Origin of the sequence: Chitinophaga sp. CB10 (genome assembly GCA_001870995.2) — a bacterium.
In the GTDB taxonomy this organism is placed as follows: domain Bacteria; phylum Bacteroidota; class Bacteroidia; order Chitinophagales; family Chitinophagaceae; genus Chitinophaga.
Window position 1 is genome coordinate 461,374 of the sequence record MLAV02000001.1, and the last position, 230,686, is coordinate 692,059.

The following is a 230,686-nucleotide window of genomic DNA, read 5'->3' on the forward strand; positions in this document are numbered from 1 at the left end:
ATAGCTTTCATCCGCAATGGTATAGCGGAATTTATAGGGAGCGTGGTTAAACACCGCTTTGATATAGGGCGCATAAGCGTCTATATCGGATACCATCACCACAATGTCCCGCGGGGAGAGCAGTTCCTTGCGCTGGTCCGAAAGGTGTACCAGGTAGTTGTACAGGGCCTCCACTTCCCGTACCGGCGTATAGCACGCGTTGATGGTAATGGAGCCATCCTGCACATCCCGCAGGGATAGCGGCTGCCGGTTGGCGGTAGCGCTGGTGAAAATATCGTATTGGATTTTACGCAGCAGGGTGTTGGGTTGGGGCGCTATAACGCCAGTTTCCTCATAGGCGTTGATGAAATTATCATACGCAAAGAAGAGGCGGAAACTGTTTTGTATCACCTTGCCCCAGCCGGTGAGCAGCGCGTTACCCACGGTAGCCTGCTCTTCCAGCTCCCGCAGCCCTTTGGCGCGCCAGCGCGCCAGCTGCTTTTCGTTCCGTTCCTCAAACCAGAATACGCCGGGCGCCGGGTTAAGGATATGGAAATGCACATCTATCACGGCAGAGAGTTCGTGCAGTATCTTAATGTGATAAGCCGTGAGGATGGAGAGGCCGAAGATATGCACGGCCGGTATCCTGGCTTTTAACACCGCCTGTTTTTCCGGCAGCCCCAGTACGTCAAGGATATAATTGCCGATGAGTGTTTTATCCGGCAGGGCATCCCCGGAGAGCTGCTTAACCCTTGCCCAGAGCCATTCCTGCCATTCTTCCGTTTGGAGGGTGGCGGGGTCCGCCTGGCTCCACGCCTGGATCATTTCCGGGCGGTACACCTGGTATTGGTCGAGTAAGTCCGCCACTTTTTCCGCCAGCACCATTTTTTTCAGGTTGCTCTCTTCGCCGTGATCCAGGTAGTAATTGGCCACCTCCGGATAACGGGTGGTGAATTCCTTTTCGCCCAGCAGTTTAAATAGCAGCCAGCTCAGGTTCTGGGACGACATCACCTCCATACTCGGCCCGCCCAGCCACATGTATAAATGAAACAGCAGATCGTTCGGTTTCAGGAAGCGGGAGTTGGCTGCAATCCCTTGCCGGTAGGCTTGTTGGAGCTTAAGCCAGTTATTCATCCCCTCTGTTTGGGTAACGATATAGTGCGGGTCAAACACGCCGTTGCCGGCGTGCTGCAGGTCGTCAATCAACCCTTTGGCCAAACTATTCAACGCATTTGAAACTTTCAGATATAATGCCATAGTGTTTTTTAAATTAAAGACCGCTTACTGATTCCCCACCTCCTGCACAATCCTGTCCGTCACCCCCGAACCCCTGTCCACAAATTTTTCCGCCGCCGCCAGGATCGTACTTTCACTCCCTTGCACGTACACCTTATTCCTGGCGCGGCTCACCGCCGTGTACACCAGCTCCCGCGTCAGCAGCGGCACTTCAGTTACTGGCAGTACCACCAGCACCTGTCCGAACTCGGACCCCTGGCTTTTATGGATCGTCATCGCGAAGGCGGTTTCCGCAAGGGTCAGGTAACCGGGGAACACGCTGATCAGCTGCCCGTCCGCATCTTCAAACCAGGCCATGAGTACGCCGTTTTCATCCGGCCGTATAATGCCCGTATCCCCGTTGAAGAGGCCATGTTCGTAATAGTTACGGGTCAGCATCAACGGGCGGTTTTCATAAAACGCGGACGTCAGGTGGATCAGCTTTTTATCCGAGAGGTATTTTTCAATGCGCCGGTTAATCGCCGGCAACCCTTGCGATCCGTCGCGGATGGCCACCAGCACGCGCAGTTCATTCATTTTTCGTAGCGCCGTCAGCGTGTCCTTCTCCTGTATGTAGGACGCATAGCCGGCAATAAAGTCTTCGAAAAGTTTTTCCGAATATGCCGTGTCAATCACCACCTGCTCGTCAGCGCCGGGCGCTATCATTTCCCTGATAACGGCGGCATTGTTCTGGATCAGCGCCTTACTGAATTTACCGATGCCGGTATGGCCGGTAAAGCGCCGGCTCCTTCGCAGTTCCACCACATGTTCGAACAAGGGATGGGCGCCGCGGGGGGAGATGGTAGTGACGCGTTGCGCCGGCGCGGCAAATTCGTTGATCAGCGCTGCCCGCTCCGGGGAGAAGTAGTTGAGTGCTTCCTGCGCGTCGCAAAGGTCCCCGAATAGGCTGCCCGCTTCCACGGACGCCAGCTGGTCTTTATCCCCGAGGAGGATGATGCGGGTATGCGGGCGCACCGCCGCCAGCAGTTTGGTGAACAGCGCCAGGTCGATCATGGAACATTCATCCACGATGATCACCTCATAGTTCAGCGGATTTTCCTCGTTGTGCCGGAAGTACGGCGTGCCTTTTACAGGCTTCAGCAACCGGTGTATGGTAGATGGGGCCAGTTCCCTGAATTTAGCCGCCAGTAGCGGATCTTTCGGAATAGCGGCGTTGCGCAAACTTTCCGCCATCCTCGCGGCAGCTTTCCCGGTAGGGGCTGCCAGTGCCACGCGCTGCTCCGGGTCAATGGCGTAAAGGATTGCCAGGATCTTAGCCACCGTAGTGGTTTTGCCCGTTCCCGGCCCGCCCGTGATGATGGTAAAATTATGCAGGATGCCGGTAACTGCCGCCGCCAGCTGCCAGTCCACCGGGTCGTCCCCGGGGGCCAGGTCCGTTGCCGGCGGAAACAACTGCTGTACCAATTCCCGCTGCTCCCGCAATGCGGCCGCCCTTTCTGCCAGCAATAATTTTTCCGACAGCATCAGCTGCCGGATATACCGTAGCAGCGCGGTTTCGTACAGGTAATACCGTTGCATATAGAGCTTGTCCCCGTGGAGGATAAACGGTTTGTTGAGCGAGGTGGGAGAGCCTACCAGCGGTTGATGCGCCAGCGCCGCAGGCCCGGTTTCGCGAAGGCTGTAATATTCAGGTAACTGTTCCTCCTCCGCCCGCAGATGGGTCAGGTCCAGGCAGATGTGGCCTTCACTGAGTTTTTTGGACAGCAGGTACAAAAAAGGTTTCAATTCCGGATTCTCAAAGTAATCAGCAAACTGCTGATGAACGTCGTTGATGGTGATTAAATTTCGCATATTTTATACCCTTCGGGAAATCAGCTCCCGCCTTTACCAGCCGCGTTGAGGGGCAGTGCATTCTCAGCCAGGAAATACCTGGCAAATTAACTTTTTACGGGCAGGTAAAAAAATATCCCTCAACCATACTCCGCAAACGCGTCGTCCTTATAACAATACAGCCACTGCTCGCCCGGCTCCGCAGAAATCACCACCGGGTGGTCCGTCGCATGAAAATGCGCCGTCATATGCCTGTGGGGCGATTGATCGCAGCAAAGCGTCACCCCGCAGGTCTGGCAGGTCCGCAGGTGTACCCAGCTGCTGCCGGTTTTCACACATTCCGCGCATTCATATTTGTCCGCGGTTTTCAGTTCCTTGATTGCCCGGATGTGCTGGCAAACTTCGTCTTCAGCCATAGTTTTAATTTTTTTTTTTTAGGGGAGATGATATTGTTTCAACGTATAACCTTCCCGTTTTGTTGGAAATGCTTACGAAACTCGCTGCCATCGCTCCCATGCCGCCTGGTGGCGCTTTTCCCCGGTAAACCCTTTGCAATGGCGCCGCCTCGCCGCTAAAAAAATCCGCTTCGAAAAAAAAGTTTGTATATTAGTTCCACCAACAGCTGTCACGTACCAACCAGCGTGTATGCTTCCTTGCTTGACCGATAAACTCAGATGGCGCCTGATGTCCGACTATAATCAATACAGTGATAGTGAGCTGGTTCTGATGCTGAAGCAGGACGAACATGCAGCGTTTACGGAAATCTACTACCGTTACTGGAAGCGCCTGTTTACCCTTGCCCTGCACCGGCTGCCTTCCCGCGAAATGGCCGAAGATGTAGTGCAGGACGTATTTTCCGGCCTCTGGCAACGCCGCCATCACACCCTCATCGATGCCCTCGGGCCTTACCTGGCCGTAGCTACCCGCTATGCCGCCATCCGTCAGCTGGCCAAATCCCGGCAAACCCTCGATACCGCAGAATTGCCTGAAAGCCTCCTCCGCGCGGAAGATGAGGCAGCGGCCGTACGCTTCCTCCAGCAATCCATGCAGGAGCAATTGAAACAACTGCCGGAAAAATGCCGCCTGGTATTTGACTACAGCCGTAACAAAGGCCTTTCCAATAAGGAAATTTCCCGGGAACTGCAGATTTCGGAAAAGGCCGTTTAAAAGCACATTACCAAAGCGCTCCAACGCCTGCGGTTACAGCTGAAACATTACCTGCACCTGCTTTCCTTTCTCCCCTGAAAAAAATTTTTTAACCGGAAGGTAGGGGAACCCCCAACTCCCGGTACTATACTATTAATCACCTGTAAAAGTTATCCGCACGTATGGAAACAAATGAATTAGTGATCCTGTCCGGGAAATACCTGGACGGTACAGCCAGCGATGCTGAAAAGAACGCTCTGCTGCAATGGTACAACGCCTACAGCGAAGAGGAACTGACAGCCATCCTGCACGCCGCCCCGCATGAGGACGAGGCCTCCCTCGAGGCCCGCATGCTGCAAAGGCTGCACGCTGCTACCGGCACGGGCACGGCTACACGAATCCATACCATGCGCCGCAACTTCATCCGGGTGGCTGCCGCAGCGGTGATCATCGGCGCGGTAGCAGGAGGGTGGCTGCTCTGGAAAAATACCACCCGCCAACCGCCCGCCATTGCCAAGGCAAAAACGGGCAACACGGCAGTACTCGTCCTGGAAGACGGTACGGAGCTGCCGCTGGACAGCGCGCACCAGGGCGTATTGTCCCGCCAGGGCAACACCGTCGTGTCCCGCTCCGCCGGCACATTGTCGTACCAGCAGCAAAGTACCACCGCCGCCACGGTAAAGTACAATACGCTGAAAACGCCACGCGGCGGCCAGTTCCGCCTCGTGCTGCCGGATGGTACCAACGTCTGGCTCAATGCCGCCTCCTCTATCACTTACCCTACCGCCTTCACCGGCAGGGACAGGAAAGTGACCATCACAGGGGAAGCCTATTTTGAAGTAGCCGCCATGCCGGAAAAAACATTTACCGTGACCGCCAACAACGCAGATATATTGGTACTTGGAACTCGATTTAATGTAAATGCTTATGAAGATGAAAAATTTACCAGCACCACGCTGCTGCAGGGCGCCGTACTGGTCAGGGGAAAAAATAATGCGCATCACCTGCTGCCGGGGCAGCAAGCCCTGGTCACCGCTACGGACCTGCAGCTGATCCGCCATGCGGACGTAAACGCAGCCATCGCCTGGAAAAACGGCCTCTTCTCCTTTAAGGATGCCGATGTACCAGCCGTAATGCGGGAACTTGCCAGGTGGTATAACGTAGATATCATGTATCAGGAAGGTATACCGGAAGGTACCTTCACCGGGGAAATGTCAAGAACGCTCACCCTGCAACAGGTGGCGGAGCTGATGAGAACAACGCGGATTCATATGAGTATAACTAACGGAGGTAAAACGATTACTGTAACACCGGAGTAAAAGATCCTTTAAGCTTACAGCTACTACCAGCTATCTGACCGACTGATCACCTGTTCAGCCGGATCGGGCATACCATTTATCCATAAAAAAACCTGGCGTTAAGATTTGCCGTCCACACCAGGTTTAGTTCGGTTAACCCTTGTAGGAAAAATCCTTTCCCGGCCATAACCGGGAACAGGAGTATCGTCAACCAAACCATACAAATGTATGCAATTAATCGCTTATTGCAGCAGGCCTTTGCGCGCCCGGCTATCACTGCCCGCCTGCTGCGCCGCCAACCATCGGGAGCGCGCGCTGGCAACCAAAATCGATAGAATCATGAAACTCACAACGATCCTGCCGACCATTTTTGCCTTGCACCTCAGTGCCACAGGTGTTTCGCAGCAGGTAACCATTTCCTGTAAAAACATGCCGTTGCCACAGGTGCTGACGTTGATCAAGGAACAAACCGGCTTCGTGTTTTTCTACCGCACGCAGGACCTCCAGGGCATTGCGCCGGTAACAGCTCAGCTCTCCGGCGTACCCATCAAAACAGCTTTGCAACAAATGCTGCCCAAACCGCTGCATTTTGCCGTGCAGGGAAATACCGTGGTTATTTCCCGGGATATACCGGCGCAACCAACGGCGCCGGCCATCCTGCCGCAACCTGCCGCCCCGCTGCCGGATGTGACGGGGAAAGTGACGGACGACAAAGGCCAACCCCTACCCGGGATTTCCATACAGGTAAAGGGTTCCCGCAAAGCCGCCATCACGGACAAGAACGGGCAGTTCACCGTAAAGGAAGCCGGCAACGGCGCCATCCTGATCGTGTCCTGCATCGGGTACGAAACGCAGACGGTCAGCGTTACCAGCACCAGCAACCTGCTGATCGTCCTCCAGCCAAAAGCAGGTGAACTGGACCAGTACGTGGTAGTAGGCTACGGCAGCACCAAACGGAAGGACCTCACCGGCTCCGTAGCCTCCGTAGATGTAAACGAAGTGAAGGACGTGCCTTTCGCCAGCCTCGACCAGGCCCTGGCCGGAAAAGCCGCAGGGGTACAGGTAACCCAGGCGGATGGCTCCCCCGGCGGCGTAGCCAAAATACGCATCCGCGGCGGTACCTCCCTCATCGGCGGCAACGATCCGCTCTATATCATCGATGGAGTACAGGTCACCATCCAAAACCGCTATATTCAAAACCAGGCGGAAGTAGTGAACCCGGTAGAACGCTTCGGTAGCGATGATCCCAACTCCACGGTCGGCGGCTCCTTTGCACGCGGACTCAATAGCCTGGCCGGCCTCAATATCTCCGATATCGAATCCATCGACATCCTCAAAGACGCTTCCGCCACCGCTATCTACGGCTCCAAAGCCGCCAACGGCGTCATCATCATTACCACCAAAAAAGGTAAACTGGATCAAAAGCCCGTGCTGGATGTTAACTATTACACCGGCTTCAGCAAACCCGTGAAGGAAAAGCTGCTCAATGCGGACCAATACCGCATGATCATGAAGGAAGCGGCAAAAAACCTGAACGACGCCCGCGCCGCCGCCGGCCAGGCGCCTAACGCAACAGCCGCCAACATTCTCAATAACCCCAACTTCCTCGGTACAGCCAATACCGACTGGTTGGGCGAAGTGCTGCAAACAGGCATACTGCACAACGCGGATGTCTCCGTAAGAGGCGGCGGATCCAGCTCCCGGTACTATACCTCTCTCGCCTATACGAAACAGAATGGTACCGTAAAAGGCACGGACTTTAACCGCATCTCAGGCAAAATCAGCCTCGACAATGATATCACCCGCAAGTTCCGGGTAATGACCAACCTCGACTACGGCTTCACCAAAAACAAAATCACCAACGGGATGTATGCCCAGGCCCTCTACGCGCCGCCCACCTTGCCGGCCTATAATCCGGATGGCTCCGTGTACCGCTTCCTGGCCTCTACCATCGGCGGCTACGATTACGAAGGCTATCAAAACCCGCTGGTCCTGCTGGATGGTATCAACGAAGCGAAAACCGCTATGCTGCTCGGTTCCCTCGCCGCGGAATACGAGATACTGCCTTCCCTGAAATACAGGAGCATCCTCTCGGTTAACTATAACAACTACCACCAGCTGAACTACGTGCCCAGCACCGCTGTCATCGCCTCGCCCAACGGCGTCGGCAGCTCCAACGGCGGCACGGCCTCCCAGAGCCAGTCGGACGAGGTGAACCTCTTCTACGAAAACACCCTCACCTGGGAAAAGCAATTCAATGATCACCACCGCCTCACGGTAGTCGGCGGTACCTCCTGGCAGAAGTACCGGTTCAACTCCTTCTCCGCCAGCGGCCAGGGCTTCCCGGATGATAAATACCTGAACAACCTTTCTTCCGCGGCAGTTACCCTGCCTGCCACCGGCGTTTCCGGGCAAAACGCACTGCTCAGTTTCTACCTCCGCGCCAACTACGCGCTGTACGATAAATACCTGTTCACTTTCACCGGCCGCTCGGATGCAAGCTCCAAATTCCCGGCAAACAACCGCGTGGGTTACTTCCCTTCCGGCGGTGTGGCCTGGCGTATTTCGGATGAAAACTTCATGAAACGCGCCTCCTGGGTCAATGAGCTGAAGCTCCGTATGAGCGCAGGTTATACCGGTACGCAGAATTTCGGCGATTATATGTTCTACACCCTCTACACGCCGCAAGCCTATGCGGGCAGTAACGCCCTCGTACCTACGCAGCTGGGTAACGAAAAGATCCGCTGGGAATCCACCCTGCAAAAAGACCTGGGGCTGGATTTCGCCTTCTTTAAAAACCGGCTCAGAGGCGTGTTCGGTTACTACGAAAAACTGACCACCGGCCTGTTACTCACTACCAGCCTGCCTCCCAGCTCCTCTTATACGACGGTGATCACCAACCTGGCCACCATCCGTAACCGTGGCCTGGAACTGGACCTCCGGGGGGATTTCATCCGCCACAAACAATTCCAGTGGAGCGGCGCGCTGAATATTTCCGGCAACCGCTCCCTGGTAAAAGATATCAGCAGCGACTTCACCGATCCCAACTCAGACCCTGCCACCGCGCAGTACTACCTCGGTAACAGTATCGTGCGGAAAAACGAACCACTGGGCCTGATCTACGGTAAGGAGTTTGCCGGCATTATCCACACGCAAAAGGAACTGGAGGACTATAAACGGGACTTTGCGCTGGCGCCATACTTCGCCCGCTATATGAACATCGGGGATCCGATGTACAAACTGGACAGCACCGGCTATTATACGGAAAACGTCATCGGCCATGCACAGCCTAAATTCTTCGGGGGCTTTACCAATACCTTCAACTACAAAAATTTCAGCCTCATCACCCTGCTGACTTTTTCCTACGGCGGGGAGATCCTCTACCTGGCGGATATCCAGAACTCCTACATCAGCGGGCGTACAAACAAAGGCGTGCGCATACTGGACCGCTGGACGCCTGAAAACCCGGGTAGCGACAGGCCACGGGTTATCCTCGGGGAAAACAGCGTGTACTACACCGCCAGCAACAACGTGTACGATGCCTCTTACCTGAAGCTGAAATCAGTAACGCTGACGTACACACTGCCGGCGGCATTAACGAAAAGGATGCGCATCCAGCACGCTTCCGCCTACGTGTCCGGCGCCAACCTGTTCTGCATCACCAAATATCCGGGACCGGATCCTGAAGTGAGCAATAATCCATACAGCCTTATCAACGGCAGTAGCGACGTAGGCACCTATCCAACGGTGCGCCAATACACCGTAGGCCTCCGTTTTGGTTTCTAATTAAAATCAGTCAGAAGATGAAAAAGACAGTCATACTATACATGTTTTTGCTGACGGCAGCCGCCTGTAACAAGGAACTGGGTAAACTGCCGGAAAACGCCAGGGTAGAGGGGAACACCATCCTGGACCAACGTACTTCCGAAATTGCGCTCAATGGCGTGTACTATCGTTTTGCAAACGTGGACGCCGGCGCCAATACCACCAAATGGCGGGATAATGAAGTCATACCCGGTATGTGCGCCGGCTACCTGGGCAGCGGCTACGGGGCGGACCCCGCAGAGGAAAACGCCTATTCCAATTCCAATTTCGTCAGCTCCCCCTGGATGGCCTGCTATACATTGGTCAATGCCGCCAACGGCGTAATTACCGGCGTAACGGCCCTGCCGGATAACGCGTTTACAGATAACCGTAAAAAGGAAATCCTTGCGGAAGCGCGCTTCCTGCGCGCTTATGGGCATTACCGCCTCCTCACGCTGTACGGCGAGTGGTACGACAGGTCCAGCGCCTACGGCGCGTTGCTCCGTACTGAATTCGTCACCCTGGGCAATATCCCTAAGCAGCGCAGCACCGTGCAGGAAAGCTATGACCTCATCCTGGAAGACATCAACTACGCCGTGGATAATGCCGCCGCCTCCCGCCCGAATTATTACGCAAATAAATGGGTGGCCATGGCGCTGAAGCTGCGCATCCTCATGAGCTACGGGGATCACGCCGCCGCTGCCACGCTGGCGGATAATATCATCAAAAGCGGACCTTATCAGCTGGAGCCAAACGTAAAGGATATCTTTTACGTCAAAGGCCTGACCAGCAAGGAAGTGATGCTGGGCATACCGCCACAGCAAAACCAGGCCACCTACTTTTACAACCTCAGTTCCCAGTATTACCCCGGCGCTTCCACCTGGTATGCGGCCCGGCAACGGCTGAAGGACCTGCTGCAAAATGATCCCCGCCAAAGCTGGCTGATTGGCGACGCCGGTACAAACAGCCCCGGCGCCTACTATTTCCTGAAGTATATCCCGCAAGGCGCCAAGGCAACCACGCTCTCTGAAACGGCCTACGCCTTCCGGCTCACGGAAGTGTACCTCCTGGGCGCGGAAGCGCTGCTCCGCAGCGGTGGCAGCGCCGCTGCCGCCAAAGCGCTGGTGAAGGAAGTAATGCAACATGCCGGCGTAACAAACTTCTCCGCTATCGACAATGCCGCTACTACCAACGAACTGTTGCTGCAGGTCTATTACGAAATCGCCCGCAGCCTCGTCGGGGAGGACGGGCAGGAATGGCAGGCATTGCTGCGCTTGCCTTTTGCCACCGTGCAGCAACTCAAACCGGAGATCAAGGATAAACTGCAATATATCTTCCCCGTGCCCCGCACGGAGTTCCAGCAAAATCCGCTCTTCGGCGATCAAAATAAAGGTTACCAGAAGTAAATAACTTTTAACATGCGATTAAAACAAAGCACAGCAGGAGTAAATAACTTTTACATAACCTTCGCTTAAAACAAAGCATACCCGCAATAACTACCTTTCACAAAACCTGACACGAATGAAAAAACAACTCATCGTCTGTACCCTGCTGGCAGCCGCCTGCAAACCAGGCACGCCAAAGCAAGCCAGCATCACCGCTGATATCAAAGGTATCACGGACTCCATTGTTCGTATAATGATACCCGTTGCCGACTCCTCCCGGATGGATTCCGCCGTGGTAACCAACGGCCATTTCACCTGGACAGGCAACATCGGCCAGACAGAAAAGATCTACATCGGCGCCGCGAGCCGCTTCATACAACTGTACATGGGCAATGATGAAGTGAAAATTTCCGGCAACATCGATTCCCTGGAAAGCCTCGCTATCACCGGCTCCCCGGCGCAGGACGAATACAAGGCTTTCCGCGCTTCCATCAAGGATATCACCGGCCAGGAAGATGCGCTCTACAACAACTGGGAAGAAGCGCATAAAACGGATAGCGGCGCAGCAGCCACCGAAGCAAAGCTGGAAGCGCTGCGCAACCAGCGGCATGATCGCACCGTCGCCTATATCCGCTCACACCCCGCCAGCGCCATCAGCGTAAGCATGCTGGCGGATATGGCCGTGATCGGCGAGTATGCGCCGCTCGACAGCCTGTATAAAGCCCTCGACCCAACAGCGCAACAAAGCAACGCAGGCAAACGCCTGGCCAAACGCCTCGATATCCTCAAACGCAGCGCCATCGGCGCCCAAATGATGGACTTCACCCAGAACGATACCAACGGCAAACCGGTGAAGCTCTCCGACCTGAAAGGCAAGTACGTCCTGCTCGATTTCTGGGCCAGCTGGTGCGGGCCCTGCCGCGCTGAAAATCCCAACGTGCTCAAAGCCTACAACGCGTTCAAGGATAAAAACTTCACCGTGGTAGGCGTCTCCCTGGATGATAACGCGGATAAATGGAAAGCCGCCATCAAACAGGATGCGATGCCGTGGATCCAGCTGTCGGACCTGAAAGGCTGGCGCAACGAAGTGGCGCAGCATTACGGCATCCAGGCCATTCCGTTCTCCTTCCTGATCGACCCTGACGGTAAGATCATCGCTAAAGAATTACGCGGCAGCAAACTGCACGAAACGCTTGCAGCAATCCTTAACAATCAAAAACCAGCCATATGAAATTTCAACTGATAACGGTAACGGCTACACTTATAGCCACGGCCGCCATCGCCCAGCAACCTTTTACCGTCAACGGAAAATTACAGGGCCTCCCTAACGGGTACGTATATCTCAGCTACGGATCAGCAGGGCAATACCGCTCGGATAGCGCGCTGGCAAAGAACGGCAGCTTTACCTTTAAAGGAGAGCTGGCCAATCCTGGCATGGCGCGGCTCTATGTGGACAAAGAAAAGGTCATGCGGGATATGACCGCTTCCCTAACCTTTTTTATGGAACCCGGCGTTATGACCGTGACGGGCAATGCCGCCACCCTCAACAAACTAAAGGTAACGGGCTCGGCTACCCAAAAAGAACTGGAACAGCTGGAAGCTGCCAAAGCTCCCATCATGGCCCGGCTGAAACCAATTTCAGCGGAGTACAACAAGCTCAACGACCAGTACATCGCCATGCATAAAACAAAAGCAAGCGAAGCGGAACTGGAAGCCTTCAAGGAAAAAGTCAACGCCGTGAAGGATAAAATGGAGCCCTACTATGAGCAGCTGGAAAAAGTGGAAATGGACTATATCAAAAACCATCCCGCCTCTTATGTAAGCGCCTATTCCCTCCGCTGGCGCGTTAGCAGCATTCCCCTGCAACAAGGGGAAGCCCTCTACGCTGCCATGCCGGATTACATTCAGCAAAGCCCCGATGGCAAGGAGATACGAAAAGAACTGGACGGCCTGAAGATGGGCTCGCCCGGCAGCGTGGCGCACGTGTTTTCTAAAAAGGATATCAACGGGGAACCGCTGAGCCTGGCGGATTTCAAAGGTAAATACGTATTGGTGGACTTCTGGGCCAGCTGGTGCGTGCCCTGCAGGAAAGGCAATCCCCACCTTAAATCGCTCTACGCCAAATACAAGGATAAAGGTTTCGAAATCATCGGTATTTCCGATGACGACCGCAACGAGGCGGCCTGGAAAAAAGCCGTGGCACAGGATGGTATCGGCATCTGGAAGCACGTGCTCCGCGGGCTCGACATGCAAAAACGCATGGCCAACCAACCGAATCCGGATGATATCAGCGATTACTACGGTATCCATTCCCTGCCCACCAAAATCCTCATCGACCCCAACGGGATGATCATCGGCCGCTACGGCGGCGGTGGGGAAAATGATGAAGCCATGGATAAAAAACTGGCTTCCATTTTCGGAAACATTTAATGCATTCCTGTCCGAACCCACATAAAACAAGAAGGGTGTATCAGCATTGATACACCCTTTTTATGTTACCATATTCTGGCGTAATTCTTGTGTAATAATTCCCCGTCTGACGCTGCAAGGAATGTCTTTATTTGAAAAACCAGTGCTAAGGAAAAGTGCCGTCCCCTCATTCATTTGTAGCAGCAGTACTGTATCTGTCGAACCATCGTCCTGAATTTTATCGCCTTCCTTTGTCAGCCTTGGCGCAAGCCGTGTATATGGCTCTGCCTGCATGTGCCGGAAAGATTCCATTGTATCGTTGTAGCGTGTTAAGTTCCCAATAATTTTCAAAAACCAGGAAACTCTTTCCACCAATGCATGTTTTGTGAGGCGGCGTGGAAGTGTGCAATGAATGGCTACTATCTGTAAACAAGTAATGTTTGAGCAAATGGCAATCAGACGGAAACCCTTATTGACTGCCGGTTGGCATTTCATAATTTTTTTAGGCGGCGCCCTGCAGGGTTATGGGCAGGCGCAACAGCGGGATACCTCGCTGCCCGCGGGCGTTAAAGCCGCGCCTTTACTACTCAAACCCATCACCGTGTATGGAGAGCGGCAGGTAAACCTGGGCCAGATGAGTACGCATATCATGGGCATCGATCAGCTCAAACGTATGCCCGTACTGTTTGGCGAAGTGGACCCCCTCAAAACCATCACGCTGTTACCAGGCGTGAAAAACGGGGGAGATGCCGGCGCCGGCATATACGTACGCGGCGGCGGGCCTGATCAGAACCTCGTACTGCTGGACGGCATTACCGTCTACAACCCTAACCACCTCCTCGGCGCATTCAGTATTTTCAACGGGGATGCAGTCAATAACATCGAAGTGATCAAAGGGGGGATACCGGCAGAATATGGCGGTAGGCTCAGCAGCGTTATCTCGGTAGCCACCCGCGATGGGAATAAGGATAGCCTGAAAGTCAGTGGCGGCGTAGGTTTGATATCTTCCCGCCTCACGGCCGAAGGCCCCCTGGTAAAAGGTAAATCCTCCTTCCTGGTCAGCGCCAGAAGAACCTATATTGATCAACTGGCCAGGCTGATCGCGCCGGACTCCTTCCACAAAAGCGGTTACTATTTTTATGACATCAATGCAAAGCTGACCTACGATATCAATCCCGCCAACACCTTGTCCTTAACCCTGTACAACGGGAAGGATAAATTCTCTTATTACCGCGAGCATGAAAAAGGCGGCCGTAAGCGGGATTTCAAAGCTAACTGGGGCAATACCATCGCCGGGCTTACCTGGAAGCAACAGCTGAATAAAAAATTGCAACAGCAGCTTTCCCTGGTCTATAGTTATTTCAACCTCGGCAGCAGCGTTACCTATGATACGGACGGAATCCTTTTCTCCTCCGGCCTCAACGATTACCAGGTTAAAAACGATTGGCTGTTCCGCGTAAATGATCAGCTGTTGCTGAAAGCCGGCTGGCAACTGATCCGCCACGAGTTCAAGCCGGGCGCAGGCGCCATCAATGCCGGCCAGCAGGAATTTGAGTCGAAGATCACCAAGCAGTACGGCCGGGAAGCCGCTGCCTACCTCAGCGCGGACCTGGATGTAACCAAACAGTTACGCCTCAACGGCGGCCTGCGGGTGAGTTATTTTGACCAGGTGGGACCTACGGAAAGAGTATTGTACGGCGTAGATGGCGTGCCCACCGGCCAAAAGGAAACGTATGGGAAAGGAGCGGTCATTGCCCGGTACTACTACCCGGAACCCAGGCTGGGCCTGCGTTACCTGCTGGCGAAGGATGCCAGCCTGAAATTGTCGTTTACCCGTACGGTGCAGTACCTGCAGCTGGCAACTACGAGCGCGGCTACCTTTCCGAGCGACTTATGGATACCCGTCAGTAAACTGATAAAGCCCGGCCTGGCGGACCAGGTGGCTGCCGGCTACTACCAGGAGTTCCCGGACAAAGGCTACGAGTTCAGCGTGGAAACCTATTACAAAAAATTGCAGCACCAGGTAGAGTTCAAGCCCGGCGCGCAACTGCTGCTGAACCAAAACCTCGAAGGAGAGATGGTGTTTGGTACCGGGAAGGCTTACGGCATTGAATTACTGTTGCAGAAAAAAACCGGTGATTTAACCGGGTGGATTGGCTATACGCTGAGCCGCACGGAGCGCACCTTCCCGCAGCTCAATAACGGCAAGCCCTATCCTTACCGTTACGATCGTACGCACGACCTGAGCGTCACCGCCAATTACCAGCTGTCAAAAAAATGGTTGTTCTCCGGCGTCTTTGTGTACGCTACCGGCAATGCGCTCACCATGCCCAACGGCCGCTTTGTCTATAACCTCGGTTATAACTCCAAAACAGACAGTCCGGTGTTTACCAATATCGACCAGTACGGCAAGGTAAACGACTACCGCATGCCGGCCTATCACCGCCTGGACGTATCGTTTACCTATACGCCCAAACCGGAAAGCGTACGGCGCTACAAAAGCAGTTGGGTCTTTGGCGTGTACAACGTGTACAACCGCATGAACCCTTATTTTATCTATATCGATGTGGATGAAGAAAAAGAAACCATACAGGGCAAACAGGTGACGCTGTTCCCGATCCTGCCATCCATTACCTGGAACTTTAATTTCTGATGTATGAGAAAGTCCGTAACAGCTCTGATGATCCTGCTGATGGGGCTCATGGCCTGCGAAAAAAATATTGATATCAGCGTGGATGCCGGCCCGCCGCTGGTAGTGGTCGAAGGCTATATCAATAACAGCCTGCGCGCCTATAACTACGTGATCGTCGGTAAATCGCTCCGCTACGATCAGGCTGATTTTGCGAATACGCCCATCGAAGGCGCGGAGGTCACCATCACGGAAGGTACCTACACGCCTGGCCATGGCTACAGCTGGGATGATTCCCGGAGCGTAAAACTCCAGGAAGTAAAAGTGCCGGAGCTGGGCAACGTCAAGGTGCCGGGCGTATATTTTGATCCGCGCCGGGTCACCGATTCCGCCCACGCGCTGCTGGGCGTTCCCGGTAAGTCTTACCTGTTGGAGATCACCGCGGAAGGCAAAAAATATTCCGCCATCACTACCTTGCCATTGCCCGTGCGGATCGACAGCCTGACCAATACCCCTTCCTTCCGGGACGATTCCGGCAAGCTCCGCTCACGGCTGATGGTACACTACAAGGACCCGGACACGCTGGGCAATGCGCAGCTCTATTACTGGAAAAACGTGGAATCCAAAAGCACGTTCGGCTGGGGCGCCATGTACACGGACCGTTATATTCCCAATACGGACGATCTGATCAACGGGCAGGCAGTGCACATCACGCATTCCTCCCAGCTCCCGGTAGGGGATAGCATCCGGTATTTTCTCATCAGCGTGGAGCGGCCCGTGCATGATTTCTGGGACAGCTTCAATAAAGCCCGCATAAACGGCGGTCCGTTCACAACGCCGGTAAGTCTAAAAAGTAATATTAGGGGAGAAAATATAGTCGGATGTTTCAGCGGTTTTAGCGTCAGCACGGCGGTACACCTGATGCAGTAAGCCATAATTGACGGTGGCCCGCTTAAGCAACCGCGTTTCCCGAGGGGCTGCCGTCCTGAAAAATTGCTACCTGACCTGGATGTTTTTTTATGATACTGTATAGTCTGCGGCTCCGCCATTCTTATCAAGCAGAAATCCCTGTTTCCAGCTATGAAACATTCCTGCTAAAATGATTATTTTGCATGGAAATAATTAATCATATAATGGCTGTTTCATTGTACCCGCCTGCTCCTGTTTTATCTGATGAAAAGATCTTCCTGCCATCGGCCAGTTTCAGAAAACAAACGACCCGCGTCATCGGCGCCATCCTGTTGTTCTTTTGCGTGTACCTGTTGCTGTTAGGCGCTGCGCTGGCCATAGGCGTTGGCAGCATGGCTGCCGGTATTTATATCCTCACCCTGGGTATAAACGGATTAATAGTGCTGGTTTCCGGGGGGCTGGTAGCAATGGGGCTGGCCGTGATCGTCTTTGTTGTGAAATTCATTTTCGCCGGCAAAAAAACAGACAATGACCATATCGTGATCACGGAAGCAGAACAGCCGGAACTCTTCGCCTTCATCCGCCGCCTCACGGAAGAAACCAACACCCGCTTTCCCAAAAAGATCGAAATTTCCCCGGATGTAAACGCCGCCGTGTACTATGATTCCAGCTTTTGGAGCATGTTCCTCCCGGTACGCAAAAACCTCATCATCGGGATGGGCCTCGTCAACAGTGTCAACATCAGCGAATTCAAAGCCATCATGGCGCACGAGTTCGGCCACTTCAGCCAGCGCAGCATGAAGCTGGGCAGCTTTACCTACAATGTAAACCGCGTGATCTATGATATGCTCTACGAAAATGACGGCTATAACAGGTTCCTCCGCGGTATGGCCGGCCTCCACTCCGTAGTGGCCGTATTCACCATCCTGGCAAGCAAAATCGCCCGCGCCATCCAGTACATCCTAAAGGATATGTACAAGCTGGTAAACAAACAGTATATGGGCCTCAGCCGGGAAATGGAGTTTCATGCGGATACCATCGCCGCGGCGGTAGCCGGCGGCAACAACGCCGTCAGCGGACTGGTAAAGGTGTCCGTCGGCGGCATTACCTACGCGAAAGCCATTGGCATGGCCAATGAAATGCTGCCGGATAAAAAAATCACCGCCAACATCTACGATAACCAGCTGCTGATCCTCGCCGGGCTGGTGGACAAATACAACCTGCAGCTGACCGGTAGCCTCAGCGCCGTACCCACCGGCTTATGGGGCTTCGATGAAACCAGCCGCATCCTGTACAAGGACCAATGGGCCAGTCACCCCACCTTCGAAGAACGTAAAGCCAATATCACCGCGCTGAACTTATACGTCGCGCCGGACGAAACGCCCGCTATCCGCCTGTTCGCCAATCCGGACGCGCTGCAGCAGCGCGCCACCCGCCTCGCTTACGCAGCTGTCAATACAGAAGAACTCACCGTTTGCCCTGCTACCGAATTTGCCGCGCAATGGGAAGTAAAAGATGCGGCATACACCGTGCCGCCTCAATTCGACAGCTTCTATAAATTCCGGGTGCCCCGCTACGGGGATTGGGATTTTGACGCCATCCTCGCCTCTACGCCAATGATCCCGCCCCATGAAATTTTCAGCGAAGCCAATGCACAAATCGCCACCGCGGTAAGAAGGAATAAAGCGGATATCCAGACGCTGGAAGCCATCATCGCGGGGGAAATAGACGTCCGGACATTTGATTTTGAAGGGCAGCGCTATAACAGCGCGGAAGCCGCTGCGCTAAAGCAACAGCTGGAACAGGAGCTGGCTGCGGATACAGCCGCGTCCGAACTGCTGGATAAACAGCTGTTCTGCTATTATTACCAGCAGAATAATGCGACCCTGGATTACTATAAAGACATGGCGGCTGTCGTGAATAACGCCAACGCCTATACGGAATTGGTGAACAAAGTCATTGACCTGGTCAATACCTTCTACGGCCAGCAGGTACCCATTGAAAAAATTCAGCATGCCCTGCGGGCCATCCGCGAATCGCATAACGAAGCACTGAAAACCTCGTTCCGCGAGTCGATAGACAAAGGCGTGGTCACCGCCGAATGGCTGAAGCAGGACCTGGCTGCCTTCATCGATGGGGACTACCAGTATTTCAAGGACGAAATGGTAATGGCTGCCGAAGTGAATCATATGATCCATTGTGCCACCAGCCTGGTCCATGCCTGGAACCTGTACGAGTACAGTCAGCACGTAGCCATGTTGGAAAAGCTGGCGCTGGCAGTGCCCGAGGCGGCATAATTGACCGCCTGTACAGGATTGTACAAAAAAATGCCCTGATTGTACAAGTCCCGGCCAAACGATTGTAAATACTTTTGATACTTTAAAACAGGTATCATGAAAGCAATAGGATTTAAATCATCATTACCGGTAGACGAAACAGAGAGTTTTATTTTATTCGAAACGCCAACGCCTGTTCCCACAGGCCACGATCTCCTCGTGAAAGTGCAGGCCGCTTCCGTAAACCCTGTTGATTACAAGATCCGCCAGAACAGCCTGAAAGACCAGGTAGCGGCGGAGCCTAAAGTCATCGGCTGGGATGCCGCAGGCATCGTGGAAGCAGTAGGAGAGGAAGTAACGCTGTTTAAAAAAGGAGATTACGTGTATTACGCCGGGGACTATACCCGGGCCGGCGGCGCCAACCAGGAATACCAGCTGATAGATGAACGCATTGTTGGCTTTGCACCAACTAAAGTAACCCTGGAAGAAGCGGCGGCCATGCCTTTAACCGCCCTTACTGCCTACGAATTACTGTTCGACAGGATGCGCCTCTCCAAAGAAAAAGATGCCGGCAAATCCATCCTCATTATCGGCGGCGCCGGCGGCGTAGGCTCCGTGACCATACAGCTGGCCAAAAAGTTGCTCGGCCTACGGGTGATAGCTACTGCCTCCCGTCCGGAATCGGTGGAGTGGTGCAAAAATTTGGGAGCGGATGTTGTCGTAAACCACCGCAACCTGGAACAGGAATTGAACGCTAACGGCTATACGGAGCTGGATTTCATCGTGGACTTTGTGGACCTGAATCAGTACTGGGATGTTATCGTAAAACTGATCAAACCACAGGGGCAGATAGGCGCTATCAGCGATGCCAAAGCGCCGGTGGACCTGCGTCCGCTGAAACGCAAAAGCCTCAGCTTCCACTGGGAACTGATGTTTACCCGGCCCATGTTTAACACCGCGGATATGATCGCGCAGCATCACATCCTCAATAAAATTGCCGCCCTGCTGGACGATGGTACGATCCGCTCTACCTTAAACACTACCCTGCAGAGCTTTACCGTCGAGAACCTGAAAGCCGCCCACCGCATGCTGGAATCAGGTACTGCCATCGGTAAAGTGGTGATCAAATATTAATGCAGCGCGTGTGAAGAGTGCCCGCTTCACACGCTGCTTTTTTTAGAACGGTAATAAACATTATCCCGTAAACATGCCTCACGCCATGCCTTCCAGCTGCTCAAAAATCGGCACCAGCGCCTTTCCCTTTTCACTCAGGTGATATTCGATATGCAAAGGCTTTTCACTTACGGTAATCTTATCCAGCAACCCCGCCGTTTCCAGCTCCTTCAACGCCACAGAAAGGGATTGCTTGTTGGCGCCGTTGATCTGCCGCAACAGGCTGTTAAATCGCATAGGGCCCGCCACGGCCAGTTTGAATAATTCAGGTTTCCATTTGCCGGCCAGCAATTTCAACAGGGCCTGGGCCGGACATTCCTTCCCGGTATTTTCAGGAGTAGTCATAAAATTCTGACTTATTGTGTTTGTGTATAGAACTGCTGACATTTGTGCAGACCGATAGCGCCTACAGATGTAGCCATCTATTCAATATCTGTTGGCCCAGGCCAACAGCGGATCTATTAAGTGCAGCACAAATTCAATTTAAGATGGAAGGTAATAAAAATCCGCTGATATGCGACCCGGTAACGGGAGTGTGTGAAATACCAGGTATGCAGTCAGCGCCGGAAGGCCCAATCCTACACGACCAGGAAAAACCACTGACAATCACTTACTTTACGGATCCTATCTGCTCCTCCTGCTGGGGCATAGAGCCACAGCTGCGAAAGCTGAAGCTGGAATATGGCCGCTTTATAAAGTTCTACTACCATATGGGCGGCCTGTTGCCCGACTGGAGTTATAACAGCGGCGGCATCAGCAAACCTTCCGATGTGGCCCACCACTGGGACGAGGTGAGCCTGCATTACAATATGCCCATTCTCGGGGATGTATGGCTGGAAGATCCATTGCCTTCATCCTATCCGCCTTCTATAGCCTTCAAGGCAGCGCAACTGCAGGACGAATACAAAGCCATTGCTTTCCTGCGGATTTCCAGGGAGATGTTATTCCTTCAGAAAAAGAATATTACCCGGTGGGAACATCTCTCTGATGCTGCTGCTGCGGCCGGCCTGGACCCGGCGCAGCTGAAAAAGGATTATGAACAAACGGCGGAAGCGCTCTTCCAGGACGACCTGGCCATGGCGCGGAGCATGGGGGTACGGGGCTTCCCCTCCATCTTCATCTCCGATAAGGATAAGCATACAGAGTTTGTCTACGGCGTAAAACCTTACGAGGTCTATACAAAAGCGATTCGCCGCCTCCTGGCGGATGCGCAGCCTGCCCCTTACGACAAATCCTGGGACGCGCTGTTTGGCGTGTACCCAACGCTCACCACCCGCGAGTTCGCAGAACTCTCGGAAGTGAGCCTCGACGCGGCGGCAACCACCCTCGGGGAATTGAAAACCGCCGGCCGGCTGGGCTGCTTCAGCACCCGCAACGGCGACCTTTGGCAAAAACTGGGTTAAAGTCCATTGTTTATACTGGTGGACCTGCAGCATCGCTGCGGGTCCTTTTTATTTTCTATCTTAGCATGGACGCAAGGAGGAGCCTTAGGTATGACGACATTCTCAGCATTCAACAACTTCACAGATAATTTACAGGAAACGGACCACCTGATGCCCGTACTTTTTGTAGGCCATGGCTCGCCCATGAACGGCATCGAGGATACGGAATTCAGCCGCAGATGGGCCAAAATGGGAGAGGAGATACCCCGGCCGGCCGCCGTGCTGGTAGTTTCCGCGCACTGGTACACCCGCGGTACTAAAATCACCGCCATGGATTTTCCCAAAACTATTCACGACTTCGGCGGCTTCCCGCAGGCGCTGTACGACGTGCAATACCCGGCCCCCGGCTCCCCGGAGCTGGCCCGCGAAACAGCGGACCTCCTGCAAACCGTACACGCGGAGCTGGATCACGACTGGGGACTGGATCATGGCGCCTGGACCGTGGTACGGCATATGTACCCCAAAGCGAATATCCCCGTGCTGCAACTCAGTATCGATTTCACGAAGGATGCCCGCTATCACTATGAGCTGGCCCGTGAACTCTACGCCCTCCGTAAAAAAGGCGTGCTGATCATCGGCAGCGGCAACATGGTCCATAACCTCCGCATGGTCGCGTGGGACCGCCTGGGCGAAGTCAGTTACGGTTTCGACTGGGCCCTCGCCATCAACGAAAAATTCAAGGACCTGATTGCCAGCGGCGATCACCAGGCGCTGATCCATTACAGCCAGCTCGGCAAAGAGGCCATGCTGGCCATTCCTACGCCGGATCATTATTTCCCCCTGATGTATTCCCTGGGATTGACTACGGGGAAAGATGCCGTGTCCTTCTTTAACGATAAGGCCGTGGGCGGCTCGCTCACCATGACCTCCGTGAAGTTCGGATAGGCGGCAACGTTATAAACGAAAATGCCGCGCCATTGGCGCGGCATTTTTTATCCAAAATGGACAAGCCCTTATTTTTTTGACATCGCTATCTTCAGCCCCATTAAAATATACACCACCCCGGATACTTTCCCCATCCTGCCGGCAAACTTCGGATGGGTAGTCAGCTTTTCGGAAAAGCTGGCCGCCAGCAGCGTCACAATGGAAAACCATACAATCCCGATCAGGCAGCAGCTCACCCCCAAGAGGATAAAAGGAGTAGGACTGGAAAGATTCTCCCGGGCAATGAACTGCGGGAAGAACGAAAGGAAAAACAACGCCACCTTGGGGTTGAGGATGTTGGTCACCAGCCCGGTGTAAAAGTTTTTCAGCGGACTATGCTCCTCGCTGTCCGGCCGGCTGAGGTCCAGCCCCTTGCCCTGCAACAGGCTCATAGCGCCCAGGTACATCAGGTAGCCCGCCCCCAGGTATTTGATCACGGAAAACGCCAGGGCGGATTTAGCTACTATTACGGATAAGCCCAGGGCCGCAAACGTAGTATGCACCAGTACCCCGGAGTTAATGCCCAGCGTAGAATATAAGCCCGCCTTACGACCTTCCCCGATGGTTTTGTTGAGAATGAAAACCGTATCGATCCCCGGCATCATGATGAAAAAAGAGGCTGTCATCAAAAACAAAAAATAATTCTCGATTCCCATAGCTAAATGGTTTATCCTGCGGTTGGCAGCAGGTAATGGTTGGTTACAGGTTTAATGAAATGTTGTTGGTTCCCTTGTTTCGGAGTGCAAAGAAACGGATAAATTTAAATTTAACCACAAGCGCTTTTATACTAAATATTAATTGGCCCGTTGGTGAAAATATTGATAATCAATATTTTGAACGTAAATTAAATTGTGTGCAATTTAATTGCTTAAAATACACTATCTTTGTGTCATGGTTCCTGATCATTACCTGAAACTAGATAACCAATTCTGTTTTCCCATCTACGCGCTGTCAAGGGAAATTACCCAGTTGTACCGGGCCTTCCTGGACGAACTGGATATTACCTACCCGCAATACCTCGTACTATTGGTATTGTGGCAGCACGAAAGGCAAACCGTGAACCAGCTGGGGGAAAAGCTGCTGCTGGACAGCGGCACGCTCACACCGCTGCTGAAACGGCTGGAACAGAAGCATTTGGTGAACCGTACCAGGAGCCGGGCGGACGAAAGGGTGGTGGAAATCTCCCTCACGCCCGCAGGAGCCAAACTGAAAGAGAAAGCAAGGTGCATACCCAAAGAAATGTTTGGGTTATTGGGGATTAGCCTGGAAGAAATGGAAACACTCCGGAACATCGCCCAAAAAATATTACAACATAACGCGCGGGAGCAGAAGGCCTGATCAAACAAATCGCCCTTCTATGTGTAGTCCAAATGATAAATGCTGATTACCATGTTCATACTAGCACAATTACTCACCGCTCTTGTTGCCATAGAGCACCTCTACATCCTCTGGATGGAAATGTTTGCCTGGGAAACGGCCGGAAAGAAAACGTTTAAAACGCTCCCGCCCGAACTCTTCAAACCTACCAAAGGCTTAGCCGCCAACCAGGGATTGTATAACGGCTTCCTCGCCGCAGGCCTCATCTGGTCATTCCTGATCAGCGATGTTCAGTGGATGGAAAATGTCCGCATCTTCTTCCTCGCCTGCGTAATCGCCGCCGGTATTTTCGGCGCAGTAACCGCCTCAAAGAAGATATTCTTCGTACAGGCGTTACCGGCAATACTTGCACTGATCGCCGTATTGCTGGCTGGAGTAAGTAAATAAACTTTCATATAAAATGGCATTATTAGAAGATTTACAGTGGAGGCATGCAACAAAAGCCTACAATCCGACTAAAAAAGTAAGTAAGGAAAATATTGATAAAATAGTAGAGGCGGCAAGGCTCGCGCCTACTTCCTCCGGCCTGCAGCCCTTTAAGGTGTTTGTAGTAGAAAACCAGGCTATCCGGGAAAAAATGGTACCCGGCTCCCTGAACCCTGACGTGATGCGGGAATGCTCCCACGTGCTCGTGTTCGCCGCATGGGATGCCTATACCCCGGAACGTATCGATGAAGTGTACGACCGCACCACCGCGGAAAGAGGTTTGCCCGCCGGCAGATTCAACAGCTACACGGATAAACTGAAACAGATCTACGGCGCACAAACCCCGGAACAGCATTTCGAACACAGCGCCCGTCAAACCTATATCGCATTGGGCCTGGCCCTCGCGCAGGCGGCAGAACTGCGTATCGACAGTACCCCGGCCGAAGGCTTCAGCAATGAGGTGGTAGACGAAGCCCTGAACCTCCGCGCCCAGGGCCTGCGCTCCGTATCCCTCCTGTACGTCGGCTACGGCGATCCGCAAAGGGACTGGCTCGCGCCCATGAAAAAAGTAAGAGCGCCTAAGGCTGAATTTGCCGTGGAAATATAATCCCCCACCCCGCCTTAGATTCCAACACAACAATCATAGATTTTAATACATACGCGCCCGTTACAATCTTCATTTTTGCCTTACAAAACAAGCAACATATGAAGATTGTAATTACCGGCGCATTAGGCCATATCAGCAAGCCGCTCGTACAGACGTTAGCGAAGGACCATACGCTTACCGTTATCACCCGCAACCCCGGCAACCAGGCAGCCATTGCGCAACTCGGCGCCAAAGCCGCCATCGGCTCCGTGGAAGACGTGGACTTCCTCACGGCCACCTTCACCGGTGCAGACGCCGTGTACACCATGATCCCGCCCAATAACTACTTTGACCACAGCCTGGACCTGAAGGAATACTACCGCCGCCTGGGCCGTCATTATACCGCGGCCATTGCCGCCAGCGGCGTAAGGAGAGTGGTACACCTCAGCAGTATCGGCGCGCACCTCCCTGAAGGGAATGGCATTCTCGCCTACACCTACGATGTGGAACATATCATGGACAAGCTGCCTCCACACGTAGCCATTACCCAGATCAGACCCACGTCTTTCTACTATAACCTCCTTTCCTACATACACATGATCAAAAAGGAAGGCCGCATTGCCGCCAACTATGCCGGTGCGGACGTGGTGCCATGGGTATCCCCGGATGATATAGCCGCCGCCGTAGCGGAAGAACTGGTGCGCCCTTTCACCGGCAGGGATGTACGCTACGTAGTCAGCGAAGAGGCTACCTGTAATCAAACCGCCGCCGCGCTGGGCGCAGCCATAGGCCTGCCTGATCTGCGCTGGGAGCTGGTTCCGGACGAAACCGTCCTGGCGGGGCTTACCGCCATCGGCATGAACCCCACCATTGCAGCAGGCATAGTGGAATTATACGACGCCCTGCATACCGGCCTCCTCACGGAAGATTATCGCCGCAATAAACCGGCGCAACCGGGTAAAGTAAAACTGGCGGACTATGCGAAGGAATTCGCCGCCGCATATGCTAAAAATTAACGAAATTGTACCATGGCCTCCGTACAACGATTTAAAACCATCAGCGCTTTCCACGAGTTCAGGAACATTCCTAAACCCGCGCACCCGCTGTTTAGTATGGTCAATGTAGCTGAAATGCCCCCGGGCGATTACCAGGACACGCAGAACATCGTCCTGGATTTTTACCTCATCGCACTCAAACGGAATTTTGGCGGCAATATGAAATACGGACAGCAGGAATATGATTTTGACGAAGGTATCATGGCCTTTATGGCGCCTGGACAAGTTTTCAGCATAGGCGCCAAACAAGCGGATATGCAGCAGTCGGGATGGATGCTTTACATTCATCCCGACTTCCTCTGGAACACGCCACTGGCCACTAAAATCAAACACTACGAATTCTTTGATTACGCCGTGAACGAAGCCCTCTTCCTGTCCGAAAAAGAAGAAACCACCATCCTCGGCATTATCGAAAACATGGCGCAGGAATACCATAACAATATCGACCGCTTCAGCCAGGATATTATTGTCGCGCAGCTGGAAGTACTGCTCACCTACGCCGAACGTTTTTACGAGCGCCAGTTCATCACCCGCAAGGTCAGCGGCCACCAGCTGCTCACCCGCCTGGAAGAGCTGCTGAACAACTGGTTCCGGCATACCGGTAACGCCGCCAAAGGCCTGCCCTCCGTCAGGGAAATATCCGCCGCCCTGCACGTATCCCCCAACTACCTCAGCGGCGTGCTCAAAAGCATCACCGGTAAAAGTACCCTGCAACATATACAAGATAAGGTCATAGAGGTAGCGAAGGAAAAACTCAGCACCACGGATATGTCCGTCAGCGAAATTGCCTATGAACTGGGGTTTGACTATCCGCAAACTTTCAGTAAATTGTTCAAAGCCAAAACAGCTGTATCCCCGGTGGAATTCCGGCAGTCGTTCAACTGACGGTTGCAACGGGGGATGACTAACGATAACGCCTGTATGAACGCCAGAGAGATCCTGCAAATCTTCCGCAACCAACACCTGTTCGACCGTACCATCACCGTAGGCCGCCAGGAATACCTGAAACATGCCGGTACTACGGATACCAATATCTACCTGGTAGAAGAAGGCAGCGTCCGGATTTTTATCGTGGATGGGGAAGAGGAAAGGATTATCCGCTTTGGCTATAAGGGTAACATCATCGTTTCGCTGGACAGCTTCCTGTCCGAAAAGCCCTCGGAGTTTTATATGCAGGCCATTCGTAAATCCACCGTCAGCATCATCCCGAAGGAAAAATTTATGGCGTTTATCCGTAGCAGTGAGCAACACCTCCAACTATGGGCTACCATCCTGGAGGACCTCGTGCTGCAACAGGTAGAGCGGGAAAAAGATCTCCTCTTCAACGCCCCGGCAGAGCGCTACGAGCGGGTACTGCAGCGCAGCCCGCAGCTCTTCCAGGAAATTCCGCACAAGTATATTGCCAACTACCTGCGCATGACGCCGGAAACGCTTTCCCGCCTCAAAAAATCTTGATCTCAATCAAGATGCGCTAACCGTTTAACCGGGAGATTTGTAAAAAATGAAATTTATGACAATCCCTGTTGAACAACTCCTCGCTGAACTGGAACAGATAACGCAGCAAAATATCGCCTTCGCGCAGCAGGCGCGCAACTACCCGCCGGCGCTGTTGCAGGCCCGGCCTGCCGATGGCGGGTGGACCGTCCTCGAATGCCTGGAACACCTGAACCGCTACGGTAATTTTTATATCCCGGAAATCAACAAACGGTTGCTGGCATCGCGGCATGCGCCTGCCCTGCTGTTTAAGAGCGGGAGGATAGGGAACTACTTCGCCGGGATGATGCTCCCAAAAGCCCGGCCCAACAAGATGAAAACGCTGAAGGTAATGAACCCCATCCATGCGCCGCTGGGTCCTGCCACGCTGAATAACTTTTTGCGGCAGCAACAGCAACTGGTGGATATCCTTGCACGCTGCCGTACGGCCAACCTGCAAAAAGTACGCACCGCCATCAGCATAACGCCCCTGCTCAAATTAAGGCTGGGCGATACGTTGCGGGTAGTCGTCTATCATAATCTCCGGCATGTAAAGCAGGCGGAAAAAATCATTGCGAAGGAAGCTGTCAGCTCGCCACATCCGTCAGCAGCCGGTTTGTAAACGCGCACTTTATCAGCATGGCGGTATTGCGGGCATTTAATTTTCCCATGAGGTTGCGCCGGTGGCTATCCACCGTATCGGCGCTGATAAACAGCTTTTCCGCAATCTCATGATTGGTATGCCCGTCCGCAATGAGGGTCAGCACTTCCTTTTCCCTTTTGGTGATGTGCAGGTGATTGCGCAGCGCGCGGATGTCCGCTTCCAGCGCAGGGGAGAGGAAGGTATGACCGGCCAGGATCGTGTGTATGGCGGCCATCAGTTCTTCCTTGTCGGCATTTTTGATGAGGCAGCCGCTGGCGCCATTGTCCAGCATGCGGGCAATGTTGCCGTCACTGCGGCTATAACTCAGCGCCAGGATGCTCGTATGTGGGTACAGCTGGCGGATAGTGGCGCAAAGCTCTGCAGAGTTCACATCCGGCAGGGCCGTATCCAGCAGCACAAGGTCCGCCGGGCAAAGCGCGAGCTGGTGAAGGCATGCCGCGCCGGTTCTTGCTTCCCCGGTTATTTCAATATCTTGTTCAAGGTGTAATAATGCTCTCAGTCCTTCCAGGATCAATGGATGATCGTCCACAAAAAAAAGTCGGGCCATGGTTTTTCTTATTTGCTGTACTTGGGCTTGCAGTTTAGTGGCATAGCCATGACGGGTTATTCGAATATAGTTTTCATTTCGTAGTTCTCTAAGATAGCTAAAAAAATCGTAGCAAGATAATTTTAAAAAAATCACACCATCAGCAATGATTCTGCCCATGCAGGCCTGATCTCCGGGGCTACGAAAGTGATGAGCGACAACCCGATGCCGCAGATGCCTTCCAGCATATTATGACTGTTCACGTATTCGGGGTGATGATAGAATTTATATCCTGCCGGTCCGTCCGGGAAGTTATTTTGAGTAAGGGCGGTCCGCCACCAGTGCTGCGCGTTTTCCAGCAGCTTGCTGTCGTTGGCATTGATGCCGGCCTGCTGCAGCATCACGGCAATGCCGGCGCTGCCATGGCAGAGGCATGCATCCTGCACGGAACCGTTTTTCGCATCGCGGTGCGTGGCAATATGCGTGAAAATTTCGAAGGCATATTCCTTCCAGGCGGGTACGCCCATGCGGCTGCCGGCGTCCCAAAGGGCGGAGGCAATCCCCAGGTCTCCGTAACACCAGCCCAGCCTGCTATGCACATTGCCGGCGGTGGCATGCTGCGCGTCCACCAATACGGGGAACAGGCTGATGCCCGCTACCTGGCTGGTTTTGCGGGTGCTGATCAGCCAGTTCACGGCCTGCTGCACCATAGGGCGGATGATTTCCCGGGCAATGTTTTTTTCGTATATCCGTGCTAGTATGGAGATGATGGCGGGGTTGCCGTGGGCCAGCCCGAGGTTAAACAAAGGCCGCTCTTCGTTTTCCAGGCTGAGGGAGCTGAAGAGGTCTTTCCAGGCAATACCCTGCCGCAGTTTAAACGCCTGGCTGTCCAGCTCCATCACCAGTTTTTCCAGCTGCTGCCGGGCCACAGGAGAGGGGAGCCGGTTCAGAAAATAGAGCGCTACGCCGAGGCCCTGGTGCAGGAAATCGAATTTATGCAGGGCGGTTTCCAGGTCCATCCACTGCGCCAGCTGCACGTCTGTTTCCGCAAAAGTTTCGTTGAGGTCATCTTCTTCAATGAGGCCCATCTGGGCCAGGTGCAGCAGCGTCCACGCGATGCCGGAAAGGCCGCTGCAATGAGAGCCGTTGATGCTGGTGGTAGCCACTGCATCCAGGCTGCGCTGGATAACAGTATAGGCCGTGTCGAGGTGGCTTTCCTCCCCGGTGAGCTGGTAGTAATAAGCGAAGAATAAGGCGCTGCCGGTGTAACCGCCCAGCAGTCCGGGATATTCGCCCGTGGCGGCAAAAGTACTGAGTTCCCTGCTGATCTGTTCGAGTATGTTGATGGCTGCTTGTCTGTCGGGCATATAGGAAGTTCATTACGTCAAAAAGGCAAAACATGCATGTACTGCATGTTTTGCCAGTTGTTCCTGTGAATACAAACGGTTGCACACAATGGTGTATGCGGGGTAAATGTGATACGGTCATACAGCCCCTGAAGGACTGCGGCCGGCGGTTTAGAACCTGCAGGAATCAATACTGCAGATAGGCGCGCCCTGACTGGTGTTGTCAGCGCAGATGCGCCAGGTGCAAAGCACGCTGCAGGTATTGGCAGTAGCCGCATTGGCTGCCGCCTGCACGGCGCCGCCAAGAGCGGCCACCTTCACTTTACCCAGGTGTAATTTTTTCTGTGATGATGATTTTTTCATAATCAAGGATTTGATGTCATTACAGGAATCAGAACCTGCATGAGTCTACACTGCATACAGGAGCGCCTTGGCTCAGACAGGAGATCTTGATAGAAATGGAATAGATCGCAGGCGCATTGCCGTCCGCCTTCTTTCCCAGTTCTGCCACTTTGATTTTGCCGAGGTGTAATTTCTTTTCTGATGTCTTTTTCATGAAACAGGATTTAGTTTTTTCTCAAAGAAAATTAGATGCAGGATGCTTTCGTACTTGGAGGCGTACATTTTGCAAACAGGCTGCAACCGGTGTAGGTTGGCGCTTTAGCATCTCTTTCTCTGGAAGTTGCGTTCAGGCTTGAAACTTTGATTTTGCCCAGTGCGAGCTTTTTTTCGGATGTTTTTCTCATAACCAATTTTTGTGTTGTTAAAAAAAATTATAGCTGAAAGGAGATTTATTTTGAGGATTTATTTTTTCATTACAGGTTTTCTATTCTCTTACAGGCATATCCTAAAAGTAGGAACAAACTGCAAAAAACGTAATCCCGTAAAAGCGTGATTTTTAGGTAGATGTTGAAACATGAAATATCCCGTTTTTACGGGATAGGCTGCCATCGCAATTCCATTTAAATTCATTGGCTACACGATAATAACCATGATTTGCGCTGAGAATTACTTTGCTTTGAGAACGCCTATGCTGCCGGTGAGTACCCTCCAACGTTTGCAGCATACCACTGTAGACAGCCTGCCTGCCGCCATCCGGGAAATATTTGCCGACGCGCGTTTACAGGAGGCCATATATATCGCTTCCACGGATTTATACCAGGAAATGCAGCGATGGCTCAATGGCCAGCCACTGCCCCCTAAAGAGGAGGAGAAACTGGTTTTCTCCCTCTACCGCTACCTGCTGCGCATGAGTACCCGCTGCACGCCCTACGGGCTGTTTGCAGGCGTTACCACCGGTAGCAGTAATAACAAAAGTCGGGTGGTTTTGGGAGAAGATCTACTGCATCGTAAATATTGCCGTCTCGACATGAACTACGTGGCGGAGTTGGCAAAAGCCATCACTACGGCCCCGCCTATACGGGAAAAGCTCCTGTATTACCCGAATAACTCCATCTATCTGTCCGGCAGCCGTTTTCGCTATGCAGCCTATACCCTGCGCAATAAGGTCCGCAACTACTACCTCACCGCAGTGGATAATACAGATTACCTGCGGCAACTCCTGGCTACCGCCGCAAACGGCGCCACGCTGGAACAAATCCGGCAATGCCTGATCAGCGAAGAAAATGAAATCACCTGGTACGATGCGGATGAATTTGTGCAGGAACTCCTCGCCAACCAACTGCTCGTAAGTGAACTGGAACCTACCGTTACAGGCACGGAATTTTTCCATATCCTGCTGGAACGTATCCGGCAAATGCCGGAAGCCGCGCCGGTTGCCGCCAGCCTGCAGCGGATTGCTGACCTGCTGCAAACCCCCGGCATGGCCGCTTACACGGAAGTCAACGCCATCGTAAAACAACTGCTCCCCGATACCAGCAGTAAGGACCTTCTGCAAACGGACCTCTACCTGCATACCACCGCTAACCAGCTCTCCGAAAAAGTATTGAACGAACTGGCCACCCAGGCGGCGGACCTCGCAGTGCTGGCCCGCAGCGGCATCAGTCCTGACCTGGAACAGTTCATCAGCGCATTCTCCGCCCGCTACGAAGAGCAGGAAGTGCCCCTCAGCCTCGCGCTCGACACGGAAGCCGGCATCGGCTACGGCGCCCATACCGGCGGGGATCATACCCCCCTGCTGGAAGAGCTGCAACTCCCCGCCGCGCCAGGCAGGGCCAGCATCACAGCGGATAAATTACTGACGCTGCAACTCCGGCGCCTCCGCGAAAACACGGATGAAATCATACTCACGAAGGCAGACCTGCAGGCCCTGCAGCCGGATCGCCCGCCGGTACTACCTGCCAGCGCTTACCTCATGGGTAAGCTACTCGCAACGGATGCCGCCTCGATAGACGAAGGTAACTATGGTTTTGAGCTTCACGGATGCAACGGCCCCTCGGCAGCCAACCTGCTGGGCCGTTTCTGCCATGGCGATGCACTGCTCAGCGAGCAGGTAAATCTTTCCCTAAAAAAAGAAGAAGCACTTAACAACGACGTCATTTTTGCGGAAGTGGTGCACCTGCCCGAATCCCGCACCGGCAATATTTTAATGCGCCCACGGTTACGCCCCTACGAAATTGTGTACCTCGCCGCCAGCGAAGCCGCCGCGCACCAAATCCCCGTGTCGGACCTGATGGTCAGCGTGCGGCAGGGGAAAGTGCGCCTCCGCTCCATCCGGCACAATAAATGGGTCGTCCCCCGCATGAGTACCGCCCATAATTACCGCAACGGCCTGCCCGTTTATAAATTCCTCTGCGAACTGCAATTCCAGGACTATGAACCGGGCTACTCCTGGCAATGGCTTGTGGGCAACGATTTCACCTTCCTGCCCCGCGTGCGCTACGGCAACTTCATCCTGCATAAACGCACCTGGATTTGGCGCAAATCGGAAAATACGTATAACCGCGACCGTTATACAGAACATATCGCCGCCTTCCGGCAAAAGTGGAACCTGCCGCAATACGTTGTAGTAACGGAAGGGGACAATGACCTGGTGATAGACCTCGACAGCCCCGCCGCCGTGGCCCTCCTCGGCAAAATCATGGACCGCTCCGAACAAATCATCCTGCAGGAACACCTGCAAACGCCGGATCAATGCTGGGTACAAGGCCCCCATGGCCGCCATGCGAACGAGCTGGTACTGCCCCTGTTCAACAAAGCCGCCAAACTGGACCTCCCGCCTGTGCAAACGCCGGCGGTCAACATTCAGCGCAGCTTCCACACCGGCAGCGAATGGCTTTACGTGAAACTCTACTGCGGCACCCGCACCGCGGAAGATATGCTCAAGGAAGTGATCGCCCCCGTGGTAACCACCCTCCAGGAGGAAGGCGTGATACAACAATGGTTCTTCATCCGCTATACGGACCCGGAACATCACCTGCGCGTGCGCTTCCGGAATGCGGACGACCCCCGCTTCTGGCAGACCGTACTGCAACGGCTATACGAAATAGCGGACAACTCCGTCAATAAAAACCTCATCAGCAAAATACAAACCGATACCTATGTGCGGGAAATTGAGCGCTATGGCAATGATACCATGGCCTTCAGCGAAGCCGTGTTCCATCACGACAGCCGGTTTGTGCTGCAACTCATCCAGCTGCTGGATGACGAAAGCGGGGAGGAGTACCGCTGGAAAATTGGCGTAGCCGGCACGGACCAGCTGCTGGATGCATTCGGATGTACGCTGGCGGAAAAAGCCGCGCTGATGCGCCAGCTGCAACAACACTTCTTCAAAGAGTTTAACGGTAACAAAGCCCTGCAACAACAACTCAATGACAAATACCGCCAGGCCGCGCCGGAGCTGACGGCCATGCTCTCCGGGCAGCTGCCGGAGGAAGTACTGCAACTATTGGAAGAACGGCGTATAGCCATTGCCGGTAGTTTGGCCGCGCAGCCTATTACGGATAAATTCAGCCTGCTCTCCAGCTACATCCACATGTTCCTGAACCGCCTGCTGCTGGCCGCCCAACGCAAACATGAACTGGTGATCTATCATTTCCTGGACAGGTACTATACCTCGCTGCTGGCCCGCGCGAAAAAAACAGTGACAGTTTAACCGCTTATTCAAAAAAAGGGCAGCGCCTGCGCACTGCCCCACGGAATAAGATGGATGGCTTACAAGGAATACTTCCAGCCCTTTGCCTGCCAGTAGCTGATAATAGGCTTAAACGGCCCGTATTTGTGCTGGCTGGCGGGGAAGGTATCCGCAAATGGCCCGAGGTCATAATCGATGGCTTTTTCATTGATATGCGGGTAATCGAAGCTCTTCGGGTTAGGGCGGGCATGCAGCGCGTCGTTATTGACAAATGCCGCAATGTCCAGTGCATCGGCATCGGAGAGGAAAGGCCCTTGCTCCGTTTTATCGTAAGGCATATTGTTTTTCAGCCATTCCGCCTGCTTTACCACGCGGTGCATACTCGACCCCGGCTGGTAGGAGGCAGGCCCCCACAGCGGCGGATACGTGTAGGCAGTGCCTTCCGGGTTGAGCTGCCCGGCGCCGTCCTTCCCATGGCAACGCTCGCAGTGCTGCACAAATAATTCTGCGCCATGGATGGGATTGGCCGCCACATCCGGCAGGTCCAGCTTGCGGTTGTGCTGCCCCTTAAAAGGCTGCCCCTTCGGCGCATAGGAATTGATCCACTTCAGGTACGCGAGGAAGGCCACCATCTCTTTACTGTCCAGCGGCAACGGCTTGCCGTTATGCGGGCGCGTTACGCAGTTGTTCACCCTTTCTGCCAGGGTGAGTACCTTCCCTTCCCGGGCGCGGTACTGCGGATAGTTATCGTGCGAAGCCAGCAGGTTAAAGGAAAACGGTTTTGTGCCGCCATCCTGGTGGCAGTTGGTACAGCTCATCAGGTTGCCGGTATAATGCCCTGCACTGCCTTTGGGGCCTATGTATCTGGCCGTGTTCATCATGAGCTCCCGGCCGTATTGCACGAGCTCTCCGAACTTATCGTTGGGAATATTTTTCAGATCGATGGTGACGGTGATCTCCTTCGGCGCTTCCGGCGCGGCATTGCTTGCCTTGCCTTCTACTTTGGAGCCGCAGGAAGTAGTAGCTGCGGCTACTCCCAAACCAAGCGCTCCTATCACAATAAAAAGTCTTTTCATCTGTACTGGTTTAGTGGCCGGCATGATTAATAGCCGGGCTGGTGGATAAATGGTTGTACCCTTTCCGCAGGAATAAAGCTGGCCCTGTAGGACGACATCCCCGTTTTCAGCAACCACAGGAAACGCCCTTCCAGGTTGGTCAGCAGCACGGAGTTGCGTTTAGTGGCGCAGGTCAGCAACGTGCTGTCCGTCAGCTGGTAGCTGCTGCCCATCCGCTCATTGTAAAATTCCGGCGGTAATACCGTGTTGTTGACCAGCTTCGCCTGCTGCCCGTCAATGGCAAAGGTGAGCGTGCGGGATGTTTTCTTACTGACGCCGTTATCGAAAAAGGTTAAATAATCCCGCTGATCGAAATGTATCCCGTGCGCCTGGTCAAAATATGCGCTGTCCGGAAGCGGGAAGGTACCGTTCTTTCCCAGCGTCCATAAGCGTTTGCCGGTTTTGCTGTCTATTTTCCAGATCTGCCCGTTGTTGTAAAAAGATACCAGGTAATTCCCGTCTTTATCGATCGCAACACAATTGGCATGCATCCAGTCCGCCTTTTCTTGCAGGATATTTTTTTCCTGCAGGGGATTCAGCTCGTCAAACACGGTCCATTTCCAGACCTTGCGGCCTTTCCTGTCCAGCACGAGGATGCCGTCCCCTTTGATGGTATCCGCTTTTTTGCCGCCGATGCTGCTTAGGTCCATCACCCGCTCCTCCACGCAGAGGGTGAGGAGATGCCCTTTGTCTTCCAGGATTTCGTGGTGGATGGTTTGCTGAAAATCCCCCATCCCTTTTTTAAGGTACAGGAGCGTATCGCCCGTGAGCGATACTTCCAGGATCTGATCCCCGTAGCTGGTTTCATAGCCGGCGCCACCCAGCAGGCCCAGCACTGTATTGTTGTTTGTAAACCGCGCTACCTTATAGCCGGCATTGTGTACGGCGTGGTACCATACGATGTTGCCGCGCGCGTTGACCAAGCATACATACCCGGGGTCCTCCCGCTGGGTAAGCAGGACGTAGCCTTTCGCAAAATTAGCCGGCAGCGCGCTGCTATCGGGGCAGACTATACGAAAAATATCCTTCATCCAAACGGGCATATCGTTGGTGGTAAATTCATAAACCTTACCGGCCTTCAGGCGGCTGCCATGGCCGGTAAGGATCCTGTATTCATATTTCGTAGCTGCGTGCAGGTTAGTCAGCACCACCCGGTGCACCGTTTTGCCGGTGGAGAGTGGCGTGGTAGTAGTTTCCGTGGGATGCCCCTGCGGCCAGTATTCCACCGCTGCGTCCCGCTCCGCGCGGCAGGTAATTTTGATAGCGGCCTTTAACGCGTTCGCATCTACGGGCAACACCATGATCTCCTGTACATCGGTGCTGTAGGTACTGCAGGACGGTAGTGCCAGCAACAACAGGGCTGCCGCTAAGATCAGCGGCAGCCTGTTGCATATGTGATTCCATTTTATCATCGGCAAAGTGGATGTTCCGGGAAAAATACTGTTTTTACTGGCGTCTGTCACCGTTGCTGAGTTTTTTATTGATATCCGTTTGCGCCTGCGGGTAAGAGAAGTACTTATCCCTCGGCATCTGGATGGTAGGCGTGAGCTTGGCCGCTTTCAGGTAAGTATTCACCACGGTTTCATATTTACCCATGCGGATCAGGTCCTGCCGGCGTTTGCACTCGAAGAAGAACTCCCAGCCGCGTTCCTGCAAAATAGCATCCCGCAGGGTTTCGCGGGTAAACGTGCCGGCCGCTCCCAGGAGAGGCGCTTTGGCGCGGGCTTTTACGCGGTTGATCAGGTCCACCGCTTCCTGGGTAGGCCCGGAGATTTCGTTGATGATTTCCGCGCGGCTCAGCAGGATGTCCGCATAACGCAGGATGGGAAACACGTGCCCGTCGTAATAGGTAGTGGACCCGTTCGGATCGGCGAACTTCTTGGTCGCCACGTCCGGCATGTAATACTCTCCCGCAGGCGGGTTGGTAGCTCCCGGAGGCGCCTGTTTGTAATGCAGTCCGTCCGATCCCTGGTAGTCGTAATAAAACAGCTGCTTGCGTTCATCGGCAGCGTTGAAGGTATTCCAGAAGTACCAGGTCACGGCAAAATACTGCCAGCGGTCCGTTACCGTCGGGTGGTTCAGTGGGCCGAAGTGGTTGAGTATTTCCACGGCATCCGTCAGCGGGTCCGCCAGGGCGGAAAAGATGCTTTCTTGGTTCCACTTATTCTTTTCCGCAAAGAGGCCGGCATAGGAAGGGTAGAGGTCATAGCCCAGGCCCATTACCTGCTGGGTCAGCGGCAGCGCTTTCTCCCACTGGTGTTCGCGCATATAGAGCTTCGTCAGCAGGGAGAGTGCGGCGCCTTTGGTAGCGCGGCCTATATCATTCGTGCTGTACACGGCGTTGCCCACGTAATTCACGGGCAGGTTGGCCGCAGCAAATTCCAGGTCTTTCACGATCAGCTGGTTCACCTGCTCCACCGGCGAAGGCGGCAGCTGGTCAAAGTAAGTGGGATTGTCCTGGTTTTGCGCCACGGTGGAATCAGTCACCAGGATCACGGGGCCAAAGGCATCCGTGAGGTCCACATAGCCCAGCGCGCGGAGGAAGCGCAGCTCTGCGAGGAACTGTGTCTTTTGCGCTTCCGTGAGGTTGGTCATCCGCGAGATGTTATAGATCGCGATGTTGGCATCCGTTACCAGCTTGTACTGGTGCTGCCAGGCAAAGGCCAGGTAGGTATTGGCCGGCGCCCACTGGCATTCGGACATCAGGCCCACATCTCCGCCGGAGCTGGCATGCCCGATGTCGGTCGTGAGGTCGGAAATAGTTACCTGGAAACCGGCGTAATACATCCAGGCATCGGAGCGGCCGCTCGGCTGCTTCAAGCGGGAGTACACCCCGTTCACGGCGGCTTTGGCATCGCTCAGGGTCAAAAAAGCATTGCTGCCTGTAAGAAAGCTGTAGACTTTCGGGTCCTGCAGTTTGCTGCAGGATGCGGCCCCCAGCATCAATGCAGCCAATGCGATATATCTGAATTTCATTTCTCTAAAGATTACAGGTTTAAAAATTCGCTTTCAGGCCAATCGTATAAGTACGGTAAGCAGGGAAGGCGGTATAGTCCAAACCAGAGCTGAGGTTGGCCGTAGCTCCGCTGCTGTTCATATTGCTGTTCACTTCCGGATCGCTGCCGGTGTAGCCGGTGATGGTGAAGAGGTTCTGTACGGAGCCATAGATCCGCAGGCCCTGCAGGGCTTTGAGGAAGGTTTTGGACACCGGCAGGTTGTAACCCAGGGTCACCATTTTTACCCGGAGGTAAGAGGCATTTTCTACAAAGCGGGAGTTCATCAGGCCGCCGTAGCCAATGGCATAACCATCCCGCGGGATGTCCGTTTGCTCGTTCGTGGTAGTCCAGCGGTTAAGCGCGGCAGTACCCGGGCCTGATTCCAGCACCAGCGCCGTAGCGTTGTAGAGGCTGTAGTCCAGCGCTCCCTGCAGGAAGATGTTCAGGTCGAAATTGCCGAAGCGGAAATCGTTGTTCAACCCATAGATGTAATGCGGGTTTGCATGGCCGAGGTAGGTGCGGTCGTTCGCATCGATCTTTCCATCCGGTTTACCATCCGGGCCGCTGATATCCCTGAATTTAGGATCACCCGGTTTGGAGTTCGGTTGTGCGGAATGATCTTCCCCGGTTTTGATAACGCCATCGTACACGTAGCCATAGAAGGTGCTGAGCTCCTGGCCCGGCGCGAGTTTGGTGAAGTCCATACCGCGGCCGCCATACAGGTTAGCCGTTTGCGTGATGATGTAAGGCTGTCCGCCCAGGTTGATGACTTTCTGTTTATTGTAGGCAATGTTGAAAGTCGTATTCCAGGTAAAGTTTTTCCGGTTGATGTTTTCTGTATTGATCGCCAGTTCCACGCCCTGGTTTTGCAATTCGCCGGTATTCACGGTGATGGTCTGGAAACCGTTCCAGTCGCCGATCGGCAGGTCGTAGATCAGGTCTTTGGTGGTCTTCTTATAGTAGTCGATCGTTACGTTCAGCTTATCCCTGAAGAAACCCATATCCAGCCCGAGGTCCACCTGCGCGAGGGATTCCCATTGCAGGTTGGGGTTCGGCAAACGGGTGGCCACCACGCCGCCGTAGCTGTCGCTGCCCTCCCCGAGGGATACGTTCGTAGGGCCAAAGGTGGACATGTAGATATAGCTGCCGATGCGGTCATTGCCCGTTTTACCATAGCCGCCGCGTACTTTCAGGTTGGAGAATACGTGCAGGTTTTTGATAAACTCCTCATCGGAAGCTCTCCAGGCGAGGGAGAAGGAGGGGAAGTAACCAAAGCGGTTGTTGCTACCGAACGCCTGGGAACCATCGCGGCGGAAGGTGGCCGTCAGCAGGTATTTATCCATCAGCGTGTAGTTCAGACGGCCGTAGGCGGAGGCCAGTTTGTTCGGGATTTTCTGACTGGTGCTTTGGATTCTTTCCGTACCTGCTTCGAGGTTGTTGTACAGGTAGGCGTCCGTACTGAAGTTCTGTACCAGGCTGTAATGGCGCTGGCCCAGGTCCGACTGGTAGGAGGCGCCCAGCACCAGGTTTACTGCATGGATTTTGTTGAAAGTCCTGCGCCAGGTGAAGTAACCTTCTATCAGCTGCCGGGAGGTTTGCGCGTCCAGCAGGCTGGCCTTGCCTCTTACTTTCTCGCCGTCTACGAGGTCCCGCGGGAGGTAGGTGCCTTCTTTGGTGTTGAGCCTTTCCGTACCGCCGTTTACCCGGAAGTTGAGCCCGTCCATAATTTCGTAATCCAGGTAGGCATTGAGGTTTACCTTGTCCTCGAAGCGGTCGTTGGTAGGCGCCATGAGCCATGCCAGTGGGTTGTCCTTACCACGGTAACGGGCATACGAACCATCCTCGTTGTACACCGGTATGGCTGGGGAGGCGGTGAGCACGCCGTACATCACGTTGCTGGGAACGATGTTGCCGTCGTAGGTTTTAAAATTCGTATAGGCGTGGGAGAGGTACACGTTGGCGCCGGCTTTAAACCGTTTGGAAACCTGCTTATCGTAGTTGACGCGGGCAGAGTAGCGGCTATAGCTGGTGTTTTTCAGCGCCCCGTCCTGCTGGAAGTAGTTGCCTGACATGGCGATGCGGTCCGTGGCGTTGCCGCTGGTGATGCTCAGGTTATGGCTTTGCACGAGGCCCGGGCGGGTGGCGAGCTTGAACCAGTCGTTATCGCGGCCGCTGGCCAGGTCGGCAGCGGTGTAATAATCCGGCTGGCCTTTTTCGTTGGCTTTCGCGTTGGTGACCTTCATATTATCCAGGCCGTTCATTTTATCATATTCCTTGATGATGCGTTGGGAACCCACGTAGCCGTCGTAGGTGACGGCGGTTCTGCCGTTCTTGCCGCGTTTGGTGGTGATCATAATGATCCCGTTTGCGCCGCGGGCGCCGTAGATGGCGGCGGAAGAGGCATCTTTGAGGATCTGTATGTCTTCGATATCGTTCGGGTTGATGTCCTTACCGGTTTCGGTGATAAACCCATCCACGACGTACAGCGGTTCGTTGGTGGATTTGATGGAGTTGCCGCCGCGCACGCGCACAGCGGTAGTGCCGCCGGGCGCGGAGTTGGTTTGGCTCACCTGCACGCCGGCAGCGCGGCCCTGGATGGCCTGTGCCGCGTTGCTCGTCACCCCGCCGATGTTCATCTGGTCGCTGTTGATGGAGCTGACAGCGCCGGTGAGGTCTTTCTTTTTAGCGGTACCGTAACCGATCACGATCACGTCCGAGAGGTGGGAGACATCGCTTTCCAGCACCACTTTCAGCCTGGTATTTTTCCCGTCGAACTTTATCACGGTCGCTTTGAACCCTACCATGGAAAATTCCAGGGTTTCGCCTTCGTTGGCGCGGATGGTGAAGGAGCCGTCCGGCTGGGAGATAGCGCCTGTTTTACTGCCTTTAACGGTAATGGTTACACCGGGCATAGGCTCTCCCTTGTCGTTGGTGACGATCCCATGCACTTCCACGGGCGGGGGCATGATGGCCTCCGTTGCGGTGAGCGGTTTGTTTTTGACGATGATGGCCCCGTTCTCGATAGACCAGGTAAGTGGTTGATTGCGGAGTAACAGGTTGAGCGCCGTGGTAACAGGCACATTGTTCACTACCAGGGAGGCTTTACTGCTTTTTTCCAGGAGGTTTTCATCCGCGAGGATGTTGAGTCCTGTCTGTTTGCTGATCTCCCTGAATACATCTTTGGTGGAGGCGTCCCGGAAGGCCATGCTCACGACCTGGTCCTGTGTGCTGGCGCCTGCCTTCATCCCCGTAGCCAGGCAAAGCAGCGCCAGTAGCTGGCCGGCCTTCAGATTTTTGGTTGTACGCCGGTCTTTTGCGGGCCGGGTGCAGGCAATAGTACTTAATTGCATACTTCTGCGAATTTTGATTTAGATATGTGGTTAGGTTGCGATGCAGTTAGCTGTTTTGGCTGATATGACTATGTATGTTGCGTTCTCTCTCTATGTATGTTGCACGATCAGTTTGTTTCCTTCGAGCGTAAATGAGATATCGTTTGCATCCAGCATGCGCAGCACGCTCTTCAGGGAGCTGTTGCGGTTGATGATGCCAAAGAACCTGCGGTTGTTTATTTTGCCTTCGTAAATAACTTCTACATTGTACCACCGGGCAAATTGCTCCAGTACTTCCGTCAGCGGCGTATTTTCAAACTGGAAGAATCCGTCTTTCCAGGCGGTTATGCTGCTGAGGTGTACATGCGTTTGTTTGCGCTGCACGCCGTTGGCATCCGCCTGGGATTGCTCGCCGGGGGCCAGCAGCAGGGAGCCGGCGGCCGTGTTGACTTTCACCGCTCCGCTGACCAGCGTGGTGTTAGTCGTAGCGGCGGCAGGGTAGGCGTTTACGTTAAGGCTGGTGCCCAGTACGTCGATGGATATACGGCCGGTGCTGATCCGGAATGCCTGGTTGGCATTGGCGGCCACCTCGAAATAGGCTTCCCCGGTAAGTTCCACCAATCGCTCCCTGCCCGGGAACGCGCTGGGGAAGCGGATGGAGGAAGCGGCGTTGAGCCATACCCTGGTGCCATCGGCGAGGGTGAGCGCATAGGTTTCCCCTGCGGCGGTGGCGAGGGTATTGTACACCGGCGGCTGATCGCCCCGGTCCTGGTAGGTGAGTACGCCGTTCTGGTTGCAGATGGCGCTGCCTCCCTGGCTGGCTGGCAATTGGTTGCCGGCGCTGTCCAGTACGATTTTTTCACCATTTCCCAGGGTTAATACCGCTTTGTTTTTTCCGGGGGAAATATCATGTTCGTGCCGGGAGATGGTTCCGGCCAAAGGAGCGTTGCGTGCAGGGTGCAGCCATCGCGTTGCAGGTACCGCTATGGCAGCCAGTACGACGGCAGCCGCGAGGCAGCGTAGTTTCCGGTTTTTGTGCAGGGGCACAACGGTGGCAGGGGCTTGTATGTGAGTGAGCAGGGCCGCGCGGACCCTTTCCCCCGGCCCTGTTACGTCCCCTTCCGGGGAAGCCTGCTCAAAGGCCGCCTGTATTTCCGCCAGCAGCAGGCGGTCCGCCTCTGGCAAGCAGAGGTAGTCCAGCAGCTCTATCGCCTCATGCGGACTGCATTGGCGCTGTTGCCAGCGTTGCAGCAATAGTCGGTAATATTCATTGTTCTTTCCTGTCGGCATACTATTATACTATCCCGAAAATGCCCGGGAGGGTGGGTCCCTCCGGAAAAAAATCAGGATTTTTTTTGGTTGATCAGTACCTCTGTCCAAAAAAGCAGGACCAGGGCGCCATCCGCATGCTCGTAAAAAAATGATTGAATGCTCTTCAAAGCCAGTACCATATGCTCTTTGACGGTGTTTTTAGAAATGCCCAGCGTGGCGGCTACTTCCTCGTATGATTTGCTTTCTTCCCGGCAAAGCCTGAATACTTTTTGCCGTTGCGGCGGTAACAGGGCGATGGCCGTATGCAGCAGCCGCTCGTACTCTTTCCAGAGCAGGCGGGTATCCGCATCATCGGTTTGCCGGTGCAGCTCCTGCATCACCTGTGTGCGCAGGGCTTCGTCCGCCGCTATTTTCTTCATTAACTTGAATACATGATTTCTTGCGATCCGGTAAAGGTAGCCCCTGAAGGATTGGGCAGGATCTATCCGCTCCCTTACCTCCCAGATCTTTACAAATACTTCCTGTAAAGCATCTTCAGCAAGTTGGGGGACAGCGATAAAACGCAGGATATAATGGTACAGCGAAGGATAATGTTGATGGTAAACAGCTAGAAAAGCTTCCTGGTTCCCCCGCCTCAGTTCCTGTAATAGAATAGCCTCATCATTGCTCACTGGATCACGATTTAATACTAAAATAAACAATTGACAGAATATCCGGGCAATTTTTAAATATTATATTTATTTATTTTCGCACCCATGAGAAAAACCAAATGGATCATTGGAGATACCGGCATCCAGGTATTTCCAAACAGGGCCTATCTGCTATCCGGCCTGCTTATATTGTTTGTTTTCGGCGCGCTATGGACGTTCATGGTCAAAAGCTCCCCCGCATTGCAAACCTCACTGGTACAAGGGTACCTGTTCGTATTGGTACTGGCGGGCTTATTTATAGCCAATGCTTTTACCGTATTTATCTTTGATGCCCAGGCAAAAAGAGTCATCAAAAAATGGGGAGGCGTACTAACCCTCCAATCCTTTGCCTTTGATGAAATCGCCGCTATTGATCCGGTAACGGGAACCACCGGCCTCACTTACGCGATCTTTAAAAAGAGCAACCGCCATGGTAAAGGCATCCGCATTTCCTCCTATTACAAAGGCTTTGAGGATAAAGCGGCCATTAGTTTTAAATCGGAATTATTACCGGCGCTGCATCATATCGTATTCGGTAATGCGCCCACTCCTGCCGCATCCCTGCATGTGCCTATCACCACGTTTGAATATTATAAGCCGGAAGGCGATATCTACCGGATGAAACAAAATAAAATTTTCCCGGCGGTCGCAATGGCGCTGTGCCTGGCCTGGTGGTACTGGGCTTTCACTACGCCGGATTATGCGCCCGGCAAATCGCCTGTACGGGAGTTCCTTGCAGTATGGTTTCCGCTGGGGCTGGCCGCGTTGTTTGCCTTCATCCTTACCGGCAGCTGGCGGTTTGATAAGCAACGCCGTGTGATCATCAGCACCTCCCTCGGTGGCCTTATCAAAAAGGAAATAAAGTTTGACGACTTCGTTCGTTACAACATCGTCCGCAAAAGCACTAACCTCATTTACACCGGTACGGAAGTGAAACTGATGTTCAGCACATCGGAAGGGAAGTACCGGGATTTCGCCCTGCGAACGTTTATGAACACCAATAAGATTCAACGCTTCCTCGACGAAACAGACGAAGTAATGGGAATCAGGCGCTGAGCACATTAATGACTACATACTTAAAAAAGGGCCCCAGTGGCCCTTTTTATTTGGTGATGCCGCTAAAGGTGTGTAACTTAATGGACAATGTGTTACCTTGTTCCTCCCCGGTAAAGAATTTCGTATATTGGTAGATGTGAATATAAAAGACTGATAATCAGTATGTAATCCGATAGATGTTGTCAGGTATAATTGTTGCTGCGCCTGCCATTGTAAATGTTATGTAATAAGTCCGAAGTGTGTTGATAAAACTGTTCATACATGGAAGCAGACAGATCTAAGCAGAAAATTGCTGTAATGTCCCCAATTGAGAATTTAGCGCAGCCATCTCTTGAGTTTTCAGAACCTGCAGCAGAGGCCTATGAGCAGGCAAAGCAGCTCGATGCGGCAGCAACTGAACGCCGCTATCAGAAAATGATTGACGAGGTGGAAGACTATGCCATACTAATGCTCAGTGTCAACGGTATCATACTCAACTGGAACAAAGGCGCCCAGAAGATAAAAGGCTATACGGAAGAAGAAATAGTAGGGAATCACTTCCGCATATTTTATCCAAAGGAAGATCAGCTCCGCCAACTCCCGGAAAAGCTGATCGGCGTGGCCGCTGAACAGGGGAAGGCCATCCACGAGGGATGGCGCGTCCGTAAGGACGGTACTACCTTCTGGGGAAGCGCAGTGATCACCGCCATGCACGATACGGATGGCAGTATCATCGGTTTTTCCAAAGTAACCCGCGACCTCACGGAGCGGAAGCTGGCGGAACAACAGATACTTAAATATACCCAGCAACTGGAATCGCAAAATATGGAACTGCAGAAGTTCGCCTTTGCTGCCGCACATGATATGAAGGAACCGCTGCGCAAGATCCAGCTCTACAACAGGATGGTGCTCGAAGCGGAGGACCTGCAGCTCAGCGACCGTCAGAAGGATTACCTGCTCCGCTCTGCTGATGCCGCCAGGCGTATGCAGGGCCTGATAGACGATATGCTGGCATTTACAAAAATATCCGAACAAACGATCGTCTTCGAAAGCGTAAGCCTGCAGGAAGTAGTGGATGAACTCACGGTATTTTTTGCTGAAACCCTGGAACAGACAGGCGGCAAGATTATTGCCAATAACCTCCCTTCCATTAACGGGATTGCGTTTCAGCTGCGTCAGCTGTTTGAAAACCTCATCGGTAATTCCCTGAAATACCATCGTAAAGGAGTGCCCCCTGAAATTGTGATTACCGCCGGGGTGGAACCCATCCTCAACCAGTCAACCGGCCGGGAAGATAATGTGATGGTACTAACGGTAGCGGATAATGGAATTGGCTTCGATCAGCATTATGCCATGAAAATATTCGAGATGTTCGAACGCCTGCATACCCGGGACGAGTTCCCCGGAACTGGGATCGGACTGGCCATCTGCCGTAAGATCGTGGAAAATCACCGCGGCACCATCCAGGCTATCAGTAAGCCCGGAGAAGGCGCCGTATTCAGCATCTATCTGCCAGCTTAATCATTGCATAATTCCAGGATTTCGCCGGCGATTGCTTTCAGGCCGGAAGCAGTAATCGGTTTGACAAAATACCGCAGTGCGCCTGCATTCAGGCAGCGATTGATGTGGGTTTGTTCATCGGATGTACTCCAAACCACTTTAGGGATTTTACCATACAATCGTTGTCGCTGCATTTTTTCCAGCACTTCGCCCGCATTCATCATAGGCATTTTATAGTCAAGCAAAATCAGGTTTGGAAAGTTGTTTGGGCTACAATTCGCTAAATAATCAAATACTTCTTGTCCGTTCGGTACACAGTCAACTCTAACATCGTTATCCATAAACTCCAGCATCTCCCTGATAAACTCTCGGTCGTCCTGATCATCGTCGGCCAGGAGTATCTTTTTATTCCACATATTTCAGGTTACGTCAAGAATAATATCGCGCTAAGATAGTTGAAAAAGATTTGAAAAGTGGTACAGGTTTTTTAGAAATATCTCAAATCCTTTGGCATAAAGGGATTTGGCTGATTGTACTGGTATCTGATATGGTATAAAATAACAAAACTGAATCTGTTTTATGTATGGTATTTTGCTGATTTTTGCATTACCAAAACACATATTATGGAAATATACAACAGTACCATGGCTGATCTCGACACGATCTTTGAATTGTATGACGCAGGCACGCACCTGCAAAAACAATACTCCGCCCGCCAATGGCAGGGGTTTGAAAGGCAGATGGTCATTGATGAGATCAACGAAGGCAGGCAGTGGAAAATCCTGGAAGAAGGGCAGGTAGCCTGCGTATTCAGTACCACCTTCCAGGACCCGCACATCTGGGGCGAAAAAGATGAATCGCCGTCGCTGTACATCCACCGGATTGCGAATCATCCCGCTTTCCGTGGCAGAGGCTACGTAAAGCATATTGTAGCGTGGGCTAAAAACTACGCCGTGGCCAACGGCAGGCAGTACCTTCGCCTGGATACCGGCGCGGGTAACGATCGCCTGAATGCGTATTATATGAGCTGCGGATTTGAATACCTCGGCACGGTTACCACGAATTCGCCCACCTTGCCGGCGCATTACCAGAATGCGGCATTCAGCCTGTTTGAAATCAGGTTATAGGGGAGATGTCAGGGCCGCCGGCAGTCCGGAATGCCGCGCCCGTGCCCAATTCCATTTCCAGCATCAGCATGTGCCTGCAAGGGATTCCGTTTTCGGTCAAAGGCGCCGGATAATGCTGAACGAAATAATTCTTTCTGATAGCCGTAATTTCAAACCCCATTTTTTGATAGAGATATAATTGCCCGACTGAACTGTTGCCGGTGCCAATAAGGAGGCGCTCCGCACCGTTCTCCCTGGCGCGTTCAATCGCATGCCGCAACAGGAGCTTGCCGAGGCCCTGCCCCTGAAAGTCCTCCGCTACGGCCAGGTTCCGGATTTCCGGCCTGCCCGGCTCCGTTAACGTCAAAGCGTAAACGCCGATAAGCCGCTCATCCTTTTCCGCTACGTACACCCTTGCCTGGTAGATGTAGGAGGCAATCATCTCCGGCGACGGATCAGCCAGCAGCAGCAGTTCCATAGGCAGCTCCTCGCCGGGCGCAATGGCGCGAATGGTTACATCTGTTTTTTGCATCTGCAAATCTAACGGCTATTGTAATCGATCCAGTATTTCTTTTATGGAAAATCTTGCGCCGCAAAGATATTCATCCGCTCTGGCGTCTATTGTAATCGATCCAGTATTTCTTTTAAGGAAAATCTTGCGCCGCAAACATATTCATCCGCCGCGCCATAGTAAATCGTCAGTTCATCCCCGTTCACTATATGCCCGTTGGTGAATACCACATGCCCGAAAAAGCCCGTCAGCTCATAAGCTTCCTGCGGCTCCATGATAGGCTCCTCCGTGCGTGCCAGCACTTTGGAAGGCTGATGGATGTCAAGCAACGCAGCGCCCAGGCAGTAACGGTGCGCCGTATTGGCGCCATGATAAATCATCAGCCATCCTTTTTCCGTACGGATAGGCGCAGCGCCCGCGCCCACCCGCGCGCTGTCCCACTTGCCGGGCCGGGTCTTTAAAATACAGCGGTGGTCGCCCCAGTGAATCCCATCCGGCGAAGAAGCCAGCCAGATGTAGTTGCCACCCAACGATACGCTGCTCGGCCGGTGAAATGCGTAATACATGCCGTGGATCAGTTCTTCAAACAGGGCGCAGTCCTTGTTGTGCGGCGGTATAATCATCCCGTGCGACTGAAACTCCTGGAAGTTTTGCGTGGTTTTCATGCCTACGCCCACGCCATTTTCTGATACAGCCGTATAAGTGAGGTAGTACGCATCCCCCAGCTTACTCACCCTGCAATCCTCCACCCCAAAGGATTCCAGGCTTCCCCTGCCATATATCGGCGGGTAAGCGGGGTCTTCCCTGAAATGGATACCATCTTCGCTATAAAAAAATCGTAAGTGTGAAAGCGTGGTCAGAAAGTCGGCCCCCTGGTAGTTGATCACCCGCGCATCCGTGGCAATCAGGTCCGGGTCATCGAGTTTGATCTGCCGGATGGTCATGCTGCCATCGGCATTCAGGATAGGGAAGGAGAGATGCACGTCCGACTGTTCGGGCCGTTCGGCCACGCGCACCAGCAGCCATATCTTTCGGTCGTAAGTAAAAACCCCCGGGTTAAGCAGGCAGGCCACTTTAACGCCTTCTTTGCTGGGTTGGAGGTCGGCAGGCTTTAACAGCGGGTTCTCCGGGAAACGACGGGCTATATCCATAACTATCAATTTTTGCTCTCCTGTCCGTAACAATTTCCATGCGATAATTACCATTTACGAAGCAGGCAACAATTCCCGAATCGGAAAATCATTTTCCCGATATGAGCCATGGGGTTGAATGTCAAAGAGTTAATATTGCAACAGGAAATGAGTACAAGTAATTTCAGTTACCCTTATGAAAACCCGTTTTCATCCTGCGACCCCATAAACATGCAACTAATCCGTTCATCTTATTTTGCTGCCCCAATCCATTGAAGGTTCTGTTGCACGAGGCAACAGAACCTTTTTTCTGTTGGAGCGTATCCGTGCAAACTCCTTTAGCTACTGCCTGAAAAACGCCTGCGCCGTCGTCGTCTTCTCTACCCATGCACCGCTGCCCGCTTTCATCACAAACTCGCTCATACCCACTTCCTTTGCACCCGGCGCCCAGTCATACGTATATCCCAGGCGGGTCCACGGATAATGATAATCCGTTGCGGAAGTAAGCGTGTGGAAGTACGCAAAAAGGATGTAGTCGTTAAACCAGGTCAGGTAGTCGTTGCTGACGCCCGGTACCAGCACCGCCCCGGTAGTGGTAGTAGTGATGTCCGGGTTCCCCGCCGGCCGGTACAGCTGCGAAGGCTGCACCCACATTTGCGCAATATGCGTATTGGTTTTAGGATTGACCGGCGGCAATCCCAGCACCTGGCAAATCCGCAGGATGGTATCCGTCCCGGCGGGCATACCGCTGAGCTTTGCTTTCATCTGCCCGGGAGCAAAAAGGAAGGACTCCCCCCAGCTGGTGGTAATGCTATCGCCCTGCGGATAGCTGGAAGGGAACCGCATAAACGTTGCCATTAGCACATACTGCTTGCCGTTGATCGTCTTCCACTGCAACCGTGTATTCGTCGGCGTTATAGCCCACAACGTGTCTATAATCTCCGTACTGTCGGCCGTCATGGCATCCTTGATGGAATTGGCGTAAAGCGCATTCAGATCCGGCGCAGGCGTTACAGGGTCGTCGTTCTTGCTGCAGGCTGCAGCGCCACCTAACAGGAACAGGCATACGATGCCTCGTAAAAGGTTACTTCGAAGGGTGTTTTTCATAGTATTTATTGGTTAATAAAAAATGCTGATTTCCTATAGCGTGGCGTAAGTCAGGAGTTATAACTAATCGAAATGTTGCTGCAAGTAATACAAATTCAGTCAATTATCAAAATCTTACCGCCAATGGAAAGCAGGAAAAATTTTTTTCGGAATGGATAGTACCACCGCGCAGCTCGCCCGACTACCTGATGCGAGCTACCTGTACCCGTGCAAAATCTGTCATTCAACCAATCAACCAACAGCTGAACATAACCATACCGGTCGGGCACTATTTATCGTCAGGCATTCAAACAAAGCAATCCGTTTTATTTTTTTAACCACCATTAGTTTAAACTATCTGTATGACCACCAATTCTATCCGCATCGGCGCGTGGGGGCGCCTCGTATCCCTAATTGTACTATTGTTGTTAGCCTGGCAGGCCAATGCCCAGGTGAGTCCACCGGTGCCTGCCACCACCGCGCAGCACAACAAACAGGTGATCGGCTACATTACCCAGTGGGACGCCTGGAAAAATGTAGCAGGCATCACGCCCGCCGGTGGTTACAACCACCTCAATGTCGACTACTCGCAGTACACCATCCTCAACTTCTCCTTCTTCGGCGTGGCGCAGGATGGTTCATTGCACAGCGGCGACTTCCGCAACAAAAACATCTACCAGGCCGGGGCAGTGCAGGCGCCTGCACCCCTCATCAATGAAGACATCTACAGCAGCTGGGATATGTACCTGCTCTTCGGAGAGCTGGAAGTACTGTACTATATCAGCGACGGCAGCAACGCCTACAACCAGGGCTACCGCAACAGCGGCAGCGGATGGATCAACGTCAACACCGGCAAAAGCGGCAGCTTCCCGCTGGCCATCCACAAAGCCGGCGGCGCGCCCGGTATCATCGACCTGGCGCATGAAAAAGGCGTAAAAGTACTGGCCTCCATCGGCGGATGGAGCATGTGCAAACACTACCCGGAAATGGCGGCCGATTCCGTGAAACGCAACCGCTTCATCGCCGGCATCCAAACCCTGATGGCCATGGGCTTTGACGGGGTGGACTTCGATTGGGAATACCCCAACGACCCGGGTATGAACATCGTCAGCTATAGCCCTGCCGACTATACGAACTTTGCCATCCTCATGGAAAAAGTACGCGCCGCCATCGGGCCCAATAAGCTGATGACGTCCTGCTTTTCCGCTAGTCCGGGCAAGCTGGCGGGCTTCGACTGGGCGCGGCTCAACAACTCGCTGGACTATTTTGATATGATGACCTACGACTACAACGGCGGCTGGTCCAACAAAGCCGGGCACAACGCGCCTTTGTACGATTATCCCGGCGCCGAGTACAGCAACTTCTCCCTGCATGCTACCACCACCGCATTACAGGCGCTGGGCGTGAACATGAGTAAAGTAAACCTCGGCGCGCCGTTCTATGGCCGGGGCGTGGTGACCAACGGCGCCGCCGCTTTGAACGCGCCTACCGTAAAGCGTGCGGAAACAGTGCAGCCGGACGGGCCTATTCAAACCGCGGCCGACTATACCAACTGGCCCCGCGATCTGTACGATGGGACCCCTACCTACAGCTACATCCTGCAACAAACAGCCACCGGGTGGACGGAGCATTGGGATAGCGTAGCGCAGGTGCCCTACAAAACCAAAGGCAACTACTTCCTCAGTTACGACAACCCGGCCTCCATCGCCGCAAAAGCCCAGTACATCAAGGATCACAACCTGGCCGGCGTCATTGTCTGGCAGGTGTTCGGGGATATGCTCAATATGACCAGCAGCACCGTATCCAAAGGAAAGCTGATCTATTGCCCCAATACTACCAGCCCCCTCGTGAACAAAATCAACGAAGTATTTGCCAGCGGCGCACAACCCAATAAACCGCCGGTAGTACAAATCACCTCCCCGGCAAACAATGCCACCTTTGCCGGCCCGCTAAACATTACTATCACCGCTGCCGCTTCCGATAGCGACGGCGTAGTGAGCAGCGTGGCTTTCTATAACGGCAGCACCCTGCTCGGAACAGTGAACAGCGCTCCTTACACCTATACCTGGAACGGCGTCAGCGCCGGCAGCTACGCGCTCAAAGCCATAGCCACGGATAATAAAAATGCCAGCGCCACTTCTGCTACTGTTAACATTACTGTGACAGGCGCGGCCAACAAACCGCCGGTGGTAAGCATTACCGCGCCGGCTAACAATGCCGCCTATACGGCGCCGGCAAGTATTACCATCACCGCCGCCGCTTCCGATAGCGACGGCGTGGTGAAATCAGTGGCCTTCTACCGCGGTACCACCCTCCTGGGAACGGATACTACCGCGCCGTACAGCTACGCCTGGACTGGCGTGGCCGCAGGCGGGTACACGCTGAGCGCCCGCGCCACCGATAACCTCGGGGCCGTGAAAACGAGTGATACGGTGCATGTAACGGTAAATGCCGCCAACGTATTCCCTACCGTCTCCATCACCTCGCCCGCCAACAATGCTACGTTCACTGCCCCTGCAAGCGTTACCATCACTGCCACTGCGGCAGATAGCGACGGCAGCATCAAATCGGTAGCGTTCTATAACGGCAGCACCCTGCTCAATACGGATTCTGTTGCGCCGTACAGTTACGCCTGGGCCAATGTGGGCGCCGGTACCTACGCGCTGACCGCCAAAGCAACGGACAACCTCAATGCCGTGACCACCAGCGCCACCGTCAACATCGCCGTAAACGGCAGCAGCGGCAACAACTGTAACGGTATCCCGCTGTGGAGCCCTACACAGGTGTACTGGGCCAACGACTCTGCCGTATATAACGGTAACGTATATAGGGCAAAATGGTGGACCCTCAATAACCAGCCGGATATCAATACCGGCGATGGCAAACCATGGCAGTTCGTACGCGCCTGCACCGGCAGCCTCGCCGCGCTGAACGGCGCCGCCGCCATGATGAAAGCCCCGGCTGAAACAGCGGATAACAGCATCGATGCCGTGGTCGTATATCCGAACCCGGTAGGCGCATCTGAAGCGCAGCTGCAGTTCCAGGGTACTGGCGGCGACCTCTACCTGATCGAAGTAACGGCGTTGAACAGCGCAGCGCCTGTAGCGCGACAAGTACACACGCCCGGTACCAAAGGCTTACAGCAGGTGAAACTGGATTTGAGTAAAGTGCCTGCAGGAACCTGGTTTGTAAGGATTATCAGCAGGAATACGGGTAAGGTAAGCAGCGTGAAACTGATCAAATTGTAAACGAATTACAGTGTGAAACTGATCAAATTGTAAACGAATTACAGCGTGAAACTGATCAAATTGTAAGCGAATAACAGTTGTGCAATTGATCCAATTACACACAAATAACCGCTACAAAATTGATCAAATTATAAAACCCGCTTCCACTTACATCTCACAAAAAGCAGGACGCACCGTCCTGCTTTTTGCATTTCTCCAATATCTCACCATCCCGCTAAAACCCCCGTAGGATCAGCCTTTCACGTTAAGAAATTATTAAGGATAACCATCCATCACAAATTCCGTTTTCACAAAAATAACTTTGCTATTTTATCGGAATAATCAAGCATAATCTATGACGGATACCAGAAGAGACTTCCTCAAGAAGTCCGCTTTACTCACCGGCGCAGCCGGCCTCTCCACGTTGCTTCCCGCCTCCATTCAAAAAGCCATGGCCATCAATCCCGCGCCAGGCAGCACTTTCCTCGATGCGGAGCATATCGTAATCCTGATGCAGGAAAACCGCTCTTTCGACCACTGCTTCGGCGCACTGCAGGGCGTAAGAGGCTTTAACGACCCAAGGGCCGTCATCCTCCCGGATGGCAAGCCGGTATGGTGTCAGACAGATGAACATGGTAAAACATTCGCGCCTTTCCGGTTCGATATCAAGGATTCAAAGGTCACCTGGATGGGCTCCCTGCCGCATTCCAGGGCCAGCCAGGTAGATGCTTATAACGAAGGCCGGTACGATAAATGGCTGCTGGCAAAAAAATCCGGTAATAAGGACTACGCCGCCATGCCGCTGACGCTGGGCTATTTCAGCCGGCAGGACATTCCTTTCAACTACGCCATGGCAGACGCTTTCACCGTATGCGACCAGAACTTCTGCTCCGCGATGACCAGCACCACGCCCAACCGCTCCTTCTTCTGGACAGGCAAAATTACCCATGAGGATAACGGCGAAATGAAAGCGCATATCCGCAATGATAACTACAGCTTCGCCAAACTGGGATGGAAAACCTTCCCGGAACTCCTCTCGGAAAATAATATTGACTGGAAATTTTACCAGAACGAAATCAGCTGTGGTGGCGGGTTTAAAGGAGAGGAGAGAGCATGGCTCTCCAACTTCGGGTGTAACCTGCTGGAATTCTTCGCCGCCTACAACGTGAAATTCTCTAAGAAGTATATCGAAAATCTCGTCGCACAGGTAGAAACCCTCCCCGGCGAAATCAATAAACTGCAGGAAGCAAGTCCCTCCTCCGAAGAGGCAGCCCGCAAAAATCAGATCGCCCTCCGCAAAAAGCTGGAAGCGCTGGACAATGCGGCGGCAGAGCTGAAGAAGTGGAACGAGGAATCCTACGCAAAACTGACGCCGGAGCAAAAAGCCCTGTACGACCGCGCCTTCGTGGTCAACGCCGGCGATCCGGATTACCGGAAAGTAACCACCTTCAAATACAAAGACGGTGGCGCTAAGCGGGAAGTGACCGTGCCTGCCGGCGATCTCTTCTACCAGTTCCGCAAGGATGTGAACGAAGGCAAACTGCCCACCGTATCCTGGCTGGCCGGCCCGCAGAACTTCAGCGATCACCCCAGCGCGCCCTGGTACGGCGCCTGGTACGTGTCCGAAGTGCTGGACATCCTCACCAACAACGAAGAGGTTTGGAAGAAAACCATCTTCATTCTCACCTACGATGAAAACGATGGTTATTACGACCACGTAGTGCCATTCTCCATCCACGATGAAAAGAAACCCGGCACCGGCGCTGCCTCCGCTGGTATCGAAACGGAGCTGGAGCACGTGCGGCTGGAAGCGGAAATCAGGCAGGGCGTGCCGGAAAAAGGCGCGCGCGGCGGCGCGGTAGGCCTCGGCTTCCGCGTGCCGATGGTGATCGCCAGCCCCTGGAGCAGGGGAGGTAAAGTATGTTCTGAAGTATTTGATCATACCTCCACCATCCAGTTCCTGGAAACTTTCCTGAATAAGAAATACAACAAGCAAATCCACCTGGATAATATCAGCGCATGGCGCCGCACCATCTGTGGCGACCTCACCGCCGCCTTCAGTCCCTACGATCCTTCCGTACCGCGCAAGCTGCCTTTCCTGGAACAGCAAAAGATGGTGGAAAATATCTACAACGCGAAGTTCAAGGACCTGCCTGCCGGCTTCAAACCGCTGGACGATGCTGCCGTAAAGCAAATCAGCGCTAACGGCCTGCGCCTGCAGGAGCCGGGCGTACGTCCTTCCTGTGCCTTACCTTACGAGCTGTATGCGGATGCCCGCTGGGATGCCGCTGCCGTGCAGCTGTATATCGACCTGAAAGCCGGCAATAAATTTTTCGGTAAGGAAGCTGCCGGTTCGCCTTTTACCGTTTACACCACCGGCGCCTACGAAGGCGTTAAAAACCGCAACTGGTCCTTCGCTGTAAAAGCCGGCGATGCGCTGAACTACAAATGGGCACTGGCCGGTTTTGACGGCGCGCAATACGAACTGCATGTCCACGGGCCTAACGGTTTCTTCCGCCAGTTCAACGGGGATAAAAATGATCCCGGCGTGCAGGTGCAAACCCTGTACGAAACTGCGGGCATCACCGCCAAACCTACCGGCAATGCGGTGTTGAAGCTGGTGAACCAAACTTCGCAGCCCCGTACCATCACCGTAACGGATAACGCGTATGGCAATAATGCGATCAGCCGCACGTTGGCCGCCAACGCTACGGAGCAGGTAGTGCTGCCTTTGGGGAAAAGCCATGGCTGGTACGATTTCACCGTGAAGGTACACGGCTACAACCGCTATGCGCAACGCTTTGCAGGCCGGGTGGAAACCGGTAGGGAATCTGTTACCGATCCGTACATGGGCGGCGTGGTATAACGCAAACGAATAAACGCAATAAAAAAAAACGGCGTGTCACACAAGTGGCACGCCGCTTTTTTTTAGGAAGAAAATTTTATTTACCGGTGGTGTTCGCAGTTTGGGTAATAGCGGTAACCGGTTTACCCACGCAGCCATTCGGCATCTGGATATGCAGCATAGCGGCCAGCGTGGCGGCAATATCTGTCATATGCGTGATTTCATTGGTCTGGCCGTTTTTAATATGCCATCCCATGAACACGAGCGGAATGTGGATGTCGTAAGGGTTCCAGTTGCCGTGCGTAGTACCTTTGGCGCTGCCGGCAAACCATCCCGGCTCCGGAATGATCATCACCTGGCCCGTGCGCTTAGGATTGTAGCCGTTGGCGATCATGGATTTGATCGGCTCAGGTACTGCGCTGTTACCGATGTTCTCTATGTCGACGGCGAACTGGATACCCGGTTGTTTCACCAGGAAGTCCACCGATACTTTCTTGATCGCATCAAAGTTCAGGTTAGGATTAGCGGCAATCTTCTGCAGGTCATAGTTCACGTGATAGTTCTGGAAAGATCTTACCAGTCCGTCCACGCCAAATTTTTCCTTCAGCAGCGCGTTCAGTTCAGGCATGGTCTTGCGGTCCTGCGCGAGGCCCGCCGGCAGGTTATGCTCTTTCATGAACTCGATCGCATGCGCGGCGCCGTGGTCCGCCGTGAGGAACACGAGGTAGTTACCTTTACCTACTTTCTTGTCCAGGAAGGAGAAGAAAGCAGAGAGGTCTTTATCCAGGCGCAGGTACGTATCTTCCACCTCGATGGAGTTAGGTCCGAACTGGTGGCCTACATAATCCGTGGAAGCGCAGTTGATGGTCAGGAAGTCCGTAACGGTGTTGTTACCGAGGTCATAGCCTTCCACTGCGGCTTTGGCAAAATCCAGTGTGAGGGTATTGCCGAAAGGCGTAGAACGCAGGCTGCCAGGGTCTTTCGCATAAATCTCAGGGAGGTTATGGGGAAACACCGGCGCGCTTTCCGTCTTGTATGGGCCTTCCCAGCGGTTGTCATCTGCGGTGCTTTGTACATACGTATTGATGGGGTACAGCGGGTTCCATGGTTTGGACATCAGCTGCTGCGGCTCCTTACGCGCGTTGAATTTCTTTACCCATTCCGGCAGATCCTTCATGTAGTAATCGCTCGTGATGAAGCTGGCGTTGGCATCGTCCAGCCAGAAGGCGCCATCAGGCGTGTGCCCGGCAGGGAGGATGGAAGCGCGGTCCTTCAGGGATACGCCCACCACGCGGGAACGGAAGTTGGTGGCCAGTTTCAGCTCATCGGTAATGGTGGAGGCCAGCAGGTTGCGGGGCGACATCTTACCGGCGTTGCTGTTGCTGCCTACAGGTAATACGGTGGTATCTTCCGTGCAATACCATTTTCTGCCTGTCACCTGGTCGGTCCAGTCGTTGCCGGTAATGCCGTGAATGGCAGGTACAGAGCCGGTGTACACGGTGCTGTGCCCTACAGCAGTAAAGGATGGAAGGTGGCTGATGTAGGTGTTTTCGCAGGAGAAACCTTCTCCCAGCATACGTTTGAAGCCACCAGCTTCATAGCGGTCATAGTACCTGTAGAGGTAATCCCATCTCATCTGATCTACCACAATTCCTACTACCAGCTTTGGTTTGGCATTCACCTGCGCGATTGCCTGGAAGCTCTGCACCACTGCCACTGCTCCCAGTATCATTGCGCTCACCGTTCTTTTGGATACTGTCATGTCGTATTGGTATTGTTGATTTAAAAGCTGTATAAAAAATCGAGCGTCAAATTTATCAAATAATGGTTTGAAACTGAATTTTTTTTATGCGAACGGTAAACCGGATTACAGCCCTGCTTCCGCAAAGCGGTTCGGATAATCGCTGATAATACCGTCTACGCCCATTTTACGCAGCTCTTTCATTTTGTCGGCCTCCTGCACCGTCCATGGTACGATCACCATTTTCTGCGCATGGCATTTTTTTACCAACTCCGGCGTTACCAGCTCGTAGTGCGGGTTATAAAAGAATGGGGTGAATCCCAAAGTTTTCATGTTCTCTTCAAAGCTTGCTTTTTTATCGCCGGTAAGGAATCCTAATTTAATGTTCGGGTACCTGCGGTGCATCACCTGCAGCGGCCTTACATCGAATGATTGCACATACAGGCGGTGGCCCAGTTTGCCCAGCTGCTTTACCGCCATCATTTTGGTGATGTACTCTTCCGGCGCCGGCTGCTCTTTGCCATCGGTCTTTTCGCTGGATTTAATTTCCAGCAGGTAGTAGGCAGGAGGGAGGTGATGCTTTTTCGTATAGGCTTCCACGGAGTCGATCATTTCTCCCAGCAACGGGGCATAGCTGCGCATGCGCTGTTGTTCCGGGAAGGCCGGATACGCCTTTTCACCGATGATAAATGGCCGGATGTCCTTGTAATCCATCTGGTAGAAAGTGTACTTTGCCCGCTCTTCTGCGGAGATGTCGGACCCGTCCGGCTTGGTAGTATAGCTCGGCGTAAAGGACGCATCGTGGTACACCACTACCTGCCCGTCTTTCGTGATATGAATGTCGAATTCAATCGTATTGGCGCCGGCTTCCAGCCCCTTATACATCGCAGGAATGGTGTTTTCCGGCATCAGGCCGCGGGTGCCGCGGTGCCCTACTTTAAATACTTTCGGATCATTGCCTTTTTTGGCCGCAGGGCTGATGGTAAAGGCCGCCAGGGAAGCGGAGGCAAGGGCCAGCGCCGCGATGGCGAACGTAGTTTTTTTATCCATGGTCATGTTTTTTTTCTTTTTTAGGGAGATAATCTATGGCTACGGGCGGATACCGTCTCGTAGGTGAGTAATGCCCGGCTGCCGTATGCCATAGTAACCATTCCTCCTGTACTGTAACGTGTACGGATAAACGCCCGGGTAGATTACGGTTGCAGGGCCAGGTAGAGCAACGCCGCGAGGGATGCGCCGATGATCGGCCCTGCTACAGGTATCCAGGCATAACCCCAGTCGCTGCCGCCTTTGCCTCTGATGGGCAGCAGCTGGTGCATGATGCGCGGCCCGAGGTCCCTCGCCGGGTTAATGGCATAACCCGTAGTACCGCCCAGGGAAAGGCCGATCACCCATACGATGAAAGCCACGGGGATAGCGCCTAATGAACCCATGCCGATCGGCTCTTTTGTAGTCCCGAATTCGGCCCCGGTAAAGTAAAACACGGCGAACAGTAATACGAACGTACCTGCGATTTCGCTGAGTATATTCGGTAACGTGTTCCTGATGGCAGGCTCCGTGAAAAAGGTGGCCCGCTGCAGCCCGGTGTCCGGCGTGTTATCGTAATGATCTTTGTATATCAGCCATACCAGCGTGGTGCCGGCCATTGCGCCGAGCATTTGCGCGGCGATATAGACAGGCGCCTGCGCCCAGGCCAGCTTGCCGGCAATAGCCATGGCGATGGTAACGGCGGGGTTGAGGTGCGCGCCGCTGACAGGGCCAGCCACCACTACGCCGGTGAATACGGCCAGCGCCCAGCCGGTGGTGATCACAATCCATCCGCCGCTGTTGCCTTTGGTTTTATTGAGTACCACGTTGGCCACTACGCCGTTACCGAGTAACATCAGGAGGGCAGTGCCCAAAAATTCTGCAAGAAAGGGAGTCATAACGAGGTTTTATAAGATTTACAGTTGTGCCCATGTTTTGGCGGTGGTGACAGCTTTGTTCCAACCCGCGATCCAGTTGTTGCGCTGCGCCGCGTCGCCGTTTGGCGTAAAGCATTTTTCCATGTTCCACTGGCTGCGGATCTCTTCCAGGTCCTGCCAGTACCCGGTGGCCAAACCTGCGAGGTAGGCGGCGCCAAGAGCAGTGGTTTCCGTTATACCAGGCCTTACTACCTGCGATTGCAGGATGTCGGCCTGGAACTGCATCAATAAGTTATTGGCTGTGGCGCCACCGTCTACCCGCAGTTCCTTTATGCTGATGTTGGCATCTGCCTCCATTGCTTTTAATACATCCATGGTTTGGTAAGCAATGCTTTCCAAAGCCGCGCGGGCGATGTGCCCGGAGTTGGTGCCCCTCGTCATGCCCACAAGCGTGCCGCGTGCATGCTGGTCCCAATGCGGCGCGCCCAGGCCCGCAAATGCCGGCACCAGGTACACGCCATCGTTTTGCGGTACGCTCGCTGCAAGCGCTTCCACTTCCGAAGAGGAGCGGATGATGCCCAGCCCGTCCCGCAGCCATTGCACAATAGCGCCGGCAATGAAGATGCTGCCTTCCAGCGCATAGTTCACCTGGCCGTTTACCTTCCATGCAACAGTAGTGAGCAGGTTATTGTTGCTGAGTATCGGTTTTTCACCGATGTTCATGAGCATGAAGCATCCGGTACCATAAGTGTTTTTCACCATGCCCGGGGCGGTACACATTTGTCCGAACAGGGCCGACTGCTGGTCGCCGGCAATGCCCGCAATAGGTATTTCTATGGCAAATACCCCCGGCGCCGTATGCCCGTACACTTCGCTGGATTCCTTCACGGCCGGCAGTACGGACGCAGGGATGTCCAGCAGCGCGAGCAGCTCCTCATCCCATTGCTGGGTGTGAATGTTGAAGAGCATCGTACGGGAAGCATTCGTGATGTCCGTCGCATGCACTTCGCCATGGGTAAGGTTCCAGATCAGCCAGCTGTCGATCGTGCCAAAGGCGAGTTCTCCTTTGGCCGCCAGTTCCCTGGCGCCTTCCACGTTGTCCAGTATCCATTTTATTTTAGTGCCGGAAAAATAGGCGTCGATCACCAGGCCGGTTTTTTCCCGGATCATCGTTTCTTTGCCGGCCGCCTTCAGGCTGTCGCAATAGCCCGCAGTGCGGCGGTCCTGCCATACGATGGCATTATATACAGGTTTGCCGGTTTTTCGGTTCCATACCACGGTCGTTTCGCGCTGGTTGGTGATGCCGATCGCCGCTACGTTCGTGCCTTCGAGTCCTGCCTTGGCAATGGCTTCCGTAGCCACGCCTATCTGGCTGCTCCAGATTTCCATCGGGTCATGTTCCACCCATCCCGGCTGAGGGAATATCTGGGTAAATTCTTTCTGCGCAACAGATTTGATGCTGCCGCTCTTGTCGAAAAGGATAGCTCTTGAGCTGGTGGTGCCCTGGTCCAGCGCCATTATGTACCTGTTCATGTTTTTCGTTTTATTGTGGAATTGGTTTCACTGTTATGGATCTTCGCAAACTGCGAGTTTACTATTTTATGCTGTGATTGGCAAAGCGGCTTCCTGTTTTTGTGGCGCAAGCAGGTAATGTTGCGCCATTGCCGTAAAGGCCGCTACCTGCGCCTGTTCCCATTCTTTGCCTTTGCCGTTGATGCCGGCCATAATGGCGGCAACGGCAGGCGCCATGGCAATAGCTGCCGCAGCGTCGAGGAAGAGGGCCCTGAGGCGGCGTGCCAGCACGTCTTCTACGGTAATGGCCATTTCATGCTCCACGGCCCAGGCTACCTGCGCTTTGATATAAGGAAGCGCCGGGTGCAGCTGTTCCGCCATCTCCGGATGGCGCACGATATAGGATTTGATGCTGGCGGCCTCGCTGCCGTAAACGTCCAGCGGTGCTGCATCGGTAGGGCGCTGCTGGTAGCCGGTGATCCGCAGCTCCTTGGTGCGGCAGGCCACCGGCGTCAGTCCGCCTTTGCTGATGGCAAGGTTCACTGTATCCTCCGCCATCCGGCGGAAGGTGGTCCACTTTCCTCCGGTGATGGTGATCAGCCCGGAGTCGGCCACCATGAGCTTGTGGCTGCGGGAAATCTCCTTGGTGCTGCCGGTATTTTTTTGTGGCGCTGCCAGCGGCCGTAGCCCGGCAAACACGCTCTTTACATCTTTTCGTGTAGGGATGCGCGTTAGGTACTGCGCAGCGGTGTTCAGGATGAATTCAATTTCCTGTTCCAGGGCCACCGGTTCCAGGCTGTGTTCATTCAGCGGGGTATCCGTGGTGCCCAGTAGCACTTTATCATGCCATGGAACGGCAAAGAGCACGCGGCCGTCGGAAGTCTTGGGGATCATGATGGCGCTGTCGCTGTCGAGGAACTCCTTATCCAGCACCAGGTGCACGCCCTGGCTCGGCCTTACCATATTCGGCGCGCCGGGGTTATCCATTTGCAGCACTTCGTCCACAAATACGCCGGTAGCGTTGATGACCACCTTCGCGTTCACGTCCAGCTGCTGGCCGCTTTCCAGGTCCTGCGCCAGCGCCCCGCTGATTTGCCCGTTCGTTTTTTTCAACCCCGTCACCTTGCAGTAGTTTAGCAGTACCGCCCCGTGGGCTACGGCCGTTTGCGCTACGTTGATGGCGAGGCGGGCATCGTCAAACTGCCCGTCATGGTACACGATACCTCCTTTCAGTCCTGCCGCCTTGATGTTGGGGAGGCGGCTGGTAACGGCATTTTTGCCGATATGATGGGATTTGCCCAGGCTTAATTTGCCGGAGAGCAGATCGTATATTTTAAGTCCGATCGTATAAAAAGGCCCCTGCCACCAGTTGTAGTGGGGGATAATGAATTGCTGGTTATGGGCTAAATGGGGCGCATTGGCGAGCAGCAGGCCCCGCTCATATAAAGCTTCACGCACCAGGGCAATATCCCCCTGCGCCAGGTACCTGACGCCCCCGTGTACCAGTTTGGTGCTGCGGCTGGAAGTGCCCTTCGCGAAGTCGGCCTGCTCCAGCAACAGGGTTTTGTAGCCGCGACTGGCGGCATCCATGGCTATGCCCAGGCCGGTGGCGCCGCCGCCAATAATGAGGATGTCCCAGACCTGCCGGGACTGATTGCTGACCTGCTGTAAGGCTTCTGACCGCTTCATGAGTGAAATCCTTTTCTTTTGTTTTGTTTGAGATATTTCGTTTTCGTTTGCAATATAAAACGAAACATAACGAAACCAAAATAAACAATAAAATGAAAAAAAAGAAAATAATTAGATATTTGGTAAATGAAGCATTCAAAAGGTTAATTTTACGTTATGTCTATGATAAACATCGCGGAACGTCATAAGTATATATTAGATAGATTACAGGAGAAGAACGCCGTTTCGGTGGTCGACCTCTGTCGGGAACTGGATGTATCGGCGGTAACGATCCGAAAGGACCTGAAACTGCTGGAAGATAAATCGTTATTATACCGTACCCACGGCGGGGCCACCACCGCCAACCCTTATACGAACGATAAGCCGGTCAATGAAAAGGAGCATATCCGGCGGGACGAAAAGAGCGCCATCGGCCTGGCTGCGGCCAACCTCATTAATAAGGACGATGCCATTATCATTGCCTCCGGCACCACCGTCCAGGCGCTCGCCAGGCATATACAGCCCAAAGGGCAGCTGACGGTCATCACCGGCGCCCTGAACGTATCGCTGGAACTGCTGCGCCACCCGGAAATAGAGGTCATACAGCTGGGCGGCAGCCTGCGCAACAGCTCCACCTCCGCGACGGGGCCTTATGCCGAACGGGTACTGGCAGATTTTTCCTGTAGTAAATTATTCCTGGGAGTAGACGGGATTGACCTGGAATTCGGGTTCACCACCACTCATATCATGGAAGCCCACCTGAACCAGAAAATGATTGCCACGGCGCAAAAAACAATTGTGCTGGCGGATTCCAGTAAATTCGGCAAGCGGGGCTTCGGGCGCATCTGCGGTATGGAAGATGTAGATGAGATTATTACGGATAAAGGCGTAGCCCCGCACCTGGTAAAGCAACTGGAAGACGCGGGCGTGAAGGTGACGATCGTATAATTGCCGGGCCGCCATCGGTGGCAGGCAGCTCAATTTCACGCAAAGCAGCAGCAACGGCTGCCGCAACTAAATCACCGCCGCCCTGTTCCTGTATTGCGTGGGCGTTTCCCCCGTTACCTGCTTAAACAACCGGGCAAAATAATTCGGCGATTGAAAATTCAATTCAAACGCCACACTCGAAATATCCCTGCCGCTGTCCAGCAACAGGATCTGGCTGTGTAAAATATTCACCTCGTTGATCCACTGCTTCGGAGGCTTGCCGGTAGCCTGTTTCACGGTCTTGTTCAAATAATTCTCCGAGATGTTTAGCTGGTGCGCGTAAAACGCTACCTGCCGCTCCCGCAGGTGATGCTGCTGCACCAGCTCCCGGAAGTGGAGGGACAATTCCAGCGCACGGCTCATCGTACCCCTGCCTTCCCCCGCGGCCACAATGATCTTTTGCAATAATGGGCGGAACAAGCCTATGGCCACTTCCAGCGAGGAATTCTTCAGCGCCAGTTCCTCCTCCAGTAAGATAATCAGGTTACTGAGCCACTTCACCGCCTGGGGCGGGAGCTGCACAAAGGGAGATACAAAGAAAAAGTTGAACAGCTGCCGGTGCAAAGCCAGGTTCTCCACCACCTCATTTTCAAACACTACAAAAAATCCCGCGGCATCCCTGGAAATTTCCAGTGTAGCCGTAATAGCGCCCTGACGGATCAGCAGGAGGGAGTTAGCCCCCAGCCGGTGACTGTCTGTTTCCAGCTGCTGCACCACATGCCCCTTCGTTACAAAAATGAGGAAGTTGAAAGAAGTGCGGTAGGGGAGCACCGGTATCACAATATCCCGTAAATACTGCTCAATGCGATATACCTGCAGTTGCGCATCGTTCAGCAGCACCTGCCTGGAAATACCCGGCAAAAACTGCCGCTTGTACTCAAAGTTGGAAAAAATTTTTACCGACGACCTCATAAAGGCAAAATTACCGGATTTTGGATATAATAGTCATGATTTGTGCTAGCCGGCATTTTTATTTCGTTGTAATTTGCGAAGCGAAAGATGAAACTGTTTATCAGATACATATTATGCTTCCTGTTCCTTGTCGGCTTTTCCTTCACAGGAAAAAACAAAGGGCCGCTGTTACCAGGGCATGCCAGCCGTACGGAACAATCGGTGCAAGGTACTGATTTTACTATGTTCTGCGGCGCCGTCGATGCCATGCATTTTGAACGGCTGCTGTATGTAAACGATACGGACAACAACGAAGATCTCAACAGTTTATCGCAGCGGTTACACCGGCTCGCCATCAACAACCTCGCTTTCTATTATTTTTCCCTCATACAAACCCGGGAGCCTGCACCTGTTTCTTATGCAGGATTTGTGCATGAGCAGATGCCCATCCCCGCCGTGCCCAAATTTATCCGTTTCCATCAGCTGCTGATCCCCTTCAGCGCTTAATCACCCTGCATTTCAGGCTGCGGAACCCCGCAGCAGGTACTTTGATCCCGGCGTAACCCGCCTGCGGGAGCCTTTGCGCCATCTATACACATTATAGGTCCGGAATTGTATATTCGTTAGCGTTATACGACTTCCGAATGGATTTGCTTTTGCCATCTCATAAAATTTTACTCATATGCATCTGACTCCCAGAGAAACAGAAAAGCTATTGCTTCATCTGGCCGGAGAGCTGGCTGCCAAGCGCAAAGCGAGGGGCCTTAAACTAAACTACCCTGAGGCCATCGCCTACATCAGCAGCCACCTCCTCGAAGCCGCGCGCGACGGGCGCTCCGTGGCGGACCTCATGCAGTACGGCGCCACCATCCTCACCCGTGAGGACGTTATGGAAGGCATCCCGGAAATGATCCATGACGTGCAGGTGGAAGCCACCTTCCCCGATGGTACCAAACTGGTGACGGTACACAACCCAATCCGATAATTTTAAATTCAGCAATCATGATTCCCGGAGAATATTTTATCCCGGCAGGCGATATCACCTGTAACGAAGGCAGAAGCACCGTTAAAATAAAAGTCATCAACACGGCAGATCGCCCCGTACAAATCGGCTCCCACTGCCACTTCTTCGAAGTGAACCGCAAAATGAGCTTCGACCGCGAAAAAGCATTCGGCATGCGGCTCAACATCGCCGCTGGTACCGCCGTCCGGTTCGAACCAGGGGAGGAAAAAACAGTGGAACTGGTCACCATCGGCGGCGCAAGGAAAGCCTTCGGCATCAACAACCTCACCAACGGCGATACTGCCTCCGAAGCAGTAAAAGCCGCTGCCATCGCCAAACTGCCATCTCTTGACTTCAAAAACCAACCGGAATGAGCCTGAAAATCAATAAAACAAAATACGCCAATATGTACGGCCCCACCACTGGCGACAGGGTGCGGCTCGGGGATACCAACCTGGTGATTGAAATTGAAAAGGACTTCAATCATTATGGGGAGGAAAATAAATTCGGCGGCGGTAAAACCGTACGCGACGGGATGTCCCAATCCAGCACCGCCCTCCGCGAAGAAGGCGTGCTCGATTTTGTCATCACCAACGTCATCCTGCTGGATCACTGGGGCATTGTAAAAGGGGACCTCGGCATCAAAGACGGCCGCATCGTAGGCTTCGGCAAAGCCGGCAACCCCGATACCATGGACGGCGTTGCGCCCAACATGATCATCGGCGCTTCCACGGAAGTACACGGCGGGGAAGGACTCATCGCCACCGCCGGCGGTATCGATACACACATCCACTTCATCAGCCCGCAGCAAATAGAAACCGCCCTGTTCAGCGGCATCACCACCATGATCGGCGGCGGTACCGGCCCCGCGGATGGCACCAACGCTACCACCATCACACCGGGTAAATGGTGGCTCAAACGCATGCTGCAATCCGCCGAAGCGTTTACCATGAACCTCGGTTTCTTCGGTAAAGGCAACTGCGCTACCGAAGCCCCTATCGCCGAGCAAATAGAAGCGGGCGCGCTGGGCGTAAAAATCCATGAGGACTGGGGCGCCACCCCGGCCGTAATCGATGCCTCCCTCAAAGTGGCGGACAAATACGACGTCCAGGTAGCCATCCACACGGATACGCTGAACGAAGCCGGCTTCCTGGAAGATACCATGAACGCCATCAACGGCCGCGTTATCCATACCTTCCACACGGAAGGCGCCGGGGGCGGCCACGCGCCGGACATCATCCGCGCGGCCATGTTCCCGAATGTGCTGCCGGCATCTACCAACCCCACCCGCCCGTTCACCGTCAATACCATCGATGAACACCTGGACATGCTCATGGTATGCCACCACCTCAGCAAAAGCATCCCGGAAGACGTTTCCTTCGCGGACTCCCGCATCCGCCCGGAAACCATCGCCGCAGAGGATATCCTCCACGATATCGGGGTGTTCAGCATCATGAGTTCCGACTCCCAGGCCATGGGCCGTGTAGGCGAGGTAGTTACCCGCACCTGGCAAACTGCCGATAAAATGAAACTGCAGCGCGGCGCTTTACCGGAAGATGCCAACGCCGGCAATGATAACTTCCGCGCCAAACGCTTCGTGGCAAAATATACCATCAACCCGGCCATCGCCCACGGCATCGCCCAACATGTAGGCTCCGTCGAGCCGGGCAAGTTCGCGGACATCGTACTGTGGAAGCCGGCCCTCTTCGGCGCTAAACCGGAAATGATCATCAAAGGCGGTATGATCATCGCCAGCAAAATGGGCGATCCCAACGCCAGCATCCCGACGCCGCAACCGGTCATACTGCGCAATATGTTCGGCGCTTATGGCAAAGCGCTGCAACGTACCTGCATCACGTTTGTGTCCCAGGCCGCTGTCGACAATGGCATAGTGCAGGAGTACGGGCTGGAAAAAATCGTGCTGCCGGTGAAAGGCTGCCGTAATATCTCCAAAAAAGACCTGATACATAACGACAAAACACCGGAAATAACCGTAAACCCGGAAAATTACCAGGTGCGGGTAGATGGAGAGCTGATCACCTGCGAACCCGTATCCGTAGTGCCCCTGGCGCAACGTTATTTCCTTTTTTGATTTGCTAAAACACTGTGTATGATCATCGAATCCGTGGTTGGAAACATAGCAGATACCGATATCTCCCACCTGGCGACCGACCTGCTGCAACTGGAGTGGTTTGAAACCACCAAACGCATACAGCGGAAAAAGACGGCGTCGGGCCGCGAAATCGCCCTGCGCTTCCTCAAAGAAGGCCAGCGCCTGCGCCAGGGCGATATCCTGCTCATCGACGCTACCCATGCGGTAGTGGTAGATATCCTCCCCAGCGACGCCATCGTGGTAACGCCACGGTCGCTACTGGAAATGGGCAGTGTATGCTATGAAATCGGTAACAAACACCTGCCGCTGTTTATCCAGGACGACCAGGTGCTGATGCCCTTCGAAGAGCCCATCTACCGCTGGCTACTGGCAAGCGGCTACGCAACCGAAAAACAGCATACCCGGCTCACGAACCTGCTCAACGCAAACGTACAGCCGCATAGCCACGGCAACGGAGGCAGTTCCCTGTTTTCAAAAATTATGGGGCTCTCCAACCGGTAAATACAAGGTATTATGAATAGTTATTTCCTTGGCAGCCTGCTGCACCTCAGCGATCCCACCCTGCCCATTGGCGCATACACGCATTCCAATGGACTGGAAACCTACGTCCAGCAAGGCATCGTACACAACGCCGCCACAGCGGAGCAATACGTACTGCAAATGCTGCGCGCCAACCTGCATTTCAACGATGCGGCGTTTGTATGCCTGGCTTACCACGCCGCCGCCGCAAACGATCTGGCGCAGCTCCTCCTGCTGGATGAGGAGCTGGGCGCGCTGAAGCTGCCGGTGGAAATTAAATCCGCCAGCCAAAAGCTGGGGTTGCGGCTGATAAAAATCTTCCGGCGTCAGGCGGAATACCCGCTGGCTACAGCTTTTGAAGCAGCCATCGCGGCAAAGAAAACAGAAGGGCATTTCGCAGTGGCATACGGCGTATATGCGTTCCTGTTAGGGATACCGTTGCCGGAAGCGCTGTACGCGTTTTATTACAACGCCGCCGCCGGCATGGTTACCAACGCCGTGAAACTGGTGCCGCTCGGCCAGCTGGACGGGCAGGATATCCTGTTCCGCATGCAGGCGACCATCGCCGCGCTGATTACGCCAACCATGGAGCTGGACCGCGACCTCGTAGGCGTGTGCAATACCGGCTTCGATATCCGCTGCATGCAGCATGAACGCCTTTATTCAAGGCTTTATATGTCTTAATAAACATTCAACATTATGAGCGACAGAAAATATGTGAAAATTGGAGTAGCCGGACCCGTAGGCTCCGGGAAAACCGCGCTGATCGAGCGTTTGAGCCGTCAGCTGATGGACAGGTACAGCCTGGGTGTCATCACCAACGATATTTATACAAAGGAAGATGCGGAATTCCTCACCAAAAACAGTAAGCTCCCCAAAGAGCGCATCATCGGTGTGGAAACCGGCGGATGCCCGCATACCGCCATCCGCGAAGACGCCAGCATGAACCTCGAAGCGGTAGACGAAATGGCCGCCCGCTTCCCGGATGTGGAACTGATCCTGATCGAAAGCGGGGGAGATAACCTCAGCGCCACCTTCAGCCCCGACCTCGCAGATGTAACCATCTTCGTGATCGACGTGGCGGAAGGTGATAAGATTCCCCGCAAAGGCGGCCCGGGCATCACCCGGTCAGACCTGCTGGTGATCAATAAAATTGACCTGGCGCCGTACGTACATGCGGACCTCGGCGTAATGGAACGCGACGCCCGCAAAATGCGCAACGGAAAACCATTTGTATTTACTAACCTGATGTCCCTCCAGGGCCTGGATACAGTAATCGGCTGGATCCGGAAATACGCGCTCCTCGAAAACGTGGAAGAGCCGGCGCTGGTGCGATAAGGAAAACAACAACATGAACAACAGGCTCACGATAAAAGGAGGATTTAAGCAGGGGCGCAGCTACCTGAAGGATACGTTTTTTACGCCTCCCTTCCGGGTAGTGGATGTAAGTGAGCATCGCCATGATCCCACGGCATACGTAATGGTGATGAGCTCATCGCCGGGCATGCTGGACGGTGATCATTACGATATTAATGTCGAGGTGGAAACCGGCTGTAGCCTTCAGCTACAGTCGCAATCCTACCAGCGGATTTTTAATATGGAACGGGGCGCTACCCAGCAGCAGCTGATCAAACTGCACGCCGGCGCGGCTTTCACCTATGTGCAGCACCCCGTGGTGCCGCATGAAAAAGCCATCTTCAAAGGGCGTAACCGCATCCTCCTGGAAGATGACTGCCGCCTTACCTTCGGGGAAATCCTTACCTGCGGCCGTAAGCATTCCGGCGAAGTGTTCCGGTACACTTCCTTTCACAACATCACGGAAGTGTACCACCATCAAAAGCTGCTCGTAAAGGACAACCTGCTGCTGCAGCCGCTCACCGTGGATATGGCCGCCATCGGGCAGATGGAAGGCTTCACCCACCAGGCTACCCTCATACATGCGGATACCGGCCATGGCATTGGCGAAGCGCTGGTTGCTGCGCTGTATGAACTGCTGGAAGCGGAAAAGGAGGTGGCGCTGGGCATCAGCAGCCCCGCCGCATCCGTGCTGGTACTGCGCATGCTCGGCAACGGCGGGGAACAGCTGTTCAACGCTTTACAGCGGGTAGCGGACTACTGCCGCCATTACAAAACTCAAGCAACGCATTCATGAATATCGGATTAACAACATTGGTTTTATCAGCAGTCACCATCAGCTGTCTGCATACCGCCACCGGGCCGGATCATTACCTGCCGTTTATAGTATTGTCCCGCTCCCGTAACTGGAAGCTCTCCAAAACAATACTCTGGACCATCCTCTGCGGCTTCGGGCATATTTTCAGCTCCGTGCTGATAGGGCTGGTGGGCGTGTTGCTGGGCTGGCAACTCTCCAAGCTCACCTGGTTCCAGGATGTGCGGGGTAACATCTCCGGCTGGTGCCTCCTGGGCTTTGGCCTGATATACCTGCTCTGGGGCCTGCGCGCCGCATGGCTCAACCGCCCGCACAAACATTTTGACGTGTATGGCGACGGGGAAGTATATGTCTATGAACACCGCCACGGGGAAATCGTATATCCGCAGAACAGGGTGAAGGTAACCCCCTGGATACTCTTCGCCATCTTCGTGATGGGCCCGAGCGAGCCGCTGGTGCCGCTGCTGTTCTATTCCGGCGCTCACCGTTCCGCCATGGAGGTGATCCTGCTCATATCGGTATTTTCTATCACTACGGTATTAACTATGCTGGCTATGGTACTGATCGGGTGCTATGGTTATTCATTCATCAAAACAGATAAGCTGGAACGGTATGTACACGCCATCGGTGGCGCTGTTGTAACCATGTGCGGCATAGGCATGGTGTTCCTCGGCTGGTAAGCAAACACTATAATCATGCGACAAAAATATTTGGCGCCTCTCGCAGCTGTTCCGAGGGGGGTAGGGCAGATCATGCTCCAGGGAAACGTATGGACAGGACTTTTATTCCTCGTTGGCATCTTTTACGACTCCATCACCATGGGCGCGGGCGCATTGCTGGCCACGGCCATCGGTACCGCTACGGCTATGTTGCTGCGGTACCCTGCGGAGGAAATTGCGCAGGGACTCTACGGCTTCAGCGCCGCGCTGGTAGGCGTAGCGCTTACCTTCTACTTTGCAGCGCAACCGGTCATCTGGATAGCGCTGGCGGCTGGTTCCGTATTGGCGGCCATTTTCCAGCATGCGCTGATCCGGCGTAATATCCCCGGTTTTACGCTGCCTTTTATCGTCATCACCTGGGTGTTCCTCTTCCTCTTCCGGCATGTATTTGTAGTACCGCCTTCCGCAGAGGTAACCGCCGCATTGCCGGTGTACCAGGATTTCACCGTGTCTACCCACGGTTTCGGGGAAGTCATCTTCCAGGGTAGTATGACGGCCGGCCTCCTGTTTTTCCTCGGTGTGTTCGTCAGCTCGCCCATTGCGGCGTTATATGGCATGGCCGCATCTGTAGTAGGAGCCTGGATCTCCATGCAATGCGCCGAACCAACGGATGATATACATATGGGACTTTTCAGTTTCAATGCCGTACTTTGCGCCATTGCTTTTGCAGGCAATCGCAAACGGGATGGCCTATACGTACTGATAGCCGTACTGCTGGCGGTATTCATTGATATGGGCATGCTGCTGGGGAATATGACGGTGCTGACCTTCCCGTTTGTGCTGGCATCCTGGATCACCTTAATCATTAAAAAGACATTCGACAAAATCAAACCCTATCATGCTTAAGAGTTTAACAGTAGCCGCCTGCCTGGCGGGCGGCGCTGCCTATGCAGGCGGGCCGCAGGATTCCCTGCCATTGAAGGAATCCCACCTGGCGGCAGTGGAAGTGCGTGCCCCCAGGGTAGCGCAATCGCTAATGAAGGTGGATTTGAAAATGACGCCGGTAAATACCGCGCAGGACCTGCTGCGGAAAGTGCCGGGGCTCTTTATTGCGCAGCATGCCGGCGGCGGTAAGGCGGAGCAGATCTTCCTCCGCGGATTCGACAACGATCATGGTACGGACATACACATCACCGCGGATGGCATGCCGGTGAATATGGTGTCCCATGCGCACGGACAGGGCTATGCGGACCTGCATTTCCTCATCCCTGAAACGATTGAAAGTATTGACTTCGGGAAAGGCGCCTACTATGCCTCCAAAGGAGATTTGAATACTTCCGGGTACGTAAGCTTCCATACGGCGGACAGTTTGCAGCACAGCCTGCTGAAGCTGGAAGGCGGCTCCTTTAATACCATTCGCGGTACGGGCCTCTTTAACCTGATCCATACAAGCGGACCTCCGGCAGAAAACCTCTACCTCGCGGCCGACTACGGATACACGGACGGGCCCTTTGATGTGCAGCAACATTTCAATCGCCTCAACCTCTTCGCTAAGTATAACAAATGGCTCAACGCCCGCAACTATATCAACTTCCAGGCATCTACCTTTCATTCCGGATGGAACGCTTCCGGCCAGATCCCCGGGCGCGCCGTGGCGGAAGGATTGATCAGCCGCTGGGGCAGTATTGACCCTACGGAAGGCGGCAGCACCCAACGCACCAACGCGGCCTTTACCTGGAAGCACCTGCTCAGCGAAACCGCTTCCACGGAAACTTTCGCCTATTTCAGCCATTACGAATTCAACCTCTTCTCCAACTTCACCTTTTACCTCAAAGACCCCGTCTTCGGAGATGAGATTGAACAACGGGATAACCGTAATCTATACGGCTTTGAGCAACGATACACCCGGTACTTCGGTAACAACAGCTGGCATTCCGGCATTGGCTTCCGCATGGATGATATACGCGACCTGGAGCTGAACCATGTGTACCAGCGGGATACACTGCTGAACCGCCTTTCCTGGGGCTATGGTACGCAAACTAACTTGTACGCCTATACGGAGTTTCAGTGGCGGTTACGCCATTGGAATATTGCACCCGGACTCCGTTATGATCAGCTGTTGTTTGCTTGCCATGATAGACTCTTATCTCCCCCTGACCCAAAAAATGAAACAGCCGCCCGGCTGAGCCCCAAGCTGAATATCAGTTACAGCAAAGGCAGCAAGGCGTTGTGGTACCTGAAAACAGGGCTGGGCTTCCACTCCAACGATATGCGGGTAGTGGTGCAACAGCAGGGGAGGGATATCATGCCTATGTCCGCCGGCGCTGACCTCGGCGTTATCTGGAAGCCGGTGCACAACCTCTACATCCAACCAGCCCTCTGGTATTTATACCTCCAGCAGGAATTTGTGTACGTCGGGGATGAAGCCGTGGTGGAGCCAAGCGGTAAAACCCGCCGGCTGGGGATGGACCTCAGCCTGCGTTATCAACCACTTTCCTGGCTGTACCTGGATGCGGACGTGAACTACGCCCATGGCCGCTCTATAGACGATCCGAAAGGCGCCGGCTACATACCCCTTGCGCCGGTACTCACCAGTACGGGCGGCGCCGCGGTAAAACTCCGGGGCGGCTTTTCCGCAAACCTGCGCTACCGTTATATGAAGGACAGGCCTGCCAACGAGGATAACAGCATTACCGCGCACGGTTATTTCGTGAACGACCTCGCCCTGGCCTATACCTGGAAGAACATGGAGTTTACCCTGCAGGCCCAGAACCTCTTTAACGTAAAATGGAACGAAGCGCAGTTTGAAACGGAAACGCAGCTGCGCGGAGAGGAGCATCCCGTAACGGAGCTGCATTATACGCCGGGTACTCCATTTGCCCTGAAGGCCGGAGTGGCATGGAAGTTTTAATGTAAAATCACTTAGCTTTGCGGTCTTTTTAAGACCAATTCATCAGCAAATGCGTGGTTATTTAACATTGCTGCTGGCCTGCACGGCAGGCAGCGTGGCAGCCCAGCAGCAGCCGGATACCAGCCGGCTGCGCAACCTCGGAGAAGTGATTGTCCAGGAAAACCGGTTGTCGGCCCCCCTGAAGGAATCCAACAGGAATATTACCATTATCAGCCGCCGGCAGATCGAATCCATGGCGGCTGTATCCATAAACGAAGTGCTGGCCTACGTGCCCGGACTGGATGTGCGGCAGCGCGGCCCGGAAGGGGTACAGACGGACATCGGTATCGACGGTGGTACTTTCGACCAGACGCTCGTGCTGGTAAACGGGATCAAAATCACCGATCCCCAAACAGGGCATAACATCATGAACCTGCCCATCTCCCTCAACGATGTAGATCATATCGAAGTGCTGAGAGGCGCCGCCGCCCGCGTGTACGGTATCAATGCCCTCAACGGCGCTATCAACATTATCACCCGCAAAGCCGCCGAAAGCGGGGCGGAAGTCTATGGCAGCCTGGGTTCCAGCCTGCGCCGCAACGAGGCGGATAAACTCTATAACAGCTACAATGCCGGCGCTACCGGCGCAGTGGTAACGGCTAAGAGCAACCAGTCCCTCTCCGCCAGCATGAATGCCGGGAACGGTTTCCGTTACAACACCGGCTACCAGACGGGTAAGGCGCTGTACCAGGGCGGCTTCCGGATGAATGAGCAAAACAGCGTACAGGTGCTGGCCGGGTATGTGGACAATCAATATGGCGCAAACGGTTATTATGCCGCCCCCGGCGATATTGAAGCCAAAGAGTATGTGAAAACCGCACTGGCGGCCGTTAGCAGCTCCCATCAGGTAAAACAGAACTGGCTCCTGACCCCGCGTGTAAGCTACCGCTTTGCGGAAGATGATTACCGTTACATCAAACAAACCATTGCCAAAGCCCGCAACCTGCACAACACCCACATCGTGGATGCGGAGCTGAATAATACCTTCACCACGAAGATCGGTTACTTCGGCGCAGGCGTGGAAGCCCGTTACGAGCATATTGTAAGCTCCAACCTGGGCAACCATGAGCGTACCAACCTGGGCGCATTTGCGGAGTATAAAACCCGCGGCGTCAAGCGCTTTAACTTCTCCGTAGGGGGTTACCTGAATTATAATACGATGTACGGCTGGCAGTTCTTCCCCGGTGCGGATGCCGGGTTCGACATCACGCCGGACCTGAAGCTGTACGCCAACGCGGGTACGGCGCAACGTTTGCCGACCTACACGGACCTCTACTATAAAAGCGCCACCATCCTCGGGAACGACAAGCTGGGGCCGGAGAAGGCCGTCTTTACAGAGCTGGGCCTGCGCAAATATGCCGGCAAGTTCAACTTTACCGCCAGCGCCTTCTACCGCCAGATATCCGATTTCATCGATTACGTGAAGGACAGCATTCCCCAGCCATGGCAGCCGCAGAACTTCCAGCGTGCCGATACGAAAGGGCTCACTGCCAGCGCCGGTTACAATACTTCCTTCGGGGATAATGCCGCGTTTAACAGCCTGGGCCTGCATGTGGGGTACAACTACCTCTCCCCGGATTTTAAGGGGGATGATACCCACAACAAAATTTCCCGGTACGTGATTGAAAGCCTGCGTCACCAGTTCATTGCAGGCGTGCGTACGGAAATCATGCAGCATTTCAGTATTTCGGCCAATACCCGCTACTGCAAGCGTATTAACTATAAGGATTACACCCTGCTGGATGCCCGGATCACCTGGCATCAGCCTAAATACAGGATTTATGTGGATGCCACCAACCTCCTGGACGTCACCTACATCGAGGCGGGCGCCGTACCGATGCCAGGCCGCTGGATGACGGTGGGAGCCGCAGTGAAATTATAATTCCGCTAATATCATTTTTTTCGGGGAGCAGCCCGGGGCCCGCGGTCCTGCGCTGCTCCCCGTTTTTAGGCCCGGGCAATAGAGGGAATCGCCGGTTCCTGCGTCTTGAGCATATAAAGTGATTGTATCTTGAGAGTAGAACTGACGAGGGGTCGTCGCCCTAGACCTGTACTGTTAAGTCCAACTGAAAAAAGCCGTAGAAATACCCGCCTGATAGCCGGGTTGTATGCGTTGGGAACACTGATATTGTTCATTCAGGCGGTACTCACAGAGCGGTTCAACAACTTTTACATTTTCAGGAGTTCCTGGGGCCACCTGGTTCACGGTATGCCGTTATACCAGCTGTACCCGGCGGAGCATGGGGACTTGTTCCTGTACCATCCGAGCTTCCCGGTATTATTTTTCCCGTTTGCGGTATTGCCGGTACATTTTAGCCTGCTGCTGTGGATGATGCTCAACACCTTTGCCGTGTTTTATGCGGTGAGGCAGCTGCCGGCCACGGTGAAGCAACAGCACGCCATCCTGCTGCTGATCATGCTGGAATTGCTGAACGCGATACAGTCCTCCCAGGTGAATCCCGCCATGACGGCCATGATGCTGCTCACGCTCATCCACCTGCAAAAAGGGAAGGTGCGCACGGCGGCGCTGTTTACCTGCCTGCTCTTCTTTATCAAGGGTTATGGCGCGATTGTAGGGATCATGTTCCTGTTTGTCGATCGGAAGCTGGAATATCTGAAGTATTGTATCATCTTTGGGTTGGCGGGCACCCTGCTGCCATTGCTGTTCATTAGTCCGGCTACCTTATGGCAGCATTACCTGGACTGGTTTGCGCTCATTACCGACCCCGTTATCCGGGAGGATTGCTCGCTGTTTGGTATGTTGCATGCTTTTGCGCACGACTTTTCGCGGATCCCCACCCGGGCGGACTCCTGGATATTCCTGGCAGCCCTGGGCGGACTGATTACGGCGGCCACCTGTACCGCCATCGCGCGTACGGAGCGGAGCAGGTACCTGCTGTTGGGATACCTGATGATTTGGGTGGTGATCTTTAACCAGGCGGCGGAATCGCCCACTTACGTGATTGCAGTTACCGGGGCAGTGACCGTATTAACATTGTATTCACACAAAAGTGTAAAAATGGTATTGCTTGTTTTAATGATATTTGTAACTTCGCTCTGTCCAACTGATCTGGTTCCTAAGTTCTTAAACGATTTAGCAGTCACTTATCAGCTTAAAGCCCTACCCTTAACAATTGTACTACTATATATACAGTTAACGCTCTTTTTTCAAAGCGGCGAGGTCAAGATTGACTAACTTGATACTTGCAAAACAAAAGCGGGCGTCGGTTTTATCCGGCGCCCCTTTGTTTTTAACGTTGATGTGTAATGATGTCCGCTGTAATACCGCCGGATATATTATGAATAAAAATCGTATATATTTTTCCCGCTTCCAGGTTGATATTGGTTAATTTGTCCTGGTCCAGCGGCAGGGGCTTCTGGCTGTTCCGGTCGGTGATTACCACAGATGCGGTGCCTGCCGCCACTTCCACAAATGGCCCAAGCGTATAGGCGCTACCGTTAATGTCGCCGTTTCCTGCACTTCCATATCCTACGTTATTAAATAGTTCTGCCGTTCCGGTTTTTAGGGAGAGATTTACCTGCACGGCGGATGTGGCCGCGGCCAGGTGAACAAAACGTACCTTCGCTTTACCGGCGGAGGGAGTACTCAAGTCGTCATAGAATAAGATCAAAGTATCCTTCGTTGGGTCAGATTTCTGCGGGGCCGCAAACACCGTATGGTAGAAAGTGGCAATAGGGCCGTTGGGGCCGCCGGTAGCCGTATAGGCAGCACTGTTCCCGAATTGCCGGGATACCTTGTAAGCGCTGCCGCTGCCTTCCGTCACGTTGATCTGCACATTCCCGAAAGTGGTAGGCAGGTATGGACTGGCCTGACCACTGCCCAGCAAGGTAGTGGTAACCTGCGTGGTGAACGTCCAGAAATGAATGCCGGCGCTGCTGTTGCGGGCATTTACAAAACTGATGTAGGCGTTGAGCGGAGGCCGTTCCCCGGCGTTTACATCCAGGTAGTCTGTTTTTTTGCAGGCGCTGAAAAGCCCTGCGAATGCGAATAAAAGTAGAAGTTGATATATTTTCATGACCATCATGTTTAGAGTTTAGTCGCGAAGGCTGCATGAAGGCAGCTGCATATCGGGCTGAATTCCCGCGCTGGCACGTTTACAATTTAGCCGCCAGCTTCGAATCAGGCTGAATTCCCGCGCCGCACATTTACAATTTGGCCGCCAGCCGCACAAACGGCTGAATCCCCGCGCTGCCATTCTGTATCCCTACCACCGTCGGGTTCCGCAGCCCGGAAATAGCCGGGTCTGTATAATCGCCTAATTCATTAAAGACATTATTCACGCCCGCCGTCACCTGGAAGGCCTTGCTGATGCGGTATCCTACGGCAATATCCGTTACCCATACAGGCTTCAGCTCCTGTAAAAAATAATCCGGGCGGGGGAAGTTGGCATTCAGCGCGCTGGCTGTAGTAACAGAACCAAAGTACACCGTGCGTAACAGTACGTTGAAATGCCGGATGGAATAATTGGCCTGCAGCGTGACTTTCTGTTGGGGAATATTCGTGGTCACACGCGCCTGCTCCGCCTGGCTGAATATCACATTACGATAGGCTTCCAGCCCTTTGGGCGTATTCACCTGCGTTACCTCGTTCTTCGAAAAATTGCCCCCGGCCAGGATTTGCAGGCTTCCCCGCGCTACCGGCAACCGGTAGCTGGCCGTCACTTCCAGGCCTTTGGTACGGGTGCTGAAAGCGTTGTAGAAGAATTTCGCCTGGGTAGTACCGGTAGCCAGCAACAAGCTCCGTACCTCCGCCGGCAGGTTTACGTCCGTAGCGCTGAAGTTACCGGTATTGCCTACACGATTTTTAATATCGATCAGGTAGCCGTCGACCGTCAGTTCCACATTAGCAACCGGCTGGGAGGTGATGCCGGCCGTGTAACCGGTGGATTTTTCAGGGCTTAGCAAGGGGATGCCTAACGCCCGCGCTGCCGCGCTTTTGTTGGACGCCGTCACCTGGTCTACCGCGCGGCCCTGCTGAAAGCTGGTACTGGTTTCCGTATAATAAAACTGCGCGAGGTCCGGCGCGCGGAAGCCGCTGTTGGCGGCCCCGCGGACGCTGAGCCAGGGCGCAAAGCTATAGCGGGTGGCCACCTTGCCGGTAGTCACGTTACCGAAATCAGAAAAGTTTTCCGCCCGCAGCGCCGCGGAAACCAGCCAGTTCTCCGTGATATTCGCTTCCACATCCAAATAGGCAGCAGCGATAGCCCTGCTCACATTGACCTCATTGCCCGGCCGGAAACCGGCATGTATCTGCGAACCGGGGCTAAGGCCATTCACGGCAATCAACCCTGCATCCGCGAGGTAAGGCACGCCGTTCACACTCGTATCTATCCGGTAAATCTGCCGCAGGTCCCCCTTGATGTAGGACGCTTCTTCGCCGGCAATGATCTGGTAGGTCTCCGTCCGGTATTGCGCGCCAAAGGCCAGGTTGATGCCATGCAGCGGCCCGGCAAAGTAACGGCTGATGTCCAGGCTGGCGGTGTTTTGCGAAGCGTTGTATTTACCGGCGTCGAAGGTAGTCGGACTCTTTACGCCCAGGCTTGCGTTCAGCGAATTGCTGATCACATTGCTGAAATCATTGCGCCCATAGACGTTCGATAAATCTATTTTCCATTCGCCCGCTTTGCCTTTGACGCCCACCGCTACCGATTTGTCCGTAATGCCGTTATCCATGGCAGGCAGGAAGCCATCGGGGTAAAGGGTGGTGTTGTTGCGCTCCGTCCACCCCGGCAGCCGGTACACGGCGGTAAACTGGGAGTTGCGGTGGCTGATGCCGCCAAACGTATATACTTCAAAGTTATCCTTCAGCGGGATGGCTGCATTGAAAAACAACAGGGCGTCTTTCGCTTTGTTGGAGCCGCCGCCGCGCTGGTCAAAATAGTGCCGGTCTATACCGCGACTCTTCAATATCGCTTCGTCAATCTCCCTGGTGTAGATGTTATCATATCCGCGGGTATTGGCGCCGCCGCCGTAGATAGGGCCGTTGTAAAGGCCGGCGTCATCCCGGCCGGGAGGCAGGGAGATGGCCTGCGTGGCAAATTCCGCGGTGAGGTTCAGGTAGCCGCCCTGTTGGCCCAGCTTAGCGCCGTAGTTGATGTTGGTACGGGTGCTGAGCCCGTCGCCCCGGCGGCGCACACTCCCCGTGCTGCTTACGAGAATATTATCCGTTTGCTTTTTCAGCACAATGTTGATCACCCCGGCGATGGCATCGGAGCCATATTGCGCGGCAGCGCCGTCCCGCAGGATTTCCACCCGCTCAATAGCCGCGGTGGGTATGGCGTTCAGGTCGTACCCGGTAGCGCCGTTGGCCAGTCCGCCCCAGTTGATATTGGAGCTTTTATGCCGGCGCTTGCCGTTTACCAGCACCAGCAGCTGATCGGCGCCTAAGCCCTTCAGCTGCGCCAGGTTGAGCGCGGAGCCGGCATCCCCGGCGTTGCTTCCATTTACAGAATGAAAAGAAGGGGAAACATATTGCAGCAATTGCGTGATGCTCGTCTGCGGCGCCTGCTCCTGCAGCGTGCGGATGTCTATCACATCCACCGGTACGGGAGAGTTGATTTTGGTACGGTTGGCGCTGCGCGAGCCAACGATCTGTACTTCGCCCAGCTGGCGGGTAGTATCAGGGAACTGCGGCAATCGGTCCTGGGCATACACGATGCCCGGCGCGATGAGCAGGGGAGTAAATACGGGTAGTAATTTCTTCATGCCATTGGTTTTTTAATGGAGTTTAAAGCGGTCGTCAGTCAGCGAAAAGAGGAAGGCCTCCAGGTCGTCCAGCTCGCCGGGCGTCAGCTGCAAAGGCTTGTTCAGCGAGAGGTCGCGCCTGATGCTGTTGCGCAGGAATGAATCTGGTTGATTATAATAGTGTAACACGTCTTTCAGCGTTTTAAACATACCGTTATGCATATACGGAGCAGTTACTGCCACGTTACGCAGACTCGGAACCTTAAACAGTCCCAGGTGCGCGCTGTCATGCGTGACTTCATATCTCCCCGCATCCAATAAGGTAGTACCGTTGAACAGGCCGATGTTTTTAAACCGGTCGGCCGTAAAATCTTCCCCGGAGTGGCAGTTGTTGCAGTTGGCCTTTCCGATGAACAACAGGCGGCCCCGTTTGGCGGCAGGGGAGAGCGCGGCATCGTCGCCGTTGATATAGCGGTCGTACGGACTGTTCGCCGTTTCCAGCGTACGCTCAAAAGCGGCAATGGCCTGCAGGATGTTACGCTCGTTGGCCGTATCGTTGAATACCTGCCGGAACAGCAGGCGATAGCTTTCTGATTGGTTGAGCCGCTGCACGGCTTCGGCGATGGGCAGGCCCATTTCGTCCGGGGAGATGATGGGTTGCAGCGCCTGCTCCTCCAGGGTGGCGGCGCGGCCATCCCAGAAAAAGTTAGGACGTCCGGAAACGTTGGTAATACCCGGCGTGTTTCTTCGTGTAGGCGTTCCATTTATACCTCTGCTGAAGGCCACCGTATCCGCAAAGCCAAACTGCGGCAGGTGGCAGGAGGCGCAGGCAATCGTCCGGTCGCGGGAGAGCAGCTTGTCGAAAAACAGCTTTTCCCCCAGCGCCGCCCTGGTAGGCGGGCCGTCCGTCTTCACCCGGAAGCCTTCCGCAACAAAGTACAGGCATAGCAATGCCATAAAAATGAAAATCATTTTTCTCTGGTTCATACCGGCAATAAAAATTTAGAGCGCTGTAAGCGGCGGGCTGTAAATGGAGAGGTGGTGGGAACCTTTGTTCTGTTGCAGGAGAGGAGCCGGCAGCTGCCGGCTCCTGGTATGGTTAGGCGAAAGCCTTAAGTTTATTTTGTGTTGGCTACCAGTTCTACGGAGAGGTTGAAATCATCGTAGATCGCTTTGTCCCCAATGCCTTCAAAGAAGGATTTAGAACCGTACTTAATGTTGTACTTCGTACGGTCTACCGTAATATCCGCCTTGGCAGTCAGCTTGTTGCCGGCAACCGCCACAGTGGCCGGGAAGGTGATCGGGTTGGTAATGCCTTTGATGGTGAGGTTGCCCGTTACATCATAAGCGCCGTTACCTTTCGATTTGATGCTGGTGATCACGAAATCCGCCTTGGGATATTTTTCCACCCCGAAGAAGTCATCCGCTTTCAGATGGCCTACCAGCTTGGCGTTGCCACCGGCGTCCTTGATATCGGTTACAGCAATGCTGCGGGTATCCAGTGAAAAGTTGCCGCCTTTCAAAGCGTTGTTTTCTATCACAAGCGCGCCGGAAGCGATGTTGATGGTGCCGGTGTGCTCTCCTGTAACTTTTTTACCGGTCCAAACCAGTTTACTCTGTGCGGCATCCACGGTGTAGGTAGCTGCTTTCAGTACTTTCGCAGTAGTTGCCACAGCTTTCTTATCACCGTTTTTTGCAGGGCTCGCGAAAGACATCAGCACGATAGAACCGCCGATAAATAATAATGATGCTAATTTTTGCATGTTTATGTTGGTTGTTAAGTTCTTATTTTTCTGCGATCAGCGCGTCCAAATCGGCATTCCATTTGGCGACATAATCTTTGTAATACTGCCCGGTTACTTCCCCGGTATAACCCGTATGTATCTGGCGTACCACGCCTTTCCTGTCTATCAGGATCGTTGTGGGAAATGCCATCATACGGTTGAGCGCCGGAAGTTTTTCTGACGCCACTTTCTTATCAGCAATGCCACCAAAAAGAATATCATATTGAATATTGTATTTCTCTTTTAATTTACCCAGCGTGTAGCGGGCATATTCCAGGTCGTCTTTTTGTTCAAAACCAATTGCAATGGCTTCTACGCCGCGGTCCTTGTTCTTATTGAACCAGGGCGAAAGGAAGGAGGTTTGGTCAGTACAGTTCGGACACCAGGTGCCGATGATTTCTACAATAACAACTTTGCCTTTGTATTTTTCATCGCTGAGAGAAACATTATTCCCGTTAAGGTCTGGCAAGGTAAAGTCCAGCTTCGAATAGCCTTCCTTCAGGTAAGTTAGCTTATAGGGATCCGGTAACTCAGCTGCAGGATTTTTTTCGCCGTCAAATTTAATGTTGTTATAGATGCCCAGCGATAGCTCCCCTGTCAACGTTTTGTCATCATTCACTTTTCCCTTGATGTAAATAGGGCTGGGGCCAGTAAAGCCGGAGAGCTCGAACTCATCGCCATGGATGGTGCCTTCCAGCTCGCGGCTATCGCCCACTACGGACATAATTACGCCGGTCAGTTTGTTGCCGTCCTGTTTCAGTAAACCAATACGGTTCGGCGTAGGTTCCTTGGAATAAATTTTCAGTTCCCACTTGCCGTCGATGTTGAATTTGGGCGCTTCCTCTGTGCCGGCAGGCGCAAAGCGGTACGATTGCCCGTATTCCGCCGTGAAGGGAAGTGCGTTGCCCCGGAAGTTAGGCACCAGGCTGCGGTACTCACCCGTGATGCGGCCATCGGATTCAATTTTGGCTACCAGTGCAGCATCATAGGTGTTCATCTTGATGAAAAGGGAATCGTCCCCGATGCGCTGTACATGGAAGTCGTCGCGCCGGCTGCCGTTCAATAAAGTAAATACGGCATGCTCCGCATCTTTGCCGCTTAGCTGGAAGTTAAACGGCACCTGCGATTCGCTCAGTGTAAATACGCCGCGCCAGACGCCCTCCCTGATGAATGGTTTGGCAGGACTGGCCAGGCTGCTGCCCCAAAAGCCGGCGGCAAACAGGGTAGAAAGGAATACTTGCTTATACGATTTCATGGCTGATATAAGTTTAGGATGAAGAATGAAACGGTTACGGATACACGCTTTCAATCCCGGTGGGAAGAATTGAGGCACATGAAGATAATGGTGGTGGTTGGTGGTGGAGTAAATTACTGATCTAACATCGGGATGCCTGGTACAGCATATGAGTACGTTTGAAAAGATGAATGGTGGTTGATAGCAAAGATAGGAGGGCAAAAAACAATTTCCAAATAAAAGTCTATAAAATTTGTGGACTAATAATTAAAACCTTCGCTGTAAGGCTTTTACATTGGGTTTTTATTCCGCCGGGGTTGTCGTACCTTTGCGGTTTAAAACACCTGGTTTGAGTAAGACAGTCTATTTAATTACACCGCCGTTTACGCAGCTGAACACGCCATATCCGGCCACCGCCTACCTGAAAGGATTCCTGAACACCAAAGGCATCAGTTCTTTTCAGTCGGACCTGGGGATAGAGGTGACGCTGGCCTTATTTTCCAGGGCGGGGTTAACCCGTTTGTTTGCTCATATCGGCAACCAGGCTGCGGCAGTATCTGAAAATGCCGCGCGCATTATCGCTTTGCAGGAGGACTATATCAACACCATCGATGCAGTCATCTCCTTCCTGCAAGGCAAAAATCCCACCATCGCCCACCTGATCGTAAAGCGGGATTACCTCCCGGAAGCCAGCCGCTTTGCCCAGCTCGACGACCTTTCCTGGGCTTTTGGCTCCATGGGCAACCAGGACAAGGCCAAACACCTGGCCACGATGTACCTGGAGGACTTGTCGGACCTGATCATGGAATGCGTAGACAGCCACTTCGGCTTTAGCCGCTACGCGGAAAAGCTGAGCCGCTCCGCCAACAGTTTCGATGAACTGCACACCGCGTTGCAACAGCCCTATACTTATGTGGACGAAATCCTGGTGAACATCCTGCAGGAAAGAATGGCCTTCGTACAGCCGGCACTGGTATGCATTTCCGTACCCTTCCCCGGCAACCTGTACGCAGCGTTCCGTTGCGGGCAATGGATCAAACAACACTACCCGGGCGTGAAAATCGCTATGGGCGGCGGATTCCCGAATACGGAACTGCGCTCGCTCTCCGATGCGCGGGTGTTTGAATACATCGATTTTATTACGCTGGACGACGGGGAAGCCCCGGTGGAAAACCTTGTCAGATTTGTGCAGGGCGGGCTGGAGGAAGCCGGGTTGAAACGCACTTTCCTCCTCAAAGACGGCATAGTAACGTATATCAACAACGCTTCCTGCCAAGATTACAAGCAGAGCCAGGTGGGCACGCCGGATTATGGCGACTTCCTGCTGGTCGATTACATATCCGCCATAGAAGTCGTCAACCCCATGCACAGCCTTTGGAGCGACGGCCGCTGGAACAAGCTCACCATGGCCCATGGCTGCTATTGGGGTAAGTGTACCTTCTGCGATATTTCTCTCGATTATATCAAAATATATGAGCCCATCGCGGCATCCATGCTGTGCGACCGCATGGAAACCATCATGGCGCAAACCGGGCAGACGGGCTTCCACTTCGTGGACGAAGCCGCCCCGCCGGCCCTGATGCGGGCCCTGGCGCTGGAAATCATCAAGCGTAAGCTGAACGTCAGCTGGTGGACGAACATCCGCTTCGAAAAAAGCTTCACCCGCGATCTCTGCCTGCTCCTGAAAGCCTCCGGCTGTATTGCCGTGAGCGGTGGACTGGAAGTGGCGTCCGACAGGCTCCTGGGCCTGATACAAAAAGGCATCACCGTTGCGCAGGTAGCCCGGGTAAACAGGCATTTCACGGAGGCCGGCATTATGGTGCATGCTTACCTGATGTATGGCTTCCCCACGCAAACAGCGCAGGAAACCATCGACTCCCTGGAAATGGTGCGGCAGATGTTTGCCGCCGGCATTCTGCAGTCGGCCTACTGGCACCAGTTTACCATGACGGCCCATAGCCCCGTAGGCATGGACCCCGCCAAATTCAAAGTACAAAAGGAAACCGAAGCCATCGGCCAGTTCGCCAATAACGATATTATGCACCTGGACCCTACCGGTGCGGACCACGAGAGCTTCAGCTACGGGCTGAAGAAGTCCCTGCTCAACTTCATGCACGGCGCCTGCCTGGATTACCCGCTGCACAAGTGGTTTGATTTCAAGGTGCCGAAAACCACGATGCCGCCTGATTTCATCACCCGCGCGCTCTTCGAGGAAGAAGCGGGCACGGTGAAGCCTACTTCGAAAGTAGTGTTCTTGGGCAAGCAGCCTTCGTTTGAAGTAGTCACCAAATCCAAAAAGGGCAGCACCTGGGAAATGGCTTCCCTCACGTTCCAGGGCAAGCGGGAACCGTTTAACATCAAGGTAGACCCGCCGCAGGGCGCCTGGCTCGCAGGCATCCTGAAGGAGCTGGATATTAAGCAAACGAAAACTTATACCTTGCAGGAAGTGAAGGAAAGTTATGAGGCGGCAGGGCTGGAAGATTTTGAACTCTTCTGGGATAACAAGCCGGTGAATACCCTGCACAAAGTAGGATTGCTCAAATTATAAGTTGGCGGCCGCCGGATGTACTGCCCCAAACCTGGATTCGGAGTAGCGCAAACCGCGGCCCGTTCTTTTATTTCTTCACGTATTTCCAATTGCGGATCTTTCCTTCCGCCATCCACTCAACCGCTGTGGCGATGCGGGTTTGCCGGGTGGCATCCGTTTTCGCTTCTTCAATCCAGCTGACGTATTCCTTTTTGTTGGAGTAGCTGAATGCTTCATATGTTTTGAGCGCGGCTTTATTTTTTTTCAGCGCGGCCATCAGGTCGTCCGGCGCGGTGATTTCCTTCTTTTCCTTGCTGACGGGCTTCTTCGGTACTTTCACACCTTCGTCAATGAGTTTGGCGGCCTGCTTCAGGTACTTCTTCAGGATCTTGTCTGAAGGGAGGTCTTTTAGTGTCTCCAATTTGCCGAGGTGGCCCATGCCGGATTCCCCTACTTCGGACAGGATGTTGTCCGGATCCTCCATGATGCTGGCTTTCCACAGCACCACCGCGCAATGTTTTTTGAAAGCGGCCATGCTGAAGAGGATGGCGCCATGGTATTCAAAATGCGGGAAACCCCATTTGATGGTTTCGGTAATTTCGGGGAATTCGTCGTGTACCAGCTCGCGCAGGTGCGTGAGTATTGGTATGGCAAAATCTGCCGCTTTCTCCAGGTAGGCGTCTATCCTCGGATCAGTTTTTTTTCCTGTTTTTGAGGAAGAGCGGGAAGTTGTAGTCTTCATAAAACTTAATATGGTCACCAGTCAGGTCGATGATCGGTCCTTTATCGTTCTTAGGCCGGGGATAGAGCTGCACGTCGTTCATGTTACTCAGCACTTTCCAGCCGTCCTTCGTTTCCTGCACGTTGATCAGGTGCATGGTCTTGAATTTCGGGTTGTAATATGTTCTAATTTCTGTTATTTCCCAAACATTCATCGGGCATTCCCGGCGATAGAGGAATGCGCGTTTCGCATCGTAGAACGACGTCGTTTCCGGGAGGGTGTTGAATTTAATGAAGACCTCTTCCAGCCGCTGTTCCAGCGCTTCCACCATTTCTTCCGTGATCGGCCTGGGCACGCTGGGGTGAGTGCTGGTGCCAAGCAGGTAGAGCGCCTCCCGGTAGAAGTCTTTACAGTAGCGGATTTTATCGGTGTCCCTTTCATCGATGGCGTCGCCGAGCAGGAGCAGCGCGCCTTCCGGCGTACTGAGGTCGTGTTTGAAATGGTCATGGCCATCGTCCACTTCGTAGGGGAGATGGTCGTACACCGTGCGGCGGTCCCACCGTTCCAGGTTCTTGATGCCGATGCGTATGGAATAGCCGCCGAGCAAAAAGTCGTCCTCCACCATCATCCAATCAATAATGGCCGTTTCCGGGACGGTCACCTTTGTGCCGGGGCGGGAGCGTTTCAAATTTGTTTTATTGCCGATAATGCCGGTCACCTCTCCGTTCTTGATTTGAGGGGACGTCAGCCAGGGCTCTGCGGTAATATTGCCTTTGGTGATACGTACCCGTAAGGCAAAGCTGTGTTGTTGTTCCCGCGGGGTTTGCAGGGCGGATTTAAAATAATGGATGGTGTTCATGGCTTTATAGGCCAGCTCCTCATAATTTTCAGGGGTGAGGGGCGGGGTAGGCAATCCGTCAGTGATCTCATGCCAGGGCTGTTCGATAGGGTTCACCGGCCGGCTGAGGAAAAACTGCACAAATTCCCGGTAATAGCTCCGGATGCTGCGCCTGATTGGGGAAAATAACGCCATTATATTAACGATTTACAGATGTTGTAATTAATAAATGTGATCGATGTGGGGTAATAGCAATAATATATACGACAAGGACCGTTGCATGGACTTCCGGTCAGGGAATAAAAATACGTAAATCTTTTTTACCGGTAAATGTGATGGTTTGACCGGCAGGTTGCCCGGCATTCGCCTTTTTGGATATAGAAAGTACGCGCCCGGTGCCTACATTTGTAACGCAATCAAAACAATTACCCTACAATGATTACAACTGAAGCGTCATTGATCCTGGATGTAAATCAGATCAGCGTTTATTACGGGCAGTTTGCAGCGGTGAAGGAAGTATCCTTCAGCGTAAAGCCCGGGGAAATATTCGGTTTGCTGGGCCCCAACGGCGCCGGCAAAACCAGTACGCTCAGCGCCATAGAAGGGCTGCTGCAGCCCAATGCCGGCACGATCACCGTAGCGGGTTACGATGTGGTCAAACAGCCGTTACAGGCAAAAGCCAATATGGGCGTTCAGTTACAGTCCACCAGCTACCAACCGGAGCTAACGATCACGGATATACTACGCCTCTTCGCAGGCATTTACGGCGTGAAATTATCCGCTGCCGATATCGCCCAAAAACTGGAAGAAATACAACTGCAGGATGCTGCCGGTAAAAAGTTTGGGCAGTTATCCGGCGGGCAGCAGCAAAGAATTTCCCTGCTGATTTCCACCATCCATAATCCCGTGCTGGTATTGCTGGACGAGCCTACCACCGGCCTGGATCCGCAATCCCGCCGGCAGCTCTGGGAGCGCATTGAAGCGATCCGGGAGCAGGGGCATGGCGTACTGCTGACCACACACTCCATGGAAGAGGCGGAAGCAGTGTGCGACCGCATTGCCATCATCGACCATGGCCGCATTATCGCGATCGATACGCCGGAAAGGTTGATAGACCTGCACCGCCACCATCCGGAAGTGATCCGGGCCTCGCGCAAAGGGAAAATTACGCTGGAAGATGTGTTCATTGGTTTAACCGGACGTGCTGTACGTTCATAACTCAATATAAATGGCTATCCAAATACCTGCAACCAAAGAAGTATTAGCAGCCCTGATGCGGGCGGATTTTACCACCGTGTGGCGCAACCGCCGTTCGCTGCGGCTTGTGCTGGCCGTGCCTTTGATCATCCTCATCTCCTGGAAGGGACTGGTGAATCACCTGGGCGCATTTGTGGTGTTGTCTTCCGTGCTGACCATCGGTTTAACCAGCATCGGGTTAATGGGGTACACGAATTCCATCGCCCGGGACCGCGACAAAGGCGTGTTCCAGCGCCTGCGCGTAGCGCCCGTATCCTCCTGGACGATTATGTTTTCCCGTATATCCGTACAGGTTACCCTGATCGCCGTGATGACGCTGCTGGTGTTTACCGTGGGTTTTGCCGTGGATGGAATCCGTATTTCCGCACTGGGATATTTAACAGGATTTTTAATGACACTGCAGGCGGGTTGCCTTTACCTCGGTTTGGGGCAGCTGATCACCGGGCTGATAAAAAACCCTGAAACCGTGAACAGCACTACGCGCCTGGTGTATTTCGCCTTCATCATGGTGGGGATGTTCGGGCAGTTTGGGGTGTTGGGCGATGTGGTCAAAAAAGTGGTGATCTGGTCGCCCTACGGCGTGGTGCAGAAAGCGCTGGCAGGAAGTTTGCAACCCTTATCCTGGACCATGGATCATACGCTTGCCCTTGCAGGCACGCTCGCCTATACGTTGATTTTCGTGGCGCTGGGCGTGAAGTATTTCAAGTGGGACAGTAAATAGAAAATACGCTTTATTCATAATGGTAGTCCGCAGGGGTTTGATCTTCCTGCGGACTTTTTTTATTTTCCGGGGAGTAATTTTTTTTATTTTTTGGGGGAAGAACTAATCCTTCCTGTTGTTAATGAACTCCCATTCGAGCAAATGCGCATTGCGGTGTTCCATGGCAACGATGGCATCAAAACGCGGTAGCATCGCCGGATGATTCGCCGCAACATCGTGTTGCTCGCCGGGGTCCGTTGCGAGGTTGTACAGTTGCCACGGTGCGTTCCTGTCTTTTTTCATCCCTGTCTTTATCGCTTTCCAGTCGCCCGTTCTGATGGCCACGGCCCCGCCTTTTTCCGGGTATTCGAAGTACAGGTATTCCCGTTGCTGCATGGCCTTAGGGTTGCCGGTGAGGGCAGGCAGCAGGCTGATGCCGTCGTTGGCAGGCGCTTTAACGCCGGCGATGGCGGCAAAGGTGGCCATGATATCGTATTGTGCGGACAGTACATCGGAGGTGGTGTTCGCAGGGATCCTGCCCGGCCACCTGGCAATCAGCGGTTCGCGGATGCCGCCTTCGTAGAGGTCCATTTTCAGGCCGCGCAGGTTGCCTACGCTGTTGAAGAAGGCCGGATCTACACCGCCGTTGAAGGTAGTGCCGTTATCGCTGGAAAACAGGATGATGGTGTTATCGTCCAGGCCGAGTTTTTTCACCAGGTCCATCACGATGCCAACCTGCGTATCCAGGTAGGTGATCATGGCGGCGTAGGTGGATTTCGGGTACTTCACCGGGTTGTAGCCCTGCTGGCCCAGGTAGGGCTGTTCATCGAACTGGCCGATGTAATTACGTACGGCCGAATCCGGCGCCTGCAGCGATACATGCGGGATCGTGTAGGGGAGGTAGAGGAAGAAGGGCTGGTTGCGGTGGGAGGTAATGAACTGCGCCGCTTTTTTGGTAAGCTCGTCTACGGCGTAATCTTTCCCTTTGAAGAGGTTGAAGATGCTGTCCGTCGCCTGTTCCGGCTTAATCTGTTTGTGTACGAATACGTAATCATTGTTCAGCTTATCAGCCTTACCATTCTCCCAGAGGTGCGTCGGGTAATAGTTATGCGCCTGCTTTTGATCGAGATAACCGTAGAAGTAATCGAATCCCTGTTTATTGGGATCGCCCGTCGTGTTTTGCATACCGAGGCCCCATTTGCCAATGGCGGCGGTTTTATAGCCGGCCTGTTGCAGCATATGCCCGATGGTGACAGTACCCTCCGGCAGCGGCATTTGTCCGCCTTCCTTTTCATCTTCAAAGCCGCCCATTTCATAATTCCCGCGGATATAGCTATGTCCGCCATGGCGGCCGGTGAGCAGCATACACCTGGCCGGCGCGCATACGGGTGTGGAAGTATAAAACTTGTTGAACCGCACGCCTTCGCGCGCCAGCTGGTCGAGCCGCGGTGTTTTGATCTTTTGCTGCCCGTAAGGCCCGGTTTCTACTATGCCCAGGTCGTCCGCATAGATGAAGATGATGTTTGGTTTCCGTTGCTTGCCTTGCTGGGCCTGCGTTTGAGTGCCGGCAGCAAGGGTTAGCAGCAACAGGATGCTGTTTTTCATGTTCATGTTCCGTGGTGTTTGAACTGGGAAAATACATTGATTTGGAGATACCGGGGGAATTATTTTATGCAAGCGTTTGCGGAGAGGGATGGAGTTTTTTCTGCTTTCTATTTTTTGACTACGGGGGGCAGTAAGCCCGATTTATTGCTTTGTCTTTTCCTTATCGAGCCCCAATAGCTCAAAAAGCCGGTACAACTCAGCGATTCCTTTTTTAGGATTAAGAGGATCGTAATGGCCACGTTTCCGCGAAAATCTCAGGGCATCCAACAAATAGGGGCGTAGTCTTGCATAAATATCCGGGTTGCTGCGGATGAAATACTTTTCACTCTTAGTATAGTCTTTCAATGGGTGATGTTTTCTTAACGCGGCTATTACTGAAGCGCAATCCGGATAATATTTCCCAGTGTCTTCTACATGCAATAGAAACCAAAACTCCAGGGATGGTGTATTGACCAACACGTAGATTCGTTGTTGTAGAGATTTATTTCCTGAAATTTCAGATAAATAATTATTGAATGTGTTTTCCTGCTTTTCAGAAAGGACAACATCAAGGTCTACGATCCAAATAGAAACATCATAAACGAGAGCATTCTGTTTAACGGCTTCAAACTGCTCTTGGAGTGATTTTTTACTTGGCAGGTCAGGTTTTATTATTATTCCGGAAGGGTTTTCATAGCTCCTGAGCTTATCCAAATACCATTTTTCCGTTTCGCCATCTACTAAAATAGCATAAGTCTTTCGCCCAACGCCTTTTCTTTTGTTGCTACTTCTCGTCATGGGATAATTCGATGTAATAATCACTTAATGATGGCACTGCACCCAGTTTCCCGGATTTGTATGCATTGAAAACAGAAGAAGTATCTCTAATCACAGAACTGTCAAAGTCACTCAATGAATAAAGGTCTATACAGCCGTCTGGTTTCTTCTCAGTGAACCAAATGGCATCATCCCGAAGTATATCTCTTTCCATCAGCAGCTCGCGGTAATGAGTAGTTGCAATCAGCTGGGAGGAGCTGGAATTGACAAGGAACAGCAATAAGAAGTGTTTTACAAGGTCAGGATGTAAGGACGATTCCAATTCATCGATGAGGATAACTTTTGTCGTGGTTAGCATTTCATTTAAAATTCCGCTAAACTGAAAGTATCGCTTAGTACCCTGTGACTCTTCAGCATAAGGCAGGCCGTATTTTATATACTCATCTCCTTGTTGCACCGCATGTTCGAAGTGTATCTCGATTCCTTCAATCAGGTCAACTTCTTTGAGGTCAATACCTCTTCCTTTCTTTTTTTCATGTTCATTTATCAGAATTAAAATTTCTTTTAAGTCATTCCCTAATTTGGCCTCTTTCTTTTCAATAAAAATATCCGTGATGCCAAAATCAGCTTTTTTCATGAACAGAAGTACATTATCCTTGATAGTGGAGTTGGTATTCAAGCGTCTGCTGGTACTATCAAACAAATCTGTTTTTGGGGTGATAAGGTGATGCAGGACCTCGAGGAACCAGTCTGTAACTTCTTTGAGTGCTGTAAAATCAATATTCGTTTTCAGGAAACTGCTTAAAACCGTAGCATTCCAGAGTGTGTTGATGATCAGTATATCTTCTTCCGCTTTTTTTAGCTTTATCTTACTGCCAAATTTTATGTTGGTTAGTTGTTTTTCAGCATCCGTACTCCTTTCAAATACGAGTGCTTTTTTAGGCGTGTAATAGTATAACTTTTCTGAAATCACCTCCTGCTTGCTTATTTGTAGCTCGTACAGATACCTACGCCCGGCACAAACGAAATTTAACTCAAAAATGGTGGGCGCATTGCTGGAGGTCTTGTCGAAAAGAAATGGTTCGAACTCAAGAAGTTCCTGCTTTTGATTGCTAGGGGTAATGGCAAGCTGCCGCAAAAAGTTCAATGCTTGCAGGATGGTGGTTTTTCCGGAACCATTAGAGCCGTAAAGTATGCCTAGCTTGAGTAGCTTAATGCCCGGAGATGGCTCGGTTATATAGTATTTTTCCAGCCGGTCCGAATTTTCGGGTTCAAAACTAAGGGTTACTTTGTCCTTGAGGCATTTATAGTTTTGTATGGAAAAATTAATAATCATTTGTTTTTATACTCGTTTTATGTAACTGTCTTACAAAAATAACGAATAAAATGTAAAAATAGGCTATTTTACATGGACAATAGCAGCCTCTTCAATATAATTCCTCAGCACCCAATAATTTGAATCGATTATCCGGGATCATGTACAAACTCCATATCTTGCTGGTAGCAAATACCAATGGGGTTAACATAAACTAATTGTCGCTAAAGCCGGAGAGCCAACACAGCAGGAAGTCCTAATTCCTGCCCCGCTCCCCCGGATACAACTCCTTCACCACGTCCGTTTGCACCACCTCCTTCGTTACCACATCTATCGCGCTCAGCCTCCCGTAAAACACCGCTCCCGTATCAATGTTCCACATATTGCAGGCATGCATAGGCACGTCCGAATCATAGTTGAGGGTAGGGGTATGCCCAACGAAAATTTCCTTGAACAGCTGTAGCTTCTTGGGGAAGATGGCTTTATCCCGGCTGTCGGACGCGCGCGCCAGCTCCCACAGGGTGCGGTCCTTCGTGAGCACGCTCACATCGTCCTCATAGGCAGGCCCGTTGGCCGCGGTAAAGCCGCCGTGTACAAACAGCCGGTTGGAGGCGTCGGTATAGAAGTATTTCATGCTGCGGAAAAATTCCAGGTGGGTCAGCTTTTGCGCTGCCGTATAACCGGCATAGCTCCAGATGGTGGAATAGCCGTGCCCCGTTAGCCAGCGGGGATTCAGCGGGTGGCCCGTCAGCCAGGATTCGCAATGGGCGTCGTGATTGCCCTTTATAAAAATGCAGGTTAATTCCGTGGAAAGCCGGATCAGCAGGTCGATCACCTGCGCGGATTCCGACCAGCCGTCCACGTAGTCGCCTAAAAATATCAATTGATCCGATGCGTCCGGTTGTAGTTTTTCAAGGAGTTGAATGAGTGCCCTTAACCCGCCGTGAATATCTCCAATCGCAATAATCCTGTTCGCCATGACTATGTATTATGCTATTAATTTATGGAGATTTTACGACATGCGCCGGGCAAAAAAAGGGTTACCGGTGGCGGTAACCCTTACGCATATGCGAATTATTTTCTATTGTCGGGTCCATTCTTCATGGATGGGCGCGCCCTGCGAGCTTTTGCCGCTGTGGTCCCACTTGTTGCCGTTTACCGCGCCTTTGAATTGCAGGCTGGCGCCTACGCGGCTATGATCCCTGGAAAAGAAGGCTAACCGTTCCGTATATACGCCGTTTTCAAAGGTGTAGGTTCCGCCGCCGGTACCAAAGAACTGGCCGGTAGCGGTGTTGATGGCAACCCATTGAAACCTGCTGCCGGTAAGGATCTTGATGGTCTTCCGGTCGCCGGGCTGAATGGCGTTCATCGTACCGTTGGACTCCCGGCCGGAGATCTGCCAGAGGCCGGCCAGCTCGCCCTGGCCATAGTCGATGCGGGTCCAGGTGGTTTTGGTGTCGCCAATGCTGGTCACAAACTGATCGCCGTCGAACGTAACGCCGGCTTCAATACGCTTTCCAACCTGGGTACTGTCCGCCGTATTAAACTCGATGACCAGTTCCCCGGCGTCGTCCGCCTTGCCCTGCCAGGTGCCGCCAAAGGTGGATTTAAACCCCTGGGCATTGTAAGTGGTGATGGAAAAATAGGTGGGCGTCACCAGGAGGATGGTGGTATCGCCCCCGTTATAAGCGCCCCAGGCGCCGATTACAGGCGATTGCGCCTGTGCGGTAAAGAGCCCGGCTACAGTCAGGCATACCGAAAGGCATAAGTTAAACAGTGTTTTCATGTGATGGTGGATTTATCTTAAAGTTAGGGCCTGCGGCCCGCAATTGCCAGAAAAATCCGGGTTATTTTTTAGGCGCCGGGTTAGTACCGCCAGCAAGCCCTTTAGGCCCTGGCGCTAAAAGAAAATGTCCACATAGTCCACCACGTTATTGCCTTCGCAGTTATCCATTTCCTGCAAGCGCCAGTATTTGCGCGCGCCTTTGGAGAGGAAGTGATAGGTGCCCTTTTTTTCGCAAACTTCCCCGTTGTTGACATTGCTGTACCGGGTACGGATAGTGCCGGTAAACACCAGCTCCGCCGGGGAGGTTTGGGTGATGGTACCGTCAATGGTCACGAAATCCTTTTTGTCGTCGCTATACTGCTCGCCTTTGATGGCAAACGTGCCATCGGCATTTTTAACGATGTTCACCTTGCCCGGCACGTCCCAGCTGATCCATTGTAAGGTGAAGTTGTGCTTTCCGGGCGTGAGGGTTTTGCCGGGTGCGGATTGGGCAAAGGTGTAGCTGCCGGCGAGTAAGGCAAACAAAAAAGCAATGGCGTGTTTCCAATTCATATGTGGCTAGATTTTAAGTATGGACGCCAAAGATAGGGGATATTGCAAAAGAAAAGCATCCCCGGGGATGCTAATGTGAACGGCTGCACGGTTACAGGCGATTGCTTAAGCCCCTATCTCCAAATGCGTACTTATCGCAATCCTGTTCCACGCATTAATCATCACCGCCGCCATAATCAACTGCGCAATCTTATGCTGGTCAAAATACTTCGTCGCTTCTTCATACGTTTCGGCAGACAAGCCTTTGTCCTTAATCAGCGTAATCTCTTCCGTCATTTTCAGGATCACCATTTCCTCCGGCGAAAAGAGGTTGGTTTCCCGCCATCCATCGAGCACGAATATACGTTGTGCAGTTTCGCCGGCCTTCAGCGCATCTTTGGAATGCATGTCCAAACAATAGGCGCAACCGTTGATCTGGGAAGCGCGGAGGTAGATGAGGTTGAGTTCAATCGGGGTAAGGCTGCTGTGGTGCAGGTACTGATCAGTGGCTACCAGGCCTTTGTACACACCCGGATCCACCTGGGCGATGTTCATGCGTTGTTTCATACTACTTGTTTTTTTGTTGATACAAAGCTACGCCAGGGAAACACGCAGGATCTTAAACTGGTTTAAGATTCCAGTTTTCTTTTGATCTCGCTGAGGTATTCCGGGGTAAATCCCAGGTAGGAGGCCAGCAGGTATTGCGGCACCCGCCGGGTGAATTCAGGGAACTGCCGGTAGAAGTGCAGGTACAGCTCCTCCCGCGAAAACTCGTACAGGTAACGGATCCTGTTTTCCGCGGCTGCATAGGCTTTTTGATAGATCTGCCGGAAGTAGCTTTCCATGAAGGGATGCGCTGCGAACAACCGTTGCAGGTTTTGCCGGTCAATCATCAGCACAGTAGTGGGCTCCACGGCCTGGATATTGATCTCCGTTTTTCCCTGGCCCCAAAAAGCGGCTAGATCCGTCATCCACCAGTTTTCTATGGCAAAGTCCGTTGTTTGTTCCTGGCCTTTATTGTTGATGAAATATTTGCGTACGCAGCCGGCTGCAATAAAATAATTATAGCGTGCCAGCTGCCCTTCGGAAAGCAGGTTTTCTTTTTTCCGGAATTTTTTTACCTGGAAAAAACTACCCGCAGCCGCGATGGTGGCCTCATCCACCGTTACATATTTTAATACATGCGCCCTGAAAGTATCTAACATAAAAAGGAATCTTCCATGCCGAAAATAACGTTTTCTACGGGAAGGCGGCGTACTTTATCCCGTAATAGCGTGGTTGACTTTCCGCCGGGGATGTTTTATCTTTAATAACAAACACCTCTTTAGTAACAAACACCGGAAATAATGGACAAAAAAGATATTAAGAAAGAAGACATCAGTCAGGAGGTCTTTGACCTGTATGACGATTATGCCCACAACCGCCTGCCACGGCGACTTTTCATGGAGAAGTTGTCGATATATGCCGTTGGCGGCCTCACCGTTGGCTCGCTCATGAGCTTCCTGATGCCGGATTATAAAGACAGCATCCGCGTGAAGGAAGACGATCCCCGCCTGCAATCCGAAACTATCACCTACGATTCCCCCAAAGGAGGCGGCAAAATAAAAGGCCTGCTCTCCAAACCGGCGGACGCAAAGGGCAAGCTGGGCGGCATTGTAGTCGTCCACGAAAACCGCGGGCTGAATCCGCATATCGCGGACGTGGCCCGGAGAGCCGCACTGGCAGGCTTCATCACCCTGGCGCCGGATGCGCTCACGCCTTTAGGCGGCTATCCCGGCAATGACGACGAAGGCCGGGAAATGCAGGCCAGGCGCGATAAAAACGAGATGCTGGAAGATTTCATTGCAGCGTACGAATACCTGCGCCAACATCCGGATTGCAACGGGAAAGTAGGAGTGGTAGGGTTCTGCTTCGGCGGCGCTATTGCCAACCTCATGGCGGTACGCATTCCTACGCTGGCTGCCGCCGTGCCATTCTATGGCGGCCAACCGCCTACAGACCAGGTGCCGCAGATCCAGGCGCCGCTGCTCATTCACTACGCCGGCCTGGATACCCGCGTCAATGAAGGCTGGCCTGCGTATGAAGCGGCATTAAAGGCGAACCATAAGGAGTATCAGGCGTACATTTATCCCAATGTAAACCATGGGTTTAATAATGATACTACGCCACGGTATGATAAGGAAGCGGCTGATTTGGCATGGAAGCGAACGATTGAGTTTTTTAAAGAGAAGTTGAAGTAGGAGGGAGCGCCGGCCAACAGGAAGCTTGCTGCAAACAAATTACCATCCCCCGATGAGGCAACCCATCGGGGGATTTCATTACACGCCCCTGCGTTTCAGCACCAAGGCGGACAACAAGGTAATCGCCAACCCCACCGGCAGTATCTCCATATAAGTAGCCAGCACCCTGAACAGCGGGTTCCGGTATAGTTCACTGAACTGCTCCATCCGTTCCGCTTCCGCCTGTATGGCCGCGGCGGACTCGCCACTGGCCCGCATATCTTCCAGGTATTGTTTGGAGTAAACTTCCATGAAATCCGGCACATAAAAGTGGTACAGCACCTCCCATACCAGCACATAAAGCGTGCAGGCAATGAGCGTAATCAGCAGCCCTACCTTAAACGCTCTCCCGAAAGTAATAACGCCCCCCTGGTACTGATCCCTGTAACGCTTTATCCCCAGGAAGACCGCCGCAAACGCGATGATCATAGAGGCATACCCATATACCATCCCATTCTGGCAGGGAGCGCCATTGCGGTAAAATATCCAGATGTTGACGGACAGCCAGGCTGATACGATCACGCCGGCGATGAGGCCGTAGGTAAGCACGATTTTTTTCATGGAGATAACGGTTTGAGATGCACGTCGTAAATTACTACAAATAACCAATAGGCATTGTTTTGAAAACCCTGCCACGCCCGCTGTTAATTCCAGGAGGCCCCTGATGCAGAAAAAATAAATTCATTATTTTGCAGGCCGTTTTTAAAGAATTAACCATGTTTCGAAAAATTTTTTCCGTTGCTTTGTTGGCCTGTCTTGCCGCAGCCTGCAGTAAAAGTGATAAACCCGCCGATACCGGTAATGCTGACAAACCCGCAGACACCGTATCCGTTCAGATCACCGGTAATGTAAACAAATCATTTACCGCCATCGGGGACGACCAGGTAGGCGTTGGCTTCATCAGATTCACCAAAACCGGTTTTGATAATTTTGTACTCAACGCCAGCACCCAGGCGGATGGCGTTACGTACGACATCTCCAGCGGCGCGTTTCCTTTACCGCTAACCACCGGGGAAACCGTGTATGACGGCGTAATGGGCGCCGGCGGTTCCGCAAAGATCGTCACCGGCAATGCTACCGATGATTACAGCGGCGGAGTGTACTACCTGTTCTATGATACCGATGTAAACAGGTCTAACAGTAAAATTTATGTGAACATCCAAAGCATTACAGATGTAGGGCAATTCATCCGCATCAAAGGCCAGTACCATTACAATGGCGCCGCGGTGGCATCGGACCTCAGCGATCCCTGCGTGATGGAAGCGGTGAATAACTCCGGCCGGCAGCCGGCATACAATGCCGCCCTCTGCGGTGCGAAAGCGATAAAAGTGAACGCCAGCTTTACCATCTACGTGAATAAATTGGCGCAAGTGCCGTAAGTAAGTACCGTCAGCGGAGCGTTTCCGCTGACGGTATTTTTTTATAACGCCGCCAGCGCCGCCAAAGCTTCCGGCGCGCCTTTCTTCTTCGCCTGCGCCTTCAACTTATCATGACTGCCCCAGATATGCGCAATCACCTGCTGCGCCTGGTACTTTTCCAATCCCTTCAGTTCCTCCAGTAATACCTGCAGATGCTCCGGCCGTTGAAGATCCGCCAGCTGTTTGGCCGGCTTTTCATACGGGGATATCAGCAGGCAATCCACCAGTACGGGTATAGTCGTTGGCGTTATACCGTGTTTCTCGGCCAGCGCCAGCGCAAAATAATATTGTACGGACTGATGTTCCTCGTCCACCTGCTTCAGGTAATCCCTCACCAGCGGAAACCATTCCTCACCGGCCAACCCAAGCCCGAATACCGCATAGCTCCCGGGCAGGCAGCAAAATTCCGCCTCCGCATCTTCATACCATTCAAATTCCTCTGCCATGGCTACCCGGGCGTATTTTTCCAGGAGCGGGTACAGGGATGGATATTGCAGTGCATTGGCAAAAAAACGCTGTGTAGTATTTTTTCCCAGCTGCCTGACAGGCAGCAATTGTTTGATTTTCGATTTCAGCTGTATGCTGTAACTCCGCGGGAAGCCCTGTTCCAACAGCTCCGCCAGGTAAGCGAGCGCCTGCCCGTACGCGGTGTCAGACTCTTCTTTGATGTGTACGTCCACCTTGGCAAACGTATCATTTACCTTCACCGCCACTGCCGGAGTGGTTAGTGGTGCAAACTTACCACTGCCGCTCTCGAGCATCGTTGCGGCCTGCTTGCTGCCCAGCTCTTTGGCCATCTCCGCAAAGCGAATCCCCGTTGGCCGGCTGTAGTTGGGGGAATACCGGATGATTTGCGCAGCGGTATATAACAGCAGCTCCAGCTGGTCCGCCGGCGCAGCCGGGTGGCCGGGTCGCAGGGTGTACTGCGGCAGCCGGTGCTCGTCTTTTACAACAGTATAATAGCGCGGAAGGAATTCTTCTTCTGCCCAACTGGTAAGGGTATTGGTAATATTATGCCGGTGTACGTGCAATGCCTCCTTGTTATGCCGGTTCAGCGCAATTATTTTATCAAAGATCCCCGTCACCTCCGCCACGGCTATATCTCCCCTTAACAAAGGATTTAAAAGATGATTGGCCAGCATAAACGTATCCAGCTCTTTCGTAGGGTATTGCCCGTTATGGATCTTTTGCGCCACATACTTATCCACGGCTGCAATCACCTGCTGCCGCTTCTCCTCGCTGATATGCAGGAAAGGGGCCATCTCCACCTCGCCCGCAGGGGTAATAAAAGTACCGGTGACCTTAAAATAAAAATGCAGGATAGGATGCGTGTCATATTGGGCAATGGCCGTTTCGAGCAGCTGGTGCAGCATAGGCGTGAGTTCGGCCACTGCCGCCGCATCCGCCGGCGCGTTGTCCATCCGGATGCCTTCATAGGCCAGATCCGGGCCGCCATAGTCCATCTCCGAGGTGTACAGGTGTATATCTCCGTTTTTATAAATGAACCGGACCATATGAAAAATACCTTTTTGCAGCGGCGATCTCTTAATCACCTCCGCAGCGGGTCGTTTGGCCTCCAGCTTATCAATCATCGTTGTAATAGCGGTCGTAATATTCCTGCTGATGGTTTCCGGTACAGTGAGCATGATTTCCTTTTTGGGTGAAGGAATCAAATTACGGCATTTTTTTTCTAAAAATTTTTGGGGGATAAATTAATGCCGCGGGGAATACCCTTACGTCCGTGAAAAAAAGGCGCGGCTGCCTTATGCCGATAGCAATAATGTCCCTGAAATTTTAACCGGTATTTTAGGGGCTTTCGCCGGTAAAAGTGCCGACTATAACCGATTCCCTGTTTGCTCCGCATTGGTTTTGACGCATTTTTGACGCATAATCATTACGGACATGCTCTATCTCTTTGCTATACTCATGACTAACCTGCACCTGATCTACCATCAGGCTACTTCCAAACTGGACCTGTTTCCGCTTAATAACATCCGCGCCTATACGACGCCCGAAAACGCCGGCGAAGCGGTGATGAATTTCCTGTCCATGGGCTTCCCGGTAATAGCCTTGCTCTCCGGCTACCAGGTACTGGTGCTGATCGCCTGCGTGGAACTGGCCATTATTCTCATAGGGGAGATCTACACCTGGTGGACGCCTTATTTCTTCGGCCCCCGTTTTGCCATGCAGAAGAACTGGGCGGAACTGCATCGACGCCTGTTCAGCAAAACCATCTTTGTGCTGCCCAACAGGAAAGGAAATCCCGCACCCAACCTGGAACACCTGATCCTGCACGGGTTGACGTTCGCCAGCTTCATTGCCTGCGTGGCCTGTTATGTGACGTGGTAGCCCCTGCGGCGCCACGCCGTTTTTTAACACAGCTTGTCCAGTCCCGTTACTTCTTCTTCTTACCCAATGAAATATTATACTTCTCCGGCGTGCCGGAAATAGTGAGGTGCATAAACCGGCCTTTTTTGCTCTTATCCGCACTCTCAATGGCATCCACCTGGTCAGGGTCCACTTCTTCCTGCTTGCGGCCAAATAAGGCCTGCCAGCCTACCTGCGTCACCATTTTCATGGGTACCCGTATCTGGTAAGCCATCTTTGTATCCAGCGACTGCTTCCCGCTGACTTCAATGTACCCGATGGAGGAATTGATGCTCATATTCGGAATGTCCAGCGTGGCCGCGGCAAAGCTCAGTTTATTCCGCAGCGTGTCAAAGCGGATCATCCGCAGGTTCTTGTCCTTGAAATAGGTAGCCATGGCCTGCATAGGCCCGAAGTCGATCAGCGCGCCGTTATGGATTTCGATATCCATGGACGCCCGCGTGGAATCCAGCATGGGCGTTAAATCCGGATGCAGTTTGATGAAGCTGCGGATACGCCCCGTGAGGCGGCCGTTCAGGTTTTTATTCAGGATCATATCCTGGCCGAAGTTGTCGAACTTCAGCAGCATCTTGCTCAGGTCCACCGTATCCATGGCAATACTGCTGGCAAAGAAGAGGCGTTTGGGATCGGCTGCATTCAGCACGCCCCGCATGCCGATATGTCCTTTGGCCATCTGCACGTCAATGGTGTCAATCTTTATTTTCTGATCCTCCTGCATGTGAATGCCGGCTTTCAGGTTGCGCAGCCAGAGCTTGTGGTAGCGGATCTTACCTACGTCGGCCGTCACGTCGAAGTTGCTGAATTTAATCTTGAAGATATTGAAGCCCGCATTGTGCAAACTATCGTTCTCCCGCCTGGTAGTGGTTTTCACCGGTGCGTTCACGTCCGCCTCCGGGTGATCGGTAAAGTCGTAGTTCATCATCTCATCAATGTTCAGGTACGACGATTTGATGGCAAACAGGTTATTCCGCTTGTTGCCTTGCCTGTCTGGCCCGGCATAGAGGTGCAGGTTGATATCAAAATCGCTGCTGCCCACCTTGCCCGTCAGCGTATCTACTACCAGGTATTTGTTGGTACCATACCGCACGCGCCCTTTGATATTTTCAATCCTGATAGGATGCTCTTTCAGCGTGCCGGATATATTGGCAATCTGCGCATCCACCCGCTTAAAGGTAGTATCGTAACGCATTTTCAACCTTGCCCGCAGCCAGAGGTTATTCGCCTGTTCGTACCAGTAGCCTTTGGGAATGAATTGGCGGCCGCGGGAGCTGATCAGGTCATTGACCGCCAGCCGGTCGGATTTCAGGTCAAAGGCCAGTTCCGTGCGGCCTTTCTTAATCTTGTCAAACCAGAGGTTGTAATTGGTAAGCCGTCCCTTTAGGGCGATGTTACTGCTGTCGATATTGCCGGAGAAGTTCTTCACCAGGAGCATGGTGTCGCCAATGGTTACATCCGCCGCAAAATGATGGAAGCTATGCGGATAGCGCTTAAAGCTGGATTTGAATTCTTCAATTTTAAAAGTCCCTTTTGGTAACGGATTTGGGTGCAGCAGCTCATGTACGCTCGTTTCCAGCGCTACGGCCAGGCGGAAGTTGGTGATCATTTCCTCCCGCAGTTTTTTGTGGGTCGAATCCGCCAGCATGAGTTCTGCCGGTAAGATCTTATTGGAGTTTAGCTGGAAGGTAACCTTAACCGGCTTTGTTTGTTTGTGGAAGATGGCCGGCAGATCGCTCAGGCTGCCGCTTGCCGCGAGGTCGCTCCCGCCAATGCGGAAATTGAGCGTGTCCAGCGTTAAGCGCCCTTCCGCTACCTGCGCATGGATGTTGACATTCCTTACCGGCAGGGGATAATTCGGAATGCGGAAGGCCAGGTTCGTAACGGTCAATTCACTCTGCACGCCTTCCTTCAGTTTCGCGAGGCTTTGTTCCGGTATCTGCACATCCGCGAGTTCGCGGAAGTTCATGTTGAGGCGGATGTCCCCTTCAATCTGTTCCAGGTCTTTAATGCCGAGGAACTCGCCCACAAAGCGGATATTCAGCTCCGAATATACCTGCATGATGATGTGCGGGTCGGTAAAGTCCTTAATCATGAAGTTGCCTCTGAACACGCCCTTGCCGGGTTTGGCCGCCATGTCCAGCAGGTGCAGCTCGGATGTTTTCAGGGAGTGGCCGGCGCCATTGGTATAATACCCGCGGAAGCCGAGGGAGTCCAGTTTCTTATTTACGCTGGTGTTTTCGAACCATACATTTTCGCAACCAAAATTTACCGTGATGGCAGGCAACTGGTTTTCGCTGATCGCCCCTTTGATTTTCCCGTCAAAAAATATCCGGCCATCGCGGCGGTAATGCGTGAGCTTATCTGCTACATCCGCCGGCACGAGGGCAAAGAGGAGGTTCAGGTCCGGGCGGTCGCCCTTCACCTGTAAATCCACTACCGGCGTATGCTGCAAATTGGCGTTGCCCTTGATGTCAAGGCTGGCTTTTTCCAGTTTGATATTGGCTTTTTCCAGCTGCAGGAAGGCGGTGTTCATATCGTAATCCCCTGCGAGCGACAAGGCAATATGTTTGTTCCTGAACAGGGTGGTATCCGTTTTCCCGGTAACGTCCAGCAGGAGGTTACCGTCCAGTTTCAGGGCCATATGATTGTTGGCCATGCTGAAGCCGGTGGTGATCTTATCCAGTTGGGTAGCTACGTTCCAGCCGGTGGCTTCATCGTGGTAGGTGACATGGATATTTTTCAGGATGATCTTTTTCAGGTCCAGCGTCATTTCCTCCGCGGCGGCCGTATCCGGCGGAGCGGCTGCGGCCTTGGGCAGGGTATGGGCTTCCACGATGTCGAAGGTGCCGTTGGCAGCCCTGCGGATGTGCACCTTTGCCGTGTTCACCACCAGTATCCGCACCTTATATTGCTGCTTCAAAACATCGGGCAAACTAAATCCAACAAACAACTTATCTACCTCGTACATCGGGGCCTTGTCCATTTTCTTGCTGGCATAGAATTTCACATCGTGCAACACGATGGAGATATACGGAAAATGCGCAAACGGGTTGATACTGCTGTTGCCGAGTACCAGTTCGCCCGTAAATTGTTTATTGAGTTCCCTGACTGCGAGTTGGGTCAGCCGCTGTTGTTGGCTATAGAGTATTCCTGCTGCAATGATGATGATCAGTAAAAATGCCCCAAAAGTGATTCCCGCTATTCTTAAAATTTTCTTGCCTTTTTTCATGATATGGCCTTACATCCGGCGGTAAAAATATAAAATTTTTGTATGTGTAAGCCGGGTAGGATGCATCCGGTAATGTTAAAATTATGCAATAATCCGGGGAGCGGGCGGCTGCGTTCCCGTTGCAGACCATGATTTTATATTGCATAACCCTGTTGGGCCTCAAAATACACCGAACATCCTGAAAGGGGATTTAACTGCTGCCGGCTTGTATGGAGGGCCCGTATAAACAGCAGCGAATGCCAGCAAAGTGTGTAATCATTATTCGTCATAAGCCTTACCATCTTTATCCCCATGAGTAAAAAAGCAATAATGTCCGACACCGGCCCTGTTATGGACCCTCAAACAATAGTTCCGGATCACCCTACGGATGGCGCAGTAGCAGCAGCAAGCTCCGGGCTCACGCCGGATTACCTGTTTTACCGGCAGCGATTTTTCAGATACCCGTTACAGTTAACCGCCCTGAACTTACAGCACACCGGCGTTTGGAGGGCAATCCTCTGGCTGTTCTCCTGGCTCAGAGTCGCCATCCTGCCGCATCGCAAGCCTGCTAACCTCGAAAGTGCGCTGGGTTACAGCGTGGGCAAATATGGCTACCGGGAATTTTATAAAGCCTACGCAAAAAAAATTACCAGCAGGGAAGCGCGGGCGGTGCAGCTCACCGACCTGCCATTAAACCGGCAGCTGATCACGGTCAGCGTATTGCTGAAAAAATTATCCTTACTGCATAAGAAAACCGGCGAGTGGAAACCCTTGTTCCTGAAGGATTGCAATATCGCCGTAACGGATCCCGGCGTAACGGCTGCCGACCTTGAAATCCGCAACGATGCCATCACCGGGAATGTATGGGTGTCCCTGCATTACTATTCCAATCCGCCGGAAAACGGCTGGCAACGCCCGGATGAAGATTTTCAGCAACAGGCCGTGCAGGAGCTGGAAAAGATCGGTATCGCCGCCACTGCCAATGTGCTGGATGTGATGGTAGAGCGGCAGGAGATCATCGTGGCGGATCATTTCAATTTCACCCTGGATCAGTTGCAGGATAAAAATTATGACAACGCCTCCCTGGCGCAATATATCTTTCAAAACCCGGCCAACCGCTGGTATGTGATAGCGGCCATTCTCCTGATGGCAGTGCAGTTTTCCGTATTTAAGTACCTGTATCCCTTTGCGCAGTTCATCAACGGGGATTCCTATGCCTACCTGGACTCCGCCTACCGCAACCTGGATACATCCACATACCCCATTGGCTACCCGCGCTTCCTGCGCTTGTTCAGCGTATTTTCCAAGTCGGACACGCTGCTGGTCGCCTTCCAGTATTGCTGCCTGGAAGCCAGCCTGCTGGCCCTCACGTTCACGCTGTTCTATTTCCTGAAGCCGGCCAAACCCACGAAGATCATCCTCTTCCTCTTTGTGCTGATCAACCCCGTGCTGCTCTACCTGAGCAACTACGTGTCCAGCGATACGATGTTCCTCGCGCTGAGCCTGACCTGGTTTACCCTCTTGTTCTGGATCATGTACCGGCCAACGCCTAAACTGGTTTTCTGGCATGGCGTCGTGCTGTTTATCGCATTTACGATGCGCTACAATGCCCTGTTTTACCCGTTGATCGCCTTCTTCGGGTTTATGCTGGCGCGCAGGCGCATCTGGCTCAAAATGGCAGGCCTGGCGTTTGCCGTTTTGCTGATCGGCTTATTCGTACAGTTTACCAGCAATAAATACAAAAAGCTGACGGGCGTCAAACAATTCAGTCCGTTTACCGGCTGGCAGATGGCCAACAACGCCATGTATGCTTACCGTTATGTGGACAGCGCGCACCGCAAACCCGTGCCTAAAAAACTGCAGCCGCTGGATCAGCGCATCCGGGAGTTTTACGATAGCACCCGCGATACGCGGCGATTTCCGGCGGAAATGGTGAAGGCCAGCACCGTGTATATGTGGACGCGCACCGCGCCACTGCAAACCTACATGCGGGATCAGTTCAAAAACACGAAAGACAGCGCCAACCAGCATAAAATGTGGGCCAGTATGGGACCGCTGTACAATGAATACGGCCGCGAGATCATCAAAATGTACCCGAAGGAATTTGCGGAATATTATCTCTGGCCCAACTTCCTGAAATACTATACGCCGCCGGTGGAGTTTTTGGAGAAGTACAATATGGGTATAGACAGTGTGCAGGAAGTAGCAAAGGTATGGTTCAATTATTCCAGCAGGAAGGTGAAAACGCGGTTGAAATCCTTTAAAGCGCCTATCCTCGATTTTTATCCGATCATGGTAGGGGTGTTCAGCGTGTTGTTTTTATTCGGCTGTATCTCGCTGGTAGTGCTGGGCGCGCATAAAAAGCCTATTATGCTGAAAGCCATGCTGCTGGCCTTCTCGCTATGGGCGGTAAACATGGGCTTCAGCGTTTTCGCTTCGCCGATCGCCCTCCGGTTTCAGTTGTTTCCTATCCTCGTTTCGGCAGCCTTCACGATACTGGTGATTGGCTACATCGCCGAAGCCGCATTTGACAATAAACAAAAAGTAACTACATGAAAAAAATCTGGTTTGTAGAAATCGTTGCTTTCCTGATCTCCGCGCTGTTCATTTACACCGGCATCATGAAGCTCAGAGAACATGACGTATTCCGTTTTGCGATCGGGAATACGCCGGTGTTGAAGCCAATGGCCACCGCGCTGGCCTGGGCCCTGCCTGTCCTGGAACTGCTCATCGCCGTATTGCTGCTGGTGCCGGCACTGCGCCGCAAAGGGCTGTATGCCGCCTTTGGTTTAATGATCGCATTTACGATCTACATCGCTGCCAACCTGGTCTTTGCGTCCAAGCTGCCCTGTAATTGCGGAGGCGTCCTGCAGCAGATGACCTGGCCCCAGCACCTGGTATTCAATATTGTTGTAACCGCCGCTGCCGGGTTGGCCCTGGCCTGGGATAAGCCAGCCACCAACAAGGTAGCGCTCTAAAATAATCGTATGAAAAAATTATTAACCCTGGCCGTATGGATAGCATTCCTTACCAGCTGCTTCGATGCGCCACCGCCACCGCCGTTTATTTCCGGAAGGGAAGGGGAGAAGCTGCAGCCCTGGTCCTTCCTGAAAACGGATAGTACCTATGGCACCATTGATACCGCCTCCGGCAACCCCGCCATCGTGTTCTATGTAACGTACACCTGCCCTTACTGCAAGGCAGAGCTGGAAGCCCTGCTGAAGAAGACGGACAGCCTGGGCAAAACCCACGTGTACATAGTGACCAATGCCAAATTCGACGAAATCAGGCAGTATGAACAGGAGTTTAAGCTGGATAAATACCCGCAAAACTTCTCCTATGGCATCGATACAGGATATGCCGTGCTGAAATACTTTGGTATCAGGGGCGTGCCGTTCATCGCCGTGTACAACCGCTATCACGTGCTGAAACAGGCGTTCAACGGGATTACCGAAACGAAGAAACTTATGGAAGTGGCTGCCGAAAATTGACAGGAGTGAAATTGTTAATCATTACTTTACGATTCCGGATTCACAATTGATTAACAATTTTTTGCTTCGCAGTTCGAAAAAATAATTCGATACTTGTATTACCAACGCAGTTGGGGACCACTTGAAAAAGTGTTACTGCGTTGGTGATCAATAACCAGGTTTTGTGACAGGTTTTTCTGAGAGATGGGTTAAGGGTTAACCTTATCCAAAATCTCGTCAATGGCAAACCAGTACAAATTATTCAACCGAGCATCGAATGACCACCTGGCAGATTTTTTTCAGTGCAACCGGGAATCTGCCATCAAAGAACTGTACAACGCATATTACAAGCAATTAATTACGCTGGCAAATGGGATCCTGCACGACAGATGTCTGGCGGAGGATGTGGTGCAAAATACTTTTATCACCATCTGGGATAAAAGAGCTAGCCTGCCCGTTCCCATTAACCTCAAAGGTTACCTCGTGGTATGCGTGAAGCGTAAGGCATATGACGCTATCAAAAAGGAAAAAAAGCGGATGGAACAGCCAATGCCGGACTATGAAGATGAGCGTATGGGAGCTATGCGCCAGCGTGGCATCGAAGACAAGGAGATTTATAACGGCATTCTAAAAGCCATGAAATGCATCCCGCCCAAACAACGCAAAGTGTTTGAGCAACGCTACCTGCACGACTTATCCAGCAGGGAAATCATGGCCAACAGCCAGCTGTCCGCACAGACCATCAGAAATCATATGCATACCTGCATACGTATTATGCGTAAGAAGCTGAAACATCACTATAGCTGATATTACTAAAGAGTCTTGTGACCAGGGGTCACTAGAAAGAAGCACCCAATTTCACCACGGAAAAAGGTTGTATCAAAAGTAATTTATCTGGCAGTACCCCCCCCCCCCGCGCAACTCGCGGCCGCTACCACCCAACGATGCCATCGGCATCATGGGCAAGGTAACACAGGGCGGTACCACAGAGCGTTACTTTTGATACAACCTTTTATTTTTTTCGTTTTTCACAGGCCGCCCCGGCCACCTACTTTCATTTCCCTTACTTCTCAAAAGCCATTTAACGATGCAGATGAAATTACTGATCCTCACCATCATTTCCTGCTGTAGCATGGCCCGCATGGCCTGCGCACAATCAGCCTGGAAAGCGCAGCCCATCCCCATCACCACCCGCTGGACGGCCGTCGTCTCCCCTGAAAACGCCTGGCCGGAATACCCCAGGCCCCAGATGGTGCGCCCCAACTGGCAAAACCTCAACGGCCTCTGGAACTACGCCATCACCGCAAAAGACGCCGCCCCGCCTGCCGCCTACAAAGGAAAAATCCTGGTGCCCTACCCGCTGGAATCTGCCCTCTCCGGCGTAAAGAAATCCCTGACCCCGGAACAGAGACTCTGGTACAGCCGCACCCTTAAAAAGCCGGTAACGGAAACGCCTACACGCTACCTGCTGCACTTCGGCGCGGTAGACTGGCAGGCCACCGTGTACCTCAACGGCAAAAAAGTAGGCAGCCACGAAGGAGGCTACCAGGCATTTACCATCGACATCACCAGCCAGTTCAAACCAGGAGAAAACCAGCTCGTAGTAGCCGTATGGGACCCCTCCGACCAGGGCAACAACCCCCGCGGCAAACAGGTACTGCAACCCCGCGGCATCATGTACACCGCCAGCAGCGGCATCTGGCAAACCGTATGGCTCGAAGCCGTACCGGAGAAGTATATCACCGGACTGAAAATAATGCCATCCGAAAATAGTATAACCGTTACCGTACAAGCCAATGATTCCGCCCGCCTGACCGCGGAAGTAACCGCCCTCGCCAATGGCGCCCCCGTTGCCGCCGCCCGCGGCAACGCCGGAGAACCGCTGCAGCTCAACATCCCCAATCCGCGCAGGTGGAGCCCGGAAGATCCCTACCTGTACGATCTCTCCATCCGGCTCTTCCAGGACGACCTGCCGCTCGACTCCGTGACCTCCTACGCTGGCATCCGTACCATCTCCATACAAAAAGATGAAACAGGACAGGAACGTATATTCCTCAACGGAAAATATACCTACAACCTCGGCGTGCTCGACCAGGGCTTCTGGCCGGATGGCCTCCATACCGCGCCCACGGATGAAGCGCTGCGGTTCGACATCCGCGCTATCAAAGCCATGGGCTTTAACACCATCCGTAAGCATATCAAAATAGAGCCCGCACGCTGGTATTACCACTGCGATAAACTGGGCATGCTCGTATGGCAGGATATGGTGACCTGCGCCAATGAATCGCCCGCGGCGCGACTCATCTTCGAAAAGGAAAACAAGGAAAACCTCGCCCTGCTGCACAACCACCCCAGCATCGTCTGCTGGGTGCTGTTCAATGAAGGTTGGGCAAAGTTTGACCAGCAGCGGCTCACAGAATGGATGAAGACCACGGACCCCAGCCGCCTCATCAACGGCCACTCCGGGGAAAACTACGACCGCCGCGCCGTTACCAATCCTAACGACCGCTGGAAATCCAGCGACCTCACAGATATCCACGACTATCCCGGCCCTTCCATCGCGCCGGCCATGCCGGGGAAAGCCCGCGTACTGGGAGAATGGGGCGGGGTGCAGGTACGCGTACTCAACCACCAGTGGAACGGCTCCGAAGGCTGGGGCTACGTATCCGTACCACCCGCGCAGTTTGCCGGCAAATACGCATTCATGATGAAACACCTGAAGATATACGAAGAAGAAGGCCTCAGCGGCTCCATCTATACAGAACCGTTTGACGTGGAAATAGAAGAGAACGGCCTGATGACCTATGACCGCGAAATCATTAAAATACCGCTGGAAAAAATACGCGCCATCCATAGCGCTATCATCCCGCCTACCGGCCCCATCCCGCCGGACCTGAAGCTCCGCGATATGGATACCACCAACCCGGATAACCGCTATGGCGCCCTGCTGGAATCCTACCGCAAGGGCAAAAAGGATTCCGCCTTCCTGAAGGACCTGGCGCTGATGGCGGTACGACTCAACGACCTCCCCAACGCCCGCCTCATCGCGGACGACTACTACAAATACATGAAGCCCCCATTCAGCAGGTCCGAATGGATCTTCATCTTCAACATGACTAACAGCGTGAAGGATAAAGGCTTTGAATTCATCCGCAAATACAAGGACGCCGCCAATAAGGTAATGGGCGTGCGCCAGGCGGATCAAAAGCTGATGACGATTATTTACAATGATGAAATCAGCCCGGAAATCAGCAGCACCAACCTGAACCCGGACTGGAGCCGGATGTTTACCCGTACCAAGCAGTACGGGCCCGCCGGCGAAGAAATTTATATGCGGGCCAAAACATTGTACCACTATACTAACAAGGAATGGGACCAGTTTGCCCCGTCGGCCACGCAGTATATCGGGAAATACGCGGCCTCCTTATCCCCGGAAGAGTTGAACCGCTACGCCATCACGGTATTCTACCGCTATACGGATACGAGCCTGCTCATGACCGCTTCCGGCTGGTCCCAGCTGTCCCTGAAGCAAGGGGAGCGCTCCTCCCTCTTATTTACCCGCGCTAACCTGCTCTATAAAGCCGGCAGGAAGCAGGAAGCCATCACGATACAGGAACGGGCGCTCACATTGGCGCCCGAAGCTGATCGTAAAAATTATGAAGCAGTGTTGGCTAAAATGAAACGGAATGAAGCAACCTGGTAATTACCAGCCGATACCATAGTCCTCCCCATGGTTGCTGCTGCCGCCCCAGATGCTGTTATGTGCGCGGTCCAGCAAAATAGCATTGATAGGGCCGCTGGTGCGGTCGCCAAAGCTGAGGTGATAGCCCATTTGTTGCAATTGCTGCCTGGTTTTTTCAGGCGTATTACTGTTGAGGAGAATGCTGCCGGGCCGTGGTTGCCTGTCTTTCACCGTACTGCCGCCCAGCGATAACCACAGCTGGTTGGTATTGATGTTCGCCGCTTCCGTGGCTTGTTGTACGGTCATCCCAAACTCCACAACGTTGAGGAAAAATTGCAGCAGGTTCTGGTCCTGCGTATCGCCTCCCTGCACGCCGAAGCAGAGGAAAGGCTTCCCGTCTTTCAACGCCATACTCGGCGTAAGCGTTACCCGCGGGCGTTTGCCCGGGGCGATCACGTTAAACGAACAGATCGCTGAATCCAGTACAAAGCTTTGCGCGCGCTGGCTCATGCCTACGCCCGTCTTGCCGGCGATGCAGGCTGGCAGCCATCCGCCGCTGGGCGTAATGCTTACCACCCATCCGTCCTTATCCGCCGCTTCCACACTGGTGGTGCCGCGCCACAGACGGTCCATATAAGCGCTGTCTGTATCATTGGCTGCATACAACTGTTCCGCTGACGCCGGTGGGAGATAGGTGGCATCGTGCTTGGGCACAAAGCCGCCCGGCTTGCGGCCGTTGGTCGTATCCATAAACGCGGCGCGCTCTTTCAGGAAATGCAGGTATGGATTGGTTTTACCGATGTAAGGATAAGGATCGCCCGGGCCGGCGCCGGCGTCATTCTGCGAAGGATTGATCTGCTTTGCCCTCGCCTTTGCATACTCCTTGTTAAGCAGTCCCGCAATGGCGGGGTTCTTATTAAACGCAGGGTCGCCGTAATAGAAATCGCGGTCCGCAAAAGCCAGGTTCATCGTCTGGTAAAGGGTATGGATATACGAAGGCGAGTTATATCCCATCGCTTTCAGGTCAAAATTCTCCAGGATATTCAGGCTTTGCAGCAGCATAGGCCCTTGTGTCCATTCCCTGAGTTTATATACTTCTATGCCTTTGTAATTTACATGCAGCGGCTCTTCTTCTACCGGTTTCCAGTTGGCGAGGTCCTCCATCGTAATCAGGCCGCCCTGTTCCTGGCAGCCGCGGACAAACTCCCGCGCAATGTCCCCTTTGTAGAAACGGTCATACGCCGCCATGATGGCCTCTTTGCGACTCTTCTTTTTCGCCAGCGCTTCCTGCTCGGCAGCCACCATTTTCTGCAGCGTTTGCAGCAGGTCTTTCTGTACGAATATTTCACCCGGCTCCGGGGCTTCCCTGGAGGCGCCGGGGTGCGTCATGAAAACGGCCTTGCTGTAAGGCCATTGGTTGATATATTTCTTGCCGCGCTCCATCATATTGGCCGTCTGCGCGTCTATGGGATAACCGGCGGCCATTTCCATAGCCGGCGCCAGCACTTCTTTCAGGCTCATGGTGCCGTAATTGGCCAGCATATAGCATAGTCCGCCTACGGTGCCCGGCGTTACGGCCGCCAGCGGACCGTATTCCGGCGGAAAATCATAGCCCTTGCCCTTGTAGAACTCCGGTGTGGCGCCGGTGGGAGCCACGCCCAACGCATTGATGGCAATCACTTTTCCCGTTTTCGGATTATAAATCAGGGCTTGCGTTTCGCCGCCCCAGCTCAGCACATCCCACATGGTGCAGGTGGCGGCCAGCATGGCGCAGGCAGCGTCTACGGCATTCCCGTTCTTTTGGAAGATCATCGCGCCGGCAGTAGCCGCCAGCGGTTTACCGGTTATAGCCATCCAGTTTTTACCATGCAACGGCGGCTTTTGAGTTGGCTGTGCTGCCGCACCCGCGGCAATACCCAGCGAGAGGGCAATCGTTAATATCCGCTTCATAAAAGTTTAGAAAGTTGTCACCGGTCAAGGTAAGAAAAAATCGGCAAGCTAGATAGCAATATGAGGAGTGGGGGCTACAGTTGGGGTAAAACTTGCCAGGTAAACGGGAGGTATTTAACATCACAACGCGGACTGCGCCGCGCTGTGATGTGTTCAGGAATTATTGTTGTCTGTTGTTTTTGGAAGTATCGCCCGCGCCTGTGCCATAGCGTGCGCTGTCTTCCCCGGGATTAGGCGCGCCCGGAGGTATCTGCGCTGCCGGCGCAGTATCAGGCGAAACGCCTGCGCTGTCCATCATGGTCGTAGTAGTGTCGTTAGCGCCATTGTTGTTGGAACGGTTCGGATTATTGCAAGCCGCAACGCCGAGTGCTGCTACGGCAGCAAATAACAAAATCTTGGGAACTTTCATATGCGAATATTTTTCGGTTAAAATTTCTATTCCATACTGAAAAATACATGCCTGAAATCCAAGCGGGTTCAGCGTTTCAACAGGGCGGCGCTTGTTATAACGCCCCGGCTATACGAAAACTGCTAACTGAAACGGATCAGCTACCTGCTGCTCCCCGCGGCTTTTACCGCCTTCAGCTTTTCCGCCATAGCATTGGCCCGCGCAGCGTCCTTCTCCGCCAGGTTATTTTTTTCAAATACATCTTTCCTGATATTATACAGCTGCGGTCCCGGATCATTTCCCAGCTCAATGTTCACATCCGCCGCCACCCTGGCCCCTTTGGAGGGAGTAATATATTTGTAATCTCCTTCAATAATCGACAATGGCCCGCCCTGCGTAATCAGGTAAGGACGGTCCTGCCTGGATTTGCCGAGCAATTGCTGCAACATATCGAAGCTATCCGGCGCATCGCCGTCCGCAAGCGGTTGCCCCGTCAGCTTTGCCAGCGAAGCAAAGAAGTCCACCTGGCCAATCAATGCATCTGACACTGCCGGTTTGGCAATGCCCGCCGGCCATTTTACTATCAGCGGTACGCGCGCGCCTGCCTCAAAACTGCTGTATTTGCCGCCGCGCAGCGGGCCGCCGGGCTTATGGCTGCCCACTAATTCCGCCGCCTGATCCAGGTACCCGTCGTTCAATACCGGCCCGTTATCGCTGCTGAAAATGATCATGGTGTTTTTCGTCAGCCCCAGGGAGTCCAGCGCATGGGTGAGCTGGCCCACGGTCCAATCCAGCTGCAGTATCGCATCGCCGCGCAGCCCCATGCCGCTCTTACCCCTGAACTGGCTGTTCGGGTAACGGGGCACATGGATATCGCCACTGGCAAAGTAAATAAAGAATGGTTGGGATTTATTTTTCCCCATGAAGTCAATGGCTTTCTGCGTGATAATCCCGGCGATGTTTTCATCTTTCCAGCGGGCGCTGTTGCCCCCGCTCATCCAGCCGATGCGGCTGATGCTGTCCACAATCGTCTGGTCATGCCCCTGCCGCGGATCGGTGCGCATGCGGAGCTTCTCCGGGTTCTCCTTACCGGTAGGGTCGTTGCCTACCTTATGTTTATAGCTGACGGTGATAGGGTCCGCAGGGTCCAGGCCCGCCACACGGTGGTTTTCTACAAACACGCAGGGCACCCTGTCCAGCGTAGCAGGCATAATATACGCATAGTTAAAGCCTACTTCCAGCGGCCCCGGCTTCAGGTCCGCATTCCAGTCGATCGTAGTCCCGGGCTCCCCGATGCCCAAATGCCATTTGCCGATTACCGCCGTCTGGTAGCCGGCATCCTGCAACATCCCGGGCAATGTTTTGTGATCCCTCGGGATGATCAGCGCCGCATCGCCGGGCGCAATGCCGGTGTTTTGCTGCCGCCACGGATAACGCCCCGTCAGGATGCCGTAACGGGAAGGCGTACACGTAGCGCTGGTGGCATAGCCGTTCGTAAATCGCACGCCCTGCCGGGCAAGCCGGTCAATGTTCGGCGTCTGGATGCGCTTCATCCCATAGCAACTCACGTCGCCATAGCCTAAGTCATCTGCGTAAATAAAAATGATGTTGGGTCGCTGCTGCGCATGGAGCGCGGAAGGGAAACCTGCCAGTGTGCAAAGTCCTGCCGCTAAGGTAAGCATGCGGATTTTTTTCATGTTCATGTGTTCCAAGATATTATATTTTCAGAGAGTTAGGTAACCACCCGTCAAAAATCCGGTTTTTCTTTTTGAATTATATATATTACTTTTGTGATATATATAATCCTATTCCATGAAGTCCCGGATACTTATACTCTGCGCCGCAGCGCTCACCTTATCCCTGTCAGCCAACGCACAATCGCTCAGCAAAACGCCTGCTTTACTGGAACCATCGGCCACGCAATACTACATGAACCAGTACCTGGCCAACCCGGCCATGGCAGGGGTAGACAGCGGGCTGCACGTCAACGCCGCCTACCGCTCCCAGCTGGATGCAGTGGAAGGCGCGCCTAAAACGCAGTTCTTTTCCGCGGACGGCTACATCGGCAACAGGGTAGGAGCAGGCCTGAACGTCATGAACGATAAGGCAGGATTACTATCCCGTACCCGCATTGCCGGCACCTACGCCTATCACCTGCCCCTCAGCGAAAACGGGGCAAGGCTGCACTTCGGACTATCGCTGGGGCTAAACTTTCAGCGGCTGGATTATGAAAAGCTGGCAGGCGATAACAGCGATCCTTCTATCGGCGCGTTTAACCGGCGGGACGATTACTTTGAGGCGGACTTCGGCATCGGCTTTACCAACCAACACTGGAATATCCAGGCAGCCCTGCCCAACATCCGGTCTACCTTCTCCAATAAAGACTTTGCAACCGTCAACGGCGGTACCATCCTCTTTACCGCGCTGAGCTACCGCTTCCTCCTTGATAACGCCATCAGCTCCGTTGAGCCCAAAGTGGCCTACCGCGCAGTCAAAGGCTACGAAGGCATTGCGGACCTGGGACTGAACATCGGCATTTTATCCAACGTCGCCAACGTCACTGCGCTCTACCATACCTCCGGCAGTTACAGTGTAGGCGCCGGCGTTAGAGTGGCCAACACCGTCCGCATACTGGGGATGTACACCAAACAAACCAGCGGCTATCGTACCATTACGGATGGCAGCTACGAAATTGCATTGGCGGCGGACCTCTTCCGTTAATCCGCAAATCACCTGTTGTAAATACAGCCGAAAGCCTCCCGGGAACCTACCCGGAAGGCTTTTTTTATTGTACCTTTCGCCCTTATTAAAATCCATTTTTTAACATGAAGAAAAGTATAATTGTACTCGCAGCATTATGCTTGACTATCCACGCACGCGCACAGCAACAGCAAAAGATGTTCGCGTTCGTTGACCAGCTTCTCAGTAAAATGACACTGGAAGAGAAGCTGGGCCAGCTAAACCTTCCCGTAGCGGGCGACTTCGTTACAGGCTCCGTCATGAGCAGTAACGTAGGTCAGCAGATAGAACAGGGAAAAGTAGGCGGACTCTTTAACATCAAGGGAGTCGCCAAAATCCGGGAAATGCAAAAGGCCGCCGTGGAAAATAGCCGCCTCCACATCCCCCTGCTCTTCGGGATGGACGTCATCCATGGCTATGAAACCACCTTTCCCATCCCCCTGGGGCTCAGCAGCACCTGGGATATGGAGCTGATCGAAAAAAGCGCCCGCATCGCCGCCACCGAAGCCAGCGCGGATGGTATCGCATGGACCTTCTCGCCCATGGTGGACATTGCCCGCGACCCCCGCTGGGGCCGCATTTCAGAAGGCAGCGGGGAAGATGCCTACCTCGGCAGCCAGATCGCTAAGGCCATGGTACGCGGCTTCCAGGGGAAAGACCTCCGGGGCAAAGCCGCCATCCTCGCCTGCGTAAAACATTTTGCGTTGTATGGCGCCGCAGAAGCAGGGCGCGATTACAACACGGTCGACATGAGCCCCGTCCGCATGTACAACGAATACCTGCCTCCTTATCAGGCAGCCGTTGAAGCAGGCGCCCGCAGCGTGATGGCCAGCTTCAACGAAATCAACGGCATGCCGGCTACTGCCAACAAGTGGCTGATCAACGAAGTGCTGCGCAGGCAATGGAAGTTCGACGGCTTCGTCGTGTCCGACTATACCGGCATCTCCGAAATGATCCAACACGGCATCGGCAACTATCAGCAGGTTTCCGCCAAAGCCCTGGACGCCGGCGTGGATATGGACATGGTGGCGGAAGGCTTCCTCAAAACCTTGCAGAAAAGCCTTGCCGAAGGCAAGATCAAACAAGCGCAGATAGACACCGCCTGCCGCCGCATCCTCATCGCCAAATATGAACTGGGCCTCTTCGATGACCCTTATAAATACTGCGATGAACAGCGCGCCGCCACAGAGGTTTTTACGGCGCAACACCGTAAGGATGCCCGCTACATCGCCGCTAAAAGCATGGTGCTGCTGAAAAATGACAACGTCCTGCCACTGAAGCAAAGCGGCACGGTGGCTGTAATTGGCCCGCTGGCGGACAGCCCGGAAAATATGTTCGGCACCTGGAGCTTCCCCGCTACCAAAACCAATGCTACCTCCGTCATCAAAGGGCTGAAAGAAACCATGGGGGATAAGGTGAACTTCCTATACGCCCGAGGCGCGAACTTCGCCGATTCCACCCTGGCCCGCAATGCCATGGTATATGGCGGCCCCTCCTGGGACACGAGGGACGATGCGGCTATGCTCAACGAAGCCCTCTCCGTAGCCGCTAAAGCGGATGTAATCGTAGCTGCCCTGGGCGAATCTTCGGAGATGAGCGGGGAGTCCGCCAGCCGCAGCGATATCACCATCCCGCATACCCAGCAAAAATTATTGCAGGCCCTCCTGCAAACCGGTAAACCCGTAGTGCTGTTGCTCTTTACAGGCCGCCCCCTGGCGCTGACCTGGGAGCAGGAACATGTACCCGCCATCCTCAATGCCTGGTTTCCGGGCAGCGAAGCGGGTTACGCCGTAGCGGATGTGCTGTTCGGGACCGTGAACCCGGGCGGTAAGCTGAGCGTGACTTTCCCCAAAAACGTAGGGCAGGTGCCGTTATATTACAACCATAAAAATACAGGCCGCCCTTTGGATGGGAAATGGTTCGCGAAATACCGGAGTAACTACCTGGACGTTGATAACGACCCGTTGTATCCGTTCGGTTTCGGCCTTTCCTATACCACGTTCAGCTACGGCGGCATATCTCTCTCCCAAAAACAAATAAAAACAGGTGAAACCCTGACGGCCACCGTAAAAGTGACGAACACCGGTAAAACCGCGGGCGAAGAAACCGTACAGCTCTACATCCGCGATATGGTGGGCAGCATTACCCGCCCCGTAAAAGAGCTGAAAGGATTCAAAAAAGTGAGCCTGCAGCCGGGCGAATCGAAAGACGTGCGCTTCACCATTTCTGTGAAGGACCTGCAGTTCTATAACAGCGATCTGAAGCTGGTAGCGGAACCGGGCGACTTCAAAGTCTTTATCGGCGGGAACAGCCGGGACGTAAAAGAGGCTGACTTCACCCTCCTGTAATATTTTATTCGTAGGATCAAAAAGGCGCCATCGCTCAGGTGGCGCCTTTTATTTTTTTGGGGGAGAGATCTAATGCCGCCGGGAGCGCCGCCACGTCCGGGGCACAGCCGCCCGGCGCCTTATGCCGTTTTCACCCATCCTGCCTGAATTTTGTAAATGGTTACAATAAATGCTCCGCAACCATTATTTTTATCGGGAAACCTAATCCAAACTACATGCGGAGAAATCTGTTTTTGACGCTCGCCTTACTGGGTAGCGCCACGGCTACCGGTAAGTTGCAGGCGCAGCAACGACCGAACATCGTCATCATCCTGTCGGACGATCATGCCTTTCAGACAATTAGCGCTTATGGCAGCAAACTGGCTTCCACACCGGGTATCGACCGCATCGCCAAAGAGGGCGTGCGCTTCGATAAAGCCTATGTTACCAATTCCATCTGCGGCCCCAGCCGCGCCACCATCATCACGGGTAAATACAGCCACAAGAACGGCTTTAGGGACAATGACCACTCCGTGTTCGACGGCTCGCAGAATACTTTTGTGAAAGAGCTGCAACGCGCAGGATACCAAACTGCCTGGATCGGCAAATGGCACCTGGAAAGCAAGCCCGAAGGATTTACCTACTACCGGATACTCCCCGGCCAGGGCCAGTACTATAATCCGGACTTCCTCGAAATGAACGGCAAAACCACCCGCACGGAAGGTTACGTGACCAACATCATCGAGGATGAAGCAGAAAAATGGCTCAGCAACCGCGATACCACGCAGCCTTTCTGCCTCGTGATCGGCCATAAAGCCACCCACCGCAACTGGATCCCGGATACAACGGACATGGGTACACTGGAACATCGTACCTACCCGGTGCCAGCTACCTACTTCGACGATTACAGCACCCGCGAAGCCGCTAAACAACAGGAGATGAGCGTCATCAAGGACATGACCATGGCATATGACCTGAAAATGCTTTCCTTCGATAAAAATATTGACGGCACCATCAAAAGAATGAACGCCGCGCAACGCGCTAAATTCGATGCCGTGTACCAGCCCATAGAGGCGGCCCTGAAAGCTAAAAAACTCAGTGGTAAAGCCCTGGCGGAATGGAAGTACCAACGCTATATGCGCGATTACCTGGCCACGGCCCAAGCCCTGGACCGCAACATCAACCGCACGCTCAACTACCTGGACGCGCACCGTCTTACCAACAACACCATCGTTATTTACATGTCGGACCAGGGCTTCTACATGGGCGAACATGGCTGGTTCGACAAGCGCTGGATGTACGAAGAATCCTTCCGCACCCCAATGGTAATGCGCTATCCGGGCGTAGTAAAACCTGGAACCGTGGCGAACCAGATGGTGCTGAATATGGATATTGCGCCCACCGTGCTGGAAGCCGCACAGGTAAAGGCGCCGGCGGATATGCAGGGCCAGTCCATGCTGCCGCTGCTGAAAGCGCCCAAATCAAAAGGCAGGGACGTGCTGTATTATCACTATTACGAAAATACCGTGCACGCCGTATCCCCCCACTTCGGCATCAAAACCCCGCGCTATAAGCTGATCCGCTATTACGAACGCGTTGATGGCTGGGAATTGTTCGACCTCCGGGATGATCCGCACGAACTGCATAACCTTTATAACGATCAACGCTATACGAAAAAAATCGCTGAGCTGAAAGCCTTGCTGAAAGAGCAGATCACGAAGTACGACGACCAGGAAGCGATGCAGATTGCATTTGGTAAATAACTACAATAACTTTGAACAATGAAAAATTACTTCGCTACAATCCTGTTGGGACTAACGATATGCTCCGCCGGCGCGCAGGCGCAGCAGCGGCAATCGCCCAACATCATCCTGTTCCTCGTGGATGATATGGGATGGATGGACAACTCCGTTCCCTTTAGCGGCGCCAAACTCACGCTCAACCAGCGTTACCGCACGCCTAATATGGAAAGGCTGGCGGCGCAGGGCGTCCTCTTCTCCAACGCATACGCTACCCCCGTTTGCACCCCCAGCAGGGTCAGCCTGATGACGGGGATGAACGCCGCGCACCACGGCGTCACCAACTGGACCTCGCCCGTTAAAAATAAAAATACAGATGCGCCGGACAGCCTGTTCAGTCCTGCCCCCTGGAATGTAAACGGGCTGAGTCCACGCCAGGGCGATTCCGCCACCGTATATGCGGCCACGTATCCGCAACTCCTGAAAGCAGCCGGATACTACACCATTCACGTGGGTAAAGGCCACTGGGGCCCCATGGGCATGCCTGGCGCCAACCCCCTGAACCTGGGCTTCGAGGTGAATATTTCCGGCCATGCCGCCGGCCATCCGCAAAGCTACCTGAGCGAAGAGCATTACGGTAACCTGCCGGGAAAGAACAGTGTACAATCGGTACCGGACCTGGAAGAATATTACGATTCGGGCGACTTCCTCACGGAAGCGCTTACTAAAGAAGCTATCAAGGCCATGGCTACGCCCATTGCCCGCCGCCAGCCTTTCTACCTGAACCTGGCGCATTATGCCGTGCATGATCCTATCACCGCGGACCCGCGTTTTTACCAGCAATATAAAGACGCCGGGCTCAATGCCGCAGAAGCAAAATATGCGTCCATGATCGAGGGCATGGATAAGAGCCTGGGTGATATTATGGACTACCTGGAACGGCAACACGTTGCTGGCAACACCATCATCATTTTCATGAGCGATAACGGGGGCCTCAGCCTCAACCCGCCCCGTGGCGGTGCGGCGCATTCCCAGAACCTCCCGCTCAAAGCCGGCAAAGGCTCCGTATATGAAGGCGGCATCCGCGAGCCGATGCTCGTGAAGTGGCCGGCGGTAACCAAGCCCGGCGCCGTATGCAGCCAGCCTTTGATCATAGAAGATTTTTTCCCCACCATACTGGAAATGGCCGGGGTAAAAAAATATAATACCCCGCAGGAAGTAGATGGTAAATCATTTGTGCCACTGCTGCGCAACCCCGCGCAGGACCAGCCGGAACGGGCGCTGGTATGGCATTACCCGGACAAATGGATTCCCAAAGGCGGCCCAGGCATCAACTACCACAGCGCTATCCGCAAAGGCAGGTGGAAGCTCGTGTACAACATGCGTACCGGCGCAAAGGAACTCTACGACCTCGCTACCGATATCGGGGAAGTCAATAACCTGGCGGCAAAACAACCGGCCAAAGTGGATGAACTGGCGAAGCTCCTCTCTGATCAGTTACGCCGCTGGAAAGCGCCGATGCCGGTGATTACGGCTACCGGGGAGCCGGTGAGGATGCCGGACGAACTGGTACAGGTGTATAAAATGAAATAAAAAAAAGGATGGTCTGATGGCCATCCTTTTTTTATCGTATAATCGTTCACGTTATATCCTGCGCATACTATTTTTTTGGGCGTATTAGCAGAACTGAATTTCTTTTGTATCTTAGCTATATTGTTTTATACCCCATAACCCCATGTACATGAAAATTTTAAAGAATGACAGCGTGGCTGTCAGCAGATCCAATGTATGGCATGCGCCTAAATCCGCCGCTAATAAAAAAGTTGAGATCAATCCCGGATGGGATATATCCGGCGCTAAGTTCAGGGTGCCCGGTACGGCAAGCTTTGCAGAGATGAAAAGCAGGAAGGTGGAGCTAAGCGAAGAGGTATTGAAGGACAGCCTGGCCGTACTCCTCGAACGTATGGCCACAGAAGGGCAGTTAAACCTCGGCAGTCAATCGGAGGAACTGGCCCGGGCCGTGTACCCTGATGATAAAGGCATTCTCCTCGATGCCTATAATGAACTCCTTAACACTAAAGAAAAAGCGGCGCCGGATCTCTCCCGGAAACAACTGGAAAAACTGATCAAAAGTAAGGTGGAAGCCAACCAGCTGAACTATGGCGCGGTGGTTGCACACCTGCTGAAAAAAGTTTTCCCGGGTAATGGCAAAATGGATATGGATGCGCTGATGGATTTGTTGAAAGTCCGCAACCAGTCCACCATCTACGAATCCGTGCTGAAAGCCAGGTCCCGCCTCAGCGGCGGCGATGCGGGTAAAATGAAATCCGCCCTCAGCAAAGCGGAAGACCTCTGCAAACAGTCCGCCGAATCTACGGATATGCTCAAGGATGTTTTCGGCGGGCAGGCAGCGCAAGCCGCCGTTATCTACAAAGCCATCGGCGAAAAATTAAAACACCTGCGCCAGCAGGCGGATACGAATATTACCGTGGACTATAACGGAGATGCCGCGCAGATGGGCGTTAGCGCCTATGCGCTGTTCAATAAACAAAGCATTCACCTGCTGGCGGATGTGGCCAGCCAAAAGGACCAGGTGGAAAGCCTCATGACGCTGATCCACGAAGCCGCGCACCTGGTCAGCAGGGATATTGACGACCTGGGATATTACACAGCGCCGGGTTTTGTAACTGCGTCGGAAACAGTGAAGATCAATAATGCCGCACACTTTGAAGAAGTGCCGCGGCGCCTCTTAAAGGAAAGCCTGTACAAAGGCCTGAAATTCGTGCCCAAAGCCGCTTCCTCCGGCGGGCAAATGGATACGGAAAATATCCGGGAAGAGGTCAGCAAAACGCTGGACCGGCTGTGGAAGAAGTCCGCCGACGTGCATGATATCCTCGCCACCATCCGCCTGCAGCAAGCTGAAAAAGATAATTCCAAAATGGAAAAGTATAAAGGCAAGCTGAAATATTTTTCCGAAGGCCTGGGCTTAACCCTGCATCAGCAACGCAACAGCGAGCCGGTGATCACTGGCCTGGACCTCGCATTGATAGAAGGCATCGCGCATGCTTTCCATCTGCTGAATGCCAAAGCGGGTACCATGCCTGTTATTCAAAACAGCGATATGTCCAAATACGAAATCGTAAAGGCGACGATCCTGCACGCGATGAACGAACAGCGGCTGCCTTTCAGCGATCCGCAGAAAAACAGGGCCTTATTCAGCTGGTTTGATTACAACCTGGGCGAAATTACCTCCATGAACGCCGATGTGGTGATGGGCGGTCCTGCAAAAAAATAAATGCGCGCGCTGCTTACCCGATAAGTTTCGTAACTTAGGAGAGTTGTTATATACCCCATTACCCCAAATCCTAACCACATGACTACTCATCAAAGTAAGCAGCGCGCTGCCTTTTCCGGTACCAAAAGTGCGGCTGCCCACGCGAAGCCGTCATTTCAGCCGGACGATACCCGGAAGATCGCGCTGCCGGCCGCTATGAAGGCGCACCTGCCGGCGGTGATGACTGCCTCCAATCCTAAGTTCAGGCTGCCGGAATTTTCCAGCGTTAAATCCACCTATACGGATAAAAAGCTCAAGATAGGGGAGGCCACCCTGCAAGACCGCGTTACGCGGCTCCTGGAACGCATGGCAGCGGAAAAACGCCTGAAAAGTAAGGACCCCGTACCGGTTATCATCAAAAAAATATTCCCTTCCCCCGGCGTGATGGACGAAGCCGCTTTTAATGACGCGCTGGACATCAGCAAGCGGTCCGTTATTTACAAGTCCATCGCCGATTCTCATACTACCGTGGAAGCCAAGGTGGACAAGCCCAAGCTGGATACCGCCATGTCCGAATCGGAAAAGCTCTGCGCCAACGCGGCCAAGAATGCGGCCGGACTGACGGAGGTCTTTGGCTCCAAGGACAAGCAGGCGCAGGCTTTCTACGGGAAAATAGAAAAGAAGCTGCAGGATGTGCGGAAGGATATGGATAAGTTTGTGACGACGGATTATAACCTGGACGACCGCGAAGTGGGCCTGGGTGGTTACGCCTATTTCCCTACGCAGGAAATCCACCTGCTCACACAGGTGGCGCAGGTGACGGACCCGGTGAAAACGAAGATCACCCTGATCCACGAATGTGCGCACCTGGCCGATTCCTCGATCGATGACCAGCATTACTATACCGATCATGGCTTTGAAGCCGTGCCGGAAAGCGAAAAAATCACCAACGCCGCTCACTTCGAAGAGCTGCCCCGCCGGGAGCTGAAGGTCAGCAACTTCCCCGGTACTATGAAACCCGGCGTGATGAAGGGAGGCGCGGCGGCCACCCGGGAGGATAATGTAAGAGCGGCTGCCGGCAAGCACCTGCGCAAGGCCTGGGATGCGGCCGTGGATACCTTCACGCTGATCAGGGGCGTGAGGAAAGAAGTCATGGCCGGCAACGACATGCCTTTTAAAACCCATCAGGCGCTCCTGGAAACTATCTCCAGGCTGGAAGATTTAACGATCCATGAGCAGGCGAAGAAAGCCAGGACAGTGACGGATCTGGACATGACGATCGCCGAAAGTATCGCGCACAGCTTTAGTGTGCTGCGGCATACGATTCACGGCGTCCCGTTTCCCGCCCCGGGAAAGTTGACGGACGATCAGCTGAAAGACGAATTGGTAGCGCAAACCATCAAAAAGGAAAATAATCTCCTGAAAGACCCCGCAAGGGATAAGAAACTGACCGACTGGATGGTGGCCCATTACCGCACACTTCCATCTGCTTAAACTCCCTGTTATGGCTGCTACCATTAGGTTTGCCGGGTACGAGTACCCGCTGGATACCACGGAGATCCGGCTGGCAAATGTGTACCCTGTTGATTTTACCCCGCTGTCGAAATTAAAACAGCTCAAGGAACTCACGGTTATTCAGTCGGATCCCCATAGTAGTGTGTTTGATCGTGGGGAGATATCCTTGCAGGGCCTCGAAACGCTGGCGGCCCTGGAAAAAATTTCGCTGGGCTACCTGCCGGTGCAGGATATCCGCGCTATTGCCGGCTTGCAGCAGTTGCAGTTCCTCGACCTGGGCAATACGCAGGTAAGCGATTTATCCGCCCTGGCCGGCCTCGTGCATCTGCGAACGCTGATCCTGCGCAGTACGCCGGTGAATGACATCAGGCCCCTTGCCCCGCTCGCGGCCCTGGAAGACCTGGATATATCACACACACAGGTAAGCGATTTGTGGCCGTTAAAAAATTTTTTATTACTGGAGAGATTTAATTTCGCTGGTACGCCAGTACACGATATCACACCGCTGGCAGCACTGAGAATGCTGAAATCAATAACCTTTCATGATACGCAGATAAGTTCCCTGGAAACCCTGAGCCATATGCCCTTTTTCAGGCAGGCAACTTCCATGGACCTGAGCGGCACGGCGATTACCGATTTGACCGGCATTACCGCTGCGGTGAAATTGCAGGAGCTGGGCATTTATAATACCAACATCAGGGATGTTTCCCCGCTGGTGGATTTGCCATCGTTAGGAGTGCTACGTATAAATACGGAACAGATACCACGGGAACAGGTAGAACTACTGGAGCGCAGGCAACCTCCGGTGCAGGTATTACAGTTCTAACGGGAATGGGCATACGATTTTATAACGCTATAATCCAATGCCCTGTTACATTTCCGGAGATATTTGTTATTTATCTCAAGTTGGTTAAAAATTATTTTTTTAAGTGAATTCTTTTTTCCTAAATTTGAATTCAATTGTAACCTCAAATAAATGTAACCTCAAAAGTTTGGTTTTTCTTCAGGATTATTTTTTGACACATTAAACTGGATCAATTATCTCTACTGAAAATATAGTGGTCTTAACCGGCTACAGGACTTGTTTTTGTCAGAATGTAATGACTATGCTGGTTTAAGGAGAAGTGTGTCAAAGTCTGAGCGTCTGGACTTGTTTGTTAATGGAAATGTTCAACCCCAAATGTTTCATTTCCTCCTTAGGTGTTATGGATTGTGCTGATTATTTGGCTATCACGGATGTGATGTCAAAAGCGGATTAGTCGGCTGTGGCCTTGTTGCGCTGTAATAAGCGCTGCATGCCGGCAGTAGCAATATGGCCTGTAAACAGGCTGCAGGCAGTGGTTTGCGCGGCCGTTGGGGCCAGGCGCAATCATTGTAAGAGGCGTGCTATGCACTGCCACGCAGGTTCGCTGTTGTCATTGCTTTCAACTGATGGGTACTTTTTAATTCTGATTTCATGATACGTACTGCATTAGAGTTTATCCGGAAAGAACTGGAAAACTACATCGTAGAGAGGGAACAGGACCCGGCCTATAGTCCGGGAAACGTCGTAGAGCTGAAGCCCCTGGCGCAACCGGGCGGCAATATAAACCTGGATGATAACATGCATATCACCATCATGCTGGTGGGCGTGGAAGAGCTGCGCCGCGAAGGTAAGCGCCCTTTCTTTGTGCCGGCGGATGAAAAGAATTTCTTCCGGCTGCAACCCCCGCTGGAGCTGGAGCTGACGCTGCTGGTCGTGGCCAATTACAAGCACTATGAAACTTCCCTGCGCGACCTTACAGATGTGGCGGCATTCTTCCAGGCCAACCCCGTATTTGATCAGCAGCATTATCCCGGCCTGAACGAAGGCGCTAAAACGCCGGACACAAAGCCATGGCAGCTGATAGACCGGCTTAGTTTCCGCTTACTCAGCCTGACCTTCGAACAGCAGAATAACCTCTGGAGCATGCTGGGCTCCAAATACCTCCCCAATATCGTGTACAAAATGAGCCTGCTGAACGTATTCGAAACACGCGGCAAGGATAAGAGCGCCGGTATTGGTGAAGTGAATTACACAGAAAATTAATCTGCCATGAGTGGTTTACAGACAAAATATAATCCCCTGTTCGCTGTTACCGTGCGGCAGCTGTATTACGACAATAAGGTGTTGGCACGTTACAGGTCTGAACCACAACCTGATTTTAAAATAGTGCCCACTGCCGAAACCTTGCAACTCTTCCGGCAGATGGACCTGGTGTTCAAACCTGCGCCAACAACAGGAGGTTTTGCCGTGTATGCCAGGGTAGGAGAGCAGACCGGCGGAGGCGTGTACCCGCTGCGCTACAAGCCCGCGAAATATGCGAAGCTCTCCTTCTGGCTCGTGACGGCCAATCCGGCCCTGCTCATTTTTAACGACCTGCCCCTGCAACCCGGTTCCGGTATGTACTACTATTTCAGCAACCGGAGGACGGACAATGCAGCGCCCCGCAACGATCTGCACATCAGCGTGGCAGCCGGCGGCGTAAAGGGCGCGAACGACCTGGTTCGGTTTAACGGTAGCGGTTATACGTACCAGTCGGCCTCCGTAGTAAACCCCGGCGATGCCAGCGTGATACACCGCCTGAGCGGCGCTTCCCTGGAACCGAAAACGATTATCAACGACTCCGCCGGCTCCAAACTCCTGTTTGACCTGTCCGCCTTCAAAAGCGGGGTATGTGAGCTGATCATCAGCGGCAGCACGAAAGAGCAATTCTACTATGCGCCGGAACCGCCGGCAGCCAATGTTTTCGGCCTGGTGGAGATAGACCTCTCCGCCACCGTACCGGCCAACTACCGGGTAGTGGAACCTGACCTGACGCTTACGCCGCCCGCCCCGGTATTCAGCCTGGAATTTCCGAAGCGGAAAACAACCTGGCGCTATACCGTGGCCCTTACGCCAAACAGCCCGCTCTACCTGGAAATGGCAGCCCTGAGCGCGCCGGATAAAGCGGACTTCCTCAACCGGTTGAACGTGGTTACAAACGATACGGCCATCAAATTCAAAAAAGGGAATGTGAGCGATACAGCCATTGAATTTGTTTCGCTCAGCCCCATCGCATTGCAGGAAGTATATATCTCCGGTTCCAGTACTGAGCATGACCGCCTGGGACTGGCCCTGAAAAAATACATCGGCAACCCCGGGGAAGCCACCGTAAAGGCTGACCTGCCGTATCCGCCGCTGACCGGCGTCAACAACCTTCAAGCCCCCAATATTTATTCAGACATATTTCTAACACTTTAACTTTTTGAAAATGGCAACTTATAGTTCCCCAGGTGTTTATGTAGAAGAAATATCACTGCTCGCTCCTTCCATTGCTGAGGTACAAAGTGCCGTTCCGGCATTTATCGGCTACACCGAAAAGGCAAAGCAGCTGGCAGATGATGACCTCCTGAAAGTAGCGACGCCCATTAACAGCTGGGCCGATTATGTGCAGCTGTATGGCGGCCCGGACAAGGAGGCAGCCGCTAACATCACCATAGCGGTGGATGAAATCCGCCCTGCTGCCGTGACCACCGGCTACAAGGTAACCATCACCCCTAAGACCGATTCCATGAGCAAATTCCTGCTCTACTATGCCGTGAAGCATTACTTTGCCAACGGCGGCGGCAGGTGCTACATCGTGTCCGTAGGCTATTATGACGACGGTATCAAGGAAACCGATCTCACAGATGGGTTAAACCTGGTCGGCCTCGAAGATGAACCTACCCTGCTGGTAATACCGGAAGCAGTGCGGCTAAGCGACGGGGATTACAAAAAAGTAGTGGGCGGTATGCTTATGCAGGCCTCCACCACGAAGGATAGGTTTGCCATCCTTGATACGCGTACTTCCACCGTGCCTAAAACCACGACTTCCATCGGCACGGATGTGAAAACAGTGTATGACAGCACGCCATCCGATAATGAAATCCTCCGCTATGGCGCGGCTTATTATCCCTTCCTGGAAACGGTGTACACCTACGCGTTCGACTTCCCGGCACTGACCCTCACCACGCATACCATTGCGGGAGGAGCGCCCGGCGGGGAAGATAAAACCGGTAAAACCATGCAGCAGCTTCAAAGCAGCGCTTCAGCCATGTATAACGCCATTGTCGCAGAATACGGCAAATACCATGTGGTAGTGCCGCCGTCCGGCGCGGTAGCTGGCGCCTATGCGCGGGTGGATAATAGTCGCGGTGTTTGGAAAGCCCCGGCCAACGTAGGCCTGCTGGATGTGGTGAAACCCCAGGTGCCGGTATCCCGTAATGAACAAGGCCTGATTAATATCAACGCGGAAAACGGCAAGTCCATCGACGCCATCCTCAGCATCCCCGGCTCCGGGACCGTCATCATGGGCGCCCGTACCCTGGACGGTAACAGCAATGAATGGAAGTACGTGAATGTACGCCGCTTCTTCAGCGTGGTGGAAGAGTCCATCCAGAAGTCAACCCGCTGGGTGGTATTCGAACCCAATACCGCCGCCACCTGGATCAAGGTGCAGTCCATGATCGAAAACTTCCTCTTCCTGAAATGGAGAGACGGCGCACTGGCCGGCGCGAAACCGGAACAGGCCTACTTCGTGAATGTAGGACTCGGCAAAACCATGACGGCCACAGACGTCCTCGAAGGCCGCCTCATCGTGGAAATAGGTATGGCAGTAGCCCGTCCTGCGGAATTCATCATCCTGCGCTTTGAACAAAAACTGCAATCCTCCTGATGGGATGCCTGATCAAAACTTTTTAATCATCTTCTAAAAACAATACAATGGCAAACTATCCATTACCGGTCTTCCATTTTTCAGTTTCCTGGGGCGGCGATAACATTGGATTCTCCGAAGTAAGCGGGCTTTCGCAGGAATTACAGTCTATCGATTACCGAGATGGCCTGATGAGTGGCGCCACCTTGCCACTGAAAAGACCAGGTTTGAAAAAGGCCGGCAACATTACGCTGAAAAGAGGTATCACCGCCGCTAACAATGAACTCTACCTCTGGCTCAATAACAACGGGCAGCCAAATGTAGAGCGCCGCGACCTCGTGATTTCCCTGCTCAACGATGAAGGTAACCCGGTATTTGTATGGACGATCATCCAGGCATGGCCGGTGAAAGTGGACGGCCCCGGCCTGAAGGCCACCGGCAACGAGATTGCGATCGAGTCCATCGACCTGGCCCATGAAGGAATCACCCTTAAAACTGCCTGATAATGCCTACCTATTATCCGCCGGCAGGCTTCCACTTTAAAGTGGAGTTTGTGGGTGTCGACGGCGCTGATGCGGATACGGAGCAACGCTTCCAGGAAGTGAGTGGACTCAACTTCGAAATTGAAACCGAAGAGTTGAAGGAAGGCGGGGAAAACCGCTTTGTGTACAAACTTCCTAAAAGAGCCAAATACAGTAACCTCATTCTCAAAAGAGGATTGCTGAAAGGCAGCGCGCTGCTCAAATGGTTTAAGTCGGCCATGAACACCTACTTCACGGTGGTAGTGTACGACTTCAAACCGGCCGACATCGTGGTGACCCTGTTGGATGAAGCGGGGGAGCCTGCCGCCATCTGGAACATCGTGCAGGCTTACCCGGTATCCTGGAAAACTTCCGACTTCAGGGCCACAGAAAACAGTATCGTCATTGAAACACTGGAAATGGCCTATCAGTATTTCGAACGAAAAATGTAAGCAACATGCCTGTACAAATAAATGAAGTGGTAATCAGAACGGTAATTGAAACGCCGGCAGCCAGCTCGGGAAACGGGTCCGTGACCATCTCGCCCCCGCCCACCGCGGCGGACGCTTCGCTGGTTGAAAAAGTGCTGGAAATCATCAGGGAAAAAAATGAAAGATAATGGACACTCAAAGTGCGGCAAAACTGCCTTTTAATCTGAAGATCATTCCCGTCAGCGATAAGCTGATCCCCATGGGGCCTCCCTTCCTGGCAATGTTCAACCCGGATTCACTCGCCATCAAGGAGGACGTGGAATGGATCTCTTCCACAGCCCCCGGGCGGTCCACCTCGGATCAGAAATACCAGCGTACCAAGGCCCGCTCCTTTTCGCTGGACCTGATGATCGATGGTACGGGCGTAAATACCAACGGGGTGAAAATTCCCGTAACGGCGCAGATCATGCTGTTTCGCGCAGCTACCACTTCCATGCGGGGCATCCTGCATAAGCCGGCCTCCCTGCTGGTGCAATATGGTACCTTCATCTGTAACTGCGTACTGAACTCCAGTACGGTTACCTACACCATGTTCGACCTAACAGGGCTGCCTATACGCGCAAAGATCAACGCCACCTTCACGGAGCGAACGCCGGAAGCCCTGGGCAGTATCGTGAGCATGCTGTCGTCCCCGGACCTGACGCACCGCCGCATGGTGGAAGAGGGCGATCTCCTGCCGCTGATGACCTACCAGGTCTACAACAACCAGCACTATTACCTGCAGGTAGCGAAGCATAACAGGCTGAAGAACTTCAGGAAGCTGGTACCCGGTACTACGCTGGTATTCCCGCCGTTGGGCAAAAAATAACATCTTAAACCAGAACAAAGCATGTTAGACAGTCTTCCTCCCGGAACGCAGCAGGACACCAACCTGGTATCGTACAAAGTCCTGATCAACGGCAGCCCGCTGAGCAACGAAATACTGCTGACGCAGATCATCGTCAACAAGTCTTTCAACAAGATCGCTTCCGCAAAAGTAGTACTGCTGGATGGCTCCCTGTCCGACAGGGATTTTCCGCTCAGCGCGGAATCCTTGTTCAAACCGGGCAACGAAATCACCATACAGCTGGGCTACCAGGGAAATGTAGATACCGTTTTCGAAGGCATCATCGTAAAACATGGCATCAAAGCTTTGCAACAGGGGCACCCCGTGCTTTTGCTGGAAGCAAAGGACAAAGCGGTGAAGCTGACCATGGCCCGGAAAAACAGGTATTTCATCAATAAAACGGACAAGGAAGCGATCGAAGAGCTGGCAGGCGCATTGCAGCCGGAGGTGGACAGCACCACGGTAGCGCATAAACAGTTGGTACAGTTTGACGCCACGGACTGGGATTTCCTGCTCACCCGCGCGGAAGCCAACGGCATGCTGGTTTTTACGGACGATGGTAAGCTCTTCGTCAAAAAACCGGATACCGGTTCCAGCGCGGTAGCTACTGCCACCTACGGGGATAATATCTATGAATTTGAAGCCGAGATGGATGCCCGCCGGCAGGTAACCGCCGTAAGCAGCCAATCCTGGGACTTCGCCAAACAGGAAGTGGAAACTTCTGACAGTGGGCAGACCTCCTTTACGGATAATGGTAATACCTCCGCACAGGAACTGGCAGGCGTGCTCGAAGCTTCACTCTTACTGAATCACTCCGGCCATCTCACGCAGGAGCAGTTGCAGGACTGGAGCAACGCGTATGCAATGCGCAACCGGTTGTCGAAAATAACTGGCCGGGTGCGGCTCGAAGGCAACGCTGCCATTAAGCCCGGCAGCATCCTCACTTTGGATGGAGTAGGGGACCGCTTCAACGGCGATGTATTCGTAACCGGGGTACTGCACCAGTTCGATGGCAACTGGCATTCGGATGTGCAGTTTGGCTGGCAGGACGATTGGTTTTACAAAAAGGAAAACGTGATGGATAAACCTGCCTCCGGTCTGCTGCCTGGCGTCAATGGCCTGCAGATAGGCATCGTGCTGGATGTGGACGACCAGGAAGATGGAGGACAGTACCGCGTTAAAGTACATGTGCCATTGGTGAATACGGGAAATGAAGGCATATGGGCGCGGGTGGCCACACTGGATGCAGGGCCCGACCGGGGCGTGTACTTCCGCCCGCAGCCGCAGGATGAAGTGATACTGGGATTTTTGAACGATGATCCCAGGGAAGCGGTGATCCTAGGATGCCTCCACAGTAAGGACAACCACAAGTCCCCGCTCCCGCAGCAACAGGGCGCAGCCCAATACGGCATCGTAACGAAGGAAAAAGTCAGCCTCATCTTTGACGACACCAATAAACGGCTGACCATGTCCGTGAAAACGGGTTCCGGTGAGAAGTCAGTGGTGTTGAATAACGACTCCGGCGCATTGGAGATCAGGGATGAGCATCAGAACAAAATCAGCATGGACAGCAGCGGCATCACCATCCAGGCCGGAGCCGGCAACGTAACCATCAAAGGTGTACAGGTATTAATCAATTAAATGCACAGTTATGCCCGCAGCAGCAAGAGCAGGCGACAACCATACCTGCCCCATGACGAATCCGCCTCCCACGCCCACACCGCATACCGGGGGGCCTATAATGCCGCCGGGCACGCCTAATGTGCTCATTGGCGGTATGCCGGCAGCCACGGTAGGCAACATGTGTACCTGCGCAGGCCCGCCGGATAGTATTATCAAAGGCTCCGCCACGGTGATGATCGGCGGAAAGCCAGCTGCCCGTGTGGGCGACAGCACAGCGCACGGAGGCAGCATCACCGTTGGTTGCAACACAGTAATCATTGGCGGATAGCCATTAACGTTAACACCCGGAAAACGCATTCAAATGGAATCTTTAGATAAATCCTTCCTTGGCGCCGGCTGGAACTTCCCGCCCACCTTCCGCCGCGAATGGTATGGCGAGGAAATGGCCGCAGGAGAAGATGCCGTCAGGAACAGCATCGAAATTATTTTGAACACCATTACCGGAGAAAGGGTGATGCTGCCTAATTATGGCTGCAACCTGCAACCCCATGTATTTGACCAGATGAATGTTCCTACGGTGGCAATGGTGGAGAAGATCGTGAAGGACGCACTGGTGTACCATGAACCCAGGATCATCGTGGAAAGCGTGGTAGCCACGCCATTCCAGGAAGAGGGGCGCCTGGAGATCAACGTGGAATATTCCATCATCACCACCAATACCAGGTACAATTACGTCTTCCCATTCTATATGAAGGAAGCGACCAACATTGTACCCTGAGCATTTTCAAATGATTTACCGGACTGCATACCCATGCAGCAGTAAAATATTATTCCGATGAGTAATTGTCATTGTCATACAGAAGTTACCCGTGATGGCTCAGGACAGCTGAACCGCTTCCTGGCGGCACTGGACCCGTCCTACGCCGCAGTCGACGGCCGCAGCATAGAAGACCTCCTGCTTTTCGCTAAGCGACTGGCGGAACAGCTGCGCTTCTACGATATGCCTGCAACGGAAAATCCAGGAGTTACTCCCGGAACCAAACCCTCCTGGGTGGAATTCTTCCGCCGCGATATGGCGGTGCTGGCAGCCGCCGTCACCACTGCCAGGCCGGCAAAGATGAAAGCCGCTTACGACCAGCTCCGTGCTGCAGTCGATAAAGCGCCGGACCAGCATAACTTTGAAGCGCTCTTCCTGCCGATTGTGAGCATAATGGCGCTGATGGATGAATGGTATTCGCTGGCTATCCCGGGAAATCCGCTGCATGCAGACTTACACCTGCTAATCCAATCCACCCTCAGTGAACAGGTGAAAAAAATGATCGCCTACGCGGAAGGCTATCGCACAGTGGATGTGAAGAAAAATATTACGATCGATTTTACAGACATCGAAAACGATGCGGTCTGGAAGGTAGATGCTCCCATCGATGCGGATAACTCCATCTATGAGGGAGATACGCCGGAAGATATGATCCGGCATGCAGCGCTCTATATCGATGATATCTTCCTCAGCTTTTACGGCGCCCTGCAACAACTGGTCAATAACGGGGAAGCCTATATGCAGTTCGCCCTGCAGGAGTTCCCGGCGCATCAGCCGCATATGGGACTGTTCATCGCCTTCCTGCAATTGTTCCGCCTCGTACAGCAGCAGGCCAATGGCATTACCGGCCGTATGCTGGACTTTTATTACCGCGATGTGCTGCACCTGGAAGAAAGTCCCTCTGTACCGGACCGGGCGCATGTCATTTTTGAACTGGCGAAGGACCTAGCTTCCTATGCGGTAGACCCGGGTACTGCGCTCAGCGCAGGTAAAGATGCCGGCGGTAAGGAACAAACCTATCTGACTACGGAAGCGCTGGTGGTCAACCAGGCAAAGGTCAAAGAACTCAAAACAATCTATATCGATAAAGACCCCAATGCAGGGGAGGAGCAAAACAAAATGCTCCGTACGATTTATTCCCGCCCGGTGGCCAACTCGCTGGATGGCCATGGCGCAAAGTTCCTGGATAAATATCCCCACTGGCCTACCTTCGGCCAGGGGCCTACCGTTGCGGAACGCTATAGCGAACGCATTTGCCGGATATTGGATCAACCGCTCCCGGAAGAATACCGCAATGATAAAACCAGTATCGGGTTTGCCATCGCCTCGCCGCAGTTGCTGCTGGAAGGTGGGCGCCGCTTCCTCATCCTGCGCTTCGACGGGCTGAGCAAGTTGATGGAACCTGCCACCCGTGTGCCCTCCCAGCAACCATTCAAGATTTATTTCAGTGGAGAAAAAGAATGGCTGACCGTGGACGTCAGGGATAACTATGGGCTGCCGGCGGTTTATGAAGCGCTTTTAAACAAAGGCGTCTTCCCTGATTCCACACCGGAATATGCCGCTTACTGCCCTTATAAAACGGCTGCCGGCGATTACTGCCTGCTGATCAACCTTCCTATGCAGGCCCCTGCCGTGGTGGGCTTTAAAAAAGAAGTATATAAAGACTTTACATTCAATACCTCCTTCCCCGTGATGCGCATCATGCTGGATCCGGAGCTGAATCTCAGTGCAACGGACTACCGGAACATGGTGGCAGACGGCTTTTCCATAGAGGTGAGGGTGGGTTCCTTACGCAACCAGGCAAGTCCTAACAGTAACGAATATACGGGCCCTTATTTCGATGGCCTTAAAAAGCTGATGATTCAAAATGATTACGGCATTCAGCCAAGCAGTAAGCCTTTTGATCCCTTCACGCTTTATCCGGTAAGAGGAAAATCCTTTTACATCGGCAGCGAAGAGGTGTTCAACAAAGAGCTGAATGCACTGGGAGTCAATATTCAACGTACCGGCGACCTGGCAGGGCTGGGAACCAATGCGGATGTAGCCGTGAACATCCTGGTGGATAAGCAGTGGAAACGGCTGGCCACCCAGGAAGACAGGACGGACGGTAATTTCAGCCAGGTACAACTGAGTCATGATATCCTGCAGGTGTACACCACCGCATACGGCAGCGGTACGCCCGAGCAGATGAGCTATTACCGGGACCCCATCCTGCCTGTTACAGCCTGGGATAATGATACCATCAAAGGCTTCCTGAAAATTACCAACGTGTACAATCCCTCCGCCGGTGGAGGAGAGTTTCCGCCACCGCCGCCGCCACCACAAGAGCTGGCGGCTATGCTGGAAATCACCCAGGTATCCGTTTCCTATGTTAGCCGGCAGCTGGGCCTGGAACGGGGTATCGACCAGTTCTTCCACGTATATCCGTTCGGGGTAGCGGAAATTGAGCTACAGGAAAAACAGTTTGCCGCCAATGGCATGGTGAATTTCAATGACCCGGGCAGTTACTTTGCGAAGGCGATGCTGCATCGCAACAGTACCCTCAACGACCCGATCGACGCGGACCGGGCATTGCTGCCACAGTTTACCTATACCAATCCCTTCGATGTGGCATTGGAGAAAGACAACGGTAACGGTAATGGCGGCTATAACAGCCACCTGGCCGGTAGTTCCGTTGCAGTAAACGCGAAGCGCAACGACCTTGTGATGGCGGAACTCATGTTGCATGCCACCGGTTTAAGCAACAGCAACCGGCTAAACCAGTATTCCGGAACCTGGCAGGAGGAAGGCATGCTGTTTATCGGCCTGGAAAACGTGCAGCCTTTACAAACCTTATCGCTGTTGTTTGAATTTGCGGACGGCACTGCCGAGGATGACGAAACGGACCCGCCGCCCATCAACTGGTCGTACCTGGTGAATAATGAATGGAGGCCGCTTCCGGGCGAATGCCTGGTGAGCGATGGCACCTTTGGTTTTCAGACTACGGGTATTATCAAAATTGATGTGCCGGAAGATATTACGAACGCCAGTACAATTATTACTTCCGGTTTAAGCTGGTTGTGCGCCAGCGTTACCGCCAACGCCAACTGCTTTCCGCACCTGATCAATGTAGTGGCGCAGGCAGCGGAAGTAACCTTCGTGGATCAGGATAATGATCAGCGTCATTTCGATGCGGCATTGCCTGCCGGCAGTATTTCCCGGCTTACGGTGAAAGTGGCGGAAATCAGTAAAGTGGATCAGCCTTTTGCTTCCTATGATGGTAAGCATAAGGAAGTGGGCAGGGAGTTTTACACCCGCGTGAGCGAGCGGCTGCGCCATAAAGGAAGGGCCATCACCAGCTGGGATTACGAACACCTGGTACTAAACAGGTATCCTTCCATTTATAAAGTGAAAACAATCCCGCATACAGATCCGGATTGCATCTGCTGGCATGCGCCGGCGTCAGTAAATCCGAACGGGGAGCCGCTTTGCTGCGAACCGCAGAAAGCCCCGGGGCATGTGCTGGTAGTGCCGCTGGCTAACCTGAAAAACCGCACGGCATTGAATCCCCTGCAACCTAAAACAAGCAGGCGCACCTTGCTGGAAATAGAGCAATACCTGCAGCAACGCACTTCCCCATTTGTAAAAGTGCGGGCGAGAAACCCGTTATACGAACAGGTGATGGTAGCCTTCCGGGTACAGTTTACCGACGGTACGGATAAAGGTTATTACCTGAAAAAGCTGAATGATGAAATTGTGCGCTTCCTGACGCCATGGGCGTTTGACGAGGATGCCGTGCCGGTATTCGGCCAAAAGGTGTATGCCTCTAACATTATCAACTTTATCGAAGAACGCCCTTATGTGGACTTCATTGCGGATTTTGCCATGTTCGTTTGTAAAAAGGATTGTTGCCCTTCCGATGGGCGCATTGTAACGGACAGGGCTCCGGACGATGACCTGGGTAAGGGGCTCCTGGAGGCGCGGAATTGTGATGACGTGGAAGCTGCTTTGCTTGCTTCGACTGACTTTACAGGCGTGGTAGTAGCGGTACCGTCTACGCCGCGCTCCATCCTGGTATCTGTACCAAAGCACATCATTATTCCCTACAAGGCAGCGCCGGTGCTTTCGCCCTGCGAGCAAAGGAACCGCCCCGCCCCGGCGGAGGTGGTGAACGTGGTAACGGCGGAGGATTACTCCCGGTTGAAGGCTACCGCTCCGGATGTGAATATGGTTAAGGAAGCGGGTGCGGTAACGGCGGTAGGTACAGCAAAGGAAGCGGGTGCGGTGAAAGACGCGGGTACAGCAACGGCTGTACGTACGGCAAAGGAAGCAAATACGGTGAAAGAGGGGAATACAGTAACGGTTGCAGGTACGGGAAAGGAAGCAAATACGGTGAAAGAGGCAAATACAGTAACGGCTGCAGGTACGGCAAAGGAAGCAAATCCGGTAAAGGACGTAGCAACCACCCCAACGGCCACGCCTCAACGGAATACCGCAGACGATGCGCCTAAGGCCCCGCCGAAACCAAAGGGCCGCAAAGCCGCTACATCTCCCCGGAAAAAACCTAAGCAATAACATTCGATCAAGCTTAAATCAGGACTCATGGACGCTCCAGTTTCATTAATAAAAGCAAACCCGCTGCAACCCGCTGAAGATTATGTACACCTTCGCAGGGAGGGTATCAAACATATTGAAGCGCTTTCCAGTGATATCTGGACGGACTACAATTTCTCCGACCCCGGCATCACCATCCTGGAAGCGGTATGCTATGCCATTACAGACTTGGCTTACCGTAATGGGTTCGACATAGCGGACCTCCTGGCGCCGGAACAACTCGCAGATGATACCTGGCAAAATATTTTCTATACAGCCCGGGAAATCCTGCATAATGCGCCGCTCACCATCAATGATTACCGCAAGTTTATCATCGATGTGAAAGGAGTGAGGAACGCCTGGATTGAACCGGCCAAAGAATATGAAGTGCCGGTATGGGTGGATTACAACACCGTATCCCTGGAAGATCATCACTGCGGCTGCAATGAGGACGGGCCGGAACCCAGGCTCTGTTACGGCAAACTGGGCACCATTCAGCAGAGCAATGACCAGATACGGGAAAACCGGCAAAAGGCTGCTGATGCAATGAATGAGCGCAACGCCGCCATCATGAAGGATTCCCAGCAGTGGGAAGCCCTGATCACGAAAAATACAGCCCTGTTGAGTAACCCGGATATCGACCCCTATACGAAATCCACCCTGGAAGCAGAAATTCAAAAAGCGGAAGCACAGATTGAAAAGAACAAAGCGGTAATGCGACTGATTAAAACAGCGTTGGAATTTTTAGCGGCCGCCAATCCGGTGACGCCGCCAAAAATAGTGGAACTGGAAGGCCTGTATAAAGTCATGATCGCCTATGAAGAGGATGTGCTGGCGGAAGACCAGCGGGAGGAAGTGCGGCAACAGGTGATGGACCGCCTGCTTAAAAACCGGAACCTCTGCGAGGACTTCCTGTCCGTTGATACCGTGGAATATGAAGATGTAGGCGTACACGCCGCCATAGAACTGGACGAAGCGGCAGACCCGGACCAGGTAGTGGCGCAACTGTTTTTTACGATCTATAAATATTTCACGCCTTCGGTGCCTTTCTATACCATTGAACAGATGCAGGCCAAGGGCTACCTCATTGATGAAATATTCGAAGGCCCGCCGCTGGAACATGGTTTCATCGACAATAAAGACCTGGATAAAACTTCCCTGTACCGCGATATCCGTTTATCCGATATCGTGAATGAAGTGGCGGACATCCCGGGCATCAAGGCCATTAACTACCTCCACATCCCTGCAGATGAAAATCATAACGGCGATCCACGGGAGTATTTCAACGAATGGGTAACGCTGCTCGGCGCCGAACGTAAAATAGCCCGGGTAAAAACGGCTTTGTCCATAGTGGTTTGCTGTAAACAACGGGAGATGTTTACCTACAACCTGGGTAAAGACGCTGACCGTAACCCGGCCCGCATGAACAAACTGTTTGAAGACCTTAAAAAACTGGAACGTACCTATAAGCTGCAGGGGCAGCAGGTGGATTTCAAAGTGCCGGTAGGCGAGTATATGAACCTGGAAGATTACTACCCGGTTACCTACTCGCTTCCTATGTATTACGGCGTGAGCGACAGGGCAGGACTGCCGCCCGAAGCGGATCAGCCAAGGCAGGTGCAGGCCTTGCAATTGAGAGGATACCTCCTCTTTTTTGAACAACTGCTGAAGGAACACCTGGTACAGCTCAATCACCTGCGCGACCTCTTCTCTTTTGATGATGAAGTGCCGCATACCTACTTTACAGGCGTAGTGAATGAATTGGAAAAACTCTCCGAGCTGCTGATGAACCCGAAGAACCTGCCGGCGGACCAACCGGACGCCATCGTGCAGGACTTTGCAGCAGTCCTGCAGCTGATCACGGAATCTAATGAAACCTTCCTCGAAAGGAGGAATATTTTCCTGAACCACCTCCTGGCAAGGTTCGCGGAAGATATGAGCGAATACGAAACCATCAACGGCTGGATTGCCCCGGAAGACCTGGCTACGCGCATGATGCACGATAAATCCAGGGTGCTGAAGAATAAGGAATATATCAAAATCAGCAGCAATCGGGGCAAGGGGTACAATTATTCCAAACAGGAAATATGGGATACCCGCAATGTCAGCGGTGCGGAACGGAGAGTGGGCCGGCTGCTGGGATTCAATAAGATTTCCCGCCGTTCGCTTACGCCGGAATCCCTGGTGGTAGAAGCTTCCATGATACAGGACGAAAAAAACAAACAACAAACCTGGGAGGTGAATAAACGTAATCAGCACCTGAACATCATTAAGCTGGTGGATAAAGAACATAATAATAAAGTGCTGCTGACCAGCGTAAAGGTGGTCGATGGCTGCTGTACGGATCTGTTACTGGGAGATATCATTGCCAATGCGGATATACGGTTACATTACCAGTTTCATGATGAACTGAAACAACGCAGCCGTAAAATAGCCGGGCAGCTGGGTTCTTTCTGGTTTGAATTATATGACGGCCCGGATTTTAATAATGCAGTGCTGCTGGCAGTCAGCGAGCGGTATGATACCAAAGAGGAGAGGGAAAAGGCCTTTCAGCGTATCCTGGCGCTCATTGCGCAGGTAAATGCCAATGAAGGAATGCATGTAGTGGAGCATATTTTACTGCGGCCGCGTTTGGATATACTGATGGATGAAAGCGATCCTCCCCGGCAGGATGATGCCAGCCTGCTGGACATCTGCCTGAATCCCTGCGACCTGGGCATTGGCCTCGGTGAAAACACGGAGGACCCCGACTATTGGAAAAAGATTTCCCGGGTGCCGGCAGATAAATGCTATGATAAAATGCCCTGGATACTTGAGTACTTCCGCAACAGGCTGAATAAAACTACCAATGTAATGGAGCCGCTCTCCGTGCTGTTCCAGGATACCTTCCCGGACGGCAAGCCGCCGAAAATGCTCAAGTTCCGCTCTTATCCGCTGATGGCGCAACGCATCCGCGACCTGCAGCAATACGGATCCGAACGGGTCAATTACGTAATTGAAGACAATGGAAAGGATGCTTCTACCGGCATAAAATATCGCTTCAGTATCCTGGGCGATAAGAAAAAAGTGCTGGCCAGGAGCAGCTTCCTCTACAATAAAAAAACACAGCTGCAGGAGCAGCAAGGCGTACAGATCGATGATGATATCGAAGATGAAATCAAAGGCCTGATCATATACTTTGGCTATATGATGGATTGGTACTGCAAAGCTAATCCCTGCGATAACAATGAAGATCCGTATTCCTTCCGGGCAACCGTTTTGCTGCCCTGCTGGCCGAAACGCTTCCGCAGCGAAACTTATCGCCATTTCGTGGAGAAGACGATCCAGACGGAGTTCCCGGCGCATGTCGTGCCCAGGATAGAATGGGTGGGCATCAGCCAGATGCAAAAGTTTGAAGAGGTGTACAAGGGATGGCTGCTGGAAATAGCCCAGACGGAAATGCCGGGTTATGAAAAAACGGATCCGCTCGTGGATACGCTGAATCACCTGACGCCATGTGGCTCCTGTGAAGAAGATTGCAGTCACGATTAATACCTGGTCCATGCCACGACACCTTATCAATAAACTGGAATTCGAACTGGCCTGCAAGGATGAAATGCTGGCGCTGAACCTGCGTCATAACTTCACTACCACCTTGCAGGAACAGGTAACGGAGGTAATAGATAAAGTGTGCTCCAAATATGCAGGCGATGGCGTGTACCTGCGGATCGATAAACTGGAGCTGGACCTCGGCACTATGACGCCTTTCGGATTCCGGGAAGATGTTGAGAAGGTGCTGGAGTACAAGCTGGAAGAAGCATTGCGGCAAAAAACAGGGGCAATGGCTGTTGGCGGTGCTGCCGCATCCGGCTTTTTTGCCGACACCTCGCCGCTGGCATTGCTGCAATATTTCCTGGTCAACGGAAGGCTTCCCTGGTTTGCAACAGGGGAGGTGAATGGCGTCGCCGGACTGGTAAAACAGGTGTTAGCGGAGCAGGCGCAGGACTTCAGCCGGTGGTTGCAAAACGCTGCGCCGGAGCAGGTCTGGTGGCGGATCGCCTGGCAAGTTCCCGCTACCATGCAAGGGCAAATTATAAGTTTGCAGCCGTTATCAGCAGAACTGCTGGCAGCGGCAAAGGAAACGCTCAACCAATTGCACGGGCAGCTCCCTGAAAATTTAAAAACAAGCAATAATGAGTTGCCGGAATTGTTAACGCCTTCCCTGTTGAAGCTGGTACTCATGCATGTGCCGGCATCCAGGACAAGGCCGCGGCAGGAGCTGGTATACAAAATCCTGTACCAGCTCCTTGCGAATGCGGAAGCTACGCTGCCGGATCAAACCAGGGAACAATTAATACGCGGATTGCCGGCCATTTCCGGTATATCCATGCTTGTTAGTAAGGATCATAGTGAGGAACTAACCACATCAGGCAATTTACCTGCGGAGCTTCCTTATGAGGAACTGCTGGAACAATTGCCAATAGACGACCCTTCTGCAACGGCAGCAGAGAAAGTACTGGTATCCACCGCAGGGCTGGTGTTATTGGCTCCTTTCCTGACAAAATTTTTAACGGTGCTGCAATGCTGGGATGCGGAGAAGAAGGAGTGGATCAGCCATGCCGCCCGCTTCAAAGCTATACACCTGCTGCATTACCTGGCCACCGGCGATACGGCGGCGGAGGAATATGCCTTGGCGCTGGAAAAGGTCATCTGCGGTTTGCCGCTGGCAGCGCCGGTTCCGGCGGACGTGATACTGGAAGCTTCGGAAAAGCAGGAGGCGGATGATTTGTTGCACGCCGTTATCGGCCACTGGCCCATGTTAAAGAATACCACCATCGCAGGGTTAAGAGGTAGCTACCTGCTGCGGGAAGGATTGCTGGCGCAGCAGGAAGATGGCTGGCTGTTGCAGGTGGAACGCAAAACCCTGGACGTCTTACTGGATGGGGTGCCATGGGTATATAATACCCTGACTTTCCCCTGGAACAAATACCTCATAATGGTAGAATGGTAAAAGCACAATGATCATGAACGAACAGAACGAAATAGTGCGTATTACGGAAAATGCCGCCTGCCTCACCAGGGAAATCAGCTGGTTTATGCAGGTGGTCAATACCCGCCTGGGTGAGCACTTTGGCCAGCAGGAAGGGGAGAGCGGCAACGGGCAAATGCTGCCGGATGCGGCCTCCATTCCACCGCCGGACCTGAGTGAAGACCAGTCCGTATATGCCACCTTCGCCAATTATTATAAGTTAACCCGGGAGGAACGCCTGTTGCTCGTACTTACCATCATACCGCATGTGCAACCGCAACTGCTGGACGTTTTTTTTACAGTGAACAAATCCCTCGGACGGGGCTTTACTGAATTCGGTGGCGTAAAGGGAAACCGCCACAGCGGATTTATCCCAACGATTGAAACGGCATTGTTTGTGATTGCAGGCACTGACCTGGCGTTGCGTTTTATGCTAAGCGGTTTCTTTGAACCGGAACATATTTTCTCCGCGCATAACATCATCAGCATCGAGGCGGGTAACGGAGAACCCTTTAACAGCAGCACCCTGACCTTGTCGAACGAGTACGTGGATTTTTTTACGGTGGGCAACCTGCGCAAGCCGCAGTTCAGCACTGATTTCCCTGCCAGGAGGCTTACCACCAATATGAATTGGGAGGACCTCGTGGTGGATGACTACACGGCAAAGCAGCTGGATGAATTGCGGATTTGGCTGCAGCATGGTCAAACTTTGTACCGGGAATGGGGGATGAGCAAAACGATCAAGCCAGGTTATAAAGCCTTGTTCCACGGGCCTCCCGGCACCGGCAAAACGCTGACGGCGGCGCTCTTGGGAAAGATGTACCAACTGGATGTGTACCGGGTGGACCTCTCGATGGTCGTGTCTAAATACATCGGGGAGACGGAAAAGAATTTGGAAAAAGTTTTTACCCGCGCAGAGAACAAGAATTGGATCCTGTTCTTCGACGAAGCGGATGCTTTGTTTGGGAAACGTACCACGGTTTCGGATTCCCATGACCGTTATGCGAACCAGGAGATTTCCTACCTCCTGCAACGCCTGGAAGAATATCCAGGCCTGGTGATCCTCGCTTCCAATATGCGGAACAACGTGGATGAAGCTTTTGTGCGTCGCTTACAATCTATCATCCATTTCCCGAAACCTCAACCAAGGGAGCGGCTGCGGTTATGGAACGGCGCGTTTAGCAAGGCTTCCCTGCCGCCGGCAGCCAGCGCGATGGAAAAGATTGCGCAGCAGTACGAATTATCGGGCGGCGCCATCGTCAACGTGGTACATTATGCTTCCTTGATGGCATTGAACCGGAATGGCAACGAAATAACGGCGGATGACCTGGTAGCAGGCATTCGCAAAGAATTCAGGAAAGAAGGTAAAACCATATAAATTTTTATTTATGGCCGAACATACTACAGCTGTAGCCGATACCAAGGTGACGCCGGCAGCGGAGGCTGTGAAGGCTGATCTTAACAGCGCGGCTGAAATGCAAACGGAGGCCGCGGAATCGACCTGGTTGCCGCTGCAATTCAAATTGAGCCTGGGCGCGGTGGATGATCCGCAGGAAGCGGAAGCGGATGCCATGGCCGATAAGGTCATGCGTATGCCCGAATCTCCTGTGTCCTTCAGTGCGGGACCAGTGGCGGTGCAACGTAAGTGCGCTGCCTGTGAAGCGGCTGAAAAGGATGAAAATATACAGCGTAAATGTGCGGACTGTGAACAGGAGGAAGCAGGTGAAGTGCAGCGTAAAACGGAAGACGGACTGGTGATTCGCCGTTGCACTGCCTGTGAGGCCGGGGATAAGGAAGAAAAAGTACAACGCAAATGCGCCGCGTGTGAGCAGGAAGAAGCCGGTGAAGTGCAGCGTAAAACGGAAGGCGGGCTGGTGATCCGCCGCTGCGCTGCGTGTGACGCTGCGGATAAAAAAGCATCCCTGCCGCCTGCATCGCTCGCTTCCACGATCCGCAGAAGTAGTAACGGAGGGGGAGGCAGCCAGGTAAGCAGCGCGGTAAGCGATAGCATTGCTGCAACACGGGGAGGCGGGACTGCGATGGCATCCCATACCAGGGAGTTTATGGAGAGCCGGTTTGGTACCGATTTTTCCGGGGTGCGCATTCATGACGGCAGCTATGCAGCCAGCCTATCCAGGGAACTGAATGCCCAGGCATTTACCATTGGTAACGATATTTATTTCAATTCCGGAAAGTACAATCCCGATACAAGCTCCGGCAAGCGCCTCCTGGCGCATGAGCTGACGCATACCCTGCAGCAATCAGGTGGCGGAAAAAATGTTGACCGGAAAGTAATCCGGCGTGTAGCGGAGTATGCTACGCCCCAGGATGTCGGCACTTCCCGTACTATTGAACTGCCGGCAGAGCGAAGAGATAATGTGACTATAACGCCAAGGATTACACGACAACTGTCGCAGTGCGAATGCCGGCAGGGAAGTACTTCGGAGAGAACGGGCTGGTTCACGAATCCTGACCTGAATAATTTTGTTATTGCGTTCTCCTATTGCCGGCGGGATTTGCGTTCCGATACCTATGTACAATTTGAAAGTCAGGCTAATGATTGGCTGAATGGCCGCGGTGAGCCGGAAGGAACGGCCTCCCTTGGTTCGGACCTCACATTTCGCGGGGGCGGCCTCACACACCGCATCTCTTTATTGGGCCGGTTGAGCAATGAGGGCAGTGGTACGGGGCCGGGCTCCATTTCATCCGGTTTTTTAGGCCGGGGCTTGGGCCTTGATCTGAATTTCGGATTACCCAGGATAATGGGCCTGCCTACGAGATTGCAATTAGGCGGTGATTACATGTTTTGGAATCTCCCTCCCGGCATCAGAAATCCGCATGAGTGGTCCGTTAGGGGAGGCATTTCCCTGGGACGATGGACCATAGGCGTACCAACAGGAAGAGTAGGAGATCAGGGGCAGGATTTTATGGTGACGCTGGATTATGGCCGGGATACCACGCCCGAAGTACCTCGTTGCGAACGCCGGACCTGTATTTGTCCGCCGCCACACAGGATCTATACCTGTGACAATTTGCAGCAGGAGGATGATACCCCTGCTCCTGAGCCGACGCCTTTGCCGGATCAGGATATCCAGCATTACTTTGAATGGAATTCAACCCAGGAGCCCACTGGCGAGCCAGACCTGATATCCGCCAACCAGGCCAACCTGGCAGAGGTAGTGCGGCAGGTGGCCGCAGGCTCCACGATTGTAAGCATACGGGGTTATGCTTCACCGGAGGGCGGGGAACGCGCTATTAATGAAACGCTGGCCTTGAACCGTGGCGTAGCATGGAGAAATTTGATACGTGCGCAGGTGCCTGCCGGCACCTCGTTGCCGGTGGATATAGGAAGGGGCGAGCTGTTAGGCGCAGCGCCTGCGCCTGAACCAGGCAGCCACCTGGTGGATGTGATCAGGTCGCATGGCTTCCAGTCCGCCGCTGAGTTAACCGGGCATTTGATTGGCGCGGAATTTTCCAACCGCGACCTTAGCAACGAATTCCTGGGTTTATTCAGGGAGGTGACGGACCGCTCGCAGCGGCTCACGCTGTTCGGCCTTACGGAAGCTTCTCCACTGGCCAACCGTGTCATTGAATCGGTAGACCAGTTTGTGGCAAATAATGGCCGTGGCCGCAGGCCCTGGGAGCGCATCTTCCAGATGTTCCGGATGGCAACGGTGAAATTACGCCCGCCATTGCCGGCGAGGGGCCCATCCACACCGCATGCTGCGGTGACGGTACCGATTACGGGGGCTGAATGCGATCGCAGGCAGCAATTGGCAGAATCCAGGCATCTCTTTGGTCCGCCTACACGGGTGCATAGAAGTGATTCCGATGCGCTGGCGGAATGCGAAAGGTTCTCTCTTGGTGGGGCGCCTGTGCAAGGCTGTAATTACTCAACCGCCCGGGGCGCGCAGGAGGTAAGACAGCCGGAAGAACCCATACCGGCGCCGGATATTGCGCCTGTTCCGATTGGGCCGCAGCCGCAGCAACAAACGCCGCCACAGGGGCCGCCAGCCACGCCGCCGTTACAGCGGCCTCCTAACTGATGGGCTGTATGGGGTTGGAGGGTGTCATGCCTTTCAGGTAAAGTTCCTGGTGCAGCGGCCACTTAACTGATAGGTTGTATAGGTCTTGGAGGGTGTCATGCCTTTCAGGTAAAGTTCCTGGTGCAGCGGCCACTTAACTGATAGGTTGTATAGGTCTTGGAGGGTGTCATGCCTTTCAGGTAAAGTTCCTGGTGCAGCGGCCTCCTAGCTGATGGGCTGTATAGGTCTTGGAGGGTGTCATGCCTTTCAGGTAAAGCTCCTGGTACAGCATCCTCCTAACTGATTACCATCAAAGGAACTTTAGTCTTATACGCCAGCTGTTTGGTAACGCTTTTATGAAACAGGTCCTGCAGGAAACCGTATTTGCCCGGCAAAGCCAGCAGCAGGTCCGCGTGATTGGTATCCGCGAAGGTGAGTATATCTTTGGCAGTATCGTTGTGTTTTATGGTGTAGTAGGAGATATTATCAATATGCAGTAATTTCTGAATGTCTTGTTTTGCCGCGTTGAGGTGTTGATCTTCGCCGATGTAAAGCACATCGAGATGGGCATGTACCTTGGCGGTAAAATCCATGATGGCGTTGCTTTGCCGGCTGAGCAGCGGTTGCCGGCGGTTATAGGCAAACACTACCTTCTTCAGCGGGGAGTAGGCAGCCGTTTCCGGAACGATGATGATAGGAACATGGATTTTTTCCGTAGCGGCGAGCGTATTGCTGCCGATCAGCGCCTTTTGGATGCCGCTTTTACCGGTGATGCCCATGACTACGAGGTTGATGCTGCGTACATCAATGATTTCCTGCATGCCTTCCAGGAAGGGCAGCTCGTCCGCCTCGCAGCTGACCGTGGTAGTAGCAGGTGTGACGTGTGCAAATTTTTCCTTGATTTTGGTCAGTTCCTTAAAAATGCGCTCCCGGAAGGCCGGACCGTCTTCCGGAAGTATAGGCATCGGGACGCCGGAGATCTGCAGGACGTTATAGGAGTGATACAGGATCACATCTGCCCTGGTATGCTGCGACGTAAGCTGGAGCGCATAGCCGGCGGCATTGATGGAGGTTTCGGAGAAGTCTGTCGGAACTAGTATTTTCATATTATAAGCGTGATTTTGAAAATAGTCAGCGCCTGCAGTGTTAATTGCAGGCGCTGCGGGTCACAACAGATGAAACAACGTACTGTATCAATATCTGGTCACCAGGGCTATTCCCTGATAATCTTTCAGCAGTCCTTCCTCCACAAAGATAGCTTTCCCGCTCTTCTGCAGCACTGTTTCCAGGATGGGTAGCAGCACGTCATAGGAGAGGTCTTTATTGTCCGTTTCTTCCGGATGAAGGGTAATGCTGCCATCGTGGATGGTGCCCGGCCGGAAGAAGTTACTTTCCACGTACAAGGTGTCGGCACTACCGTCTACGGCTGCACGATAAATATCGGACAGGTCCGTGAGCAGGCGTTGCTGGGATTGTGCCGTGCTGATGGCCTCCCTGGCTTCCTCTTGTTTTTGGGCCTGTAATGCTTTGAGTACGGGTTCGACTATACGCGGAATTTCGTGGTCAACCGTATCGTCATAGCCGCCATGAATCGTACCGGTTACGATGCCTTTGATATCCATTTGTTCCTGGTAATACGCCAGCATTTTCACATCGCCGAGCAGGATCACCGGCAGCGGATTTTCGTTGTAGTATTTTTTGAAGCGTTTGTCCGCCACGTTGAAGAACTCCTTGATGAGGTCGTCCGTAACGGAGTCCTGCTGCAGCTTCATGGGATCCGTAGTAAAGTAGGTAGTGTTTTCGAATGGAAAATCTTCGTTATGCACTTCCCGGATCAGCGAATCGTTATCAGCTTCGAGGAGCCGGATTTTATGGCGACTCACCGTAATGGCGTAATAATGGGTGGCATGCTGCATTGCTTTGAGCAGGGGCCTGATTTCAAATCTTTTCCCGATAATGATCCTATCTGTTGTAGGAACCGGGAGGTTATAAATTCTGCCGAAATTTTCGGAAGCATAAATAACAAGGCTATCCAGGTTGTACTGGTGGTTAACGCCTGTCTCCAGTTCTTTGATCTTTTCTACAATCGGCCACACGGTGCGTTTATCGTACAGGTCGTACAACTGTTTTTCAGCAGTGCTGACCAGGTTTTTAAGGTTAATGCTATCGCGTTTATTGTCCGGATGGGTACGGTGGGTAGAAACAAGGACGGTAACTGCTGGTTCGCCGCGAAGTTGACTCAATTGTAATACATCTTGTGCTTGCATATCATTTCGCTTTTGGTGGTTTAACAAAGCTAGTGGTTGTAAAGTTCACCAAAAATGAGCCCCGTCATGACCTGGCTTGATAATTATCATGTCAGGCTGACTGCATGCTGGCAATGCCTTTGGCAGTAAGGTATGGATAAAAGAAGCTGCTGAGCATGTTCACATAATGCCGGATTGCTTTCTTGCCTTTGAGGCCGGTCTTGATTTCGTTATGCGCCAGCCAGAAGTCGGCGTAGATATACATTTGCGGAATGAGGTCCTTCCAGACCTGCTCTGGTAGATCGTTGCGGAAAATGCCATGATCGCGGTAGGCTTTGAACATACGGCTGAACTGTACTTCGCGTTGCGCGTCCATGTTATTGTAACGGGTTCTGATCTCCGGCACTTTCTGGATAACGGCCACGAAGTGCAGGAAGAGGAAGCGGTATTGATAGCAGATGTCGAAAAATACTTCCGCATCCAGCAGCAGTTGCCGGAAGCTGGGGTGGGCAACTTCTTCGGCACGGGCCATGGCGGCGTCCATAGCAGCGGTGAGCTGGTTGAACAGCGCCAGGATAATTTCTTCCGTGTTTTTGTAATGGTATTGGAGGTTGCCGTGGCTGATATTTATTTCTTTGGCGATGTGCCGGATGGTGATCGCATCGGTGCCTTGTTCGTTATACAATTTCAGTGCTGCGGCGAGTATTTTCTCCTTTGTGGTCATATTTTATTTGGTTAGGGCAAATGTACTATTTTTTAAGAAGATGGATTGTATGTTATTATTTTGATATATTTATGCATAATTCCTTAATTTTATGCTGTTTATTCATTAGTTTCACTCATAACAGATGAGTGTTGGCAGTGAATGAGTGATTATATCCTATGTCCCTATGAGGTTTATCCTGTTTATGTTTTTTGCTTTGAAGGCGATGACTGTTTGTGGCCAGGCGGTCCCGGCAGCGTCATCTGCAAAAAAATATGAAACGGAGTTCAAGATGCAGAACGGGAGTTACCTCGGGTTTAGCCAGGTAAATTTAAGTTTGGGAGAGATAGGGTTCCAGGTGGAGGTAAATAAAACGACCAAAGACAAAGGTTCCAAGTTGGAATTCCGGATTGACAAGCCCAAGGGAAAAATCATTGGCACCCTGGAAGTTCCTTTTACCGGCGATACCACCTATGCGTTGAAGCTGGTGGGAAATTTAAAACATGCCGAGGGGGTGCATGACCTTTTTATAGTCGCCCGCGGCAGTTCTTCTTTCAGTATTGTAGCTTTTTCCTTTATTTGGAATTACTGATTAGCATATGGCCGGCATGGCCAAGGGCAGCTCTTTACTCCTAGTTTTGTTGCGGCGCAGTGCTGTAGCCTTTGTGTTACCTGGAATTACCGGGTATTTTTTGCGGGTATTAATGAATAATCTTTCCGGGTATTTCCGCCTGTCTCCAATTTTTTTTAAAATTTAATTTTCACTGCTGACATACTGTTGTCACAAACCTGTTTCAATTTTGTATTGTTATCATTACAAACCGATTAAAACCTTTGAATTATGTCTACAGCAACTATGAACGCAACCCGTCCCATCATTACCCCTGAAGAGTTATTAAAGTACTGGCAAGGCCATCGCGGGTTGACCCGTCGTGTGATCGAGGCATTTCCTGAGAAAGAGTTATTTGAGTTTTCAGTAGGCGGCATGCGTCCGTTCAGTGCGCTGGCATTGGAAGTGGCCGGTATTGCTACCGGTGTGGACGGCCTGGCTTACGGCAAATGGTCTACCTGGGCAGAGCTGGAAGCCTCCCAAAAGGATATTAATACCAAAGAAAAGCTCCTGGCTTACTGGGATGCCGTAACGGAGAAGATCGACAAGGAATGGCCTGCGCTGACCGTTGAGCGATTCAATGCCATTGAGAACTCCTGGGGTTTTTATGAAGGTCCGGTTCGATCCCTTCTGTTCTACTTCATCGATAATGAAATTCACCACCGCGGACAAGGGTACGTGTACCTGCGGGCCCTGGGAATTGAGCCGCCTCATTTCTGGGAACACTAATCACTAACTGCTCAATATCAGCCACTATGAACATGGTGGCTGATATTTTATTTTAGAAAGATTTGGAGAATTCAAAAGTTTGCGTATTTTTGCAGCCCTGAAACACAATATCAGAGTTGCCCAGATGGCGAAATTGGTAGACGCACTGTGTTCAGGTCGCGGCGCTCGCAAGGGTGTGCTGGTTCGAATCCAGTTCTGGGCACTATAAAAGGTTGTAAGTCAAGCACTTACAACCTTTTCTGTTTTTGGTCAATTCTGTATCCCGTGAATTACCCTGCGTGTACCCGCACTTTCGTTGATACAAGGTTGACACACTGAAGGACACACACTTCTCAGTACGGCCATGTTCAAATAAAACCGCCAAAAAAGACCAGGCCCAAAAAATGATATAGGATTTGAGCCTCTTCCGCTCAATGATGGAGGCGCTGTGCAGTACAACCTTTAAAACTAAGTACAGGCGTTTCCCGTTATGCCAAATGGTCCGGCATAGCTAACGCTCATGCATAAATCCGCAAACGCCGGCGCACCGATATTTTACTTACATTGTGATACACGATAAATACACCTTATGAAAAAAGTTACAGGCCTTGGCGGCATATTTTTTAAATGCAGTGACGCCGCTGCAATGAACGACTGGTACGCCAAAAACCTTGGCATCCCGGTTTCTGAATACGGCGCTATGTTCAACTGGCGGGATGCGGATGATCCCGAAAAAAAGGGCGCTACCATCTGGAGCACCTTCCCGGCGGATACCAAATACTTCGAACCTTCTACCAAAGGCTTTATGATTAATTACCGGGTGGAGAACCTTGAAAAATTGGTGGAAGAACTGAAGCAAAACGGCGTAACGATGGTAGACGAAATCAAGACGTACGATTACGGGAAGTTCGTGCATATACTAGACCCGGAAGGTAATGCCATCGAACTGTGGGAGCCTGTGGATTAACCATTATGCCGTTCACCTATAAATCCATTTACTATGTCATTCCAGGGATACCTCGACAATATCCAAAAGCTTACCGGTAAAACGCCTGCCGATTTCAAAAGCCTGGCGGATAAAAAAGGCTTTACCAGCAAGGGCGTATTGAAGCCGGAAGTAAAAGCCACACAAATTACCGATTGGCTGAAGGAGGATTTTGGATTAGGACATGGCCACGCCATGGCTATTTACGCACTGCTGAAAGGCATTAAAAAAGAGGGCAGCAAATGACCGCTTACTTAAATCCTTTCAGCTCTTTCATGTACGGCTTCCTGCCGTCATTCAGCACATCAATCACATTACGCACGTCCTTTTTCTCAAAAAGACGGATCAGCCAAACGCCGATTTTCAAAAAGCCGCGGTTGTGAACCAGGCTGTCTCCTAATCCGGCAATCTCTTTATCCCGCTGTAAAATGAATTCCCCGTAGGCTTGCCCCTGCCTGAGCGCCAGCGCTTCGGCAAAGCACCAGGAGCCATCCCTGGCGTTGGCCAGGCTGAACTGCACCAGCATGGAGTTGGAGGTAGTGCCCCTGAAACCCAGTATGGACATAAACGGCGATAAGAGGTTTAGCTGGCTGATCACCCCATAGGTAAGGGAAGATAAAATCAGGTTGATGTTATTGTAATCCACTCTCAGGTTGTCAATATCCCCATCGGCAATTTCGCAGGTAGCAATGCCAAGGTCCAGGTTGATGTGCGCATTCATGCCCAGCAGCAGGTGCTGCAAGATAATGCAGGAGCGCTTTTTAGCAGCGGTAAACGCTACTTCCCAGGATTTGGTGACAGGTTTCCCCTGCTGCCATTGATCATAGGCGTGGAAATAACGATTGGCAAACTGCACATCCAGCCGTGCAATGTTCACCCCATCGCCGAACTGCCCTGCGGCAATGCCTTCCTTAACTTTCAGGGTTACCTTGTAGTAAAGCGCGGCAAAATACCCGCAGCGGTCCTTGTGTTGAATGGAGTGGGAGATAATTGCTTCCAGCCTGGCTATGACCTCGTCCAGCGTATTGGCCAAAATGGGGGTAGGGGACATGTTGGAGTATTTAATGGATTGTAAATATTGGCTGAATTTACTGATTATTCTTTTCATAGGCCGATGCCTTTTCCGTCGCGGCATTAAATCTCTTCCCCCATCTATTAAACAATTTTTTTAAAAAAAATTGCCGGCATCCCGACCGTTTTGCAGCGCTCATTCGTCAGAATGAAAAAGCATGCATTATGGAAAATTTAAAAAACAAGGTCGCCGTGGTATTTGCGGCATCCGGACAGGTGGCGGGGGCAGTGGCCCGCGGTTTTGCGCAGCACGGCGCTACAGTCTATGTTTCTGCCCGCAAGCTGGAAGCGGCGGAAAGGTTGGCCGGGGAAATCAATGCCGCCGGAGGCAGGGCGGAAGCGGCGAAAGTGGATGCGCTCGATGAAGCAGAGATCGACGCCTTTATCCAAAAAGTAGTGGCTGAGAATGGCCGGCTGGATATGGTTTTCAATGGTATCGGCACATACTACAAAGATGCCGGCAGCGGTACGCCTACGACCATGGCCACTTTTGAGCAATTCCTGCTGCCGTTGCAACGGATCTGCGGGTCCCAGTTCCTCACATCCAGGATCGCCGCCAGGTACATGATACAAACGGGCTCCCGGGGAACCCTGCTGCAGTTCAGCGCTTCCATAGCCAGGAGTAAGACCCCTAACATGGCCGGATTCGCCGCTGCGTGCGCCGCTATTGAAGCGCTCACCCGGGTGATGGCCGCGGAGTTTGGTCCGCATGGCATCAAATCCATCTGCATCAGCTCCGGCGCATTGCTGGAAACGAATAAGATGCAGGAAATGATCACTGATTTTTCCGCAGCAATGGGTATCTCCAGGGAGGAGATGACTGCCCGCTATACCCGCTTCGATATCCAGTCCACCCTGCCAACGCTGCAAATGCTCGGGGAAACGGCTGCATTCCTCGTTTCCGGTAACGGGACGGCGTTTAACAGCCACATTGTTGATTTTGACTGCGGAAAACTCAATATATTATAATAAGTTTATAGGGGGGCGGCATTTGCGCCGCCTCTTTTTTCATCGCTAATTTTCACAAAATGGAAAGTAACGAAACCCTGCAGCAGGCCATGGCAGGCAATATTAACGCCTTTCAAACCCTGTTTGCCGATTTTCAGCAGCCGCTCAAATCCTACCTGTACCGGCTGCTGACGGATCGTAATGATGTGGACGACCTTACGCATGATACCTTCATCAAAGCCTTCGATAAAATTGCTACGTTCAGGGGAGAATCCTCGCTGAAAACCTGGGTTTTTCGTATAGCCACGAACCTGGCATACGATCATCTCCGGAAGTTGAAGCGCTGGCCGGCCAACGCGCAGGACCAGGGCGCCGCTTTAGCCATTGGCAACAGGGATATCTCCGGCACTTTCCGGGTGGTGCATCAGCACTATCCCGCCGGCGCTTACGACATGATGGAACATATCGATTTCTGTTTTACCTGCATCGCTAAAACTTTGCCGATCGAAAACCAGGTGGCGCTCATACTGAAGGATATGTATGACTTTTCGGTGAAGGAGATTTGCCAGATACTGGATAAATCGGAAGGAGTAGTGAAACACCTGCTCAACGATGCCAGGGGAACGATGACGGAGATCTTCGATCATCGCTGCGCGCTGGTGAATAAGAACGGGGTTTGCGACCAGTGCAGTCAGCTGAATGGGATTTTCAACCCCAAACAGGACCAGCAGGAGCAGCGGATGAAGCTGGAGTTGGTAAAAGCTTCCGGGCGATTCAACCGGGATGCGCTGTTTGAGCTGAGAGCCCGGCTGGTGAAGGCGATTGATCCGTTGCAGAGCAGCGGGGCGGATTTGCAGGATATCATCATGCGATGTACGCGGACTTCCATCGGCGAGGTGAAAGACTTTTTTGATCCTGATCCGATGATGCAGCTGCCCGGCCGGGAGAAATCCTGATGCTATTACCTTCCCACGCGCTGCCTGTTTCTCCGGGCCCGGCAGGTGGCGGACTATATCGCCAAAGTAGCCATTGAACGCTACGGGAAATATATGTATTTTTAGCCCGGACTGCAACGCGGTCTGGGCTATTAAATCCGGATCAATCACACATGGAACAGGCAAATTTTCCTTCGAATTCATTATATGAACTCTATCAGCAACTGCACCTGCCGGTGCACCTCATTGATACTACCACCGGCTTTTCCATCTTCAACCTGAAGGACGTAGGCTTTGAACTGCCCTACCAGTCCGCCTCTTACAGGCCCAACTTTTTTTCCTTCCTCTTCGTGAAAGACGGCAAGGGGAAATACACCATCGATGAACATACCTTCGAAGTACAACCGCATTCCATCTATTTCACGAACCCCAGTAACTACCGCACCTTCAGCTGGGAGAGGGTGGAAGACATCTTCCTGATCACCTTCGACGAAACATTCCTCAAAAACTATATCAGCCAGCAGATCTTCGAAGAGTTCCCGTTCCTGCTTACAGAAACCGTACGGCCCAAAGTGGTGACGGATGAATACTACGCAGCGTTAACGGCCATTTACCTGCTCATCAACGATAATTACCGCAGCGATTCACCGGTAAAGTTCAAGGTAATCGGGCACCTGCTGGCGGCGCTGCTGCTGAAGATCAAAGCCTACTTCTGGGAGGATTATAATCCTATATATGAAGGTAACCGCAGCTCGCAGATCGTTATCGCGTTTAAACGGCTGCTGGAAAAGCATTACCGGGACCTCAGCGCCGGCAAGGCAGACGTGGTGTACCGCGTGCAGGATTACGCCAATGCCCAGCAGCTGCATCCTAACTACCTCAGCAACGTTATTAAAATAAAAACAGGAAAGCCCATCGCTACCTGGATCGCGGAAAAGAGCACCGCCGAAGCGAAATCATTATTATTAAACGGGAACTTGTCCATCAAGGAGGTCGCCTACAAGCTGGGCTTTACAGAACCGGCCCATTTCAGCACTTTCTTCAAAAAACATACGGGTTTAACCCCCGTTCAGTACCGCAAACAGCATCATCTTTAAAATTTGAAAGTCTTCCTGTAATTCTCGAAACAATCAGGGGGCATACCCGGTCTATCTTTGTATCATCAAACAAAACAACAACAAACACAAAAAAAGATAGACCATGAAAAATTTATCAGCTAAAGTAATCCTCGTAACAGGCGCCTCTAAAGGTATTGGCGCAGAAGTAGCTAAAAGACTCGCCGCTGCACAGGCAAAAGTAATCGTTAACTATGCCGGCAGTAAGGCAGATGCGGAAGCGGTAGTGGCGGATATTATCGCCAACGGCGGCGATGCCATCGCTGTACAGGCGGACGTGCGGAAGCCCGCTGAAGTGAAAGCCCTCTTCGACCAATCCATCGCGCACTATGGCCGTATAGATGTCCTGATCAACAATGCCGGCGTTATGATCACCAAAACCATCGCGGAAACTACCGATGAAGAGTTTGACCGGACTTTCGACATCAACGTGAAAGGCGTATTCAACACCCTCCGCGAAGCCGCTACCAGGCTGGCCGATAACGGTACGGTACTCAACATCTCCACTTCCGTTAACCGCCTCATGATCCCTGGTTATGGCAACTACGTGGCCTCCAAATCAGCGGTGGAACAATACACCCGCATTTTTTCCAGGGAAGTAGGCCACCGCGGTATCAACGTCAACTCCCTTTCTCCCGGACCTACCGCCACTGCGCTCTTCCTCGACGGTAAATCCCAGGAAACCATCAACCGCCTCGCCGCCCTCAACCCGTTCAACCGCATTGCCGAAACAGACGACATTGCCAATGTAGTGCTGTTCCTCGTGAGCGATGATGCGAAGTGGATCAATGCGCAGAATATAGGCGCAAATGGCGGTATGGCCTGATAAGCTTTCTGATCAACAAGTTTGAACCAGTTATAATTCAAGACGTATGAATCAGGTGAGGCCTGATGTTAAAATTGTAACTCACCTGGTTTCCATTTTTCACCTCTTCATCACCATCTAAACGCATGAACTCCTTACATAACAAAACAGCCTTAATTACAGGTTCCGCCAGGGGCCTCGGTAAAGCCATCGCGGAACGCTACGCCGCCCTCGGCGCCAACATCGTCATCAACTATTCCCGGGATAAAGCCTCTGCGGAGGAAGTAGTATCCAACATCACGGCCATGGGCGCAAAAGTGATCGCCATCCAGGCGGACGTGAGCAAGGTCTCTGAGATAGAACGCCTCTTCAGCGAAGCCATCCAGGCATTCGGGAAGCTGGACATTGTAGTGGCCAACGCCGGTATTGAAATGGTGGAAACACCCGTGACGGAATTCACGGAAGAGCAGTTCGACCGCCTCTTCAGCATCAACACCAAAGGCGCTTACTTTACCATGCAGCAGGCGGCCAAACTCGTGCAGGACAAAGGCCGCATCATCTACATCGCTTCCAGCACCACCGCCTTCCCCGTGCCGGGCATGGCAGTGTACGGCGGCAGCAAAACCACGCCCCGCTACCTGGTGGATGTGCTGGCGAAGGAAATCGGGCATAGAGGCGTTACCGTTAATTCTATCATCCCGTTTGCCGTGGATCATTCCGGCATCTTCGCAGAAGAGGGCAGCTACCCGGAACTGCGGCAGTCGCTGATCAGCAGCTGCCCCATGGGGCGGCTCGCAGAGGTGGAGGATGTGGCTAATATTGCGGAGTTTTTCGCCAGCGAGCTTTCGTCTTTTGTGAACGGGCAGCATTTGCTGGTGAATGGCGGCGCTAACCAATAACCCTGTAGCAACATCGCTTTCGTATCTGAAGCAGGATAACCGGCCATGGCAGCTACTTTAACGGGCAACTTTTGCTAATCAACGGCGGCGCTAACCAATAGGTCCTGCAACCACCTTAAAAATAACAGCCATTTCCCCCTGGCATAACGCCGTGCGCCTCTTGCGGCAAGACCGTCCGTCTTGCCGCAAGGCGGGTTTAAATCTCTCCCTAAAAAAATAAAAACCAATTATTAGCTTTGCTTATAAAGCTACACGTTATGATCACGCGAAAAATAATTATGCCCATGGCGGCCGCCTGCTTTTGTTTGCATGCCTACGCCCAGCAGGAGATGCCGCTGTACCCGGATTCGGTTGTCAACAGCCGCAAAGCGTCCAACAACGAAGGAAAAGTAGAACGCGCCGATGGGGGAATCGGCTACTCCCGCGTCTCCGTACCTACGGTACAGATTTTTAAAGCCCCGGCCGGTAAAGCGAACGGCGCAGCCATGGTAGTATGCCCCGGCGGCGGCTACTCCGGCCTCGCCTATACGAAAGAGGGTATCAATTTTGCCAAACGCCTCAACGAAATGGGGGTGACGGCAATCGTACTTAAATACCGCATGCCCAACGATACCACCATGTGGGACCGCTCCATCGGCCCGCTGCAGGATGCGCAACAGGCCATCCGCCTGGTAAGGCAGCATGCGGCGGAATGGCAAGTGGATGTGAACCGGGTCGGACTCATGGGATCCTCTGCCGGCGGGCACCTGGCCTCCACCGCAGGCACGCATTTTAAAAAATCGTATATCCCTAACCGGGAGCAAACCAACCTCCGGCCGGACTTCCTGGTGCTGGTGTACCCCGTGATCAGCATGGCGGACAGCATTACCCATCGCGGCTCGCGCAATAACCTTATTGGGAATAATCCGCCGGCGGAAAAAGTACAGGCATTCAGCAACGAGCTGCAGGTGACGCCTGAAACGCCGCCTACCTTCCTCGTTCACGCCACGGATGATAAAGTGGTAGGGGTGGAAAACAGCATTTATTTTTACAGCGCGCTTGTACGTAATAAAGTACCGGCGGAACTGCATGTTTACGAACGGGGCGGCCATGGCTTTGGCATGCAAACGAGCAACCCGGATGAACACTGGATGGACCGGTTGGAGAATTGGCTGCGTGATAATGGCTGGTTGAAGAAGAAGTAGGAATTCCAACGCAATGGTTGGCTGAAATAACAACAGTTGGGGAAACTTGGCGTCCTGTACATCCTAAACAAGGTTTTGTCCGGAACCTCTTATCAGCGCCAATGCACCAGCATTTAAAAACATAGCACCCACAAAAAAAGGTGACCGCTTCACACGGTCACCTTTTCAGTTTTTAGGAGGATATGGGTGATGATTACAGACCATCTTTCCAGTTCGGATTCTGGGTCAGATTCTTATTCAAATTACGCTCCTGCGTTGGAATAGGATAGAGGTAATCACGGGTCTCGTCAAACTGTTTCGTGATATTCGGGTTCACCACAATCGGCCCGCCGGCGCTGCCTTTTTCCAGGCTGATCTCCGTGCCGAGCTTCAGGTAGGCCGGGCCTTTCGGGCCGCTGGGCTTCGTGCCTTCATAGATCACTACATCAATGACGCCGTCCTTATCCAGGTCGTACTGGCCTGCGCCAGGGAAGTACATGCCCTTGAACTGCCTGGTCAGCAGCGCGCCTTCCTTCCAGCGGGCCAGGTCATGCCAGCGGAAGTTTTCCATCACCAGCTCAATCCTGCGCTCCCGGCGGATCTCCAGGATGGCCCCACTAAGGCTTTTGTTCGCATAGCGCGCCGCTTCATAAGGGTCCGGGTTGGCATTGGCCGCCGCCACATCCAGGGTAGGCATGCCTACGCGGTCGCGCAGCAGCTTGATGGACCGGTCAATGTCGCCCTGCGTCAGCTGCCCCAGCTCGGCTTTAGCCTCCGCATAGTTTAGCAGCACTTCCGCGTAACGGAAAACAGGCATGTCGTTATCGTTCTTCGTATAGGAGTCATGCGTTTCGTCCGTCACATATTTAATCAGCTGGTAGCCGGTAACGGAAGCGCCGAAGTCAGGCACCAGCCGGTTGGTATTGCCGATGCGCGTATAGCCCGGCGTACGGATCGTTTGCGCCAGGCGCGGATCGCGGCCCTGGCATTCGTCGAAGAACTGCATTTTATCGTAACCCGGCTTGTCCGTAAACCTGCTGCCATCCTTCATCAGGTAACTGTTCACGAAACTTTTTTCCAGGCCGGGCTGGCCGTAGGAAGCCGTAATCGTATAGTAGTTCGCGTTATGATAGAGTTGCAACGTACCGCTGAACCGGCGGGTTAAAATGATTTCATCCGGGTTGGCGTCCTTCGACGTAAACAGCTCCCGGTAAGCGTTTGCCGGCGTGCTGGTATAAATGCGGTATGGGCCGCGGGTAATCAGCGTATCGGCTGCCGCAGCGGCCAGCTGCAGGAATTTGTTGGCGTCCGGCAGGTTGAATTCAGGGTGGTATTTGCGGAAAGTGCCTTCAAACAGGCATATGCGCGACTTCAGCGCCAGCGCCGTCCATTTATTCACCTGCTCCGGGTTTTTGGTGGCGTCCAGGTTGGCGATGGCCGTATCAATGTCCGCCAGGATGGAATCCATAATGAGCGTGCGCGGGTCGCGCGGCTTCTGTAATTCCGGATCGTTGGTTTCCATCGGCTTGTTGTACCAGGGCACATCGCCGAATTTTTTCACCATCTCATAATAGAACCATGCCCGGAAGAACCGCGCCGCGCCTGCGTATTTGCGGGTGGCGCTGTAAGGTAGCACGCGGTTGTAGTTGACCATGAAATAGTTGATCTTGCGCAGCTCCGTCCAAGTCCATCCGCCGCCGGTTACCGGCACCTGCCTGCGGCCGGTCAGGAATTCGGAAGTACTGGACTTCACCACATTGTCCATATCCTCGTTATATACCCCTTCGGCATCGGGCACCATGGAATACATAGAATTGACATATAGTTGCAGGTCTTTTTCTGTTTTAAAATAATTGTCGGGAGATATTTTTGCGAGCGGGTCGCGGTCCATGAATTTTTTACACGCACCCATGGAGAGGGCCAGCAGCGCCAGTATCGCTATATGGAAAGTTTTCATTGACAATGCTTTTTTTTTCTGGTTAGAACGAAATATCCACGCCTACGGCATAGGTTTTACTGAACGGGTACACGCGACCGTTCGCATCGGTGCGCACCAGGTTAGGATCGCTGGAAAGCTGCTCCGGGTCCAGGTATTTGCTTTTCAGCTTGGTGAAGGTCAGCAGGTTTTCGCCGCTGAAGTACACGCGGAAGCGGGTCAGCTTCAGGCGCTGCAGCAGGGCCGCCGGCAGGGAATAACCAAGGATCAGGCTTTTCAGGCGGATGTAGGCGAGGTCCTGCAGGTAACGGTCGTTGTTTTCCTTCAGGGAGCCGTTATCATTCAGCGCAATATAGCCGCGGAGGCGGGGGAAGTAGGAGTCCGGGTTGCTTTCGCTCCAAAGCTTTTCAGGGAAATCCTTCGGAATGAACGACATGTACGGACGGGAAAACGGTCCCCAGAATTTATCCGCGTTATTGCCGGGATACCAGTGCTGGCGGCCTATTCCCTGGAAGAAGATGCTGAAGTCGAACCCGTTCCAGTCAGCGCCGCCGCGGATGCCAAACGTATAACGCGGCAGGGAGTTGCCGATGATGCGCTGATCGCCGGGATTGCTCACCGTGTTCTGCCCTTTGTTGATAGCGCCGTTGTTGTCGAGGTCGGCGAATTTCAGATCGCCGGCGCGCAGCTTGCCCCATTCGCCCGGCGCGGAAAAAATATTGTTGCCTACCTGCGTCTGGTCTACTTTCCAGTCCGCCGCTTCCTTATCGTCCTTGAAATATCCGAGGATGCTGTACCCCCAGATTTCGCCCAGCTGCTTTCCTACGTAGTAATCGCTCAGGATCTGGTTAGGGTTGTCGAACTTGGTGATCTCTGCTTTGAAATCGCCCATGTTCACGCCGATGTTATAGTTCAGCGGCTTGCGGCCTACGGTCACGCTGTTCCGCCAGTCGATATTGATTTCCCAGCCTTTGGAACGTAAGTCCGCCGCATTCATTTTAGGCTCGGTAGCGCCAAATACTGCCGGCAGCGTCATGCCCTTGGTGAGCATATCCTTGGTATTGCGGATGTACCAGTCGAACGTCACATTCAGCTTATTGCGGAGGAAGGCCATGTCCACCCCAAAGTTGGTGGAGTTCACCTTTTCCCAGGTGAGGCTGGCGGTGATAGGCGTGGGCAAGCTCACGTACTGGGTGCGTTTGCCGCTGGTGATATAGCTATTGGTGCCGATGCTCATCAGCGGGATGTAAGGGTAGTAGTTATTCTTCACATCCTGGTTGCCCAGCGCGCCGTAGGATGCGCGCCATTTCAGGTCCGTGATCACATTTTTCAGCGGCGCGAAGAAGGGTTCTTCTGACATGCGCCAGCCTGCGGAAACGGAAGGGAAGAAGCCGAAGCGGCTGCTGGCCGGGAACCGGGAGGAGCCATCGTACCGGCCGTTGAACTCTACGAGGTATTTATCCGCGTAGCTGTAGGCGGCGCGGCCAAATGCGCCCAGGAGCGCCAGCTCTTCGTTATTGCTGTTCACCGTCGCGTCGCCGGAGCCCAGCGCTACTTCGTTCAGGTCTTCGGAAAGAATGTCGTTGCGTTGTGAATACAGCATTTTCATGCGCTGCAGTTCCTGGTTTACGCCGGCTGTCAGGGAGATGCTGTGTTTGTTGATATGCTTGTTATAGTTGCCGTACACGTTCACCACGTGGGTGGTCCGGTTGTTATTTTGCTGCCAGAGGTTATCGTTAAACACGTAGCTGATCACGCCCGGGTAAATGGACCATGGCGCGGCGGTTTGGCGGTGGAAGCTGCTGCCGTTGGCCACCGTCAGCGTGTAATTGCCGATGACGTTGAAGTCTGGTGAAATTTTGAACGTGGCCGCAACGGTGTTAACCAGTTCCAGCTGTTTGGTGCCGCCTTTACTTTTACCATGCAGCAGGTCCGCATAAATACCGTCGCCAATGGTGTAGTTGTTCAGCTCCGTCCGGTAGGTGGCCGTACCATCAGGGTTTACCGGCACGTAGGAGGGCAGGGCGTGTACGCTGACGGACACGAAGTTGTCGTTCACGCCGGCGCCCGGGTACGTATAGTCGTACGCGTTAACCTGCGTGTTGCTGCTCAGCACCAGCCAGGGTTTTACTTCCGCTTCCACTTTAGCGCGGAAGTTATAGGAGTTATAGATATCCTGCTGGATGCGCATCATCCCTTTCTTTTGGTAGGCGCGGCCGGATACCATGTAGTTGATCTTGTCGTTACCGCCGCTGATGTTGAGGCTGTGTTCCATGGAGGGCATCACATCGCGGAACATGGTATGCCACCAGTCGGTATTCCCGTAGTACACGTACATGTCTTTTCCTTTACGGTTCTGGATCACGACGGAAGGCAGGGTGGGGTCGGTCTTTCTTTTCAGCAGTTCTTCATAATCTTCGTCCGTATAACCGGTGTAGGTTTTGCCAAGGGTGATTTTAAACGCTTCATCGTTGAGCATGGCGGCATCATAGCCGCTGGTGATGAAGTCCGTACGGGTGGTTTGTTTGCTCCAGCTGTAGTTAGTGCCGTAGCTGATCTGCATTTTACCGGCCTTTCCTTTCTTCGTGGTGAGCAGCACTACGCCGAATGCGCCGCGCGCGCCGTAGATGGCGGCGGAAGCGGCATCTTTCAGTACGCTGATGGATTCGATGTCCCGGGGGTTAACGGTATTGATATCGCCGGGGATGCCATCGATGAGGATGAGCGGTCCGCCGCCGGAGATGGAGGTAAACCCGCGGATATTGAGGGTGGCGGTGCTGCCGGGGCGGCCGTCCCCGAAGTTGACGTTGAGGTTGGGCACCGCGCCTTGCAGCGCCTGGCCAATGTTGGCTACCGGGCGACTCTCAATGACGCTCGCGTCCACCTGGGCAACGGCGCCGGTGAGGTTGACCTTCTTCTGTACGCCATAACCAACCACCACCACATCTTTAATTTTTGAGCGGCTGCTCCCGAGGGTGATGGTAAGAAAGTTGCTGCCGGAAACCGGGACCTCTTTGGTGTCGTACCCTACGTAGGATACCACGAGGACGTCGCCCGGTTTGACGGACGCGAGGGCAAAGCCGCCGTCCGCATTGGTGACAACCCCTTTGCGGGTGCCTTTGACAGCGATGGTCACGCCGAGCAGCGGCTCTTTGCTATCCCCGTCAATTACCTTTCCTTTCAGGCCAAATTCCTGTTCATCTTTTTTATATACGATCAGCAAGTCATTTTTTTCGCGGTAGCCAAGGGTGGTGTTGGCCAGCAGGGAGTCGAGCAGGGCCTCCGCCGTACCGTAAGATTCCAGGGACGTGTAGCGGTAGCTGTTAGTAGCCGATTCGTCAAACACCAGCCGGTAGTGGGTTTGCCGGGCCACCTGTTTCAGCACTTCACTCAGGGTAGCGCTGCCCGTCTTAAAGGCAACAGTCTTTTTCAGCGATTGCCCTTCCAGGTTTTTTGCCCAGACGGACAAGCTGATAGCTGCCATGCATGATGTCAGGAAACTAAGACGCATAAGGTAACGGATTGTAGAATTACTTACTACATTTTTCATACATTTGAAGGGTTTTTATGAAATTTTAAAAACAGGCTGCCATATCCGGTAAGTCGCATTACGGATGGATGTGTCAGCATCAAAGGAACCGGTTAAGTTGGCGCTTAACCGGTTTTATTTTATGTGTTAATAGATGAAATAAGTGTTGTTACTTTTTTTATAGTTTAACTGATGCACCAGGCAGATGGCCTGGAGGATGCTCTCCGCATCGTGGTGACTGTTGAAATCTCCGGAAACCCTGTACTGTTGTGCTTTCGCGCTCATTAGCCTGATTTGAATCTGATAGCGGTTTTCAAGAGTGGCGGCTACCGTGGCCATGGCGCTTTGGCGAAACACCAGCTCGGCGGCGCACCAGGCGGTGGAAATACTTGCCGGCTCCCGGAAGAATTGTTGTGAATGGTCGAGGGTATTGATGGCAATACCTTCGTTGGGCGATAGCAGGGCAGCGCGGGCGGATGTGCTGGAATCTGCTGCTACCTTTACTTTTCCGGTTTTCACTACAATGCTCACTGTATTTTTTTCGTTGTCCATCTTTAGGTTAAAAGAGGTGCCCAGTACGGTGGTGACGGTCGTGCCGGCCACTACTTTAAAAGGCTTGTCCGGCTGTTGTTTGACAGCTATAAATACTTCTCCATTCTCCAGTATAAGCGTTCTTGTATAATCGTTAAAAGTTGTTTCGTATTTGAAGCGCGCGCCTTTGTTCATAATCACGATAGAACTGTCCGGCAGCCGCCTGCGGGTAACGCTGCTGTCGTTACTAACGGTAACGTATGTACGATAAATCACTTCCGTGTTAAACCGTACCTGTTTTTTAGCGCCCGGGCGCAGGAGCCAGGCGAGGCTGCCGGCGCCGAGTGCGATGATAACGATAGCGGCTATACGACCGATGGCGCGCCATATTCCCGGCCGTTTTTCTTCCAGTTCCGGCGGGTTGTAGCCGGCATCCTGGCGGATATGCTGCAGCATATCTTCGCGGATGTCCTGCAGGTCCCTGGCGGACAGGTGGACGGGCGTTTCTTCTGCCTGGGCAAACCACTCTTCCAGTTGTTTTAACTCTTCGGGCGTAGCTTCTCCTTTCAGGTACCTGTCGGCGATAATTTTTATTTGCTGGTTGTTCATCATTTTAGCGCTGCTACTTAGGTAGCGTCAAAAAATGAAGGGTAGTACCATCTTCGAATGTTAACTAATTGTTAAAGAAGAAAATAATGCCGGGCACGAGGGCCGGGATCAGCGTGGCCTCGCGCAGTTCGGCGCGCAGGCGGGTCAGTGCTTTGGATAATTGGTTTTTCACGGTTTGTTCTGATAAAGATAATTCGCTGGCTATTTCAGCGATGGTTTTATGATGGTGGCGACTGAGGGTATAAACCTGTTTCATTTTGAAGGGCAGGCGTTCCACTGCAGTGGCCAGGAGGCGTTTGAGTTCTTTTTCATGGAGGCGGTCGTCCGTATCGGTAGCGGCGGAGAGGTCCATGGTGGCTTGCGAATCGTGCAGCGGCGCGGGTTGCGGCTGTGCGATGCTTCGGAGTATTTCATATCTCACGGCAGCAAAGAGGTAGGAGCGGAGCGCGCCGCTGAGTACAAGGCTGCTGCGTCTTTTCCATAGCCCGATGAATACATCCTGGACAACGTCCTTGGCGGGCGCGGTGAGCCGCAGGCACTTGAACGCATAGAGGAACAGCGGTTCCCAGTAACGGTTGTACAATATCTCATAGGCCGCCGCATCATCGTTTGCAACACGTTGAAACAGGTCATTGTCGGTAAGATATTTATACTTCATGGAATAGAAACGTCAGATATGGTACGCAAGATAAAAATAGCGGATAAGAATTGATTTTACGTTATTGTTAACAAGAAAATTTTAAAGGGGGGATAGGTGGGATGACATATAATTTCACGAGGCGGTAGTGGCCCGTCTGGGCGGCAGAAGAAGCAGTGCGGTATGCCATGGCGGCGGGGGCGTGCTATGGGGTGTTGGTAAATGAAGGGGGCGCCGCAATGTAAAATAAATCCCGGCGCCGCACCAGCCTGCGAGTATTTACTGAGGATGCCGGCGCCTGCTGTGGCGGTGGCATGCCCTTCGCTTCTCATGCATTCTTTCCCTACCTTCGCCTTATGGAATGGAACCACATACTCCCGTTTGACGCCTTCAGGGAAAGCTTTGCGCATCTTTATACAGCAGGCGAAGACTTGCAGCAGGGATACCAGCAGTTTGTTTCCCGCAGGGAGATGGAAATCCTCGCGGCCGGGCATTTTCACCGCGCAGGGGAGGAATACCTGCGGCAGGGCAGCGTGCCGTTTCATCACCAGTATTTCCGCCTGGCGGACCTCGCGCCCGGCCAGCTCTATTGTATGATCCGCCCGGATGATGCAGATGCGGTGCTGCTATCCCTCGCCCCGGGAAATACGGGTTATAGTGTAGGGGTGAGATATATGCGGCTGCTGGATAACACTTTCGCGGCCACTATCCCGGAGGGCGCGGGCGCCGCCTGTTATCAGCAATTACAGCGGGCCATTCAGCAGGCGATCGTGCCTGCGCCTGGTCTAAAACGTACGGCCGGTACGCGTTATGAGCTCGGCTGGCGGAATGGGACTACTCTGGAGTTGGCGGTGCAACGTAGCCCGGAACCGGGGTCGCCGGTGCAGCGGGTAGCTGACCTGGTGAAAGGGTTGATCGCGTATGGTGAAACAGGGGAGGAGCTCTTACTGGAACGGGTACACGAACTTTATAACATTCTTTAACTGCCTGCTGCGCAGTGCTACCGCTGCCGGACTTTACCGCACTGCGTACACTCCTAACGCTTTCCCACACTCCGCACACCTAACGCTTTCCCGCACTGCGTACACTCTTAACGCTTTCCCACACTGCGTACACCTAACGCTTTTCCACACTCCGTACACCTAACGCTTTCCCACACTCCGCACACTCCTAACGCTCTTCCCCGCAACGCCACCGCAGCGCCCACAACAAAATTTTCTCCCCCCGTTTTTTGTTTTCCGCTTTTTAATTATCTTCATGCAAACGATTGCAATCCGTTCTTACCTCCTCTCTCCGGATAGGGGAGCAACTTTGTGATTCCCGAAATGTAGCGAAAATCCTGTATCATTTTTATGTAGCCTTTTTCAACCAAACAGCAATGCTGTAACCCACTAAAAATTGCACTATGAAACAATTCCACATGCACCGGTGGCTATCCATCGCCATCCTGTTATTGTTCGCCCTCAACCTTTCTGCCCAAACGCCTGTAGCAAAAAACGGTCAGTTAAGCGTTATCGGCCTCAAACTCTGTAACCAGTACGGCAACCCCATTCAGCTCCGCGGCATGAGCACCCACGGTCTCCAATGGTACGGCTGGGGAAGCTGCCTCACGGAAGCCTCCCTCGACGCGCTGGCGTACGACTGGGGCGCAGACGTACTGCGAATATCCATGTACGTGCAGGAAGGCGGTTATGCCTCCGACCCCGCCGGGTTTACCGCACAGGTGAACCGCCTCATCGAGGAGGCCACCGAAAGGGGAATGTATGCACTGGTAGACTGGCACCAGCTTACGCCCGGCGATCCGAACGCCAACCTCTCGCTGGCCAAAACCTTCTTTACCGCCATCGCCAACCAGCATAAAAACAAAAACAACATCATCTACGATGTTTGCAATGAGCCCAACGGCGTATCCTGGGCTACCATTAAAACCTACGCCAACCAGATCATCCCCGTGATCCGCGCCATCGATAACGATGCGGTGATCCTCGTGGGCACCCACGCCTGGGCTTCCATGGGTATCTCTGACGGCCGCAGCGCACAGGATATCGTGAGCAACCCGCTCAACTTTCCCAATATCATGTACACCTTCCACTTCTATGCCGCCGACCATGGCACGGAATACCTCAATGAGCTCGACTGGGCATCCGACCGCCTGCCCGTATTTGTTACGGAATTTGGCTCCCAGGAAGCCAGCGGCGATGGCCCTAACGACTTCGCCATGACCCAGCAATATATCGACCTCATGGCCCGCAAGAAGATCAGCTGGTGTAACTGGAACTATTCGGACGATTTTCGCAGCGGCGCCGTGTGGACCACCGGCACCTGCTCCGCCGGGCCATGGACCACGGCGCGACTCAAACCCGCCGGCGCATGGATCCGCCAGCGCATGCTCTCCCCGGCGGACGACTTCCCCGGCGGCGGTACCACGCCCGCCTGCACACCGGTGACCGCCAGCGCCGATGATGGCAACGTGGCCGCCAACGTGCTGGACAACGACCTGAATACCCGCTGGTCCGCCTTCGGCGACGGACAGTGGATCCAATTCTGCCTCAACGATACCGCCAGCGTGAGCGGCGTGAAAATAGCCTTCTATAACGGTAACACCCGTACGTCCACCTTCGATGTGCTGGTATCCCTCAACGGTACCAGCTGGACCAGCGCCGCTACCAACAAAACCAGCAGCGGTACCAGCACCGCCCTCGAAACGTTCAGCTTCCCGGCTGTAACTGCCAGGTATGTACGCATCGTTGGCCACGGCAACAGCGCCAACGCCTGGAACAGCTATACGGAAGTAAAAATCGTTCAGCAGCCCGTTACCACGCCTGCCTGCGCGCCCGTTACCGCCAGCGCGGATGATGGCAACGTGCCCGCCAATACGCTGGACAACGACCTGAACACCCGCTGGTCCGCCTCCGGCGACGGGCAATGGATACAATACTGCCTCGGCGCCGTGAAAACCGTTACCGGCGTGCAGATAGCGTTCTATAACGGTAATGTACGTACGTCGTATTTCGACATCTCCGTATCGCAGGACGGCGCCAGCTGGACCAACGCCGCCACCGGCCTGCAAAGCAGCGGTACCAGCACCGCCTTGCAAACATTCAACCTGACCCCCGTAAGTGCCAAATACGTACGTATTATTGGGCATGGCAATTCAGCGAACGCGTGGAACAGTTATTCCGAGGTGAAAGTTAATACCGCCAGTACGCTGCAATCCATCACGCAGGGCAGTTTAGTTATCTCCCCCAAAACAAACCCGGTAACGGAAGATAAAATGACGGTAAGTCCGAACCCTGTTGGCGCTACATTGAATGTGCGGCTGGAACTCAAGCGCCCGGGCAGGGTGGCGCTATTGCTGTACGATATGAACGGCAAACCCGTAACGACCTTTATCAATACTGCCATGCAGGCCGGGGTACATAACATCCCTGTAAAAACAGGCCACCTCACGCCTGGTAATTACATCATACAATTGCATAGCAACGGGAAAACAGTGGCGGAAAAAATCCAGAAACTATAAGCAGCCTGCCATACAAAAAAAGGGTGTATCAACAACTGATACACCCTTTTTAGTTGGACGGGGATGCACTCATCCACCGTTTCGTATATCCTTTGGGTTTAGCCCGGACTGCGATTTGACGAACTTGTTAAAATGACTGACATCGCTGAAACCAAAGTCGGCGCTGATTTCCTTCATCAGGTCAGTACTGTATTTCAGGCGCGCGGCAATCAGCTGGTATTTATATTTGGAGATATAATCCTTCACGGATAAACCTACTTCCCTCCGGAACAACATGGCCAGGTAGCTGGCGGACAAATGAAACGCGGCCGCCAGGCGGTCCAGCGTAAGCAGCGCCGGCTGCTGTATATGCGCGTGGATATGCTGCATCAACTGCATGGCTACACTTTCCTTTTGGGGCAGCAGCGCCGGCGTGTCCCTGAAAATATGCCGCTTCAGCAACACGAGTATCGTACGCAGCAAATGTACCATCAGCTCATTGGGCTGCCCGCCCGTATCTTCCCATTCCTTCACGATCATGCGTATCAGCTGCTCCGTCTTCTTCAGGTCCCGCTTGTGATGAATGATGCCGCTCAACTGCTCCTTGTTTACAATCAGTTCATCCATCAGCAGGTTCCAGTTTCGCTTTTCCTTACTGTCCGTACCGCTGAGGTACACGGGCAAAAAACGGATCACGCTGAATTCCGTCTTCTCCCTGATGCTGATCCGGTGATGATCCTCCGGGGCCAGGAGGAACAAGGCTTTGCGGTCATACTTCGTACGCACGTTGTTCAGCACATGCGTGCCGCTGCCTGAATGAAAAAATATCAGCTCGTAGTAATTGTGGTTGTGCTGGGGGAAAGGCCACTGGGTAGTGGTGAAATGACGGATGAAAATCGGCTCAAATTGTACAAAACGCTTCATAATCGATTTTTACAAATTTAGCATTTGAAAGTACAAATTTAATCATTCGCCCGCTGCTAGCTTTGCAAATAAAAAAAGATGAATTTGAGTCAGCATACCCGGCAGGCATGGGGCATTCCCGTGATGGCCGTGTCGGGCGGGATCATCGTTGCCAACCTGTATTACAACCAACCCATCCTGCATCATATCGCGGCCTCCCTGCAGGCGCCGGACAGCAGCATCGGCCGCATGTCCATGACGGCGCAAATGGGCTACGGGCTCGGTATGTTACTCCTAGTGCCCCTGGGAGATATGCTGCACCGCAAGCGGCTGATCGTTACCATCTGCCTGCTTTTGTGTGCCACGCTGCTGCTGACGGCCGCCGCACGTAATACCACCGCCATTCTCTTCCTCAGCTTTTTCACCGGGCTGTTTTCCACGCCGGCGCAAATCATTCTGCCTATGGCGGCGGCCCTCGGCAGGGAAAACCGGGGTAAGACGGTGGGCAAGGTGTACAGCGGCATCCTTTGCGGCATGCTCGGCTCCAGGGTATTGAGCGGACTGATTACCTCCTGGCTGGGTTGGCAGTATGTATTTCTCTTTTCCGCCGTGTTGGTTTGTTGCGCGATTGTGCTGCTGGCGCTCTTCCTGCCGGAAATCCCGCCCAGGTTCAGAGGCAGTTACGGCGGATTGCTGAAATCCACGCTGGGGCTGATAAAGGAATACCCTGTATTGCGTCAATCAGCCTTGCTGGGCGCTTTTACCTTCGGGGCTTTTTGCTCCTTCTGGACCACCGTAACGTTTCACCTGAGCGGCGCGCCTTTTCATTATAGCACGGCGCAGATAGGGCTGTTTGGCATTATCGCCATCGGCGGCGCGCTGGTGGCGCCGGTATTCGGGAAGGCGGCGGACAAAGGCAATGTGTTCAGGGGGCTGTACCTCTCCGTAGGCATGATGGCCGCCAGCATTATGCTGTTGAAAATGTTTCCCTATTCGACGACCCTCCTCATCGCCGGCATCTTCTTCCTGGACATTGGCGTGCAGGCCACGCAAATCACCAATTTCACCCGTATCTACGCCTTGAACGAACATGCCCACAGTCGCCTCAATACGGTGTACATGACCACCTATTTCATCGGCGCCGCCATCGGCACCGGTTTCGGACTGCTGAGCTGGAAAATGGGCGGTTGGAATATGGCCACCTGGCAAATGCTGCTTTGGAGCCTGATCGCGCTTACCATTGTAGCGGTTTCCCAACGCAGGAGCGCCACCGCCGGCATGCTCCATAAGGCATAAACCTTGCGGGTGGATTTTCAAATCACTGTCTATGAAAAATCAAACGCTGCTACAAACGATTTGCCTCGGCCTGATCTCCGGCATGCGCAGCTCGCTGGGCCCTGTATTCAGCTGCCTGTACGCCGGCAAGCGCGCCAAAAAAATGGAGAAGCTCCATTTCATGGGAAAAAGCAATACCGGCAAACTGCTGGGAGCAATGGCAGTAGGAGAGCTGATTGCGGATAAGCTGCCGGGCATGGGCAACCGTACCGCCGCTGCCGGCGTCATAGGCCGGGGAATGGCAGGCGCGCTCGCCGGGGCTACCCTCTATGAATGCCAGGGCAAGCAAAGGTGGCGCGGGGCCGCAATCGGCGCTGCGGCAGCAATCGCGGCTACGTACGCGTTTTTCTACCTGCGCCAGGGCGCGGTGAAGCAACTGAAAGTAAAGGATCGCATGGCCGCCTTAGCGGAAGACGCGCTGGCCATCGGGCTTGGTACGCTGGCCACGAAGCTGAAGTAGCACTGCGATTCATTACGCTCACTTCAACGCCGAAGGGTTAATCGCATACTTATTCTTGAACGCATACGAAAAATGCGACAGGTCCTCAAACCCCACTTCCAGGTACACATCCGACGGGGTGCGCCCTCTCTGCGCAATCTGGAAATGCGCTTCTTCCAGGCGCTTATCCAGCAGCCATTTGCTGGGGGAGGTATGGAATATCTTTTCAAAATCCCGCTTGAATGTGCTGAGGCTACGGCCGGTCAGATAGGCAAACCTGCTAAGGCTCACATTGAAACGGAAATTCTGCAGCATAAAACTTTCCAGGTCAATTTTGCCAGGCTCGGAAAAATCGAAGAGGATATTTTTTACCTCGGGGTTAACCTGCAGCAGCAATAACACCGCCTCGCGGACCTTCAGGTCCATGATGGCCTCCTGCTCCTGTGGCGGCATTTGCAAATAGACGAGCACGGAATCCATAAAGCTTTTATACAGCGGACTGTCCTTCAGCTGTATGGCCACATCCGTAACGGGAGAGGGAGCAACGTCCGTAAAGCCTTTCTCCTGGCTGATCTTACGCAGCAGCTCCTGGTCGATGTACACGGATATACTCCGGTAATCGCCTTTTGTTCCCATGTCCTTCACGAATTTCGCCAGCTTGTTCCGGCGATTCAGCCTGAAGTCCCCTTCATTTACGACGATGGTTTTATGCGCATCGCTGATCGTTAGTCGCCCGCTTACCTGCATGCTGAACACATGTTCGGGAATGAACTGCTCACCCTCCGTACTCCTGCTGAAATAGCAATTGTATAATATCTTGCTTTTATGCATACTTCATTATTTAAGCGGATAGCAACGGCCTGTTACTATCCGCTTGCCTGCTGTTCTCAAATTTAACTCAAAATCGTTTTAGGCTCCAGGTATTCTTCCAGGCCATACACCCCAAATTCGCGTCCCACGCCGGATTGTTTGAATCCGCCAAAAGGGGCCATCGGGTCGTGCTTGAAGCCGTTGATCGCCACGCGGCCTGCTTCCAGCCGGGCTGCTACCTTCTTCGCCTGCGCCAGGTCCTGCCCCTGCACATAGGCCGCGAGTCCGTACGTGGTATCGTTGGCAATGGCAATCGCTTCGTCGATGGTATGGTACGGAATCACTGACAGCACCGGCCCGAAGATTTCTTCCCTGGCGATGCGCATGTTGTTGTTTACGTCCACGAACACCGTCGGCTGTACGAAGTTGCCCGCTTCGAGCCCGGCAGGCTGCCCCAGGCCGCCGGCAAGGAGGGTAGCGCCTTCCGCCAGGCCCGTCCGGATATAACCCTGTACGCGCTCAAATTGTTTTTTGCTCACCATGGGGCCTACCTGCGTGTCGGGGTCCGCGGGGTTACCCACTTTTACATTGGCCACCGTTTTACGCAGCAGGGCTTTCACCTCTTCCATCCTGGACGCCGGCGCCAGCAGGCGGCTAGCGGCTATGCAGGCCTGCCCGTTGTTCATAAAGGCGGCAGCAACGGAAAGGGGAATGGCCTCTTCCAGGTTGGCATCTTCCAGGAGGATGTTGGGAGATTTACCGCCCAGCTCCAGGGTGACCCGTTTAACGGTATCGGCGCCTTCCTTAGCAATGGATTTGCCTACCACGGTACTGCCGGTAAAGGAAATCTTGGAGATATCGGGGCTTTTGGTGAGCGTGGCGCCTACTACGGGGCCCAGGCCATTCACGATATTGAAAACGCCTGCCGGCAGGCCCGCTGCATGCAGGGCTTCCATCATTACCTGCGTTTGGATGGCGCTCATTTCGCTGGGCTTGATCACCGCGGTACAGCCGGCGGCAATAGCGGTAGACAGCTTGTTGGCGATAAAACTGTTGCTGGCATTCCAGGGGGTAATGATACCCACCACGCCCACCGGGTCAAGCAGTACGGTGGCGCTGCCCACCTGTTTTTCAAAAGCGAAGTCCTTCAGCACGGCAATGTTGGCGGCAATGCCGGAAAGGGAATTCTCAAAACTGGCTTTGGCAAACTGCAGGATGCCGCCATATTCCTGCACCATGGCATTGATCATGTCGTCCTTCCTGTTTTCAATAGCGGCATACATTCTTTCGAGGTAGCCGATGCGCTCTTCCCGCGTGGTTTGGGAAAAGGTTTTGAACGCCGCCTTCGCCGCGGCAATGGCCTTCAGGGTATCCGCTTCGTTGCCAAGGGCAACTTTCCCCAGCACTTCCTGGTTAACAGGGCTGATCAGGTCAAAAGTCTCTGTTCCTTCCGGTGTTACAAATGCGCCGTTGATGTAAATTTTATCGATGATTTTCATGACTGTTTGTTGTTTGATAACGATACAAAGGTCACTACTAATCACCCCACGCTGGTTTGTTCAGCAGGTCAATCTGCTTTGTTCAACGGTTCATCCAACAATTCCACTTCTTCCGGAATTACGAAAAACAGGGTGCAGCCCATTTGACTGGATACGCTGTGTTTGAAGCCCGGCGGGGTGTACAGGTAATCGCCTGCCTGCAGGGTAGCCCCTTCCAGGATGGCTTCCCCGGCCAGCACAAAAATCTCTTCCCCGGCAGGGTGGTTGTGGTAGGGATACCTGGCCCCCGGCTCAAATTTCAGGAGGATGGTTTTGGACCGGCCGCTTTCCGCATCGTAGCGGAGGGATTTTACGAATATCCCTTTATAATGGATGCCTTTCTCTACCAGGGGTTGCCATTCGGCAGCGTTGCTGCGGGTAATGTAATGTTGAATGTTAGTGTCCATCTTAAACTGTATTATGGGTTTGGGTGGAATAAAATCGTCCGCGACTGAACGATTTGTCAGGTACAAAGTTGGGCAATAACAGGAGGCGGGGAAATAGAGAATCCTTAGAAAAAGATGTAAAATTTAGCGTCCATACTGTTCCTTGAACGCTTTCGGGCTCATACCGGTTTGCTTCTTGAAAAAGTTGGAGAAATAATAAGGGTCGTTAAACCCAAGGGTGTACGCGGCCTCTTTGATGCTGATGTCGCTGTAAATGAGCAGGCGTTTAGCCTCTGACGTGATCAGCCCGTACACTACATGCTGCGCCGTTTTGCCAGCATGGAGCCGGGCCAGCTCATTGAGCTTGATCTCCGTGGCGCCCAGCATCTCGGCGAATTTGGAAACGGGGTAGTTGTGGGCGAAGTTATGCCGCACGGCCTCCAGGAATTTCAGGAAGAGGGCATCCGGCTTCCAGATTTCGTCGCCCCGCTGCACCTTGGCCCGGTTGATGGCCACGAGGAGGAGGGTAATGCGGCTATGTACGGAAATCAGGTATTGGTAGGGGCGGTCAGCGAGTTCTTCGTATATGAGTGCCAGTTGCCCTTCCACCAAAGGCGCGTCTACGGCTATGACCTCATTCTGGTCAAAATGGCAAAACAGCCCGTTGTGAAATATCAGTTCAATATCCTTATCGTCCTTACAAAAGAAGTCCAGCGAAAACTCGAGTACATAACCGGTGGTATTTTCACCGGTGGTATAGTGATGGATCTGCCCGGAGGTAATGGTGACCACTTCGCCGGGATGCAGGGTAAGGGCTTTCCCGTCTACCTGTAAATCTACCCGCCCGCTGCTGCAATAGAGCAGTATATAGCGCATCAGCCGGCGGGGGAGGTGGCTGTCGGCAATGTCGGATATGTGGCTGAGCTGGACCATGGTACTAAGATAAAGGAATCCGCCAACAGGTAAAAGCGGGGGCGATTTCACCCCATGAAACAATCTTCCTGCCTAAATGATGATTTTGACCTGCCTGCCTTAGCCCCGCCCACACTACTTTTAAGTAACAGTGAACCAAAATCAACGCTGTCGAGCATCCGTAAAACAACTATTGTTATGAAAAAAACCTTTACCCTCCTTGTTGCCCTGCTATTCATCCTGGCAGGCAGGGCAACGGCTGCCGGTACTATTGTACCACTGGGCAGCGACAGCACCTTCCGAATGGTAGCCCGCAATGTCTGGGAAATTACCCAGGTCCCCAGCATTGCCGTGGAAACCAAACGAATCAAAACCTCCCTGCAGGTGGCCGACTTCCAGCCCGTTGGCTTAAGGGCTGCCGCCACCGGCCCCCTGGTGATCAATGTGGAACAGCTCAGCGGTACCGGGCTGCCCAAACTCATCATGGGTACCTACGACCGCCAGACGGTGACCACCATCTCCCTCACGGCGGGCGTCAACACCATTACCACGGCCAACGGCCGGGACCTGTACCTGCAGTATTCTTCCGACACGCCGTCGGATGCCAACAAGGTGAGGGTCACTTTCCAAAGCGGCTACGAACAGATGCCGTTCTACATCCTGGGGTACACCACGCATAACGACTGGCTGAACATGCTGGCGGCCGATACCGTGTCCCCCAACGTGACGCTGTCGGCCAATCGTGTATTCATTGTAGTGAGTCGGGTAAAAGCCTTGGAATACAAAAACGAAAACCAGGATACCCTGCTGAAGCTCATGGATAAAGTGATGCAGGCGGAGGGCGACATCTCCGGCCTGGACAACAGCACGCCTACCCATGCGCCCTTCCTGAAAAATAAACTCATGCTGCTGGAAAAAGCCAGCGGCAACCCGGACGCTACTTCTCTGGGCCGCGTACGCATCCCCACCGGCAGCATCAACTGGCTGCTCACGCCTTCGTATATCCTTAACAGTGGGGGATGGGGCGTGTTCCATGAAATAGGGCACCACCACCAGCATTCCAGCTGGACCTGGTCCACCTGTATCGAAGTATGCGTAAATATTTACAGCCTGGCCGCCAAACGCGCCATCCATCCGGATCAGCCGGGAATAGGGGCGAGCGACTGGGATAACATCTTCGCGTACCTCGCCCAGCCGCAGGCCGCCAAGAACTTTAATGCCAGCAGCACGGCGCTGTTCGTGCGGCTGGGCATGTTCCACCAGTTATGGCTTGCTTATGGCGACAGCTTTTACCACACCCTCCATAAGCGTAACCGCGACGAGGCGCCAGCCCCCAGCGGGGACGAAGCAGAGATGCGCCTGTTCATGACCTATGCCTGCCAGATCAGCGGTTACAACCTCGGGAACTTCTTCCGCAACTGGGGCCTGAACGTGAGCCAGTCCGTGTACGACGAGCTGGACGCGCTGGGCCTGCCGCAGCCGCCGGTTGACCCGGCCACCCTCCGGGACGACCTCGTAGCCTCCATCACCACGCCCGCCGCTAACGACGTGTACGGAGCCGGCGATACGGTATTCATCAGCGCTAAAGCTAACGGTCCGGAAAAAGTGAACAAGGTGGAGTTTTACGAGGGAAATAATAAGTTGGGAGAAGATACTGCCGCGCCGTACACCTTCGCGTGGACGAACGTGAGTCCCGGCAGCTATACGCTCACCGTCAAAGCCGTTACTAATTCCGCAACGGTGACCTCCGGACCCGTGAATATCAGCATGAAGGCGATCAGCATTACCAGTCCTGCGGACGGCGCCGCTTTTGCGCGGGGCGCTACCGTTCCCGTTACGGTAAAAGTAGCCGGCACTACGGGCATCCAGAAAATCGAATATTATGCGGACAGCGTGAAGGCCGGAGAGGTGGCCGCCGCGCCTTATACCTTCAACTGGCAGCCTGCCCCCGGTACCCATAACCTTTACGCAAAGCTGGTATATGCCAATGGCGATACGGCCGTATCCGCGGCAGTGGCCACCGTTACCGGCGGCGCCTTCCCCCTGGCGGACGCCTACGTGCGGGACGGCAGCTATGCCAACAATAACTACGGTAACGCCACTACGCTGGTAGTGAAAAAAGATGGCAACGCCAGCTTCAGCAGGATCAGCTTCATAAAATTTGACCTCAGCCAGCTCGCCAACGTCAGCACCGGTAAACTGCGCCTGAACATTATCGGCGCAGGTACGGCCGTTGGCGGCACGCAGTGGCAGGTATGGAAAGTAGGTAACGACGGCTGGACGGAATCCGGCATCACCTGGAACAACCGCCCGGCAGCGGATTCCCTGCTGGCGTCCATCACCGGTAAGAAAACCGGTTACGCGGAGTGGGACCTCAGCGATGCCCTGCTGAAGGAGCTTGACGGCGATAAAGTGCTGACCCTCGCCATACAGTCCTCCGTTTCCGGCCAAACCAACGATGCGACCTTCTCCGCCCGCGAAGTAGCGGACGCCAACCTGCGCCCCGTGCTGCTGGTATATCCTGATACTACCGCCCCGGCCATCGCTGCGCCGGACAGTATCTACGTCCTGAACGACATCGGCGCTACTACCGCCACCTTACAGCTGGCCACCCCGGCCGCTACGGACAGGAGCGGCATTGCTTCCGTTACGAACAATGCGCCGGCAGCCTTCCCGCTGGGCAAAACCATCGTGGTATGGACGGCTACCGACAATGCCGGTAACACCGCCACCGCGCAGCAACTGGTGGAAGTAGGCCTCCGCAAAAGCAAGATCGGTAACGTAACGGTATATGCCGGCACGACCAATAATTCCTCCATCGGCCGCATCGCGGACTTGCAGGCGGAATTGTTCCTGAACGGTACCCTCGTAGGCGCCGGCACGCTGGCGCAGCAGCGCCTGCAAGGCAACACCGCCGGCAGCGCGCAGCAGTTTATCATCCCTATCCAGAGCGACAGTATCCTGTACACGCCGCAGGATCAGCTGCAACTGAAGCTCTCTGCACGTAAAGCCGGCGGCAATGGTACGTATGGTATCAGGGTTTGGTACAATGCGGACGGTACTAACGGTAACGGCTATAGTACGCTGGAAAAATATACCCCGGCAGCTTCCGGCGCGCCGGTATTTGCACTGGCTACGCCATATATGCTGAAGGATACCGCCGGCAATGCCGTGCAGTCCGTTGAAATAACTTTAGGGGAGGAATTTAAGGAGATAGCTACCTGGTCAACGATCGCCGTGCCGTGCAGCTATGGCGAAAGCGAAGCAGCTGCCGGCGACAAAGGGCCGCAGCTGGAGGTATCCGTGTATCCTAACCCGAGCGCCAATGAGTTTGCCCTCAACCTCACGGAAGGCAACAAGGAGGTATTGATCCAGTTGACGGATTTCTATGGCCGCCCGGTGAAGCAGTTGAAGTTTGCAGCCGGCCAGCAGATCAGGTTTGGCGCCGATTTACCGAAAGGCGTGTACTTTGCCTGGGTGAGCCAGGGAGGTAAAACGGCTTTTGTGAAACTGGTGAAGCTGTAATTGTTTGAAATGGCAGCCAATCAAAAATGCTGAAAACTACTCACCAATCATTATACACCCGGCGCTATTAACGGCGCCGGGTTTTTTACCGGGTCGCCAGCTACCGGTGATCCATTGGTTTGTTTAACGCCTCATCTCCCCACCATCACCGCATACATCTTCCCGGAACGATATACCGATGCCCGCTCGCCCAGTTTGACCATATTCCTGAAACCCGCCTCCGCAAAAAGCTTTCCCAGCGCCTGCTGCGTAATTGGATAAGGCACCCAGGGATTTGCCTGGGTAGTTTCATACTCCACGATTATAAACACGCCGCTTTCCGGAAGGCGGTTCTTTAAACGCCCGATCAGCGCAGCTTTATCAGCGATATAATGCAGGGAATTCGCCATCACGATACCTTGCAGTTCGGGCAATTCAAAATCCTCCAGCGAAAAATCCGCCTGCCGGCGTTCCACGGTTATGCCCGCAGGAATGGGGTAGGGCAGGCTGCCTGCCCGCTGCTTGTCAATAGCAAGCACGGTACTGCCGGCAGGCAGCAAATGCGCCAGGGCGGCCGAGAATAGGCCTTCGCCGCAGCCAAGGTCCGCATACACGCCGGCTGGCAGCCCCGTGGTATGAATCAATGTAATGGCATCTTTTAACTCCATCGTTTTAAGTTAGTGTATTTTTTATTATGTTTGAGCCAACGGAAAACCTGTATGGATGTACATGTTAACCTGTTGTTTTAACCCGGTGGACTATCAGTCATGTTTTTTCTGGCCTCCAGGCGAGCGTCCGCGCCAGCCTACCTTCGCCGTAAAATGAAATAGTATGGAAACAACAATCATCTGCGCCACATGTGGTACCCAATACCAGGCGGCCCCTGCTGATAATCTCTGCTTCATCTGTAAGGACGACCGGCAATACCTGCCGGAAGGCGGCCAGCAGTGGACGACGCCGGCGGAACTGGCGGCCACGCATCGCGTGCAGATCCGGCAACTGGAACCTGCCTTGTTTGAACTGCAGATCAGCCCGAAATTCGGCATAGGCCAGCGGGCATTGCTGGTACTGCACCCGGAAGGAAATTTGTTGTGGGATTGCATCCCGCTGCTGGATCAGGCAGCGGTGGATTTTATACGCGAAAAAGGTGGACTCCGCGGCATTGCCATCTCCCACCCACATTATTATAGTAATATGCGCTACTGGGCACAAATGTTCGATTGCCCGGTGTACCTGCATGAAAAAGATAAGTCCTATATCGTGGACCATCATCCCCGGGTGCATAACTGGGCCGGCACTACGCTGGACCTGAGCGCCGGTCTTCGTATAGTCAACACCGGTGGTCACTTCCCCGGCAGCTGCGTGCTGCTCACAGGCGATACCCTACTCTGCGGAGATACCATGTACCTCTCGCCCAGCATGCGACACCTGGCAGTGATGTACAGCTATCCTAACCGCATTCCCTTACCGGTGGCCGAAGCCAGAGCTGTGATGGAACAGATCATGGCGCTGCCTTTCAGCAACCTGTATGGCTTTTTTGACTACCAGCAGCTGCACGGGAATGCCAAACAAATACTGCAACAATCGATGGACTGGTACCAGTCCTGAATAAATAAGGCCAATGAATAAATATTCCTTCCGTTTTTTAAGCAATAAAGTAAATCCATACCTGTTCGCAGGCATACTCTCCCCGTTTGTGACCATCTGGCTGGTTATATTCCTGGACGTGGTGAACGTACCGCTGATGATGTGCGCCATACTGGCGCCAATTGTATTTGCCGCCATCATGATGTTTAAGAAAGGAAGGGCCCGGGACGAAATCACCCTGGACGATAAAGGATTTACCTCCACCTACTATGGGCGGGTCAATTTTGCGGATATTGAAGGAGTAGTCAACCTGCCCTGGTACCAGCGCAACCCGCCTACCATGGTGCTGAAACTTAAATCCGGGAAAAGACTAAGGTGGAACCTCACCTGGAAGGGAAGTTTTTTCAACAGTACTAAAGATGCCGAGGTATTTGATGCCTTTACGTCCGCCTTGATCGAGCGGTTACATCAATTTTCTCCCCCTAAAAATCCATTTACCGGCAACGCCCAACACCAGGATTTAAGTACGCTGGCAGGCCAGTTACAGGAGGAGAAAAAAAGGAATAACAACCCCGTATGGGCGATCCCGTTAGGCGTAGTAGTAGCGCTGACGGCGCTGGTGCGCACCTGCGGGAAAGACTGGCTGCCGAACCGCGGTCCCGATTTCGGGAAAATTGCCGCCGTGCAGGAGCAACTCTACGAGGAAAACATGGCCACTGCCATGCGGGTCATGGATTCTATGATGAAGGTCAACGGGCCGGCATTTATGTACACCAATGATACCGGCGCAACGCTGCGGCAGGCGCCGGACCTGGATATCGAAGAAACTCCCGGCATCAGGGTCTTTCAGCAAACAGCCGCCAACATGGCGCTGAAGCGGTTCATCGCACACCCGGATTCCTTCCCGCCGCAGCTTTACGTGATCGGGTCAGACAGCGTGTACAGAAAATTGAGGAAGAGTATCCTGAATATGAACGACAGCGCTACGCGGTTCCTGTTTATCCGCGTGTACGACACATTCCAGCATATTAAACCCTTGCGCTACCCGGGTAGGGAATATGACAGTACCAAAGACAAGGTCTATGACCTGACCACCGCCATCCCGGTTTACGATACCACGAAGTTGGGCGAGGCGATCGACCAGGCTTTCCCGGCCATGCATTTTATGCTGGCGCAGGTGCGCCACCGCTCTTCGTTTAAGGTGTACCTCGCAGGCCGCCAGAGCGACGGTGTGCCGGAAGCCTTGTTTCAACGGGCGGTGCGGGAGCTGAATAAGCAGTTGCATGCAGTGAAGGCCGATACCAGCAGGTTTGTAACGAAAACGTTTTTTAAGTAAGGGGGAGTTTCAACGGTGACTTACCCGAAGCGGCAAAAAGGAAGGACATAAATTTTCCGCGATAGCATCAGCGGACATAATACACCGGTTGTATTTCAAATTATGATACTCACAAAAATGCCCCCGCAAGGCCGGGGGCATTTTAATGCTATACCATTCATATTGATCTTGCAAAGATCCTGCGCGAAAAGCAGATCGCGTTTATTATCCTCTGCCAATTTACTTAATCGCCGCCATCAGCTTTTCGGCCACTCCGATTGAAGATGCCGGGTTCTGGCCGGTGATCAGCAGGCCATCCTGCACGGAAAATGGCTGCCAGTTATCGGTTTTCTCATATATCCCGCCATTGGCTTTCAGCATATCTTCCAGCAGGAAAGGCACTACCTTGGTCAGTTGTACGCCTTCTTCCTCGGTGTTGCTGAAGCCTGTTACTTTTTTACCTTTTACCAGCGGTTCGCCATTGGCCGTTTTCACATGTTTCAGGGCAGCAGGCGCATGGCATACCAGTGCGGCCGGCTTGTTATGTTGCACGAAGCTGGCAATCAGCGCCGCGCTGGTCTTATCTTCCGCGAGGTCCCACATCGGGCCGTGGCCGCCGGGATAAAATACGGCATCAAAGTCGTCCTGCTTCACATCCGCCAGTTTAACGGTATGCGCCAGTTTATCTTCGGTGGCTTTGTCGCTGTAGAATCGTTTGGTCGCTTCCGTTTGAGCGCCGGGGTCGGTACTCTTCGGATCGATAGGGGCAGGGCCGCCCTTCGGAGAGGCGATGGTTACCTGTACGCCTTTGTCGGTCAGGAAGTAATAAGGGGCGGCAAATTCTTCGATCCAGATGCCTGTCTTTTCGCCGGTATTGCCGAGATCCGCATGGGAGGTAACTACAAACAATACCTTTTTGGGTTGGGTGTTATTGTTGCTCATTTGTGAAAAACCTTTTAAGGTGGTTAAAATGATCACTGTACTTAACAGTAACTTTGCTACGATGTTCATTTGCATTGTTAATTTGATAACGCAAAGTTCTATCGGCCATGCTTAGCCACACAGGAGGTATGTCACAAAATTCGTGTGATATAGGTCACATTACCCGCTCTTTTTCGAATACAACCTGCTCAGCGTTTCCCGGCTCACGCCCAGGAAGGCCGCCAGGTCCTGTTTGGGCACTACCTGGAACAGGGAAGGGTATTGCTGCAGCAATTGTTCATAGCGGTCTTTAGCATTGTGGGTTAACATGGAGAGTATCCGCCGTTGCAGGCCCACGTAGCCCATGGCATTTTTCTTACGCCAGAAGTGTTCCACCTTGTGCATCTCCGCGCAAAGGCGCTCCTTATCCTCCTGGGCAATATAATACACCTCTGTAGGGGCCACCGCTTCCAGGAAGATGCTGGAAGGCGTGTGGGTGTAGAGCGCCTGGTAATCGCTCGTCCACCAGTCGGCCAGCGCAAAGGAGAGGATATGCACCTTGTCCGCACTGTCCACCACGTACGCTTTCAGGCAGCCTTTCACTACAAAATACTCGTGCATCACAGGGTCGCCCTCCTGCAGTAAAAATTGCTTCTTCATGACCTTCCGCTGCTTGAAAAAGCTGCTGATGTAGGCAAATTCAGCGTCTGAAAGTGGAATGATTTTCTCGAAATGATCACGTAGTACCTGCATGGCGTAAAGATAGGGAGTTAGGGAGATATAAACCCTTCTTTGCTCCTGTTTGTTAGTCTGGAAAAAGGCACACTATGAACAAACCAAATACAACGTGGCCGGCGTTAAGCTATATGGCCTGGAAGGACACACTGGCTACCGTGCATCTCTGGACGCAGATAGTAGGTAAGATCCGGCTGCGGACCATGCCCTGGGTGAATCATTCCTGGCATGTGACATTCCACATTGCCCCGGACGGGCTCAGTACCGGCAGCATGCCTTATCAACACGGCCTCTTTGAGATCGGCTTTGATTTTATCCATCACCGCCTCCGCATCGCCACCAGCCAGGGCGCCCGCCGGGAAATTCCGCTGCAACCCATGACGGTAGCGGATTTTTACCGTACCCTCTTCGATACCCTGGCCCAACTGGATATAGATGTTTCCATTCACGATATGCCGGCGGAGCTGCCGGGCGCCATCCCGTTCACGGAGGATACCGTGCATGCGGCTTACGACAAGGATCGTGTGGCCGGCTTCTGGCAGGCCATGGTACTGGTTTACGACGTCTTTACCCGCTTCCGTACCCGCTTTACCGGCAAATGCAGCCCGGTGCATTTCTTCTGGGGCTCGTTTGACCTGGCGGTGACCCGCTTTTCCGGCAGGAGCGCGCCCCTGATCCAGAGCGGAGCGCCCAATACGCCCACGGCCGTTATGCAGGAAGCCTATTCCAAAGAAGTCAGTTCCTGCGGCTTCTGGCCGGGCAACGAGCAATACCCTCATGCCGCCTTCTATGCTTACGCTTATCCTGTGCCGGAAAGCTTTGCAACGCAGCCGGTAAAGCCCGCCGCAGCTTTCTATAGCAAGGAAATGGGGGAGTTCCTGCTGAATTATGACGATGTGCAGCAGGCGGCTGATCCGGCTGCTACGCTCATGGACTTCCTCCAAACGACCTACGAGGCGGCGGCTAATACGGCCAACTGGGACCGGCAGCACCTGGAATGCGATTTGTCGCGTTATGAGCATGCCTATGGTTGCTTTCGTGTGGAAGAATAAAAAAAACGGCCGTTAATCAGGCCTTCGGTTGCTTTTGAATATCACTATTAATGCCCTGTCATCCATCATACCTCCCGTTGCATTCATCTGTACCAATAAAAAACCCGGCCATCAACATGGCCGGGATCCTGTTCTCATACTAAAATGCAACGCTTACGCGGTCATCCGGGATTATTTCCCGAAGACCTCCGTAAGTTTCTTGTTCAGCTCTTCGCCACGCAGGTTCATCGCAATAATGTTCCTGTGCTCGTCCAGCAGGAAGTTGGCCGGTACGGCACGAATGCCATAGAGGCGGCCCACTTCGTTGTTCCATCCCTTCAGGTCGGAAACATGCAGCCATGGCAGCCCGTCCTTGGCGATAGCCTCCAACCACTTGTCTTTATGGTCATCGAGGGAAACGGCAATAATTTCAAAACCCTGGTCTTTATATTTTTTGTACTGCTGCGTCAGGTTCGGATTCTCCGCCCTGCAAGGCCCGCACCAGCTGGCCCAGAATTCCAGTAATACATATTTCCCTTTTACATCGTCGAGCTTTACCGTCTTGTCATTCACATCCTTCTGCACAAACCGGGGCGCAGGCGCACCCACGTGAATGGTTTTTGCCGCGGCAATCCGCTGGCCCATTTCGCGCCCCTGGTCACTGTTGCGCAGCTCCGCGCTCATCGCCTTGTAAATAGGCTCCACTCTTTTTACATCCACCGGGCTGCCCGTCCCTTCAGACAAGGCCACCATGCCGAAGTAGGCTTTTGGATGCGTTTTTGCAAACTCCAGCTGCTTTTCCGCCCGGGCCTTCATGCGCTGGCGGTACTCGTTGTTGAGGTTTTTCATGAAGTTGGTATCCTGGCGCTGCTCCGGCGTGGCTGCCGCCACTTGGCCATTGGCCCACTTGTTCAGGTCCATGATGGTGCCGCCAATGAATTTGTTGTAAGCCGTAAACTCATCGTACACTTTAGAGCCGGTGATTTTCGCGTTGGCGAGCGAGTCAGCGGAGCTGATCTTTATCTGCTCCTTACCAAAGTAGAAGTAGATCACATCGCCGGTGTACACCGCCTTCATTTTGCCGGACCCGTCATGGCTCAACGCCAGCCGCGCATAGGAGTAGCCCTCACTATTACCCTTAAACGTAAATTTTCCGTTTACGAGGGCGGCGCTGTCCTCTTTGCCCGCGCCGTTGGACATATAGTCGATATAAGCCATGGCAGGGCTTCCCAGCTTGCCTATGTTCCCTTCGATCGTGAAGGTTCCCTGTTGTGCCTGCGCTGCCAGGGGCAGGGCAATTGCAGCGGTTAATATGATCTTCCTCATCATTATTGCTTGTTATATTTTACGTTTGGATAATCTTCCTGCGCATTGAGGAACTGCTGCTCGTACTCCATCGACCAGCCGAAGGCCAGCTTAGCCTGCTCTTTCAGGTTCACGCCGGCAGCGCCGCTCATGAAGTGTACAAATTCGCCCATGTTCACATCCTGCGTGTATTCCTGGAAACCGTTGCCGTTGGGCTGATGGTCCAGGTTTTCGGACAGCAGTCTGAAGTAGTTGGTCAGGACTTTCGTTTGCCCGTATTTGGAATACACAGGGTACCACCAATCCCTGAACCAGTAGGTTTTAGCCAGGGGATAGGTCGCATAGTTGGTTTGGTACTCCGCGAGCCAGGCATCCGCCAGGGCCGTCATACCGGTGTTCAGGTAGCAGTCGTATATGAATATATCCTGGAACTTGCTGTCGCCCCACAGTTTGGCGGTAGGAGAGTACTTGATGCTGAGACTTCCGCCTTCCACGATATGACTGATTTCATGGGTAAATACCGCCGTCATCACGGCCGTATCTTTCCACATGGTAGAACTTACGACCACGGCATTTTTATAATCACAGATATTATCCATGTAGTTGGCCAGCGTGGCGGTGAGGCCGTTGCCGGTCATGTATTCCTTGTCGTGCAGGTAGAGGCGCAGCCGCGGGTCCGCCCCAAACTCGCCATAGGTAGCCTTGGTGTATTGCCAGATCTTCGATACCGCAGGGTTGAAATAATGCAGCGTCGTGTCCATATCCGGCCCCAGGTAAGTGGCGATCTGATCGTCCGCATAGCTCAGTTTCATGAGGGACTGGTAACCGAACCAATGCTCCTGCACCGTTGCCGGCAGCTGGTTATAGTCCGGCGCTGCGGCTTCGTCGTCTGATTTGGAACAGGAAGTCAACAAGGCCGCTCCCAGTACCATCAACTTATATAAAGGTTTCATCGTCTGTTTGATTGTTATTTAAACTAGTCCTTGTACGTAACACCCCGGAAGTCGTCTGTTTGATTGTTGTTTAAACTAGTCCTTGTACGTAACCCCCCGGAAGTCGTCTGTTTAATTATTCCTTAAACTAATCCTTGTACGTAACGCCCGGAAAATCCATCCGCGCTTGTTTGAATTCCGCATCGCACGCCTCCGTCCAGCCAAAAGCAGTAGTAGCCTGGGCTTTCAGGTTTACGCCGGCAGCGCCGCTCATAAAGTGAATGTACTCGCCCAGGTTCATGCGGCGGGTGTATTCCGGGAATCCCAGCTCCGCCGTGTTGGCCTTTGGAAAGTATTTGGAGAGCAATACAAAGAACTGGCTGAGCACTTTTTCCTCCCCGTATTTCGTGTAAATAGGTAACCACCAGTCGCGGAACCAGTGGCTGCCCTTGGCGGGGTAGTCCACCTCGTCGTCCAGGTAATACATATGCCAGGCATCCGCCTTCGCCTTCATGCCCAGCTTGCGGTACACATCGTACACGAAAATGTCCTGCCACTTGCTGTCCCCCCAGACGGTGAAGGCAGGGGAGCCTTTTACGCTGTTGGTGGCGCTTTCCACGATGTGGCACACTTCATGGATCAGCCCTGGTTCAGGGAACACGAAGTTGTCCCAGTTGGTGGTACTGAAATCCACGATATTTTTATTGTCCCCGCTGGAATCTGGGTAGTACTGCGGCTGGCCTACGTTGCCATACCCGCCGCCGTGCAGCACTACGTACAGGCGTGGGTCGGGCCCCATTTCGCCATATACTTCCTTCGCATATTTCCAGGTTTTGGACATCAGTTCATAAGGCCAGGTCACCATGGGCGATACGGATGGGTCCTTGTAAACGGCCACCTGTTCATCATAATAGGCGAGGGTGAGCCGCTGGTTATGTTCCAGCCAATGTTCCTGCCATACGCTGTCCGGCTTTGGGCCTTTGTTGACGATCGCTTCGTTGTTGTCAGATTTGCTGCACGACAGCAGGACGATGCCAAGCAGTCCCGCTATCATGCAGTGAATGTATTTATGAGTGTTCATAGGGTGCTGATTTATTTTCTGATTACAATGCCTACCGGTTCGCCTGGGATACCGTCTACCCGGTTGGTGATCACGCCGTTTTTGCCTACGCTGACGTCCAGCGTCAGGATGCTGCCTTCCACGCCCGCGGTGAGCTGTGTGCCGTCCGCATTGAGCTGGAGCATCGTCACCTTCTTGCCGCCGAAGTTGGCGTCCAGTGGCTTTAACTCTTCGTTGAGCGGGTTGTAACGGTAGATTTTATCGTCGGAGGTGAAGTAGAACACATCCACGGCGGTGCGCTGCCAGCGCGTATCCGGGCGCAGCAAGGCCGAGCCGGCAAACACGCGCTTGCGGGTAGGCTTGATGGTGCGCAGGTCGTAATTGCTCATGTCCACCGTAAACGTGTATTCGTACACGTTACCATCGGTCGATTTATAGAACGCGTACGACACGCTGGGCACCGGGTTCATAAACAGCAGCTGGCCGGGGCCCAGGTTGGCAGGGTTGAATGCGTTGCCCACCACCTGGTAATCGCTGCCCATGAAGTTGCCGTTGTTATCAAAGGTCACAAAGCCATGGCGGATGGTATCAAATCCAAAGAAGAAATTATACCGGTTGTAAAACGGCGCCAGGTAATAGTTCCCGATCTGCATGCTGGAAAACTTCCCGAAGTCCGGCGCAAACGGTGCGGTGGACGTAATGCTCAGGTACAGCTTCCCGTTGATGATGCCCGTAGGCACGCCCTGCGCGCCGTTGAAAGCCTGCGTTTCCAGCGGGCTGGGCGGGTTGAAGAACTGCTCGTTGAAGTAGCGCTTACGCAGCATGGTGCTGCCGTCGATGATCACGCTGGGCTTTGCAGGGTCTTTGCAGATCACCCAGTAATCCTCCACGCTGCCTTCCTGGTAAGCCAGCGGCTTGGCAAACAGCTGCACGGGATTATTCGGCAGGTCCTCGTTGTGGAGGGCGTGGTAGAGGTCCGCGTTCACGGTACTGTCCGGCCGGATGAACGACAAACGGGTCACCCCCTTATCATTGCTCAGCACCACGGCGCCTTTGGAAAAGCGCGTCCCGCCGTTGATTTTGAACTTATAGAAATATTTCATCCCGTTGCGTATGTCCGTCACCGTTAGTTTGGCGGCGCGTTCCATCGGCTTCAGGTTGTACACTATTTTCAACGGGTAGCCGGTATAGTGGTCTGCCCGCGCCTCTTCCGCCACGAGGATTTCCCATTCAAAGCTCAGGTCCTTCGCAGGGTCCCCGTCTTCCAGGTACACATACGGACGGATGATCAGGGAGTCGCCCACGATCGCATCCACGGTGCTGTTGTTGAGGTCCGCCACCAGCGGCTCGCTCGGGGCATGGTAATCGTAATTGCCGAGGTCTTTTTTGCAGGCCGCCAGCCAGAGGGCGCCCATTAAAAGCAAACCTGTTATCCTGTAATACATAATAATATTTTTAGAAGAGGACTTGGCCCCCGTTTTCATCAATAAACACATACTTGTTGGCAGTAGGGAAGTACTGTAGTCTGAAACGCTTGGTAGGGGCCGACTTGCTGTAGAAGTCATAGTCGCCCGTATTGTCGTTCCGCTTTTCCAGTACATAGCCGGACTCCGGATGCTCATTCACCCACTCAAACGGGTAGTTGAGCAAATAGCTGGTGTTGGCGATGTAATAGAGCGTGCGCGGAATTTCCAGGTACCAGTCGGGGTAGGAGTTAGGGATCACCAGGTCCGTAGTGCCGGAGCTGATGAGGAATAACTGGTGCTTCACGCGGGAGTACCGGCCCAGCTGCCCCCAATACATCCACCAGGCGGGTTCTTCCAACCGGGATGAAAACAGGATGCGTTTGGAACGGATCCTTCCCGGCAGGTCGCTGGCAAAGTCCTTCCCGCCGCTCACTTCCAGCGTAAGGTCTACGGATTTATTGATCAGCGCGGTATCCACGTTCAGCAACACGATGGGGATGCTGATGGTACCTGAATCCGCCGGCATGGTATAAGTGGATTTCAGTGGCTCGTAATGCAGTCCGCGAACGGCGGAGGAAGCCCTGTCTACCGCCGTCACCACAAATTCCCGGTCGTGGTCCGCCACTTTCCCGGAGATGATCACCGGCAGCCAGATGGTATCGCGTTCCAGGTCCGGATGGTACGCGAACGAATACACGAGGCTGTCCGTATTTTTATAATTCAGGTAGATATTGTCCCTGCTGAGGTCATAAGGCCCTATTTCTTCTTTCGTACAGCTATATAACAGGCAGGCAAGAACAGCGATAACGGATAATCTTTTCATGGTAGTCTGTTAATTGTTTCTGTAAGCGTTTTCGTCATCAGGAAGCGGGAACACGAAGATGGCGTTGGAAGCCGGCTTCGAGCTGGTAGCGTTGATGGTTACCGCATGGTTCAGGCGCTTGTACATGTAGAACAGCTGGCTCTCGCCGTAAAATTCTTTCCTCGCTTCCTTGAGCAGCAGCTCTATAAAATCAGGCTTACCGGCTACGCTGCTCACCGTATTGCCAATACCCCGCATGGCCCGGGCCGTGTTGAAGTATTTGAGCGCGCGTGGCTGGTCCTTGCCAAAGCTGGCCTCCGCGGCGATGTAGTACATTTCCGTCAGTCGAATGGCCGGCGCTACCAGCGGGTGGATGTTGGTGAGCGGCGCCGCATTGCGGTAGTATTTCTGCAATACGCCGCGGTCAGGTCCGCCCGTTGTGGAAGCGGTGTTCAGGAACCATTGCTTCAGGCGCCAGTCCTCCGCGCCCACGGTGCCCACTTCATAAATCTCGTTCACCTGCGCCATCGTGCCGCTGAAAGCCGGATTCTGCTTGGTAAAGCGGGCCTGCAGCTGGTCGATGATCGTCTTGGTTTCGGTATAAAAACAGCTGATCAACTCCTTGTAAAATATGCGGTCGCGTTTCTGGATATCCGTCTGGAAGAAGTCCTCCTGCTTCGTGGCCGGGAATTTGGCGGAGAGGATCACCTCTTCCGCATTGCTCAGCGCATTTGCCAAATCGTTTTTGTACAGGTACACGCGGGCGAGCTCCCCGCAAACGGCAAAGTAGTTCATCCGGTGCCGCCTGTTCTGCATAAACAGGTCCGCATCTTTTAATTCACTCGCCGCCGGGTCGGATGCATAGCCGATCACGTAAGCGGAAAAGCGGATAGGATCAGCTGCCAGCAGCGCTTTGGCAGCCGTCAGGTCCTTCAGCACACTGTCCAGCGAAGCCGCCACGGTGGAGAAAGGCGTGGACGTAGTACCCACCTTCGTCACATACGGAATGCCTTTCAGCGTAGGTCCGTTCACGTAGGAAGGCGCAAATAAACGCAGCATGTCAAAATGCAGGTAAGCCCGCATTGCCAGCGCTTCCCCTTTGATGAGGCGATAGTTGCCGTTGGAGAAGAGGGTGGTATCCTTGTCAATTGCCTGCAGCAAATAGTTACAGTTGGCAATAGCGCTGTAGGCATTGGACCAGATTTCGATAATGGCGCCTTTGATGGTGCCGTTCGAGTACTGGAAATTGGCGATCTCCTGGTAGCCGATATCGTTGAACTGGTAGTTCTGGGCCATCACGTCCAGCAGGTTGTAGGTGAGCTGACCACCGTACAGCGAAGTGCCGGCGCATTTGGTATAAATGCCGTTCAGCGCTTCTTTAAAGCCCTGCTCTGATTTAAAGAGTTCATCCTTATCTACCTGCGATTCCGGTTTGATATCCAGGAATTTCTTGCAGGACGCCAGCGACACGCCGAGGCTGAATATGAAGAGTAATTTTTTCATGGTCGTTGCATTTTAGAAGGTAGCGAGTATAGAGCAGGTCAGGCTCCTGGCAAATGGATAATCGATACCGCGTTCCTGCTTCACGCTGGTGAGGCGGAGGATATCGTTCATGGTAACGGCGCCGCGGAGCGACTGCAGCCCGATGCTCCTGGCCACGGACTGCGCCAGGTCATAGGAGAAATACAGGGATTGCAGTTCCAGCAGGTTCTCCTTCTGGATAAACCGGCTGCTGGCGTAAGTGGTGGTCAGGTCCATGACGTTTTTGTACAGGGCCTGGTCGCCGGGTTGCTGCCAGCGCATAGTCATAGCGCGACTATCGACATTAAACCGCGGATCGGCGTTTTCGATACGGTCTACCAGCGTCTGGTTGTACATGTCGCCGCCGAATTTGTAATGGAAGCTGAAGCTCACCATCCATTGCTTCCAGGTGATATTGCTGCCGAAGAAGCCTTCCGCTTTCGGCGTGTAATCGCCGATAGGCTGGGTGTTCTGCACATCGTAATCATACGTGAGTTTGCCATCCAGCGTTTCGTATATCTCGCGGCCATTCTGCGGATCGATGCCGTGGGATTTAACGCCGTAGATCGTGTTGTAGGACTGCCCTTCCTTGAAGCGCAGCAGCGGCGTGCCCTGGGCTTTCTTGTCCGGGTCCAGCTGGTATTTGTTCACGTTTTCGTTATAGGCTTTCAGCGCGTTGGAAATACGTACAATCGTGTTGGTGTTATGCGCCAGGTTGCCCGTGAGGTTGATGTTCAGGTGTTCTTTACGCAGCGCGTTTACCGTCAAATACAACTCATAGCCTTTGTTGGCCATGTCCCCCAGGTTTTCCTTGTAGGTGGAAAAACCGGTGCTGGGCGCAATGTTGATGTCTGTCAGCAAACCTTTCGTGAGCTTGTAGTAATACACGGGCGTCAGTACGATCCGGTCCTGCAGGAGGCCAATCTCCGCGCGGGCTTCGTAGTTGGTGGTCTTCTGCCATTGCAGGTTGTCGTTACCATAGGTATTCACGACCGCGCCGATGCCGGTAGAATACCAGTTGGACGTTTGATACGCGTACGTCGTACGGGCCAGGAACGGCGGGAAGTCCACCGAGCCGGTTACGCCGGAAGTAGCCGCCAGCTTGAGCCTGGACAGTGCGGGGAAAGTGCTTTTAAAGAAGTCTTCATTATGCACATTCCAACCGATACCGCCTGACCAGAAGGGCGCAAACCGTTTGTTGGCGCCGAATGCGGAGGAACCATCCAGTCGCACCGCGGCATCAAACAAATACCTGTTTTTATAAGAGTAGCTGCCGCTGAAGAAGGAGCCGATCAGGCGCCGTTCTTCCACGCTGCCTTTAGGCGCCGCATTGGGCGTATAGGTGCGGGCGAAGGCGATGCTGGAAAATTTATCGTTGGTAAATCCGCGGGCCTGGAAGCCTTTGAAGTCCGTGGTAGCGGCGGTTACGTTGGCGCCCAGCACCGCGTTCACGGAGTGATCCCCATGGATGAGTTTATTGTACACCATGCGGATGTTCCCGTCCAGGTTGAGGGAGCGGGTGGCGGCATAGTCGTAGCTGCCTTTGTTCATGGCTTCTTCCGGCGGATCGAGGTAGAACTGGTTGCTGAAGGGGGATATAAACCTGTCGCTGGTGGTCCGCGTGCTGTTCAGGCTCATGAGGCCTATCACGCGCAGGGCAGGGGTGATGCGCCAGTCGGCGGAAAACGCATCGATCAGTTCAGTATAAGCCGTTTTATCAAAGTTACCGAGGGAGGCTTCATACAGCGGGTTGAGTACCGGCACATTTTTATACTGGTCTTCGCCCGGCTGGTGGGTGTCCACCCGCCAGTTGGAAATTTCCCGGATGAGCTTTCCGTCTGCCCCGTAAATAGGATAATAGGGGTTCATGAGCACATAATCCGTAAAGCTGCCGTAGTTGGAGTTGCGGGCGTTTACCTGCGTAACCGTGAGGTCGTTTTTAAGTACCAGCTTACGGTTAGGGTTATACGTAAAGCTCATGCCGCCGCTGTAGCGGTCGCGCCCTGAATTTTTCATCACCCCGGGGTCGGTTTGATAGCGGAGGTCCACACCGTAGCGGAAAGTAGAGTCGCCGCCTTCCACGTACACGGAATGCTTCTGGGAGTAGGCGTTGCGCAGCGGTTGTGCGAGCCAGTACGTATTTACGCCGCTCACCACGTTTTTGTATTTGGAATAGTATTGCGCATCCAATTCTTCCTGGGTGTTGGCGCTGCTGTTGCCGGTGGTATAGAGGCCGGCCATTTTTTCGTAGGCCAGTTTGTCGGCGGCATTGAGTACGCTGTAGCCGGTGAGGTCCGGCGCGGTGGCCTTCATTTCCGCGTTGTAGGTGAGCCGCAGCTTGCCGGGCACCGGCGCTTTGGTGGTGATCACGATTACGCCGTTGGCTGCCCTGGAGCCATATACCGCCGTAGCGGCAGCGTCTTTGAGGATGGTCACGGAAGCGATGCGGTTGATATCCATGTCCACCACTTTTTGCAGGGGAACTTCAAACCCGTCCATGATAAACACCGGCAGGTTGTAGGAGCTGGAAAGGTTGTTCCTGTCCAGTATTTCCCCGTTGGGCATGGCGGTGGTACCGCGGATATTGATTTTGGGCATGGCGTTGGGGTCGGAGCCGAGCAGGTTGTTTTCCCCGATCCGGAAGGAGGGATCAAAGGAGGCCAGGCCTTTGAGCATGTTCTGGGGGTTGAGCCGCTTCAGGTCCTCGCCCTTTACCACGATGGCATTACCCGTATAGTTGTCTTTTTTGATCACCTGGTAACCCGTTACCACCACGTCGTTCAGCGCGCTGGATTTGGGGGATAGCAGGATAGGCCGGTTCCTGATGGCGCTTACCGGCACTTCCTTGGTGTTGTAGCCAACGCTGGAAAGCACCAGCACGTCCCCGTCCTTGGCTTTGATGGAAAACTGGCCTTTGTCGTTACTGAGCGCCCTTTCGGTGGAGTTTTTCACGTACACCGATACGGCGATCATCAGTTCCTTGGTCAGACTGTCCACAATGCGGCCGAGGATGGTGCTGTCCGCCTGTATCATGGCGCTGATGGCCGGTTCTGACAAACTCGGTTTATCCGTTGCCGTTATAACAATTGTTTTGTTGACAATTGTAAAATTGAGCCTGAATTTTTTCAGGCAGGTTTGCAGCGCATCCTCGAGGGTAGCATTTTTGATGTCTACATCGGTTTTGAGTTCCGCAGGATTTACATTTCCCTTGTAGAAAAAGGTGAAGCCTGTTTGCTTTTTGATGTCGGCGAAAATGCTTTCCAGGGAAGCGTTTTGCCGGTTGATCGTCACATGCTGACCCATTGCGTACACGGGCAGGTGCAGCAGGAAGATCAGCGGCAGCAGCATCCATGCTTTCATAAGCAGGCACAAAGGTTTCCTTGCCTTCGTTGCGGGCAGCGAAGGAGGACAATGAAATTTGAATTTCATGTTGGTCTGATTTAGTCGATAAAATGTGCGGATAAACTACGGTTGGCAGGTCTTACTGCTGGTGGCATTCGGTAGTTATCGCATGCTTGGTTGATTTTAGATAGTTGGATAATGATTCTTACAAATTGATACACATAAGCTTGAAAATTTTAAATCGTTACGGTTACTGGCGTGCGGCAAACATTAATGCTTATAGCCAACGGTAATAACATCTTCTTTTATTTCGAATGCAAGGCCATTGATTTCCAGTATTTTTAAAACATCTTCCAGTTTACTGCTACGGGATATTTCCCCGAAGAACCGTTCATCGGGCATTGCGCCGGCGTAGCGGATACGCACGTTGTACCAGCGGGCAACCTCGCGCAGGACGGATTGCAGGTTATCGTTCTTAAAGGAGAACATGTTGTTGATCCAGGCTGTTTCCTTATCGACGTCGGCGCTGACGGTGCGTATGGCGGCATCATTGCTGCAGATGGCTTGCTGGCCGGGCTGTATCACCACTGCGCTGCCTGCATGGCTTACTTTAACGGCGCCCTGCAGGAGGGTGGTTTTATGTTCCGCATCTTCCGGGTAGGCGTTGACGTTAAAACGGGTGCCCAGTACCTGTACGGATTGTGCGCCTGCCTGTACCACGAATGGCCTGGCAGGATCGGCGGCAATATCAAAGCAGGCTTCCCCTTCCAGTTTTACGGTTCTGTTGCCGGCGGCGAATACGGCCGGGTAGGTAAGGCTGCTGGCGGCGTTCAGCCACACGGTGGACCCGTCCGGCAGGATGATTTTATATTTCATTCCGGCGGGGGTGCTGAGGATGTTCTCCTGATTTTGGTTGTTACCTGCGGTGGCAGGAGCTGTTTTATATAAGAGTGTTCCGTCGTCTTCCTTGGAGATGATCACGCCGGGTTGACTGGCAATTTGCCCGCCGGCGGTGCTGTCGAGCCGGATAGTGGTGCCGTCCGCAAGGCGCAGCGTAGGCGCGCCGGTGGCATAAGCCCTGGCTGCCGGTTGTTTGGGCGTGCGCGGTTGTTGCAGGAGGAAGAGGGCGCCACCGCCAATCAGCGCGGCAATGGCTGCTGCTGCGGCCCAGCGGCGTACCGGGAGGCGTTTTACTGGCAGGCTTTTCACCCCCGGGCGTTTTTCCGGCGTGGCCGGTTGACTGATTTCCTCGTGGATGCGTTGGCGTAGCGCGGTTTTCAATCCTTCAAATTCGGTTTCATTCTCCGCGGTGATGAGGTCTTCCTCGGCGTCAAACAAGTCGAAATACGATTCCAGGAAGGCGATTTCCTCGCTGGTAGCGGCGCCTGTCCTAAATCGTTTTAGCATTATTTTAAAAAGTTCCCTTTGCTGTTGGTCCATTTTCGACTGTTTCTATATATATGAGCAGAGAAAATCAAAAGCGCCCATAAAAGTTTTAAATATTTTTATTTTATATATGTTGCTTTTGGGGGGGGAGAAAATTTAGGTGCGCAGGGCAGGGTGGGCGCGTTATTACCGGCAGTCGTACGGGTCGGCCACTCCGTGGGAACGTTGGCGCTGAAAGGGGGACTGGCTCATTACCCGTGGTGGGGCGGTGTTTCGATCGTTTAGGACTTGACTGCGGTGAAACTTTGTTGGTATGTTGCTGCCTAAACGATTTACTGGCTGATCTACCCGCAGGTAAGTAGTCCTTTCATTTCAACCGCCCATCGCAGCAGCCCCTCCGGCACGCTGCCTCATAAGGGCAGCCTGTTGATATCCGGCATACTGCCGCCGTATTCATTCTCCCCAAACGTTCCCATTATCCCAACAGCCATAAATTCTGCGAAGCAAAATAAAAAAAGCAACCACCCTTACTTCATTGTCAAAATAATCGCGATCTGCAGCACAATCAGGGACTCCCGCAGCGTCGACAATGCGCGGCCCATCTGGTTGCGGACCGTCTTCACGGAAATGTCCAGCTGTTCGGCGATTTCCTGGGTGCTGCGCCCCTCCTGGAAGCGGAGCTGGAAGATTAATTTTTGCTGGGGCGGCAAAGTATTGATCAGCGCCTCAAAAGCGGCATGGAACTCCTTGTACAGCACCTGCCCGTCCGCAAGGCCGTGGCTGCGCAAATCATCGCTGTCCTCCGGCAAATCCTCATAGCGGCGCTCCTTTTCCAGCTGCCGGAACACCCCGTTCCGGGTGGCGATTCGTAAATACCCGGGAAGATTTTCGATAGGGGTGTCCTTTTCCCGGCTCCAAAGCTGTACAAATACATCCTGGGCAACGTCCTGGGCCATATCCATATTATGCACCCGCTTGTAGGCGATATTAAAAACATCCTTCCAGTACCGGTTGTATAATACATCGAAAGCAAGGCCGTTCCTTCTGCCGATCTCCGCTAAAAGGTGTTGGTCGCTTGCATGCTGTAATTCATCCCTCCCCATAATTGGGCATAAAACTAAAAATTGTTTCGGTTAAAAAAAGGACCTTTTGTTGAAGAGAAGGCGCTGTTTTGTTAACCCTGCCACTGCAGGCAGCTTATCTTGTATTAACTTTTTCAGCATCACTGCAGCCGGTGTTGTATTTTAAAGGGATATAACAGGAACATGAAAAAACATTACGCGATCACCGCCGCACTGCTGCTGCCGTTACTACCGCTGGCCCTGCAGGCCGCCGCGCCGGCTGCGGATACCTCCCGCCGACAGCCCGCCGATCCGGCGCAACTGGTCATTACCCCCGGTCAACCGCTTTTGAAGGACGAAACCGCCCTCCGGGAAGCCGTCATCAAATGGAGCCGCAAAACCCTGCAGGAAACAGACTACCGTAATATTACCGCCCATCCTTCCGCCAGGTATTTCCCCGGCGCGGTTAAGCCGAATACGCCCGCCGTGGAAAAGGTCATTACGCTGCGCCACGAGCCCCCGGCGGACAGCACCTGGCGCATGCTGCGCCGCATGAACGGCGAGCCGGACGCCTACACGCAATACAGTACCGGGTTGTACGCCCCGGCCGGCCAGGTAGTGGAAATCCGCCTGCCCGCAGCGCTGGCGGAAAGCAAGGAGCTGTTTGTGCAAATAGGCTGTCATACCGACTTCCTCGGCCAGTGGACCGCCGGGAAGTCCAACTGGCGCCGCATGCCGGACATCGTGAAGTACGCCCCGCTGGATAAACCCCTCATCCGCGTGAGCAACCCGTTCGGGGGGCTTATCTACATCAAGTGCAAACCCATGGTAAAAAGCTGGTCCGGCGATATTCGTATCAGCGGCGCCGTTAGCTCCCCCCGCTACATCCGCGGCGTTACTACGGACGAGGAGTGGCAGGCCCAACTGAAAACAAACGGCGCTCCCTGGGGCGAGCTGGGTACTGACCGCATCATCCTCGCCCTGCCGGATTCCGTACTGCAAAAAGTGACCGATCCCAAAAAGGTGGCGGACCTCTGGGATGCCATCATCGGCGCGGAAATGGACCTGGGCCAGTACCCGCAACCCGTGTACCGCCCCATGCGCCTCGTCGTGGATGAGCAGATCAGCGCCGGTTTTATGCACAACGGCTATCCCATCATGGCCCATTGCGATGCCGGCACCCTCAATACCATCGCCAACCCTGAAAAACTCCTGGAGCCCTCCAACGGCGCTTCCAACTGGGGCTATTTCCACGAGATAGGCCACAACCTGCAAAACCCCGACTGGATCATTGCCGGCACCGGGGAAGTGAGCTGCAACTTCTTCGCACTCTACTGCTTCGACCGCCTCATCGGGGACCGGCATGGCGCGCACGGGGAAATGTCCGCCGAAAAGCGGAATGCCCGCATCCGGCAATACTTTGCCGCCGGCCCGGATTACGAAAAATGGAAACGCGATCCCTTCCTGGCCCTTACCATGTTCTGGCAGATACAGGAAGCCTTTGGGTGGGAAGCCTTCAAAGCGTTCATCCGCCGCTACCAGCAAAACCTGGCCACGGACCCGAACCCTTCCTTCGCCAGGAAGGAGGACGCCAAGCGCGATATGTTCGTTCAGGTATTTTCCGAGGTGACAGGGCGCAACCTCGTTCCTTTTTTCAAAGCCTGGGGATTTCCGCTGGGCGCGCAGCTGGAAAAGGAGATGGCCGTATATCCGGCATGGTTACCGTATAATATGAAAGGGGATGTAAAATAATGACGGGCGCTTACAGCGCCCGGATTTTTGAAGGTGGCTACCTGGCAATCGGAAGGGATATTTTTCTGATGGTGAAAGTGGTGATTTTTCTGATGGTGAAGGTGGCTACCCGCCAATCGGAGGGGTATCTTTATCAGCCAGTAAATGTGGCTACTCCCCAATCGTAGGCGCCTTCCAGTTATATTTATCATGCTTCATCTTCCAGATAAATCCATCCAGCACATAATGCGTTACCTGCGGCACCGCCAGCAAAGGCACCAGCAGCATGAGCAGCAGGTTGTCCTCCACTTCCGGTAATTGCTGGAAGAGGGAGAAAAAACGCGTATGCTCCCGCCAGACGAATCCATCCCACAACCCTTCTTCCACAAACGCAAACAACGCAATCAGCCCCAGGAACAGCAGGATGCCCTTGTTGCTGAACACCGCCTGCAGGAATTTATTTCCGCCGGCGGACATATGATATTGCTTGCGGCCATGCGCCCAAACCAGCGCCATATAAGGGATACCGTGACTAATGACGTTCAGCAGCGTGAAGGTAAGGTCGCCCTTGAAATAGATGATCCCGAAATACCAGGAGAGCATGGTGCCCAATACCAGCAACTGTTTGGGAATGTTTACCCATCGCTGTTGTATGCTGTAGTTCATCTCTTTGAGCAGGTAGATGATTACAATTGCGGCATATACCATCCCCAGTAAATGGAGTATGCTGCTGCCGGCAGCAATATAGAAGAAATCCCCCGGTATGAACCAGTTAAACGGGATAGGCCCTTGCAGATGCCAGTACAACAAAGGATAGATGGTGGCTGCGTATATCGTTAACGTATCTACGCTGCGGGAAAATTTACCGGCAGTTTCCTTCCGGCTGTAGATCCGCAGAAACCCGTATTGCTGCCGTACAAAATGATACACCGCCATGTAAGCCAGTATGCGCCAGAACACCAGCGGGCCGGCTGCATAAGCGGCTACGCCTGCCACCCAGGCCAGTATGGGCGCCCAGATGAATAAACGGCTTTGCTTTCGGAAGGCGCCGCCATCAAAATAAGTACGGTAAATGGTGGAGTACACATGCGACACGTCAATGAACAACACCAATATCACCCACCAGGCCACGGTTACGCCCTGCTGCGGCCTGAAGGCGGCCGGGAACAGCAGGATCGCCGCCAGGGCAGCAAAGGGAGGGAGGAGGATGAAACATCCGTCCAGTGTACGGCTATAGATCCAGGGCTGCCTGTGGGCCTTACCCAAGGAGATGGACAAGGGCGTCTGCTGCTTTGTTTCCATGGTAAAAAGCTTCTTCAAAAATGGATATGCCACTCAGGTCGGAATGGGCAAAAAATACATTCGGCCACTGCGACTGTTGCGCCGCGGCCCTGGCAGCTCCAGTGATAAACCCTTTATGGGGGCGGATCATGCCATGGCCCCATACGGTAATGTCCACATCCCGGATCAGTGAGGTAATGCCGGGATGGGGGATTTCCAGGTCGTCCGCAATGAGCTTCGTCCAGTGTTGCGGCGATAAGGCAATGGCGTATTTGCGGGACGCCACCGGGTCCAGGTGATCCAGCGGGAGGTAATACGTCACCACCTGTTTGGCCGGGGCTTCCTGTGAAAGCCGCTGCTGCTGGGCGTTTACATAGCCCAGCGACTTGCCTTTGTAGATTACGTTATCCCAGCAAAGCTGGTAGCCGGAGGATGCGGGAACATAGTCCAGCGTAATGTTGGCCACTAACCAGGGCGAATACACGAAGTCGTGATGGTACGCCCCGCCGGGGATAAGCCGCTGCGTAATAAACTGCGGCGTGGCCAGGATGCAGGCTTTTGCAGCCAGGCGCCTGAGCTGATGCGTATGGGTATCGTAATAATCGACCAGCACTTCCCCGGCGGAAGGCGTGATGCGATACACCACGCAGCCGGTCTGCGTTTGATCCCGGCTGAACTGTTGCAGGTGTTGCACGAGCCGGCCGTTGCCCTGGGGCCAGGTTAGGAGTTGGGAAGTCTCGGCATTAGCGGCTTTGCCCTTGCGGGAAGCAAAATAGTGGATGCCTGCCCAGGCGCTGATGGCCTGGAGGCCGGCGCCGTAATCATCCCGGCAGCAGTAATCCACGTACCAGCGCAGCTCTTCGGAGCGGTAGCCTTGTTGGTCCATCCAGTCGGCCATGGTGAGCTGATCCAGCTGCCGGAAGGTTGCATCCGCGGAACTATTGTCTACCGGGATGTCGAACGCATAGCGCTGGTCGCTGCCTTTTGCCTGGCGCAGCGCTTCCATACTGTCCAGGAAGCGCCTGATTTCCGCCAGCGCTTCCTGGCTGAGGCCCTGCTGCGGCACAAGCCCTTCCTGCCAACGGTTACGGATATACAGTCTTTCTTCGGGGTCATAACAAAGATCCGTTTCGTTGTAGATAGGAAGGCCATCGGGATGGTAGCCCAGCAGTATGCCCGCTTCGGCCAGCAGGTCCAGCAGGGGTTTGTTATCGTTATTGGGGATGGGTAAGTAGTGCGCTCCCAAAGGGTAAGCGCTGTAGGCATTGCTGCCGGAGCTGGCATTGCCGCCGGTATGGGGTTCCAGTTCCAGCAGGCGGAAGTTGGTGACGCCGCTGTGGTGAAGCTTCCTGGCGGCAGTGAGTCCTGCCACGCCGCCGCCAACGATTACGGCATCGGTGTATTCCGTGGCGGAAGGCGCGCCAAACTGCCGGTCCCGCAGCATATGCCCCGTTTTTGCCGAAGCGCCGCTGATGCGGCTGCTGATATGGCCGTACTTATCTTTCTTTTCCATGCAGGCCAGGTATTGGGACAGCGTCACCGTGCCGCCGGCAATGATAGCCATATAGCGGAGAAACTCTTTTCTGCTGATCGTATTACTCCTGGTATTTTCCCCACTCATCTTCAAAGTATTGTACCAGTACCTGGTTGTTTAAGTGATTGGCCAGCACTTTCCGCGGCTGCATATCCGCCGTGAAATCGCGCATCTGGCTGAAAGTGGCGGCAGCAAAATAACGCAGGCCGGCCGGTAAATCCGTGCGGCGTTGCGCCAGCGGCCCTGGCGACGCCATGACATAACCCCATTCCCCGAACGAGGGCACGTAGGTATGATAGGGGATGGTTTGGTAGTTGCACTCCTGCAACGTGGTATTCACGCACCAGAATGCTTTGGGGGCCACATAGGGAGAGGTGGACTGGATGACGACCACGCTGCTGTCCGTCAGCGCGTGGCGCAGTTTACGGTAGAACGCCGTCGTGTACAGCTTGCCCACGGCGTAGTTGCCGGGATCGGGAAAGTCCACGATGACCACATCAAACTGTTCGTTGTTTTCTTTCAGCCATTGAAACGCATCCGCGTTGATGACGCGGACCCGCGGGGATAGCAGGCTGCTGTCGTTCAGGGAGGCGAGCATGCTGTTTTGCCGGAAAAGTTTGGTCATGGCGGGGTCCAGGTCCACGAGGGTGACCTGCTCCACCTCGGGGTATTTGAGCAGCTCCCGCGCCGCCATCCCGTCGCCCCCGCCGAGGATCAGCACCTGGCTGCGTTTGGGGCTGTACAGCATGGCCGGGTGGATGAGCGCTTCGTGATAGCGGTATTCGTCCGCCGAGCTGAACTGCAGGTTGCCGTTCAGGTACAGGCGAAGGTCCAGCCGGCTGTGCGTGAGTACGATCCGTTGGTAAGGGGAGGAGTGCGAATAGATAACCGGGTCCCGGAAGGCCTGGCTTTCCGCAAAGGTCATAATCCGGTCTGCCCATATAAAAAGTCCCGCGAGGAAAACAATACAGGCGATGGCTTTGGCTTTCAGGTAGGCGGCCCATTTAATTTCCTTTTTGAACTTCACCAAAACCACGATTGCCACGGCTACATTGAGGATGCCGAAAAAGCAGGAAGTGCGGATCAGGCCCAGGTAGGGCACCAGCAGCATGGGAAACACGATGGAGGCCAGCAGCGCGCCGATATAATCAAACGTGAACACGCGCGATACGAGGTCCTTGAACTCGTACCGGTCTTTCAGGATGTTCATCAGCAACGGCAGTTCCAGCCCGACGAGCGTGCCGGTGAGGCCTACCAGTAAATACAGGATCAGCCTGAAGGAGGCCGCATGTTCGAACAGGAGGAACAGCGCGGCTGAACTGATACCGCCGATGAGGCCTACGAGAATTTCCAGCTGTATGAACCAGCTAAGCAGGTCCTTTTTGAAGAACCGGGAAAAGTAAGCGCCTATGCCCATGGAAAAGAGGTAGGCGCCGATAATGGTCGAAAACTGCGTTACAGAATCTCCCAACAGGTAACTGGCCAGCGTGCCTGCTACCAGCTCATAAATGAGGCCGCAGGTAGCAATCACGAAGACGGATAATAATAACAGAATTTCCAACGTACAACGATTAACTATGAATGGCAGAACTGATGATCATGCCGATGGCGATAATAAAAGCGCCCACCACGATGGCCAGCGCAATATTTTTATGCTGCACCAGCTCTTTCCAGGTGTTCTCGGGTGTGAGCCGGTCTACCAGCCAGAAGGCGACCACGAGGATCACCACCCCTAATAATGCATACACGGCAGATGCGAGCATGTACTTGAATTGTAATGTTTCCATAGCGATTTATTTGTGATAAAAATAGTGAACGCCGCTGCGCGACCTGGCGGTGCGATCGTTGCCAGGTTTCCAGGTTTCCGTGCTGGTACAGTTACATACCCGGTAACCATAGGTATTGCTGAGGAGCAGGATGACGAGGAAACCAACCAGGATGCAAATGGTTATCTTATCATCTCTCCAGTTAAACGGAAATCGTGAAAAAAGGGATTTCAATTTATCCATAAAATTATTTTTGGTGGTTGATATCGCTGAATGCCCATCGTACGGTCTCCCTGTATTTTTGCCAGGCCAGTAATGCTATCGCCATGCCGGCAAAGAGGAGGCAGAGGAGTACTTCGTTCCAGGCGGTAGGTACGTCCCAGAATACGGTTACATCCGCATGCACGTTGGGACCTGACTTTTCGGTAGCCGTGGTAACCGTAAAATGGTATTGACCGGGCTTTACGCTGCATACAAAGGCCTTCTGCCTGGAATCGCCTTCCGACCAGCTTTCCCCGCCGTCCACACCACGATAATAGGCAGCTTCCAGCGGGATGGTCCTTTCTTCGCCGGTGGTTTCATTCACCAGCGTGAGGTCCATCGCGCACCAGTTGTTTTGCAGGTCGGTCATGATGTCCACCTCGATGTTGCTGGTGCGGCCGTCCAGCTTGAAGGACGGGCTCAACAGGGCTTTATTGATCGTAGAGTCGTTGATATCAAAATGTTCCTGCATGATCTGCCTGTTCTGGCGGTTGCCGTTGAAATGCAGGTAGGAGAAGATGGCCAGCACACAGAAAAGTATGGCGGCGATCCCAAACTCCCGGGGGCGTAATCCTTCCAGGAACGGTTGCGCCGGGGCAATACCAAAGCGGGCCGGCGGGAAGTGCCCGTTCAGGAACGCTTTTTTGATTTCTTTCGGGTAAATGTAAGTGCCTTTGAACGCATCGATGTCAGGCTTAGAGTTGCGATGCGTCATTTCAAAGGAAATCATTTCCGGCGGGCGGATAAATTCCAGGCAGCGGATGTTGCGCTGGTAATCCAGGTCCCAGGGGATTTCCCCTGTGATGTTGATATAGCGGGCGCTGAACCGGTTAAACAGTTCAAACGATTTCCCCTCATGTTCAACGCGGGTGGTTTGTCCGAAGCTGGCCGCCGTGATTTCCGGGAACTCCATGGGGATATTTTCCACCAGCAGCCAGTGGCCGTCGGAAAAGGAGAGGAAAAATACTTTGCGGTCGGTAGTGCGCATGAGTACATACTCGGCCCAGGAATAGCCGGCGCCTACGCCTGCGCGCTCCGTATAGCCGATGACGGTGTATTCATTGCCGCGTAAAGTGCCGGTGGTACCCATGGGTATCAGCTGTTTGATCTTTGACTGGGCTACCTTTCCTGCTTTGGTTGGAAAGCCGGATGCAAAGGAAGACAGCGCACCGCACCTGAGGCAGCCATAGAGGCGGGTATCGGGATGTTGCAGGTCAATGCCCGCATGACAGGCAGGGCAGGTAAAATGTGGCATTTTATCTTCTTATCTGTTGTGATTCATGATGGGTTGTCTGGAAAAAATCATGGATAGCGCTCATGATGGCGGTGGTGATAGCGTCATTGTTTTTCCGGAAGTTGGACAGGAATACATCACAGGTACACAACCCGTATTCGGGCCAGGTATGGATGGAAATATGCGATTCCGTCAGGCAATGCACCGCTGTGAAACCTCCGGCAGGGAAGTCGTGTACGGCATTACCTACTTCTGTAAGTTGATGATCTTGAATCTGGCGGGTGATAAAAGCTTTCCAGTTGTCGCTTTGCTGCAGTAATTCAATCTTATCCGTGTACAGCGTGGTCAACAAATGCAGGCCCGGTTGATATTTCATGGCAGAGAAAATATGTGCATGTTGCAATGTAAAAATTCCTGACGAATTTTTCTTTTTGTTTCAGGAGATCACGGTATATGCGAATTGTATGCCAGATTCCGGTAATATCAAAAAGGGTAAGGCGCGTATAGCCTTACCCGTTGAAGGGTCGCTAATTATTTATTGCTCTTCCTGTTTGCGTTCATACCGCTCTTTGGCCTGTTGGCGGCGTTCGGAGCGATGGGCTTCGTAGCGGTCAAACTGCTCATTGGTCAGCACGCGTTTCAGGGAACTGTCGCGGGTTTGGCTGAGTTGTTTCAGTTGTTTGCTCTTCTCCGCGCGGGGAATTACGTTGTCTTTCCGCAGGGCGGCCATCTTATCGGAAAAGGTTTTATTGATGTCGTACACTTTGCCGTATTGCGCTCCGTTAAGCAATAACCTGGCTTTCATGGAGTCGGTCATGATACGTATATAGTCCCTTTTATCCTGGGAAAAGGTGGGTTCGATGGTGAGGGTGAAAAGGGTTATCAACACTATCCGCTGCATCGCTATTCTTTTCATGTCCTGTTTTTAATATTCAACAATGCCTGAAGGGCATTTGTTCATGGTCCTTATTATCCGTTGAAAATATGCTGATCCGCCTGCCATGGCGGGCGGATCAGGTAGTTAGGTTATTATTCCAGTACGAGTATGCCGCTGGCGGTGTACCGATATTCTTTCTGCGGCGCGGTGATGGCGTCGATTTCTGCCTGCGGTTTCTTCGCGTCCGCAGCATAGTGGCGCAGTTCGGCTACCGGCGTGATTTCCTGGTAGGCAAGCCCGTCCAGCACGATGGTTCTGCCTTTGATATCGAGCGGTACAAAGAAGGCGTAGTCCTTCATTTTCACGAAGGCGGTGGTACTGTCATTTACCTGCAGCTTCATCCAGCAGCCTTTCTTGGGGCATACGTCCAATACTTTGGCTTTGATTTTTACGGCTACCTTGCCGGTATCGTTTTTCAGCAAAGCGGGGATTTCGGCGGCATTGACCGCGCCTGCGGCCGTGGCGCCGGCGCCATAGGTACTGTTGGGTTTTGCGGGTCCTTTAGGGGGCTGCGCAGAGAGGCCGTTGGCAATGCAGACGGCCATGAGCAGGAAGATTATTTTTTGCAGCATAGCGATAAATCAATTTCCGGCTAAGATACAAAAGTTTGCTGTTCATCGCTTACCGGTGGCGGATTTCCACGGATCCGCCGAAAGGCAGCACCGGCACCATGGCTGCCAGTTCCTGCGCCTGCTCATCGCTTGCGGCGGCAATGTACATAAAGCTGACTACGCGCTGCCCCTTTTCCTGGATTACGCCGGCTGCGGCCTGGTTGGCGGTGACCACGTACCCGGGTTTTACGACCGGCGTTCCGGAGAGGTAATGATTGGCTGCTTTCCATTTCTCCACCAATTCGTCCCAGCCTTTACGTACGGTAGCAACATCTTCCTGTGTGAGTTCTTCAGGGTTTACCCTGGTGATAAATACATATTCGTTCATGGTACAATCATTTTGTACCGTAAAATTATGGGGAGATGGGAGGGCAAAATTGTAAAAAAGCATTTTTTACCATTCCTCTCCGCGGGCGAAAAAGTCGAGGGGAGTAGTGCCGGTAAACCGGCGGAAGTCCTTGATAAAATGCGACTGATCAAAGTATCCTGCCTCGTAAGCCAGGCTGGTGAGGGATTGTGTGGGCGCCTGCCGGATAATATGCCGGAGTTTCACAATGGTCGCGTACTGTTTGGGGGTAGCGCCTACGGCGGCCCGGAACCGTTTTTCCAATGGGTCCTTGCTGATATAGAGGGCAGATGCCAGTTCCGTGATGCGGAGTTGCCCGCGGCTGTGCTGTATTTTTTCGAGGGCGGCTTCCACGAGGGGATCGCCAGCGGAAGGCTGTAAGCGCAGCAGCCACTGGTCCGCAAGGGCGGCCATGGCCGGCAGGTCAGGGGCGGACTGCAGCCGGTCGGCCAATTCCCGGAGTTTTTCCGCCGGGATAAAGTTATCCAGTGCTACGAGCTGACTGTTTACTTCATGCAGCGGCGCTTTGATGAAGGCTGCGGCGCGGCCGGGTTGGAAGGTGATGAGGAACCAGGCGGAATCCGGCCGGTAATGCATATGCTGCGCGGTTTTGCGGATGCCGGCAATGCCGTGGTCGCCCAGCGTTTGTACGTGATCGTTATTAGTATGTTCTATGCTGCCGGTAAGCCGGAAGGAGAGGGAGATCCCGGTTCCCGGCAGCACGGTATTTACCTTTCCGGCGCCGCTGCAGATCAGCAGGTAGTTGGCCACGTATGGCCGTAGCTGCGGGCAGGGTGGGGAGGAAAGGAATTGCATGGGATGTTTGTTTGTGTAAAGGTAGTTATTTGTGGGTGGAAATTTTGCGGGACCTTTTGCGGTTACGGCGGCGGAATTGTTTCATTTGCTTTTTGGAGTGCTGTGGCATGCATCTGTTACAGCATTTGTGCGTAATGGTCCTATTTCTGTTTGGACAGGTCCGGCTGGCAGCCGTTACACCCTTTGCCGGGTTGTGCGTAATTGTTCCATTTACTCTTTGGACAGGTCCGGCTGGCAGCCGTTACACCATTTGCGACTGCCGCGGTACCCTGATTATCCCATTCACCAGGGCTTTCCACTGCGCTTTGGACAACCCCGCCATGGCCCCCAGCCCAACAAAGAAGTTCCGTACAGCATCCCAGAAAGATTCAGCGCGGGTGTTTGGCTTTTCGTTCCTGCCCAGCACACTGGCTTCCAGCACAGGGCCGTATTGGGTTAATACAAAAGAAGAAGTAGCATCCCGCTGGAAGAAGTGCGATACGTTCGGGTCCACGTCCTTCGGCGGCTTAAACGGCCTTACCCGCATGCCGAGGAAACTCATGGCTCCATGCTGGTCCGTTTGTTCTTCGATCTTCTCCACCTGTACCCAGTCGTACCCTTTGCCACTGGCAGTACCCGGCCCCGGGATGTTGATGCGGATATGATCCCCTTCCCGTGCGTGCCGATTCACTTTTTCGCCATCGGGGCCAATGAGTTCAAAGGTGGCGGTGAGGTCGCCGCTGATGTTATGCCAGTTATTTACATCCAGCAGGCGTTCCCGGGCGATGTTGTACATGGCCCGCGCCTCCTGGTCTGATGCCGCTTTTACGCTGCTGCTGGTGTTGGACTGGCCTCCTTCCGTCTGTTCAGGAATAATGCTTTGGTTTATTTTGGGAAAATGCTCCATAGGATGATGTTTTGTAAAATGGTGTTTATTAATAGGATAAGCTTGTTTTAATAGGATGATTGAGTAAACATGAATGATTAAATAAACATGACTTTAAAGGATCATTGCATAGCCATGACTTTAATTGGATGATTAAATAAACATGACTTTAATACGATGATTATATAAACATGACCTTTAAAGGATCATTGCATCACCATGACTTGAATACAATGATTGTATAAACCTGCTTTCCACTAAACAGGCCGGCCAAGAATAATGCCTTAATACTCCGCAACCGCGCCAGCATAGCCAATCCGCGTACCGGCGCGGAACGGGAAAGCCCGCCGGTATGGAATCTCTGCCATGCCCGATGTGGACGCCGGCACTCATCCTGTAGCGCAACAACTACACTCAAGGTTCGCTCTGGCAGCATCAGCCATATCGGCCGAAAGCAGCTACAGCCGCCAGGATCCGGTACTATAGCGGTACCCCGGATATTACATTAATTTAACAATGTTTTGCCCCGGGTGGGCAGAATTTTGCTTTTTTACCGGTTGAATAAATTAGATGACGAAGACTTTTAATCACTAAAAATTTTAGTGTCATGATGCATTGAGGTAACAATACCGGGAAACATCAGGATCAACATCGTGAAAGGTCATCCGGAAAAGAATCCAAAAGGATGGCGGACAAAAAGAATCCCGCAAGGGATTTGCATGAGGAACGACCAGTTGACCAGATGGAACACGGTATAACAGAAAGAAGCCATAACCCTAAACGCAAGGGTGGGCATTAGACTGATTTGCCCGCTGGCATGAAAAAAGGTTTGGCATTCATCGCGCTGATAGCGTCATGGCAAAAATGTAAAGCATTTGCCCATGACGCTATTAGTTTATAGTCCTTATCGACCAAAGAGCTAGCCAGGGAATTTCCATCGGCCGGAAATTAAAGGGAGTTCCATTGCCATGCTTGCCGCAGTTGGATAATTCTACTTCTGTAGATGGAGGGCCGGTGGCATGTTCCCTGGTTTTTTTGCTGCTTCATCACTACGTCACACGCCTGATCCGTTCTTTTAATATTACTCCATCCCTACGGCGCCTACACTACTTCATCACTACGTCACCTGCCTAAAACCTTAGAAACCAGTTAAATTGCTGCTATCTTTAGCCTCTATGAAAAAATGGTTCATCGCTTTTTTACTGTTACTGTCTGCCGTCGTTCATGCGCAGCAACCTTTCCACGTAATTGCCTTTTACACCGGTGTCAATGACCAGGCCCATATCAGTTTTGTGGCGGAAGCCAACAAATGGTTTGCCGCTCAGGCCCCTAAAAACAATTTCACCTACCGGGCTACCAATAACTGGGACCTGCTCAACACAGATACCCTGAAAAACTACCAGGTCGTCCTGTTCCTGGATACCCGGCCTGAAAAGCCGGCCCAGCGCGCCGCTTTCCGTCAGTATATGGAAAATGGCGGGGCATGGATGGGTTTTCATTTCGCCGCTTTCGCACTCACGCCATCAGCCATTCCGGCTAACTGGGACTGGTACCATAACGCCTTCCTCGGGTCCGGACAGTTTGTGAGTAATACCTGGCGGCCTTCCATCGCTTACCTCCGGGCCGAGCAGCCGCAGCATCCCGTAACTGCCGGCCTGCCGGAAGTATTTACGACTGCCCCGAATGAGTGGTACCGCTGGTCAAACGACCTCCGGAAAAACCCGGATATCACCATCCTGCTGTCTATCGACAGTGCCAGCTTTCCCCTCGGCACAGGGCCTAAACCCAGTGAGATATGGCATAGCGGGTACTATCCCGTGGTATGGACGAATAAGAAATACAAAATGGTGTATATGAACATGGGGCATAATGATATCGATTATGAGAATCATAATAAGAAGGAATTATCCTTTACGTTCGATAACAGGAATGAATCGGATTTGATATTACAGGCACTGCGCTGGTTAGGGGAGGGCAAGCCCTGATTATATGCCGCATTTACTCACAACTACGGCAGGCGGATTGTGCCGCCTGGCGTAGTTATTCAAGGTTCTCCCCCTGCCGTAGTTATTCAATCTTCCCCCACACCACATCTGGCACTACCGCCCTCTCCCGCATCTGATACGGTCCAACTTCTCACATCTGCATCTGTTTTGCTGTCGTATTTTTCTCAACCTTTGCAACAGTTAAACCTTACCCGATATGCAGTTCCGTTACTTCCAGGCAGATGCATTCACTGCCGCTCCATTTAAAGGCAACCCTGCCGCTGTATGCCTACTCAACGAGATGCCCCCTGACGCTGTCCTCTCAAACATCGCCAAAGAATTACAATTACCCATGACGGCCTTCCTCTTAAAACAGCAGCACGACTACCAGCTACGCTGGTTTTCCCCGGCTGGCACGGAGTCGCAACTCTGCGGCCATGCCACCCTCGCCAGCGCGCACATCCTTTGGGAAACCGGCGCCCTGCCAACGGATAAGGCTATACGCTTCCACACCGTAGCCGGCCTGCTCACCGCCACCCGTGGCAACGACGGCTGGATTACGATGGATTTCCCAGGTTTCGATACAACCCCCGAAACGGATACCGCCGTTTTTTCCAATATCTTCCCCAACCTCACCGCCCTGTACCGCACCGGTGGCGGGCGTTACCTGGCGGAGCTGCCAAACGAAGCAGCCGTGCGTGACTATACGCCGGATTTTCACCTGCTAAACCCCTATAAAGTAATTATCACCGCCCTGGCAGATGCCGGCAAGCCATACGATTTCGTATCCCGGTTCTTTTCGCCTGTGAGCGGCGTTCCGGAAGATGCCGTGACCGGCTCCGCGCACAGTGCGCTGGTACCATTCTATGCAAAGAAATTAGGTAAAACATCCTTCAACGCTTTACAGGTATCCCCGCGGGGCGGCGAGCTGCGCGTAGCGCTGAAAGGGGACAGGGTGGAGATTGCCGGCCAGGCGGTAACCGTAGTGGAAGGGGTACTGCGGTACTAACGGTAACGATACTACGAAAAATAGAGGCGTGTGTACCGGCAACAGCATAGGCAAAGCCCGGAACACACGCTTGTTATGCTCAGGATGAAAGGCTGATGCATGGCAATGCCTCAAACCAGCCATCATCCGCTTACTTTATTCCAAAAACAAATCCTTCTGCAACCTTCCTCCCGGCATCATTGCATACTGATCAAAATCCTGCACCCCGGCGGACTGCAATACTTCTTCATCAATCAATGTAAACCCGGTATAGGTACCCGACGGTTGCTGCAAAATATAATGCGCCGCATCCGCTACAATATCCGGCGTCCGGCTCATGTTCACCAGCGCATCTCCGCCCAGCAGGTTCTTTACCGCCGCCGTAGCAATGGTAGTAGCCGGCCAGAGCGCATTGGAAGCAATCCGGTACTGCTGCAATTCCGCCGCCCAGCCCAGGGCCAGCATACTCATATTATATTTGCTGATAGTGTACGCCACATGTGGGCCCAGCCATTGCGGCGCTACATTCACAGGAGGAGAGAGCGTCAGGATGTGCGGGTTATTGCCGTTCTTCAGGAAGGGTATGCAATGCTGCGTCATCAAAAATGTTCCCCGCACATTAATATCATGCATGAGGTCAAATTTTTTGGCGCTGGTTTGTTCAGTATTGGTCAGCTGTATCGCGGAAGCATTGTTGATCAGGATATCAATACCGCCAAATGCTGCTACCGCCTTGGTTACAGCGGCGGCAATCTGCGCTTCGTCCCTTATATCTACCTGTACGGCGAGGGCTTTGCCACCGGCGGCTTCCACCTCCGCGGCAGCGCTGTGAATGGTGCCGCCCAACCTGGGATCTTCTTCCACGCTTTTGGCTGCGATAACTATGTTAGCGCCACCCGCGGCCAGTTTTAGGGCGATGGCTTTACCAATGCCCCTGCTGGCGCCGGTAATAAAAACAGTTTTTTGCTGAAAACTCATAACCTGTGGCTTTTAATTACCAAAGGAATTTAAGCATTCTTTCCCGGCCGGCAAAAACAAAACCTAGGCAGGCTGCATGCCGCCGCCATCCTGCTTATCCAGCTCCCGGGCATGTTTCCGGCGGTGGGATACGAATACGGCTACCGCCACCGCGCCCGCAATGCCCTGCAGCAATACGGTGAACTTAGGGCCGGCAATATTCGCCAGCGCCCCCGCCAGCAGGCTGCCCACAGGGATCATGCCCTGGTAGGCCATAATGTAATAACTGATAGCCCTGGCCCGCATCTGTGGCTGCGCGTGGGTTTGTATATAAGTGTTGATGGCCGATGTCTGCGCCATCATCCCAATGCCGGAACAGGTCATAAACACCAGCGCCAGCGGCAACCAGCCGGCGTAGGAGAGCAGCAGTAAGCTCAGGGAGAATATACAGCTGGCAGTAACGAGTATCCTGATCATATCCTTACCAGGCTTGAGCCGCGCCATATAGATAGCGGAAATAATCGAACCCACCCCGGCGGCGCTTTCAAACCAGCTGAATGTACGGGCATCGCCATGAAATATATCCTTCGCAAACATCGGCATCAGCGTGTTAAACGGCATTACCAGCAAACTGCTGGCCGTCAGCATGAGCAACAGGCTGCTCAGGTCCCTGTCATGCGAAATATAATGGAACCCGGCACGCAGCTCCGTCCAGATACTGGTTTCCGACTTGCTCACCACCGGCACATCCAGCTTCATCATAAACAGCGAAATCATAATCGGAATATAGCTGAAGAAGTTGAGGGCAAAACACACATTCTCTCCCCAGTAACTGAGGATAATCCCGGCCAGCGCCGGCCCGGCAATACGGGCAAAATTCATCATGGTGGAGTTCAGCGCAATAGCGTTCGGGAGGTCCTCCCGGCTGGTCACCATATCCACCATCAGGCTTTGGCGGCAGGTCACATCAAAGGCGTTGATGATACCCAGCAACAGGGTCAGTAAAATGATACCGGTGATATTATAGTACCTGAAATATACCAGCAGCGCAAGGGCCAGCGCCTGCAACATAGAAATTACCTGCGTGCGCACCAGCACCTTGTACCGGTCATGCCGGTCTATAAAACTGCCTGCATAAGGGGCTAATACCAGGGAGGGGATCAAACCCGCAAAACTCACTACACCCAGCAGCAACGCGGAGCCGGTAAGGCGGTACACCAGCCAGCAAACAGCGGTTTTCTGCATCCAGGTGCCTATCATTGATACCGATTGCCCGGAGAAGAACAAGCGGAAATTACGGGATCTTAAAGAGCGAAATACGTCCATATAAAGGTTTTTCCAGATGATCACTTAGCAGTAGGGCGACTGCTGCCATTCATTTTCGGACACAAAATTCCTATATTTACATTAATTAGTTAAATAGATTGTTTTAATCGTTTCCATTAGTAAAACCGATCAGTATGGAACTGCGCCAGTTAAAGTACTTTGTACATGCCGCGGAAAAAGGCAATTTCACCGCCGCCGCCGAAGAGCTGTATATCACCCAATCTACCCTGTCCCAGCAAATCATGCAGCTGGAATCGGAACTCAATACCCACCTGTTCGACCGCATCGGGCGCAAGGTGCGGCTAACGGAAAGCGGCCAGGTGATGCTGGAACATGCGCGCTTTGTACTGGCCGAGGTAGACAAGACGCGGCAGGCCATCGAGGACCTGCAGGGGCTCCTCACAGGGGAACTGCGCATCGGCGTTACCTACGCATTCACCGCCCTTTTGCTGCCCCTGCTCACCAGCTTCCCTAAAAAATATCCCGGGATACGCCTCCGCATTGTGTACGCAGCGCCCGATGAGCTGATGCCCAAACTCCTCGCGGCAGATCTTGACATTGTACTTACCTTCCATACCTCCGGGCAGGATGAAGCCCTGAACATGGTGCCCCTGCTAAAATCGCGTATAGTCATGGCCGTTAGTAAAAATCACCGCCTGGCAAGCGCCAAAAGCCTGCCCATTGAAGCCCTCAAAGGAGTCGATATGATCCTGGCCACCCGGGGCTACAGCTCCCGGGATTTCCTGGACGAAATCCTGTACAAACACAATATCAGCTTAAGCGTGGGTATTGAAATGAACGATGTGCACTCCCTGCTGTCCCTGGTGGAAAAAGGACATTGGGCCACCCTGCTCAACGAGCGTGCAGTAGCCGGCTGGAAGAATATCGTAGCTATTCCCGTAAAAGGGAAGGAGTGGGAGCGGAGGTCCTATATCATCACACAGAAAGGAACCCATCCAAAAAAGTCAGCGGTCCGTTTCATAGAGGAACTCCTGAAACTGACCGCTAACGAAAGGGAACGTGAGAAATAAATATGGAAATGGGACAAGTGGTTCGTCCATGCGCTGCTTAGTTATGCTCATTGCGCAGCGCCAGCGTGCTAATCCGGAAATACTCCTTAAAATCCCGCTTAAAGTCAGCAATGCTGTTCGCAGCAGTACTCACCGTTCCATCCGCGCTGACGGATGGCTGGTACCCGCACAGGGCGGCAATAATTTCTTCATCGTCATTAGTGGTGGTCAGCTGGCGGAAAGCCCAGTCCATACGCTCCATCTTCACATAATCATGAATAGAGCAGTACATCACCGCCTGGAAATGATCGTTCAGGTCCTGGAAGGGTTTGCGGAACCGCTCCGCCAGGTATAGCTCCATGTCAAACATATGCAGGTTGCCGTCAATCGCATCCGCGATCTGCTGGGCATAATCCCTTTCCAGCTGGGATATTTCCTGGCCCTTCCCTTCTATCAGCTCGTTCAGGAAGTTGCACATATAATTGACGGCGTGGCGGTAAATGTACCGCTGGCCGAACTGGCGCAGGTCGTGGCACTCCAGCATGCGGCGTTTGGCCACTTCCCGGATGTGATTCATGCTGATGTTGCGGTCCTGCACCTTGTCGGTAGTGCTGATGTCCATCCAGCGCTTAAACCGCCTCATTTCCGGATAAGTCTTGCACATGCGGTCAATATACTTGGGCCAGATGGTAATATAGAAGATTTCCGCAATGCCTCCCTCTACCACCGTGGTGTTAACGCCTTTGGCTACCTGGTACAGCGCCATGCTGCCGGCATTGCTGTTGCCCACGTCCACGATATTCCCATCCGCGGTTTGCACCATGTAATGGGCGGACTGGTTGATGGCCAGGATCGGCAGGTAACTTTCCACTTTCAGGATGGTGCCGGCTGGCAGGTGATGCATGTCTTTACTGATGCAAATGCCGTAGAGGTCGAGCTTTTGTTCCAATACCCAGCCATGTTCATCCCGGTCGAGATACACCCGCGCCGGGCGCCAGATATATTTCTTCAGATCGTCGTGAACGATTGTTTCAGCAGGGTAGTCCTTACCCTTTGAATGGAGCAGAAGTTTTCTTTCCCTCATTTTTTGAACGTAGTTTTAATGGTATTCACCATTTTGAGACTTTAATTTCAAAGGCGCAGGTAGTTGTATTAGCAACTATTGCAAGGGGATAAAGACACTGCATTTCGGGGCAGGTACCAGAAATTTAAAAATCGTTAACAAAAAAGTTAGTCTTCGGCGGAAAGCTGCAGTAATTTATTGACAGTGGCCCAATTGCGGGTGGTTGCCACGGTTTTTAGCTTCTTTTCCAGCAGCATATTGGTAAAAAGCGGTTTGGGATGGTCTTTGGCAATGGAGATATAGACCTCCCGGCCGGCAATAACAAAGGATTCCCCGGGGGATTGCAGGGCTAAAAACGGGGGCTGCAACTCCGCAGCCGGCGGCTCGTGGAGGAACGCGATATACAGTTTACGGGATTCTTCCGCTCCCATCTCCCCGTAAGGATGGGAGCCAATAAGCGCCTCTATCTCCTTCGGGCGCCGCAGTATTACATCCACGGGGTAACCGAGTGCCTGTTCCAGCGTGCATTCTATCTTCTTGCGTAAAGTTTTTTCTGTTGTTTTTTTTGTTAGGAAGATGATATTGCCGCTCTGGATATACGTACGGACCTGCTCAAATCCCATCGCCTCAAACTGCCGGCGCAACCATTCCATCTTAATGATACGCTGACCGCTTACATTGATCCCTCGTAACAACGCGATATAGGTTTCCATTTACAAATACTTTAGATACTTGTAAATATATTACTTCAGCCATAGAATCAAAAATTTAGGCCGCTGCAAGGGCAGCGGCCAATGACCAAAAATTCAAGAAATGGATGGATGGATGGATGTTTCTCCGCAGGCAGGGTGCCTTAAACCGTTATTGCGCTTTATCTTGTTTCTTCTTTTTCAATGACAGGTCCGTTACCTCTACAAAGCGTATAGCCGTGTCCGATGTAATGGTGACGTTGGTGAAAGTTTTATTAAACACCTTCGTTTTCTCCCCGTCAGTAAAGCGGATGGCCAGCGTGCAATCCAGGTCCAGCTTGTTGCGCGTAGGCGGGTCTACATACACGCGGATAAAGGTGTCCTGGATGTCCTCCAGCTTGTACTTTTCCGGACTCATGGTCAGCGGAATCTTCTTCTCCCAGACGTTCGCCCATTTTTCTACCGCATCATTTTTAGCGAGGATGTAATCCTTGTCGTCATTGTAGTTGTGAAAGCCTACCCTGACGCTCATCAGGCCGTTGGGATCCTTTTCGCAATTCACCGTGCGGATCGTAAACTTTGCCTCCAGGATGTCCTGTTTACTGTCCGGATGGTTGGTCTGCGCCTTCGCCGCCAACCCTGCCGTGGTCATCAGACCAATAGTCAATAGACGAATAAGCATGGTACGTACGTTTCCGTGATGAAAAAATATATTGCCAAACCCTGACGTTTGGCCTACATCTTTTCATAAGCGCAAAACTAGCATTATAGTACTAGAAATTAATAAATCATTAACAAAAAATTTTTACCCGCCATGGGTAAGGGTTTCAGCGCCTTGATCGGACGGAATATGCTTAGCGCTTGCGTTTCGGCTTGGCGCCCCGCTTCTTGGGCTTGCCGTACTTGAGCATCATCTTCTCCTTATGGCTGATTTTCTTGTTCACCTTCTGGTTTTTGGCCAGCTTTTCATGGAAAGCCGGTCCAAATTCCTCCAGCTTGGGCAACTTCACCAGGATGTTCCTCATCTGGACTTTCGGCTTCTCGTCCTCCGTGAGTACGTCGGATATCTCCAGGTCAGCCGGCAGCTCCATTTCCGGGATCTGGTAATTCATCAGGCTTTCAATCGCTTCCAGCTGCTCCTGCTCGGAGTCCTTCGTCAGCAAAATGGCAATACCCCTTTTATCGGCACGGCCCGTACGGCCAATCCGGTGAATGTAATTCTCCGGCGCTTCCGGCGTATCAAAGTTGATCACATGCGTGATCTCAGCAATGTCCAACCCCCTCGCGATGATATCCGTTGCAATGAGGAAACGGAAATTGCCCGCCTGGAACTGGTTCACGGTATTGAAACGGTGATTCTGCTCCTTATTGCTGTGGATCACCCCGATCCTGTCCGGAAACTGCTCGTTCAGCGCGGTGTACAACTCGTCCGCCAAAGCCTTGGTGCCGGCAAAAATCAACGTCTTCGTCATGCTCTCGTCCGTAGTGATCAGCAGCTTCAGGAGGTTCAGCTTCGTATTGAAGTTGGGGACGCGGTAAAGCCTTTGGTCAATATTTTCCAAAGGCGTTCCTGCCGGAGCGGCCTCTATTCGCGCAGGGTTGGCGAAGTGCGTTTCGATCAGCTGCTCGACCTCCTCTGTGATAGTCGCAGAGAACAGCAGGTTCTGACGTCTCTCCGGTAACAAATCCATTATATTTTGAATCTGCGTGCGGAACCCCAGGTTCAGCATTTCATCCATCTCATCAATCACCAGCCTTTTGATGCTTTTCATCTTCAGCGCGCCGCTGAGGATAATATCGTACAGGCGGCCCGGTGTGGCCACAATAATATCAGTCTTTTCCCTGGCCGCTGCCATCTGCGGGTTCATGTTCACCCCGCCATAGAGGCCCAGCACTTCCACACTCATATACGTGGTCAGCTTCCTGATGGACTCCACTACCTGTGCCACCAGCTCGCGCGTAGGCACCAGGATCAGCATCTGCGGATGTTTCTCCTTTGAAAATTTGAACATACGCAGGGAAGGCAACAGGTAGGCAAAGGTTTTACCGGTACCCGTCTGCGCAATGCCACACACGTCCTGGCCGGACATGATCACGGAAAATGCGCGCTGTTGTATGGTAGTAGGATGCTGAATGCCCAGGTCGTCCAGGGCATTGAGCAAAGCTGAATTCAGGTTTAAATCACGAAAAGTCATTACGCTGCTATAAAAAATGAATGGCAAAGATAAATATTTTCAGGCTCTCCCGGGCGGGCGCCTGCAGGATCGCCTGTTTTTACAGCAGGGAAGGAGGGGGATTCCAGCGCCTAAGCCCTGGAATCCGCAGGGCGACTGATCAGCAGCAGCCCCATATAAGTAAAGAAACCATTTATGACCAGCAGTTCCAGTCCTATCTGGAATTTGCCGAAAAGGAATGCCTGGTTATTGTCCACCACCAGGCAGAGCAACGGCGCTATCACGCATACCACCGGCACCAGCTTGTCGTTCACCACCCGCTTCGTGAAAATGCCAAAGGTGAACAGCCCCAGTAACGGACCATACGTATAGGCCGCAATCTTCAATATCACCCCGATCATGCTCTGGTTATTGATCCATTCAAACACCATTACAAAGACGAGGAAAATAAAAGCCATCGTCAGATGCACCCGCTGCCTTACCTTCTTCTGTTTGGCCGCATCCCAGTCAGGGCGGCGCTGAATACCGAGGATATCAATGCAGAAGGAAGAAGTGAGGGCCGTCATCGCGCCATCCGCACTGGGGAACAGCGCTGAAATCAACGCAATGATAAAGATAACCGAAATCACCGGCGGCATATGATGCAACGCCAGCTCCGGGAACAGTTTATCGCCCGTGGCCGTAACGCCCACCTGCGCGCCATAGAGGTGCAGCAGTCCGCCGAGGAAGAGGAACAACCCAATCACCACCAGCATAATGAAGCCCAGCGATACCACGTTCTTCTGCGAATCCCTCATGGTGGTGACGGAAATATTTTTCTGCATCATCTCCTGGTCCAGCCCGGTCATCGTTATCGTGATAAAAGCCCCCGCCACAATCTGTTTGACAAAAAAGAGCTTGCTGTTGGGATCCGTCTCAAAAATCCGCGTAAGCCCGCGTTCCCCCATGGCCGTTATACTCTCCCCGAAACTGAGGTTCATCGTATGGAGAATATAACCCACACAAATGATCAAACCCGCCAGCATACAGGTCGTCTGCAGCGTGTCCGTATATACGATGGTTTTCACCCCTCCCTCGTACGTGTACACAAGGATCATCACCAGGATGATAAGCGTGGTAACGATGAAAGGCACCCCGAACGTCTGCAGGATGGTTTCCTGCAGGATGCGCACCACGAGGAAGAGCCTCGCCGTTGCGCCCAGCGTACGCGATAGTATAAAAAAAGAAGCCCCGGTTTTATACGAAGCTTTCCCAAACCGGGTGTTCAGGTAGTTATAAATAGAGGTGAGCTGTAAGCGGTAAAACAGCGGAATCAGGACGTAGGCGATCGTCAGGTAGCCGATCAGGTATCCCAATGTAATCTGGAAATAGGTAAAGGCATCGCGACCCACCGCGCCGGGTACGCTCACAAATGTAACCCCGCTCAGGGAGGTACCAATCATCCCGAATGCAACCAGCATCCAGTTGCTGTTGCGGTTCCCGATGAAGAAAGACTCGTTGTTGGAATTTCGCCCGGTGTACCAGGCTACGATCAGCAGTATGACGAAATAAGCAACTACAAACGAAAATAATAACGCTGGCGACATGTATCCAATTTAGTAAGGATTCAAATATATGCAATCAGCGCTATTTTTCGTACTATTGATTATTGACTGGGTCAAATAAAAAATTTGCCCGCGTCAATTTATATGGCGATTTTTATTGATAAACAACCCGCTATGCCTGATTTAAATAACATAGCCGATACCGTATCCGAATTCCACACATTCTATGAAAATGTAGCGGCCGCGCTGAATGCGCACCGCAGTAACCACGTACTCTCGGCAGCTGAAATCCGCATCCTGTCGGAAATTTCCAGCAAACAACATCCCAACGCAGGGCAGCTGGCCGTAGCCACCAATACGGACCCCGGCTACCTGACCCGCATCATCCGATCGCTGGAAAAGCAGGGCCTCGCAAGCCGCGCCCCTTCCCGCACGGATGCCCGCAGCTTCTCCCTGCAGCTCACCGAACAGGGGAAAAATACGCTCATCGACCTCGAAATGGCCTCGAGGGACAATGTGCTGCAACTCCTCCAACCCCTGAATGTACGGCAGCAGGAGCAACTGGCCGCCGCCATGACGGCCATCCGCCAGCTGCTCAAAGGAGATGGCAACACCGCGCCGGAAGTCAGCTTCCGCCAGCAGTTATTGCCCGGGGATGCCGGCTACCTCATTTACCTCCACGGCGAGCTGTACGCCCGGGAAGCGGGGTACAACCTGGAGTTTGAAGCGCACGTCTGTAAAACTTTCGCGGAATTCCTCAGCAGCTATTCGCCTGCCAAGGATCGTATATGCCTGGCCGTGGCCAACGGCAAAATAGTAGGATCAATTGCCATCGTGGGAGCTACCCGGCAGCTGGCACAGCTGCGGTGGTTCCTCGTTCATCCCGATTACCGGGGGCTAGGCATCGGCAGGCAACTGCTCCGGGATGCCCTGGCCTTCTGCCGGGACCGGCAATACCGGACCGTCTACCTCATGACGACCAGCACGCAGGAACAAGCCATCGCCCTGTTTAAACAGGCCGGCTTCCGGAAAACAGGGGAGAAGCTGATGCAAATGTGGGGGCAACAGCAATATGAGCAACGCTATGATATGGACCTCGTCTGAAAATTACGGATAGCCCTGCCCGTTAGCTGTATTTATGAAGCAGCACAATCTGCCCCAGGTGATAGGCGTCGTGATCGATCAGGCCCTGCAGATAGTAGATGGCCTGGTTATCCGTGCCGGGCAGCGTGTCAAACAGTTCCGCCTCGGGGAAATGGCGGATAGTGGCGGCCGTAGTGGCAAAAGAATGTTCCAGCCGGCCCAGCGCGCCATGCCAGTTATCCGGCCCCGTGTTATCCGGCAGGTAAAAATCCGGCAGGTCCCCGTCCTGCTCTGGCGCCTCATTGTGCAGAAAGCGGTCTACCCGCTGGTGCCACCAGATAATGTGATTTACGATCTGCCAGATACAATTGGAATCGCGGAATCTTTTTACAGCCGTATCAGCATCGATGCGGATCAGATGCTCTTTAAAGGTGACCCCTATCCATGGCTCTCCGTTATACAGTCTTTCCAGGGAATCGGCAACATGTTTTGTAAATGACATACCTGAAAGATTAAGGAATTGATTCTTGTTATTCGTAATTTACAAAAAATACCATGGTTATGAATCAACAGGAACTGGAAAGCAACAAAAATGAAGATGCCATCCGTCTGGCTGTCAGTACTATGAAGCAACGGCTGGGTGTTATCGAACAGGGAGGCGGCAAAAAAAGCCTCGAAAAAGTACGCCAGCGCGGCAAGCTGACCGCCCGCGAACGTATTGAATACCTGATCGACGACAACAGCACCTTTACCGAAATCGGCGCCTTTGCTGCGTACGACATGTACCCGGAACACGGCGGCTGCCCCGCGGCCGGCACCGTAGGCGGCATCGGTTACGTAAGCGGCCGCCAGTGCATGATCGTAGCCAACGACATGACGGTAAAGGCAGGGGCCTGGTTCCCCCTCACCGGCAAAAAAAACCTGCGCCTGCAGGAAATCGCCATGGAAAATCACCTGCCCATCATCTACCTGGTCGACAGTGCAGGGGTATTCCTCCCCATGCAGGATGAAATCTTCCCGGACAAGGAACATTTTGGCCGCATCTTCCGCAACAATGCCCGCATGAGCGCCATGGGCATCACACAGATCGCCGCCGTAATGGGCAGCTGCGTGGCCGGCGGCGCTTACCTGCCCATCATGAGCGATGAAGTACTCATGGTGGAAGGCAACGGCTCCATCTTCCTCGCCGGCCCCTACCTCGTCAAAGCCGCCATCGGGGAAGACGTAGATGCGGAAACGTTAGGCGGCGCCGTTACCCATACGGAAATCTCCGGCATCGCCGATTACAAATTCGAAACCGACGAAGAATGCCTGGACCAGGTCAAACGCATCGTCAGCAAACTGGGACACAACCCCGGCGCAGGTTTTGACCGCGTAGCACCGGTAGCGCCCGCAGTGCCCGCCGAAAAAATCTATAGCATCCTCCCGGCGGAAAGTACCAAACCTTACGACATGCTCGAACTGATCAAATGCATCGTCGATGGTTCCGAAATTGACCAGTACAAGGAAGACTATGGCAAAAGCATCATCTGCGGCTACGCCCGCATCGATGGCTGGGCCGTAGGCATCGTGGCCAACCAGCGCAAAATGGTGAAAAGCCGCAAAGGCGAAATGCAGATGGGAGGCGTTATCTATAACGACAGCGCCGATAAAGCCGCCCGCTTTATCATGAACTGCAACCAGAAAAAAATACCGCTCGTATTCCTCCAGGATGTCACCGGCTTCATGGTAGGCAGCAGGAGCGAACATGCCGGTATCATTAAAGACGGCGCCAAACTGGTCAACGCCGTATCCAATTCCGTGGTGCCGAAAATTACCATCATCATTGGTAACTCCTACGGCGCCGGCAACTACGCCATGTGCGGAAAAGCTTACGATCCCCGCTTTATCTATGCCTGGCCCACCGCTAAAATAGCCGTGATGGGAGGGGAGCAGGCCGCCAAAACATTACTACAGATACAGGTAGCATCGCTGAAAGCCAAAGGAGAAGAAATCACTCCGGAAGCTGAAAAAAAATTACTGGCAGCCATCACTGAAAAGTACACTGCCCAAACCACTCCTTACTACGCAGCCGCCAGGCTCTGGGTGGATGATATCATTGACCCGGTCGCCACACGGTCACGCATATCCGAAGGCATCAAAGCCGCGGACAACGCCCCGGTCGAACAGCAGTTTAATGTAGGCGTATTCCAGGTTTAATGAATAACACTATCTTCGCCGCATGGCTGAACTCATTATTTATACAGATGGCGCATCACGCGGTAACCCCGGCCCCGGCGGTTACGGCGTGATCCTCATCTGGGGAAACATCAGGAAGGAAATGTCGCAGGGATACCGCAAAACCACCAATAACCGGATGGAGTTACTGGCGGTGATCACCGGGCTGGAAGCCCTCAAGCGGGACGGACTCGAAGTCTCCATTTATACAGACAGCAAATATGTGGTAGACAGTATTGAAAAAGGATGGATCTGGAGCTGGGTAAAATCCGGCTTCAAAGACAAAAAAAATAAAGACCTCTGGATGCGGTTCATCCCCCTGTACAGGAAACATAAAGTAAAAATGAACTGGGTGAAAGGCCATGCCAGCAACCCCTTTAACAACCGTTGCGATGAACTGGCCACACAGGCCGCAGACAGCGGCAACTGGCTGATAGATACCGGTTTCGAAAGCGGTAATGGTTAATCGCCTGCAAACAGAACCAATTTGATAGTTGAATTGTAGTTATTCCGACAATTCAACTATCTCTTATGTTCGAATGGCTGATCCATACCCTGCAGAAATACCCCGAAATTGCTGTAATGCTAACCCTGATGGTGGGCTACTTTATCGGGAAGATCCACATCAAAGGCTTTACCCTCGGCACCGTAACCGGCGTGCTTTTGGCCGGCATCGCCATCGGTACTTACCATATCCCCATTCCCGATGGTTCCAAGGCTATCTTTTTCCTCTTCTTTCTTTTTTGCACCGGCTACGGTATAGGTCCGCAATTCTTCCAGGCCCTGCGAAAAGACGGGATGCCCATCGCCGCATTTTCATTTATCGTATGCGTATTCAGTTTGATACTCTGCTGGGGCATTTCCTCCCTGCTGCATTTTGAAGTAGGCACCGCCGCCGGCTTCATGTCAGGCTCCAACACCTGCTCCGCTATCATCGGCGTGGCTTCCAACAGTATTAAGGATCTGCATGTCTCCCAGGCGGATAAGGACCGTTTCCTGGATCAGATACCCGTCGCCTACGCCGTAACGTATATCTTCGGCACCGCAGGCACCAGCTGGTTCCTCTCCGTAATCGGCCCCTGGTTCATGTCCGGCAGCCGGGCAAAGCTCATAGAAGAAACCAAAAAACTGGAATCCGAACTCGCTGAATCCGGCAACGATGGAGAAGACGGCGCTATCAACAACGCTTACGACCAGGTTGCCTTCCGCGCTTACCTGCTCAGCAAGGAAAGCGTAGGCGATGGCAAAACCGTGGCAGCGCTGGAAGATTCGCTCAAAGCCAACAGCCGTATTTTATGGATGCTGCGGGTACGCAGGGAAGGTAAACTCATGCCGGTGACGCCGGAGTTTATGCTGCGCGCCGGCGATATTGTAGCCGTAGGCGGACAAAGAGTATCCGCCATCGGGGCGGACCCGCTCCTGGGCAAGGAAGTAGCGGATGTAGAGCTGCTCACCTTCCCCGTGCAGGAAGCCACCGTGTACGTGCGCAATAAACACGTGCTGGGCCATCATATCCGCCACCTGGTGAACGATCCGGTATTCCGGGGCATCAGTATCCGCAGGCTTACAAGGGCCGGTATCGAAATTCCCTTATCGCCCCTCACCACGTTCGCAAAAGGGGACGTGCTGGAACTGGTAGGCATCCAGGAGGACCTGAGCCGGGTCGTATCCTTCCTCGGCTTCAAGGAAAAGACCGGCGTGGAAACTGATATCGTGTACCTGGCCGGCGGTATCGTAGTGGGCACGCTGGCCGGCGCGCTCAGCTGGCATATCGGCAAAGTGCCGATAGAACTCAGTACCAGCGGCGGTTCCCTGATCGCGGGTTTGTTCTTCGGCTGGCTGCGCAGCGCCAGGCCTACCTTCGGTTTCATTCCGCCTTCCTCGCAATGGGTGCTTACCAAACTGGGTTTACACGTTTTCATAGCCATCGTCGGGTTGACTTCCAGCGAAGGATTTTTAACAGGGCTCCGCCAGGAGGGGATCACCCTCTTCCTCGCAGGAATTGTGCTGAGCCTCACCCCAATGGTGCTCGCGCTGTTCCTGTCCAAATATGTATTCAAGTTCCATCCCGCAGTTGGCCTGGGCGCCTGCGCCGGCGCGCATGACGAGTCGGCCCCGCTGCTCGCCGTGCAGGATGCGCTGAACAGCAAGGTGCCGGCGCTGGGCTATACCGTGGCATACGCGGTGGCGAATATTACCCTGACTACCTCAGGTGTGATTATTGTATTGTTGATGAGCCACGGGAAGTAACTGCAATATGCCAGGTAAGTCCCCTCGCATATGGCCGCAAATTAATCAGCTCCGCGTAGGGGCCTCCCCTCCAAACCCGCTGCCCGCGCCACCCATCCACATTTTCCAAACTTTTTTAACATTTCTTTTGTTCTTATCAGGTATATCCACTAGCTTTGCGTCCCATTAGTCTATAGGATTTGTAGGATATTAAAACGAAACGAATGAAACGGAAACAGAACCACCTTCATCTTCGATTGAACCAACCTCACAGTTTTGTATGTGCGTCGTGTTGCTGCGCGCGAATGTCCTGTTGATATTGAATAACCACACAAACAATTAACTGCGACCATAAAGGGAAGCATGGCTTGTGCCGCTGTACGCCTGCGTAACAGGGAACGGACCATTATTGCTCAAAAATCAATCAGCTAAACCTCCTTAATCACCATCTTATGCTACAACGATTATTACTATTTATGCTCGTGTTGTTAGGTCCGCTAACCGGATTCGCGCAATCACGCACCGTTACGGGTACGGTTTACTCGGCCAGGGATAAGGAACCGCTGCCCGGCGCCACCATTGTAGTCAAAGGCACTTCCAATGGTACCGCTACCGGCCCCGATGGCTCTTTCCGCCTGGAAGTAAAAGACCCCGCCGCCACCACGCTGGTGGTAACCTATGTGGGTATGACACCGCAGGAAGTGGGTATAACGGCTACGCCTATACGTGTAGAACTGACCTCTTCCAGTAAAGATATTGACGAAGTGGTAGTCATTGCCTACGGTACCGGTAAAAAGAACTCACTCACCGGTTCCGTGGCCACCATCAAAGGCGACGCCCTCGAAAACCGGCAGATATCCAGCGTGTCCCGCGGCTTGCAAGGCCAGGTAGCAGGCGTGCAAAGCACCGCCCAGAGCGGTCAGCCAGGTACGGACGCTACCATCCGCATCCGCGGGGTAGGCTCCATCAACGCCTCCTCCGATCCGTTGTACGTAGTGGATGGCGCCCCCTACCTCGGTAGCATTAACGCCATCAACCCCTCCGATATCGAGTCCATCTCCGTCCTCAAAGATGCCGCCTCCAGCGCCCTCTACGGCTCGCGCGGCGCTAACGGCGTTATCATCATCACCACCAAAAAAGGAAAAGGACAGGGTACCACCATCAACGCCCGCGTAAGCCAGGGGTACTCCAAACGCGCCGTGGATAATTATAAAACCATGAGCACGGACGATTACTTCCGCCTCTACTGGGAAGCCCTCCGCAATACCGGCATCACCAACGGGCTGAGTCCTGCCCAGGCCGCCGCCAGCGCCAGCTCCAACGTCGTGGGCGACCTCGGCATCAACCCTTACGGTACCGCCTATCCGCAGCCGGTAGGTACGGACGGTAAACTCGTGCAAGGCGCGCATACCCTCTGGAACGACGACTGGGACAAAGCCATGCAACGCACCGGCCACCGCACCCAGGCTGACCTCAGCATCAGCGGTACCAGCGAAAAATCCCGCTACTATATCGCCGGCGGATACCTGGACGATCAGGGTATCTACCTCGGCTCCGGCTTCAAACGATATACCGTACGCTCCAACGTGGAACTGGACGCTAAAAAATGGCTGAAAGTAGGCCTCAACCTCGCCGGCGCACACTCGGACCAGCAGGCGCCTCCTTCTGAAGACAGCCGCTCCGATAACTACGTGAACTACGGCCGCCTCATGCCGTCCTTTTACCCGATCTATCAGCGCGATCCCGCTACCGGCGCTTATGTACATGATGCCGCCGGCAACCGCGTGTTCGATTACGGCGACTACCGCCCAAGCGCCAGCAACCCTAACACCAACCTGGTGCAAACCGCCGATATCGATAAACACAATGTACTCCGGGACGATATCTCCGCCCGCGTGTACGGCGAAGCCACCATCTGGGACCAGCTGAAATTTAAAACCACTTATAGTGCCGACTACTCCCAGCGCATGACCCACGACTATACCAACCCGACGCTGGGCTTCGATGCCCCCATCGGCGGTACCGTGGCGCGTGGCAGCTACCGCACCTTCAGCTGGACATGGAACAACATCTTCACCTACGATAAAACTTTCGACGAAAAACATCATATCAGCATCCTCGCTGGCCAGGAAGCCTATAAATACAAATTCACCTTCCTGGAAGGTAACCGCTCCGGCTTCTCCCTGCCCGGCCTGGACGAGCCTGCGGACGCCTCCGTACTGCTG

Annotated in this window: 193 protein-coding genes and 1 tRNA gene (2 of these 194 running past the window's edge); 101 read left to right on the plus strand and 93 right to left on the minus strand. The window is 53.2% G+C overall.

The features are described from left to right. The 3 genes from recC to BOC67_RS01885 all read right to left on the minus strand — a co-directional run. A protein-coding gene (gene recC / locus BOC67_RS01875) for an exodeoxyribonuclease V subunit gamma (RefSeq protein ID WP_291906649.1) crosses the window boundary here: on the minus strand, positions 1–1,236 show its 5' portion. 1,959 nt of this gene lie to the left of the window's left edge; 1,236 of the gene's 3,195 nt are visible here — the first part of the coding sequence; the start codon lies at positions 1,234–1,236; its stop codon lies beyond the left edge, outside the window. 24 nt (positions 1,237–1,260) lie between these two features. Continuing rightward, positions 1,261–3,066 (minus strand): exodeoxyribonuclease V subunit alpha, encoded by a 1,806-nt coding sequence (recD, locus tag BOC67_RS01880; RefSeq protein ID WP_291906651.1) that lies wholly within the window; start codon positions 3,064–3,066, stop codon positions 1,261–1,263. Between the two features lie 119 nt (positions 3,067–3,185). Beyond that, on the minus strand, positions 3,186–3,461 hold the full coding sequence (locus BOC67_RS01885; protein ID WP_291906653.1) for a UBP-type zinc finger domain-containing protein: 276 nt from the start codon (positions 3,459–3,461) through the stop codon (positions 3,186–3,188). A 229-nt stretch (positions 3,462–3,690) separates the two neighbouring features. Between BOC67_RS01885 and BOC67_RS01890 the strand changes: the two genes are divergently transcribed. From BOC67_RS01890 to BOC67_RS01915, 6 genes are all read left to right on the plus strand, one after another. Then, the gene (locus BOC67_RS01890; protein ID WP_291906654.1) at positions 3,691–4,212 is read left to right on the plus strand and encodes a sigma-70 family RNA polymerase sigma factor; all 522 of its coding nucleotides are present in this window, start codon (positions 3,691–3,693) and stop codon (positions 4,210–4,212) included. Positions 4,213–4,373: 161 nt separating this feature from the next. Further along, a complete protein-coding gene (locus BOC67_RS01895; protein WP_291906655.1) occupies positions 4,374–5,510 on the plus strand; it encodes a FecR family protein in 1,137 nt (378 codons plus the stop codon). 207 nt (positions 5,511–5,717) lie between these two features. After that, positions 5,718–9,275, plus strand: a complete 3,558-nt coding sequence (locus tag BOC67_RS01900; protein WP_291906656.1) for a TonB-dependent receptor — start codon at positions 5,718–5,720, stop codon at positions 9,273–9,275. Between the two features lie 17 nt (positions 9,276–9,292). Next, positions 9,293–10,699: a RagB/SusD family nutrient uptake outer membrane protein gene (locus BOC67_RS01905; RefSeq protein WP_291906657.1), complete on the plus strand. Its 1,407-nt coding sequence runs from the start codon at positions 9,293–9,295 to the stop codon at positions 10,697–10,699. 115 nt (positions 10,700–10,814) lie between these two features. Beyond that, a complete protein-coding gene (locus BOC67_RS01910; protein ID WP_291906659.1) occupies positions 10,815–11,909 on the plus strand; it encodes a TlpA disulfide reductase family protein in 1,095 nt (364 codons plus the stop codon). Then, positions 11,906–13,108: a TlpA disulfide reductase family protein gene (locus tag BOC67_RS01915; protein WP_291906660.1), complete on the plus strand. Its 1,203-nt coding sequence runs from the start codon at positions 11,906–11,908 to the stop codon at positions 13,106–13,108. The genes BOC67_RS01910 and BOC67_RS01915 overlap by 4 nt, the downstream gene beginning before the upstream one ends. A gap of 60 nt (positions 13,109–13,168) precedes the next feature. Here the strand turns inward: BOC67_RS01915 and BOC67_RS01920 are convergent, their stop codons facing one another. Beyond that, a complete protein-coding gene (locus BOC67_RS01920; RefSeq protein ID WP_291906661.1) occupies positions 13,169–13,459 on the minus strand; it encodes a hypothetical protein in 291 nt (96 codons plus the stop codon). Positions 13,460–13,535: 76 nt separating this feature from the next. Here BOC67_RS01920 and BOC67_RS01925 point away from each other — a divergent pair, with 76 nt between their 5' ends. The 4 genes from BOC67_RS01925 to BOC67_RS01940 all read left to right on the plus strand — a co-directional run bounded on the left by BOC67_RS01925 (position 13,536) and on the right by BOC67_RS01940 (position 20,035). Next, positions 13,536–15,740 (plus strand): TonB-dependent siderophore receptor, encoded by a 2,205-nt coding sequence (locus BOC67_RS01925; RefSeq protein WP_291906662.1) that lies wholly within the window; start codon positions 13,536–13,538, stop codon positions 15,738–15,740. Positions 15,741–15,743: 3 nt separating this feature from the next. After that, a complete protein-coding gene (locus BOC67_RS01930) occupies positions 15,744–16,646 on the plus strand; it encodes a DUF4249 domain-containing protein (RefSeq protein WP_291906663.1) in 903 nt (300 codons plus the stop codon). 203 nt (positions 16,647–16,849) lie between these two features. After that, a complete protein-coding gene (locus BOC67_RS01935) occupies positions 16,850–18,922 on the plus strand; it encodes a M48 family metallopeptidase (RefSeq protein WP_291906664.1) in 2,073 nt (690 codons plus the stop codon). Between the two features lie 96 nt (positions 18,923–19,018). Continuing rightward, positions 19,019–20,035, plus strand: a complete 1,017-nt coding sequence (locus BOC67_RS01940) for a zinc-binding alcohol dehydrogenase family protein (protein ID WP_291906666.1) — start codon at positions 19,019–19,021, stop codon at positions 20,033–20,035. A gap of 78 nt (positions 20,036–20,113) precedes the next feature. On the opposite strand, the gene BOC67_RS01945 is transcribed toward BOC67_RS01940, so the two are convergent. After that, on the minus strand, positions 20,114–20,419 hold the full coding sequence (locus BOC67_RS01945; protein ID WP_291906667.1) for a helix-turn-helix domain-containing protein: 306 nt from the start codon (positions 20,417–20,419) through the stop codon (positions 20,114–20,116). 143 nt (positions 20,420–20,562) lie between these two features. On the opposite strand from BOC67_RS01945, the gene BOC67_RS01950 reads away from it, so the two are divergent. Both BOC67_RS01950 and ygiD read left to right on the plus strand, forming a co-directional pair. After that, positions 20,563–21,477 carry a DsbA family protein gene (locus BOC67_RS01950; RefSeq protein WP_291906668.1) on the plus strand — a complete coding sequence of 305 codons (915 nt, stop codon included), beginning with the start codon at positions 20,563–20,565 and terminating at the stop codon, positions 21,475–21,477. A gap of 90 nt (positions 21,478–21,567) precedes the next feature. Continuing rightward, positions 21,568–22,401 (plus strand): 4,5-DOPA dioxygenase extradiol, encoded by an 834-nt coding sequence (gene ygiD, locus BOC67_RS01955; protein WP_291906669.1) that lies wholly within the window; start codon positions 21,568–21,570, stop codon positions 22,399–22,401. A gap of 68 nt (positions 22,402–22,469) precedes the next feature. Here the strand turns inward: ygiD and BOC67_RS01960 are convergent, their stop codons facing one another. Next, the gene (locus tag BOC67_RS01960) at positions 22,470–23,066 is read right to left on the minus strand and encodes a LysE family translocator (RefSeq protein WP_291906671.1); all 597 of its coding nucleotides are present in this window, start codon (positions 23,064–23,066) and stop codon (positions 22,470–22,472) included. 265 nt (positions 23,067–23,331) lie between these two features. On the opposite strand from BOC67_RS01960, the gene BOC67_RS01965 reads away from it, so the two are divergent. The 7 genes from BOC67_RS01965 (at position 23,332) to BOC67_RS01995 (ending at position 27,979) form a co-directional block, all read left to right on the plus strand. Then, the gene (locus BOC67_RS01965; protein ID WP_291906673.1) at positions 23,332–23,778 is read left to right on the plus strand and encodes a MarR family winged helix-turn-helix transcriptional regulator; all 447 of its coding nucleotides are present in this window, start codon (positions 23,332–23,334) and stop codon (positions 23,776–23,778) included. A 51-nt stretch (positions 23,779–23,829) separates the two neighbouring features. Next, positions 23,830–24,204: a DUF1304 domain-containing protein gene (locus tag BOC67_RS01970; RefSeq protein ID WP_291906674.1), complete on the plus strand. Its 375-nt coding sequence runs from the start codon at positions 23,830–23,832 to the stop codon at positions 24,202–24,204. A 13-nt stretch (positions 24,205–24,217) separates the two neighbouring features. Continuing rightward, a complete protein-coding gene (locus BOC67_RS01975; protein WP_291906676.1) occupies positions 24,218–24,850 on the plus strand; it encodes a nitroreductase family protein in 633 nt (210 codons plus the stop codon). A gap of 98 nt (positions 24,851–24,948) precedes the next feature. Beyond that, positions 24,949–25,845 (plus strand): NAD(P)H-binding protein, encoded by an 897-nt coding sequence (locus tag BOC67_RS01980; protein WP_291906678.1) that lies wholly within the window; start codon positions 24,949–24,951, stop codon positions 25,843–25,845. A gap of 12 nt (positions 25,846–25,857) precedes the next feature. Continuing rightward, positions 25,858–26,769, plus strand: coding sequence for a helix-turn-helix transcriptional regulator (locus BOC67_RS01985; RefSeq protein WP_291906680.1), 912 nt, complete (start codon positions 25,858–25,860; stop codon positions 26,767–26,769). A 36-nt stretch (positions 26,770–26,805) separates the two neighbouring features. Then, positions 26,806–27,339 (plus strand): Crp/Fnr family transcriptional regulator, encoded by a 534-nt coding sequence (locus tag BOC67_RS01990; protein WP_291906682.1) that lies wholly within the window; start codon positions 26,806–26,808, stop codon positions 27,337–27,339. A 55-nt stretch (positions 27,340–27,394) separates the two neighbouring features. Then, complete coding sequence (locus tag BOC67_RS01995; RefSeq protein WP_291906684.1) at positions 27,395–27,979, plus strand: DinB family protein; 585 nt, start codon at positions 27,395–27,397, stop codon at positions 27,977–27,979. Here the strand turns inward: BOC67_RS01995 and BOC67_RS02000 are convergent. The 5 genes from BOC67_RS02000 to BOC67_RS02020 form a co-directional block, all read right to left on the minus strand. After that, complete coding sequence (locus tag BOC67_RS02000; protein ID WP_291906686.1) at positions 27,945–28,568, minus strand: response regulator transcription factor; 624 nt, start codon at positions 28,566–28,568, stop codon at positions 27,945–27,947. The genes BOC67_RS01995 and BOC67_RS02000 overlap by 35 nt on opposite strands. 131 nt (positions 28,569–28,699) lie before the next feature. After that, positions 28,700–29,914 (minus strand): lanthionine synthetase C family protein, encoded by a 1,215-nt coding sequence (locus BOC67_RS02005; protein WP_291906687.1) that lies wholly within the window; start codon positions 29,912–29,914, stop codon positions 28,700–28,702. Between the two features lie 150 nt (positions 29,915–30,064). Further along, complete coding sequence (locus BOC67_RS02010; protein WP_291906688.1) at positions 30,065–30,256, minus strand: hypothetical protein; 192 nt, start codon at positions 30,254–30,256, stop codon at positions 30,065–30,067. 28 nt (positions 30,257–30,284) lie between these two features. Continuing rightward, on the minus strand, positions 30,285–30,449 hold the full coding sequence (locus tag BOC67_RS02015; RefSeq protein ID WP_291906690.1) for a hypothetical protein: 165 nt from the start codon (positions 30,447–30,449) through the stop codon (positions 30,285–30,287). Positions 30,450–30,480: 31 nt separating this feature from the next. Then, positions 30,481–30,639 (minus strand): hypothetical protein, encoded by a 159-nt coding sequence (locus BOC67_RS02020; protein ID WP_291906691.1) that lies wholly within the window; start codon positions 30,637–30,639, stop codon positions 30,481–30,483. A 272-nt stretch (positions 30,640–30,911) separates the two neighbouring features. Between BOC67_RS02020 and BOC67_RS02025 the strand changes: the two genes are divergently transcribed. Beyond that, positions 30,912–33,947 carry a lantibiotic dehydratase gene (locus BOC67_RS02025; RefSeq protein ID WP_291906692.1) on the plus strand — a complete coding sequence of 1,012 codons (3,036 nt, stop codon included), beginning with the start codon at positions 30,912–30,914 and terminating at the stop codon, positions 33,945–33,947. Positions 33,948–34,006: 59 nt separating this feature from the next. Here BOC67_RS02025 and BOC67_RS02030 read toward each other — a convergent pair whose 3' ends face one another. The 6 genes from BOC67_RS02030 to BOC67_RS02055 all read right to left on the minus strand — a co-directional run bounded on the left by BOC67_RS02030 (position 34,007) and on the right by BOC67_RS02055 (position 43,309). Continuing rightward, positions 34,007–35,002 carry a c-type cytochrome gene (locus BOC67_RS02030; RefSeq protein ID WP_291906693.1) on the minus strand — a complete coding sequence of 332 codons (996 nt, stop codon included), beginning with the start codon at positions 35,000–35,002 and terminating at the stop codon, positions 34,007–34,009. 26 nt (positions 35,003–35,028) lie between these two features. Beyond that, entirely contained in the window at positions 35,029–36,453 is a 1,425-nt protein-coding gene (locus BOC67_RS02035) for an aryl-sulfate sulfotransferase (RefSeq protein ID WP_291906694.1), read from the minus strand. 34 nt (positions 36,454–36,487) lie between these two features. Beyond that, the gene (locus tag BOC67_RS02040; protein WP_291906695.1) at positions 36,488–38,017 is read right to left on the minus strand and encodes a RagB/SusD family nutrient uptake outer membrane protein; all 1,530 of its coding nucleotides are present in this window, start codon (positions 38,015–38,017) and stop codon (positions 36,488–36,490) included. Positions 38,018–38,036: 19 nt separating this feature from the next. Further along, entirely contained in the window at positions 38,037–41,387 is a 3,351-nt protein-coding gene (locus tag BOC67_RS02045) for a TonB-dependent receptor (protein ID WP_291906696.1), read from the minus strand. A 90-nt stretch (positions 41,388–41,477) separates the two neighbouring features. Beyond that, complete coding sequence (locus tag BOC67_RS02050; protein ID WP_291906697.1) at positions 41,478–42,656, minus strand: FecR family protein; 1,179 nt, start codon at positions 42,654–42,656, stop codon at positions 41,478–41,480. Positions 42,657–42,709: 53 nt separating this feature from the next. Next, positions 42,710–43,309: an RNA polymerase sigma factor gene (locus BOC67_RS02055; RefSeq protein WP_291906698.1), complete on the minus strand. Its 600-nt coding sequence runs from the start codon at positions 43,307–43,309 to the stop codon at positions 42,710–42,712. Between the two features lie 84 nt (positions 43,310–43,393). On the opposite strand from BOC67_RS02055, the gene BOC67_RS02060 reads away from it, so the two are divergent. Then, the gene (locus tag BOC67_RS02060; RefSeq protein ID WP_291906699.1) at positions 43,394–44,383 is read left to right on the plus strand and encodes a hypothetical protein; all 990 of its coding nucleotides are present in this window, start codon (positions 43,394–43,396) and stop codon (positions 44,381–44,383) included. Positions 44,384–44,644: 261 nt separating this feature from the next. Beyond that, positions 44,645–45,883, plus strand: coding sequence for an ATP-binding protein (locus BOC67_RS02065; protein WP_291906701.1), 1,239 nt, complete (start codon positions 44,645–44,647; stop codon positions 45,881–45,883). On the opposite strand, the gene BOC67_RS02070 is transcribed toward BOC67_RS02065, so the two are convergent. After that, positions 45,880–46,278: a response regulator gene (locus BOC67_RS02070; protein WP_291906702.1), complete on the minus strand. Its 399-nt coding sequence runs from the start codon at positions 46,276–46,278 to the stop codon at positions 45,880–45,882. The genes BOC67_RS02065 and BOC67_RS02070 overlap by 4 nt on opposite strands. 207 nt (positions 46,279–46,485) lie before the next feature. Here BOC67_RS02070 and BOC67_RS02075 point away from each other — a divergent pair, with 207 nt between their 5' ends. After that, on the plus strand, positions 46,486–46,989 hold the full coding sequence (locus BOC67_RS02075; RefSeq protein ID WP_291906703.1) for an N-acetyltransferase: 504 nt from the start codon (positions 46,486–46,488) through the stop codon (positions 46,987–46,989). Here the strand turns inward: BOC67_RS02075 and BOC67_RS02080 are convergent. The 3 genes from BOC67_RS02080 to BOC67_RS02090 all read right to left on the minus strand — a co-directional run bounded on the left by BOC67_RS02080 (position 46,979) and on the right by BOC67_RS02090 (position 49,716). Beyond that, entirely contained in the window at positions 46,979–47,500 is a 522-nt protein-coding gene (locus tag BOC67_RS02080) for a GNAT family N-acetyltransferase (protein WP_291906705.1), read from the minus strand. The genes BOC67_RS02075 and BOC67_RS02080 overlap by 11 nt on opposite strands. An 86-nt stretch (positions 47,501–47,586) precedes the next feature. Continuing rightward, positions 47,587–48,630, minus strand: a complete 1,044-nt coding sequence (locus BOC67_RS02085; protein ID WP_291906707.1) for a glycoside hydrolase family 130 protein — start codon at positions 48,628–48,630, stop codon at positions 47,587–47,589. A 321-nt stretch (positions 48,631–48,951) separates the two neighbouring features. Next, positions 48,952–49,716: a hypothetical protein gene (locus BOC67_RS02090; protein WP_291906709.1), complete on the minus strand. Its 765-nt coding sequence runs from the start codon at positions 49,714–49,716 to the stop codon at positions 48,952–48,954. Between the two features lie 341 nt (positions 49,717–50,057). Between BOC67_RS02090 and BOC67_RS02095 the strand changes: the two genes are divergently transcribed. Both BOC67_RS02095 and BOC67_RS02100 read left to right on the plus strand, forming a co-directional pair. Then, positions 50,058–52,943 (plus strand): glycosyl hydrolase family 18 protein, encoded by a 2,886-nt coding sequence (locus BOC67_RS02095; RefSeq protein WP_291906711.1) that lies wholly within the window; start codon positions 50,058–50,060, stop codon positions 52,941–52,943. Positions 52,944–53,277: 334 nt separating this feature from the next. Beyond that, on the plus strand, positions 53,278–55,788 hold the full coding sequence (locus tag BOC67_RS02100) for a phosphocholine-specific phospholipase C (RefSeq protein WP_291906712.1): 2,511 nt from the start codon (positions 53,278–53,280) through the stop codon (positions 55,786–55,788). 76 nt (positions 55,789–55,864) lie between these two features. Here BOC67_RS02100 and pafA read toward each other — a convergent pair whose 3' ends face one another. From pafA to BOC67_RS02125, 5 genes are all read right to left on the minus strand, one after another. After that, a complete protein-coding gene (gene pafA, locus BOC67_RS02105) occupies positions 55,865–57,529 on the minus strand; it encodes an alkaline phosphatase PafA (RefSeq protein ID WP_291906714.1) in 1,665 nt (554 codons plus the stop codon). Between the two features lie 105 nt (positions 57,530–57,634). Continuing rightward, on the minus strand, positions 57,635–58,558 hold the full coding sequence (locus BOC67_RS02110; RefSeq protein ID WP_291906716.1) for a glycerophosphodiester phosphodiesterase family protein: 924 nt from the start codon (positions 58,556–58,558) through the stop codon (positions 57,635–57,637). A gap of 143 nt (positions 58,559–58,701) precedes the next feature. After that, positions 58,702–59,433: an MIP/aquaporin family protein gene (locus tag BOC67_RS02115; RefSeq protein WP_291906718.1), complete on the minus strand. Its 732-nt coding sequence runs from the start codon at positions 59,431–59,433 to the stop codon at positions 58,702–58,704. Positions 59,434–59,451: 18 nt separating this feature from the next. After that, positions 59,452–60,945, minus strand: a complete 1,494-nt coding sequence (gene glpK / locus BOC67_RS02120; RefSeq protein WP_291906719.1) for a glycerol kinase GlpK — start codon at positions 60,943–60,945, stop codon at positions 59,452–59,454. 66 nt (positions 60,946–61,011) lie between these two features. After that, a complete protein-coding gene (locus tag BOC67_RS02125; RefSeq protein WP_291906721.1) occupies positions 61,012–62,613 on the minus strand; it encodes a glycerol-3-phosphate dehydrogenase/oxidase in 1,602 nt (533 codons plus the stop codon). Positions 62,614–62,769: 156 nt separating this feature from the next. Between BOC67_RS02125 and BOC67_RS02130 the strand changes: the two genes are divergently transcribed. Next, on the plus strand, positions 62,770–63,540 hold the full coding sequence (locus tag BOC67_RS02130; RefSeq protein ID WP_367115514.1) for a DeoR/GlpR family DNA-binding transcription regulator: 771 nt from the start codon (positions 62,770–62,772) through the stop codon (positions 63,538–63,540). 66 nt (positions 63,541–63,606) lie between these two features. Here the strand turns inward: BOC67_RS02130 and BOC67_RS02135 are convergent, their stop codons facing one another. Further along, the gene (locus BOC67_RS02135) at positions 63,607–64,491 is read right to left on the minus strand and encodes an AraC family transcriptional regulator (protein WP_291906722.1); all 885 of its coding nucleotides are present in this window, start codon (positions 64,489–64,491) and stop codon (positions 63,607–63,609) included. An 87-nt stretch (positions 64,492–64,578) separates the two neighbouring features. Between BOC67_RS02135 and BOC67_RS02140 the strand changes: the two genes are divergently transcribed. The 13 genes from BOC67_RS02140 (at position 64,579) to BOC67_RS02200 (ending at position 77,080) form a co-directional block, all read left to right on the plus strand. Beyond that, a complete protein-coding gene (locus BOC67_RS02140) occupies positions 64,579–64,977 on the plus strand; it encodes a hypothetical protein (protein WP_291906723.1) in 399 nt (132 codons plus the stop codon). A 175-nt stretch (positions 64,978–65,152) separates the two neighbouring features. Then, positions 65,153–65,455, plus strand: a complete 303-nt coding sequence (gene ureA, locus BOC67_RS02145) for an urease subunit gamma (RefSeq protein ID WP_291906724.1) — start codon at positions 65,153–65,155, stop codon at positions 65,453–65,455. 17 nt (positions 65,456–65,472) lie between these two features. Further along, positions 65,473–65,847 (plus strand): urease subunit beta, encoded by a 375-nt coding sequence (gene ureB, locus BOC67_RS02150; protein WP_291906725.1) that lies wholly within the window; start codon positions 65,473–65,475, stop codon positions 65,845–65,847. Next, a complete protein-coding gene (ureC, locus tag BOC67_RS02155; protein WP_291906726.1) occupies positions 65,844–67,565 on the plus strand; it encodes an urease subunit alpha in 1,722 nt (573 codons plus the stop codon). Before ureB ends, ureC begins: the two co-directional genes overlap by 4 nt. A gap of 18 nt (positions 67,566–67,583) precedes the next feature. Continuing rightward, positions 67,584–68,087, plus strand: a complete 504-nt coding sequence (gene ureE, locus BOC67_RS02160; RefSeq protein ID WP_291906728.1) for an urease accessory protein UreE — start codon at positions 67,584–67,586, stop codon at positions 68,085–68,087. A gap of 12 nt (positions 68,088–68,099) precedes the next feature. Further along, a complete protein-coding gene (locus tag BOC67_RS02165; protein WP_291906730.1) occupies positions 68,100–68,789 on the plus strand; it encodes an urease accessory protein UreF in 690 nt (229 codons plus the stop codon). A gap of 15 nt (positions 68,790–68,804) precedes the next feature. Then, positions 68,805–69,443 carry an urease accessory protein UreG gene (gene ureG / locus BOC67_RS02170; RefSeq protein WP_291906731.1) on the plus strand — a complete coding sequence of 213 codons (639 nt, stop codon included), beginning with the start codon at positions 68,805–68,807 and terminating at the stop codon, positions 69,441–69,443. A gap of 13 nt (positions 69,444–69,456) precedes the next feature. Beyond that, the gene (locus tag BOC67_RS02175) at positions 69,457–70,257 is read left to right on the plus strand and encodes an urease accessory protein UreD (RefSeq protein ID WP_291906732.1); all 801 of its coding nucleotides are present in this window, start codon (positions 69,457–69,459) and stop codon (positions 70,255–70,257) included. Then, the gene (locus tag BOC67_RS02180; RefSeq protein WP_291906734.1) at positions 70,254–70,955 is read left to right on the plus strand and encodes a sulfite exporter TauE/SafE family protein; all 702 of its coding nucleotides are present in this window, start codon (positions 70,254–70,256) and stop codon (positions 70,953–70,955) included. Before BOC67_RS02175 ends, BOC67_RS02180 begins: the two co-directional genes overlap by 4 nt. A 15-nt stretch (positions 70,956–70,970) precedes the next feature. Next, the gene (locus BOC67_RS02185; protein WP_291906735.1) at positions 70,971–71,840 is read left to right on the plus strand and encodes an urea transporter; all 870 of its coding nucleotides are present in this window, start codon (positions 70,971–70,973) and stop codon (positions 71,838–71,840) included. Continuing rightward, positions 71,833–73,845 (plus strand): TonB-dependent receptor, encoded by a 2,013-nt coding sequence (locus BOC67_RS02190; protein WP_291906736.1) that lies wholly within the window; start codon positions 71,833–71,835, stop codon positions 73,843–73,845. Before BOC67_RS02185 ends, BOC67_RS02190 begins: the two co-directional genes overlap by 8 nt. Before the next feature lie 49 nt (positions 73,846–73,894). Then, entirely contained in the window at positions 73,895–75,766 is a 1,872-nt protein-coding gene (locus BOC67_RS02195) for a TonB-dependent siderophore receptor (RefSeq protein ID WP_291906737.1), read from the plus strand. Positions 75,767–75,895: 129 nt separating this feature from the next. Then, the gene (locus BOC67_RS02200; protein ID WP_291906738.1) at positions 75,896–77,080 is read left to right on the plus strand and encodes a glycosyltransferase family 87 protein; all 1,185 of its coding nucleotides are present in this window, start codon (positions 75,896–75,898) and stop codon (positions 77,078–77,080) included. Between the two features lie 55 nt (positions 77,081–77,135). Here BOC67_RS02200 and BOC67_RS02205 read toward each other — a convergent pair whose 3' ends face one another. The 5 genes from BOC67_RS02205 to BOC67_RS02225 all read right to left on the minus strand — a co-directional run bounded on the left by BOC67_RS02205 (position 77,136) and on the right by BOC67_RS02225 (position 83,628). After that, entirely contained in the window at positions 77,136–77,921 is a 786-nt protein-coding gene (locus BOC67_RS02205) for a DUF4397 domain-containing protein (protein ID WP_291906739.1), read from the minus strand. Positions 77,922–78,051: 130 nt separating this feature from the next. Further along, positions 78,052–80,610, minus strand: a complete 2,559-nt coding sequence (locus BOC67_RS02210; protein WP_291906740.1) for a TonB-dependent siderophore receptor — start codon at positions 80,608–80,610, stop codon at positions 78,052–78,054. A 12-nt stretch (positions 80,611–80,622) separates the two neighbouring features. Then, on the minus strand, positions 80,623–81,576 hold the full coding sequence (locus BOC67_RS02215) for a cytochrome c peroxidase (RefSeq protein ID WP_291906742.1): 954 nt from the start codon (positions 81,574–81,576) through the stop codon (positions 80,623–80,625). 131 nt (positions 81,577–81,707) lie between these two features. Next, positions 81,708–82,352 carry a YceI family protein gene (locus BOC67_RS02220; protein WP_291906744.1) on the minus strand — a complete coding sequence of 215 codons (645 nt, stop codon included), beginning with the start codon at positions 82,350–82,352 and terminating at the stop codon, positions 81,708–81,710. Between the two features lie 22 nt (positions 82,353–82,374). Further along, on the minus strand, positions 82,375–83,628 hold the full coding sequence (locus tag BOC67_RS02225) for a peroxiredoxin (RefSeq protein WP_291906746.1): 1,254 nt from the start codon (positions 83,626–83,628) through the stop codon (positions 82,375–82,377). Positions 83,629–83,956: 328 nt separating this feature from the next. On the opposite strand from BOC67_RS02225, the gene BOC67_RS02230 reads away from it, so the two are divergent. Continuing rightward, complete coding sequence (locus BOC67_RS02230; protein ID WP_291906748.1) at positions 83,957–86,155, plus strand: radical SAM protein; 2,199 nt, start codon at positions 83,957–83,959, stop codon at positions 86,153–86,155. 67 nt (positions 86,156–86,222) lie between these two features. On the opposite strand, the gene BOC67_RS02235 is transcribed toward BOC67_RS02230, so the two are convergent. Together BOC67_RS02235 and BOC67_RS02240 are read right to left on the minus strand one after the other, a co-directional pair. Further along, positions 86,223–86,876 carry a YdeI family protein gene (locus BOC67_RS02235; RefSeq protein WP_291906749.1) on the minus strand — a complete coding sequence of 218 codons (654 nt, stop codon included), beginning with the start codon at positions 86,874–86,876 and terminating at the stop codon, positions 86,223–86,225. After that, positions 86,827–87,888, minus strand: coding sequence for a DUF2314 domain-containing protein (locus BOC67_RS02240; protein ID WP_291906751.1), 1,062 nt, complete (start codon positions 87,886–87,888; stop codon positions 86,827–86,829). The genes BOC67_RS02235 and BOC67_RS02240 overlap by 50 nt, the downstream gene beginning before the upstream one ends. Positions 87,889–88,128: 240 nt before the next feature. Between BOC67_RS02240 and BOC67_RS02245 the strand changes: the two genes are divergently transcribed. After that, positions 88,129–88,911 (plus strand): ABC transporter ATP-binding protein, encoded by a 783-nt coding sequence (locus BOC67_RS02245; RefSeq protein WP_291906752.1) that lies wholly within the window; start codon positions 88,129–88,131, stop codon positions 88,909–88,911. A gap of 10 nt (positions 88,912–88,921) precedes the next feature. Beyond that, the gene (locus tag BOC67_RS02250) at positions 88,922–89,671 is read left to right on the plus strand and encodes an ABC transporter permease (protein ID WP_291906754.1); all 750 of its coding nucleotides are present in this window, start codon (positions 88,922–88,924) and stop codon (positions 89,669–89,671) included. A 102-nt stretch (positions 89,672–89,773) separates the two neighbouring features. Here BOC67_RS02250 and BOC67_RS02255 read toward each other — a convergent pair whose 3' ends face one another. The 8 genes from BOC67_RS02255 to BOC67_RS02290 all read right to left on the minus strand — a co-directional run bounded on the left by BOC67_RS02255 (position 89,774) and on the right by BOC67_RS02290 (position 96,848). Continuing rightward, a complete protein-coding gene (locus BOC67_RS02255; protein ID WP_291906756.1) occupies positions 89,774–91,261 on the minus strand; it encodes an arylsulfatase in 1,488 nt (495 codons plus the stop codon). Between the two features lie 135 nt (positions 91,262–91,396). Next, positions 91,397–92,032: an RloB family protein gene (locus tag BOC67_RS02260; RefSeq protein WP_291906757.1), complete on the minus strand. Its 636-nt coding sequence runs from the start codon at positions 92,030–92,032 to the stop codon at positions 91,397–91,399. Continuing rightward, the gene (locus BOC67_RS02265) at positions 92,019–93,347 is read right to left on the minus strand and encodes an ATP/GTP-binding protein (protein ID WP_291906759.1); all 1,329 of its coding nucleotides are present in this window, start codon (positions 93,345–93,347) and stop codon (positions 92,019–92,021) included. Before BOC67_RS02265 ends, BOC67_RS02260 begins: the two co-directional genes overlap by 14 nt. A 235-nt stretch (positions 93,348–93,582) precedes the next feature. Beyond that, a complete protein-coding gene (locus BOC67_RS02270) occupies positions 93,583–94,305 on the minus strand; it encodes a metallophosphoesterase family protein (protein WP_291906760.1) in 723 nt (240 codons plus the stop codon). A gap of 102 nt (positions 94,306–94,407) precedes the next feature. Beyond that, positions 94,408–95,112: a hypothetical protein gene (locus BOC67_RS02275; protein WP_291906761.1), complete on the minus strand. Its 705-nt coding sequence runs from the start codon at positions 95,110–95,112 to the stop codon at positions 94,408–94,410. A 114-nt stretch (positions 95,113–95,226) separates the two neighbouring features. Further along, positions 95,227–95,664, minus strand: a complete 438-nt coding sequence (locus BOC67_RS02280; protein ID WP_291906762.1) for a hypothetical protein — start codon at positions 95,662–95,664, stop codon at positions 95,227–95,229. Between the two features lie 105 nt (positions 95,665–95,769). After that, positions 95,770–96,210 (minus strand): carboxymuconolactone decarboxylase family protein, encoded by a 441-nt coding sequence (locus BOC67_RS02285; protein WP_291906764.1) that lies wholly within the window; start codon positions 96,208–96,210, stop codon positions 95,770–95,772. 62 nt (positions 96,211–96,272) lie between these two features. Then, a complete protein-coding gene (locus BOC67_RS02290) occupies positions 96,273–96,848 on the minus strand; it encodes a Crp/Fnr family transcriptional regulator (RefSeq protein ID WP_291906766.1) in 576 nt (191 codons plus the stop codon). Positions 96,849–96,989: 141 nt separating this feature from the next. On the opposite strand from BOC67_RS02290, the gene BOC67_RS02295 reads away from it, so the two are divergent. Beyond that, positions 96,990–97,883 (plus strand): dienelactone hydrolase family protein, encoded by an 894-nt coding sequence (locus BOC67_RS02295; protein WP_291906768.1) that lies wholly within the window; start codon positions 96,990–96,992, stop codon positions 97,881–97,883. 78 nt (positions 97,884–97,961) lie between these two features. On the opposite strand, the gene BOC67_RS02300 is transcribed toward BOC67_RS02295, so the two are convergent. Next, complete coding sequence (locus BOC67_RS02300) at positions 97,962–98,483, minus strand: DUF4199 domain-containing protein (protein WP_291906770.1); 522 nt, start codon at positions 98,481–98,483, stop codon at positions 97,962–97,964. A gap of 155 nt (positions 98,484–98,638) precedes the next feature. Here BOC67_RS02300 and BOC67_RS02305 point away from each other — a divergent pair, with 155 nt between their 5' ends. Then, a complete protein-coding gene (locus tag BOC67_RS02305; RefSeq protein WP_291906771.1) occupies positions 98,639–99,301 on the plus strand; it encodes a hypothetical protein in 663 nt (220 codons plus the stop codon). A gap of 41 nt (positions 99,302–99,342) precedes the next feature. Here BOC67_RS02305 and BOC67_RS02310 read toward each other — a convergent pair whose 3' ends face one another. Beyond that, on the minus strand, positions 99,343–100,986 hold the full coding sequence (locus BOC67_RS02310) for a DUF6138 family protein (RefSeq protein WP_291906772.1): 1,644 nt from the start codon (positions 100,984–100,986) through the stop codon (positions 99,343–99,345). A gap of 256 nt (positions 100,987–101,242) precedes the next feature. On the opposite strand from BOC67_RS02310, the gene BOC67_RS02315 reads away from it, so the two are divergent. Beyond that, complete coding sequence (locus tag BOC67_RS02315; RefSeq protein WP_291906774.1) at positions 101,243–101,689, plus strand: hypothetical protein; 447 nt, start codon at positions 101,243–101,245, stop codon at positions 101,687–101,689. 46 nt (positions 101,690–101,735) lie between these two features. On the opposite strand, the gene BOC67_RS02320 is transcribed toward BOC67_RS02315, so the two are convergent. After that, the gene (locus tag BOC67_RS02320) at positions 101,736–104,954 is read right to left on the minus strand and encodes an AsmA-like C-terminal region-containing protein (protein WP_291906775.1); all 3,219 of its coding nucleotides are present in this window, start codon (positions 104,952–104,954) and stop codon (positions 101,736–101,738) included. A 309-nt stretch (positions 104,955–105,263) separates the two neighbouring features. Here BOC67_RS02320 and BOC67_RS02325 point away from each other — a divergent pair, with 309 nt between their 5' ends. The 5 genes from BOC67_RS02325 to BOC67_RS02345 all read left to right on the plus strand — a co-directional run bounded on the left by BOC67_RS02325 (position 105,264) and on the right by BOC67_RS02345 (position 112,106). Then, a complete protein-coding gene (locus tag BOC67_RS02325) occupies positions 105,264–107,489 on the plus strand; it encodes a hypothetical protein (RefSeq protein WP_291906776.1) in 2,226 nt (741 codons plus the stop codon). Beyond that, the gene (locus BOC67_RS02330; RefSeq protein WP_291906777.1) at positions 107,486–107,911 is read left to right on the plus strand and encodes a MauE/DoxX family redox-associated membrane protein; all 426 of its coding nucleotides are present in this window, start codon (positions 107,486–107,488) and stop codon (positions 107,909–107,911) included. The genes BOC67_RS02325 and BOC67_RS02330 overlap by 4 nt, the downstream gene beginning before the upstream one ends. Positions 107,912–107,920: 9 nt before the next feature. After that, positions 107,921–108,424 (plus strand): redoxin domain-containing protein, encoded by a 504-nt coding sequence (locus tag BOC67_RS02335; protein ID WP_291906778.1) that lies wholly within the window; start codon positions 107,921–107,923, stop codon positions 108,422–108,424. Positions 108,425–108,643: 219 nt separating this feature from the next. Beyond that, positions 108,644–109,210, plus strand: a complete 567-nt coding sequence (locus BOC67_RS02340) for a sigma-70 family RNA polymerase sigma factor (protein WP_291906779.1) — start codon at positions 108,644–108,646, stop codon at positions 109,208–109,210. A gap of 286 nt (positions 109,211–109,496) precedes the next feature. Continuing rightward, a complete protein-coding gene (locus BOC67_RS02345) occupies positions 109,497–112,106 on the plus strand; it encodes a sugar-binding domain-containing protein (RefSeq protein WP_291906781.1) in 2,610 nt (869 codons plus the stop codon). Here the strand turns inward: BOC67_RS02345 and BOC67_RS02350 are convergent, their stop codons facing one another. The 3 genes from BOC67_RS02350 to BOC67_RS02360 all read right to left on the minus strand — a co-directional run bounded on the left by BOC67_RS02350 (position 112,107) and on the right by BOC67_RS02360 (position 116,126). Continuing rightward, on the minus strand, positions 112,107–114,035 hold the full coding sequence (locus BOC67_RS02350) for a gamma-glutamyltransferase family protein (RefSeq protein WP_291906783.1): 1,929 nt from the start codon (positions 114,033–114,035) through the stop codon (positions 112,107–112,109). It lies immediately after the preceding gene. Between the two features lie 160 nt (positions 114,036–114,195). Continuing rightward, the gene (locus tag BOC67_RS02355) at positions 114,196–114,444 is read right to left on the minus strand and encodes a hypothetical protein (protein ID WP_291906785.1); all 249 of its coding nucleotides are present in this window, start codon (positions 114,442–114,444) and stop codon (positions 114,196–114,198) included. A gap of 140 nt (positions 114,445–114,584) precedes the next feature. Continuing rightward, entirely contained in the window at positions 114,585–116,126 is a 1,542-nt protein-coding gene (locus BOC67_RS02360; protein WP_291906787.1) for an arylsulfatase, read from the minus strand. A 109-nt stretch (positions 116,127–116,235) separates the two neighbouring features. Between BOC67_RS02360 and BOC67_RS02365 the strand changes: the two genes are divergently transcribed. The 22 genes from BOC67_RS02365 to BOC67_RS02470 all read left to right on the plus strand — a co-directional run bounded on the left by BOC67_RS02365 (position 116,236) and on the right by BOC67_RS02470 (position 148,615). Next, positions 116,236–117,144 carry a PorP/SprF family type IX secretion system membrane protein gene (locus BOC67_RS02365; protein ID WP_291906788.1) on the plus strand — a complete coding sequence of 303 codons (909 nt, stop codon included), beginning with the start codon at positions 116,236–116,238 and terminating at the stop codon, positions 117,142–117,144. A gap of 104 nt (positions 117,145–117,248) precedes the next feature. Further along, positions 117,249–119,510 (plus strand): beta-glucosidase BglX, encoded by a 2,262-nt coding sequence (bglX, locus tag BOC67_RS02370; protein ID WP_291906790.1) that lies wholly within the window; start codon positions 117,249–117,251, stop codon positions 119,508–119,510. Positions 119,511–119,725: 215 nt separating this feature from the next. Continuing rightward, positions 119,726–121,252, plus strand: coding sequence for a sulfatase (locus tag BOC67_RS02375; RefSeq protein ID WP_291906793.1), 1,527 nt, complete (start codon positions 119,726–119,728; stop codon positions 121,250–121,252). Between the two features lie 18 nt (positions 121,253–121,270). Then, positions 121,271–122,821: a sulfatase gene (locus tag BOC67_RS02380; protein ID WP_291906796.1), complete on the plus strand. Its 1,551-nt coding sequence runs from the start codon at positions 121,271–121,273 to the stop codon at positions 122,819–122,821. A gap of 148 nt (positions 122,822–122,969) precedes the next feature. Further along, positions 122,970–124,523 (plus strand): hypothetical protein, encoded by a 1,554-nt coding sequence (locus BOC67_RS02385; RefSeq protein WP_291906799.1) that lies wholly within the window; start codon positions 122,970–122,972, stop codon positions 124,521–124,523. 78 nt (positions 124,524–124,601) lie between these two features. Beyond that, complete coding sequence (locus BOC67_RS02390; RefSeq protein WP_291906802.1) at positions 124,602–125,996, plus strand: hypothetical protein; 1,395 nt, start codon at positions 124,602–124,604, stop codon at positions 125,994–125,996. A 10-nt stretch (positions 125,997–126,006) separates the two neighbouring features. Beyond that, positions 126,007–126,843: a hypothetical protein gene (locus tag BOC67_RS02395; RefSeq protein WP_291906804.1), complete on the plus strand. Its 837-nt coding sequence runs from the start codon at positions 126,007–126,009 to the stop codon at positions 126,841–126,843. A gap of 630 nt (positions 126,844–127,473) precedes the next feature. Continuing rightward, the gene (locus tag BOC67_RS02400; RefSeq protein ID WP_291906806.1) at positions 127,474–128,085 is read left to right on the plus strand and encodes a Pvc16 family protein; all 612 of its coding nucleotides are present in this window, start codon (positions 127,474–127,476) and stop codon (positions 128,083–128,085) included. Between the two features lie 6 nt (positions 128,086–128,091). Then, positions 128,092–129,279 (plus strand): hypothetical protein, encoded by a 1,188-nt coding sequence (locus BOC67_RS02405; protein WP_291906808.1) that lies wholly within the window; start codon positions 128,092–128,094, stop codon positions 129,277–129,279. Between the two features lie 10 nt (positions 129,280–129,289). Next, positions 129,290–130,732: a phage tail sheath C-terminal domain-containing protein gene (locus BOC67_RS02410; RefSeq protein ID WP_291906811.1), complete on the plus strand. Its 1,443-nt coding sequence runs from the start codon at positions 129,290–129,292 to the stop codon at positions 130,730–130,732. 47 nt (positions 130,733–130,779) lie between these two features. After that, positions 130,780–131,214 carry a phage tail protein gene (locus BOC67_RS02415; RefSeq protein ID WP_291906814.1) on the plus strand — a complete coding sequence of 145 codons (435 nt, stop codon included), beginning with the start codon at positions 130,780–130,782 and terminating at the stop codon, positions 131,212–131,214. Positions 131,215–131,216: 2 nt separating this feature from the next. Continuing rightward, a complete protein-coding gene (locus tag BOC67_RS02420) occupies positions 131,217–131,684 on the plus strand; it encodes a phage tail protein (protein WP_291906817.1) in 468 nt (155 codons plus the stop codon). Between the two features lie 5 nt (positions 131,685–131,689). After that, entirely contained in the window at positions 131,690–131,851 is a 162-nt protein-coding gene (locus tag BOC67_RS02425; protein ID WP_291906819.1) for a DUF5908 family protein, read from the plus strand. Next, the gene (locus BOC67_RS02430; protein ID WP_291906822.1) at positions 131,851–132,531 is read left to right on the plus strand and encodes a hypothetical protein; all 681 of its coding nucleotides are present in this window, start codon (positions 131,851–131,853) and stop codon (positions 132,529–132,531) included. Before BOC67_RS02425 ends, BOC67_RS02430 begins: the two co-directional genes overlap by 1 nt. A 21-nt stretch (positions 132,532–132,552) precedes the next feature. Beyond that, positions 132,553–134,190: a type VI secretion system tip protein VgrG gene (vgrG, locus tag BOC67_RS02435; protein WP_291906824.1), complete on the plus strand. Its 1,638-nt coding sequence runs from the start codon at positions 132,553–132,555 to the stop codon at positions 134,188–134,190. Positions 134,191–134,200: 10 nt separating this feature from the next. Further along, the gene (locus BOC67_RS02440; RefSeq protein ID WP_291906827.1) at positions 134,201–134,500 is read left to right on the plus strand and encodes a PAAR domain-containing protein; all 300 of its coding nucleotides are present in this window, start codon (positions 134,201–134,203) and stop codon (positions 134,498–134,500) included. A 33-nt stretch (positions 134,501–134,533) separates the two neighbouring features. Further along, positions 134,534–134,950, plus strand: coding sequence for a GPW/gp25 family protein (locus BOC67_RS02445; RefSeq protein WP_291906829.1), 417 nt, complete (start codon positions 134,534–134,536; stop codon positions 134,948–134,950). 57 nt (positions 134,951–135,007) lie between these two features. Beyond that, complete coding sequence (locus BOC67_RS02450; protein ID WP_291906831.1) at positions 135,008–139,543, plus strand: hypothetical protein; 4,536 nt, start codon at positions 135,008–135,010, stop codon at positions 139,541–139,543. Positions 139,544–139,570: 27 nt separating this feature from the next. Further along, complete coding sequence (locus tag BOC67_RS02455; RefSeq protein ID WP_291906834.1) at positions 139,571–143,092, plus strand: hypothetical protein; 3,522 nt, start codon at positions 139,571–139,573, stop codon at positions 143,090–143,092. Between the two features lie 10 nt (positions 143,093–143,102). Further along, a complete protein-coding gene (locus BOC67_RS02460) occupies positions 143,103–144,551 on the plus strand; it encodes a contractile injection system tape measure protein (RefSeq protein WP_291906836.1) in 1,449 nt (482 codons plus the stop codon). Between the two features lie 13 nt (positions 144,552–144,564). Continuing rightward, a complete protein-coding gene (locus BOC67_RS02465; protein WP_291906839.1) occupies positions 144,565–145,947 on the plus strand; it encodes an ATP-binding protein in 1,383 nt (460 codons plus the stop codon). 10 nt (positions 145,948–145,957) lie between these two features. Further along, positions 145,958–148,615 (plus strand): DUF4157 domain-containing protein, encoded by a 2,658-nt coding sequence (locus tag BOC67_RS02470; RefSeq protein ID WP_291906841.1) that lies wholly within the window; start codon positions 145,958–145,960, stop codon positions 148,613–148,615. Positions 148,616–148,890: 275 nt separating this feature from the next. On the opposite strand, the gene BOC67_RS02475 is transcribed toward BOC67_RS02470, so the two are convergent. The 3 genes from BOC67_RS02475 to BOC67_RS02485 form a co-directional block, all read right to left on the minus strand. Beyond that, on the minus strand, positions 148,891–149,700 hold the full coding sequence (locus BOC67_RS02475; RefSeq protein ID WP_291906843.1) for a universal stress protein: 810 nt from the start codon (positions 149,698–149,700) through the stop codon (positions 148,891–148,893). Positions 149,701–149,787: 87 nt separating this feature from the next. Further along, complete coding sequence (locus tag BOC67_RS02480; RefSeq protein WP_291906845.1) at positions 149,788–150,861, minus strand: hypothetical protein; 1,074 nt, start codon at positions 150,859–150,861, stop codon at positions 149,788–149,790. Positions 150,862–150,952: 91 nt separating this feature from the next. Continuing rightward, on the minus strand, positions 150,953–151,564 hold the full coding sequence (locus tag BOC67_RS02485) for a TetR/AcrR family transcriptional regulator (protein WP_291906849.1): 612 nt from the start codon (positions 151,562–151,564) through the stop codon (positions 150,953–150,955). A gap of 271 nt (positions 151,565–151,835) precedes the next feature. Between BOC67_RS02485 and BOC67_RS02490 the strand changes: the two genes are divergently transcribed. The 5 genes from BOC67_RS02490 (at position 151,836) to BOC67_RS02510 (ending at position 154,092) form a co-directional block, all read left to right on the plus strand. Then, positions 151,836–152,135, plus strand: a complete 300-nt coding sequence (locus BOC67_RS02490; RefSeq protein WP_291906852.1) for a carbohydrate-binding protein — start codon at positions 151,836–151,838, stop codon at positions 152,133–152,135. A gap of 249 nt (positions 152,136–152,384) precedes the next feature. Then, positions 152,385–152,882, plus strand: a complete 498-nt coding sequence (locus BOC67_RS02495; RefSeq protein WP_291906854.1) for a DinB family protein — start codon at positions 152,385–152,387, stop codon at positions 152,880–152,882. 118 nt (positions 152,883–153,000) lie between these two features. Beyond that, positions 153,001–153,084, plus strand: a tRNA-Leu gene (locus BOC67_RS02500). Positions 153,085–153,450: 366 nt separating this feature from the next. Beyond that, positions 153,451–153,828, plus strand: coding sequence for a VOC family protein (locus BOC67_RS02505; protein ID WP_291906856.1), 378 nt, complete (start codon positions 153,451–153,453; stop codon positions 153,826–153,828). A 33-nt stretch (positions 153,829–153,861) separates the two neighbouring features. After that, on the plus strand, positions 153,862–154,092 hold the full coding sequence (locus BOC67_RS02510; RefSeq protein ID WP_291906857.1) for a DUF4287 domain-containing protein: 231 nt from the start codon (positions 153,862–153,864) through the stop codon (positions 154,090–154,092). A gap of 4 nt (positions 154,093–154,096) precedes the next feature. On the opposite strand, the gene BOC67_RS02515 is transcribed toward BOC67_RS02510, so the two are convergent. Beyond that, positions 154,097–154,954: a DUF5995 family protein gene (locus BOC67_RS02515; protein ID WP_291906858.1), complete on the minus strand. Its 858-nt coding sequence runs from the start codon at positions 154,952–154,954 to the stop codon at positions 154,097–154,099. Between the two features lie 128 nt (positions 154,955–155,082). On the opposite strand from BOC67_RS02515, the gene BOC67_RS02520 reads away from it, so the two are divergent. From BOC67_RS02520 to BOC67_RS02545, 6 genes are all read left to right on the plus strand, one after another. Further along, positions 155,083–155,886, plus strand: coding sequence for an SDR family NAD(P)-dependent oxidoreductase (locus BOC67_RS02520; RefSeq protein WP_291906860.1), 804 nt, complete (start codon positions 155,083–155,085; stop codon positions 155,884–155,886). Positions 155,887–155,945: 59 nt separating this feature from the next. After that, on the plus strand, positions 155,946–156,821 hold the full coding sequence (locus BOC67_RS02525; RefSeq protein ID WP_291906861.1) for an RNA polymerase sigma factor: 876 nt from the start codon (positions 155,946–155,948) through the stop codon (positions 156,819–156,821). A gap of 152 nt (positions 156,822–156,973) precedes the next feature. After that, positions 156,974–157,897, plus strand: a complete 924-nt coding sequence (locus tag BOC67_RS02530) for an AraC family transcriptional regulator (protein WP_291906863.1) — start codon at positions 156,974–156,976, stop codon at positions 157,895–157,897. Between the two features lie 103 nt (positions 157,898–158,000). Continuing rightward, positions 158,001–158,741 (plus strand): SDR family oxidoreductase, encoded by a 741-nt coding sequence (locus tag BOC67_RS02535; protein ID WP_291906865.1) that lies wholly within the window; start codon positions 158,001–158,003, stop codon positions 158,739–158,741. Between the two features lie 125 nt (positions 158,742–158,866). Continuing rightward, positions 158,867–159,619 carry an SDR family oxidoreductase gene (locus BOC67_RS02540; protein ID WP_291906867.1) on the plus strand — a complete coding sequence of 251 codons (753 nt, stop codon included), beginning with the start codon at positions 158,867–158,869 and terminating at the stop codon, positions 159,617–159,619. Between the two features lie 257 nt (positions 159,620–159,876). Further along, positions 159,877–160,803: an alpha/beta hydrolase gene (locus BOC67_RS02545; protein WP_291906870.1), complete on the plus strand. Its 927-nt coding sequence runs from the start codon at positions 159,877–159,879 to the stop codon at positions 160,801–160,803. A gap of 193 nt (positions 160,804–160,996) precedes the next feature. Here the strand turns inward: BOC67_RS02545 and BOC67_RS02550 are convergent, their stop codons facing one another. The 4 genes from BOC67_RS02550 to BOC67_RS02565 all read right to left on the minus strand — a co-directional run bounded on the left by BOC67_RS02550 (position 160,997) and on the right by BOC67_RS02565 (position 168,045). After that, positions 160,997–162,739 (minus strand): RagB/SusD family nutrient uptake outer membrane protein, encoded by a 1,743-nt coding sequence (locus BOC67_RS02550; protein WP_291906872.1) that lies wholly within the window; start codon positions 162,737–162,739, stop codon positions 160,997–160,999. Between the two features lie 22 nt (positions 162,740–162,761). Beyond that, a complete protein-coding gene (locus BOC67_RS02555) occupies positions 162,762–166,229 on the minus strand; it encodes a TonB-dependent receptor (protein WP_291906874.1) in 3,468 nt (1,155 codons plus the stop codon). A gap of 165 nt (positions 166,230–166,394) precedes the next feature. Next, complete coding sequence (locus BOC67_RS02560; protein WP_291906876.1) at positions 166,395–167,390, minus strand: FecR domain-containing protein; 996 nt, start codon at positions 167,388–167,390, stop codon at positions 166,395–166,397. A 61-nt stretch (positions 167,391–167,451) separates the two neighbouring features. Then, positions 167,452–168,045, minus strand: coding sequence for a sigma-70 family RNA polymerase sigma factor (locus tag BOC67_RS02565; RefSeq protein WP_291906879.1), 594 nt, complete (start codon positions 168,043–168,045; stop codon positions 167,452–167,454). 335 nt (positions 168,046–168,380) lie between these two features. Here BOC67_RS02565 and BOC67_RS02570 point away from each other — a divergent pair, with 335 nt between their 5' ends. Beyond that, positions 168,381–169,007 (plus strand): hypothetical protein, encoded by a 627-nt coding sequence (locus tag BOC67_RS02570; RefSeq protein ID WP_291906881.1) that lies wholly within the window; start codon positions 168,381–168,383, stop codon positions 169,005–169,007. A 422-nt stretch (positions 169,008–169,429) separates the two neighbouring features. Beyond that, positions 169,430–171,544: a cellulase family glycosylhydrolase gene (locus BOC67_RS02575; protein WP_291906883.1), complete on the plus strand. Its 2,115-nt coding sequence runs from the start codon at positions 169,430–169,432 to the stop codon at positions 171,542–171,544. A gap of 69 nt (positions 171,545–171,613) precedes the next feature. On the opposite strand, the gene BOC67_RS02580 is transcribed toward BOC67_RS02575, so the two are convergent. Continuing rightward, positions 171,614–172,447 (minus strand): AraC family transcriptional regulator, encoded by an 834-nt coding sequence (locus BOC67_RS02580; protein ID WP_291906886.1) that lies wholly within the window; start codon positions 172,445–172,447, stop codon positions 171,614–171,616. A gap of 78 nt (positions 172,448–172,525) precedes the next feature. Between BOC67_RS02580 and BOC67_RS02585 the strand changes: the two genes are divergently transcribed. Then, positions 172,526–173,722, plus strand: a complete 1,197-nt coding sequence (locus BOC67_RS02585) for an MFS transporter (RefSeq protein ID WP_291906888.1) — start codon at positions 172,526–172,528, stop codon at positions 173,720–173,722. Between the two features lie 31 nt (positions 173,723–173,753). After that, on the plus strand, positions 173,754–174,221 hold the full coding sequence (locus BOC67_RS02590) for a DUF4126 family protein (protein WP_291906891.1): 468 nt from the start codon (positions 173,754–173,756) through the stop codon (positions 174,219–174,221). A gap of 18 nt (positions 174,222–174,239) precedes the next feature. Here BOC67_RS02590 and BOC67_RS02595 read toward each other — a convergent pair whose 3' ends face one another. The 4 genes from BOC67_RS02595 to BOC67_RS02610 form a co-directional block, all read right to left on the minus strand. Further along, positions 174,240–175,031: an AraC family transcriptional regulator gene (locus BOC67_RS02595; RefSeq protein WP_291906894.1), complete on the minus strand. Its 792-nt coding sequence runs from the start codon at positions 175,029–175,031 to the stop codon at positions 174,240–174,242. Between the two features lie 62 nt (positions 175,032–175,093). Next, positions 175,094–176,509: an aldehyde dehydrogenase family protein gene (locus BOC67_RS02600; protein WP_291906896.1), complete on the minus strand. Its 1,416-nt coding sequence runs from the start codon at positions 176,507–176,509 to the stop codon at positions 175,094–175,096. A 68-nt stretch (positions 176,510–176,577) separates the two neighbouring features. Then, positions 176,578–176,955: a cupin domain-containing protein gene (locus BOC67_RS02605; RefSeq protein WP_291906897.1), complete on the minus strand. Its 378-nt coding sequence runs from the start codon at positions 176,953–176,955 to the stop codon at positions 176,578–176,580. A 123-nt stretch (positions 176,956–177,078) separates the two neighbouring features. Then, positions 177,079–177,867 carry an AraC family transcriptional regulator gene (locus BOC67_RS02610; protein ID WP_291906900.1) on the minus strand — a complete coding sequence of 263 codons (789 nt, stop codon included), beginning with the start codon at positions 177,865–177,867 and terminating at the stop codon, positions 177,079–177,081. A gap of 177 nt (positions 177,868–178,044) precedes the next feature. Between BOC67_RS02610 and BOC67_RS02615 the strand changes: the two genes are divergently transcribed. After that, on the plus strand, positions 178,045–181,371 hold the full coding sequence (locus BOC67_RS02615) for a M60 family metallopeptidase (RefSeq protein WP_291906902.1): 3,327 nt from the start codon (positions 178,045–178,047) through the stop codon (positions 181,369–181,371). A gap of 131 nt (positions 181,372–181,502) precedes the next feature. Here the strand turns inward: BOC67_RS02615 and BOC67_RS02620 are convergent, their stop codons facing one another. After that, complete coding sequence (locus tag BOC67_RS02620; RefSeq protein ID WP_291906904.1) at positions 181,503–182,018, minus strand: methyltransferase domain-containing protein; 516 nt, start codon at positions 182,016–182,018, stop codon at positions 181,503–181,505. Positions 182,019–182,181: 163 nt separating this feature from the next. On the opposite strand from BOC67_RS02620, the gene BOC67_RS02625 reads away from it, so the two are divergent. Both BOC67_RS02625 and BOC67_RS02630 read left to right on the plus strand, forming a co-directional pair. Continuing rightward, on the plus strand, positions 182,182–182,958 hold the full coding sequence (locus tag BOC67_RS02625) for an MBL fold metallo-hydrolase (RefSeq protein WP_291906906.1): 777 nt from the start codon (positions 182,182–182,184) through the stop codon (positions 182,956–182,958). A 13-nt stretch (positions 182,959–182,971) separates the two neighbouring features. Next, entirely contained in the window at positions 182,972–184,273 is a 1,302-nt protein-coding gene (locus tag BOC67_RS02630) for a DUF4229 domain-containing protein (protein WP_291906909.1), read from the plus strand. Positions 184,274–184,492: 219 nt separating this feature from the next. Here BOC67_RS02630 and BOC67_RS02635 read toward each other — a convergent pair whose 3' ends face one another. Together BOC67_RS02635 and BOC67_RS02640 are read right to left on the minus strand one after the other, a co-directional pair. Next, positions 184,493–185,194 carry a type 1 glutamine amidotransferase domain-containing protein gene (locus BOC67_RS02635; protein WP_367115517.1) on the minus strand — a complete coding sequence of 234 codons (702 nt, stop codon included), beginning with the start codon at positions 185,192–185,194 and terminating at the stop codon, positions 184,493–184,495. Between the two features lie 159 nt (positions 185,195–185,353). After that, positions 185,354–185,926: a Crp/Fnr family transcriptional regulator gene (locus BOC67_RS02640; protein WP_291906915.1), complete on the minus strand. Its 573-nt coding sequence runs from the start codon at positions 185,924–185,926 to the stop codon at positions 185,354–185,356. Between the two features lie 74 nt (positions 185,927–186,000). Here BOC67_RS02640 and BOC67_RS02645 point away from each other — a divergent pair, with 74 nt between their 5' ends. Then, positions 186,001–186,960: a DUF5996 family protein gene (locus BOC67_RS02645; RefSeq protein WP_291906918.1), complete on the plus strand. Its 960-nt coding sequence runs from the start codon at positions 186,001–186,003 to the stop codon at positions 186,958–186,960. Positions 186,961–187,131: 171 nt separating this feature from the next. Here the strand turns inward: BOC67_RS02645 and BOC67_RS02650 are convergent, their stop codons facing one another. The 9 genes from BOC67_RS02650 to BOC67_RS02690 all read right to left on the minus strand — a co-directional run bounded on the left by BOC67_RS02650 (position 187,132) and on the right by BOC67_RS02690 (position 199,856). Continuing rightward, positions 187,132–188,268, minus strand: a complete 1,137-nt coding sequence (locus BOC67_RS02650; protein WP_291906921.1) for a TlpA disulfide reductase family protein — start codon at positions 188,266–188,268, stop codon at positions 187,132–187,134. Beyond that, on the minus strand, positions 188,268–189,197 hold the full coding sequence (locus tag BOC67_RS02655; RefSeq protein WP_291906923.1) for a hypothetical protein: 930 nt from the start codon (positions 189,195–189,197) through the stop codon (positions 188,268–188,270). The genes BOC67_RS02650 and BOC67_RS02655 overlap by 1 nt, the downstream gene beginning before the upstream one ends. A 127-nt stretch (positions 189,198–189,324) precedes the next feature. After that, the gene (locus tag BOC67_RS02660; RefSeq protein WP_291906925.1) at positions 189,325–190,257 is read right to left on the minus strand and encodes a hypothetical protein; all 933 of its coding nucleotides are present in this window, start codon (positions 190,255–190,257) and stop codon (positions 189,325–189,327) included. Between the two features lie 11 nt (positions 190,258–190,268). Then, positions 190,269–191,681: a PKD-like family lipoprotein gene (locus BOC67_RS02665; RefSeq protein ID WP_291906927.1), complete on the minus strand. Its 1,413-nt coding sequence runs from the start codon at positions 191,679–191,681 to the stop codon at positions 190,269–190,271. 10 nt (positions 191,682–191,691) lie between these two features. Then, complete coding sequence (locus tag BOC67_RS02670; protein WP_291906929.1) at positions 191,692–192,525, minus strand: DUF4843 domain-containing protein; 834 nt, start codon at positions 192,523–192,525, stop codon at positions 191,692–191,694. Between the two features lie 9 nt (positions 192,526–192,534). Continuing rightward, positions 192,535–194,007 (minus strand): RagB/SusD family nutrient uptake outer membrane protein, encoded by a 1,473-nt coding sequence (locus BOC67_RS02675; RefSeq protein ID WP_291906931.1) that lies wholly within the window; start codon positions 194,005–194,007, stop codon positions 192,535–192,537. Between the two features lie 12 nt (positions 194,008–194,019). Beyond that, positions 194,020–197,385 carry a SusC/RagA family TonB-linked outer membrane protein gene (locus tag BOC67_RS02680; protein ID WP_291906934.1) on the minus strand — a complete coding sequence of 1,122 codons (3,366 nt, stop codon included), beginning with the start codon at positions 197,383–197,385 and terminating at the stop codon, positions 194,020–194,022. A 252-nt stretch (positions 197,386–197,637) separates the two neighbouring features. Then, positions 197,638–198,774 (minus strand): FecR family protein, encoded by a 1,137-nt coding sequence (locus BOC67_RS02685; RefSeq protein ID WP_291906937.1) that lies wholly within the window; start codon positions 198,772–198,774, stop codon positions 197,638–197,640. 506 nt (positions 198,775–199,280) lie between these two features. Beyond that, positions 199,281–199,856, minus strand: coding sequence for an RNA polymerase sigma factor (locus BOC67_RS02690; protein ID WP_291906939.1), 576 nt, complete (start codon positions 199,854–199,856; stop codon positions 199,281–199,283). Between the two features lie 162 nt (positions 199,857–200,018). On the opposite strand from BOC67_RS02690, the gene BOC67_RS02695 reads away from it, so the two are divergent. Continuing rightward, positions 200,019–201,566: a M60 family metallopeptidase gene (locus BOC67_RS02695; RefSeq protein WP_291906941.1), complete on the plus strand. Its 1,548-nt coding sequence runs from the start codon at positions 200,019–200,021 to the stop codon at positions 201,564–201,566. Beyond that, positions 201,566–201,733, plus strand: coding sequence for a hypothetical protein (locus BOC67_RS02700; RefSeq protein ID WP_291906943.1), 168 nt, complete (start codon positions 201,566–201,568; stop codon positions 201,731–201,733). Before BOC67_RS02695 ends, BOC67_RS02700 begins: the two co-directional genes overlap by 1 nt. Here BOC67_RS02700 and BOC67_RS02705 read toward each other — a convergent pair. From BOC67_RS02705 to BOC67_RS02760, 12 genes are all read right to left on the minus strand, one after another. Further along, complete coding sequence (locus BOC67_RS02705) at positions 201,717–202,847, minus strand: hypothetical protein (RefSeq protein WP_291906945.1); 1,131 nt, start codon at positions 202,845–202,847, stop codon at positions 201,717–201,719. The genes BOC67_RS02700 and BOC67_RS02705 overlap by 17 nt on opposite strands. Next, entirely contained in the window at positions 202,804–204,447 is a 1,644-nt protein-coding gene (locus tag BOC67_RS02710; RefSeq protein WP_291906947.1) for an FAD-dependent oxidoreductase, read from the minus strand. The genes BOC67_RS02705 and BOC67_RS02710 overlap by 44 nt, the downstream gene beginning before the upstream one ends. Continuing rightward, positions 204,422–205,921: a polyamine aminopropyltransferase gene (locus tag BOC67_RS02715; RefSeq protein ID WP_291906949.1), complete on the minus strand. Its 1,500-nt coding sequence runs from the start codon at positions 205,919–205,921 to the stop codon at positions 204,422–204,424. The genes BOC67_RS02710 and BOC67_RS02715 overlap by 26 nt, the downstream gene beginning before the upstream one ends. A gap of 10 nt (positions 205,922–205,931) precedes the next feature. Then, positions 205,932–206,147, minus strand: a complete 216-nt coding sequence (locus tag BOC67_RS02720) for a DUF350 domain-containing protein (RefSeq protein ID WP_291906950.1) — start codon at positions 206,145–206,147, stop codon at positions 205,932–205,934. Between the two features lie 6 nt (positions 206,148–206,153). Continuing rightward, the gene (locus tag BOC67_RS02725; protein ID WP_291906952.1) at positions 206,154–206,369 is read right to left on the minus strand and encodes a hypothetical protein; all 216 of its coding nucleotides are present in this window, start codon (positions 206,367–206,369) and stop codon (positions 206,154–206,156) included. Positions 206,370–206,373: 4 nt separating this feature from the next. Then, positions 206,374–207,642, minus strand: coding sequence for a DUF4178 domain-containing protein (locus BOC67_RS02730; protein ID WP_291906955.1), 1,269 nt, complete (start codon positions 207,640–207,642; stop codon positions 206,374–206,376). A 1-nt stretch (position 207,643) separates the two neighbouring features. Beyond that, entirely contained in the window at positions 207,644–207,997 is a 354-nt protein-coding gene (locus tag BOC67_RS02735; RefSeq protein ID WP_291906956.1) for an S-adenosylmethionine decarboxylase family protein, read from the minus strand. Positions 207,998–208,156: 159 nt separating this feature from the next. Then, positions 208,157–208,537: a hypothetical protein gene (locus BOC67_RS02740; protein ID WP_291906957.1), complete on the minus strand. Its 381-nt coding sequence runs from the start codon at positions 208,535–208,537 to the stop codon at positions 208,157–208,159. A gap of 113 nt (positions 208,538–208,650) precedes the next feature. Continuing rightward, positions 208,651–209,130, minus strand: coding sequence for a DUF4920 domain-containing protein (locus BOC67_RS02745; protein ID WP_291906959.1), 480 nt, complete (start codon positions 209,128–209,130; stop codon positions 208,651–208,653). Between the two features lie 49 nt (positions 209,131–209,179). Beyond that, positions 209,180–209,497, minus strand: coding sequence for a hypothetical protein (locus tag BOC67_RS02750; protein WP_291906962.1), 318 nt, complete (start codon positions 209,495–209,497; stop codon positions 209,180–209,182). Positions 209,498–209,563: 66 nt separating this feature from the next. After that, positions 209,564–210,331 carry a helix-turn-helix transcriptional regulator gene (locus tag BOC67_RS02755; RefSeq protein WP_291906965.1) on the minus strand — a complete coding sequence of 256 codons (768 nt, stop codon included), beginning with the start codon at positions 210,329–210,331 and terminating at the stop codon, positions 209,564–209,566. A 241-nt stretch (positions 210,332–210,572) separates the two neighbouring features. Further along, complete coding sequence (locus BOC67_RS02760) at positions 210,573–211,217, minus strand: hypothetical protein (RefSeq protein WP_291906968.1); 645 nt, start codon at positions 211,215–211,217, stop codon at positions 210,573–210,575. 1,154 nt (positions 211,218–212,371) lie between these two features. Between BOC67_RS02760 and BOC67_RS02765 the strand changes: the two genes are divergently transcribed. Further along, on the plus strand, positions 212,372–213,181 hold the full coding sequence (locus BOC67_RS02765) for a ThuA domain-containing protein (RefSeq protein ID WP_291906971.1): 810 nt from the start codon (positions 212,372–212,374) through the stop codon (positions 213,179–213,181). 217 nt (positions 213,182–213,398) lie between these two features. Further along, complete coding sequence (locus BOC67_RS02770) at positions 213,399–214,190, plus strand: PhzF family phenazine biosynthesis protein (RefSeq protein ID WP_291906974.1); 792 nt, start codon at positions 213,399–213,401, stop codon at positions 214,188–214,190. 135 nt (positions 214,191–214,325) lie between these two features. Here the strand turns inward: BOC67_RS02770 and BOC67_RS02775 are convergent, their stop codons facing one another. Both BOC67_RS02775 and BOC67_RS02780 read right to left on the minus strand, forming a co-directional pair. Further along, positions 214,326–215,147 carry an NAD(P)-dependent oxidoreductase gene (locus tag BOC67_RS02775; RefSeq protein ID WP_291906976.1) on the minus strand — a complete coding sequence of 274 codons (822 nt, stop codon included), beginning with the start codon at positions 215,145–215,147 and terminating at the stop codon, positions 214,326–214,328. A gap of 63 nt (positions 215,148–215,210) precedes the next feature. Beyond that, positions 215,211–216,452, minus strand: a complete 1,242-nt coding sequence (locus BOC67_RS02780) for an MFS transporter (RefSeq protein WP_291906979.1) — start codon at positions 216,450–216,452, stop codon at positions 215,211–215,213. A 134-nt stretch (positions 216,453–216,586) separates the two neighbouring features. Between BOC67_RS02780 and BOC67_RS02785 the strand changes: the two genes are divergently transcribed. Then, positions 216,587–217,483, plus strand: coding sequence for a LysR substrate-binding domain-containing protein (locus BOC67_RS02785; protein WP_291906980.1), 897 nt, complete (start codon positions 216,587–216,589; stop codon positions 217,481–217,483). A gap of 37 nt (positions 217,484–217,520) precedes the next feature. On the opposite strand, the gene BOC67_RS02790 is transcribed toward BOC67_RS02785, so the two are convergent. The 5 genes from BOC67_RS02790 to BOC67_RS02810 all read right to left on the minus strand — a co-directional run bounded on the left by BOC67_RS02790 (position 217,521) and on the right by BOC67_RS02810 (position 222,974). After that, positions 217,521–218,546 carry a hypothetical protein gene (locus BOC67_RS02790; protein WP_291906982.1) on the minus strand — a complete coding sequence of 342 codons (1,026 nt, stop codon included), beginning with the start codon at positions 218,544–218,546 and terminating at the stop codon, positions 217,521–217,523. Positions 218,547–218,692: 146 nt separating this feature from the next. Continuing rightward, positions 218,693–219,238 carry a DUF1697 domain-containing protein gene (locus BOC67_RS02795; RefSeq protein WP_291906984.1) on the minus strand — a complete coding sequence of 182 codons (546 nt, stop codon included), beginning with the start codon at positions 219,236–219,238 and terminating at the stop codon, positions 218,693–218,695. Between the two features lie 148 nt (positions 219,239–219,386). Further along, entirely contained in the window at positions 219,387–219,896 is a 510-nt protein-coding gene (locus BOC67_RS02800; protein WP_291906987.1) for a hypothetical protein, read from the minus strand. Positions 219,897–220,068: 172 nt separating this feature from the next. After that, complete coding sequence (locus BOC67_RS02805; RefSeq protein WP_291906990.1) at positions 220,069–221,436, minus strand: DEAD/DEAH box helicase; 1,368 nt, start codon at positions 221,434–221,436, stop codon at positions 220,069–220,071. A gap of 83 nt (positions 221,437–221,519) precedes the next feature. After that, positions 221,520–222,974: a sodium:solute symporter gene (locus BOC67_RS02810; RefSeq protein WP_291906992.1), complete on the minus strand. Its 1,455-nt coding sequence runs from the start codon at positions 222,972–222,974 to the stop codon at positions 221,520–221,522. 132 nt (positions 222,975–223,106) lie between these two features. Here BOC67_RS02810 and BOC67_RS02815 point away from each other — a divergent pair, with 132 nt between their 5' ends. Beyond that, a complete protein-coding gene (locus BOC67_RS02815; protein ID WP_291906995.1) occupies positions 223,107–224,036 on the plus strand; it encodes a bifunctional helix-turn-helix transcriptional regulator/GNAT family N-acetyltransferase in 930 nt (309 codons plus the stop codon). A 22-nt stretch (positions 224,037–224,058) separates the two neighbouring features. On the opposite strand, the gene BOC67_RS02820 is transcribed toward BOC67_RS02815, so the two are convergent. Then, a complete protein-coding gene (locus BOC67_RS02820; protein ID WP_291906997.1) occupies positions 224,059–224,517 on the minus strand; it encodes a DinB family protein in 459 nt (152 codons plus the stop codon). A gap of 59 nt (positions 224,518–224,576) precedes the next feature. On the opposite strand from BOC67_RS02820, the gene BOC67_RS02825 reads away from it, so the two are divergent. The 4 genes from BOC67_RS02825 to BOC67_RS02840 form a co-directional block, all read left to right on the plus strand. Continuing rightward, entirely contained in the window at positions 224,577–226,214 is a 1,638-nt protein-coding gene (locus BOC67_RS02825) for an acyl-CoA carboxylase subunit beta (RefSeq protein ID WP_291906999.1), read from the plus strand. A 22-nt stretch (positions 226,215–226,236) separates the two neighbouring features. After that, a complete protein-coding gene (gene rnhA / locus BOC67_RS02830) occupies positions 226,237–226,698 on the plus strand; it encodes a ribonuclease HI (RefSeq protein WP_291907001.1) in 462 nt (153 codons plus the stop codon). Between the two features lie 65 nt (positions 226,699–226,763). Beyond that, the gene (gene aspT, locus BOC67_RS02835) at positions 226,764–228,482 is read left to right on the plus strand and encodes an aspartate-alanine antiporter (protein ID WP_291907003.1); all 1,719 of its coding nucleotides are present in this window, start codon (positions 226,764–226,766) and stop codon (positions 228,480–228,482) included. Between the two features lie 431 nt (positions 228,483–228,913). Then, on the plus strand, positions 228,914–230,686 hold the 5' portion of the coding sequence (locus BOC67_RS02840) for a TonB-dependent receptor (RefSeq protein ID WP_291907005.1). The gene runs 1,314 nt beyond the window's last position; the window shows 1,773 of its 3,087 coding nt (coding positions 1–1,773); the start codon lies at positions 228,914–228,916; the stop codon falls past the right edge of the window.

Bases quoted from the DNA above. Each gene is read 5' to 3' on its own strand.
- BOC67_RS02685 (WP_291906937.1), bottom strand. From the start codon at position 198,774: ATGCTAAAACGATTTAGGACAGGCGCCGCTACCAGCGAGGAAATCGCC.
- BOC67_RS02315 (WP_291906774.1), top strand. From the start codon at position 101,243: ATGCTCTATCTCTTTGCTATACTCATGACTAACCTGCACCTGATCTAC.
- BOC67_RS02100 (WP_291906712.1), top strand. From the start codon at position 53,278: ATGACGGATACCAGAAGAGACTTCCTCAAGAAGTCCGCTTTACTCACC.
- BOC67_RS02180 (WP_291906734.1), top strand. From the start codon at position 70,254: ATGAATATCGGATTAACAACATTGGTTTTATCAGCAGTCACCATCAGC.
- BOC67_RS02140 (WP_291906723.1), top strand. From the start codon at position 64,579: ATGAAACTGTTTATCAGATACATATTATGCTTCCTGTTCCTTGTCGGC.
- BOC67_RS02035 (WP_291906694.1), bottom strand. From the start codon at position 36,453: ATGATAAAATGGAATCACATATGCAACAGGCTGCCGCTGATCTTAGCG.
- BOC67_RS01940 (WP_291906666.1), top strand. From the start codon at position 19,019: ATGAAAGCAATAGGATTTAAATCATCATTACCGGTAGACGAAACAGAG.
- BOC67_RS02245 (WP_291906752.1), top strand. From the start codon at position 88,129: ATGATTACAACTGAAGCGTCATTGATCCTGGATGTAAATCAGATCAGC.
- BOC67_RS02020 (WP_291906691.1), bottom strand. From the start codon at position 30,639: ATGAGAAAAACATCCGAAAAAAAGCTCGCACTGGGCAAAATCAAAGTT.
- BOC67_RS02010 (WP_291906688.1), bottom strand. From the start codon at position 30,256: ATGAAAAAATCATCATCACAGAAAAAATTACACCTGGGTAAAGTGAAG.
- aspT (WP_291907003.1), top strand. From the start codon at position 226,764: ATGTTCGAATGGCTGATCCATACCCTGCAGAAATACCCCGAAATTGCT.
- BOC67_RS02185 (WP_291906735.1), top strand. From the start codon at position 70,971: ATGCGACAAAAATATTTGGCGCCTCTCGCAGCTGTTCCGAGGGGGGTA.
- BOC67_RS01900 (WP_291906656.1), top strand. From the start codon at position 5,718: ATGCAATTAATCGCTTATTGCAGCAGGCCTTTGCGCGCCCGGCTATCA.
- BOC67_RS02710 (WP_291906947.1), bottom strand. From the start codon at position 204,447: ATGAGTGGGGAAAATACCAGGAGTAATACGATCAGCAGAAAAGAGTTT.
- BOC67_RS02275 (WP_291906761.1), bottom strand. From the start codon at position 95,112: ATGAAAACACTGTTTAACTTATGCCTTTCGGTATGCCTGACTGTAGCC.
- BOC67_RS02630 (WP_291906909.1), top strand. From the start codon at position 182,972: ATGAATAAATATTCCTTCCGTTTTTTAAGCAATAAAGTAAATCCATAC.
- BOC67_RS02390 (WP_291906802.1), top strand. From the start codon at position 124,602: ATGACTACTCATCAAAGTAAGCAGCGCGCTGCCTTTTCCGGTACCAAA.
- BOC67_RS02425 (WP_291906819.1), top strand. From the start codon at position 131,690: ATGCCTGTACAAATAAATGAAGTGGTAATCAGAACGGTAATTGAAACG.
- BOC67_RS02375 (WP_291906793.1), top strand. From the start codon at position 119,726: ATGCGGAGAAATCTGTTTTTGACGCTCGCCTTACTGGGTAGCGCCACG.
- BOC67_RS02465 (WP_291906839.1), top strand. From the start codon at position 144,565: ATGAACGAACAGAACGAAATAGTGCGTATTACGGAAAATGCCGCCTGC.
- BOC67_RS02525 (WP_291906861.1), top strand. From the start codon at position 155,946: ATGGAAAGTAACGAAACCCTGCAGCAGGCCATGGCAGGCAATATTAAC.
- BOC67_RS02490 (WP_291906852.1), top strand. From the start codon at position 151,836: ATGCAGAACGGGAGTTACCTCGGGTTTAGCCAGGTAAATTTAAGTTTG.
- BOC67_RS01950 (WP_291906668.1), top strand. From the start codon at position 20,563: ATGGAAGGTAATAAAAATCCGCTGATATGCGACCCGGTAACGGGAGTG.
- BOC67_RS02740 (WP_291906957.1), bottom strand. From the start codon at position 208,537: ATGAAAAGAATAGCGATGCAGCGGATAGTGTTGATAACCCTTTTCACC.
- BOC67_RS02270 (WP_291906760.1), bottom strand. From the start codon at position 94,305: ATGGCGAACAGGATTATTGCGATTGGAGATATTCACGGCGGGTTAAGG.
- BOC67_RS02565 (WP_291906879.1), bottom strand. From the start codon at position 168,045: ATGAAGTATAAATATCTTACCGACAATGACCTGTTTCAACGTGTTGCA.
- BOC67_RS01995 (WP_291906684.1), top strand. From the start codon at position 27,395: ATGACAATCCCTGTTGAACAACTCCTCGCTGAACTGGAACAGATAACG.
- BOC67_RS02090 (WP_291906709.1), bottom strand. From the start codon at position 49,716: ATGAAAAACACCCTTCGAAGTAACCTTTTACGAGGCATCGTATGCCTG.
- BOC67_RS02775 (WP_291906976.1), bottom strand. From the start codon at position 215,147: ATGAGTTTTCAGCAAAAAACTGTTTTTATTACCGGCGCCAGCAGGGGC.
- BOC67_RS01975 (WP_291906676.1), top strand. From the start codon at position 24,218: ATGGCATTATTAGAAGATTTACAGTGGAGGCATGCAACAAAAGCCTAC.
- BOC67_RS02760 (WP_291906968.1), bottom strand. From the start codon at position 211,217: ATGGAGCATTTTCCCAAAATAAACCAAAGCATTATTCCTGAACAGACG.
- BOC67_RS02255 (WP_291906756.1), bottom strand. From the start codon at position 91,261: ATGAACATGAAAAACAGCATCCTGTTGCTGCTAACCCTTGCTGCCGGC.
- BOC67_RS02440 (WP_291906827.1), top strand. From the start codon at position 134,201: ATGCCCGCAGCAGCAAGAGCAGGCGACAACCATACCTGCCCCATGACG.
- BOC67_RS02825 (WP_291906999.1), top strand. From the start codon at position 224,577: ATGAATCAACAGGAACTGGAAAGCAACAAAAATGAAGATGCCATCCGT.
- BOC67_RS02310 (WP_291906772.1), bottom strand. From the start codon at position 100,986: ATGCTCACTGTACCGGAAACCATCAGCAGGAATATTACGACCGCTATT.
- BOC67_RS02575 (WP_291906883.1), top strand. From the start codon at position 169,430: ATGAAACAATTCCACATGCACCGGTGGCTATCCATCGCCATCCTGTTA.
- BOC67_RS02620 (WP_291906904.1), bottom strand. From the start codon at position 182,018: ATGGAGTTAAAAGATGCCATTACATTGATTCATACCACGGGGCTGCCA.
- BOC67_RS02640 (WP_291906915.1), bottom strand. From the start codon at position 185,926: ATGCAGGTACTACGTGATCATTTCGAGAAAATCATTCCACTTTCAGAC.
- BOC67_RS02410 (WP_291906811.1), top strand. From the start codon at position 129,290: ATGGCAACTTATAGTTCCCCAGGTGTTTATGTAGAAGAAATATCACTG.
- BOC67_RS02600 (WP_291906896.1), bottom strand. From the start codon at position 176,509: ATGAAAATCATCGATAAAATTTACATCAACGGCGCATTTGTAACACCG.
- BOC67_RS01990 (WP_291906682.1), top strand. From the start codon at position 26,806: ATGAACGCCAGAGAGATCCTGCAAATCTTCCGCAACCAACACCTGTTC.
- BOC67_RS02165 (WP_291906730.1), top strand. From the start codon at position 68,100: ATGAATAGTTATTTCCTTGGCAGCCTGCTGCACCTCAGCGATCCCACC.
- BOC67_RS02455 (WP_291906834.1), top strand. From the start codon at position 139,571: ATGGACGCTCCAGTTTCATTAATAAAAGCAAACCCGCTGCAACCCGCT.
- BOC67_RS02450 (WP_291906831.1), top strand. From the start codon at position 135,008: ATGAGTAATTGTCATTGTCATACAGAAGTTACCCGTGATGGCTCAGGA.
- BOC67_RS02555 (WP_291906874.1), bottom strand. From the start codon at position 166,229: ATGCGTCTTAGTTTCCTGACATCATGCATGGCAGCTATCAGCTTGTCC.
- BOC67_RS02265 (WP_291906759.1), bottom strand. From the start codon at position 93,347: ATGATTATTAATTTTTCCATACAAAACTATAAATGCCTCAAGGACAAA.
- BOC67_RS01885 (WP_291906653.1), bottom strand. From the start codon at position 3,461: ATGGCTGAAGACGAAGTTTGCCAGCACATCCGGGCAATCAAGGAACTG.
- BOC67_RS02625 (WP_291906906.1), top strand. From the start codon at position 182,182: ATGGAAACAACAATCATCTGCGCCACATGTGGTACCCAATACCAGGCG.
- BOC67_RS02495 (WP_291906854.1), top strand. From the start codon at position 152,385: ATGTCTACAGCAACTATGAACGCAACCCGTCCCATCATTACCCCTGAA.
- BOC67_RS02235 (WP_291906749.1), bottom strand. From the start codon at position 86,876: ATGAAGACTACAACTTCCCGCTCTTCCTCAAAAACAGGAAAAAAAACT.
- BOC67_RS02745 (WP_291906959.1), bottom strand. From the start codon at position 209,130: ATGCTGCAAAAAATAATCTTCCTGCTCATGGCCGTCTGCATTGCCAAC.
- BOC67_RS02290 (WP_291906766.1), bottom strand. From the start codon at position 96,848: ATGTTAGATACTTTCAGGGCGCATGTATTAAAATATGTAACGGTGGAT.
- BOC67_RS02485 (WP_291906849.1), bottom strand. From the start codon at position 151,564: ATGACCACAAAGGAGAAAATACTCGCCGCAGCACTGAAATTGTATAAC.
- BOC67_RS02130 (WP_367115514.1), top strand. From the start codon at position 62,770: ATGTCTATGATAAACATCGCGGAACGTCATAAGTATATATTAGATAGA.
- BOC67_RS02115 (WP_291906718.1), bottom strand. From the start codon at position 59,433: ATGACTCCCTTTCTTGCAGAATTTTTGGGCACTGCCCTCCTGATGTTA.
- BOC67_RS02550 (WP_291906872.1), bottom strand. From the start codon at position 162,739: ATGAAAACTTTCCATATAGCGATACTGGCGCTGCTGGCCCTCTCCATG.
- BOC67_RS02015 (WP_291906690.1), bottom strand. From the start codon at position 30,449: ATGAAAAAGACATCAGAAAAGAAATTACACCTCGGCAAAATCAAAGTG.
- BOC67_RS02660 (WP_291906925.1), bottom strand. From the start codon at position 190,257: ATGAACACTCATAAATACATTCACTGCATGATAGCGGGACTGCTTGGC.
- BOC67_RS02335 (WP_291906778.1), top strand. From the start codon at position 107,921: ATGAAAAAATTATTAACCCTGGCCGTATGGATAGCATTCCTTACCAGC.
- BOC67_RS02595 (WP_291906894.1), bottom strand. From the start codon at position 175,031: ATGCATAAAAGCAAGATATTATACAATTGCTATTTCAGCAGGAGTACG.
- BOC67_RS02545 (WP_291906870.1), top strand. From the start codon at position 159,877: ATGATCACGCGAAAAATAATTATGCCCATGGCGGCCGCCTGCTTTTGT.
- BOC67_RS02380 (WP_291906796.1), top strand. From the start codon at position 121,271: ATGAAAAATTACTTCGCTACAATCCTGTTGGGACTAACGATATGCTCC.
- BOC67_RS02305 (WP_291906771.1), top strand. From the start codon at position 98,639: ATGTTTCGAAAAATTTTTTCCGTTGCTTTGTTGGCCTGTCTTGCCGCA.
- BOC67_RS02750 (WP_291906962.1), bottom strand. From the start codon at position 209,497: ATGAACGAATATGTATTTATCACCAGGGTAAACCCTGAAGAACTCACA.
- BOC67_RS02075 (WP_291906703.1), top strand. From the start codon at position 46,486: ATGGAAATATACAACAGTACCATGGCTGATCTCGACACGATCTTTGAA.
- BOC67_RS02610 (WP_291906900.1), bottom strand. From the start codon at position 177,867: ATGGTCCAGCTCAGCCACATATCCGACATTGCCGACAGCCACCTCCCC.
- BOC67_RS02285 (WP_291906764.1), bottom strand. From the start codon at position 96,210: ATGAAACAACGCATGAACATCGCCCAGGTGGATCCGGGTGTGTACAAA.
- BOC67_RS02520 (WP_291906860.1), top strand. From the start codon at position 155,083: ATGGAAAATTTAAAAAACAAGGTCGCCGTGGTATTTGCGGCATCCGGA.
- BOC67_RS01970 (WP_291906674.1), top strand. From the start codon at position 23,830: ATGTTCATACTAGCACAATTACTCACCGCTCTTGTTGCCATAGAGCAC.
- BOC67_RS02505 (WP_291906856.1), top strand. From the start codon at position 153,451: ATGAAAAAAGTTACAGGCCTTGGCGGCATATTTTTTAAATGCAGTGAC.
- BOC67_RS02005 (WP_291906687.1), bottom strand. From the start codon at position 29,914: ATGCCCGACAGACAAGCAGCCATCAACATACTCGAACAGATCAGCAGG.
- BOC67_RS02190 (WP_291906736.1), top strand. From the start codon at position 71,833: ATGCTTAAGAGTTTAACAGTAGCCGCCTGCCTGGCGGGCGGCGCTGCC.
- BOC67_RS02770 (WP_291906974.1), top strand. From the start codon at position 213,399: ATGCAGTTCCGTTACTTCCAGGCAGATGCATTCACTGCCGCTCCATTT.
- BOC67_RS02530 (WP_291906863.1), top strand. From the start codon at position 156,974: ATGGAACAGGCAAATTTTCCTTCGAATTCATTATATGAACTCTATCAG.
- BOC67_RS02300 (WP_291906770.1), bottom strand. From the start codon at position 98,483: ATGAAAAAAATCGTGCTTACCTACGGCCTCATCGCCGGCGTGATCGTA.
- BOC67_RS01960 (WP_291906671.1), bottom strand. From the start codon at position 23,066: ATGACAGCCTCTTTTTTCATCATGATGCCGGGGATCGATACGGTTTTC.
- BOC67_RS02560 (WP_291906876.1), bottom strand. From the start codon at position 167,390: ATGATGAACAACCAGCAAATAAAAATTATCGCCGACAGGTACCTGAAA.
- BOC67_RS02345 (WP_291906781.1), top strand. From the start codon at position 109,497: ATGAAATTACTGATCCTCACCATCATTTCCTGCTGTAGCATGGCCCGC.
- BOC67_RS02110 (WP_291906716.1), bottom strand. From the start codon at position 58,558: ATGGATAAAAAAACTACGTTCGCCATCGCGGCGCTGGCCCTTGCCTCC.
- BOC67_RS02765 (WP_291906971.1), top strand. From the start codon at position 212,372: ATGAAAAAATGGTTCATCGCTTTTTTACTGTTACTGTCTGCCGTCGTT.
- BOC67_RS02175 (WP_291906732.1), top strand. From the start codon at position 69,457: ATGAACAACAGGCTCACGATAAAAGGAGGATTTAAGCAGGGGCGCAGC.
- BOC67_RS02650 (WP_291906921.1), bottom strand. From the start codon at position 188,268: ATGATGAGGAAGATCATATTAACCGCTGCAATTGCCCTGCCCCTGGCA.
- BOC67_RS02615 (WP_291906902.1), top strand. From the start codon at position 178,045: ATGAAAAAAACCTTTACCCTCCTTGTTGCCCTGCTATTCATCCTGGCA.
- BOC67_RS01915 (WP_291906660.1), top strand. From the start codon at position 11,906: ATGAAATTTCAACTGATAACGGTAACGGCTACACTTATAGCCACGGCC.
- BOC67_RS02510 (WP_291906857.1), top strand. From the start codon at position 153,862: ATGTCATTCCAGGGATACCTCGACAATATCCAAAAGCTTACCGGTAAA.
- BOC67_RS02635 (WP_367115517.1), bottom strand. From the start codon at position 185,194: ATGAGCAACAATAACACCCAACCCAAAAAGGTATTGTTTGTAGTTACC.
- BOC67_RS01910 (WP_291906659.1), top strand. From the start codon at position 10,815: ATGAAAAAACAACTCATCGTCTGTACCCTGCTGGCAGCCGCCTGCAAA.
- BOC67_RS02350 (WP_291906783.1), bottom strand. From the start codon at position 114,035: ATGAAGCGGATATTAACGATTGCCCTCTCGCTGGGTATTGCCGCGGGT.
- BOC67_RS02040 (WP_291906695.1), bottom strand. From the start codon at position 38,017: ATGAAATTCAGATATATCGCATTGGCTGCATTGATGCTGGGGGCCGCA.
- BOC67_RS02070 (WP_291906702.1), bottom strand. From the start codon at position 46,278: ATGTGGAATAAAAAGATACTCCTGGCCGACGATGATCAGGACGACCGA.
- BOC67_RS02780 (WP_291906979.1), bottom strand. From the start codon at position 216,452: ATGGACGTATTTCGCTCTTTAAGATCCCGTAATTTCCGCTTGTTCTTC.
- BOC67_RS01930 (WP_291906663.1), top strand. From the start codon at position 15,744: ATGAGAAAGTCCGTAACAGCTCTGATGATCCTGCTGATGGGGCTCATG.
- BOC67_RS02080 (WP_291906705.1), bottom strand. From the start codon at position 47,500: ATGCAAAAAACAGATGTAACCATTCGCGCCATTGCGCCCGGCGAGGAG.
- BOC67_RS02205 (WP_291906739.1), bottom strand. From the start codon at position 77,921: ATGAAAATATATCAACTTCTACTTTTATTCGCATTCGCAGGGCTTTTC.
- BOC67_RS02580 (WP_291906886.1), bottom strand. From the start codon at position 172,447: ATGAAGCGTTTTGTACAATTTGAGCCGATTTTCATCCGTCATTTCACC.
- BOC67_RS02060 (WP_291906699.1), top strand. From the start codon at position 43,394: ATGAGAAAAACCAAATGGATCATTGGAGATACCGGCATCCAGGTATTT.
- BOC67_RS02690 (WP_291906939.1), bottom strand. From the start codon at position 199,856: ATGGGGAGGGATGAATTACAGCATGCAAGCGACCAACACCTTTTAGCG.
- BOC67_RS02195 (WP_291906737.1), top strand. From the start codon at position 73,895: ATGCGTGGTTATTTAACATTGCTGCTGGCCTGCACGGCAGGCAGCGTG.
- BOC67_RS02475 (WP_291906843.1), bottom strand. From the start codon at position 149,700: ATGAAAATACTAGTTCCGACAGACTTCTCCGAAACCTCCATCAATGCC.
- BOC67_RS02225 (WP_291906746.1), bottom strand. From the start codon at position 83,628: ATGAAATCGTATAAGCAAGTATTCCTTTCTACCCTGTTTGCCGCCGGC.
- BOC67_RS02790 (WP_291906982.1), bottom strand. From the start codon at position 218,546: ATGAGGGAAAGAAAACTTCTGCTCCATTCAAAGGGTAAGGACTACCCT.
- BOC67_RS02330 (WP_291906777.1), top strand. From the start codon at position 107,486: ATGAAAAAAATCTGGTTTGTAGAAATCGTTGCTTTCCTGATCTCCGCG.
- BOC67_RS02065 (WP_291906701.1), top strand. From the start codon at position 44,645: ATGGAAGCAGACAGATCTAAGCAGAAAATTGCTGTAATGTCCCCAATT.
- BOC67_RS02720 (WP_291906950.1), bottom strand. From the start codon at position 206,147: ATGGAAACATTACAATTCAAGTACATGCTCGCATCTGCCGTGTATGCA.
- BOC67_RS01945 (WP_291906667.1), bottom strand. From the start codon at position 20,419: ATGACTACTCCTGAAAATACCGGGAAGGAATGTCCGGCCCAGGCCCTG.
- BOC67_RS02815 (WP_291906995.1), top strand. From the start codon at position 223,107: ATGCCTGATTTAAATAACATAGCCGATACCGTATCCGAATTCCACACA.
- BOC67_RS02125 (WP_291906721.1), bottom strand. From the start codon at position 62,613: ATGAAGCGGTCAGAAGCCTTACAGCAGGTCAGCAATCAGTCCCGGCAG.
- bglX (WP_291906790.1), top strand. From the start codon at position 117,249: ATGAAGAAAAGTATAATTGTACTCGCAGCATTATGCTTGACTATCCAC.
- BOC67_RS01965 (WP_291906673.1), top strand. From the start codon at position 23,332: ATGGTTCCTGATCATTACCTGAAACTAGATAACCAATTCTGTTTTCCC.
- BOC67_RS02320 (WP_291906775.1), bottom strand. From the start codon at position 104,954: ATGAAAAAAGGCAAGAAAATTTTAAGAATAGCGGGAATCACTTTTGGG.
- BOC67_RS02725 (WP_291906952.1), bottom strand. From the start codon at position 206,369: ATGGATAAATTGAAATCCCTTTTTTCACGATTTCCGTTTAACTGGAGA.
- BOC67_RS02000 (WP_291906686.1), bottom strand. From the start codon at position 28,568: ATGGCCCGACTTTTTTTTGTGGACGATCATCCATTGATCCTGGAAGGA.
- BOC67_RS02250 (WP_291906754.1), top strand. From the start codon at position 88,922: ATGGCTATCCAAATACCTGCAACCAAAGAAGTATTAGCAGCCCTGATG.
- BOC67_RS02800 (WP_291906987.1), bottom strand. From the start codon at position 219,896: ATGCTTATTCGTCTATTGACTATTGGTCTGATGACCACGGCAGGGTTG.
- BOC67_RS01980 (WP_291906678.1), top strand. From the start codon at position 24,949: ATGAAGATTGTAATTACCGGCGCATTAGGCCATATCAGCAAGCCGCTC.
- ureC (WP_291906726.1), top strand. From the start codon at position 65,844: ATGAGCCTGAAAATCAATAAAACAAAATACGCCAATATGTACGGCCCC.
- BOC67_RS02700 (WP_291906943.1), top strand. From the start codon at position 201,566: ATGACGGGCGCTTACAGCGCCCGGATTTTTGAAGGTGGCTACCTGGCA.
- recD (WP_291906651.1), bottom strand. From the start codon at position 3,066: ATGCGAAATTTAATCACCATCAACGACGTTCATCAGCAGTTTGCTGAT.
- ygiD (WP_291906669.1), top strand. From the start codon at position 21,568: ATGACGACATTCTCAGCATTCAACAACTTCACAGATAATTTACAGGAA.
- BOC67_RS02220 (WP_291906744.1), bottom strand. From the start codon at position 82,352: ATGCAAAAATTAGCATCATTATTATTTATCGGCGGTTCTATCGTGCTG.
- BOC67_RS01985 (WP_291906680.1), top strand. From the start codon at position 25,858: ATGGCCTCCGTACAACGATTTAAAACCATCAGCGCTTTCCACGAGTTC.
- BOC67_RS02340 (WP_291906779.1), top strand. From the start codon at position 108,644: ATGGCAAACCAGTACAAATTATTCAACCGAGCATCGAATGACCACCTG.
- BOC67_RS02215 (WP_291906742.1), bottom strand. From the start codon at position 81,576: ATGAACCAGAGAAAAATGATTTTCATTTTTATGGCATTGCTATGCCTG.
- BOC67_RS02085 (WP_291906707.1), bottom strand. From the start codon at position 48,630: ATGGATATAGCCCGTCGTTTCCCGGAGAACCCGCTGTTAAAGCCTGCC.
- BOC67_RS01905 (WP_291906657.1), top strand. From the start codon at position 9,293: ATGAAAAAGACAGTCATACTATACATGTTTTTGCTGACGGCAGCCGCC.
- BOC67_RS02355 (WP_291906785.1), bottom strand. From the start codon at position 114,444: ATGAAAGTTCCCAAGATTTTGTTATTTGCTGCCGTAGCAGCACTCGGC.
- BOC67_RS02405 (WP_291906808.1), top strand. From the start codon at position 128,092: ATGAGTGGTTTACAGACAAAATATAATCCCCTGTTCGCTGTTACCGTG.
- BOC67_RS02325 (WP_291906776.1), top strand. From the start codon at position 105,264: ATGTCCGACACCGGCCCTGTTATGGACCCTCAAACAATAGTTCCGGAT.
- BOC67_RS02785 (WP_291906980.1), top strand. From the start codon at position 216,587: ATGGAACTGCGCCAGTTAAAGTACTTTGTACATGCCGCGGAAAAAGGC.
- BOC67_RS02810 (WP_291906992.1), bottom strand. From the start codon at position 222,974: ATGTCGCCAGCGTTATTATTTTCGTTTGTAGTTGCTTATTTCGTCATA.
- BOC67_RS02795 (WP_291906984.1), bottom strand. From the start codon at position 219,238: ATGGAAACCTATATCGCGTTGTTACGAGGGATCAATGTAAGCGGTCAG.
- BOC67_RS02210 (WP_291906740.1), bottom strand. From the start codon at position 80,610: ATGAAGAAATTACTACCCGTATTTACTCCCCTGCTCATCGCGCCGGGC.
- BOC67_RS02360 (WP_291906787.1), bottom strand. From the start codon at position 116,126: ATGAACATGAAAAAAATCCGCATGCTTACCTTAGCGGCAGGACTTTGC.
- BOC67_RS02445 (WP_291906829.1), top strand. From the start codon at position 134,534: ATGGAATCTTTAGATAAATCCTTCCTTGGCGCCGGCTGGAACTTCCCG.
- BOC67_RS02730 (WP_291906955.1), bottom strand. From the start codon at position 207,642: ATGCCACATTTTACCTGCCCTGCCTGTCATGCGGGCATTGACCTGCAA.
- BOC67_RS02535 (WP_291906865.1), top strand. From the start codon at position 158,001: ATGAAAAATTTATCAGCTAAAGTAATCCTCGTAACAGGCGCCTCTAAA.
- ureG (WP_291906731.1), top strand. From the start codon at position 68,805: ATGAGCGACAGAAAATATGTGAAAATTGGAGTAGCCGGACCCGTAGGC.
- BOC67_RS02590 (WP_291906891.1), top strand. From the start codon at position 173,754: ATGAAAAATCAAACGCTGCTACAAACGATTTGCCTCGGCCTGATCTCC.
- BOC67_RS02680 (WP_291906934.1), bottom strand. From the start codon at position 197,385: ATGAAAGCATGGATGCTGCTGCCGCTGATCTTCCTGCTGCACCTGCCC.
- rnhA (WP_291907001.1), top strand. From the start codon at position 226,237: ATGGCTGAACTCATTATTTATACAGATGGCGCATCACGCGGTAACCCC.
- BOC67_RS02430 (WP_291906822.1), top strand. From the start codon at position 131,851: ATGGACACTCAAAGTGCGGCAAAACTGCCTTTTAATCTGAAGATCATT.
- BOC67_RS01895 (WP_291906655.1), top strand. From the start codon at position 4,374: ATGGAAACAAATGAATTAGTGATCCTGTCCGGGAAATACCTGGACGGT.
- vgrG (WP_291906824.1), top strand. From the start codon at position 132,553: ATGTTAGACAGTCTTCCTCCCGGAACGCAGCAGGACACCAACCTGGTA.
- BOC67_RS02585 (WP_291906888.1), top strand. From the start codon at position 172,526: ATGAATTTGAGTCAGCATACCCGGCAGGCATGGGGCATTCCCGTGATG.
- BOC67_RS02470 (WP_291906841.1), top strand. From the start codon at position 145,958: ATGGCCGAACATACTACAGCTGTAGCCGATACCAAGGTGACGCCGGCA.
- BOC67_RS02670 (WP_291906929.1), bottom strand. From the start codon at position 192,525: ATGAAAAGATTATCCGTTATCGCTGTTCTTGCCTGCCTGTTATATAGC.
- ureE (WP_291906728.1), top strand. From the start codon at position 67,584: ATGATCATCGAATCCGTGGTTGGAAACATAGCAGATACCGATATCTCC.
- BOC67_RS01935 (WP_291906664.1), top strand. From the start codon at position 16,850: ATGGCTGTTTCATTGTACCCGCCTGCTCCTGTTTTATCTGATGAAAAG.
- BOC67_RS02095 (WP_291906711.1), top strand. From the start codon at position 50,058: ATGACCACCAATTCTATCCGCATCGGCGCGTGGGGGCGCCTCGTATCC.
- BOC67_RS02540 (WP_291906867.1), top strand. From the start codon at position 158,867: ATGAACTCCTTACATAACAAAACAGCCTTAATTACAGGTTCCGCCAGG.
- BOC67_RS02515 (WP_291906858.1), bottom strand. From the start codon at position 154,954: ATGAAAAGAATAATCAGTAAATTCAGCCAATATTTACAATCCATTAAA.
- BOC67_RS02030 (WP_291906693.1), bottom strand. From the start codon at position 35,002: ATGAAAAGACTTTTTATTGTGATAGGAGCGCTTGGTTTGGGAGTAGCC.
- BOC67_RS01890 (WP_291906654.1), top strand. From the start codon at position 3,691: ATGCTTCCTTGCTTGACCGATAAACTCAGATGGCGCCTGATGTCCGAC.
- BOC67_RS02420 (WP_291906817.1), top strand. From the start codon at position 131,217: ATGCCTACCTATTATCCGCCGGCAGGCTTCCACTTTAAAGTGGAGTTT.
- BOC67_RS02385 (WP_291906799.1), top strand. From the start codon at position 122,970: ATGAAAATTTTAAAGAATGACAGCGTGGCTGTCAGCAGATCCAATGTA.
- ureB (WP_291906725.1), top strand. From the start codon at position 65,473: ATGATTCCCGGAGAATATTTTATCCCGGCAGGCGATATCACCTGTAAC.
- BOC67_RS02135 (WP_291906722.1), bottom strand. From the start codon at position 64,491: ATGAGGTCGTCGGTAAAAATTTTTTCCAACTTTGAGTACAAGCGGCAG.
- BOC67_RS02675 (WP_291906931.1), bottom strand. From the start codon at position 194,007: ATGAAAAAATTACTCTTCATATTCAGCCTCGGCGTGTCGCTGGCGTCC.
- BOC67_RS02645 (WP_291906918.1), top strand. From the start codon at position 186,001: ATGAACAAACCAAATACAACGTGGCCGGCGTTAAGCTATATGGCCTGG.
- BOC67_RS02280 (WP_291906762.1), bottom strand. From the start codon at position 95,664: ATGAATTGGAAACACGCCATTGCTTTTTTGTTTGCCTTACTCGCCGGC.
- BOC67_RS02735 (WP_291906956.1), bottom strand. From the start codon at position 207,997: ATGAAATATCAACCGGGCCTGCATTTGTTGACCACGCTGTACACGGAT.
- BOC67_RS02480 (WP_291906845.1), bottom strand. From the start codon at position 150,861: ATGCAAGCACAAGATGTATTACAATTGAGTCAACTTCGCGGCGAACCA.
- BOC67_RS02395 (WP_291906804.1), top strand. From the start codon at position 126,007: ATGGCTGCTACCATTAGGTTTGCCGGGTACGAGTACCCGCTGGATACC.
- BOC67_RS02705 (WP_291906945.1), bottom strand. From the start codon at position 202,847: ATGGAAACAAAGCAGCAGACGCCCTTGTCCATCTCCTTGGGTAAGGCC.
- BOC67_RS02045 (WP_291906696.1), bottom strand. From the start codon at position 41,387: ATGCAATTAAGTACTATTGCCTGCACCCGGCCCGCAAAAGACCGGCGT.
- BOC67_RS02755 (WP_291906965.1), bottom strand. From the start codon at position 210,331: ATGCAATTCCTTTCCTCCCCACCCTGCCCGCAGCTACGGCCATACGTG.
- BOC67_RS02295 (WP_291906768.1), top strand. From the start codon at position 96,990: ATGGACAAAAAAGATATTAAGAAAGAAGACATCAGTCAGGAGGTCTTT.
- BOC67_RS02460 (WP_291906836.1), top strand. From the start codon at position 143,103: ATGCCACGACACCTTATCAATAAACTGGAATTCGAACTGGCCTGCAAG.
- pafA (WP_291906714.1), bottom strand. From the start codon at position 57,529: ATGACAGTATCCAAAAGAACGGTGAGCGCAATGATACTGGGAGCAGTG.
- BOC67_RS02240 (WP_291906751.1), bottom strand. From the start codon at position 87,888: ATGGCGTTATTTTCCCCAATCAGGCGCAGCATCCGGAGCTATTACCGG.
- glpK (WP_291906719.1), bottom strand. From the start codon at position 60,945: ATGAACAGGTACATAATGGCGCTGGACCAGGGCACCACCAGCTCAAGA.
- BOC67_RS02570 (WP_291906881.1), top strand. From the start codon at position 168,381: ATGGAATGGAACCACATACTCCCGTTTGACGCCTTCAGGGAAAGCTTT.
- BOC67_RS02415 (WP_291906814.1), top strand. From the start codon at position 130,780: ATGGCAAACTATCCATTACCGGTCTTCCATTTTTCAGTTTCCTGGGGC.
- BOC67_RS01925 (WP_291906662.1), top strand. From the start codon at position 13,536: ATGGCAATCAGACGGAAACCCTTATTGACTGCCGGTTGGCATTTCATA.
- ureA (WP_291906724.1), top strand. From the start codon at position 65,153: ATGCATCTGACTCCCAGAGAAACAGAAAAGCTATTGCTTCATCTGGCC.
- BOC67_RS02605 (WP_291906897.1), bottom strand. From the start codon at position 176,955: ATGGACACTAACATTCAACATTACATTACCCGCAGCAACGCTGCCGAA.
- BOC67_RS02695 (WP_291906941.1), top strand. From the start codon at position 200,019: ATGAAAAAACATTACGCGATCACCGCCGCACTGCTGCTGCCGTTACTA.
- BOC67_RS02365 (WP_291906788.1), top strand. From the start codon at position 116,236: ATGAAGTCCCGGATACTTATACTCTGCGCCGCAGCGCTCACCTTATCC.
- BOC67_RS02400 (WP_291906806.1), top strand. From the start codon at position 127,474: ATGATACGTACTGCATTAGAGTTTATCCGGAAAGAACTGGAAAACTAC.
- BOC67_RS02820 (WP_291906997.1), bottom strand. From the start codon at position 224,517: ATGTCATTTACAAAACATGTTGCCGATTCCCTGGAAAGACTGTATAAC.
- BOC67_RS02665 (WP_291906927.1), bottom strand. From the start codon at position 191,681: ATGTATTACAGGATAACAGGTTTGCTTTTAATGGGCGCCCTCTGGCTG.
- BOC67_RS02655 (WP_291906923.1), bottom strand. From the start codon at position 189,197: ATGAAACCTTTATATAAGTTGATGGTACTGGGAGCGGCCTTGTTGACT.
- BOC67_RS02260 (WP_291906757.1), bottom strand. From the start codon at position 92,032: ATGACGAGAAGTAGCAACAAAAGAAAAGGCGTTGGGCGAAAGACTTAT.
- BOC67_RS02050 (WP_291906697.1), bottom strand. From the start codon at position 42,656: ATGCCGACAGGAAAGAACAATGAATATTACCGACTATTGCTGCAACGC.